At 72.6% G+C, this 227,011-nt stretch carries 218 protein-coding genes, 1 pseudogene and 3 riboswitches (2 of these 222 cut by a window edge); of the genes and pseudogenes, 83 read left to right on the plus strand and 136 right to left on the minus strand.

The genetic code is table 11. The annotated features are described in order from the left end of the window. The 5 genes from HHX30_RS01290 to mraZ form a co-directional block, all read right to left on the minus strand. A protein-coding gene (locus HHX30_RS01290; RefSeq protein ID WP_310741742.1) for a penicillin-binding protein 2 crosses the window boundary here: on the minus strand, positions 1–1,332 show its 5' portion. Its footprint begins 399 nt before the window's first position; the window shows 1,332 of its 1,731 coding nt (coding positions 1–1,332); its start codon is at positions 1,330–1,332; the stop codon falls past the left edge of the window. Between the two features lie 593 nt (positions 1,333–1,925). Beyond that, a complete protein-coding gene (locus HHX30_RS01300) occupies positions 1,926–2,138 on the minus strand; it encodes a hypothetical protein (protein ID WP_169978482.1) in 213 nt (70 codons plus the stop codon). Positions 2,139–2,303: 165 nt separating this feature from the next. Then, positions 2,304–3,185, minus strand: a complete 882-nt coding sequence (locus HHX30_RS01305; RefSeq protein WP_169978089.1) for a hypothetical protein — start codon at positions 3,183–3,185, stop codon at positions 2,304–2,306. Continuing rightward, positions 3,182–4,105, minus strand: a complete 924-nt coding sequence (gene rsmH / locus HHX30_RS01310) for a 16S rRNA (cytosine(1402)-N(4))-methyltransferase RsmH (RefSeq protein ID WP_169978484.1) — start codon at positions 4,103–4,105, stop codon at positions 3,182–3,184. The genes HHX30_RS01305 and rsmH overlap by 4 nt, the downstream gene beginning before the upstream one ends. A 284-nt stretch (positions 4,106–4,389) precedes the next feature. Next, on the minus strand, positions 4,390–4,821 hold the full coding sequence (gene mraZ / locus HHX30_RS01315; RefSeq protein ID WP_079318531.1) for a division/cell wall cluster transcriptional repressor MraZ: 432 nt from the start codon (positions 4,819–4,821) through the stop codon (positions 4,390–4,392). Positions 4,822–5,341: 520 nt separating this feature from the next. On the opposite strand from mraZ, the gene HHX30_RS01320 reads away from it, so the two are divergent. From HHX30_RS01320 to HHX30_RS01330, 3 genes are all read left to right on the plus strand, one after another. Then, positions 5,342–6,322: a MoxR family ATPase gene (locus tag HHX30_RS01320; protein WP_169978486.1), complete on the plus strand. Its 981-nt coding sequence runs from the start codon at positions 5,342–5,344 to the stop codon at positions 6,320–6,322. Positions 6,323–6,384: 62 nt separating this feature from the next. Then, a complete protein-coding gene (locus tag HHX30_RS01325) occupies positions 6,385–7,641 on the plus strand; it encodes a DUF58 domain-containing protein (protein WP_169978488.1) in 1,257 nt (418 codons plus the stop codon). A gap of 35 nt (positions 7,642–7,676) precedes the next feature. Continuing rightward, entirely contained in the window at positions 7,677–10,136 is a 2,460-nt protein-coding gene (locus tag HHX30_RS01330) for a DUF3488 and transglutaminase-like domain-containing protein (RefSeq protein ID WP_169978490.1), read from the plus strand. Positions 10,137–10,346: 210 nt separating this feature from the next. Here HHX30_RS01330 and HHX30_RS01335 read toward each other — a convergent pair whose 3' ends face one another. From HHX30_RS01335 to HHX30_RS01410, 16 genes are all read right to left on the minus strand, one after another. Then, positions 10,347–10,730, minus strand: a complete 384-nt coding sequence (locus HHX30_RS01335; RefSeq protein WP_169978492.1) for a DUF3040 domain-containing protein — start codon at positions 10,728–10,730, stop codon at positions 10,347–10,349. 147 nt (positions 10,731–10,877) lie between these two features. Then, the gene (locus tag HHX30_RS01340) at positions 10,878–12,122 is read right to left on the minus strand and encodes a DNA polymerase IV (RefSeq protein ID WP_169978494.1); all 1,245 of its coding nucleotides are present in this window, start codon (positions 12,120–12,122) and stop codon (positions 10,878–10,880) included. A gap of 42 nt (positions 12,123–12,164) precedes the next feature. Beyond that, a complete protein-coding gene (locus HHX30_RS01345) occupies positions 12,165–12,887 on the minus strand; it encodes a methyltransferase domain-containing protein (protein WP_169978496.1) in 723 nt (240 codons plus the stop codon). A gap of 57 nt (positions 12,888–12,944) precedes the next feature. After that, positions 12,945–13,355, minus strand: a complete 411-nt coding sequence (gene nusB, locus HHX30_RS01350; RefSeq protein ID WP_169978498.1) for a transcription antitermination factor NusB — start codon at positions 13,353–13,355, stop codon at positions 12,945–12,947. Position 13,356: 1 nt separating this feature from the next. Further along, the gene (efp, locus tag HHX30_RS01355; protein WP_169978501.1) at positions 13,357–13,917 is read right to left on the minus strand and encodes an elongation factor P; all 561 of its coding nucleotides are present in this window, start codon (positions 13,915–13,917) and stop codon (positions 13,357–13,359) included. Positions 13,918–13,942: 25 nt separating this feature from the next. Beyond that, positions 13,943–15,004, minus strand: coding sequence for an aminopeptidase P family protein (locus tag HHX30_RS01360; RefSeq protein WP_169978503.1), 1,062 nt, complete (start codon positions 15,002–15,004; stop codon positions 13,943–13,945). A gap of 46 nt (positions 15,005–15,050) precedes the next feature. Further along, the gene (locus HHX30_RS01365) at positions 15,051–16,841 is read right to left on the minus strand and encodes an FtsX-like permease family protein (protein WP_169978505.1); all 1,791 of its coding nucleotides are present in this window, start codon (positions 16,839–16,841) and stop codon (positions 15,051–15,053) included. A gap of 5 nt (positions 16,842–16,846) precedes the next feature. Continuing rightward, positions 16,847–17,593, minus strand: coding sequence for an ABC transporter ATP-binding protein (locus HHX30_RS01370; RefSeq protein WP_169978507.1), 747 nt, complete (start codon positions 17,591–17,593; stop codon positions 16,847–16,849). Beyond that, positions 17,590–18,123 (minus strand): PadR family transcriptional regulator, encoded by a 534-nt coding sequence (locus HHX30_RS01375; RefSeq protein ID WP_169978509.1) that lies wholly within the window; start codon positions 18,121–18,123, stop codon positions 17,590–17,592. Before HHX30_RS01375 ends, HHX30_RS01370 begins: the two co-directional genes overlap by 4 nt. Before the next feature lie 148 nt (positions 18,124–18,271). Beyond that, positions 18,272–19,306: an LLM class F420-dependent oxidoreductase gene (locus tag HHX30_RS01380; RefSeq protein ID WP_169978511.1), complete on the minus strand. Its 1,035-nt coding sequence runs from the start codon at positions 19,304–19,306 to the stop codon at positions 18,272–18,274. A gap of 93 nt (positions 19,307–19,399) precedes the next feature. Continuing rightward, positions 19,400–20,065 (minus strand): SAM-dependent methyltransferase, encoded by a 666-nt coding sequence (locus HHX30_RS01385; RefSeq protein WP_396703042.1) that lies wholly within the window; start codon positions 20,063–20,065, stop codon positions 19,400–19,402. A gap of 25 nt (positions 20,066–20,090) precedes the next feature. After that, entirely contained in the window at positions 20,091–20,678 is a 588-nt protein-coding gene (locus HHX30_RS01390) for a nucleotidyltransferase family protein (RefSeq protein WP_311921984.1), read from the minus strand. After that, positions 20,675–21,775 carry an XdhC/CoxI family protein gene (locus tag HHX30_RS01395; protein ID WP_169978515.1) on the minus strand — a complete coding sequence of 367 codons (1,101 nt, stop codon included), beginning with the start codon at positions 21,773–21,775 and terminating at the stop codon, positions 20,675–20,677. The genes HHX30_RS01390 and HHX30_RS01395 overlap by 4 nt, the downstream gene beginning before the upstream one ends. Next, the gene (locus HHX30_RS01400; RefSeq protein ID WP_311921989.1) at positions 21,768–22,943 is read right to left on the minus strand and encodes a VWA domain-containing protein; all 1,176 of its coding nucleotides are present in this window, start codon (positions 22,941–22,943) and stop codon (positions 21,768–21,770) included. Before HHX30_RS01400 ends, HHX30_RS01395 begins: the two co-directional genes overlap by 8 nt. Continuing rightward, on the minus strand, positions 22,936–23,838 hold the full coding sequence (locus HHX30_RS01405; protein WP_169978517.1) for a MoxR family ATPase: 903 nt from the start codon (positions 23,836–23,838) through the stop codon (positions 22,936–22,938). Before HHX30_RS01405 ends, HHX30_RS01400 begins: the two co-directional genes overlap by 8 nt. A 107-nt stretch (positions 23,839–23,945) precedes the next feature. After that, positions 23,946–24,266 (minus strand): helix-turn-helix transcriptional regulator, encoded by a 321-nt coding sequence (locus HHX30_RS01410; RefSeq protein ID WP_169978519.1) that lies wholly within the window; start codon positions 24,264–24,266, stop codon positions 23,946–23,948. An 88-nt stretch (positions 24,267–24,354) separates the two neighbouring features. Here HHX30_RS01410 and HHX30_RS01415 point away from each other — a divergent pair, with 88 nt between their 5' ends. Both HHX30_RS01415 and HHX30_RS01420 read left to right on the plus strand, forming a co-directional pair. Further along, positions 24,355–25,698, plus strand: a complete 1,344-nt coding sequence (locus HHX30_RS01415; RefSeq protein WP_169978521.1) for an MFS transporter — start codon at positions 24,355–24,357, stop codon at positions 25,696–25,698. A gap of 35 nt (positions 25,699–25,733) precedes the next feature. After that, positions 25,734–26,366, plus strand: coding sequence for a metal-dependent phosphohydrolase (locus HHX30_RS01420; protein ID WP_211591424.1), 633 nt, complete (start codon positions 25,734–25,736; stop codon positions 26,364–26,366). A 28-nt stretch (positions 26,367–26,394) separates the two neighbouring features. Here the strand turns inward: HHX30_RS01420 and HHX30_RS01425 are convergent, their stop codons facing one another. Further along, positions 26,395–26,673, minus strand: a complete 279-nt coding sequence (locus HHX30_RS01425) for a DUF4031 domain-containing protein (protein ID WP_169978523.1) — start codon at positions 26,671–26,673, stop codon at positions 26,395–26,397. A gap of 707 nt (positions 26,674–27,380) precedes the next feature. Between HHX30_RS01425 and HHX30_RS01430 the strand changes: the two genes are divergently transcribed. Continuing rightward, positions 27,381–27,968 (plus strand): hypothetical protein, encoded by a 588-nt coding sequence (locus HHX30_RS01430; protein ID WP_169978525.1) that lies wholly within the window; start codon positions 27,381–27,383, stop codon positions 27,966–27,968. Positions 27,969–28,001: 33 nt separating this feature from the next. Here the strand turns inward: HHX30_RS01430 and HHX30_RS01435 are convergent, their stop codons facing one another. Then, positions 28,002–29,135: an epoxide hydrolase family protein gene (locus tag HHX30_RS01435; protein ID WP_169978527.1), complete on the minus strand. Its 1,134-nt coding sequence runs from the start codon at positions 29,133–29,135 to the stop codon at positions 28,002–28,004. Positions 29,136–29,223: 88 nt separating this feature from the next. On the opposite strand from HHX30_RS01435, the gene HHX30_RS01440 reads away from it, so the two are divergent. The 5 genes from HHX30_RS01440 to HHX30_RS01460 all read left to right on the plus strand — a co-directional run bounded on the left by HHX30_RS01440 (position 29,224) and on the right by HHX30_RS01460 (position 33,986). Beyond that, entirely contained in the window at positions 29,224–30,189 is a 966-nt protein-coding gene (locus HHX30_RS01440; RefSeq protein ID WP_169978529.1) for a YafY family protein, read from the plus strand. Between the two features lie 71 nt (positions 30,190–30,260). After that, complete coding sequence (locus HHX30_RS01445; protein ID WP_169978531.1) at positions 30,261–31,109, plus strand: ABC transporter permease; 849 nt, start codon at positions 30,261–30,263, stop codon at positions 31,107–31,109. Beyond that, positions 31,106–31,855, plus strand: a complete 750-nt coding sequence (locus HHX30_RS01450; RefSeq protein ID WP_311921996.1) for an ABC transporter ATP-binding protein — start codon at positions 31,106–31,108, stop codon at positions 31,853–31,855. Before HHX30_RS01445 ends, HHX30_RS01450 begins: the two co-directional genes overlap by 4 nt. Continuing rightward, positions 31,852–32,844, plus strand: coding sequence for an ABC transporter substrate-binding protein (locus tag HHX30_RS01455; protein ID WP_169978535.1), 993 nt, complete (start codon positions 31,852–31,854; stop codon positions 32,842–32,844). The genes HHX30_RS01450 and HHX30_RS01455 overlap by 4 nt, the downstream gene beginning before the upstream one ends. Further along, positions 32,841–33,986: an LLM class flavin-dependent oxidoreductase gene (locus HHX30_RS01460; protein ID WP_169978537.1), complete on the plus strand. Its 1,146-nt coding sequence runs from the start codon at positions 32,841–32,843 to the stop codon at positions 33,984–33,986. The genes HHX30_RS01455 and HHX30_RS01460 overlap by 4 nt, the downstream gene beginning before the upstream one ends. Before the next feature lie 25 nt (positions 33,987–34,011). Here HHX30_RS01460 and HHX30_RS01465 read toward each other — a convergent pair whose 3' ends face one another. The 6 genes from HHX30_RS01465 to ribD form a co-directional block, all read right to left on the minus strand. After that, positions 34,012–34,461 carry a PH domain-containing protein gene (locus tag HHX30_RS01465; protein ID WP_169978539.1) on the minus strand — a complete coding sequence of 150 codons (450 nt, stop codon included), beginning with the start codon at positions 34,459–34,461 and terminating at the stop codon, positions 34,012–34,014. Between the two features lie 146 nt (positions 34,462–34,607). Further along, entirely contained in the window at positions 34,608–35,078 is a 471-nt protein-coding gene (gene ribH / locus HHX30_RS01470; RefSeq protein ID WP_169978541.1) for a 6,7-dimethyl-8-ribityllumazine synthase, read from the minus strand. 114 nt (positions 35,079–35,192) lie between these two features. Continuing rightward, positions 35,193–36,452 (minus strand): bifunctional 3,4-dihydroxy-2-butanone-4-phosphate synthase/GTP cyclohydrolase II, encoded by a 1,260-nt coding sequence (locus HHX30_RS01475; RefSeq protein ID WP_169978543.1) that lies wholly within the window; start codon positions 36,450–36,452, stop codon positions 35,193–35,195. Then, entirely contained in the window at positions 36,449–37,084 is a 636-nt protein-coding gene (locus HHX30_RS01480) for a nicotinamide mononucleotide transporter family protein (protein ID WP_169978545.1), read from the minus strand. Before HHX30_RS01480 ends, HHX30_RS01475 begins: the two co-directional genes overlap by 4 nt. Beyond that, complete coding sequence (locus tag HHX30_RS01485; RefSeq protein WP_169978547.1) at positions 37,081–37,677, minus strand: riboflavin synthase; 597 nt, start codon at positions 37,675–37,677, stop codon at positions 37,081–37,083. The genes HHX30_RS01480 and HHX30_RS01485 overlap by 4 nt, the downstream gene beginning before the upstream one ends. After that, positions 37,678–38,820 carry a bifunctional diaminohydroxyphosphoribosylaminopyrimidine deaminase/5-amino-6-(5-phosphoribosylamino)uracil reductase RibD gene (gene ribD / locus HHX30_RS01490; RefSeq protein WP_311921999.1) on the minus strand — a complete coding sequence of 381 codons (1,143 nt, stop codon included), beginning with the start codon at positions 38,818–38,820 and terminating at the stop codon, positions 37,678–37,680. A 132-nt stretch (positions 38,821–38,952) separates the two neighbouring features. Beyond that, positions 38,953–39,104: riboswitch (FMN riboswitch) on the minus strand. 339 nt (positions 39,105–39,443) lie between these two features. Here ribD and HHX30_RS01495 point away from each other — a divergent pair. From HHX30_RS01495 to HHX30_RS01515, 5 genes are all read left to right on the plus strand, one after another. Beyond that, the gene (locus HHX30_RS01495) at positions 39,444–40,466 is read left to right on the plus strand and encodes an ABC transporter permease (RefSeq protein ID WP_169978549.1); all 1,023 of its coding nucleotides are present in this window, start codon (positions 39,444–39,446) and stop codon (positions 40,464–40,466) included. A gap of 32 nt (positions 40,467–40,498) precedes the next feature. Next, a complete protein-coding gene (locus tag HHX30_RS01500; protein ID WP_169978551.1) occupies positions 40,499–42,292 on the plus strand; it encodes an ABC transporter substrate-binding protein in 1,794 nt (597 codons plus the stop codon). 75 nt (positions 42,293–42,367) lie between these two features. Then, positions 42,368–43,348, plus strand: a complete 981-nt coding sequence (locus HHX30_RS01505) for an ABC transporter permease (protein ID WP_169978553.1) — start codon at positions 42,368–42,370, stop codon at positions 43,346–43,348. A 40-nt stretch (positions 43,349–43,388) separates the two neighbouring features. Beyond that, the gene (locus tag HHX30_RS01510) at positions 43,389–44,543 is read left to right on the plus strand and encodes an ABC transporter ATP-binding protein (RefSeq protein ID WP_311922002.1); all 1,155 of its coding nucleotides are present in this window, start codon (positions 43,389–43,391) and stop codon (positions 44,541–44,543) included. After that, on the plus strand, positions 44,540–45,571 hold the full coding sequence (locus tag HHX30_RS01515; RefSeq protein WP_169978555.1) for an ABC transporter ATP-binding protein: 1,032 nt from the start codon (positions 44,540–44,542) through the stop codon (positions 45,569–45,571). Before HHX30_RS01510 ends, HHX30_RS01515 begins: the two co-directional genes overlap by 4 nt. Before the next feature lie 142 nt (positions 45,572–45,713). Here HHX30_RS01515 and rpe read toward each other — a convergent pair whose 3' ends face one another. The 22 genes from rpe to pyrR all read right to left on the minus strand — a co-directional run bounded on the left by rpe (position 45,714) and on the right by pyrR (position 71,214). Then, on the minus strand, positions 45,714–46,385 hold the full coding sequence (gene rpe, locus HHX30_RS01520) for a ribulose-phosphate 3-epimerase (RefSeq protein ID WP_169978557.1): 672 nt from the start codon (positions 46,383–46,385) through the stop codon (positions 45,714–45,716). Positions 46,386–46,444: 59 nt separating this feature from the next. Then, the gene (locus HHX30_RS01525; RefSeq protein ID WP_169978558.1) at positions 46,445–47,332 is read right to left on the minus strand and encodes an MBL fold metallo-hydrolase; all 888 of its coding nucleotides are present in this window, start codon (positions 47,330–47,332) and stop codon (positions 46,445–46,447) included. 226 nt (positions 47,333–47,558) lie between these two features. Then, complete coding sequence (locus HHX30_RS01530; RefSeq protein ID WP_249349591.1) at positions 47,559–48,842, minus strand: RsmB/NOP family class I SAM-dependent RNA methyltransferase; 1,284 nt, start codon at positions 48,840–48,842, stop codon at positions 47,559–47,561. A 428-nt stretch (positions 48,843–49,270) separates the two neighbouring features. Beyond that, positions 49,271–50,200, minus strand: coding sequence for a methionyl-tRNA formyltransferase (gene fmt / locus HHX30_RS01535; protein WP_169978562.1), 930 nt, complete (start codon positions 50,198–50,200; stop codon positions 49,271–49,273). After that, complete coding sequence (gene def, locus HHX30_RS01540) at positions 50,200–50,748, minus strand: peptide deformylase (RefSeq protein ID WP_169978564.1); 549 nt, start codon at positions 50,746–50,748, stop codon at positions 50,200–50,202. Before def ends, fmt begins: the two co-directional genes overlap by 1 nt. A 46-nt stretch (positions 50,749–50,794) precedes the next feature. Next, the gene (locus HHX30_RS01545) at positions 50,795–52,036 is read right to left on the minus strand and encodes a hypothetical protein (protein ID WP_169978566.1); all 1,242 of its coding nucleotides are present in this window, start codon (positions 52,034–52,036) and stop codon (positions 50,795–50,797) included. 23 nt (positions 52,037–52,059) lie between these two features. Continuing rightward, positions 52,060–53,724 (minus strand): hypothetical protein, encoded by a 1,665-nt coding sequence (locus HHX30_RS01550; RefSeq protein ID WP_169978568.1) that lies wholly within the window; start codon positions 53,722–53,724, stop codon positions 52,060–52,062. 40 nt (positions 53,725–53,764) lie between these two features. Next, positions 53,765–56,428 (minus strand): primosomal protein N', encoded by a 2,664-nt coding sequence (locus HHX30_RS41170; protein WP_311922009.1) that lies wholly within the window; start codon positions 56,426–56,428, stop codon positions 53,765–53,767. Between the two features lie 154 nt (positions 56,429–56,582). Further along, on the minus strand, positions 56,583–57,770 hold the full coding sequence (gene metK / locus HHX30_RS01565) for a methionine adenosyltransferase (protein ID WP_169978570.1): 1,188 nt from the start codon (positions 57,768–57,770) through the stop codon (positions 56,583–56,585). Positions 57,771–57,957: 187 nt separating this feature from the next. After that, a complete protein-coding gene (locus tag HHX30_RS01570) occupies positions 57,958–58,326 on the minus strand; it encodes a hypothetical protein (protein ID WP_169978572.1) in 369 nt (122 codons plus the stop codon). Positions 58,327–58,395: 69 nt separating this feature from the next. Then, positions 58,396–59,691, minus strand: a complete 1,296-nt coding sequence (gene coaBC, locus HHX30_RS01575; RefSeq protein ID WP_169978574.1) for a bifunctional phosphopantothenoylcysteine decarboxylase/phosphopantothenate--cysteine ligase CoaBC — start codon at positions 59,689–59,691, stop codon at positions 58,396–58,398. Positions 59,692–59,708: 17 nt separating this feature from the next. Continuing rightward, positions 59,709–59,972: a DNA-directed RNA polymerase subunit omega gene (gene rpoZ / locus HHX30_RS01580; RefSeq protein ID WP_169944735.1), complete on the minus strand. Its 264-nt coding sequence runs from the start codon at positions 59,970–59,972 to the stop codon at positions 59,709–59,711. Positions 59,973–59,985: 13 nt separating this feature from the next. Then, on the minus strand, positions 59,986–60,546 hold the full coding sequence (gene gmk, locus HHX30_RS01585) for a guanylate kinase (RefSeq protein ID WP_249349518.1): 561 nt from the start codon (positions 60,544–60,546) through the stop codon (positions 59,986–59,988). A 122-nt stretch (positions 60,547–60,668) separates the two neighbouring features. Next, positions 60,669–60,992: an integration host factor, actinobacterial type gene (gene mihF / locus HHX30_RS01590; RefSeq protein ID WP_169978578.1), complete on the minus strand. Its 324-nt coding sequence runs from the start codon at positions 60,990–60,992 to the stop codon at positions 60,669–60,671. A 286-nt stretch (positions 60,993–61,278) separates the two neighbouring features. Then, on the minus strand, positions 61,279–61,977 hold the full coding sequence (gene pyrF, locus HHX30_RS01595; protein WP_169978580.1) for an orotidine-5'-phosphate decarboxylase: 699 nt from the start codon (positions 61,975–61,977) through the stop codon (positions 61,279–61,281). Then, complete coding sequence (locus tag HHX30_RS01600; protein WP_169978582.1) at positions 61,974–62,948, minus strand: dihydroorotate dehydrogenase; 975 nt, start codon at positions 62,946–62,948, stop codon at positions 61,974–61,976. Before HHX30_RS01600 ends, pyrF begins: the two co-directional genes overlap by 4 nt. A 21-nt stretch (positions 62,949–62,969) precedes the next feature. Next, entirely contained in the window at positions 62,970–63,827 is an 858-nt protein-coding gene (locus HHX30_RS01605; protein ID WP_169978584.1) for a dihydroorotate dehydrogenase electron transfer subunit, read from the minus strand. A gap of 183 nt (positions 63,828–64,010) precedes the next feature. Then, complete coding sequence (gene carB / locus HHX30_RS01610; RefSeq protein WP_169978586.1) at positions 64,011–67,289, minus strand: carbamoyl-phosphate synthase large subunit; 3,279 nt, start codon at positions 67,287–67,289, stop codon at positions 64,011–64,013. After that, positions 67,282–68,397, minus strand: a complete 1,116-nt coding sequence (gene carA, locus HHX30_RS01615; RefSeq protein WP_169978588.1) for a glutamine-hydrolyzing carbamoyl-phosphate synthase small subunit — start codon at positions 68,395–68,397, stop codon at positions 67,282–67,284. The genes carB and carA overlap by 8 nt, the downstream gene beginning before the upstream one ends. Next, entirely contained in the window at positions 68,394–69,695 is a 1,302-nt protein-coding gene (locus HHX30_RS01620) for a dihydroorotase (RefSeq protein WP_169978590.1), read from the minus strand. Before HHX30_RS01620 ends, carA begins: the two co-directional genes overlap by 4 nt. A 29-nt stretch (positions 69,696–69,724) precedes the next feature. Further along, positions 69,725–70,660: an aspartate carbamoyltransferase catalytic subunit gene (locus HHX30_RS01625; RefSeq protein WP_169978592.1), complete on the minus strand. Its 936-nt coding sequence runs from the start codon at positions 70,658–70,660 to the stop codon at positions 69,725–69,727. Next, positions 70,657–71,214 carry a bifunctional pyr operon transcriptional regulator/uracil phosphoribosyltransferase PyrR gene (pyrR, locus tag HHX30_RS01630; protein ID WP_169978594.1) on the minus strand — a complete coding sequence of 186 codons (558 nt, stop codon included), beginning with the start codon at positions 71,212–71,214 and terminating at the stop codon, positions 70,657–70,659. Before pyrR ends, HHX30_RS01625 begins: the two co-directional genes overlap by 4 nt. A gap of 435 nt (positions 71,215–71,649) precedes the next feature. Between pyrR and HHX30_RS01635 the strand changes: the two genes are divergently transcribed. After that, positions 71,650–72,144: a transcriptional regulator gene (locus tag HHX30_RS01635; RefSeq protein ID WP_030508976.1), complete on the plus strand. Its 495-nt coding sequence runs from the start codon at positions 71,650–71,652 to the stop codon at positions 72,142–72,144. 135 nt (positions 72,145–72,279) lie between these two features. Continuing rightward, a complete protein-coding gene (locus HHX30_RS01640) occupies positions 72,280–73,524 on the plus strand; it encodes an arginine deiminase (RefSeq protein ID WP_169978596.1) in 1,245 nt (414 codons plus the stop codon). Positions 73,525–73,707: 183 nt separating this feature from the next. Here HHX30_RS01640 and HHX30_RS01645 read toward each other — a convergent pair whose 3' ends face one another. Continuing rightward, a complete protein-coding gene (locus HHX30_RS01645; RefSeq protein ID WP_142556683.1) occupies positions 73,708–74,145 on the minus strand; it encodes an SAV_6107 family HEPN domain-containing protein in 438 nt (145 codons plus the stop codon). A gap of 566 nt (positions 74,146–74,711) precedes the next feature. Further along, positions 74,712–75,545: a L,D-transpeptidase family protein gene (locus HHX30_RS01650; protein WP_249349519.1), complete on the minus strand. Its 834-nt coding sequence runs from the start codon at positions 75,543–75,545 to the stop codon at positions 74,712–74,714. A 125-nt stretch (positions 75,546–75,670) separates the two neighbouring features. Between HHX30_RS01650 and HHX30_RS01655 the strand changes: the two genes are divergently transcribed. Both HHX30_RS01655 and HHX30_RS01660 read left to right on the plus strand, forming a co-directional pair. Then, positions 75,671–76,147 carry a YbaK/EbsC family protein gene (locus HHX30_RS01655; RefSeq protein ID WP_169978598.1) on the plus strand — a complete coding sequence of 159 codons (477 nt, stop codon included), beginning with the start codon at positions 75,671–75,673 and terminating at the stop codon, positions 76,145–76,147. 44 nt (positions 76,148–76,191) lie between these two features. After that, complete coding sequence (locus HHX30_RS01660; protein WP_169978600.1) at positions 76,192–76,764, plus strand: GNAT family N-acetyltransferase; 573 nt, start codon at positions 76,192–76,194, stop codon at positions 76,762–76,764. A gap of 14 nt (positions 76,765–76,778) precedes the next feature. Here HHX30_RS01660 and metF read toward each other — a convergent pair whose 3' ends face one another. Beyond that, positions 76,779–77,708, minus strand: a complete 930-nt coding sequence (metF, locus tag HHX30_RS01665) for a methylenetetrahydrofolate reductase [NAD(P)H] (RefSeq protein ID WP_169978602.1) — start codon at positions 77,706–77,708, stop codon at positions 76,779–76,781. A 140-nt stretch (positions 77,709–77,848) separates the two neighbouring features. Here metF and HHX30_RS01670 point away from each other — a divergent pair, with 140 nt between their 5' ends. Next, on the plus strand, positions 77,849–78,916 hold the full coding sequence (locus HHX30_RS01670; RefSeq protein ID WP_169978604.1) for a polyprenyl synthetase family protein: 1,068 nt from the start codon (positions 77,849–77,851) through the stop codon (positions 78,914–78,916). 88 nt (positions 78,917–79,004) lie between these two features. Here HHX30_RS01670 and thiE read toward each other — a convergent pair whose 3' ends face one another. Genes thiE through HHX30_RS01685 form a run of 3 tightly spaced genes read right to left on the minus strand, consistent with a single transcriptional unit; the run spans position 79,005 to position 81,283 of the window. Beyond that, positions 79,005–79,658 (minus strand): thiamine phosphate synthase, encoded by a 654-nt coding sequence (gene thiE / locus HHX30_RS01675; protein WP_169978606.1) that lies wholly within the window; start codon positions 79,656–79,658, stop codon positions 79,005–79,007. A gap of 28 nt (positions 79,659–79,686) precedes the next feature. Further along, the gene (locus HHX30_RS01680; RefSeq protein WP_169978608.1) at positions 79,687–80,061 is read right to left on the minus strand and encodes an Rv2175c family DNA-binding protein; all 375 of its coding nucleotides are present in this window, start codon (positions 80,059–80,061) and stop codon (positions 79,687–79,689) included. Positions 80,062–80,104: 43 nt separating this feature from the next. Further along, complete coding sequence (locus tag HHX30_RS01685) at positions 80,105–81,283, minus strand: FAD-dependent oxidoreductase (RefSeq protein ID WP_169978610.1); 1,179 nt, start codon at positions 81,281–81,283, stop codon at positions 80,105–80,107. 228 nt (positions 81,284–81,511) lie between these two features. Continuing rightward, positions 81,512–81,622, plus strand: a riboswitch (TPP riboswitch). Between HHX30_RS01685 and thiO the strand changes: the two genes are divergently transcribed. From thiO to pknB, 4 genes are all read left to right on the plus strand, one after another. Continuing rightward, positions 81,613–82,725: a glycine oxidase ThiO gene (gene thiO, locus HHX30_RS01690; RefSeq protein ID WP_169978612.1), complete on the plus strand. Its 1,113-nt coding sequence runs from the start codon at positions 81,613–81,615 to the stop codon at positions 82,723–82,725. Its footprint overlaps the riboswitch before it by 10 nt. Next, positions 82,722–82,922: a sulfur carrier protein ThiS gene (gene thiS, locus HHX30_RS01695; RefSeq protein WP_169978614.1), complete on the plus strand. Its 201-nt coding sequence runs from the start codon at positions 82,722–82,724 to the stop codon at positions 82,920–82,922. The genes thiO and thiS overlap by 4 nt, the downstream gene beginning before the upstream one ends. Before the next feature lie 2 nt (positions 82,923–82,924). Further along, a complete protein-coding gene (locus tag HHX30_RS01700; protein ID WP_169978616.1) occupies positions 82,925–83,689 on the plus strand; it encodes a thiazole synthase in 765 nt (254 codons plus the stop codon). Between the two features lie 205 nt (positions 83,690–83,894). After that, a complete protein-coding gene (gene pknB / locus HHX30_RS01705; protein ID WP_169978617.1) occupies positions 83,895–85,904 on the plus strand; it encodes a Stk1 family PASTA domain-containing Ser/Thr kinase in 2,010 nt (669 codons plus the stop codon). Between the two features lie 121 nt (positions 85,905–86,025). Here pknB and alc read toward each other — a convergent pair whose 3' ends face one another. The 9 genes from alc to uraD all read right to left on the minus strand — a co-directional run bounded on the left by alc (position 86,026) and on the right by uraD (position 93,989). After that, a complete protein-coding gene (alc, locus tag HHX30_RS01710; RefSeq protein WP_169978619.1) occupies positions 86,026–86,991 on the minus strand; it encodes an allantoicase in 966 nt (321 codons plus the stop codon). Then, a complete protein-coding gene (gene allB / locus HHX30_RS01715; protein WP_169978621.1) occupies positions 86,988–88,301 on the minus strand; it encodes an allantoinase AllB in 1,314 nt (437 codons plus the stop codon). Before allB ends, alc begins: the two co-directional genes overlap by 4 nt. 10 nt (positions 88,302–88,311) lie before the next feature. Continuing rightward, positions 88,312–89,466, minus strand: a complete 1,155-nt coding sequence (locus tag HHX30_RS01720; RefSeq protein WP_169978624.1) for a glycerate kinase — start codon at positions 89,464–89,466, stop codon at positions 88,312–88,314. A 30-nt stretch (positions 89,467–89,496) separates the two neighbouring features. Next, on the minus strand, positions 89,497–90,864 hold the full coding sequence (locus tag HHX30_RS01725; protein ID WP_211591426.1) for an 8-oxoguanine deaminase: 1,368 nt from the start codon (positions 90,862–90,864) through the stop codon (positions 89,497–89,499). A gap of 84 nt (positions 90,865–90,948) precedes the next feature. Further along, positions 90,949–91,449, minus strand: a complete 501-nt coding sequence (locus HHX30_RS01730) for a (2Fe-2S)-binding protein (RefSeq protein ID WP_169978626.1) — start codon at positions 91,447–91,449, stop codon at positions 90,949–90,951. Then, positions 91,449–92,306 (minus strand): xanthine dehydrogenase family protein subunit M, encoded by an 858-nt coding sequence (locus tag HHX30_RS01735; RefSeq protein WP_169978628.1) that lies wholly within the window; start codon positions 92,304–92,306, stop codon positions 91,449–91,451. The genes HHX30_RS01730 and HHX30_RS01735 overlap by 1 nt, the downstream gene beginning before the upstream one ends. 3 nt (positions 92,307–92,309) lie before the next feature. Continuing rightward, the gene (gene pucL / locus HHX30_RS01740) at positions 92,310–93,170 is read right to left on the minus strand and encodes a factor-independent urate hydroxylase (RefSeq protein ID WP_169978630.1); all 861 of its coding nucleotides are present in this window, start codon (positions 93,168–93,170) and stop codon (positions 92,310–92,312) included. A 1-nt stretch (position 93,171) separates the two neighbouring features. After that, positions 93,172–93,519 (minus strand): hydroxyisourate hydrolase, encoded by a 348-nt coding sequence (gene uraH / locus HHX30_RS01745; RefSeq protein ID WP_169944691.1) that lies wholly within the window; start codon positions 93,517–93,519, stop codon positions 93,172–93,174. Continuing rightward, on the minus strand, positions 93,516–93,989 hold the full coding sequence (gene uraD / locus HHX30_RS01750; RefSeq protein ID WP_169978632.1) for a 2-oxo-4-hydroxy-4-carboxy-5-ureidoimidazoline decarboxylase: 474 nt from the start codon (positions 93,987–93,989) through the stop codon (positions 93,516–93,518). Before uraD ends, uraH begins: the two co-directional genes overlap by 4 nt. 123 nt (positions 93,990–94,112) lie before the next feature. Here uraD and HHX30_RS01755 point away from each other — a divergent pair, with 123 nt between their 5' ends. Next, positions 94,113–94,952 (plus strand): deoxyribonuclease IV, encoded by an 840-nt coding sequence (locus HHX30_RS01755; protein WP_169978634.1) that lies wholly within the window; start codon positions 94,113–94,115, stop codon positions 94,950–94,952. Between the two features lie 384 nt (positions 94,953–95,336). Here HHX30_RS01755 and HHX30_RS01760 read toward each other — a convergent pair whose 3' ends face one another. Then, positions 95,337–96,164 carry an ABC transporter permease gene (locus tag HHX30_RS01760; protein ID WP_169978636.1) on the minus strand — a complete coding sequence of 276 codons (828 nt, stop codon included), beginning with the start codon at positions 96,162–96,164 and terminating at the stop codon, positions 95,337–95,339. Then, entirely contained in the window at positions 96,161–97,105 is a 945-nt protein-coding gene (locus HHX30_RS01765; RefSeq protein WP_169978638.1) for an ATP-binding cassette domain-containing protein, read from the minus strand. Before HHX30_RS01765 ends, HHX30_RS01760 begins: the two co-directional genes overlap by 4 nt. 77 nt (positions 97,106–97,182) lie before the next feature. Between HHX30_RS01765 and HHX30_RS01770 the strand changes: the two genes are divergently transcribed. After that, complete coding sequence (locus tag HHX30_RS01770) at positions 97,183–97,764, plus strand: TetR family transcriptional regulator (RefSeq protein WP_169978640.1); 582 nt, start codon at positions 97,183–97,185, stop codon at positions 97,762–97,764. A gap of 33 nt (positions 97,765–97,797) precedes the next feature. Here the strand turns inward: HHX30_RS01770 and HHX30_RS01775 are convergent, their stop codons facing one another. Continuing rightward, positions 97,798–98,526: a LytTR family DNA-binding domain-containing protein gene (locus HHX30_RS01775; protein WP_169978642.1), complete on the minus strand. Its 729-nt coding sequence runs from the start codon at positions 98,524–98,526 to the stop codon at positions 97,798–97,800. A gap of 214 nt (positions 98,527–98,740) precedes the next feature. On the opposite strand from HHX30_RS01775, the gene HHX30_RS01780 reads away from it, so the two are divergent. Further along, positions 98,741–100,108 (plus strand): HAMP domain-containing sensor histidine kinase, encoded by a 1,368-nt coding sequence (locus tag HHX30_RS01780; RefSeq protein ID WP_169978644.1) that lies wholly within the window; start codon positions 98,741–98,743, stop codon positions 100,106–100,108. Between the two features lie 12 nt (positions 100,109–100,120). Here HHX30_RS01780 and HHX30_RS01785 read toward each other — a convergent pair whose 3' ends face one another. Together HHX30_RS01785 and HHX30_RS01790 are read right to left on the minus strand one after the other, a co-directional pair. Continuing rightward, on the minus strand, positions 100,121–101,263 hold the full coding sequence (locus HHX30_RS01785) for a sensor histidine kinase (RefSeq protein WP_169978646.1): 1,143 nt from the start codon (positions 101,261–101,263) through the stop codon (positions 100,121–100,123). A gap of 27 nt (positions 101,264–101,290) precedes the next feature. Next, entirely contained in the window at positions 101,291–101,911 is a 621-nt protein-coding gene (locus tag HHX30_RS01790) for a molybdopterin-dependent oxidoreductase (RefSeq protein ID WP_169979727.1), read from the minus strand. 255 nt (positions 101,912–102,166) lie between these two features. On the opposite strand from HHX30_RS01790, the gene aroF reads away from it, so the two are divergent. Next, complete coding sequence (gene aroF, locus HHX30_RS01795) at positions 102,167–103,207, plus strand: 3-deoxy-7-phosphoheptulonate synthase (protein ID WP_169978648.1); 1,041 nt, start codon at positions 102,167–102,169, stop codon at positions 103,205–103,207. 57 nt (positions 103,208–103,264) lie between these two features. Here the strand turns inward: aroF and thiI are convergent, their stop codons facing one another. The 4 genes from thiI to HHX30_RS01815 form a co-directional block, all read right to left on the minus strand. Next, complete coding sequence (gene thiI / locus HHX30_RS01800; RefSeq protein WP_169978650.1) at positions 103,265–104,461, minus strand: tRNA uracil 4-sulfurtransferase ThiI; 1,197 nt, start codon at positions 104,459–104,461, stop codon at positions 103,265–103,267. Positions 104,462–104,596: 135 nt separating this feature from the next. Beyond that, positions 104,597–105,253 carry a response regulator transcription factor gene (locus HHX30_RS01805; protein ID WP_169979729.1) on the minus strand — a complete coding sequence of 219 codons (657 nt, stop codon included), beginning with the start codon at positions 105,251–105,253 and terminating at the stop codon, positions 104,597–104,599. Positions 105,254–105,282: 29 nt separating this feature from the next. Further along, on the minus strand, positions 105,283–106,539 hold the full coding sequence (gene macS / locus HHX30_RS01810; protein WP_169978652.1) for a MacS family sensor histidine kinase: 1,257 nt from the start codon (positions 106,537–106,539) through the stop codon (positions 105,283–105,285). A 256-nt stretch (positions 106,540–106,795) separates the two neighbouring features. Beyond that, complete coding sequence (locus tag HHX30_RS01815; RefSeq protein WP_169978654.1) at positions 106,796–107,821, minus strand: 6-phosphofructokinase; 1,026 nt, start codon at positions 107,819–107,821, stop codon at positions 106,796–106,798. A 264-nt stretch (positions 107,822–108,085) separates the two neighbouring features. Between HHX30_RS01815 and HHX30_RS01820 the strand changes: the two genes are divergently transcribed. Both HHX30_RS01820 and HHX30_RS01825 read left to right on the plus strand, forming a co-directional pair. Further along, complete coding sequence (locus tag HHX30_RS01820) at positions 108,086–108,994, plus strand: helix-turn-helix domain-containing GNAT family N-acetyltransferase (protein ID WP_169978656.1); 909 nt, start codon at positions 108,086–108,088, stop codon at positions 108,992–108,994. 39 nt (positions 108,995–109,033) lie between these two features. Next, a complete protein-coding gene (locus HHX30_RS01825; protein WP_169978658.1) occupies positions 109,034–109,792 on the plus strand; it encodes a trypsin-like peptidase domain-containing protein in 759 nt (252 codons plus the stop codon). Positions 109,793–109,884: 92 nt separating this feature from the next. Here the strand turns inward: HHX30_RS01825 and HHX30_RS42450 are convergent, their stop codons facing one another. Next, positions 109,885–111,015, minus strand: a complete 1,131-nt coding sequence (locus tag HHX30_RS42450) for an alkaline phosphatase PhoX (protein WP_311922027.1) — start codon at positions 111,013–111,015, stop codon at positions 109,885–109,887. Positions 111,016–111,373: 358 nt separating this feature from the next. On the opposite strand from HHX30_RS42450, the gene HHX30_RS41180 reads away from it, so the two are divergent. The 3 genes from HHX30_RS41180 (at position 111,374) to mmuM (ending at position 116,434) form a co-directional block, all read left to right on the plus strand. Beyond that, positions 111,374–112,342, plus strand: coding sequence for a MerR family transcriptional regulator (locus tag HHX30_RS41180; protein WP_169978660.1), 969 nt, complete (start codon positions 111,374–111,376; stop codon positions 112,340–112,342). A gap of 4 nt (positions 112,343–112,346) precedes the next feature. Next, complete coding sequence (locus HHX30_RS01840; protein ID WP_169978661.1) at positions 112,347–115,007, plus strand: VIT domain-containing protein; 2,661 nt, start codon at positions 112,347–112,349, stop codon at positions 115,005–115,007. 572 nt (positions 115,008–115,579) lie between these two features. Then, positions 115,580–116,434: a homocysteine S-methyltransferase gene (mmuM, locus tag HHX30_RS01845; protein ID WP_169978663.1), complete on the plus strand. Its 855-nt coding sequence runs from the start codon at positions 115,580–115,582 to the stop codon at positions 116,432–116,434. 111 nt (positions 116,435–116,545) lie between these two features. Here mmuM and HHX30_RS01850 read toward each other — a convergent pair whose 3' ends face one another. Beyond that, the gene (locus tag HHX30_RS01850; RefSeq protein WP_169978665.1) at positions 116,546–118,084 is read right to left on the minus strand and encodes an MDR family MFS transporter; all 1,539 of its coding nucleotides are present in this window, start codon (positions 118,082–118,084) and stop codon (positions 116,546–116,548) included. 285 nt (positions 118,085–118,369) lie between these two features. Further along, positions 118,370–119,068, minus strand: coding sequence for a 1-acyl-sn-glycerol-3-phosphate acyltransferase (locus HHX30_RS01855; RefSeq protein ID WP_169978667.1), 699 nt, complete (start codon positions 119,066–119,068; stop codon positions 118,370–118,372). Between the two features lie 119 nt (positions 119,069–119,187). On the opposite strand from HHX30_RS01855, the gene HHX30_RS01860 reads away from it, so the two are divergent. Next, positions 119,188–119,952 carry a carboxylesterase gene (locus tag HHX30_RS01860; protein ID WP_169978669.1) on the plus strand — a complete coding sequence of 255 codons (765 nt, stop codon included), beginning with the start codon at positions 119,188–119,190 and terminating at the stop codon, positions 119,950–119,952. Positions 119,953–119,964: 12 nt separating this feature from the next. After that, positions 119,965–120,480 carry a hypothetical protein gene (locus HHX30_RS01865; RefSeq protein ID WP_169978671.1) on the plus strand — a complete coding sequence of 172 codons (516 nt, stop codon included), beginning with the start codon at positions 119,965–119,967 and terminating at the stop codon, positions 120,478–120,480. Positions 120,481–120,493: 13 nt separating this feature from the next. On the opposite strand, the gene HHX30_RS01870 is transcribed toward HHX30_RS01865, so the two are convergent. The 7 genes from HHX30_RS01870 to HHX30_RS01900 all read right to left on the minus strand — a co-directional run bounded on the left by HHX30_RS01870 (position 120,494) and on the right by HHX30_RS01900 (position 126,380). Further along, positions 120,494–121,693 carry a hypothetical protein gene (locus HHX30_RS01870; protein ID WP_169978673.1) on the minus strand — a complete coding sequence of 400 codons (1,200 nt, stop codon included), beginning with the start codon at positions 121,691–121,693 and terminating at the stop codon, positions 120,494–120,496. Positions 121,694–121,776: 83 nt separating this feature from the next. Next, positions 121,777–122,517 carry an endonuclease/exonuclease/phosphatase family protein gene (locus HHX30_RS01875; RefSeq protein WP_169978675.1) on the minus strand — a complete coding sequence of 247 codons (741 nt, stop codon included), beginning with the start codon at positions 122,515–122,517 and terminating at the stop codon, positions 121,777–121,779. 4 nt (positions 122,518–122,521) lie between these two features. Then, positions 122,522–123,463: an ROK family glucokinase gene (locus HHX30_RS01880; protein WP_169978677.1), complete on the minus strand. Its 942-nt coding sequence runs from the start codon at positions 123,461–123,463 to the stop codon at positions 122,522–122,524. 109 nt (positions 123,464–123,572) lie between these two features. Next, positions 123,573–124,007 (minus strand): DUF5304 family protein, encoded by a 435-nt coding sequence (locus tag HHX30_RS01885; RefSeq protein WP_169978679.1) that lies wholly within the window; start codon positions 124,005–124,007, stop codon positions 123,573–123,575. Further along, a complete protein-coding gene (locus HHX30_RS01890; RefSeq protein WP_169978681.1) occupies positions 124,004–125,164 on the minus strand; it encodes an ArsA family ATPase in 1,161 nt (386 codons plus the stop codon). Before HHX30_RS01890 ends, HHX30_RS01885 begins: the two co-directional genes overlap by 4 nt. Continuing rightward, positions 125,161–125,598, minus strand: a complete 438-nt coding sequence (locus HHX30_RS01895; RefSeq protein ID WP_169978683.1) for an SRPBCC family protein — start codon at positions 125,596–125,598, stop codon at positions 125,161–125,163. Before HHX30_RS01895 ends, HHX30_RS01890 begins: the two co-directional genes overlap by 4 nt. Before the next feature lie 14 nt (positions 125,599–125,612). Then, the gene (locus tag HHX30_RS01900; RefSeq protein WP_169978685.1) at positions 125,613–126,380 is read right to left on the minus strand and encodes a metallophosphoesterase; all 768 of its coding nucleotides are present in this window, start codon (positions 126,378–126,380) and stop codon (positions 125,613–125,615) included. Positions 126,381–126,617: 237 nt separating this feature from the next. Between HHX30_RS01900 and HHX30_RS01905 the strand changes: the two genes are divergently transcribed. The 5 genes and pseudogenes from HHX30_RS01905 to HHX30_RS01920 all read left to right on the plus strand — a co-directional run bounded on the left by HHX30_RS01905 (position 126,618) and on the right by HHX30_RS01920 (position 131,807). Beyond that, positions 126,618–128,405: a long-chain fatty acid--CoA ligase gene (locus tag HHX30_RS01905; protein ID WP_169978687.1), complete on the plus strand. Its 1,788-nt coding sequence runs from the start codon at positions 126,618–126,620 to the stop codon at positions 128,403–128,405. A 301-nt stretch (positions 128,406–128,706) separates the two neighbouring features. Beyond that, entirely contained in the window at positions 128,707–129,513 is an 807-nt protein-coding gene (locus HHX30_RS01910) for an SAM-dependent methyltransferase (RefSeq protein ID WP_211591548.1), read from the plus strand. A 252-nt stretch (positions 129,514–129,765) separates the two neighbouring features. Beyond that, a pseudogene (locus tag HHX30_RS43110) lies at positions 129,766–129,828 on the plus strand (hypothetical protein); the annotation flags it as partial. 112 nt (positions 129,829–129,940) lie between these two features. Further along, positions 129,941–130,231, plus strand: coding sequence for a hypothetical protein (locus tag HHX30_RS43115; RefSeq protein ID WP_311922035.1), 291 nt, complete (start codon positions 129,941–129,943; stop codon positions 130,229–130,231). A 292-nt stretch (positions 130,232–130,523) separates the two neighbouring features. Then, positions 130,524–131,807 (plus strand): Nramp family divalent metal transporter, encoded by a 1,284-nt coding sequence (locus tag HHX30_RS01920; RefSeq protein WP_169978689.1) that lies wholly within the window; start codon positions 130,524–130,526, stop codon positions 131,805–131,807. 12 nt (positions 131,808–131,819) lie between these two features. Here HHX30_RS01920 and HHX30_RS01925 read toward each other — a convergent pair whose 3' ends face one another. The 5 genes from HHX30_RS01925 to HHX30_RS01945 form a co-directional block, all read right to left on the minus strand. Continuing rightward, the gene (locus HHX30_RS01925; RefSeq protein WP_169978691.1) at positions 131,820–132,929 is read right to left on the minus strand and encodes a glycosyltransferase family 4 protein; all 1,110 of its coding nucleotides are present in this window, start codon (positions 132,927–132,929) and stop codon (positions 131,820–131,822) included. An 87-nt stretch (positions 132,930–133,016) separates the two neighbouring features. Further along, positions 133,017–133,934, minus strand: coding sequence for a hypothetical protein (locus HHX30_RS01930; protein WP_169978693.1), 918 nt, complete (start codon positions 133,932–133,934; stop codon positions 133,017–133,019). Between the two features lie 102 nt (positions 133,935–134,036). Further along, entirely contained in the window at positions 134,037–134,612 is a 576-nt protein-coding gene (locus HHX30_RS41185) for a C40 family peptidase (RefSeq protein WP_249349521.1), read from the minus strand. Positions 134,613–134,682: 70 nt separating this feature from the next. Further along, positions 134,683–134,841: riboswitch (cyclic di-AMP (ydaO/yuaA leader) on the minus strand. 301 nt (positions 134,842–135,142) lie between these two features. After that, positions 135,143–136,105: a C40 family peptidase gene (locus HHX30_RS01940; protein WP_169978695.1), complete on the minus strand. Its 963-nt coding sequence runs from the start codon at positions 136,103–136,105 to the stop codon at positions 135,143–135,145. 137 nt (positions 136,106–136,242) lie between these two features. Next, positions 136,243–137,559, minus strand: a complete 1,317-nt coding sequence (locus tag HHX30_RS01945; protein ID WP_169978697.1) for an NYN domain-containing protein — start codon at positions 137,557–137,559, stop codon at positions 136,243–136,245. Positions 137,560–137,871: 312 nt separating this feature from the next. Here HHX30_RS01945 and HHX30_RS01950 point away from each other — a divergent pair, with 312 nt between their 5' ends. From HHX30_RS01950 to HHX30_RS01960, 3 genes are all read left to right on the plus strand, one after another. Further along, the gene (locus HHX30_RS01950; protein ID WP_169978698.1) at positions 137,872–138,441 is read left to right on the plus strand and encodes a GNAT family N-acetyltransferase; all 570 of its coding nucleotides are present in this window, start codon (positions 137,872–137,874) and stop codon (positions 138,439–138,441) included. Positions 138,442–138,519: 78 nt separating this feature from the next. Continuing rightward, on the plus strand, positions 138,520–140,241 hold the full coding sequence (locus tag HHX30_RS01955; protein WP_311922038.1) for a DEDD exonuclease domain-containing protein: 1,722 nt from the start codon (positions 138,520–138,522) through the stop codon (positions 140,239–140,241). 52 nt (positions 140,242–140,293) lie between these two features. Further along, a complete protein-coding gene (locus HHX30_RS01960; protein ID WP_169978702.1) occupies positions 140,294–140,581 on the plus strand; it encodes an Lrp/AsnC family transcriptional regulator in 288 nt (95 codons plus the stop codon). Positions 140,582–140,637: 56 nt separating this feature from the next. Here HHX30_RS01960 and HHX30_RS01965 read toward each other — a convergent pair whose 3' ends face one another. From HHX30_RS01965 to HHX30_RS01975, 3 genes are all read right to left on the minus strand, one after another. Beyond that, the gene (locus HHX30_RS01965; RefSeq protein WP_169978704.1) at positions 140,638–141,444 is read right to left on the minus strand and encodes a sensor histidine kinase; all 807 of its coding nucleotides are present in this window, start codon (positions 141,442–141,444) and stop codon (positions 140,638–140,640) included. A gap of 98 nt (positions 141,445–141,542) precedes the next feature. Further along, entirely contained in the window at positions 141,543–142,592 is a 1,050-nt protein-coding gene (gene trpD / locus HHX30_RS01970) for an anthranilate phosphoribosyltransferase (RefSeq protein ID WP_169978706.1), read from the minus strand. A gap of 395 nt (positions 142,593–142,987) precedes the next feature. Beyond that, positions 142,988–143,383 (minus strand): response regulator transcription factor, encoded by a 396-nt coding sequence (locus HHX30_RS01975; RefSeq protein ID WP_169978709.1) that lies wholly within the window; start codon positions 143,381–143,383, stop codon positions 142,988–142,990. 162 nt (positions 143,384–143,545) lie between these two features. Here HHX30_RS01975 and HHX30_RS01980 point away from each other — a divergent pair, with 162 nt between their 5' ends. Genes HHX30_RS01980 through HHX30_RS01995 form a run of 4 tightly spaced genes read left to right on the plus strand, consistent with a single transcriptional unit; the run spans position 143,546 to position 147,694 of the window. Beyond that, on the plus strand, positions 143,546–144,163 hold the full coding sequence (locus HHX30_RS01980) for a heme-copper oxidase subunit III (RefSeq protein ID WP_169978711.1): 618 nt from the start codon (positions 143,546–143,548) through the stop codon (positions 144,161–144,163). A 17-nt stretch (positions 144,164–144,180) separates the two neighbouring features. Next, entirely contained in the window at positions 144,181–144,990 is an 810-nt protein-coding gene (locus tag HHX30_RS01985; RefSeq protein WP_169978713.1) for a c-type cytochrome, read from the plus strand. Then, positions 144,987–146,066, plus strand: a complete 1,080-nt coding sequence (locus tag HHX30_RS01990; protein WP_169978715.1) for a ubiquinol-cytochrome c reductase iron-sulfur subunit — start codon at positions 144,987–144,989, stop codon at positions 146,064–146,066. Before HHX30_RS01985 ends, HHX30_RS01990 begins: the two co-directional genes overlap by 4 nt. Further along, the gene (locus HHX30_RS01995) at positions 146,063–147,694 is read left to right on the plus strand and encodes a ubiquinol-cytochrome c reductase cytochrome b subunit (protein WP_169978717.1); all 1,632 of its coding nucleotides are present in this window, start codon (positions 146,063–146,065) and stop codon (positions 147,692–147,694) included. The genes HHX30_RS01990 and HHX30_RS01995 overlap by 4 nt, the downstream gene beginning before the upstream one ends. A gap of 69 nt (positions 147,695–147,763) precedes the next feature. Here HHX30_RS01995 and HHX30_RS02000 read toward each other — a convergent pair whose 3' ends face one another. Beyond that, the gene (locus tag HHX30_RS02000; protein WP_169978719.1) at positions 147,764–148,417 is read right to left on the minus strand and encodes a response regulator transcription factor; all 654 of its coding nucleotides are present in this window, start codon (positions 148,415–148,417) and stop codon (positions 147,764–147,766) included. Next, complete coding sequence (locus HHX30_RS02005; RefSeq protein ID WP_169978721.1) at positions 148,414–149,685, minus strand: sensor histidine kinase; 1,272 nt, start codon at positions 149,683–149,685, stop codon at positions 148,414–148,416. The genes HHX30_RS02000 and HHX30_RS02005 overlap by 4 nt, the downstream gene beginning before the upstream one ends. 132 nt (positions 149,686–149,817) lie before the next feature. Between HHX30_RS02005 and HHX30_RS02010 the strand changes: the two genes are divergently transcribed. Both HHX30_RS02010 and HHX30_RS02015 read left to right on the plus strand, forming a co-directional pair. After that, positions 149,818–150,888: an alpha/beta hydrolase gene (locus tag HHX30_RS02010; protein WP_311922039.1), complete on the plus strand. Its 1,071-nt coding sequence runs from the start codon at positions 149,818–149,820 to the stop codon at positions 150,886–150,888. Then, positions 150,878–151,990, plus strand: coding sequence for an acyltransferase (locus HHX30_RS02015; RefSeq protein WP_169978725.1), 1,113 nt, complete (start codon positions 150,878–150,880; stop codon positions 151,988–151,990). The genes HHX30_RS02010 and HHX30_RS02015 overlap by 11 nt, the downstream gene beginning before the upstream one ends. A gap of 9 nt (positions 151,991–151,999) precedes the next feature. Here the strand turns inward: HHX30_RS02015 and HHX30_RS02020 are convergent, their stop codons facing one another. The 4 genes from HHX30_RS02020 to coxB form a co-directional block, all read right to left on the minus strand. Further along, positions 152,000–153,169, minus strand: a complete 1,170-nt coding sequence (locus tag HHX30_RS02020) for an Ig-like domain-containing protein (protein ID WP_169978727.1) — start codon at positions 153,167–153,169, stop codon at positions 152,000–152,002. Positions 153,170–153,310: 141 nt separating this feature from the next. After that, positions 153,311–153,706 (minus strand): cytochrome c oxidase subunit 4, encoded by a 396-nt coding sequence (locus HHX30_RS02025; RefSeq protein WP_169978729.1) that lies wholly within the window; start codon positions 153,704–153,706, stop codon positions 153,311–153,313. Beyond that, positions 153,703–155,367, minus strand: a complete 1,665-nt coding sequence (ctaD, locus tag HHX30_RS02030) for a cytochrome c oxidase subunit I (protein ID WP_310741731.1) — start codon at positions 155,365–155,367, stop codon at positions 153,703–153,705. Before ctaD ends, HHX30_RS02025 begins: the two co-directional genes overlap by 4 nt. Next, positions 155,364–156,059 (minus strand): cytochrome c oxidase subunit II, encoded by a 696-nt coding sequence (gene coxB, locus HHX30_RS02035; RefSeq protein ID WP_249349522.1) that lies wholly within the window; start codon positions 156,057–156,059, stop codon positions 155,364–155,366. Before coxB ends, ctaD begins: the two co-directional genes overlap by 4 nt. 322 nt (positions 156,060–156,381) lie before the next feature. On the opposite strand from coxB, the gene HHX30_RS02040 reads away from it, so the two are divergent. Together HHX30_RS02040 and HHX30_RS41190 are read left to right on the plus strand one after the other, a co-directional pair. Continuing rightward, positions 156,382–157,515, plus strand: coding sequence for a cysteine desulfurase family protein (locus tag HHX30_RS02040; RefSeq protein ID WP_169978735.1), 1,134 nt, complete (start codon positions 156,382–156,384; stop codon positions 157,513–157,515). Continuing rightward, positions 157,515–157,844 (plus strand): sulfurtransferase TusA family protein, encoded by a 330-nt coding sequence (locus HHX30_RS41190; protein ID WP_169978737.1) that lies wholly within the window; start codon positions 157,515–157,517, stop codon positions 157,842–157,844. The genes HHX30_RS02040 and HHX30_RS41190 overlap by 1 nt, the downstream gene beginning before the upstream one ends. Before the next feature lie 10 nt (positions 157,845–157,854). On the opposite strand, the gene HHX30_RS02050 is transcribed toward HHX30_RS41190, so the two are convergent. Continuing rightward, entirely contained in the window at positions 157,855–158,841 is a 987-nt protein-coding gene (locus HHX30_RS02050) for a carbohydrate kinase family protein (RefSeq protein ID WP_169978739.1), read from the minus strand. A 167-nt stretch (positions 158,842–159,008) separates the two neighbouring features. Next, positions 159,009–159,362 carry an iron-sulfur cluster insertion protein ErpA gene (gene erpA, locus HHX30_RS02055; protein WP_079313357.1) on the minus strand — a complete coding sequence of 118 codons (354 nt, stop codon included), beginning with the start codon at positions 159,360–159,362 and terminating at the stop codon, positions 159,009–159,011. A 194-nt stretch (positions 159,363–159,556) separates the two neighbouring features. Here erpA and nadA point away from each other — a divergent pair, with 194 nt between their 5' ends. Then, positions 159,557–160,711 carry a quinolinate synthase NadA gene (gene nadA, locus HHX30_RS02060; protein ID WP_311922040.1) on the plus strand — a complete coding sequence of 385 codons (1,155 nt, stop codon included), beginning with the start codon at positions 159,557–159,559 and terminating at the stop codon, positions 160,709–160,711. Between the two features lie 65 nt (positions 160,712–160,776). Here the strand turns inward: nadA and HHX30_RS02065 are convergent, their stop codons facing one another. From HHX30_RS02065 to HHX30_RS02085, 5 genes are read right to left on the minus strand one after another with little or no spacing between them, the layout of a single operon-like run. Continuing rightward, positions 160,777–161,523, minus strand: coding sequence for a maleylpyruvate isomerase family mycothiol-dependent enzyme (locus HHX30_RS02065; RefSeq protein ID WP_169978743.1), 747 nt, complete (start codon positions 161,521–161,523; stop codon positions 160,777–160,779). Between the two features lie 17 nt (positions 161,524–161,540). Beyond that, positions 161,541–162,089: a PspA-associated protein PspAB gene (locus HHX30_RS02070; RefSeq protein ID WP_169978744.1), complete on the minus strand. Its 549-nt coding sequence runs from the start codon at positions 162,087–162,089 to the stop codon at positions 161,541–161,543. A 10-nt stretch (positions 162,090–162,099) separates the two neighbouring features. Next, positions 162,100–162,993 carry a zinc metalloprotease HtpX gene (gene htpX, locus HHX30_RS02075; RefSeq protein ID WP_169978745.1) on the minus strand — a complete coding sequence of 298 codons (894 nt, stop codon included), beginning with the start codon at positions 162,991–162,993 and terminating at the stop codon, positions 162,100–162,102. After that, complete coding sequence (locus HHX30_RS02080; RefSeq protein WP_169978746.1) at positions 162,993–163,271, minus strand: PspA-associated protein PspAA; 279 nt, start codon at positions 163,269–163,271, stop codon at positions 162,993–162,995. Before HHX30_RS02080 ends, htpX begins: the two co-directional genes overlap by 1 nt. Next, on the minus strand, positions 163,268–164,068 hold the full coding sequence (locus HHX30_RS02085; protein ID WP_169978747.1) for a PspA/IM30 family protein: 801 nt from the start codon (positions 164,066–164,068) through the stop codon (positions 163,268–163,270). The genes HHX30_RS02080 and HHX30_RS02085 overlap by 4 nt, the downstream gene beginning before the upstream one ends. Positions 164,069–164,215: 147 nt before the next feature. On the opposite strand from HHX30_RS02085, the gene HHX30_RS02090 reads away from it, so the two are divergent. Further along, positions 164,216–164,851, plus strand: a complete 636-nt coding sequence (locus tag HHX30_RS02090) for a DUF3043 domain-containing protein (protein WP_169978748.1) — start codon at positions 164,216–164,218, stop codon at positions 164,849–164,851. A gap of 39 nt (positions 164,852–164,890) precedes the next feature. Here HHX30_RS02090 and HHX30_RS02095 read toward each other — a convergent pair whose 3' ends face one another. Further along, positions 164,891–166,042 (minus strand): hypothetical protein, encoded by a 1,152-nt coding sequence (locus tag HHX30_RS02095; RefSeq protein ID WP_169978749.1) that lies wholly within the window; start codon positions 166,040–166,042, stop codon positions 164,891–164,893. 65 nt (positions 166,043–166,107) lie between these two features. Between HHX30_RS02095 and HHX30_RS02100 the strand changes: the two genes are divergently transcribed. Further along, positions 166,108–167,106 carry an aldo/keto reductase family protein gene (locus HHX30_RS02100; protein ID WP_169978750.1) on the plus strand — a complete coding sequence of 333 codons (999 nt, stop codon included), beginning with the start codon at positions 166,108–166,110 and terminating at the stop codon, positions 167,104–167,106. Positions 167,107–167,187: 81 nt separating this feature from the next. Here the strand turns inward: HHX30_RS02100 and HHX30_RS02105 are convergent, their stop codons facing one another. Further along, positions 167,188–167,394 (minus strand): hypothetical protein, encoded by a 207-nt coding sequence (locus HHX30_RS02105; protein WP_079313380.1) that lies wholly within the window; start codon positions 167,392–167,394, stop codon positions 167,188–167,190. 163 nt (positions 167,395–167,557) lie between these two features. On the opposite strand from HHX30_RS02105, the gene HHX30_RS02110 reads away from it, so the two are divergent. Next, positions 167,558–168,622, plus strand: coding sequence for a bifunctional adenosylcobinamide kinase/adenosylcobinamide-phosphate guanylyltransferase (locus tag HHX30_RS02110; protein WP_169978752.1), 1,065 nt, complete (start codon positions 167,558–167,560; stop codon positions 168,620–168,622). 248 nt (positions 168,623–168,870) lie between these two features. Further along, entirely contained in the window at positions 168,871–169,830 is a 960-nt protein-coding gene (locus HHX30_RS02115) for an adenosylcobinamide-GDP ribazoletransferase (protein WP_169978753.1), read from the plus strand. A gap of 28 nt (positions 169,831–169,858) precedes the next feature. Here HHX30_RS02115 and HHX30_RS02120 read toward each other — a convergent pair whose 3' ends face one another. From HHX30_RS02120 to HHX30_RS02130, 3 genes are read right to left on the minus strand one after another with little or no spacing between them, the layout of a single operon-like run. Continuing rightward, positions 169,859–170,872, minus strand: a complete 1,014-nt coding sequence (locus HHX30_RS02120) for a CPBP family intramembrane glutamic endopeptidase (protein WP_169979737.1) — start codon at positions 170,870–170,872, stop codon at positions 169,859–169,861. Between the two features lie 8 nt (positions 170,873–170,880). After that, positions 170,881–171,891, minus strand: coding sequence for a DUF1648 domain-containing protein (locus HHX30_RS02125; protein ID WP_169978755.1), 1,011 nt, complete (start codon positions 171,889–171,891; stop codon positions 170,881–170,883). Then, positions 171,888–172,271, minus strand: a complete 384-nt coding sequence (locus HHX30_RS02130; protein WP_169978757.1) for a GntR family transcriptional regulator — start codon at positions 172,269–172,271, stop codon at positions 171,888–171,890. Before HHX30_RS02130 ends, HHX30_RS02125 begins: the two co-directional genes overlap by 4 nt. A gap of 136 nt (positions 172,272–172,407) precedes the next feature. On the opposite strand from HHX30_RS02130, the gene HHX30_RS02135 reads away from it, so the two are divergent. From HHX30_RS02135 to lipB, 6 genes are all read left to right on the plus strand, one after another. Then, on the plus strand, positions 172,408–173,916 hold the full coding sequence (locus tag HHX30_RS02135; protein ID WP_169978759.1) for a leucyl aminopeptidase: 1,509 nt from the start codon (positions 172,408–172,410) through the stop codon (positions 173,914–173,916). A 137-nt stretch (positions 173,917–174,053) separates the two neighbouring features. After that, positions 174,054–175,433: a dihydrolipoyl dehydrogenase gene (gene lpdA, locus HHX30_RS02140; RefSeq protein WP_169978761.1), complete on the plus strand. Its 1,380-nt coding sequence runs from the start codon at positions 174,054–174,056 to the stop codon at positions 175,431–175,433. Between the two features lie 31 nt (positions 175,434–175,464). Next, positions 175,465–176,943 carry a 2-oxoglutarate dehydrogenase, E2 component, dihydrolipoamide succinyltransferase gene (sucB, locus tag HHX30_RS02145; protein ID WP_169978762.1) on the plus strand — a complete coding sequence of 493 codons (1,479 nt, stop codon included), beginning with the start codon at positions 175,465–175,467 and terminating at the stop codon, positions 176,941–176,943. A 194-nt stretch (positions 176,944–177,137) separates the two neighbouring features. After that, a complete protein-coding gene (locus HHX30_RS02150; protein WP_169979739.1) occupies positions 177,138–178,028 on the plus strand; it encodes a TIGR01777 family oxidoreductase in 891 nt (296 codons plus the stop codon). 34 nt (positions 178,029–178,062) lie between these two features. Then, entirely contained in the window at positions 178,063–178,803 is a 741-nt protein-coding gene (locus tag HHX30_RS02155) for a peptidase E (RefSeq protein WP_169978764.1), read from the plus strand. A 2-nt stretch (positions 178,804–178,805) separates the two neighbouring features. Then, positions 178,806–179,477, plus strand: coding sequence for a lipoyl(octanoyl) transferase LipB (gene lipB / locus HHX30_RS02160; RefSeq protein WP_311922041.1), 672 nt, complete (start codon positions 178,806–178,808; stop codon positions 179,475–179,477). 3 nt (positions 179,478–179,480) lie between these two features. On the opposite strand, the gene HHX30_RS02165 is transcribed toward lipB, so the two are convergent. Both HHX30_RS02165 and HHX30_RS02170 read right to left on the minus strand, forming a co-directional pair. Next, complete coding sequence (locus HHX30_RS02165; protein WP_211591431.1) at positions 179,481–179,768, minus strand: DUF6204 family protein; 288 nt, start codon at positions 179,766–179,768, stop codon at positions 179,481–179,483. Further along, complete coding sequence (locus HHX30_RS02170; RefSeq protein ID WP_169978768.1) at positions 179,765–180,418, minus strand: TetR/AcrR family transcriptional regulator; 654 nt, start codon at positions 180,416–180,418, stop codon at positions 179,765–179,767. Before HHX30_RS02170 ends, HHX30_RS02165 begins: the two co-directional genes overlap by 4 nt. An 83-nt stretch (positions 180,419–180,501) precedes the next feature. Between HHX30_RS02170 and HHX30_RS02175 the strand changes: the two genes are divergently transcribed. From HHX30_RS02175 to HHX30_RS02190, 4 genes are all read left to right on the plus strand, one after another. Beyond that, a complete protein-coding gene (locus HHX30_RS02175) occupies positions 180,502–181,674 on the plus strand; it encodes a hypothetical protein (RefSeq protein WP_169978770.1) in 1,173 nt (390 codons plus the stop codon). Between the two features lie 135 nt (positions 181,675–181,809). Then, the gene (lipA, locus tag HHX30_RS02180) at positions 181,810–182,751 is read left to right on the plus strand and encodes a lipoyl synthase (RefSeq protein ID WP_169978771.1); all 942 of its coding nucleotides are present in this window, start codon (positions 181,810–181,812) and stop codon (positions 182,749–182,751) included. Between the two features lie 29 nt (positions 182,752–182,780). Beyond that, a complete protein-coding gene (locus tag HHX30_RS02185; RefSeq protein WP_169978773.1) occupies positions 182,781–183,452 on the plus strand; it encodes a DUF4191 domain-containing protein in 672 nt (223 codons plus the stop codon). Between the two features lie 5 nt (positions 183,453–183,457). After that, positions 183,458–184,255, plus strand: a complete 798-nt coding sequence (locus HHX30_RS02190; RefSeq protein ID WP_169978775.1) for a class I SAM-dependent methyltransferase — start codon at positions 183,458–183,460, stop codon at positions 184,253–184,255. A gap of 1 nt (position 184,256) precedes the next feature. Here the strand turns inward: HHX30_RS02190 and HHX30_RS02195 are convergent, their stop codons facing one another. From HHX30_RS02195 to HHX30_RS02210, 4 genes are all read right to left on the minus strand, one after another. After that, the gene (locus tag HHX30_RS02195; RefSeq protein WP_311922042.1) at positions 184,257–185,543 is read right to left on the minus strand and encodes an ArsB/NhaD family transporter; all 1,287 of its coding nucleotides are present in this window, start codon (positions 185,541–185,543) and stop codon (positions 184,257–184,259) included. Between the two features lie 217 nt (positions 185,544–185,760). Next, positions 185,761–186,183 carry a CBS domain-containing protein gene (locus HHX30_RS02200; RefSeq protein ID WP_311922043.1) on the minus strand — a complete coding sequence of 141 codons (423 nt, stop codon included), beginning with the start codon at positions 186,181–186,183 and terminating at the stop codon, positions 185,761–185,763. Between the two features lie 80 nt (positions 186,184–186,263). Beyond that, complete coding sequence (locus HHX30_RS02205; protein ID WP_169978781.1) at positions 186,264–186,539, minus strand: hypothetical protein; 276 nt, start codon at positions 186,537–186,539, stop codon at positions 186,264–186,266. 32 nt (positions 186,540–186,571) lie between these two features. Next, complete coding sequence (locus HHX30_RS02210; RefSeq protein WP_169978783.1) at positions 186,572–187,168, minus strand: SPFH domain-containing protein; 597 nt, start codon at positions 187,166–187,168, stop codon at positions 186,572–186,574. Between the two features lie 173 nt (positions 187,169–187,341). Here HHX30_RS02210 and HHX30_RS02215 point away from each other — a divergent pair, with 173 nt between their 5' ends. Both HHX30_RS02215 and HHX30_RS02220 read left to right on the plus strand, forming a co-directional pair. Beyond that, positions 187,342–188,355 carry a sensor histidine kinase gene (locus HHX30_RS02215; RefSeq protein ID WP_169978785.1) on the plus strand — a complete coding sequence of 338 codons (1,014 nt, stop codon included), beginning with the start codon at positions 187,342–187,344 and terminating at the stop codon, positions 188,353–188,355. 3 nt (positions 188,356–188,358) lie between these two features. Further along, the gene (locus tag HHX30_RS02220) at positions 188,359–189,015 is read left to right on the plus strand and encodes a response regulator transcription factor (RefSeq protein WP_169978787.1); all 657 of its coding nucleotides are present in this window, start codon (positions 188,359–188,361) and stop codon (positions 189,013–189,015) included. Between the two features lie 18 nt (positions 189,016–189,033). Here HHX30_RS02220 and HHX30_RS02225 read toward each other — a convergent pair whose 3' ends face one another. Next, positions 189,034–189,495, minus strand: coding sequence for an RDD family protein (locus HHX30_RS02225; protein ID WP_169978789.1), 462 nt, complete (start codon positions 189,493–189,495; stop codon positions 189,034–189,036). A gap of 129 nt (positions 189,496–189,624) precedes the next feature. Here HHX30_RS02225 and HHX30_RS02230 point away from each other — a divergent pair, with 129 nt between their 5' ends. The 3 genes from HHX30_RS02230 to HHX30_RS02240 all read left to right on the plus strand — a co-directional run bounded on the left by HHX30_RS02230 (position 189,625) and on the right by HHX30_RS02240 (position 192,483). Beyond that, positions 189,625–190,671 carry a hypothetical protein gene (locus HHX30_RS02230; protein ID WP_169978791.1) on the plus strand — a complete coding sequence of 349 codons (1,047 nt, stop codon included), beginning with the start codon at positions 189,625–189,627 and terminating at the stop codon, positions 190,669–190,671. 169 nt (positions 190,672–190,840) lie between these two features. Continuing rightward, the gene (glnA, locus tag HHX30_RS02235) at positions 190,841–192,265 is read left to right on the plus strand and encodes a type I glutamate--ammonia ligase (RefSeq protein WP_169978793.1); all 1,425 of its coding nucleotides are present in this window, start codon (positions 190,841–190,843) and stop codon (positions 192,263–192,265) included. 77 nt (positions 192,266–192,342) lie between these two features. Continuing rightward, the gene (locus HHX30_RS02240; protein WP_169978795.1) at positions 192,343–192,483 is read left to right on the plus strand and encodes a hypothetical protein; all 141 of its coding nucleotides are present in this window, start codon (positions 192,343–192,345) and stop codon (positions 192,481–192,483) included. Positions 192,484–192,605: 122 nt separating this feature from the next. On the opposite strand, the gene HHX30_RS02245 is transcribed toward HHX30_RS02240, so the two are convergent. From HHX30_RS02245 to HHX30_RS02260, 4 genes are all read right to left on the minus strand, one after another. Continuing rightward, positions 192,606–193,367: a hypothetical protein gene (locus HHX30_RS02245; protein ID WP_169978797.1), complete on the minus strand. Its 762-nt coding sequence runs from the start codon at positions 193,365–193,367 to the stop codon at positions 192,606–192,608. 229 nt (positions 193,368–193,596) lie between these two features. After that, positions 193,597–194,100: a hypothetical protein gene (locus tag HHX30_RS02250; protein WP_211591433.1), complete on the minus strand. Its 504-nt coding sequence runs from the start codon at positions 194,098–194,100 to the stop codon at positions 193,597–193,599. Positions 194,101–194,128: 28 nt separating this feature from the next. Next, positions 194,129–194,869: an HAD family hydrolase gene (locus HHX30_RS02255; protein WP_169978801.1), complete on the minus strand. Its 741-nt coding sequence runs from the start codon at positions 194,867–194,869 to the stop codon at positions 194,129–194,131. Between the two features lie 84 nt (positions 194,870–194,953). Next, the gene (locus HHX30_RS02260; protein ID WP_211591434.1) at positions 194,954–196,195 is read right to left on the minus strand and encodes an MFS transporter; all 1,242 of its coding nucleotides are present in this window, start codon (positions 196,193–196,195) and stop codon (positions 194,954–194,956) included. Positions 196,196–196,278: 83 nt separating this feature from the next. Between HHX30_RS02260 and HHX30_RS02265 the strand changes: the two genes are divergently transcribed. Further along, a complete protein-coding gene (locus HHX30_RS02265; RefSeq protein WP_169978806.1) occupies positions 196,279–197,148 on the plus strand; it encodes a LysR family transcriptional regulator in 870 nt (289 codons plus the stop codon). A 15-nt stretch (positions 197,149–197,163) separates the two neighbouring features. Further along, positions 197,164–197,772 carry a bifunctional 2-polyprenyl-6-hydroxyphenol methylase/3-demethylubiquinol 3-O-methyltransferase UbiG gene (locus HHX30_RS02270; RefSeq protein WP_169978808.1) on the plus strand — a complete coding sequence of 203 codons (609 nt, stop codon included), beginning with the start codon at positions 197,164–197,166 and terminating at the stop codon, positions 197,770–197,772. On the opposite strand, the gene HHX30_RS02275 is transcribed toward HHX30_RS02270, so the two are convergent. After that, on the minus strand, positions 197,769–198,263 hold the full coding sequence (locus tag HHX30_RS02275; protein ID WP_211591435.1) for a hemerythrin domain-containing protein: 495 nt from the start codon (positions 198,261–198,263) through the stop codon (positions 197,769–197,771). The genes HHX30_RS02270 and HHX30_RS02275 overlap by 4 nt on opposite strands. Before the next feature lie 98 nt (positions 198,264–198,361). Next, positions 198,362–198,880, minus strand: coding sequence for a GNAT family N-acetyltransferase (locus tag HHX30_RS02280; protein WP_169978812.1), 519 nt, complete (start codon positions 198,878–198,880; stop codon positions 198,362–198,364). A 159-nt stretch (positions 198,881–199,039) separates the two neighbouring features. Between HHX30_RS02280 and HHX30_RS02285 the strand changes: the two genes are divergently transcribed. Then, entirely contained in the window at positions 199,040–199,810 is a 771-nt protein-coding gene (locus HHX30_RS02285; RefSeq protein ID WP_169978814.1) for a neutral zinc metallopeptidase, read from the plus strand. A 228-nt stretch (positions 199,811–200,038) separates the two neighbouring features. Continuing rightward, a complete protein-coding gene (locus HHX30_RS02290; RefSeq protein ID WP_169978816.1) occupies positions 200,039–200,479 on the plus strand; it encodes a nuclear transport factor 2 family protein in 441 nt (146 codons plus the stop codon). 101 nt (positions 200,480–200,580) lie between these two features. Here the strand turns inward: HHX30_RS02290 and HHX30_RS02295 are convergent, their stop codons facing one another. The 5 genes from HHX30_RS02295 to HHX30_RS02315 form a co-directional block, all read right to left on the minus strand. Then, on the minus strand, positions 200,581–202,185 hold the full coding sequence (locus tag HHX30_RS02295; RefSeq protein WP_169978818.1) for a nitrilase-related carbon-nitrogen hydrolase: 1,605 nt from the start codon (positions 202,183–202,185) through the stop codon (positions 200,581–200,583). Continuing rightward, a complete protein-coding gene (locus HHX30_RS02300; protein ID WP_169978820.1) occupies positions 202,169–202,750 on the minus strand; it encodes a TetR/AcrR family transcriptional regulator in 582 nt (193 codons plus the stop codon). The genes HHX30_RS02295 and HHX30_RS02300 overlap by 17 nt, the downstream gene beginning before the upstream one ends. Before the next feature lie 81 nt (positions 202,751–202,831). Beyond that, complete coding sequence (locus HHX30_RS02305) at positions 202,832–204,109, minus strand: hypothetical protein (protein ID WP_249349523.1); 1,278 nt, start codon at positions 204,107–204,109, stop codon at positions 202,832–202,834. 280 nt (positions 204,110–204,389) lie between these two features. Then, positions 204,390–207,392 (minus strand): bifunctional [glutamine synthetase] adenylyltransferase/[glutamine synthetase]-adenylyl-L-tyrosine phosphorylase, encoded by a 3,003-nt coding sequence (locus HHX30_RS02310; protein WP_169979745.1) that lies wholly within the window; start codon positions 207,390–207,392, stop codon positions 204,390–204,392. A gap of 257 nt (positions 207,393–207,649) precedes the next feature. Next, complete coding sequence (locus HHX30_RS02315) at positions 207,650–208,360, minus strand: type 1 glutamine amidotransferase (RefSeq protein WP_169978822.1); 711 nt, start codon at positions 208,358–208,360, stop codon at positions 207,650–207,652. Positions 208,361–208,429: 69 nt separating this feature from the next. On the opposite strand from HHX30_RS02315, the gene HHX30_RS02320 reads away from it, so the two are divergent. After that, a complete protein-coding gene (locus HHX30_RS02320) occupies positions 208,430–209,287 on the plus strand; it encodes an alpha/beta hydrolase (protein ID WP_169978824.1) in 858 nt (285 codons plus the stop codon). Positions 209,288–209,354: 67 nt separating this feature from the next. On the opposite strand, the gene HHX30_RS02325 is transcribed toward HHX30_RS02320, so the two are convergent. Continuing rightward, positions 209,355–210,137 (minus strand): hypothetical protein, encoded by a 783-nt coding sequence (locus HHX30_RS02325; RefSeq protein ID WP_169978826.1) that lies wholly within the window; start codon positions 210,135–210,137, stop codon positions 209,355–209,357. 157 nt (positions 210,138–210,294) lie between these two features. Continuing rightward, positions 210,295–211,656: a type I glutamate--ammonia ligase gene (glnA, locus tag HHX30_RS02330; RefSeq protein ID WP_169979747.1), complete on the minus strand. Its 1,362-nt coding sequence runs from the start codon at positions 211,654–211,656 to the stop codon at positions 210,295–210,297. A gap of 256 nt (positions 211,657–211,912) precedes the next feature. Here glnA (HHX30_RS02330) and HHX30_RS02335 point away from each other — a divergent pair, with 256 nt between their 5' ends. Continuing rightward, positions 211,913–214,132, plus strand: coding sequence for a sensor histidine kinase (locus HHX30_RS02335; RefSeq protein WP_169978828.1), 2,220 nt, complete (start codon positions 211,913–211,915; stop codon positions 214,130–214,132). Here the strand turns inward: HHX30_RS02335 and HHX30_RS02340 are convergent, their stop codons facing one another. After that, on the minus strand, positions 214,133–215,095 hold the full coding sequence (locus HHX30_RS02340; RefSeq protein ID WP_311922044.1) for a DUF5937 family protein: 963 nt from the start codon (positions 215,093–215,095) through the stop codon (positions 214,133–214,135). A 75-nt stretch (positions 215,096–215,170) separates the two neighbouring features. Here HHX30_RS02340 and HHX30_RS02345 point away from each other — a divergent pair, with 75 nt between their 5' ends. From HHX30_RS02345 to HHX30_RS02360, 4 genes are all read left to right on the plus strand, one after another. Further along, positions 215,171–216,376 carry an MFS transporter gene (locus HHX30_RS02345; RefSeq protein WP_311922045.1) on the plus strand — a complete coding sequence of 402 codons (1,206 nt, stop codon included), beginning with the start codon at positions 215,171–215,173 and terminating at the stop codon, positions 216,374–216,376. 51 nt (positions 216,377–216,427) lie between these two features. Continuing rightward, entirely contained in the window at positions 216,428–218,452 is a 2,025-nt protein-coding gene (locus HHX30_RS02350) for a sensor histidine kinase (protein WP_169978830.1), read from the plus strand. A 209-nt stretch (positions 218,453–218,661) separates the two neighbouring features. Continuing rightward, positions 218,662–220,128 (plus strand): BTAD domain-containing putative transcriptional regulator, encoded by a 1,467-nt coding sequence (locus tag HHX30_RS43120; protein WP_169978832.1) that lies wholly within the window; start codon positions 218,662–218,664, stop codon positions 220,126–220,128. A gap of 50 nt (positions 220,129–220,178) precedes the next feature. Beyond that, complete coding sequence (locus tag HHX30_RS02360) at positions 220,179–221,927, plus strand: NAD+ synthase (protein WP_169978834.1); 1,749 nt, start codon at positions 220,179–220,181, stop codon at positions 221,925–221,927. A 132-nt stretch (positions 221,928–222,059) separates the two neighbouring features. Here the strand turns inward: HHX30_RS02360 and HHX30_RS02365 are convergent, their stop codons facing one another. From HHX30_RS02365 to HHX30_RS02375, 3 genes are all read right to left on the minus strand, one after another. Further along, the gene (locus tag HHX30_RS02365) at positions 222,060–222,689 is read right to left on the minus strand and encodes a TetR/AcrR family transcriptional regulator (RefSeq protein ID WP_169978836.1); all 630 of its coding nucleotides are present in this window, start codon (positions 222,687–222,689) and stop codon (positions 222,060–222,062) included. Positions 222,690–222,696: 7 nt separating this feature from the next. Next, a complete protein-coding gene (locus HHX30_RS02370; RefSeq protein WP_169978838.1) occupies positions 222,697–224,211 on the minus strand; it encodes an MFS transporter in 1,515 nt (504 codons plus the stop codon). Between the two features lie 428 nt (positions 224,212–224,639). Continuing rightward, on the minus strand, positions 224,640–225,869 hold the full coding sequence (locus tag HHX30_RS02375) for an MFS transporter (RefSeq protein WP_169978840.1): 1,230 nt from the start codon (positions 225,867–225,869) through the stop codon (positions 224,640–224,642). 200 nt (positions 225,870–226,069) lie between these two features. Between HHX30_RS02375 and panB the strand changes: the two genes are divergently transcribed. After that, positions 226,070–226,915, plus strand: a complete 846-nt coding sequence (gene panB, locus HHX30_RS02380; protein WP_169978842.1) for a 3-methyl-2-oxobutanoate hydroxymethyltransferase — start codon at positions 226,070–226,072, stop codon at positions 226,913–226,915. 54 nt (positions 226,916–226,969) lie between these two features. Here the strand turns inward: panB and HHX30_RS02385 are convergent, their stop codons facing one another. Continuing rightward, positions 226,970–227,011: the 3' end of a PLP-dependent aspartate aminotransferase family protein gene (locus tag HHX30_RS02385; protein WP_169978844.1), read on the minus strand. The gene runs 1,137 nt beyond the window's last position; the window shows 42 of its 1,179 coding nt (coding positions 1,138–1,179); its start codon lies beyond the right edge, outside the window — the gene reads right to left on this strand; its stop codon occupies positions 226,970–226,972.

Genomic DNA, 227,011 nt, shown 5'->3' on the forward strand with positions numbered 1-227,011 from the left:
CGCCCCGTGCGCGTCGGTGGTGCCCGCCACGATCGAGGGGGTCACCCGCACTCCGCCGTTGGCGATCGTCTGGTAGACGCCGGCCATCTGCAGCGCCGTGACCGAGATGCCCTGACCGTAGGCGATGGTACAGCGCTGGCTGCCCGACCACGTCTGCCACTGGGGCAGCAGACCGGCCTGATCACCCGGGATCCCCGCCCCGCTGCGCGCGCCGAATCCGAACGACCGGAACATGTCGTACAGCCGCTGGCTGGAGATCTTGTCCGCTACCATGATCGTGCCGACGTTGCTCGACTCGGCGAGGATTCCGGTGAACGTCAGCAACTCGGGTTCGTGCGGGTGGGCGTCCCTGAGCTGCCGGTCGGCGCACTGGATGTGGTCGGGCACGCGGAAGGCGGTGTCGGGAGCGACCACGCCGGCCTCCATCGCCGCCGCCGCCGTGATGACCTTGTTGGTGCTGCCCGGCTCGAAGATCTCCGACGCGGCGCGGTTGGCGCGGTCCTCCGCCGGGGCGGACTGCCAGGCGTTGAGGTTGGCCTGGGGCGCGTTCGCCATGGCCAGGATCTGACCGGTCGGCACGTCCATGACGATCACGCTGCCGCTGCGCGCCCCCGTCTCGCGGACCTGCCGGGCCAGCGACTCCTCCGCGGCCCACTGGATGTCCCTGTCGATGGTCAGGCGCACGTCGCGCCCGGGCACCGGCGCCTCGCGCTGGCTTCGCGTCATCGGGATGCGCTGCCGGTTGGCGCCGAGCTCGATGCTCTGCTTGCCGTCCTTGCCCGCCAGGATGTCGTCGTACGCGCTCTCCAGGCCCTCCAGGCCCCTGCCGTCGACGCCGACGAAGCCGAGCAGGCCGCCCGCGAGCGAGTTGCCGGGGTAGAGACGGCGGTAGGTCTCCTTCACGCCGACGCCCCTGAGCTCGAAGCCCATGATGCGCTTGGCCCGCGGCGGCTCGACGTCGCGGGCCAGCGGGATGTACCGCTGCTCGGTCTTGGCCAGCGCGGCGGCGATCTCCTCCTTGGGCTTGTTCAGCTCCCGTGCCAGCGTGGTGGCGACCAGGTCGCGCTTGGCCGGGTCGACGTCCTTGGGGTCGACGTAGACCTCCCTGGCCTCGACCGTCACGGCGAGGTCGTGTCCCCCGGCGTCGGTGATCGAGCCGCGGCGCGCCGGCAGCGTCTCCGGCTGCACGCGCTGCTGGGCGGCCTTCGCCTGGAGCACCTTGGAGTCGAAGCCCTGCAGCTGGACCAGCCGTCCGGCGAACAGCGACAGCACGATCGCCATCACCACCAGCGCCGCCCTCAGCCGGCGGGCGGGGTTGCCCAGCCGGAGCACGGCGGGCGGACGCGGCGGTCCTGGCGGTCCCGCCGAACGCTGCGGATTCGGGCCCTGCGGACCGGACGGGGCGCCACCGGGACGGGGACGGGGACGGCCCGCGCCGGCCCTGCCGGGGGCTCCGCTTTGCCCGGAGGCACCGGTCAGGGAAGCGCTGTTTCCCGGAGCGCCCTTTCCCGCGGCGCCCGGCTTTCCAGTGACACCCGGCTTTCCAGTGGCACCGGGCTTTCCAGTGACACCCGGCTTTCCAGTGACACCCGGCTTTCCAGTGACACCCGGCTTTCCAGTGGCACCGGGCTTTCCAGTGACACCCGGCTTTCCAGTGACACCCGGCTTTCCAGTGACACCGGGCCTGCCCGTGGCACCGGACTTGCCGTTGGCGCCCGGCTTTCCGGGAACGCCGGGCGCGGCTCCCCGCGTGCCGTGACCCGGCACGCCGCCACGCGGCCGGTCGGGGGTGCCGGGCGCGCCCGCCCGCGGCTGCCCCGATCTCGCGCCGCTCGCCGGTCTCCCCGGCGATTCCGCCGGAGACCGCTTGTCGCCGCCCGATGCGGCGGCACCGCGCGGCCTGTCGCCGGCCTCGCCCGGCCCGCTCACACGCCCGCCACGCGGACGCCCCTCACCTGCGCCGGGATGCTGCGCGCCGGCGCGGCGCGGGCCGCCGCCGGGCACGCCGGGCTCACCCTTTCGCGGCGTACGTGCGCCGTCCGCCCGGCCGCCCTGTCCGGCGCCGCCCTGCCTGCCGCCGCCTTCGGGGGCGCCGCCGTTCCGGCCGCGCCGTACCGGGCCGCCCGTCGCCTCGTCACGCCCGGGGTCGGACGGCCGGCCGGGACGGCCCGGCCTCGGCGGCCCGTCCTGACGGGACGGCCGCCCCGGGGAGCCCGGGCTCCTCCTGTCACCGCCCGGGCCCTGGCCACCGCCTCGCCCGCTGGGACCCCCGCGGCCGGGACCCGGGTTCCGGCCGCTTTCTCTCACCGGTCCGTGCCCTCCTTCTGGGCCTGCTCCTGCGCCGTCGCGTCGTCGGTGCGGATGAAGTCGGGCGCCGTCTTGTCCCGCTCGAGGCCCTGCGCCCTGGCCTGCTCGTCCACCACGTCCGGCTGCGTCCACCGGCGGAGCTGGTTCTCCTGCTCCGCGGCCTGCTCGTGCAGTTCGTCGATGCTCGACCGCAGGTCGGTCAGCCGGAACGAGTCCTGCGCGAGGACCGTGTTGAGCAGCAGGAGGGTCACCAGGCCGCCGCACATGAGGCCCACGACGAGCAGCACGAACGGCGCACGCGGCGGCCGCCGGAACGCCCGCCGCGCCATTGTGGCACGCGCGGACGCCGCCGGCCGGGTTTCCAAACCACCGCGCCGGACGCGCCGCTGAGCGGGCGCGACCTCGGTGAGGCCGTGGGCCTCATCGGGCGGCGCGGGACGGGTGGCCATGCGGGATGCGGCAGTGCGGGGAACGGTCGTGCGGGGAACGGTCGTGCGGGGAGCGGTCGTGCCGGAGGCGGCGCGGGCGGCCGTACGCGTCCGGGAGCCGTCACGCTTCGGGGCCGCGACGGATCCGGTGGACGCCGCCGGCGCGCCGCCCTGCCCGGCGGCCGGAACCGCCTCACGGCGGCGCCTGCCGTCCGCGCCCTGACGGGAAGCCGGGACGGCCTCACGGCGACGGCTCTCCGTACCGCCTGCCCGGGGGGCCGGGACGGCCTCGCGCCGGCGGTCGTCACCGGCCGTGGGCGCGCCGGGGCGGACGCGGCGCTCCTCGGGAGTGGTGACGGCCTCGCCCGCCGCCGCGGCGGTCCGGCCCGGCACGCGGGGCGGCGCGGCCGTGCGACCCGCCGCCCTCCTGCTCTCCTGCTCTGTCCTCATCCCTCGCGGATCCTCTCTGCCGCCCGCAAGCGGGCCGAGGCCGCCCGCGGGTTGCGGGCCACCTCCTCTTCGTCCGGGAGCTCCGCTCCCCTCGTCAGAAGGCGGAACCGGGGCTGGTGAGCCTCCAGGGGGACCGGCAGCCCGAGAGGGCTGGTGTCCCTGGTTCGCGCCACGAGGACCTGCTTGGTGAGCCGGTCCTCCAGGGAGTGGTAGGCGAGCACGACCACGCGCCCGCCCAGCGTCAGCGCGTCGAGCGCGGCGGGGAGCGCGCGCTCGAGCGCCGACAGCTCTCCGTTCACCTCGATGCGCAGCGCCTGGAACGTTCTCTTCGCCGGGTTTCCTCCGGTCCGCCTCGTCGCGGCGGGGATCGCCGCGCGGACCAGGTCGGCAAGTCGTTTCGTGCTGGTGATGGGGTCCTTGGCGCGCTCCTTGACGATGAGGCTCGCGACGCGTGCCGCGAAACGCTCCTCGCCGTAGTCGCGCAGGATGCGGGTGAGATCCGCGGCGGAGTAGGTGTTCACCACACGCTCCGCGGTGAGCTCCTGCTCGCGGTCCATCCGCATGTCGAGGGGGGCGTCGTAGGAGTAGGCGAAACCGCGCTCGGCCTCGTCGAGCTGAGGGGAGGACACGCCGAGGTCGAACAGCGCGGCGTCCACGCGGGGCCGTCCGGCGTCACGGAGCACGTCGGCCAGTTCGTCGGAGACGGCGCGCACCAGGGTGATCCGGTCCGCGTACGGCGCGAGCCTGGCGGTGGAACGCTCGATGGCGGTGGGGTCGCGGTCGATGCCGACGAGGTGGAGGGAGGGGTGTGCGGCCAGGAGCGCCTCGGCGTGCCCGCCGAGACCGAGGTTGGCGTCCACGACCACCGGCTCCGGTCCGGACAGCGCCGGAGCGAGCAACTCCAGCACGCGATCGAGCATGACCGGAACGTGACCACCCGGCTGACCGGGCTCGTACGACAACGCTTCCAACCCCCATTACGCCGCAGTACTCGCGGATTCGCGGCTGTGCCGCCGGTGACTACCCAACGGACCCCCACCCATGCCGGTTCCCTGGGAACCGACCCGTCCGGCCAGGTCCCCATCCGCGTCGCCGGCCATGGCGTCTGACACCGGGGAAGGTGCATCAGCTGCCACATGGGAGCGGGTGGAGACCTCGCCGAACGTCACCGACGGGTCGATCGATCGAAAAGATAAGGACCGGTCTACAGAATCCCGGGCAACACCTCCTCCGACAGGTCGGAGAAGGCCTGCTCCTGGGCTTCCAGGTAGGTGTCCCATGCCTGGGCGTCCCAAATCTCCAGTCGCGTGTTGGCGCCGATCACGACGCAGTCACGTTCCAGCCCGGCGTAGCGCCGCAGCGTCTGGGGAATCGTGATGCGCCCCTGCTTGTCCGGCACCTCGTCGGACGCACTGGCGAAGAAGACACGGCTGTAATCGCGGACCGCCTTCGCCGTAACCGGAGCGGTACGCAGGGCCTCGGTGATGCGCTGGAACTCCTCTACGGGGAAGACGTAGAGGCAGCGCTCCTGGCCTTTGGTGATCACCAGACCCTCCGCCAGCTCCTCGCGATACTTCGCCGGCAGGAACAGCCGTCCTTTGTCGTCGAGGCGCGGGTGGTGGGTGCCGAGGAACACCGGACCCACCTCCTGTGCCTTGTGGAGCGCTCAGCGCTATAGCCCCTGCCCTCCACTGCGCACCACCATACTCCACTTCTCCCCACCGTCAACTGATTCTGAGCGTGTCCGCATTCAAAATGCGCGGCGTTTTCGCAGGTGAAATGGGGTGGGTCGGAGTGGGGCGCGGCGGCGCCCCCCGGCCCGCGCGCGGGCGTGTCGGCACCGCCGGAAACCCCGGCGCGCACGGGGTTCGCGGCGCCGGGCCGGGGGCCGGTGGAGGGAAGTGGAGCGCGCGGGTGGCGGCCCGGGGTTCGCGTGTCGCTGGATGTCGCGGGATGCCGCTGGATGTCGCTGGATGTCACGGGATTCGGACGAGCGTGGAACGCGACCGTGAAGAGAGGCCACAACACTGTGGGCAGTTCACCCGGATTTCCGGACAAAGTCGCCCTAGAAGCACAGGGGACATAGGGTCAGTGCACAGAATGGAAAAGGAACGTTTAACGCCCCATTCTCGGGGACGCACCCTCATGGAGGCCTGGTGGCAGTAACTCCCGACGTCACCGATGCGGCAGCCCGGCTCGAGGATCTGGTCGACACCGCCCACCGGATCCGCAACACGATCGAATCAGTGATCGAGGGCAAGAGCGACGTCGTCCGCCTTACTCTCACCGTGCTCCTGGCGGAGGGCCACCTGCTGATCGAGGACGTGCCCGGCGTGGGCAAGACGATGCTCGCCAAGGCCCTGGCGCGTTCGATCGACTGCCCGGTCAAGCGCGTGCAGTTCACCCCCGACCTGCTGCCGAGCGACATCACCGGGGTCAGCGCGTACAACCAGCAGACGCGGGAGTTCGAGTTCAAGCCCGGGCCGATCTTCGCCAACATCGTCGTGGGCGACGAGATCAACCGCGCCTCCCCCAAGACGCAGTCCGCCCTCCTCGAGTGCATGGAGGAGCACCAGGTCACGGTCGACGGCGCGACGTACGCGCTGGAGTCGCCTTTCATGGTCATCGCGACGCAGAACCCGATCGAGATGGAGGGCACCTATCCCCTCCCCGAGGCGCAGCGCGACCGCTTCACCGCCAAGATCGCCATGGGGTACCCGGAGACGGCCGCCGAGCTGGAGATGCTCGACGTGCACGGCGCCTCCCAGCCGCTGGACAAGATGGAACCGGTCGCGACCACGGCCGAGGTGGCCGCGCTGATCCGGGCCGTCCGCGCGGTCTACGTCTCCCAGCCGGTCAAGCGTTACGCGGTCGACCTCGTGGCGGCGACCAGGCACTCCCCCGAGCTGCGGCTGGGCGCCTCCCCACGGGCCACCCTCCATCTGGTGCGCGGCGCGCGGGCCCACGCCGCGCTGGCCGGCCGCGACTACGTGATCCCCGACGACCTGCAGGACCTGGCCGTCCCCGTGCTGGCGCACCGCCTGCTGCCGAGCCTGGAGGCGCAGGGTCAGCGCCGCCACGCGGAGCAGATCGTCGGCGAACTGGTGCGGCGCGTTCCCGTCCCCGACGCCAAGTAGCGGACGCAAGTGAGCCGGGCGCGCGCCCGGCGCAGTGACAGTGAGCAACTGACGGAGGGCCCATGACCGGGCTGAAGGCTCTGACTCCGCGGGGACGGTCGTTCCTCGCATCCGGCGTGGCGGCCCTGCTGTGCGCCCTCGTGCTCGGGGAGCAGGACCTGCTCCGCGTGGCCGTGCTGATCATCGCGATGCCGCTGCTCGCCTCGATGGTCGTGGCGCGTACGCGATACCGGCTGGCCTCCGCCCGGCGGCTCAGCCCGGCGCGGGTGCAGACCGGCGAGGAGAGCACGGTCACGCTGCGCCTGGAGAACGTCACCCGGCTGCCCACCGGGCTGCTGCTGGTGGAGGACACCCTGCAGTACGCGCTGGGCACCCGGCCGAGGTTCGTCCTCGACCGGATGGAGCCGCGCGGCGTCCGGGAGATCGATTACAAGGTGGGCTCGGACCTGCGCGGGCGGTTCCCCATCGGACCGCTGTCCGTGCGGATCGCCGACCCGTTCGGGCTGGTCGAGCTGACCCGCTCGTTCACCGTCACCGACACGCTCGTGGTCACCCCCGAAGTGGTGCCGCTGCCACCGGTGCGTCTGGCGGGCGAGTACAGCGGCGGCGGCGACAGCCGTACGCGGTCGGTCGCGGCGGCGGGCGACGACGACGTGGCGCCGCGCGAGTACCGCCAGGGCGACGACCTGCGCCGGGTCCACTGGCGCTCGACCGCGCGGCGCGGCGAGCTGATGGTCAGGCGCGAGGAGCAGGAGTGGCAGAGCCGGGGCGCGCTGCTGCTCGACACCCGCAGGCACGCGCACCGGGGTGAGGGGCCGCGCTCGTCGTTCGAGGTGGCGGTCTCGGCCGCCGCGTCCATCGGCGTGCACCTGTCCGCCGAGGGACTCGCCCTGCGCCTGGTCACCGACCAGGGCGCGCGGCACGTGGTGGACAGCGGCCAGTCGTGGTCCCTGCTCGACACGCTCGCCGTCGTCCGGCAGAGCACGGCGCGGTCGCTGGAGCACGGCGTCGGCGCGCTGCGCCAGGGCGGCGGGGAGGGTCTGATCATCGCGGTCCTCGGCGCGCTCGACCCGGAGGAGGCCCGGACCCTCGCCCAGCTCAGGCACTCGGGCGTGACCGCCGTCGCGGTCCTGCTCGACCTCGCGTCCTGGGACCGCGCCTCCGGGAACGGGGCCTCCTGGGACGGCGTCGCCGCCGAGAACGCGCGGACCGCGCGGTCGGTGCTGACCGGCGGCGGGTGGCGGGTGCTCGACCTGCCCGCCGGCGCATCGCTCGCCGGCGTGTGGCCGGAGGCCGGCAGCAAGCGGAGCGCGGCCTGAACCGGCCGGTCCGGCGGGACGGAAGGTAAGAAGCAATGAAACTGCCGGTTGCGGCGGGGCTGGCCACGGCGGCCGTCACGGTCACGCTCTACCCCCTCTTCGAGGGCGGGTCCTGGTTCTGGTCCTGTGTGGGGGCGGTCCTCGTCACCACGCTGGCCGGGGCGGCGGCCTCCCGCCTGGGCGCCCGTCCATGGGTGGCGCCGGCGGTGACGCCCGTCGCGGTCCTGCTGTACCTGACAGCCGTCTTCACGCCGGAGGAGGCGTGGCTGCGGGCCGTCCCCACCAGGGACTCGGTCGTCCGGCTCGCCGAGCTGCTCGGCTCCGGGTTCGACGACATCCAGCGGTTCGCCGCCCCGGTGCCGGACCAGCCCGGCATCACGCTGCTCACCGCGGCGGGCGTGGCACTGATCGCCCTCCTCGTGGACGTCTTCGCGGTACGGCTGCGCCGGGCGGCGCTGGCCGGACTGCCGCTGCTCGCCCTGTTCACCGTGCCCGCCGCGGTGATGACCGAGCCGATCGGGTGGCCCGCGTTCGTCGTCGCGGCCTTCGGTTACATCGGCCTGCTCGTCACCGACGGGCGGGAGCGCCTGAGCCGCTGGGGCCGCGCCGTGGTGGTGCGCCGTTCCGGCGGCTCGGCGCGCGGCGCCGCCCCCGACACCGAGCGGCTCGCCCTGTCGGGCAAGCGCATCGGCGTCACGGCGATCGCGCTGGCGATCATGGTGCCTGCGGTGCTGCCGGCGCTCTCCCCCGACCCGCTGTTCGGCTTCGGCGTGGGCAACGGCCTCGGCGGGGGCGGCGGCAACATCGGCATCCCCGACGCCATCGCCAAGCTCGGCGGCCAGCTCAGGCAGCAGAGCAACGGCACCGTGCTCACCTACACCAGCAGCGACGACGTGCCGCGTTACCTGAGGATCTACTCCCTCGACATCTTCGACGGGACGAAGTGGACGCTGGCCCCGCTGCGCGGGCGCCCGGAGGACCGCGTGTCGGAGGGGCCGCTGCCGCCCGCTCCCGGCCTGCGTCCCGGGGTGTCGCTGAAGCGGGCCGAGATGCGGGTCACGATGAGCGAGGACATCGACGAGCTCAACTTCCTGCCGCTGCCGTATCCGGCCCGGCAGGTGGACGCGGACGGCGACTGGCGCGCCGACCGGTCCTCGCTGATGGTCTTCTCCACCGAGGACGAGGCGGCCGGGCTGGAGTATCGGGTGGTGACCGAGGAGCCCGAGCCCACCACGACCGAGCTGCGCACGGCGGTGACGCTGCCCGACAGCGAGCGCTACCTGCAGCTGCCCGACGGGCTCGACCCCCGGGTGGAGGCGCTCGCGCGCCGGGTCGCCGCCGACGCCGCCACGCCGTACGAGAGCGCGGTCGAGCTCCAGGAGTGGTTCACCCGGAGCGGCCGGTTCACCTACGACCTGCGCGCGTCCGGGTCGGGCGCGCAGGCGCTGTCCCGCTTCCTGCTGCGCGACCGCAGGGGCTACTGCGAGCAGTTCGCCGGGGCGATGGCCGTGATGGCGCGTCTGCTCGGCATCCCGGCACGGGTGTCGATCGGCTACACGGGCGGCACCAAGATCGGTGACGCGTGGACGGTCCGCACCCATGACGCGCACGCCTGGCCCGAGCTGTTCTTCGACGGCATCGGCTGGCTGCGGTTCGAGCCCACCCCCGCCGGGGCGGGCGGACAGGGCACGGCCCAGGTGCCGTCGTACTCGCTGCCCGTCACGCCGACGGCCGAGCCCACCTCGGGCGCGTCCGAGGGGCCGTCGTCGGACGACGAGGACACCGGCCAGAGCGCCGGGCCGGCCCGGCCCAACCCGCGCCAGCTCGACCGCGACCTCGACGGCACGGCCATCGCGGCCGACCCGGGTACGCCCGCGGCGGTCAAGTTCGGCATCGGCGCCGCCGCCGTGCTCGCCCTGCTGTTGCTGCCCGCGGCCGCGCGGCTCCTGGTGCGCCGCCGGCGTCTGCGCCGGCTGACGCGGTCGGCCGCGGGAGGCCACGCCGCCTGGGCGGAGCTGCGCGACATCCTCACCGACCTCGGCATGGCCGGGGAGCCGAGCGAGACGCCGCGCGCGCTCGGCCGTCGTATCGCCGAGCGGTACGCCCCCGGGCCGCAGGCCGCCGAGTCGCTCGCCCGCGTCGTCACGTCGGAGGAACGGCTCAGGTACGCCCCCGCGCCCTCGGCGTCGGGCCCCGTTCCCGCGGACCTGCGCCGCATCAGGCGCGATCTGGCGTCGAAGACCTCACGGTGGCGGCGGCTGGGCGCCGCGCTGGTCCCGATGTCCGTCCTGCTGCGGCTGCGGGCGGCCGGCGAAGGCGTGCTCGACGTGTTCGACCGACTGGAGGGACTACGGCCCCGGCTCTGGCGGACGGGTCTCCGGCGGATGGAGCTGCGGCGGACCGGGGGGACGTCACCGGGACACGGGACCGGCACGACGCCCGAGCGTCCCGCCGGCTCCGGAGAGGACCGGACTCTGACCGGCGCCCGCCGCTGACCTGTTACCCCCGCTGTTCTGTTAACCGGCCGATCCGGCACCCCGGCCGATCTGGGTACCCCGGCTGACCTGTTACCCGGCCGATCCGGCATTGCGGCGCGTGGCCGCGCCCGGGTGACGGGCGGCCGGTCGCACAGGGAGAGGATCGCTCGCCGCAGACGACTCGGTGGGCCCGCTTCGCGGGCCCACCGGCGGTGGCTCAGATGGGGATCAGTGCTCGTCGTGGCGGCGGCGCCAGCGCTCTTCCATGCGCTCCATGAAGCTCTGCCGCTGGGGGCGGCGGCCGCGCTCGCGGTCGCGGGACGGCGGGGAGTCACCGAACCCGCTCATGCGTTTCCAGCTCGACAGGCCCCACAGACAGGTGGCCAGCATGACCACGAAGCCGGCGGCACCGAGCCAGATCTGGGCCGCGACGACGCCGACCATCAGCAGGACCACGCCGAGTGCGAAGCCTATGGAGGCCTTCACCAGGCGGCGCTTGTAGTGGCTACGCGGATTGCTGATCCGTACGGTGTTCGCCCACTTCGGGTCCTCGGCATAGAGGGCCTGCTCGATCTGGTCGAGCAAGCGCTGCTCGTGCTCAGACAGCGGCACGGCGCCTCCCAAGGACGGCCCCATTCAGGGGAAGACGGCAACGGACGACACGGGGTGTCCGAACCTCGCGGTCGGTTATCCCCAGAATACGAGGCCTCAGACGTAGGCGAAAGAAAACGTCCAACGCGGTCCAAACCGGAGGTGACGTCATAGACCTATTGGACCAAATGGACGGCGAACAAGCGACGCCGGCTTCACCGCGTCCGGACCGAACCTGCGGGCCGCCCGGTCCATGGCCTGTTCGGCCTCCCGCCAGCCGGTCTCCCGCTCTCCCAGGCTTATCTGGCGGGTCGCCGCGGCGGCCGGGACCAGATTCTCCACGCGTACGCCGACCAGGCGCAGCCGTACCCGCTCCAGCCCCGCAGCCTCGTAGAGCTCGCATGATGTGTCGAAAATCTCCTTCGCGACGTCGGTCGCCTCGCGCAGCGTACGCGACCTGGTGATGGTCGTGAAGTCGGATCGGCGGAGTTTCACGCTGACCGTGCGGCCGACGTGCCCGCCGGCCCGCAGCCGCGCGGCGACCCGTTCCGACAGCCGCAGCAGCTCGCGCCTGATCGTTTCAGGGTCGTCGACGTCGTGCGGGAACGTCTCCTCGTTGCCGATGCTCTTGTCGGGCGCGTGCGGCACCACCCGTCGCTCGTCGCGTCCCCATGCCAGGGCCGCCAGGTGCGCGCCGACGGCGCCGAACTCACGCTGGAGCGTCGCCACCGGCACCTGGGCCAGGTCCCCCACGGTGCGGATGCCGAGCCGTACGAGTGCCTGCTCGGTGCGCTCCCCCACCCCCCACAGGGCGGCCACGGGCAGCGGGTGCAGGAACTCCACGACCCTGCCGGCCGGGACCACGAGCAGGCCGTCGGGCTTGCACTGGCGCGAGGCGAGCTTGGCCACGAACTTCGTGCTCGCCACCCCCACCGAGCAGGTGATGCCGTACCGCTCGGCGACCTGGGCGCGGATCATCCGGGCGATGGCCGCGGGGCTGCCCAGCCTGCGGCGGGCTCCGCCGACGTCGAGGAACGCCTCGTCGGAGGCGATCGGCTCCACCTCGGGGGTGATGGACTGGAAGATCTCCATGACGCCCCGGGACACCTCGGCGTACTTGGCGTGGCGGGGCGGGATGACCGTGGCCTGCGGGCAGATGCGCCGGGCCCGCGTCATCGGCATCGCCGAGTGGACCCCGAACCGGCGCGCCTCGTAGGTGGCGCTGAGCACGACGCCGCGCGCGCCCGTGGCGCCGACGATGACCGGGGCGCCCCGCAGCTCCGGCCGGTCGAGCAGCTCGACGCTGGCGTAGAAGGCGTCCATGTCCACGTGCAGGATCGGGCAGCCGCTGTCGTCGACCGGCCCGTCCGGCGGAGGCGTGGGATCCCGAGGCAGCAGCTGGTTCCGGGACATGAGGTCACCCTACCCGAGCACCGCGCTACCCGAACATGGTTTCTACTCGCGGTACGCGATGACGTGGATCTGGGTGGCGACGTCGCGGAGCACGGGGTGGGTCGCCGCCGCCCGTTCCAGCGCGACCAGGCCGTCGGGGTCACTCTCGGCGAGCATGCCCGGGACGAGGTCGGCGAAGATCCGCACGCCGTGCACGTCGCCGACGGCGAATCCGGCCGCCTCCAGCAGCGCCCCCAGCGTCTCCCGGGAGAAGCGGCGCGGCGTGGGGTCGCGGTCGCCCCAGCGGCCGGCCGGGTCCGACAGCACCCGGCGCGCCTCGTCGAAGTGGCCGGCCAGCGAGCGGTGGACGGCCGCGGCGACCGAGTTGGCGGCCAGCACGCTCACCACGCCGCCCGGCCGCAGGATGCCGCGGACCGCGCCCAGCGCGCCCGCCGGGTCCTCAACGTACTCCAGCACGCTGTGGCACAGCACGAGGTCGGCGCTGCCGGGTTCGAGCAGGTCGCCGAGATCGGCGGCGTCGCCCTGCAGGCCCTTCACGCCGACTCCCGTCTCGGCGGCGCGGCGCTCCAGCGCGGCCAGCGAGTCGGGCGTCGGGTCGACCACGGTCACGACGTGCCCGAGCGTGGCCAGCGGCACGGCGAAGCCGCCGGTGCCGCCGCCGGCGTCCACGATGTCGAGCGTGTCGCGCCCGGTGGCGGCCGTCCGCTCGGCCAGGAGCGCGCGCAACGCCTCCCAGACGACGGCGCGGCGTGTGGCGTCACGCACTTGCGGCCTCCCTGTCGGGGCTGTCGGTCCGCCGGGCGGTGCCGAGGGCGGTGGGGTTCAGAGCGAAAGCGAGGGCTTGAGCTGCTTGAAGCGGGCCAGCAGGCCGTTGACGAACTGCGGCGACTCGTCGGTCGACAGCTCCGCGGCCAGGTGCACCCACTCGCTGATGACGACGCCCTCCGGGACCTCCTCCGACCACAGCATCTCGTACGTCCCGCCGCGCAGGACGTTGCGGTCGACGGCCGGCATGCGCTCCAGCGTCCAGCCTTCGGCGTACGTCGAGATGAGTTCGTCGATGCGCTCCAGGTGCCGGACCACGCCCTCGACGAGGAAGGAGGTGTACTCGTTGACCGGAGGGTCCGACCGCTCCACCCGCTCGGCGAGCACGCTGAGCGGGCTCACCTGCCGGGCCTCTGCCTCGAAGAGGATGTCCAGCGCGCGGCGGCGGGCCTTCCCCCGAGCCGACACGTCAGGCCCGACCGAGGTACTCGCCGGTGCGAGTGTCGACCTTGACCTTCTCGCCGGTGGTGATGAAGAGCGGGACCTTGATCTCCGCGCCGGTCTCCAGCGTGGCGGGCTTGGTGCCGCCGGTGGAGCGGTCGCCCTGCAGGCCCGGGTCGGTGTGCGAGATCGTCAGCTCGACGGCCGCCGGGAGGTCGACGTACAGCGGGTTGCCCTCGTTGAAGGCGACGGTCGCCGTCGTGTTCTCCAGCATGTAGTTGGCGGCGGTGCCGACGACCGAGCGCGCGATGTTGACCATGTCGTAGGTCTCGGTGTCCATGAAGACGAAGTCGTCGCCGTCGAGGTAGGAGTACTGCATGTCCCGCTTGTCGACGTTCGCCACGTCGACCTTCACGCCGGCGTTGAAGGTCTTGTCGACGGTCTTCCCGGACAGGACGTTCTTGAGCTTGGTGCGGACGAACGCGCCGCCCTTACCCGGCTTGACGTGCTGGAACTCGACAACGGTCCACAGCTGCCCATCGTCGAGCTTGAGCACGAGTCCGTTCTTCAGGTCGTTCGTCGTCGCCACGTAGCGTCTCCCGCGTGCGGCTGCCCTACAGGACGAGCAGCTCCTTGGTGGTCAGTGTGAGAAGCTCCGGCCCGTCACCACGCGTGATCAGCGTGTCCTCGATGCGCACACCGCCCCTGCCCGGGAGATAGACCCCCGGCTCGACAGTGATCGGAACTCGATCCTCTAGTCTACCGGTCCTGCCAGGGCCCAGGAACGGCAGCTCGTGGATCTCCAGCCCGACTCCGTGGCCGAGCCCGTGGCCGAACCGCTCGGCCTGACCCGCTTCGGCGATGACCCCGCGCGCCGCGGCGTCCACCTCGTCCGCCGTCGCCCCCGGCCGTACGGCGTGGCGGCCCGCGCGCTGGGCCCGCCGTACGAGGTCGTAGAGGTCGCGCTGCCACGGTGCGGGCGGGCCCACGGCGACCGTGCGGGTCATGTCGGCGTGGTAGCCGTCGTAGCGGGCGCCGAAGTCCATGGTCACCAGGTCTCCCCGCTCGATCGGCCGATCGGAGGGCGAGTGGTGCGGGATCGATCCGTTGGGGCCGCTCGCCACGATGGAGTCGAAGGCCGGCTTGTCCGCGCCGAGCTCGACCATGGCGGCCTCCAGCCACCGGGCGACCCGCCGCTCGGTGACGCCGGGGGCGATGCGCTCCACGACCAGGGAGAACGCCTCGTCGGTGATCGCGCAGGCGCGGCGCAGCGCCGCGATCTCCCCCTCGTCCTTCACGGCTCTGACGGCCTCCACGAGGCCCTCCACCGGCGTGAGACCGGGATGCGCGGCGGCGAGCCGCCCGAACTGTCCCACGGACATGTGGCCGGCCTCCACCGCGACCCGCGCCGTGTCCGGCACGCGACCGAGCAGGGCCCCCGCGACGTCGCGGCCCTCGATCACCTCCACGCCCTCGCACACGGCCTCGGCCGTCTCTAGATAGCGCGAGTCGGTGGCGAGCGCGGCCTGGCCCGTCGCGGTGACGAGCACGGCGGCGTTGGAGCTGGTCAGGCCGGTCAGGTAACGGACGTTGACCGGCCAGGTGACCAGAACGGCGGCCGTGTCGTGCTCGGGGAGTGCCGCGGCCAGCCGCGCGCGGCGAGATGCGTGCGTCACGCCCCGGACTCTACGCCCGCCCGGGCGCTCCTCATGCGCCGGCCGGTCACGCCGCTTCGGCGCTGAGGATCCGCGCCACGGGCCGGCGGGCCGCCAGGCGCGCGGGCAGGGCGGTGAGTGCCGCCGTCGTTACGAGAGTCGCCAGTACGGCGCCGAGCAGCCAGGCGGAGGGTGCTTCCGCCGCGTTCCTGGCCGCGAACAGCGAGAGCAGGCCGACGCCCAGAGGGACGCCGAGGACGGCGCCGGGCAGGCTGGGCAGGAGCTGGGCGGCGGACAGCCCCGCGGAGATCTGCCCGGGGGTGGCGCCGAGCGTACGCGCGACGGCCATGTTCGCCCGCGCTTCCATGGCGGTGGTCCAGGTGAACGTGATGGTGTTCACGACGGCGAGTGCGACCAGCAGGACGGTGACGGCGAGCATCAGCCGGCGGTCGTGCTCGCCGCGCAGGTTGGGCAGGGCGAAGGAGCCGTCCAGGCCGTAGCCCCTCTCCGGCTGGGCGTGGAGGGTCAGCAGGGCGACGAGCGCGATCACCGTGGTGGCGGTGGAGCACGCCTGCAGCACGGCGCGGCCCGGCCGGCGGGCGGTCAGCCGCAGCCCGAGCAGCAGCGGCGTGGGCAGCAGAGCGGACAACGCGGTGAGCCAGGGCCGGTGACGGGGCTGATGCGCGGTGGCGGACAGCGCCGTGACGGTCGCCGCGCGCATGGCGCGCAGCGTGGGACGCAGCGTGGACAGCACCGCCACCGCCACGGCGAGGACGGTCGCTGTGACGACGGTGGCGCCGCCGGGCCCGGGCGCGTCGCCGATCCGGCTGGCGGTGGGGCTGGCGATGGCGGGCACGGTCAGGCGGGCGATCACCAGCCCCAGCGCGTCGCCGGCCAGCGCCAGCGCCAGGTACTCGGTGAGCAGGACGGCGGCGATCAGACCGGGGGCGGCGCCGACGGCCTTGAGCAGCCCGGCGCGGCGCGTCTGCTCGACGGCGCGTCCCGCGGCCAGCGCCGCGACTCCGGTGATGGCCAGGAAGCCGAGCAGCCAGCTGCCGACGACCAGGATCGGCTGGCTGTCTCCGAGGATGACCATGTCCTGTACGGCGGTGAACTGCCAGGAGTGGAAGTTGATCCTGATGTCGGAGGCACGGTGGGCGTGGCGGAAGGCGTCGGCGGCGGCGGGGTCGCGCAGCTTGAGGTCCAGGGCCGAGGTCACCGGGAGGTCCTTGGACGACGCCAGCGTCCGGGCGTCCGCTCGGGTCATCCAGGCCAGGCCGCTGTAGTCGCTGGGGCCGCCGCCCGGGCCGACCTGCGCCGCCCAGGGGTAGATGGAGGTGGCCGCGGTGACGGCGATTCCGACGACGGGGTACGACCGGCCGGCGATGGTGACGTGGTCGCCGACGCCGACGCCCAGCGCGGTGGCGAAGCCGCGTTCGAGGACGGTGCCGCCGGAGCGGACCCACCGGCCCGAGGTCACCAGCGGCCGGTTGACCGCGCCGGGCGTCTCGGCGAACCCCTGCACCACCACGGGGGACGAGATGGAATCGCGTGTGCTGAGGGTGGCGTAGACGATGCGATAGGGACCGTGGTGGGCGATCACCTCGGGAGCGTCCGCCAGCGAGGCCAGGGCCGCGGTCACGGCGGGCCCGGTGTCGCCGGACAGCGCCACCACGTCCGGCCCGGCGGTGGCCGCGCGGGTCTGCTCGTACAGCGCGTCGCTCACGCCGCGCAGGGACAGGCCCAGGGCCATCGTGGCGGTGGCCACGGTCACCGCGAGCAGGAGCATCGCGGCCTGGGCCTTGTGCCGGCGCAGGTCGGCCAGCACCAGACGCACGACGAGCACGACGGAGCCCACGGCCTTCAGCCCTCCAGCCCGATCAGCCCGCCGAGCCACCCGGTGCCGGTGCCGGTGCCGGCCAGCCGGGTGTCGTCGACGAACATCCCGTCACGCATCGAGATCAGCCGGTCCGCGGTGGCTGCGACCCGTTCGTCGTGCGTGACGATCACGAGAGTCTGCCCGGCGGCCCGTAGATCTTCGAAGATCCTCAGCACGTCGAGGGTCGCCGCGGTGTCGAGGTTGCCGGTCGGCTCGTCGGCGAAAACGACCAGCGGATCGTTGACCAGCGCGCGGGCGACGGCGACCCGCTGACGCTGCCCGCCCGACAGTCGCGACGGCAGGTGCCGGGCGCGGTCGGCGAGCCCGACCCGTTCCAGCAGCAGGCTCGCGCGGTGCCTGGCCTGGCGGCGCGAGCGCCCGGCCAGCAGCGCGGGCAGCTCCACGTTCTCGGCCGCCGTCAGCTCCTCCACCAGATGGAAGGCCTGGAAGACGAACCCCACCGACCGTCGCCGCATGCGCGCCAGAGCCCGCTCGCTCAGCGTGTCGATGCGCCGCCCGTCCATCCACACCTCTCCGCCGGTGGGCCGCTCCAGGCCACCCAGGAGGTGCAGCAGAGTCGATTTGCCGCAGCCGCTGGGGCCCATCACCGCCAGCGTCTGTCCCTGAGGCACCTCCAGGTCGACCTCGTCCACCGCGCGGACCCGGCCTGGCCCCCGGCCGTGCGTCCTCACCAGACCGCGGGCCCGGACCACGGCGCTTGACACGTTCATCCGCCCTCGACTTCGTCATCGGCCCCGGACCAGGCGCGCTCACAGGCGTCCAGCCAGCGCAGGTCCGCCTGCAACCGCAGCGCGACCCCTTCCAGCAGCAGGCCGGCGCCCGAGCCCGCCGGCTCGGCCAGCGCCGCCTGCTGCGCCTCACGCAGGTGGCGCAGCAACTCCCGGCGCTGCGCCGCCACCAGCTCCACCGGGTCGGCCAGCCTGGCCGCCGCGGCGGCGGCGAGCTTGAGATGGAACTCCGCCAGGTCCGGTTTCGGCCAGCCCACCTCGGCCAGCCAGGCGGCCACGCGTTGCTGCCCCGTCGGCGTCAGCGCGTAGACCTTGCGCTCCGGCCGCTCGGGCAGGCCGTCCGCCCGCTCGCAGACGACCAGCCCCGCGCGCTCCAGCCGGGCCAGCGTCACGTAGATCTGACCGCGGTTCATCGACTCGCCCAGGGGGCCGAGAACACGCCGCAGCCGGGCGTGCAGGTGGTATCCGTGCGAGGGCTCCTTGGCGAGCATCGCCAGCACCGCGTCCTGCATGTCACCCCCTAACGGTTAGGCAATAGATAGCCGTTACCCATAGGAAGTGTCAAACGCCACTACGGCGATCGCCCGGACCGACCCACCGCCGGCTGAGGGATGATCCACGGCGGCGCGGGGCCGTCGGTTCCCCGCGCCGCCGGACGGCTCAGGAGGCCAGGTCGCGGATCTTCTCGATGAGCGCGACGCGCTCCTCGTGGGTGCGGGCCACGGGGGCGACGTTGAGCGTGGTGACCCCGGCCTCGCGCAGCGCGGCCAACCGCTCCCTGACGTGGCCCTCCGAGCCGACCAGGGACATGCGCTCCAGCAGCTCCCTGGGCACCAGCGCCTCGGCCTCCTTCTTCTTGCCCTCCAGGTAGAGGTCCTGGATCTGCTCGGCCTCCTTCTCGTAGCCGTAGCGCCGAGCGAGGTCGTTGTAGAAGTTCCTGCCCTTGGCGCCCATGCCGCCGATGTAGAGGGCGGCCATGGAACGGCCCAGCTCCAGCACGCCCTCGACGTCGTCGCCGATCGCGAGCACGGCCTGCGCGATCACGTCCAGCTCGCCGAGAACGGGATCCCTGCGCTCGCGGCCGGCGGCCAGCGAGGGGCCCCACACCTCGCCGGCCTTCTCCGGCATGAAGAAGATCGGCTCCCAGCCCTCGGCCAGCTCGGCGGCGAGCTCCACGTTCTTGGGCCCGATGGCCGCGACCACGATCGGGATGCGCTCGCGCACGGGGTGGTTGATCAGCTTGAGCGGCTTGCCGAGACCGGTGCCACCCTCCAGGGGCAGCGTGTAGTGCTTGCCGGAGTACTCGAGCCGCTCGCGCCGCCAGACCTTGCGGCAGATCTCGATCACCTCGCGGGTGCGGCCGAGCGGCGCGGTGTACGGCACGCCATGGAAGCCCTCGATGACCTGCGGGCCGGAGGCGCCGAGGCCGAGCGTGAACCGCCCGTCGGAGACGTAGTCGAGGCCGGCGGCCGTCATGGCCAGCAGGGCCGGCGTGCGGGAGTAGATCGGCAGGATGCCCGAGGCGATCTGCAGCCGCTCGGTCCTCGCCGCGATGTAGCCGAGCTGGCTGACGGCGTCGAAGCTGTACGCCTCCGCCACGAACACGATGTCGAGCCCGGCCTTCTCATAGTCGGCCAGCTCGGCGACGGTCTCCTTGAAGCCCCCCGAGTAGTTGAGGGCCATTCCGATCCGCATCCGCCTCGTCCTTCCGCGTGAACCCGTCGGTAACCGAATGATGTTCCGTATCCGGATGCCAAGGCTAACGAGATGGAAGGGCCGTGACCACCGTCAGGGGCGGCGCGCGACACCGCCGAGCACCGGCACGAAGCCGCCGCGCGGCGGCAGCGCGTCGTCGCCGGGCCGCCACTCGTTCAGCGGGACCAGGCCGGGCTCGACCAGGTCGAACCCGTCGAAGAAACGGGCGATCCGCGCACCCGGCCTGGCCTCGAAGGGCGCGTTCGCGTTGCCGTAGACGTCGCCCGCCCGGGCCATCTCCTCTGGGAGGAGGTCGGAGCAGACGTGCGAGATGACGACGTGGCTGCCCGGGGGGAGCAGGTCGCGGTAGGCCGCCACGACGGCCTCCGGGCCCTCTTCGTCGGGCACGAAGTGCAGGCAGGACACCAGCAGCACCGCCACGGGCCGGTCGAGGTCGAGGCCGGCCGCCGACGCCGCCGTCACGATCTCCTCCGGCCGCCGCAGGTCGCCCCGCAGGAAGCGCACCCGCGGGTCGCCCTCCAGCAGCGCCCGCCCGTGCGCCGCCACCACCGCGTCGTCGTCCACGTACGTCACGAACGAGTCGGGGGCCTCCTCCAGCGCGATCTCGTGGACGTTGCCCTGCGTCGGCAGCCCCGCGCCGAGGTCGAGGAACCCGCGGATGCCGCACTCGGCCGCCAGGTAGCGCACGGCCCGGCCGAGGAAGGCGCGGTTCTTCGTGATCATTGTGGCGAAGCCCATAAATGACGGCGAATCGGGCGAATCGCTACTTATGGAGTCGCCCCTTACGGAGTCGACACAGGTCGGCGGGGGTGTCGACGTCCGCCGGGTCGCCCGCGTCGTCGCAGGGCACGGGCGTCACCAGCTCCGGGTGCGCGCGCAGGAAGGGACGCGCGCCGACGTCGCCCTCGGCGAGCGCGGCCACCTCCGCCAGGTGCTCGCGCGCGATGAGCACCGGGTTTCGGGACGCTCCGCCGTACGCCGCGACGGCGACGCGGGCGCCGGCCTCGAACGCGGCGATCAGCCGGCGCACCGCCTCGGGCCGCACCAGCGGCTGGTCGGCCAGCGCGATCACCACCGCGGGGGCGGCCGGCGGGAGCGCGCGCAGCCCGGCCCGCAGCGACGACCCCATCCCGGCCGCCCAGCCGGGGTTGCGCACGACGACCGCGCCGGCGACCGGCACGTCGGCGGCCCCGAGGACGATGAGCACCGGCCGGCACCCGCCCTCGGCGAGCACCCGCACTCCGCGGTCGGCCAGCCGCTCCCCCTCGAACTCCACCAGCGCCTTCGGCCCGCCGAACCGGCTGCCGCCCCCCGCGGCCAGCAGCAGCCCGGCGACCACCCCGCCGTTCACGGGAGATCACCGTGGATGCGTCCCGACGTCTCGGTCAGCGGCCTGCCGCTGCCGCCCCAGCGGAGCTGGATCAGCTCGGCCGCGATCGACACGGCCGTCTCCTCCGGCGTGCGCGCCCCGAGGTCGAGCCCGATCGGCGACCGCAGCCGGGCCAGTTCGTCCCCGGTCAGGCCGGCCTCGCGCAGCCGCGCCAGCCGGTCCGCGTGCGTGCGCCGCGACCCCATCGCCCCGACGTACGCCGCGGGGGTGCGCAGGGCCACCTCCAGCAGCGGCACGTCGAACTTCGGGTCGTGGGTGAGCACGCAGATCGCGGTGCGCTCGTCGACCTCGGCGGCGGCCAGGTAGTCGTGCGGCCAGGCGACCACGACCTCGTCGGCCTCCGGGAACCGCTTGGCGGTGGCGAAGACCGGCCGCGCGTCGCACACCACCACGTGGTAGCCGAGGAAGCGCCCGATCCGCGCGACGGCCGCGGCGAAGTCGATCGCGCCGAAGACCAGCATGCGCGGCGGCGGCGCGAACGACCGCACGAACACCCGCAGGTCGTCCAGGCGCCGCTCCCCCTCGGGGCCGTAGCGCCGCACGCCGGTCAGGCCCTGCGCGAGCATGCCGCGCACGTCGTCGTCCACGGCGTCGTCGAGCCGGGCCGAGCCGAGCGAGCCGGCCGCCCGGTCCGGCCAGACCACGCGGCGCGCCCCCACACGGCCGGGGCCCGCGACGATCGTGGCCACGGCGACCGGGCGACGCGCGGCGACGTCGGCGGCGAGCTTCCCCAGCTCCGGATAGTCCTGCTTCGAGACCGGCTCCACGAACACGTCGATGATCCCGCCGCAGGTCAGGCCGACCGCGAAGGCGTCGTCGTCGCTCACGCCGTACCGCTGCAGCACCGGCGTCCCGGTGGCGACGACCTGCGCGGCGAGTTCGTAGACCGCTCCCTCGACACACCCGCCCGAGACGCTGCCCACCGCCTCGCCGTCGAGGACGGCCATGGCCGCCCCGGGCGGGCGCGGCGCGCTGCGGAAGGTGCCGACGACGGTGGCGAGCCCGAACCGCCGCCCCTCCTCCCACCAGCGCAGCACCTGGTCGAGCACGTCACGCATCGGCGCCCTCCTTCCGTGCCGTCCCGGCCCTCCGTACGGGCCGGTCGCCGGCCAGCAGCGCGGCCAGTTCCTCGCACGCGGCCAGGCTGTGCCCGGCGACGAAGTCCGTGACGTACGGCAGCGCCGCGCGGATCCCGGCGGTCATCGGCCGGTACGCCGGGTCGCCCTTGTGGGGGTTGACCCACACGACGCGGCGGGCCAGCCGGGACAGCCGGGCCATCTGCGCGCCCAGCAGGTCGGCCGGGCCCCGCTCCCACCCGTCGGACGCGATCACGACGATGGCGCCCCGCGGATCGGGCAGGCGCAGCAGCGCCCGCAGCTCCTCCCCCAGCCGGGTGCCGCCGCTCCAGTCGGGGATGGCCGCCGAGCAGGCGTCCATGGCGAGACCGGGGTCGCGGTGACGGAGCGCGGGGGTGATCCTGGTGAGCCGCGTCCCCGCGCTGAACACCTCGGTCGCCCTCGGCTCCGCGCGGACCAGGGCGTGGGCGAAGCGCAGCAGCGTGTCGGCGTACGCGGCCATCGAGCCGCTGACGTCCACCAGCATGACGACCCGCCGGGGGCGCGTCCCGCGCACGCGCCGGCGCAGCCGGGCCGGCTCGCCGCCGTGCCGCAGGATCTCCCTGACCGTGCGCCGGGCGTCGGTCGCACCGCCGTGGGGCGACGGGCGGTACCGCCGCGACCTGCGCGGCTGCCGCGTGCCGCGCAGCAGCGCGAGCAGGCGGTGCGCCTCCCGCCGCTCCGCCTCGCTCATCCGCGCCACGTCCCGGTGCCGCAGCACCTCGATCTCGCTCGCCGTGGCCGGAGGCGCGCCGGGCTCGCCCGCCGGTTCCTGTTCTCCGCCGCCGTACGGCGTGGCCACCGGGCGGGTCACGGACACGGTCGTCCCCCGCACGCGGCGCACCGCGGAGGAGGCGGAGAAGTAGGCGGCGAAGCAGCGGTCGTACCGCGGCAGGTCGTCGGGCCCGGCGCACAGCGTGAGGCGGCCCGCCCAGTAGACGTCCCGCCCGTCGGCGGCGTCGAGATGGCCGAGGGCCGCGAGGAAGCTCTGGGTGCGGTGGTGGTCGGCCGCCACCCCGGCCGCCCGCAGTGCCCGGGCGAAACCGGCCAGCACGGCGACCGGCCCGGGGCCGTCCCCGGCCCGGCGGGCCACGGCGACGCCGTCAGCCACGGCCGCCGCCCGGCGTGAGCAGCCCCATCGCCCGTACGGTCTCCTGGTCCTCCCGGTGCTTGAGCACCGCGCCCAGCGTGGCGGCCGCCAGGGCGGGGTCGAGCTCCGCCGCGCCGAGCGTGAGCAGGGCCTCGGTCCAGTCGAGGGTCTCGGCGACGCCGGGCGGCTTGAGCAGGCCGGCCTCGCGCATCCGGCCCGCCGCCCGCGCCACGTCCGCCGCCAGCCGCTCGGCGCAGCCGGGCAGGCGCCGCCGCAGGATCGCCACCTCCCGGTCGAACCCCGGGTGCTCCAGCCAGTGGTAGAGGCAGCGCCGTTTGAGCGCGTCGTGCACCTCGCGGGTGCGGTTGGAGGTCAGGACGACGACCGGCGGGGTCGCCGCGCTGATCGTCCCGATCTCCGGCACCGAGATCGTGAAGTCGGAGAGCACTTCGAGCAGGAACGCCTCGAACTCGTCGTCGGCCCGGTCGATCTCGTCGACGAGCAGCACGCTGGGCTGCGTCTCCAGGGCCCGCAGCAGCGGCCTGGCGATGAGGAACCGCCGGTCGTAGATCTCGCCCTCCAGAGCCGCGACGTCGGCCACTCCGGCCGCCTCGGCCGCCTTGAGGTGCAGGAGCTGGCGCGGGAAGTCCCAGTCGTACATGGCCTGCGCGGCGTCGAGGCCCTCGTGGCACTGCAGCCTGATCAGCGGCGCGTCCAGGATCGCCGCCAGCGTCTTGGCCAGCTCGGTCTTGCCGACGCCCGCCTCGCCCTCCAGGAACAGCGGCCGTCCCATCTTCAGGGCGAGGTAGGCCGCGGTCGTCACGCCCTCGTCGGCCAGGTAGTCGTGGTGGTCGAGCAGCTCCGCCAGCCTCGCCGGCGCGTCGATGCCCGAGATGGTGGTCGTCCGCCGCAGCACACGGACAGGCTACGCGGGGGGCGTCCGGCGAGGCTCTGGCCGAAACCGCCAAACCCGGGCGCGCCGCACGGCGCCGCGTCGCCACGATCGCACAGATCTCCCCGTCCTCACTGCGAGGGGGCGGCGAGCACGGCGTCCAGCAGACCGGGGAAGCGCTCGTCCAGGTCCTGCCTGCGCAGGCTCACGTACCGCTGCCGGCCCTCCGGGACGTTGCGGATCACACCGGCCTCGCGGAGGGTCTTCAGGTGGTGCGACAGCGTCGACTTCGGCACCTCTCCCCCGGTGGGCTGGCACGCCGCCACCTCCAGCGGGCCCTGCGCGAGCCGCCGTACGAGCGCCAGCCGCGAGGGGTCGCTGAGCGCGAACAGCACGTCGGTCAGCAGCAGGGTCGCGGTGTCGGGGTGCGGCAGGTCCCGGGCTCCAGACATGGTTCGATAATAGTTGAACTATTCGGCGCCTCGTCGTACGGTGTGACGGTTCGAGAATTTTGGAACCATTGACCACGGGGGTGCCGTGATGACGACATCGGGGGACCGCGCGAAGCCGGCGAACATCCTGGAGGCGGATCAGGACCCGCGAACGCCGGGCCCCGCACCCGGGCGGGGCGATGACGCGACCGGCGGTGTGCCGGCCGCGGCGGGGACGAGGTCTCGTGGCCGGATGTCGGGCAGGGCCGGCTTCTGGCTGCTCGCCGGGACCTTGGTGGCCTTCATGGTCGCCGCGAGCGCCCCCTCTCCGCTGTACGTGATCTACCAGCAGCGCTGGGGGTTCTCGGCGGCCACGCTGACCGCCGTCTTCGCGGTCTACGCCCTCGCGCTGCTGGTCGCGCTGCTCACCGTCGGCGGGCTGTCCGATCATGTCGGCAGGCGGCCCGTGCTGATCGCGGCCCTGCTGGCCGAGGCGGCCGCCATGGTCGCGTTCCTGACCGCGGACGGCGTCGGGCCGCTGCTGCTGGCCAGGGCCGTGCAGGGCCTGGCCACCGGCGCGGCGACGGGCGCGATCAGCGCGGGCCTGGTGGACCTGCAGCCGGGATCGCACCGCGTCCGTCAACTGGGCGCGCTGGTCAACAGCGTCGCGCCGGCCGGCGGCCTGGCCGCGGGGGCGCTCGGCGCGGGACTGTTCGTGCGTTACACCGCGACCCCGACGACGGCGATCTTCGTCCTGCTCACGGCCGTCTTCGCGCTGCTCGCGGCCGCGACGACGCTGCTGCCCGAGCCGGTCGCGCCCCGTCCCGGCAGGGGCCGGGACGCGCTCGTGTCACTGCGCCCGCGGGTGGCCGTGCCACGGCCCGCCCGCGGCGCGTTCGCGGCGGCCGTCCCCTGCCTGGTCGCCACGTGGGCGGTGGGCGGGCTCTACCTGTCGCTGGGCGGCTCGCTCACGGCGGGCGTCCTGCGCATTCCCGACCACCTGGTCGGCGGGCTCGTCGTCACCGCGCTCACCGCCGCCGGGGCCGTGGCGTCACTGGTCGTGCGCGACCTGCCGGCGAGGAGGGTCATGACGGGCGGGTCGCTGGTGCTCGCCGCCGGGACCGGTCTGACGCTGGCGGCGCTCGCCGCCGCGTCCACGCCGATGTTCTTCGCCGGGACGGTCGTCGCGGGCTGCGGGTTCGGCAGCGCCTTCCTCGGCGCCTTCCGCTCGCTCGCGGCGCCGGTGGGCCCCGCCGAGCGGGCCGGAATGTTCGCGTCCGTCTACGTCGTCAGCTACCTCGCCTTCGGCGTGCCCGCGGTCGCGGCGGGGTTCGCGGTGCCGTCGCTCGGCCTGCGGGCCACGGCCACCGTGTACGGCTGCGCGGTCGTCGTCCTGGCCCTCCTCACGGCGGTCCCCGGCCTCGTCCGGGAGCGCGCGGCCCGCACGGCCTGAAGCCCACGCCGTGCCCGGGCGCTTAGGGTCGGAGCGTGAGCGACGATCAGACTCCGGCGCCGCCCGCCCGCCTCACGCGCTCGCCCGCCGGGCGGGCCCTCGCCGCCGAACTGGCCGCCCGCTGGGCGGAGCCGCACCGGCGCTACCACACGACCGCTCACCTGCGGGCGGTCCTCACCGCGATCGAGCCGCTCGCCGCCCAGGCGGAGGACCCCGGCGCCGTACGGCTGGCCGCGTGGTTCCACGACGCCGTCTACGACGGGCGGCCGGGGTGGGACGAGGAGCGCAGCGCCCAGCTCGCCCAGGCCCGGCTGCCCGCCTGCGGCCTGCCGGCGGAGCGGGTGCGGGAGGTCGCCCGGCTCGTGCGGCTGACGGCGGGGCACGCCTACGAGCCCGGCGACGTGAACGCGGCCGTCCTGTGCGACGCCGACCTGGCGATCCTCGCGGCGCCGCCCGGGGCGTACGGGGCGTACACGAGGGCCGTACGCGAGGAGTACCGGCACGTGCCGGACGACGCCTTCCGGGCCGGACGGACCGCGGTGCTGCGGGGGCTGCTCGGCAAGCCCCGCCTGTTCGGCACTCCCGTGGGCCGCGACCTGTGGGAGCGGCGGGCGCGCGAGAACCTCGCCGGGGAGCTGGCCCGCCTCTGCGACCGAGGCGCGGCGTGACCCTCGTCCGATGACCGGCCGGACGCCTTTACAGTGTAGATCTCGAACGGGTCTTCGGCCGTCGCAGGCCGGCCTCCCGCAGGCGGCGCACCAGTTCCTGACTGCCGACGGGCTCGGCCCCGAGGACCACGGCCCGGTCGTAGACCGTCTCCGGCACGTCGTAGTGGTCCCGGTCGAAGGCCCGCACGGGCACGCCGAGCAGACGGGCGAAATCGTGCAACTCCTCCAGCGAGGAGTCGCTGACCAGGTGGGACCACAGCAGCCCCCGGGGCCCCGGCCAGTTCGGCCGGTCGATCAGCACCGCCATGCACCCCTCCCGTGTCCGGGAGCGAGCATAACCCGGGGCGCGGGCCACGACCTCGTCGCCGCCCGCCCCCGGCGCCACGGCGGCCGGAGAAACGCCTGGCGTCCCTCCGGGCCGTCATGGCCGGACGTCCCTCAGCACTTCCCCTTTACTCGCGTGCACTTGGGACAGCATTTGTACTTACGGTGGTTCGTGCATCGGTAGGTGCACTTGGGCGGCTTCGGCTTCGCGTATGAATCGCCGGGAGCCGCCTGCGCGACCGCGGCGCCGGCGGCGCCCGTGGACGCCGACACCGACGGCGACGCCGCCGGCCAGAGCGCGACCGTGCCGAGCAGCGCCGAACCGATGACCATGCTGAATCGCCCACCTCGCATGGCCTTTCTCCTCTCCGATCAGGCCGCGATGCGGCGGATCGAGTGGTTCCTCCCCTATTGTCCGAATCGCTTAGGGGATGCGTCCAGCCCATCGCCCACCGCCGGAAAAATTCGATGTGAATCCCCATCCCGCCATTGGCATGGATCGGTGAATGGCGGCCCGGTCCCTTCGCGAACCGTGAGGCGGCGGCCAAATGTCCGTCCGACCACGGCATGAAAAGCGCCTCAACCCGGCAAAAGCCCGCATAGTCGGCAGCAGGGCGGCAACCGTCGCCCGGGACGCGCACTCGCCGCGACCACAGCGTCCGGTGTCCACAGCGTCCACGGGGGGAAACGATGAACGCACGAACTGTCCGATCCGTTACCGCACTCGCGGCGGCGGCCGCGCTGACGATGGCGCTGCTCGTCGGCTGCGGCGGCACCACCGCCCCGGCGCCCGAGCACGCCGCCGTGGCCGGCCCCGCGGCGCTCGTCACGCCGACCGCGGCCGAGACCGAGTACAACTCGCCGTGCCCGGCCGGCGGCAACGCCAAGCGGTTCGCCAAGACCCGGTTCGCGCTGCACGCGGGTCTCGCCCTCGGCGCCTTCCACCGCTACATCTACAAACCACTGCGCAGCGGCGGTTTCAAGGCCGGAGCGGAGAAACGCAAGCGTACGATCGCCAAGGCCGCGATCGCCGGCGCCTTCGCCCTGCACCAGCTGAAGGTCGCCAAGGGCTTCGCCGCGGCCAATCCGACGTTGTGCAGGGCCGTCCAGGGCGTGAGCGACCAGTTCTCCGCGCTGACCGGCAAGCTGCAGAACGGCACCGCGACGGCGTCCGACGTCGACGCTGGCAAGAGCTCGATGGAGGGCCTGCAGCGCGACGCGTCGAAGACCGGCTACGGGTTCAAGGAGCAGAACGTCACCATCCCGGGCACGAGCTGACCTCCGCCACGGGACGCGGCCGGGCCGCCCCGGTCAGCCCACCTTGGAGAAGAACGCGCGGATGTCGGCGGCGAGGCGATCCGGCTGGTCCATCGCGATGAAGTGGTGGCCACCCGGGTTGTCCTCGGGCCAGTGGAGGATGGTGTTGTGGCGTTCGGCGAGCCGGCGGATGCCGGGCGGGCCGCTGTACACGCCGGTCGGCGCGACCGTCTGGCCCTCCGGCCAGCCGAAGCCGGTGCTCTCGTAGTACGGCCACGCCGACGTCCCGAACGTCCCGGTGAACCAGTACAGGCTCACGTTGGTCAGGAACAGGTCCCGGTCGATCGCCTTCTCTAGAGGCCTGCCCGAGGCGTTGAACTCGTGGAACTTCTGGGTCATCCAGGCCAGTGCCGCGAGCGGCGAGTCGTGCCATCCGTACGTGAAGGTCTGCGGCGCCGCGCGCAGCAGCGCGTGGTGGTCGACGCCGTTCATCCAGTCCTGTTCCATCAACCGGGCATAGGCCGCCCGCTCGTCCTCGGTCATCTCCGGAAGGTCCTTCTCCGTGGGGAACCCGAGACCACTGACGATGTAGACGCCGGTCACGTTGCCCGGCGCCGCCTTGGCCACCTCCGGGGCGACATAGGCCCCGAAGTCCCCGCCCTGCGCGCCGTACCGCTCGTAGCCGAGGCGGCGCATCAGCTCGGCCCAGGTCCGCGCCACGCGCGCCGCGGTCCAGCCGGCGCCGCGAGGCGGCGCGGAGAAGCCGAAGCCCGGAAGGGAGGGCGCCACGACGTGGAACGCCCGGGCGGGGTCGCCACCGTGCGTACGGGGGTCGGTGAGGCGGCCGATGAGCTCGGTGAACTCCAGGAACGAGTTCGGCCAGCCGTGCGTGAGGACGAGCGGCAGAGCATCGGGCTCGGCCGAGCGTACGTGCAGGAAGTGGATGTCCTGACCGTCGATCTCGGTCATGAACTGCGGGAACTCGTTCAGCCGCGCCTCGTGCGCGCGCCAGTCGTACTCCTGGCGCCAGTAGCGGGCGAGCTCCCGGAGGAAGGCGTCGGGGACGCCGCGGCTCCATCCGTCGCCGGGCAGCTCACGGGGCCAACGGGCACGGTCCAGCCGGTCGTTCAGGTCGTCCAGGTCGGCCGAAGCGATCTCAATGCGGAATGGGCGGATCTCGGTGCTCATGTCTCTCCCGATGCGTCGTGATGACGGGACCGACGTTAGGGGCCATGTAGGTCGCGATCTGTCCTATATGACCGGGCATGCTTGGCCCATGGGTGACATGTCCGCACGGTTGCTCGCTCTGCTGTCGCTGCTGCAGACGCCGCGCGAGTGGCCGGGAAGCGAGCTGGCCGAGCGTCTGGAGGTCAGTCCCCGGACCATCCGCCGCGACATCGACCGCCTGCGCGAGCTGGGATATCCGGTCCAGGCGACGATGGGCGCGGTGGGCGGTTACCGGCTCGCCGCGGGCACGGCCATGCCGCCGCTGCTGCTGGACGACGAGGAGGCGGTGGCCATCGCCGTCGGCCTGCGCACGGCCGCCGCGCATCCGGTGGACGGCATCGAGGAGGCGTCCGTGCGCGCCCTGGCCAAGCTGGAGCAGGTGCTGCCGTCCCGGCTGCGGCACCGGGTGGGCGCGCTCGCCGCCGCGACCGTGCCGATGCTCGCCGGAGCCGAGCCGCCCGTGGACCCGCGGACCCTGGTGGTGCTCGCCGGAGCCGCCGCCAACCGCGAACGCCTGCGCTTCGCCTACCGATCCGGCGACGGCACCGAGACCAAGCGGCTGACCGAGCCGTACCGCCTGGTCACGGCCGGACGCCGGTGGTACCTGCTGGCATACGACAACGACCGCGACGACTGGCGGATCTTCCGCGCCGACCGGATCGGCGCCCCTCACCCGACCGGCGTACGGGTCCAGGCTCGTGTGCCGCCGGAACAGGACCCGGCCGAGTTCGTCGCCGCCAGGCTGTACTCGTCCGCGCCCGTTTACGAGGTGGTGGCGACCCTGCGCCTTCCGGCCGGTCAGGCGGCAGGCCGGCTCGGCTCCGCCGCGGGGAACGTGGAGCCGATCGACGACCACAGCTGCCGCCTGCGCGGACCGGCCGACACGCTGGAGTGGCTCGCGTCACGTCTGCTCATGCTCGGCTGCGAGTTCGAGGTGCACGAGCCGCCTGAGCTGCGGGCGTATCTGCGTGCGCTGGGCGCCCGTGCCACCCGCGCCGGCGCCGTCAGCGGGTAAACCTATTGACTTGGTAGGAAATATAGGCAACTCTGATGGCGAATCCTTCTTCGTCGTCTGCGAGGTGTCTCATGTCCGTCGCCGAACTCGAGGGCGAATTCGGGGGTGCGGTCCGGGCCGATCCCCGGCCCCGCCCCCGCTCCGCCACGGCCCGCGGCCCTGGCAAGGGGTGGCACAGGAGGTGGGTCAGCCCTCTCGTCGTCGTGCTGCTGTGGCAGGCCGCCAGCGCGTCCGGGCTGCTGCCCGCCCGGCTGCTCGCCGCCCCGTCGCAGATCGCCGCGACCGCGCTCGACCTCGTGCGCACCGGGACGCTGCCCACGGCGATCGCGGTGTCCCTCGAACGGGTGCTGCTCGGCTTCGCCGCCGGAGCGGTCGCCGGCGTCGGCCTCGCGCTGGTCGCCGGGCTGAGCCGGGCCGGCGAGAACGCCGTCGACCCGATCATGCAGATGCTCCGGGCGCTGCCGTTCTTCGGGCTGATCCCGCTGTTCATCCTCTGGTTCGGGATCGGGGAGACGCCCAAGGTGCTGCTGGTGGCGCTCGCCGTCTCCTTCCCGCTCTACCTCAACACGTTCGCGGGGATCCGGGGCGTGGACGGCAAGCTCGCCGAGGTCGCCCGGACGCTCAGGCTCGGCAGGGCCGCGCTCGTACGGCACATCGTGCTGCCCGGCGCGCTCCCCCAGACGCTCGTCGGGCTGCGGCAGAGCCTCGGCGTGGCCTGGCTGGCGCTGATCGTGGCCGAGCAGGTCAACGCCGACGCCGGGCTCGGCTACATGATCAACGACGCGCGGGAGTTCCTGCGCACCGACGTGATCGTGGTCGGCCTGCTGGTCTACAGCGCGCTCGGCCTGCTCACCGACGCCCTGGTCCGGCTCCTGGAGAGGAGGGCACTGGTATGGCGGCGCGAGTTCCTGTCCCGGTGAGTGTCCCGGTCAGTGTCCCGGTCAGTGTCCCTGCGAGCGTCACAGCGCAGGCCACCGTACGCGCCCTCACCCGCCGGTTCGGCGACCGCACGGTGCTCGACGGCCTCGACCTGACGATCGGGCGCGGCGAGTTCGTCGCACTCCTCGGCCGCAGCGGCTCGGGCAAGTCGACGCTGCTGCGCGCGCTCGCCGGCCTGGACGAGGAGGTCGAGGGCGGCCTGGAGGTGGACGGCTCGGTGGCCGTGGCCTTCCAGGAGCCCCGGCTGGTGCCGTGGAAGCGGGTGCGCGACAACCTCACGCTCGGCCTGACCGCGCCCGACCCGGTCAGCAGGGCGGAGGCGGCGCTGGCCGAGGTGGGCCTGACCGAGCGGGCGGAGGCCTGGCCGCTGACGCTGTCCGGCGGCGAGGCGCAGCGGGCGAGCCTGGCCCGCGCCCTCGTCCGCGAGCCGGGGCTGCTGCTGCTCGACGAGCCGTTCAGCGCGCTCGACGCGCTGACCCGGATCACCGTGCACCGCCTGGTGCTCGACCTGTGGGCGGCGCACGGCCCGGCCGTGCTGCTGGTGACCCACGACGTGGACGAGGCGCTGCTGCTGGCCGACCGGATCCTGGTCCTCGACGGCGGGCGCGTGGCGCACGAGTGGACCGTCGCCGCCCCGCGCCCCCGGCACCGCGACCACCCCGACCTGCTCACCCTGCGCGCGGCGCTGCTGACCGCGCTGGGCGTCACCCCGGAGGGACCGGCATGACCAGGAGACTCCTCGCCGCGCTGCTGATCGTGTTGACGGCCGGCACGGCCTGCGCCTCGACGGGACAGAGCGCGCCAGGAGGGCGGGACGGGCAGGCCCCCGGCCGCGTCACGCTGCGGGTCGGCGACCAGAAGGCCGGATCGCAGGCCCTTCTCAAGGCCGCCGGGCTGCTCGACGGCACCTCGTACGCGATCACGTGGTCGCAGTTCACCTCCGGCCCGCCGCTGCTGGAGGCGGTCAACGCCGGGGCCGTCGACATCGGCGGCGTGGGCAACACCCCGCCCGTCTTCGCGGCCGCCTCCGGCTCGAAGATCAAAATCGTGGCGGCGTACCGGCAGAGCGCCAAGGGATCGGCGATCCTCGTCCCCACCGGATCCGCGATCACCTCGGCGGCCCAGCTCAGGGGGAAGAAGATCGCGGTGGCGAAGGGCAGTTCGGCCCACTACCACCTGCTGGCGGTCCTCAAGAAGGAGGGCCTGTCCTTCGCGGACATCCAGCCGCAGTATCTACAGCCCGCCGACGCCCTGGCGGCCTTCTCGTCCGGCACGGTGGACGCCTGGGCCATCTGGGACCCCTTCACCTCCCAGGCCAGAATCCAGCATCAGGCCCGGCTGCTGGTCGACGGCGAGGGCGTCGTCAACGGCCTGGGCTTCCAGGTCGCCGCTCCCGCCGCGCTCGGCGACGCGGGCAGGCGCGCCGCCGTCGGCGACTTCCTCACCCGGCTGGCCAAGGCGCGGATCTGGGCCGCGACCCACCTGGACGAGTGGGCGAAGGTGTGGGCGCAGGAGACCGGCCTGCCGGTCGAGGTGGCGGACGCGGCCGTCGCCAACGCCGTGGCCACCCCTGTCGTTATCGACGACTCGGTCGTCTCCTCCGAGCAGGAGATCGCCGACGCGTTCACCGCCGGTGGCCTCATCCCGGGCACCGTCACGTTCTCCCAGTTCGTGGACGACCGCTTCAACGACGTCGTCGGAAAGGCGCAGCAATGAGATTCCACTGGTTCCTGCCCACCTCGGGCGACGGCAGGGCGATCACCGGCGGCGGGCACGGTCTGGCGCGCCGGCACGGGCAGGCGGCGGCCTCCGCGTCCCGGCCGCCCACGATCGACTACCTCGCGCAGGTGGCCCGCGCGGCCGAACAGGCCGGGTTCGAGGCCGTGCTCACCCCCACGGGCACCTACTGCGAGGACGCCTGGCTGGTCACCGCCGCGCTGACCCAGGTGACGACCCGGCTGAAGTTCCTGGTCGCGTTCCGGCCCGGCGCGTTGTCCCCGACGCTCGCGGCGCAGATGGCCGCCACCTACCAGCGGATCTCGGGCGGCCGGCTGCTGCTGAACGTGGTGACCGGCGGGGAGGCGGCCGAGCAGCGGCGGTTCGGCGACCACCTGGGCAAGGACGAGCGGTACGCGCGGACCGACGAGTTCCTGTCGATCGCCCGCGGCGCGTGGGACGGCCCTCTCGACTTCAGGGGGAACTACTACGAGGTCGAGGGTGCGGCGGTCGCCGAGCGCCCCGACCCGGTGCCCGAGCTGTACTTCGGCGGTTCCTCGGCCGCCGCGGGCCCGGTGGCGGCCCGGCACGTCGACGTCTACCTCACCTGGGGCGAGCCGCCGTCCCAGGTCGCGGCCAAGCTCGACTGGATGCGCGAACTGGCCGCCGCCGAAGGCCGCACGCTGCGCTTCGGCATACGCCTGCACGTGATCACGAGGGACACCTCCAAGGAGGCGTGGGCGGAGGCGAAGCGGCTGCTCGACCAGATCTCCCCCGAGGACATCGCGTCGGCGCGGGCCGTCCTGTCCCGCAGCGAGTCGGTCGGGCAGCAGCGGATGCTCGCGCTCCACGAGGGCTACCGGGCGGGCTCACATGGCGGCAGGGTCCGGGACCTGGAGATCCACCCCGGCCTCTGGGCCGGGGTCGGCCTGGTGCGCGGCGGCGCCGGCACCGCGCTCGTCGGCAGCCACGCGGAGGTCGCCGACCTCGTCGAGGAGTACGCCTCGCTCGGCGTCGAGGAGTTCGTCCTGTCGGGCTACCCGCACCTGGAGGAGGCCTTCTGGTTCGGCGAGGGCGTGCTGCCCGAACTGCGCCGGCGCGGCCTGCTCGGCGCGCCCGCGCCCGTACGGCTGAGCGCCTGACGGCCCGCCGGGGCCCCCGCCGCCGTCACGGGCGGTCGGGGGCCTCGCCGCGTTCGCGGATGAGGGCGGTGAGCTGGGCCACCGCCCGGCGCGAGCGTTCCCGCTCGGTGCTCTGGATGCCCATCGCGCCCAGGCTGTTGCCGTCGGCGAGGTCCAGCCTGGGCCAGGGGTCACCCTCCGTCATCGTGACGTCGAGCACCTCGGCCCACTCGAAGCGGTGCACCCGTATCGGGTTCACCACCGTGATGCCCTTCTCGTCCGCCCGCACCCGCAGGCGGCCGAGCAGGTGCAGCACGCACGCCACCGCGACGCCGAAGGCGACCATGCCCAGCCGGTCCGGGATCTTGAACTGCTCCGGCAGGCCGACCGCCATCAGGATCGAGCCGATCACCATCACCGCCGCCAGGCCGTACGCGATGATCGTCGTGATGCGGGGCCGCCAGGTGACGGGCAGCGGCGGCGCGCTCTCAGACATGACCACCCCCGTGCGTGGGCACTGCGCGGCGGCGTACGGCGTGCCCGGCCGGCGGGGCCGCGGGCGGATGCTGCGTGATCACCAGTCAAGTCTTCCCGGCTCGGCGCTGCGGATGCGAGCGCTGCGGCTACGAGGTTCGGGCGAGGTCAGCCTGCGAGGCCGCGCAGGAGGAGCGCGGTCTCCAGGGCGGCGATCGTCGCCTCGTAACCCTTGTCCTCCTTGCTGCCCGGCACGCCGGACCGCTCGATCGCTTGATCAAGGGTGTCACAGGTCAGCACCCCGTTGCCCACCGGGGTCGACTCGTCGAGCGAGACCCTGGTCAGGCCCGCGGTCACCGAGTCGCAGACATAGTCGAAGTGGGCCGTCTCCCCCCGGATCACCACCCCGAGCGCGACGACGGCGTCGCAGCGCCGGGCCAGTGCCTGTGCGACCACCGGGATCTCCAGCGACCCGGCCACCCGGGCCGTGACCACGGCCGCGCCGCTGTCCCGCGCCGCCTGCTCGGCCCGCGCCAGCAACTGGTCGGTGATCTTCTCGTGCCACCGGGCGGCGACGATGCCGACGGTCAGCCCGCCCGCGTCCACCGTCCCCGCGTCCGGCCGTCCCTCGCCGCTCATACGCCCTCCTCGCCTGACGGCTCGGAGCCGCATGAGCGGACCGCGCCGTGCCTATCGACTCGCTCGCTACGCTCGCTCATACGCCCTCCTCACGCTCAGAGCCGGTCCGCCCGTTCATGAGGCCTCCCTGCCGAAGTGTTCGCCGTGGATGTCGCGCGGGACGCCGCCGGAGATCTCGTGGCCGAGCCGGTCGCGCTTGGCCGTCAGATACCTCTCGTTGTACGGGTTCATCGCCACCGGCATGGGCTCGCGGCCCAGGACCTTGATGCCGTACCCGTCCATCCCCCGCACCTTGGCCGGGTTGTTGGTGAGCAGCCGCACCGACTTCACACCGAGGTCGGCGAGCATCTGCCCGGCGTTGGAGAACTCCCTGGCGTCCACCGGCAGCCCCAGCTCCAGGTTCGCGTCGACCGTGTCGCTGCCGTCGTCCTGCAGGCTGTAGGCCCGCAGCTTGGCCAGCAGGCCGATGCCCCGACCCTCGTGGCCGCGCAGGTACACGATCACGCCGCGCCCGTTCTCCGCGATCACGCGCATCGCGGTGTCGAGCTGCACGCCGCAGTCACAGCGCAGCGAGCCGAACACGTCGCCCGTGAGGCACTCCGAGTGCGCCCGGACGAGCACGTTCTCGCCGTCCTCGATGTCGCCGTACACCAGCGCGACGTGCTCGCCGCCGTCGAGCGCGCTGGCATAGCCGTAGGTGCGCCAGACGCCGTACCGGTTGGGGATGCGCGTCTCGGCGACCCGGGTGACCATCCGCTCGGACCTGCGGCGGTGCTCGATGAGCTGCTCGATCGACACCAGCGCGAGGTCGTGCTCGTCGGCGAACTCGCGCAGGCGGGGCAGTCGGGCCATCGTGCCGTCGTCGTTGACGATCTCGGCGAGCGCGCCGGCCGGGGAGAGCCCGGCGAGCCTGGCCAGGTCCACCGACGCCTCGGTGTGCCCGGGCCGCACCAGCACGCCGCCCTCGCGGTACCGCAGGGGGAAGATGTGCCCCGGCCGGACCAGCTCGTACGGCTCGGTGGCCGAGTCGCACAGCGTCCTGATCGTCTTGGCCCGGTCGGCGGCGGAGATGCCCGTCGTCACCCCGTCCCTGGCGTCCACGCTGATCGTGTACGCGGTGCGCAGGCGCTCGCGGTTGTCCTGCACCATCAGCGGCAGGCCGAGCCGGTCGAGCGTGGCGCCCTCCATGCCCACGCAGATCACACCGCTGGTGTAACGGATCATGAAGGCGACCAGCTCCGGCGTCGCCTTGGACGCCGCGAAGATGAGGTCGCCCTCGTTCTCGCGGTTCTCGTTGTCCACGACCACGACGGGCCGCCCGTCCCTGATGTCGTTGACGGCCCGTTCGATCGGGTCCAGCCTTATCCCACTCATGCGACCACCGCCCGCAACTCGCGCGACTGCCGCAGCCAGCCGCGGAAACCGATCATGACCATCACGAAGAACACCCCGTAGACCAGGCCGGAGACCACCAGTCCGGAGCTGAACGCCAGCGGCACGCCGACGAGGTCCACCGCCACCCAGACGATCCAGAAGTCGACCAGGGCCCTGCCCTGCGCCCACGTCGCGACCGCGCTGCCGACGAAGATGTACGCGTCGGGCCAGGGCGCCCAGGAGATGTTCAGGCCCCGCGCGTTGAGATAGGTGAACAGCAGGGCGACCGCGACCGTCCCGGCGGCCATGACGCCCACGAGCACCGCCCGCTCCCTGACGCGTGCCGAGCGGATCGGCAGTTCGGCGCCGCCACGGGTGCCGCGCGACCACTTCACCCAGCCGTAGACGGCGAGGACGCCGAACAACGCCTGCTTGAGCGCGTTGCCGGTGATGTGCGCGCTGACCGACGCCACGAACAGCAGCACCGACCCGAGCAGCTGCACCGGCCAGGTCCAGATCGTTCTCCTGATCGCGAGCCAGACCGTGCCGAGCGCGCACACGTTGCCGACCAGGTCGGTCCACAGCACGGGCTTGCCGAAGACGTAGAACGCCGCCGCGTCCGTCCAGCTCATGCCCGCGTTCCCAGGGTGAGCTTCTCGACGTACTTGGCGATCACGTCCACTTCGAGGTTGACCGGCTCGCCGGGCTGCTTGCGGCCCAGCGTGGTGAGGCCGAGGGTGGTGGGGATCAGGCTGACGGCGAAGGAGTCCTCCGCCACACCGGCCACGGTGAGGCTGACGCCGTCCACCGCGATCGAGCCCTTCTCCACGACGTACCGGGCGAGGTTCGCGGGCAGCGAGAGCCGTACGACCTCCCAGTGCTCCCCGGGCTCGCGTGACAGCACCTCCCCGGTCCCGTCCACGTGGCCCTGCACGATGTGCCCGCCGAGGCGCTGGTCGGCCCGTACGGCGCGCTCCAGGTTGACCCGCGCGCCGGGACGCAGGGCCCCGAGCGAGGACCGGTCGAGGGTCTCCCTCATCACGTCGGCGGTGAAGGAGTCCCCCTCTACCTCGGCCACCGTGAGGCAGACGCCGTTGACGGCGATCGAGTCGCCGTGCCCGGCGTCGCCGGTGACGACCGCGCCGCGCACCGTGAGGCGCGCGGAGTCGCCCCGCGGCTCTAGTGCCACGACCTCGCCGAGTTCCTCGACGATTCCGGTGAACATTCAGCTCTCCTTAGGGGACGTGCGGCCGGAGGACTTCGAAGGCACAGGGGACTTCGACGGCACAGGGGACTTCGGACGCAGGACCAGCTTGAGGTCCGGTCCGACGGGGGTCGCTTCGGCGAACTCCAGCCGGTGGATCTCGGTGATCGTCGACACTCCCGCGGCGCCGAGCGCGGCCGGCCCCGCGCCCAGCAGCGCCGGGGCGAGGTAGCCGACGACCCGGTCGACCAGGCCCTCCCGGAGGAAGGCGCCCGCGAGCGTGGGCCCGCCTTCGACCATCACGCTCACGACCTGCCTGCCGTGCAGTTCGGCCAGGAGGGCGTGCAGGTCGATCCCGCCGGGGACGCGAGGGAGCCGTACGGCGTGGCGGGACAGGTGGGCGGGGACGGCGGCGTCCTCGGCCACGGCGACCAGCGTGGGGGCCTCGCCGTCGAGGACGCGGGCCGTGGCGGGGGTGCGGGCGCCCGGGTCCACGACCACGCGCAGCACGGGCGCCGCGCGCGAGGGGGCGGGGACACGGGCGGTGAGCTGAGGGTCGTCGGCGAGCACGGTACCGATGCCGGCGACGACGGCGTCGCTCTCGGCCCGCAGGCGGTGCACGTCTGCCCTGGCCTCCGGCGAGGTGATCCACTGGCTGGTGCCGTCCTCGGCCGCCGAACGCCCGTCGACCGTGGCGGCGAACTTCCAGGTCACGTACGGCCTGCCGGCCCGCACGGAGGTCAGCCAGGCGGCGTTGACCTCCTCGGCCTCGGCGGTCAGCACGCCCTCGTCCACCACGACGCCGTGCCGCCGCAGTGTGGCGGCTCCGCCGGCGGCCTTGGGATTGGGGTCGGAGACGGCGACGACGACGCGGGCCACGCCCGCCTCCAGGAGGGCGGCGGTGCAGGGGCCGGTCCTGCCGGTGTGGTCGCAGGGCTCCAGGGTCACGTAGGCCGTGCCGCCCCTGGCCCGTCCGCCCGCCTCGCGCAGCGCCACGACCTCGGCGTGGGGGCCGCCCGCGTAGGCGTGGAAGCCCTCTCCCGCGACCTCGCCCGACGGGTCGAGGATCACGCAGCCGACGACGGGATTGGGGCTGGTGCCGCCCAGGCCCCGGGCGGCGAGCGCGATGGCGCGCCGCATGTGAAGGATGTCCCCTGAGGTCACCCCGGTCTTCCTCTCGCCGTTGTCTACGGCGGGCCCCGGGGATGGTCGGGGATGCGGCCTCGCATCACCCGCACGGGCGGCATCGCTGCCGGCGCGGCCACGCGGCCGCCCGGCGGCACCACGGCCGCCCGTTCGCGCGCTTCCTCCCATCCGGACTTTCACCGTCGGTCCTGGAATCTCACCAGGTCCACCGGCCGATGGCTTCGGCCGGGTCGCGGACTGTCACCCCTGGGGACAGGGGTGTCACCGCCGGTTCGGAATTACACCGACCCCGGAGCACGCTGCTCTGCTACCCGTCAGTGTAGCGATGCCCGGCTCGTTGCCCTAGCGCGGGATTGCGGTGATCTGCGGCACATGCTTATCGGATGCGCTCAGTCTCAGGCATGTGCGGTTTGTGTCACAAAGTTGTGACACAACGGCATTTATGTAATAAACAGTCTCCCGTGCCGCGTATACCGAGGTCAATGCGGTCGCAGGACACAAGGTGATTTACTTTGCACAACGAAGCAAGCAAGTGGCGAACTACCCGCCTCAAGTGATTGACCCGCGCAAAATTAGTTGCCAGGGTTCCCTATAGTCGGATCTCTTCCGATCGTTAATGGTCCATCCGGGAGCACCGCACCATGACGTTCCCCTCCTCGACCACGACCGACGACACCGCCGCGGACTCCGTGGAGACGACGGCATCGTCCGGGTCCGGTCCCGCCATCGTCGGCCGTTCGCCCGGTCAGCTCATGTGGCGCCGGTTCCGGCGCGACAAGACCGGCGTGGTCTCGGCGATCATCGTGCTCGCGTTCTTCCTGATCGCGCTCCTGGCACCCGTGATCTCCGCCTTGTACGGCAAGGACCCGTACACCACATATGGGCAGAACCAGCCGGGCCTGCTCAACGAGTACGGCTATCCCGTCGCCCCGAACGGCGGCATGAGCGGCGAGTTCTGGTTCGGCCTGGAGCCGGGCCTGGGCCGTGACGTATTCATGCAGCTCGTGTACGGCATTCGCACGTCGCTGAGCATCGCGATCATCGTGACCGTGATCACGACGGTCATCGGCGTCGTGATGGGCATCACCTCGGGCTACCTCGGCGGCAAGACCGACTACGTGATCGGCCGTGTCATCGACACGCTGCTGGCCTTCCCCTCGCAGCTCTTCCTGATCGTCTTCCTGCCGGTCGTCGAGGCCGCGATCGTGCTGCCGGAGGAGGAGACGCCGGTCTGGCTCAGGTACGTGTCGATCTGCGTCGTCCTGACCGTCCTCGGCTGGGCCACGATCGCCCGCCTGCTGCGCGCCCAGGTGCTGTCGCTGCGGACGCGCGAGTTCGTCGAGGCCGCCCGCGTCACGGGCGCCTCGCCGGGCCGCGTCATCTTCAAGGAACTGCTGCCGAATCTCTGGACGCCGATCATCATCCAGGCCACCCTCGCGCTGCCGCTGTACGTGGGCGCCGAGGCGGGCCTCGGCTTCCTGGGCGTCGGCATGACCGAGCCCACCCCCGACTGGGGCCGGATGTTCCAGGTGGGCGCCAACGTCTACCACTCCGACGTGACGTATCTGATCTTCCCGGGCGTGTCGATGCTGATCTTCGTCGTCGCCTTCAACCTGCTCGGGGACTCCATCCGCGACGCCTTCGACCCCAAGACCAAGCGCTGACCACACGCGCTCTCCCCCATAGGAAGGACCATATGAGATCGCATAGCAGGCGGATCGCCTCGATGACGGCCGTGCTCGCGGCGGGGGCGCTCGCCCTCGCCGGCTGCGCCAAGGGCGGTGGCGGCGGGGCGCCCCAGGGCGCCGCGAGCACCTCCCAGAAGCCGCTCGAGAACAAGGCGGTCAGCGCGATCACGGTCGGCACCGCCCAGGACTCCACGGGCCCCGCCCCGGAGATCCAGGGCGCCAAGTCCGGCGGCACGGTCTACATGATCGACCGCGACGACTTCAGCCACCTGGACCCGGGCCGCGTCTACGTGAACTACAACTCCTCGGTGTCCAAGCTGTTCACCCGGACGCTGACGGCGTACAAGCACGACGAGTCGGGCAACATCAAGCTCGTCGGCGACCTCGCCACCGACACCGGCACCACCGACGACGGCGGCAAGACGTGGAAGTTCGCGCTCAAGGACGGCCTGAAGTGGCAGGACGGCTCGCCGATCACCTCCGCTGACATCAAGTACAGCTTCGAGCGCCTGTTCGCCGACTTCATCACCGAGGGCCCGGACTACGCCGAGACCTGGCTGGTCCCGGACCCGAACAAGCCGTTCCGCGACCAGTACAAGGGCCCGTACGACGGCAAGGAGCTCGACACGATCGAGACTCCGGACGACAAGACGGTGGTCTTCCACCTCAACGGGGAGCACCCGGACTTCAACTTCACCGTGGCCATGACCGGCTACGGCGCCGTGCCCAAGGCGCAGGACACCAAGCAGAAGTACGACAAGCAGCCGTTCTCGTCCGGTCCGTACAAGATCGTGAGCCACATCACGGACAAGTCGATGGACCTGGAGCGCAACGAGCACTGGGACCCGAAGACCGACCCGATCCGGCACGCCTACCCGGACAAGTTCCACATGGAGTTCGGGGTCCAGGCCCAGCAGACCACCGAGCGCTTCATGGCCGACACCGGCAACGACAAGAACGCGTTCACCTTCCACAACGCGGTCGCGGCCGAGCGCGTCCAGGAGGTGCTGGGCAACGCCGAGCTGATGAAGCGGTCGGTGCAGGGCCTGACGCCGTTCACCACCTTCTACAACATCAACACCAAGCGGATCACCGACGTCAACGTCCGCAAGGCGATCATCACCGCCTGGCCCGCCAAGCAGATCCAGCAGATCTCGGGCGGCGAGGTGAACACCGGCAAGATCGCCACGACCGTGATGAGCCCGACCGTCCTCGGTTACGAGGCGTTCGACCTGTACGGCAAGCTGGCCAAGCCCGAGGGCGACCCCGAGGCGGCCAAGAAGCTGCTGGCCGACTCGGGCAACCCGAACCCGACCGTCGTCTACGCCTACAACCAGACGCCGACTCAGGAGAAGGTCACCGTCGCCATCAAGGAGGCGCTGACCAAGGCCGGCTTCAAGGTGGTGGCCAAGCCGCTCAACCCGACGACGTACTACGACGCCATCGGTCCGGTGGACAACAAGTTCGACATCTACTGGGGCGGCTGGGCGGCCGACTGGCCGACCGGTTCGACCGCGATCCAGCCGCAGTTCGACGGCCGCCAGATCGCGGACAACGCGCCGAACTACACCCACATCAACGTGCCGGAGATCAACGAGGCCATCGACAAGGCCAACGCGATCACCGACGCCGCCGAGGCGGGCAAGGCCTGGGCCGCGATCGACAGGATGATCATGGAGCAGGCCGCGATCGTGCCCGAGTACTACCAGACCTACTTCGGCCTGTACGGCTCGGGTCTCGGCGGGGTGAAGATGGACCCGATCGAGGGCGAGCAGTCGGCGCTCGACATCTGGGTCAAGTAGCAGCAACCCGGTCCGCCGTCCCCGTCGCGGGGGGCGGCGGACCTCCGGCCCGCCCGCAGGAGCAAGTGCGAGATCATGACCAGCTTTCTGGTACGCCGCGTCGCCGGCGCCCTCGTGATCCTGCTGATCATCAGCGCGATCACGTTCTACCTCTTCTATGCGATCCCGCGTGACCCCGCCCGGGCGTTCTGCGGCAAGATCTGCCAGCCGGAGACGCTGGCGCTGATCCGCCACAACCTCGGCATGGACGAGCCGCTGTTCGTGCAGTACTGGCACTGGCTCGTCGGCATCTTCGTGGGCCGTGAGTTCGTCCAGTTCGGCGAGTGTCCCGCGCCGTGCCTCGGCTACTCCTTCGCCACCCAGGAGCCCGTCTTCGGCGCCATCGTCGACCGCTTCCCCGTGACGCTGTCGCTCACCCTCGGCGCGTCCGTGGTCATCCTGGCGTTCGGCATCCTCACCGGCATGATCGCGGCCTGGAAGGTCGGGCAGCCGCTCGACAAGGTCGCCAGCGCGTCGTCGGTCATCGGCGCCTCGCTGCAGATCTACTTCGTCGGGCCGCTGCTGGCGTTCTACCTCGTGGACACCATGCAGCTGATCCCGCGCCCGTCCTACGTGCCGATCACCGAGAGCCCGCTGGAGTGGTTCACCCACCTCCTGCTGCCGTGGGTGGTGCTGTCGATCATCTTCACCGCCAACTACACGCGCATGACCCGGTCGCAGATGGTCGAACAGCTCGCCGAGGACTACGTGCGCACGGCGCGCGCCAAGGGCATGTCGAACCGTGCGGTCTTCTTCCGCTTCGCCTGGCGTGGCGCGATGATCCCCATCGTCACGATCTTCGGCGTCGACCTGGCCACGCTCCTGGGCGGCGCGATCATCACCGAGCAGACGTTCAGCCTGCACGGCATCGGCGAGCTCGCCGTACGGGCGGTGCAGAACACCGACCTGCCGATGCTGCTCGGCGTGACCATCGTGGGCGCGGCGGCGATCGTTCTGCTGAACATCGTCGTGGACGTGCTCTACGCGTTCATCGATCCGCGGGTCCGCCTGGGCTGAGCCCCGCCCCACCGAGTCGAACCTGGAACTGGAGCAGCAAGTGACCACCGTGTCGTGGAGCGGCGAGCCGGGGACCTCGCGCGGCCCCGGGCCGTTCCTGTCCGTCCGCGATTTGAGCGTCGAGTTCAGCACCGAGGACGGCATCGTGCACGCCGTCGACGGCCTGTCCTTCGATCTGGAGAAGGGCACCACGCTCGGCATCGTCGGCGAGTCCGGATCGGGCAAGTCGGTGACCAACCTCGCCATCCTCGGCCTGCACGATCCCGCCCACACGAAGATCGGCGGCGAGATCTGGCTGGAGGGCGAGGAGCTGATCTCGGCGGGCGCCGGCACGATGGAGAAGCTCCGCGGCAACCGCGTCGCGATGATCTTCCAGGATCCGCTGACCGCGCTGTCGCCGTTCCACACGATCGGCCGGCAGATCGGCGAGGTCTACCGCAAGCACAAGGGCGCGAACAAGAAGGACGCCCGCGAGCGGGCGATCGAGATGCTGCGCCGCGTGGGCATCCCCCAGCCGGAGCGCCGCGTGGACAGCTACCCGCACGAGTTCTCCGGCGGCATGCGGCAGCGCGCGATGATCGCGATGGCGCTGGTGTGCGACCCCGACCTGCTCATCGCCGACGAGCCGACGACCGCGCTCGACGTGACGGTGCAGGCGCAGATCCTCGACCTGCTCAAGGAGCTCCAGCAGCAGTTCGGCACGTCGATCATCCTGATCACCCACGACCTCGGCGTGGTGGCCAACACCGCCGACAACGTCCTGGTCATGTACGCGGGACGGGCGGCCGAGCGCGGCACCGTACGCGAGGTGCTGCGCGAGCCGCAGCACCCCTACACGTGGGGGCTGCTGTCGTCCATGCCACGCCTGAACTCGTCGGTGGACGTGCCGCTGATGCCGGTGCGCGGCACTCCCCCGAGCCTGCTCAACCCGCCGTCCGGCTGCCCGTTCCATCCGCGCTGCGACTACCCGCGGCTCGCCGGGCCGGAATTGTGCTTCGCCCAGCGGCCGTCCCTCTCGCCGGAGACCGGGCACGGGGACGCCTGCTACCTCACCCTCGGGCAGAAGAGGGAACTCCGCACCGCACGGGCCGCCGGCACGGCGAGTGCCGATGACACCACGCAGTCCGGGGACACCGTGCAGTCCGGGGACACCCCGCAGGACAAGGACACCGCGCAGACCGGGGACGACGCATGAACGAGACGCTGCTGGAGCTCAAGGGGCTGATCAAGCACTTCCCCGTACGCGGTGGCACGCTGATCAAGCGTCAGGTCGGGGCCGTACACGCCGTCGACGGCATCGACCTCGCGGTCGGCGCGGGCGAGACCGTCGGCCTGGTGGGCGAGTCGGGCTGCGGCAAGTCGACGACGGGCCGGCTGGCGGCCCGCCTGCTCGAACCCACCTCCGGCCAGATCCTGTACCGGGGGCAGGACATCAGCCACAGCTCCCGCAGGCAGCTCAAGCCGATCCGGCCCGAGATCCAGATGATCTTCCAGGACCCCTACAGCTCGCTCAACCCGCGGCAGACCGTGGGCACGATCGTCCGCGGGCCCATGGAGGTCAACGACATCGACCCGCCCGGCGGGCGGAAGAAGCGGGTCCAGGAACTGCTGGAGATCGTCGGTCTCAACCCCGAGCACTACAACCGCTTCCCGCACGAGTTCTCCGGCGGCCAGCGGCAGCGCATCGGGGTCGCCCGCGCCCTGGCGCTCGACCCCAAGCTCATCATCGCCGACGAGCCGGTGTCGGCGCTGGACGTCTCCATCCAGGCGCAGGTGGTGAACCTGCTGCAGGACCTGCAGCGCGACCTCGGCATCGCGTTCCTGTTCATCGCGCACGACCTGGCCGTCGTACGGCACTTCTCCCAGCGGGTCGCGGTCATGTACCTCGGCAAGATCGTCGAGGTCGGTGACCGCCAGTCGATCTACGAGCGGCCGCGGCATCCGTACACACACGCCCTGCTGTCGGCCGTGCCCGATCCGGACGTGTCGAGCGAGCCGCGCGAGCGCATCCGCCTGGCCGGTGACGTGCCCTCGCCGATCAATCCGCCGTCCGGCTGCCGGTTCCGCACGCGATGCTGGAAGGCGCAGGACAAGTGCGCCACCGAGGTGCCGCCCCTGGTGCGGCTGAGCGGCAACCGCGAGGGTCACCTGACCGCCTGCCACTTCCCGGAGGCGCCCACCACACAGGGCGAGGACGTCGTGCTGGACCCCGCCCTCGCCTGACGCGGACCACAGGCGACAAGTGGACGAGCGGCGGCACCGCGCAGCGTGGCGACCCTGCGACGGGCCCCGGCCGGCTGGCGGCCGGCCCCGCGCCGCCATGCGCGCAGCCGGGCCGACGAGGCGGGCCGACGAGGTGGGCTGATCAGGCGGGCGGGGTGGCCCGCTCGGCCAGGCTCCTGAGCTCCGCGACGGCGCGGGCGGGGTCGTCGGCGCCGTAGACGGCGTTGCCCGCCACGAACACGTCGGCCCCGGCCTCGGCGCAGCGCTCGATCGTCTCCGTGGAGACGCCGCCGTCGACCTGGAGCCACACCTCGCCGCCGTGCTTGTCGATCAGCGCCCTCGCCCGGGACACCTTGGGCAGCACGATGTCGAGGAAGCGCTGCCCCCCGAAGCCCGGCTCGACGGTCATGACGAGCAGCATGTCGATCTCGGGCAGCAGGTCCTCGTATCCCTCGACGGCGGTCGCCGGGTTCAGCGCCAGGCCGGCCCTCGCCCCGGCGGCACGGATCGCCCGCAGCGTTCGCACGGCGGCCTTGGCCGCCTCGGCGTGGATGGTGACGCTTGCCGCTCCCGCCTCCGCGTAGTCCGGCGCCCACCGGTCCGGGTCCTGGATCATCAGGTGGCAGTCGATCGGCGTCGAGGTGGTCTTCAGCAGCGACTCGACGACCGGCAGACCGAGCGTGAGGTTGGGCACGAATTGGTAGTCCATCACGTCGACGTGGAGCCAGTCGGCGACGTTCTCCACCCGTGCGGCCTCGTCGGCGAGGCGGGCGAAGTCAGCGGACAGGATGCTGGGCGAGATCTGAACGGCCATAGTCCCTGCAGTCTATTTCGCCCGGCGTCCCGTCCGCCCCGCCCCGGCGCCCGGAACGGTCAGGCGACGGGAACCCAGGTGAACCGGCCGTCGGGGCGGTGCTCGGCCCGGCCGAAGACCACGTCGGCGAAGTGGCCGCCGTAGCCGATGGTGCCGGGACCGCTCAGCTCCTCTACCAGGCGGCGGCGGCGTTCCGCCGATTCCGCGGGGTCGTGGTCGATCGCGCAGGACCACTCGGGATGGATGACCTGGACGGGCGAATGGAGAGCGTCGCCGAAGGCGACGAGCCTCTGGTCGCCGCCCGTGATGACGTAGGTGGTGTGGCCGACGGTGTGCCCGGTGACGAACGACGCCCGGACGCCGGGGAAGATCTCCTCGCCGTCGTCGACTGTGCGGACGCGGGAGGCGAAGGCGGCCAGGCGTTCCCCGGTCGCGCCGCTATGGGCGGCCAGATCGCGCCGCTCCCATTCGGGCGCCGCGACGAGGTGAGGGGCGTGCGCGAACGGCGGAGCGTCGGCGCCGGGGGCGGCGCTCCAGGCCCAGCCCAGGTGGTCGATGTGCAGGTGGGTGATGGCGACGGCCTCGATCTGCCCCGGCTCGCGGCCCAGCCGCCGCAGATTGTCGAGCAGTTCACCGGCGGACAGGCTGCCCATCAGCGGGTTGGCCGGGTCGTCGGGCTGTGACGCGGGCCCCAGACCGGTGTCGATGAGCAGCGCCCGGTCGCCCCGCTCCACCAGCAGCGCGCCGAAGCCTCCGGTCAGGAAGCCGTCCTCGTCGAGATAGTCGTGGAGGGTCTCCCAGTCGGCGGCGGTGGCGGCGGGCAGCCATCCGCGCTTCAGCCGCCCCGCCCCGTCCGGGACGAAGCTGACCGTGAGCTCCCCCAGGCGCAGCGAGCGGATGCGCGGCGGGCTGGTCAGCCGGGCGCGGTCGAAGTCGGTCGTGGTCATGGGCCTGCCTCATGCTCACCAGGGTGCCTCCGGGCGGCGGCACGGCCCGAACGTTACCAACCAAGATCTCTCCGCGCCCCGGGAACAGCCGCGAAAACGCCGCCGCGGGCGAAACTCGTCGCCACCGGACGGACCGGTGCGCCGGGCGCGGACGTCACCCCCGACGAGAAGGACGTCGTGATGTCCACGACATCCGAGGACTCACGACGGGCGCCGGTGGCACCGGCTAAGGACGGCGCAACAGCGCCAGGAACATCGCGTCGGTGCCGTGCCGATGCGGCCAGAACTGCGCGTACGGCCCGTCACCGAGGCCGGGCACCTCCGGCAGGAACGCGCGCGCGTCCAGCACCTCGGCCCGGTCGCGCACGTCCTCCACCACCGCACGGGTCTCGGCCAGGTGCGGCGAGCAGGTCACGTACGCCACCACGCCGCCCGGCCGGACGGCCTCGAGCGCCGAGTCCAGCAGCCGCCGCTGCAGCGCGGTGAGCTCGGGGACGCTGCGGGGGTCGCGCCGCCACCGCGCCTCCGGCCGCCTGCGCAGGGCGCCGAGCCCGGTGCAGGGTGCGTCGAGCATCACCCGGTCGAACGCACCGGGCCGCCAGGCGGGCCGGGTGCCGTCGGCCGTGATCACCTTCGCCTCACGGGTGGTGCCCCACACCAGCCGGGCACGGTGATACTGCACGTCGGCGCCGAGCAGCCGGGCGCCCTGCCGCATCGCCACCGCGTCGAGCAGCCCGGCCTTCCCACCGGGGCCCGCGCACATGTCCAGCCACGTGGCGTCGCGGTCGAGCGGCACGCGGGTCAGCGCGAGCGCGACGAGCTGGCTGGCCTCGTCCTGCACCGCGGCGCGCGCCTCCCCCACCGCGGGGATGGCGCCCGGGTCGCCCTCCGGCAGATACACGGCGTACGGCGAGTAGGCGGCCCGCTCGGCCCCGGCCGCGACCAGCTCCTCCACCGTGGCCCGCCCCGGCCGCGCCACCAGCGCCACCCGGGGCCGCTCGTTGTCGGCCTCGAGCAGCGCGGCCGTCTCGTCCAGGTCCCCGCCGACCGCGTCCCGCAGGGCGGAGACGATCCAGCGCGGGTGGCTGTAGGTGACCGACAGGTTGCCGACCGGATCCTGCGCGCGCGGCGGGGCGACGATCTCCAGCCACTGCTCCAGCGTGCGGCCCGCCACCTTGCGCAGCACGGCGTTGGCGTAACGGGAGGGCCCGGCCCCCACGCGCAGCCGTACGAGGTCGATGGTGGCGCTGACCGCCGCGTGCGGCGGGATCCGCGTGCGCAGAAGCTGGTGGACGCCGAGCCGCACCGCGTCGAGCAGCGGCGGGTCCACCTCCTCCGGCGGCCGGTCGCTGCACGCGGCGATGACCTCGTCGTAGGTCCCGAGGCCGCGCAACGTGCCGTAGGCGAGTTCGGTGGCGAGGGCCGCGTCGCGGCCGGTGATCCGCCGCTGCCGCAGCAGCGTCGGCATGAGCAGGTTGGCGTACGCGTCGCGCTCGTCGACGGCCCGCATCAGGTCATAGGCGGCATTGCGCGCCTCGTCGCGGGGTGGGCGTCCGCGGCCCTGCCTCTGCCCGGCCTTCGCCGCGTGCGCGGACGGCCCGCCGTGGCCCGCCCTGCCGCCGTGCCCGGGGCGGGCCTGCCCGGCGCCCCCGCCTTGGCCCCCGCCCTGGCCGCCGCCCTGGCCGCTCCCCTGACCGCGCCGCGCGCCGCCGCCCTGACCTCTGCCCTGCTTCACGGTGTCACCTTCGACCCTGCCGCCTTCGACCCTGCCACTTGCCCATGCGCCGCTTTCGGCTCCGCCACCACTGGTCCGCCGTCTCCGGCTCCGCGGCCTTCTCCCCGCTGCCCGCCGCCCCGGCGGCGCCGGCACCCGGCGGGCCTGTCGTCGCCCGCGCACTCGTCCTCCCGGCGCGGCGCCGGGCCCCGCGGGACGGTCCTTCAGACCAGGGTCTCACCGTCCGCGAACCGGACGCCGCGGCCCCACTCGGCCGCCGTCATCTGCCGCTTGCCCTGCGGCTGCACCTCGCCGAGCTCGACGGGGTGGGTGCCGGTCCCGACGAGGACGGTCTTCCGCGTGGCCGCGATCTCCCCGGGGGCGAGCTTGCCGGCGTCGGGCGCGAGCCGTACCGGGCCGATCTTGACCCGCTGGCCGCGGAACTCGGCCCACGCGCCGGGACCCGGCGTGCAGGCCCGCACCAGCCGGTCCACCCGCATGGCGGGCGCGGCCCAGTCGATCCTGGCGTCCTCGACCGTGATCTTGGGGGCCAGGCTGACGCCGTCGGCGGGCTGCGGACGCGCCTCCAGCGTGCCGTCCTCGACGCCGTCGAGCGTGGCCAGCAGCAGGCCCGCGCCGGCCTCCGCGAGCCGGGCCAGCAGCGCGCCGCTGGTGTCGTCGGAGCGGATCGCCTCGGTGAGCACGCCGAAGACCGGCCCCGCGTCCAGCTCCTTCACGATGCGGAAGGTCGAGGCGCCGGTGACGTCGTCCCCGTGCAGCACGGCGTGCTGCACGGGCGCCGCGCCGCGCCAGGCCGGAAGCACCGAGAAATGCAGGTTGATCCACCCCTGCGGGGGGATGTCGAGCGCCGCCTGCGGCAGCAGGGCGCCGTACGCGACGACCGGGCAGCAGTCGGGGCCGATCTCCCTCAGCCGGCCGAGGAACTCCGGGTCCCCGGCCTTGGCCGGTTTGAGCACCTCGATCCCCGACTCCTCCGCGAGCTGGGCCACGGGGCTGGGGTGGACCTTGCGCCCCCGGCCGGACTGCGCGTCCGGCCGGGTCACCACGGCCGCCACCTCGTGGCGGGGCGAGTCCAGCAGGGCGCGCAGCGACGGAAGCGCGGTGTCGGGAGTGCCGGCGAAGACCAGCCGCACTACAGCGCCCTTCCCTGCGTGACGTGCGGCGAGATCTTCACCACCGGAGCCGACAGGCCGCTCCACTCGGCCTCGCGGATCGCCTTCATGGCGAGCTTGCGCTGCTTGGGGTCCAGCCGGTCGATGAACAGCACGCCGTCGAGGTGGTCGGTCTCGTGCTGGAAGCAGCGCGCCATGAGGTCGGTGCCATCGATCGTCACCGGCTCGCCGTGCATGTTGAAGCCCTTGGCCACCGCCCTGATCGCGCGGGGCGTCGGGAAGGTCAGGCCGGGGAAGGACAGGCAGCCCTCCTCGCCCTCCTCGTCCATCTCACCGCCGAGGTCGAGATCGGGGTTGATGAGGTGCCCGAGCTGCTCGTCCACGTAGTAGGTGAACACGCGAAGGCCGACGCCGATCTGCGGCGCGGCCAGGCCGGCGCCCGGCGCGTCCATCATCGTGTCGGTCAGGTCCTTGACGAGCTTGCGCAGTTCCTTGTCGAAGTCGACCACCGGCTCGGCCGGAGTGCGCAGCACCGGGTCGCCGAACAGGCGGATCGGCTGAATGGCCAAGGGTTGGCTCCGTTCACGTCACGTACACGAGGAGGATCACCTCAGTCTACGGGCGTGAGCGCACCTTCATCGCCGTCTTCCTGGCGGTCTTCGCGATCAGCGGATCGGGGTGGTGCCTGCCGAGCATCTCCAGCACGGCCAGGGCGTCGGGGTGATCGGCCCGGCCCATCTCGGGCACCAGCGTGAGCAGATCCTCCCCGAGGAGGTCGAAATGGGCCACCGAGTCCACCGGGGCGCCGATGTAGAGCAGGGCGGCGAGGGTGTCCACCGCGACCCAGGCGCCGTCGCCCTCGCCGAGGGCCGGCGCGTCCAGGTCACGCACGCCCAGCCAGGCCGCGGCGTAGCGCCACATCATCGGCTCGTCCAGGGCCTCCCGTACGGCCTGCTCGGCCTCCGGGCCCAGCTCCTCCAGCACGGTCCCGGCGGTGCCGCGCTGGGCGGCGTTCCCGGACGCGGCGATCTTGATGAGCTCGCGCGCCGCGTCCTCCGGCACCCGGCGCTCCAGCCAGAGCGTGGCGGCGCTGGCCGAGGCCCGGCCGGTCAGCATGGCGTCGATGAGCTCGGCTGCCCCCAGCTCGGCGAGCGCGGCCACCTCCCCGAGAGACGGCGCGTCGTGGCCCTCCCTGAGCAGGTCGCGGCGTACGGCCCACACGCCCGGCTGGGTGAGCCGGACCAGCTCGCCGGTCAGCTCGATCAGCCCGCAGTACTCCAGCAGCGCCATGGCCGCCGCCAGCTCCCCCGGCAGGGTCATCCGCAGCCGCCGCAGGTCGGCCGGCCGCGCCTCACAGCCCACCTCGTGGGCCTGGAGGATGCCGCCGGCCAGGGCCGCGAGCGGCATCCCCTCACGCACCGAGTAGATCGTCGCGAGGATCTCGGTGAGGTGCTCGTCGACGACGGCCGAGCCGGTCAGGCCCTCCTCGGTCCGGTCGAGCACGTCCATGACCACGCCGTCCCAGAACTCCATCGGGTCGGGCACGCCGGGCCCGCGGCGGGCGCCCTGCCGGGTGACCTCCACCAGACGGCCGTTGACCGCGACCACCCACAGAAGGCGCAGCCTGGGGGCCTCCAGGCCCAGCTCGGCGACCGCCGCCTCGGCCTCGGCCGGGTGCGGCATCCCCAGCTCGGTCACCTCGCAGACGCCCCGTGCCGAGGCGTCGCAGCGGCCCCCGACCCACTCGGCGAGGCGGTGGGCGTCCCGCACGAGCGGGACCTCCCGCACCGCGTGGACGAGCTGCTCGTCGGGGACGATGTCGACCGGCGGGAAGGTGAGCACGTCGCTGTCGGCCATTCCAGCAACTTACTGCACAGCAGTCACCTGATGCCCCGCGAACGAGCCTTGAAAGCCGCTTTCCGGGCGGCCTTGGCCGCCGCCTGGTCCGCCAGCGTGCTGCCGAGCAGTTCGAGAACCTCGACCACGTCGGGGTGGTCCACCCGCCACATGTCCTCGATCAGGTGCGCGGGCGGCCCCGATGCCGCGATGTTCTCCGCGAAGCCCTCCGGGTCGGCCTCGGCGGCGGGCAGCGCCAGCGCGAGCATGTCGACGCTCACCCACAGGACCTCCTCGGGGGTGAGCGCGGGCGCGTCGAGGCCGCGCGAGGACAGCCAGTGGATGGCGTGCGGGCGGAGCTCGGCGTCGTCCAGGTAGGACCGCACGACCGCCGCCGCCTCCACGCCCAGCCGGTCCACGATGGTCACCGCGACCCCGCGCACCTCCGCCGGGGCCCCGGCCACGGCGGCCAGCAGCTCCGCCGCCGCTTGCTCGGGGGTGCGCCGCGACAGCCACTCGGCGATGTCCCGCTCGGCCGCCTCGTCCGCCGTGCCGTCGCCGATGAGGCCGGCGATCAGCCCGCTCGCGTCCCCCTCGGCCGGCGCGGGCGCGAGCGGCGCGTCCAGGCCCATGCCCGCGTACAGCTCACGCAGGCCCCACAGCGCGTGCGGGGTCAGAGCCAGGCCGTCCTCGGTGGGCTGGACCGTTCCCGCGTACGTCAGAGCCGTCAGCGCCTCGTCGAGCCTGCCCACCGGCCGCCCGGCGGCCACCTCGCGCAGGTAGTCGGCGAGCGCGTCCACCGGGACGGGCGACTGCAGCCGGTAGAGCAGGTCGTGGATCTGGGACATCCCCTCGTCCACCACCGCCTCCCCGGTGAACGGCCCGCATCTTTCTACGAGGAACTCCAGCGTCCCCCGCCACAGGCCGAGCAGTTCCTCGTCCCCACGGGAGCTCAGCTCGCGGAACACCTCCCCGGTCGCGACGGCCGTGCCGTCGAGCCGGGCGAGGCCCAGGTCGAGCGCGAGGCGCCAGGCCGGCTCGGGACGCTCGACGCCGAGCTCGGCCGTGCACGCGCGGGCGTCCCTGACCCGCAGGGACCGGCGCGTCGTCACGGTCCGGCCGCCCTCCACCAGCCACGTCACCACCCGGTGGGCGTCGCGCAGCAGCGGCACCTCGTGCACGGCGCGCACCACCTCCTCGCGCGGCGCGAGCCGTACGGGCGGCAGGGGCGCGCAGCCGGGGCAGTCGCACTCACCGCCCTCCGCGCCGCCCTCCGACGCGCCCTGGGCCGCGTCGAGCTCCAGCGAGTCGGGCCCGATGGCACTGAACAGGCTCTTGGCCATGCCGAACTTGGACGTGTCGGCGAGCGCCCGCGGCATCTCCGGCTCGATGCGGTCGATGGTCTCCCGCATCCGGATGGCCGTCTTGCTGCCGATCTCGCCCGTGTCCAGCAGGAACTCGACCAGTGTCCGCGCCGCGGCGACCGTCTCCGGGGCGCTCTCCGGCGGCGCGATGACCTTGCGCGGATAGATCTCCAGCAGGAGCTCCTCGAAGGTGCCCGGCCGGAAATCACCCAGTTCGTTCACCTCCAGGTAGTCGCTGGCGTAGTCGCACAGCAGACGTACCTCGTCGACGTCGACCTCGACGCTCCGCTCGCGTCCCCAGGCGCGGAGGCCGTCGATGGCCCGGTTAACCCATTCGATCGACACACAGGCACGCTAACGGCTCGCTTTGTGCGAGGCGAATCGGTCAGATGAGGTCGAGAGGATCAATGTTCACACGTACCACGTCCGGCGCCTTGCGCGCGGAGCGCACACCGGAGGCGCCTTTGAGCGCGCGGGCCAGCGCGGACCCGAGGTGGCGCGGCACCCGGACCATGGCCCGCTCCGGCCCGCCCTCCACCGGCACCGGCCCCAGAACCTGCGCTCCCGGCGGCAGCACGGCGTCCGCGAGCGTCTCCCTGATCGCCGCCGCCGGCCCCGTCAGCGTCGCCATCCGCACGGCCGGGGGGAAACCCAGCTCGGCCCGCTCGTCGAGCTCGCGTTCGGAGAAGGTGACGGGGTCCCAGCGCAGCAGGGCCTGTACGGCGGGCACCGCGGCGTCGGCCAGGACCACCAACTCCCCCGCCGGCCGCAACAGGGCGGCGGCGTTGGTCCAGCGGCGCAGCGCCTCCTCGGCCGCCCGCAGGTCGGGGCGGCCCAGAAGCGCCCATCCGTCGAGCAGCACCGCGGCCGCGTAGCCGCCGTCCGGCACGGGCTCGGCCCCGGGCGTCGCCACGACCAGCGCCGGGGCGCCGCTCACGGTCGCGAGCACGCCGTCGCGCCCGCTGGTGCGGACGGCGACCGACGGGAAGGCCCGGCCCAGCTCCTCGGCCGTGCGCCGCGCGCCGACGATGACGGCCCGCACGCCGGTCCCGCCGCAGGACGGGCAGCGCCAGTCGCCCGCGATCCGGCCGCACCAGCGGCAGTACGGCACGGCGTGCCCGCCGCGCAGCGCGAGCGGGCCCGAGCAGACCGGTCCCGTGGCCAGGGGCTCCGCGAGCACCGGCTCCGCGAGCATCCTCGCCCTGCCGCCCGCCGGGCCCGTCCCGCCCCCAGCGCGGTGGACGTCAGCGCGGTGGACGTCAGTGCGGACTTCGGCACCGCCGACGTCGGCCGGGTGGACGCCTGATCCCCGGCCCGGGCCCGTCCCGATGCGGCCCCGCGCGTCGCCGCCGCGCGCCGCCGCGCCTCCCGGGGCGGCATGCGGCGCCGGGGCCGGGCGCGCCGGCGGCAGCCCGGAACAGCGCGCCGGGGCGCGGCAGTGCCGGCACGCCAGCGCGGGCAGGTAACCCCTGCGCGGCACCTGGACGAGCACCGGTCCGTGCTCCAGTCCCTCCCGCAGCGCCCGCCAGGCGACGCTGGGCAGGCGGGCGGCCCTGGCCGCCTGGTCGCGGGCCAGCTCCGCGTCGTCGCCCGCCGGGCGCACCCTGGGCGCCCGGACCCTGACCACCGCCCGGTCCGGGACGAGCGGGGCGGCCCAGCCCGTCTCGACGAGCGCCGTGGCCTCGGCCGTGCGCGCGTAGCCGCCGACCAGCAGGCCCGCCCCGGCCTGGTGGGCACGCAGGCCGAGCACCTCCCGGGTGTGCGGATAGGGCGCGTGGCGCTCGGCGTGCAGGTCGTCGCCGTCGTCCCAGACGACCGCCAGCCCCAGCCGGGCCACCGGCGCGTACGCCGCGGGGCGGTTGCCCACCACGATCCCGATCTCGCCGCGCAGCGCCTTGAGCCAGCGCCGGTAGCGCTCCGCGGGCCCGAGGTCCGCGGTGATCGCCACGTGCGGCGTCTCGCCCAGGGCCGCGGTCACCAGCGCCACGTCCTTGCCGTCGGGCACCACCACGACGACGCCCCTGCCGCCGTCCAGGGTCGCCCGCGCGGCGGCCGCGATGGCGTGCGGCCACGTCGGCCCGTCGGCGTCCGTGCCGGGCAGGGCCGTCCACACGGCGCGCGGCGCCCTGCCCTCGGCCAGCGCCTCCAGGAAGGATGCGCCCGCCGGGTAGGCCATCCAGGCGTCGCCGTACGCCCGCGCCGCCCGCCGTCCCGCCGTCTCGCCCGGCGTGTCCTCGCGGGTCACGGCCTCACCGCGCGCCGCACCCTCGCGCGCCGTGTCCTCCCCCGCCGTGTCCTCCCGCGCCACGCCCTCGTGTGCGCGAGCCGTGTCCGCGGTGTCCGCGCGAGCCGTGTCCGCGGTGTCCGCGCGCGCCGTGTCCTCCCGCGCCCCTTGCGCGCCCGCCGTGTCCGCGTCCGCGGTGTCCGTCTGGATCGTGTCCCCGTGGGTCGTGCGGGCGTGCGCCGTGTCCCCCTGAACCGGCTCCTGCCCGGCGGGCGCGGGAACGTCCTCCCCCGCGGACGCCGCCCGGCGGGCGGGAGCCTTCGCCTCGGACTCGACCCGGGCGTGACGCGGCGGAACGGCCAGCCGCAGGATGTCCGGCATCGTCCCGGCGTACCGGTCGGCCACGGCGCGGGCCAGCCGGGCGATGTCGGAGGTGAGGACGGGCTCCGGGGAGATCACCCGTTCCAGGAAGGACAACCTGCCCGCGTGCTCGCTCTCGGCCAGCCGTTCGAGGAGGTAGCCGTCGGCGAGCTGACCGGCGAAGCGGACGCGCACCCGGCAGCCGGGCACCGCCTCGGCGTCCATCGTGGAGGGGACGAGATAGTCGAAGGGCCGGTCGAGGTGCGGCAGCGGCGTGTCCACCACGACCCGGGCGACGGGCAGCTCGTGCGCCGCCTCGCGCGCGCCCTTGGCCGCGCCCGCCCGCGCCCCTCCCGCGCCTCCACGCTGCCGCTCGGTGCTTCCCCGCTGCCGCCGCTCGGTGGCGGCGGGGGGCGCCGGGAGGAGCGCCTCCTGCGGGTGCGGAACGCGGGTCGGCTCGGTCACTCCTACGTCCTACCAGACCCGGCGCGCCGCAATCACACGTACGCCCGCCGCCTGTGGACGGCCCGGCCCGGCGGCGCGCACACGCGAGCGGCGCCCGCCGTCAGGGCGGGCGCCGCCGGGGGCGACGGTGGTCGCCGTGCTCGTCAGGAGCGGGTCACAGGCCGGCGGCCGTACGCAGGGCGTCGGCGCGGTCGGTGGACTCCCAGGAGAAGCCCTCACGGCCGAAGTGGCCGTAGGCGGCGGTCTCGGAGTAGATCGGGCGCAGCAGGTCGAGATCGCGGATGATCGCGGCCGGACGCAGGTCGAACACCTGGAGCACCGATTCCTGGATCACGTTGACCGGCACCTTCTCGGTGCCGAACGTCTCGACGAACAGGCCGACCGGCTGAGCCTTGCCGATGGCGTAGGCGACCTGGACCTCGCAGCGGTCGGCCAGACCGGCCGCGACGACGTTCTTGGCGACCCAGCGCATGGCGTAGGCGGCCGAGCGGTCGACCTTGGACGGGTCCTTGCCGGAGAACGCGCCGCCGCCGTGGCGGGCCATGCCGCCGTAGGTGTCGATGATGATCTTCCGGCCGGTGAGCCCGGCGTCGCCCATGGGACCGCCGATCTCGAAACGGCCGGTCGGGTTGACCAGCAGGCGGTAGCCCTCGGTCTCGATGTCCAGGTCGGCCAGTATCGGCTCGACCACGTGCTCGCGGATGTCCGGGGTCAGCATCTCCCGCAGGTCGATCTCCGGGGCGTGCTGGGTGGAGACGACCACGGTGTCGAGGCGGACCGGCCGGTCGCCGTCGTACTCGATCGTGACCTGGGTCTTGCCGTCCGGGCGCAGGTAGGGAACCGTGCCGTTCTTGCGGACCTCCGACAGCCGCCGGGCCATCCGGTGCGCGAGCATGATCGGCAGCGGCATCAGCTCGGGGGTCTCACGGCAGGCGTAGCCGAACATCAGGCCCTGGTCGCCCGCGCCCTGGCGGTCGAAGTCGTCGGCGCCCTCGCCCTCACGGTGCTCGTAGGCGTCGTCCACGCCCTGCGCGATGTCCGGCGACTGCGCGCCGATGGACACCGACACGCCACAGGAGGCGCCGTCGAAGCCCTTGTGGGAGGCGTCGTACCCGATCTCGAGGATCTTCTCGCGGATCAGGGCGGGGATGTCGACATAGGTCTCCGTCGTCACCTCGCCGGCGACGTGGACCTGGCCAGTGGTGATCAGCGTCTCGACGGCGACCCGGCTCTTGGGGTCGTCCTTGAGCATGGCGTCGAGAATCGCGTCACTGATCTGGTCGGCGATCTTGTCCGGGTGGCCCTCGGTGACCGACTCGGAGGTGAACAGGCGACGGGACAACTCAGGGCTCCTCATGCAGCGGCTGCTGACGTCCATGAGTGATCGGCGGTAGAGCCCGAGCCCTACCGCGGCCACTCGATGCTCACGCGAGTCTAGCCCTAGGCGCTGCGGAGCGGCGAAGCCGTCCGGGTTCCGGTCGCAGGGTCAGCAGTCCGGGAGAAGGCCTGCCGTTCCCCTGGACGGCGGGTCAGAGGTCCGGTAAGGGATCTCTGGGCAGGTCACCGGGCGAGAAGGCCTCCGCGTCCGCCGCCGCGACCACGGCCGCGTACTCGTCGTCGACCTCCAGGGTCATCCCGCCGATCTCGATCCGGGGGCCCGACCCGAACTCGAGCGGCCCGAGGCGGGTGCGGCGGGGGTAACGGGCCCACACTCCGGACGGCTCGTCCCTGCTGAACATCTTGGTGGACAGCAGAGTGATCGAGCGGTCCGTCACCACGACGAGGAACCCGATCGTGGCGGGGGGCGGCAGGGCCACCGCGGGAAACACGTAGCGGATGTCCTCGCCGGGGCCGAGCATCGCCCGGCAGCGCTCCCTGATCGTGGCGGACACCGGCATGACGATCGCTCCCTCGATGCAGGGCCTGCGGGGGGCGGGGCGGGCGCCCGCGCCGGCACCACACGAAGGTCAGGCGAGACGCTGCGCCACCAAATCCCACACTACGTCGGCGAGATCCTCTTTGGGACCCCTCGGAATGTCCACGGAGTCGCCCTCCGCCGTGAGGACGACGGCCGCGTTGTCCAGCGTGCCGAACGCCAGGTTCTCCCCGACCTGGTTCACCACGAGCAGGTCGCAGCCCTTGCGCCGCAGCTTGGCCCGGCCGTTGGCCAGGACGTCGTCGGTCTCCGCCGCGAAACCCACGATCACCCGGGGACAGGGCCCGCCGGGCGCGGCCTCCCCCGGGGCGCCCGCGCCGTTCCCGGCTCCACGCCCGCGGCCCGGCGCCTCGTACGGCCCGTCCCCCACGACGTACGCCTCCCGCCTGGCCCGGCGGATCTCACCCAGCTCGGCCAGGATGTCCGGATTTTTCACCAGATGGATTGGATCGGGCTCGGCGGACGACTTCTTGATCTTGGTGTCGCTCTGCCGCACGGGCCGGAAGTCCGCGACCGCGGCGGCCATCACGACCGCGTCGGCGTGCTCGGCCGCCGCGAGGACCGCGTCGCGCAGCTGCCGTGCCGATTCCACCCGCACGACCTTCGCGCCCGCGGGATCGGGCAGCGTCACGTTGGCCGCCACGAGCGTGACCTCCGCGCCCCGGGCGACGGCCGTACGGGCGAGGGCGTACCCCTGCAGCCCGGAGGACCGGTTGCCGATGAAGCGCACTGGGTCGATCGCCTCGCGGGTGCCGCCCGCCGAGACGACGACGTGCCGCCCGGCCAGGTCCTCGCGCCCGCCCGCCAGCACGCGGCGGCACACCTCGAAGATCTCGGCGGGGTCGGGCAGCCGCCCAGGACCGGTGTCGGCGCCGGTGAGCCTGCCGACGGCGGGCTCGATCACGATCGCGCCGCGCTCGCGCAGAGTCGCCACGTTCGCCCGCGTGGCCGGGTGCTCCCACATCTCGGTGTGCATCGCGGGCGCGAACACCACCGGACAGCGCGCCGTGAGCAGGGTGTTGGTGAGCAGGTCGTCGGCCATGCCGTGCGCGGCCCTGGCCAGCACGTCCGCCGTCGCCGGGGCCACGACCACCAGGTCGGCCGACTGCCCGATGCGCACGTGCGGCACCTCGTGCACCGACTGCCACACCTCGGTGGTCACCGGATTGCCGGACAGCGCCGCCCAGGTCGGCTCGCCGACGAACCGCAGAGCGTCCCGGGTCGGCACGACACGCACGCTGTGTCCCGACTCGGTGAAAAGGCGGAGCAGCTCGCAGGACTTGTAGACCGCGATGCCGGCGCTCACGCCCAGCACGACAGAGGTCATCGGATCGAAGCGGTGGCTCAGCCCTCGATGGGCTCGGAGGTGAGCAGACCCTCGGAGACCTCGCGCAGGGCGATGGACAGCGGCTTCTCCTGGGCGTGGGTCTCCACGAGGGGCCCCACGTACTCCAGCAGGCCCTCGCCGAGCTGAGAGTAGTAAGCGTTGATCTGGCGCGCCCGCTTCGCACCCATGATCACAAGGCTGTACTTGCTGTCGACGATGTCGAGAAGCGCGTCGATCGGCGGGTTGGTGATGCCTTCCGCGTAGGCGGAGCTGCTTGCCACGTCAGTGATTCCCCTAGCTAGGTGAGTTTCCCATCAAGGCTATCAGCCGGTGGCACACGTCCTTGACGGACGTGTTGACGATCGTGAGGTCGAACTCCTTCTCCGCCGCCAGCTCGATCCGGCCCGCGTCCAGACGGCGGGCGATCACGTCGGGAGGCTCGGTGCCGCGGCCGCGCAGCCGGCGCTCCAGCTCCTCCCAGCTGGGCGGGGCCAGGAACACGAGCAGGGCCTCGGGCATCGTCGTGCGCACCTGCCTGGCGCCCTGCAGGTCGATCTCCAGCAGGGTGGGGACGCCTGCCGCCAGCTTCTCCAGCACCGGCCGCCTTGGCGTGCCGTACCGGTTGCCGGCGAACTCGGCCCACTCCAGAAGCTCGCCGGAGGCGACGAGTTCGTCGAACTCGTCGTCGGTGGCGAAGAAGTACTCCACGCCGTGCCGCTCCCCCGGGCGGGGCTTCCTGGTTGTCACCGAGACCGACAGCCACACCTCGGGGTGGGACCGCCGGAGCTCGGCGACGACCGTGGACTTCCCCACACCCGACGGACCGGAAAGGACCGTCAGGCGCGGGCGAGGCAAGGAGTCACCGCCGCGTGCCCGGAACTCGCTGGTCGCGACTGCCTCGTGGGCCCGATCTCCAGCGGACCGGGACGTGTCGGTCACTCCGTACCCCCGTGAAACTCGCTCGTACGCCGCCGAGATCAGTTCTCGGCGCCGCCGAACTCGCGCTCCAGGGAGGCGCGCTGGTTGGCGCCGAGACCCCGCACGCGGCGGGATTCGGCGATACCAAGGCGCTCCATGAGCTGCTTGGCGCGGACCTTGCCGACGCCAGGGAGCGACTCCAGCAGAGCCGAGACCTTCATCTTGCCGATGACGTCATCGGTCTGCCCATCCTTCAGCACCTCAGCCAGAGAAACCGCGCCGTGCTTGAGTCGGTTCTTGACCTCGGCACGCTCCTTGCGTGCCTTGGCAGCCTTCTCAAGAGCTGCGGCGCGCTGCTCGGGGGTCAGGGGAGGAAGAGCCACGCCGGGTCACCTCGAATTTCTTGTCGATGTACTCGGACGATGGGGGAAACTAGCTGGTCTTGGCCGTAACGGCAACGTCAAGGGCGGGTTCTGCGACGACAAAATTGATTTTACTACTTTTGGTATTCGAAAAGTTACTCTTCGTAGATCAAAACCGCCTCAGCAGGCCCGGAACCGAATGACGCTTGGTGACGGGCGCGTGAGACGTTCACGGGCCGGGAACGGCCGGGCGCGGTCGCCTCCGGGCGGCTTCGCGGCTCCGGCCTGGCGTGCCTCGGGCGAGCGGTCAGGGGCTCACGCGGCGCAGCGCGGCGGCGATCCCGGCGGCCGCCGCGCCGGGGTCGGGGGCCCCCGTGATGGGCCGTCCGATCACGAGGAGGTCGGCCCCCTGTGCGATCGCCTCCTCCGGGGTGGCCACCCGCGCCTGGTCCTGGGTGTCGGCGCCGGCGAGCCGCACGCCCGGGGTGATGAGCGTCACGTCCGGGCCGACCTCCGCGCGTACGGCGGCGACCTCCCGGGGGGAGCAGACGAGAGCCTGGGCGCCCGCCCCGACGGCCACGGCGGCCATACGGCGCACGAGGTCCTCGGGGGGTCCCTGGATGCCGATCTCGCGGAGATCGGCCTCGGAAAGCGACGTCAGGAGCGTCACGGCCGCGATCTGGGTGCTGGGGGCCGCCTCGACGGCCGCCCTGACCATCGCCGCCCCCCCGGCGGCGTGCACGGTGAGGTACGTCGGCTTGAGCCGCGCGACCGCCCGGGCGGCGGCGCCGACCGTGTTCGGGATGTCGTGCAGCTTGAGGTCCAGGAAGACCCGCACGCCGCTGGCGCCGCGGACCGAGGCGATCACGTCGGGCCCGTACCGCAGGTAGAGCTCCAGGCCGACCTTCACCGTGGAGACGTGCGGGGTCACCAGGCCGGCCCAGCGGGCCGCGGTCTCCAGGTCGGGCGCGTCCAGGGCGACGGCGATGGGAGCGGGCGTGGTCAAAGCGAACTCTCCTCGAGGTCTGTGCGTGGTCGTGGTTGCGCGCCCGCCGGCCGGTGGGCCAGGCCCACCGCGTCGGCGAGCCGGTCGAACCCGCGCTCCTGCAGAAGCTCCTCGAGCTCCCTCAGGACGCGCGGGCAGGCGTAGGGGTCGTGGAACAGGGCCGTGCCCACCGCGACGGCACAGGCGCCCGCCAGGACGAGCTCAAGGGCGTCCCTGCCGGTCGTCACGCCGCCCATGCCCACGATCGGCACCCCGGGCAGCGCCGCGTGGACCTGCCAGACGCAGCGCACGGCCAGGGGCCGTACGGCGGGGCCGGACAGGCCTCCGGTGCCGGCCGCGAGCGCGGGACGCATCGTGTCCACGTCGATGCTCATCCCGACCGGGTTGTTGATCATCGCGAGGGCGTCGGCGCCGCCGTCCACGCACGCCCGTGCGACCGCGACGATGTCCGCCACGTCCGGGGACAGCTTGGCGATGACCGGCACCTCGTACGGCGTGGCCGCGCGCACCGAGGCCACGACCTCCGCCGCGGCGGACCCGTCGCGGGCGAACACCCTGCCGCGGTCCTCGACGTTCGGGCACGACAGGTTGATCTCCACGGCGGTGATGCCGTCGACCCCGGCCAGGCGCCGCGCCAGCGCGGTGTACTCGGTCACGGTGCCGCCCCCGATCGACACCACCGTGCGGGCCCCGCGCTCGACCAGCCAGGGCAGCTCGCGCTCCAGGAATCCGTCGACGCCCGGGCCCTGCAGGCCCACGGCGTTCAGCAGCCCTGAGGGGGTCTCGGCCATCCGCGGCGTCGGCCGTCCCGCGCGGGGGGCCATGGTGATCGACCGGGTGACGAACGCGCCCAGCCGGTGGACGTCGGAGAAGTGGGCCAGCTCGCGGCCGGTCCCGCCGCAGCCGGAGGCGGTCAGGACCGGGTTGGGCAGCTCCACGTGCGCCAGGTAGGTCCGGAGGTCGGCCGTCACCGCCGGTCCCCCCGTCCCGGCTCAGGCATGCCGCCCGCCGGGCGCGCCCAGCGCGTCGAACGGGATCGTCCCGACGTCGTCGAACCGCACCCGCTCGCCCCGGAACACCGGCCCCTCGGTGCAGGCGCGGACCATGCGGGTCACGCCGTCGTCTCCGATGACGGGCACGACGCACGTCATGCAGACGCCGATGCCGCAGGCCATGGACTCCTCCACGGCCACCTGCACGGGGATGCCGAACTGGGCGGCGACCGCCGTGACGCCGCGCAGCGTCGCCATGGGCCCGCACGCGTAGACCGCGTCGGCCCGCGCGTCGGCGATCACCCCGGGCAGCACGTCGGTCACCGTGCCGCGCATGCCGAGCGAGCCGTCCTCGGTCGTCAGCGTGGTCGTCTCGCCCATCCGGCGCGCCCGCAGCGCCCCGAAGACCCGGTCGGCCGACGGCGCGCCCAGCACGAAGTCGACGCGGCAGCCCCGCTGCTGCAGCGCGTCCCCCAGCGCGAACAGCGACGCCGAGCCGTGCTCGTCGCCGACCAGTACGCAGGTGCAGGGGTCGCGCGGCAGGGGGAAGGGGCGGCCGAGCGGTCCGACCAGGTCGAGCGTGTCGCGCGCTTTCCGGTCGGCGAGCCAGGCCGTCCCCGCGCCGCGCACGCCGAAGACGAGCTCCACCGTGCCACCGTAGTCCGGCTTCACGTCGTGGACGGCGAAGGCCCGCCGGGTGAGCATCGAGGAGTCGCGGCCTCCGACGGCGACCGTGACGAAGTGGCCGGGCCGGAAGCGGTCGGCGATGCCCGGCGCGACGACGGTGAGCGCATGGTAGGCGTCCACCCGGCGCGTCGTCAGCACCGTGCCCGTGACCTGAACCGGACTACCGGCCACTCCCTGCTCCTTTGCGCTCGCTCCGCTCGCGGCTAGGGGCGCCTAAGCTGGCCTGGTCGTGCCGAAGGCGCGCGGTGTATCCAGCCCTCGTCGCTCCGGGTCGCTCGTACCTCGCTCCCCTCGCTCCTCAGTCCAGATCGCCAGCGCGCCCTCCGCGCTCATGGCGCACTCGGCTGTCCCGGGCTAGTCTCGCAGCCTCCTGGCGTGTTCCTGCAGGGAACGCACGTCGATGTCGCCTCTGACGATGTGCTGGATGCCCTGGACGGCGGCCGCCAGGCCCTGGACGGTCGTGATGCAGGCGATGCCGCGGTTGACGGCTGCGGTGCGGATCTCGTACCCGTCCAGGCGCGGCCCGGACTGGCCGGGGCTGCCGAACGGCGTGTTCACGATGAGGTCCACCTCCCCGTCGAGGATGCGCCGCACGATCGTCGGCTCGCCCTCGGGACCGGCGCCGTCGCTGTGCTTGCGCACGATCTTGGCATGGACGCCGTTGCGGCGCAGCACCTCGGCGGTGCCCTCCGTGGCCAGGATCTCGAAGCCGAGGTCCGCCAGCGCCTTCACGGGGAAGATCATGGCCCGCTTGTCCTTGTTGGCGACCGAGACGAACGCCCGGCCCTTGGTGGGCAGCGCGCCGTAGGCCGCCGACTGCGACTTGGCGAAGGCCGTGCCGAAGAACTCGTCGATGCCCATGACCTCGCCGGTCGAGCGCATCTCCGGCCCGAGCACGGTGTCCACGCCGCGGAACCGGTTGAACGGCAGCACCGCCTCCTTGACCGCGACCGGCGCGTCCAGCGGCAGCGTGCCGCCGTCGTAGTCGGCCGGCAGCATGCCCTCGGCGCGCAGCTCGGCGATCGTCGCGCCCAGCATCAGCCGCGCCGCCGCCTTGGCCAGCGGCACCGCCGTGGCCTTGGACACGAACGGCACCGTACGGCTGGCCCTGGGGTTGGCCTCCAGGACGTACAGCACGTTGGAGGCCATCGCGTACTGGACGTTCAGCAGGCCGCGCACGCCCACGCCGCGGGCGATGGCCTCGGTGGCCGCGCGGATCCGCTTGACGTCGAAGCCGCCCAGCGTGATCGGCGGCAGGGCGCAGGCCGAGTCGCCGGAGTGGATGCCGGCCTCCTCGATGTGCTCCATGACGCCGCCGAGGTAGAGCTCCTCGCCGTCGAACAGCGCGTCCACGTCGATCTCGATGGCGTCGTCGAGGAACCGGTCGATCAGCACCGGGTGCTCGGAGGCCGCCTTCGCCATGTACGCCGCGAGGGTGTCCTCGTCGTACACGATGGCCATGCCGGCCCCTCCGAGCACGTACGACGGCCGGACGAGCACCGGGTAGCCGATCTCCTCGGCGACGGCCTTAGCCTCGTCCACGGTCGTCGCCGTGCCGTGCTTGGGCGCGGGAAGCCCGGCCTCGGCGAGGACCCGGCCGAACGCGCCCCGGTCCTCGGCGAGGTGGATCGACTCGGGCGAGGTGCCCACCACGGGCACCCCGGCGTCCTTGAGCGCCTGGGCGAGCCCGAGCGGCGTCTGGCCGCCGAGCTGCACGATGACGCCGGCGACCGGCCCGGTCCCCTGCTCGGCGTGCACGACCTCCAGGACGTCCTCCAGCGTGAGCGGCTCGAAGTAGAGCCGGCCGGAGGTGTCGTAGTCGGTCGAGACGGTCTCGGGGTTGCAGTTGACCATCACGGTCTCGTAGCCGGCCTTGGCCAGCTCGAACGACGCGTGCACGCAGGCGTAGTCGAACTCGATGCCCTGGCCGATGCGGTTGGGCCCGCTGCCCAGGATGATCACCTTGGGCCGGTCCCCCACCGGCACCTCGGTCTCCTCGTCGTACGTCGAGTAGAGGTACGGCGTGCGCGCGGCGAACTCGGCGGCGCAGGTGTCCACGGTGTTGTAGACGGGCCGCAGACCGAGCTCGTGGCGCGTGGCCCGCACCTCGGTCTCCGGCACGCCCAGGATCTCGGCGATCTGCGCGTCGCTGAAGCCGTGCCGCTTGGCCAGCTCCAGCGTGGGCCGGTCGAGCGCGGTGATCGACCGGGCGACCTCGTCGATCGCGAAGAGCTGGTCGACGAACCACGGGTCCACCTTCGTGGCCTCGTGGACCTGCTCGGGCGTCGCGCCCGCCCTGATGGCCTGCTGCATCGTGCGCAGCCGTCCGTCGTGCGGCCTGCGGCAGGCCTCCAGGAGCTCGTCCAGGTCGCCGGGCTCGCCCGCCCAGCCGAACGACGACCCCTTCTTCTCCAGCGACCGCAGCGCCTTCTGCAGCGCCTCCGGGAAGGAGCGCCCGATCGCCATCGCCTCGCCGACCGACTTCATGTGGGTGGTCAGCGTCTCGTCGGCCCCGGCGAACTTCTCGAACGCGAACCTGGGCACCTTGACCACGATGTAGTCGAGGGACGGCTCGAACGACGCCGGGGTCTCCTTGGTGATGTCGTTGGGGACCTCGTCGAGGGTGTACCCGATCGCGAGCTTGGCGGCGATCTTGGCGATCGGGAAGCCGGTGGCCTTGGACGCCAGCGCCGACGACCGCGACACGCGCGGGTTCATCTCGATGACGATCATCCGGCCGGTCTCCGGGTCGACCGCGAACTGGATGTTGCAGCCGCCGGTGTCGACGCCGACCTCGCGGATGACCGCGATCGCGACGTCGCGCATGTTCTGGTACTCGCGGTCGGTCAGGGTCAGCGCGGGCGCCACGGTCACGCTGTCGCCGGTGTGGACGCCCATCGGGTCGATGTTCTCGATGGAGCACACGATGACCACGTTGTCGTTGCGGTCCCGCATGACCTCCAGCTCGTACTCCTTCCAGCCGAGGATCGACTCCTCCAGGAGCACCTCGGTGGTCGGGGAGGCGTCCAGGCCGGCGCCCGCGATGCGGCGCAGCTCCTGCTCGTCGTGGGCGAAGCCGGACCCCGCGCCGCCCATCGTGAAGCTCGGGCGGACGACGACGGGGTAGCCCAGCTCGCCGGCCGCGCGCAGGCACTCGTCCATCGTGTGGCAGATCGCGCTGCGCGCCGACTCGGCGTTGAGGCCGTGCTCGACGGCGACCTTCGCGACGATCTCCTTGAACCGCTCGCGGTTCTCCCCCGCCTGGATGGCGTCGATGTCGGCGCCGATCAGCTCGACGCCGTACTTGCCGAGCACGCCCGCCTCGTGCAGCGCCACGGCCGTGTTGAGCGCGGTCTGGCCGCCCAGCGTGGGCAGCAGCGCGTCGGGCCGCTCCTTGGCGATGATCTTCTCGACGATGTCCGGCGTGATCGGCTCGACGTAGGTGGCGTCGGCGAACTCCGGGTCCGTCATGATCGTGGCGGGGTTGCTGTTGACCAGGATGACCCGGAACCCCTCGCTGCGCAGGACGCGGCAGGCCTGGGTGCCGGAGTAGTCGAACTCGCACGCCTGTCCGATGACGATCGGGCCGGAGCCGATCACCATGACGGACCTGATGTCCGTACGCTTAGGCACCCTTGGCCCCCTTCTTGTCCATCAGCTCGCAGAACTCGTCGAACAGGTACGCGGCGTCGTGCGGCCCCGCGGCCGCCTCGGGGTGGTACTGCACGCTGAACGCCGGGCGGTCCAGCAGGCGCAGCCCCTCCACGCAGTCGTCGTTGAGGTTGACGTGGCTCACCTCCGCCGCGCCGTACGGCGTCTCGAAGGGCCCGTCCAGCGGCGCGCGCACGGCGAAGCCGTGGTTGTGCGCGGAGATCTCGACCTTGCCGGTCCTGCGGTCCTGCACCGGCTGGTTCACCCCGCGGTGGCCGTACCGCAGCTTGTAGGTACCGAGGCCGAGCGCCCGTCCGAGGATCTGGTTGCCGAAGCAGATGCCGAAGAACGGCACGCTCTCGCCCAGCACCTCGCGCAGGGAGTCGACCGCGTAGCCGGCGGCGGCGGGGTCGCCGGGGCCGTTGGAGAAGAAGACGCCGTCGGGGTCGAGGGCGAGGATGTCGGCCGCCTTGGCGGTCGCGGGCAGCACGTGCACCTCGCAGCCCCGCTCGGACATCCGCTGCGGCGTCATGGCCTTGATGCCGAGGTCGACCGCGGCGACGGTGAAGCGCTTGCGGCCGACGGCCGGCACGACGTACGGCTCGGGCGTGCTGACCTCGCGGGCCAGGTCGGCGCCCTCCATGCCGGGCGCGCGCCGCACCCGCTCGACGAGCTCGGCGACGTCGCCGCCCTCGCTGAAGACGCCCGCGCGCATCGCGCCGCGCTCGCGCAGGTGGCGGGTGAGGGCACGGGTGCCGGGCATCGCGATCCCGACGACGCCCTGGTCGCGCAGATATTCGTCGAGCGTCCTGCGGGAGCGCCAGTTCGAGGGGATCCGCGACGGCTCCCGCACCACGTAGCCGGCGACCCAGACCCTGCGGGACTCGGGGTCCTCGTCGTTGACGCCGGTGTTGCCGATGTGCGGGGCGGTCATCGCCACGATCTGCCGGTGGTAGGAGGGGTCGGTGAGCGTCTCCTGGTAGCCGGTCATGCCGGTGTTGAAGACCATCTCGCCGAACGTCTCGCCCACGGCGCCGTACGGCGTTCCCTCGAAGACGCGTCCGTCCTCGAGCACGAGCAGGGCTGTCATACGAGCTTCCCTTCGAGAACGGTGGGGCGGCCGCGCAGGAACGTCGCGACGACGCGGCCGGGCAGGGTCAGCCCCTCGTAGGGGGTGTTGCGGCTTTTCGACACCATCGCGGCGGGGTCCACGGGCTGCCGGCCCGACGGGTCGTACAGGGTGACGTTGGCGGGGGCGCCGGGCTCGATCGGGCGGCCGTGCCCGGTCAGGCGTCCGATCCTCGCGGGCCGCGCCGACATGCGGTCGGCGACGCCGGCCCAGTCGAGCAGGCCGGTCTCGACCATGGCCTCCTGGACCACGGACAGGGCGGTCTCCAGGCCGATCATGCCCATGGCCGCCGCGGCCCACTCGGTCTCCTTGTCCTCGACCGGGTGGGGCGCGTGGTCGGTGGCCACGCAGTCGATCGTGCCGTCGGCCAGCGCCTCGCGCAGCGCCCGCACGTCCTCGGCGGTGCGCAGCGGCGGGTTCACCTTGTAGATCGGGTTGTACGGGCCGAGCGGCGAGCTCTCCGCGCAGGAGTCGGTCAGCAGGAGGTGGTGCGGGGTGACCTCGGCGGTCACGTCCCAGCCCTTCGACTTGGCCCAGCGGATGATCTCGACCGAGCCCGCGGTGGAGACGTGGCAGACGTGCAGCCGGGAGCCGACGTGCGCGGCGAGCAGGCAGTCACGCGCGATGATCGCCTCCTCGGCGACCGCCGGCCAGCCGGTCAGGCCGAGCCTGGCCGACACCTCGCCCTCGTTGAGCTGGGCGCCCTCGGTCAGCCTCGGCTCCTGGGCGTGCTGGGCGACGACGCCGTCGAACGCCTTGACGTACTCCAGCGCCCGGCGCATCAGCACGGCGTCGGACACGCACTTGCCGTCGTCGGAGAAGACCCGCACGCGGGCCGCGGAGTCGGCCATCGCGCCGAGCTCGGCGAGCTGGCGGCCCTCGAGGCCGGAGGTCACCGCGCCCACGGGCTGCACGTCGCAGTGGCCGTGCTCCTGGCCGAGCCGCCAGACCTGCTCCACCACGCCGGCGGTGTCGGCCACGGGGGAGGTGTTCGCCATCGCGTGGACGGCGGTGTACCCGCCGCGCGCCGCGGCCTGGGTCCCGGTCTCGACCGTCTCGGCGTCCTCCCGGCCGGGCTCGCGCAGGTGGGTGTGCAGGTCCACCAGGCCGGGCAGGGCGACTAGCCCGTCGGCGTCGACCGTCTGGTCGGCCCTCGCGCCCGCGAGGTCGCCGGTCTCCGCCACGACGCCGTCGCGCAGCAGGATGTCGCTCGGGGCGCCGCCCAGGATCCGGGCGCCCCTGATGAGGATGGTGCTCACAGCCGTCCCCTCGTGAAGGTCGTGGGTGCTCATTCGGCGCCTCCGATCGCGGGCTCGGATCCGCCGAGCAGCAGGTAGAGAACGGCCATCCGGACGGTCACGCCGTTGGTGACCTGCTCGACGATCGTCGAGCGCGGCGAGTCGGCGACCTCCGCGGAGATCTCCATTCCGCGGTTCATCGGGCCGGGGTGCATGACGACGGCGTCGTCGTGCAGGCGGGCGAAGCGGTCGCGGTCGAGGCCGTAGCGGCGGCTGTACTCCCGCGCCGAGGGGAAGTAGGCCGCGTTCATGCGTTCGAGCTGGACCCGCAGCATCATCACGACGTCCGACTTGGGCAGCACGGCGTCGAGGTCGTAGGAGACCTGGCAGGGCCACGTCCCGACCGCGACCGGCAGCAGGGTCGGGGGCGCGACCAGCGTCACCTCCGCGCCGAGCGTGTGCAGCAGCAGCACGTTGGACCGGGCGACCCGGCTGTGCAGCACGTCGCCCACGATGGCGATCTTCAGGCCCTCCAGCCGGCCCAGCCGACGGCGGATGCTGAAGGCGTCGAGCAGCGCCTGGGTGGGGTGCTCGTGGGTGCCGTCGCCGGCGTTGACCACGCTGCCGCGCACCCAGTTGGCCAGGCGGTGCGGCGCGCCGGAGGCGCTGTGCCGGATGACCACGGCGTCGGCGCCCATGGCCTCCAGGGTGAGCGCGGTGTCCTTCAGCGACTCGCCCTTGGACACGCTCGATCCCTTGGCCGAGAAATTGATCACATCGGCCGACAGGCGCTTGGCCGCGGCCTCGAACGAGATGCGGGTCCGGGTGGAGTCCTCGAAGAAGAGGTTCACCACCGTGCGGCCGCGCAGCGTCGGCAGCTTCTTGATGGACCGCTGCGAGACCTGGGCCAGTTCCTCGGCCGTGTCGAGGATGAGGAGGGCGTCGTCGCGGGTGAGGTCGCCGGTCGAGATCAGGTGCCGCTTCATCGGTCGTCCTCCTTGATGAGCACGACCGCGTCGCGCCCGTCCGTCTCCTCCAGGAAGACCTTGACCTTCTCGCTCTTGGAGGTCGGCAGGTTCTTGCCGACGTAGTCGGCGCGGATCGGCAGCTCCCGGTGGCCGCGGTCGACGAGCGTGGCGAGCTGGACGGCCCTGGGCCTGCCCACGTCGTTCAGCGCGTCGAGCGCGGCGCGCACGGTGCGGCCGGAGTAGAGGACGTCGTCCACCAGGACGACGGTCCTGCCGTCCACGCCGTCCGGGGGCAGTTCGGTGCGGCCGAGCGGGCGCGCGGGCCGCAGGCGCAGGTCGTCGCGGTACATCGTGACGTCGATGGCGCCGACGGGAACCTTGATCCCCTCGAACTGCGCGATGCGCCCGGCGATGCGCTGCGCGAGGGTGGCGCCGCGGGTGGGGATGCCGATCAGGACGACGCTCTCCGCGCCCCTGGTCCGTTCGAGGATCTCGTGTGCGATCCGGGTGAGCGCCCGGTGGATGTCGGGCCCCTCCAGGACGGCGCGGGCCGGATTTCGGGCATCAGACATGAAAAAGTCACCACCTTTCCCGCCTCACGGGACGGGTCTTAAAGGGTGTTCGGTCTGCTTAGAGTATCAGGGCCGTCTGCGAACCCCCCTCCCGCCAGGGGTGATACACCCCCGGGGCCGCTCGCCGGCGGCGTGGGGAGGACGCGACGGGAGACGTGCCGGTTACGTATCGGGGATCGGAAGCCGCATCGCGCCGGGTGTCGGGGATTTCGGGGAGAGCACTGTTTGACGCTCTTTTTTCCAATCAGCTTGACCTTTGGGAGTGTCGGCTTTACCGTCACTGTCCGTAACCACAACACGCGACCTTCCTGGGTAAAACCCGACGCAGCGGTCACCGAAGGTGCCGGTCACAGGCACCAGCCCCGGTGTTCGGAACGCTTAGGACAAGGGCGCACAATCAAGTGAGAAGAGACATAGAAAGCCGGGGGCCACACGATGCCGTCTGACTACGCCAAGTCGCTGGGCGCGCGCCTGCGCGCCATCCGGACCCAGCAGGGGTTGTCCCTGCACGGTGTGGAAGAGAAGTCCCGCGGACGGTGGAAGGCCGTCGTCGTGGGCTCCTATGAGCGGGGCGACCGCGCGGTGACCGTGCAGAAGCTCGCCGAGCTCGCGGATTTCTACGGAGTGCCGGTGTCGGAGCTTCTTCCCGGCGGAGCCGCCCCCAGTCCGCTCGCGCCCGCGCCCAAGCTGGTCATCGACCTGGAGCGCCTGTCGCAGCTGCCGAAGGACAAGGCCGGCCCGCTGGCGCGTTACGCCGCGACGATCCAGAGCCAGCGTGGCGACTACAACGGCAAGGTGCTGTCCATCCGGCAGGAGGACCTGCGCTCGCTCGCGGTCATCTACGACAAGTCGCCGGTCGAGCTGACCGAGGAGTTCATCCACTGGGGTGTGCTCGACGCGGAGGCCCGCCGCGCCGTCGAGTCCTTCTGACCTCCTGCCCGGCTCGTACGCGGCTCCCCGTCACGGTGCACGAATCACGCCCTGCCGCGTGTGGCTCAGACGGCGCCACCGCACCGGGGAGCCGCCGGTACGAGTGATTCCCGCCACGCGGGGATAGTGCAGGACATGACGTTTTACGTGGGCTCCGAGGTGGGCAGGCTTCGCCGCGTCCTGGTCGACATACCCGAACTCGCGCTCAAGCGGCTCACCCCGGGCAACAAGGACGGCCTGCTGTTCGACGACGTGCTCTGGGTGCACCGCGCGCTGGAGGAGCACCGCGAGTGGTGCGACGTGCTCGCCGGGCGCGGCGTCACGGTGCACCACCTCGGCGACCTCCTGCGCGAGGTGATCGAGATCCCCGACGCGCGCAAGCACATCCTCGACGGCAGCGTCGACGAGCACTGGTTCGGCCCGCTGACCGCCGACGCGATCCGCAACACGCTCGACTCACTCGACGCCGACGCGCTCGCACCGCTGCTGACCGGCGGGATCACCAAGCGCGAGATCATGGAGCTGGGCTGCGACCCGGGCTCCATCACCTTCCACACCCTGGCGATGGACGACTTCGTCCTCCCGCCGCTGCCCAACCACCTGTTCGCCCGCGACACCTCCTGCTGGGTGTACGACGGGGTGTCGATCAACGCGATGCGCAAGAAGGCGCGCAGGCGGGAGACCGTCAACTACGAGGCCGTCTATCGCTGGCATCCGCTGTTCGCCGCGGGCTACGGCAACCCGGACGACGGCGGGTTCAACGTCTGGTACGAGGGCGTGCGCATGGCCCCGGCCACCATCGAGGGCGGCGACGTCCTGGTGCTCGGCGGCGGCGTCGTGCTCGTCGGGGTGAGCGAGCGCACCCAGCCGCAGGCGGTCGAGATGCTGGCCACCAACCTGTTCCGGGCGGGGTCGGCGACCCGCATCGTGGCGCTCGACCTGCCCAAGACCCGTGCGTTCATGCACCTCGACACCGTGATGACCAACGTCGACGTGGGCGTGTTCACCAAGTACGCCGGGCTCGGCATGCTTCCCTCGTACACGGTGGAGCCGGGCGACACCGACAAGGAGCTGAAGGTCACCGACCACCCGCCGGAGGACATGCACAAGGCGATCGCGCGGGCCCTCGGCCTGGACGACATCAAGGTCCTCACGCCGACGCAGGACGTGCACGCGGCCGAGCGCGAGCAGTGGGACGACGGCTGCAACGTGCTGGCACTGGAGCCGGGTGTGGTCGTCGCCTACGAACGCAACACCACGACCAACAACCACCTGCGCAGGCACGGCATCGAGGTCATCCCGATCCGCGGCAGCGAGCTCGGCCGCGGACGCGGCGGGCCCCGGTGCATGAGCTGCCCCCTGGAGCGCGACCCCGTCTGAGCACCCGCGGCCCGCCCACGGCAGGAGCGGACCTGAGACACCGCGCGGCGGCCGGTCATCGGACGCGGCCGCGCCGCTCGTCCTCCCCTGCGGCACGCCTGGCCGCAGCGAGCCGGCCAGGTCTGGCGACGGTGCTCGGCATGGTGGCGACCCTGCCGATCCGCGCCGTGCCGGGATCGGTGGTCAGCCGGCCATGGGCAGGGTGGGGCGGCCGGGCAGACCGAGGATCGACTCGACCTCGCCGACGAACCTGTCCGCCTCCGCTATGATCTCTTCCGCGTCGTTCTGCGTGACGGCGCGGACCATGCCGGCCTCGGCCGCCGCACGCTTGGTCGCGCTCACCGCGAAGTAGGCCGCCCAGTCCGCGAGCTTGGGCTCGGCCTCCGGCAGCAGCTCCCAGGCGCTGCGCAGGCGCCGCCTGCGGCCGTCCATCGGCCGCGGACGCGCCGCGAGGATCCCGGCGGCCGCACGGAGGGCCGCCAGGTGGGCCGACACGTAGCGGTCCGCGGGGGTGGGCCCGACGGTGGCGTCCGCGAGGCATGCTCTGGCGTCCGCGAGGTGTGCCAGAACCGCCTGCGAGAGCCGGGGCCCGCTCTTCTGATCGTCGTTCTCCTCAGTCATGCCCGCCTCCTTGAGTCGTGGCACTCCGGCGAAGGTCGCCGGTGATCTCACAGTCGCAGATCGCACCGACAATTTCGCCGGCCGGGAGATCCCGTGAACCGCTCGAGATCGCCCGACGCTTTCTCAGGCTCCCGTGGGCGGCCGGACGAGGAGCTTCCCCTCTCCCCGTCCGGCCCACGCCGCGGGCCGTGCCGCATCCGTCTCCGCCGACGACGAAGGCACGATTCCAACGGGGTGGGCGCGAGCCGCGAGTCCCACGCCCACTCCATCGAACATAGATTCGATCATGTCCACTGTCAAGGCTGTCAACGAATACGTGTTCGAGGAGTGTGGCGCAAACGTGGGCACGAGACGGCGGAGGGGCCCCGCGCGAGCACCTCGCGCGGAGCCCCTCCGGGGGTGGAACTGGTGCCGCGACCGCCAAAGTTTGCCCGGACGGAGCGGTGGCCAGAGTGGTGCATCGCAAGGCGGAGGAGGAGCTCGTAGCGGAGCTACGAGCGACGACGACAACGCAGCGAGGTGCCGCTCTGGGCGACGCGACGGGGCAAAGGTTGGCGGGAGGGGCACTAGCGCCTGAAGGCACCCCTGACGTGCACCGGGACGCCCCTGCCGAGCATGCCCGGCAGGACCTCGGCCACGTTCATGGGCAGCCGCACGCAGCCGTGCGACGCCGGGTAGAGCGGCACCGACAGGGCGCCGTGGAGCGCGATGCCGCCGTTGAAGAAGATCGGGTTGTAGAGCTGCCCGAGGTAGGACCGGTGCCAGCCCTTGACCCGCCAGGTGGTCGTGTAGTCGCCGGTCGGCGTGCGGGCGCTGCCGGAGAACCGCTGCCGCTTGCCGTTCCAGGTGGCGTACTCGGTGTAGGGGATGCCGCTGCCGCTGGAGATGTGGCTGATCATCACCGGCGCGCCGCCCCGGTACAGAACCATCACCTGTCTGGTCAGGTCCACCTCGACGCGCGTCGGCTTGCCCCGGGGCACCAGGACCCTGGGCGCGCGGGGGTTCTCCAGCGCCCTCCAGGTGCGGGCGGCGATCGTGCTGGTCGGCTTGATCCCCTGCACCTTCTGGAACGCCCAGACCGCCGTCAGCGTGGCCCCGCCGTACCGGCCGTCGGCCGCGCCGGGCATGTATCCGAGCTCCTTGAGCCGGGACTGCAGCGCCTTCACGGCCGAGCCCTTGGCGCCGAGCCTGAGCGTCTTGCCCGGCGCGGTGAACGGCGGATAGGCGGCGGCGCGCGCCGGGAGCGCCGGTAACGCTGGCGGCACGGTCGCCGTGGTCACCGCTCCCGCGGGCGCGGCGGTGCGCGCCTGCGCCGTGCCGGTGACGCCGGCCGCCGCGAACGTCACGGCTCCCACCGCGACGAGCGTGGCCGCGGCCAGTCGCCGTCGACCCCTCATCATGACCAACCCCTCATAAGCCCGATTCCCGATCAAAGGACCCACCTTACGGTCCGATTGTGAGCCGCTTGATCTTAAGTGGCCATAATCGGCGGCGTATGTCCTGGCAATCCGTTTAGAGTGACCGCGTGGCAGAAAAGTTGCATCCGAACGTCGTCCGAGTCCAGGAGGCCCTGCGGGCCCACGAGGTGGCGGGCGAGGTCGTCGTGCTGGACGAGGCCGCCCCGACCGCCGCCACGGCGGCGGCCCGGCTCGGCTGCGAGGTGGGCGCGATCGCGAACAGCCTGATCTTCGACGCGGACGGCGCGCCGCTGCTGGTGCTCACCAGCGGTGCCCACCGCGTGAACACCGACCTGATCGCGCGGCTCGTCGGCGCGGCGAAGGTGCGGCGGGCCACGCCGGAGTTCGTCCGCGAGCACACCGGGCAGCCCATCGGCGGCGTCGCCCCGGTCGGGCACCCCGCGCCCGTACGGACGCTCGTGGACACCTGGCTGGGCAAGCACAGCGTGGTGTGGGCCGCCGCGGGGCACCCCCACACGGTCTTCCCCACGTCCTACGAGGAGTTGCTGCGCATCACCGGGGGCACGGCCGCCGAGGTGGAGTGACGCCTGCCGGACCGGCCCGGCGACGTTTTGCTAATGTGCGACGAGTGATCCAACTGCGACGGGTGGGGCCCGACCGGTTCAGGGCGGTGCTGGACACCGTTCTGGAGATTTACACGGTCGCCATGCGCCCGCCGTCGGACCAGCTCGCGGGGCGCATGGCGATCATGCGTAACCACTCCACCTATCCCGACTTCGACTGCATGCTCGCCGAGGACGCGCAGGCTCCCGGCGGCGTCGCCGGCTTCGCGTACGGCTTCCACGGCGGCCACGGGCAGTGGTGGCACGACGTCGTACGCGGGGCGCTGCAGGACCGGGCCGGGCCGGTGGTGGCGGAGGACTGGTTCGGCGACGCCCTGGAGATCGCCGAGATCCACGTGCGCCCCGAGTACCAGGGCCAGGGGATCGGCCGGCGCCTGATCCACACGCTGTGCGAGGGCCGCCCGGAGCGTACGGCCGTGCTCTCGACGCACGACGCCCCCACGGTGGCCCGGCATCTCTACCGGGACGTCGGGTTCGCCGACCTGATGACCCGGTTCGTCTTCCCCGGCGGATACGAGGAGTACGTCATCGCCGGGGTGCGGCTGCCGCTGCCCGAGCTCGGGGCCCGCGAGAGCTGAACGGACCGGCCGGCTCAGCCGGCGACGGCGGCGGGCACGCTGTGCAGCGCCTGGAACACCTCGCGGGTCGCGCTCGACCGGTTGAAGGTGATGAAGTGGATGCCGGGCGCGCCCTCGTCGAGCAGCTTCTGGCACAGCTCGACGGCGTGCTCGATCCCGAGGCGGCGAACCGCTGCCGGGTCGTCGGCGACGGCCTCGAACCGCTCGGCCACCTCGGGCGGGAACGGCGCGCCGGACAGCTGCTCCGACCGGGCGATCGTGCTCATCTGCGTGACGGGCATGATGCCGGGGATGATCGGGGTGTCACACCCACGGGCCGCCACGCGGTCACGCAGCCGCAGGTAGTCCTCCGCCCGGAAGAACATCTGGGTGATCGCGTAGTCCGCGCCGGCCCGGCACTTCTGCACGAAATACTCGGTGTCCGACTCGATGCTCGCCGACCTGGGGTGCTTGTACGGGAATGCGGCCACCCCCACGCAGAAGTCGCCCGCCTGGCGGATCAGGCGCACCAGCTCCTCGGCGTACAGCACGCCCTCCGGGTGCTTGACCCACTCGTCCAGGGGGTTGCCCCCGCGCGGGTCGCCGCGTACGGCGAGGATGTTGCGCACGCCCGCGTCGGCGAACCGGCCGACGAGGTGGCGCAGCTCGCGGATCGAGTGGTCGACCGCGGTGAAGTGGGCGACGGGGGTCAGCGTCGTCTCGTGCGCCAGCCGCTCGACGATGTTCACGGTGCGGTCGCGGGTCGAGCCGCCGGCGCCGTAGGTCACGGAGACGAACGTCGGCCGCAGCGCCTCAAGCTCGCGGATGGCCCGCCACAGCTGGCGCTCCCCCTCGTCGGTCTTCGGCGGGGAGAACTCGAACGAGAACGAGCGCTCGCCCGCGGCCAGCAGTTCGCGGACCGTCGGGACGCGATCAGGAAGCCGCGAGGGCAGACCGAGAGCCATACAGGAGAGGTTACAGCGCCGCACTTTTCCCGGTGGTCGCAGTCTTGCTATGTGGACGTTTTCCCTTACTGGGTGAGTTAACCCACTTGAAGGGGGATCTGGTGATGTGTGTCCGGATCAACCCCGGTTACTCTCAGAGCATGACCGCTTCCGCCGTCTCGCTCGATTCCATCCGTACGGAGGTGGACCGCGCACTCCGGGAGTTCCTCGACCGGCAGCGACCACACTTCGGTGACCCTCATCTGGCCGCCCTGCTGACCGCCGCGGAGGACTTCCTGGCCGGCGGCAAACGGCTGCGCCCCGCCTTCTGCCACTGGGGGTGGCGGGCCGCCGGCGGCGGCGACGACCCGGGGCTGCACGCCGCCGCCGCCTCGCTGGAGCTGCTGCAGGCGAGCGCGCTCGTCCACGACGACGTCATGGACGCGAGCGACGTGCGCCGGGGCATGCCGTCCGCGCACCGCCGATTCGAGCGGATGCACACCGAGGCGGGCTGGCACGGCTCCGCGCGGCAGTTCGGCGAGGGTTCGGCCGTGCTGCTGGGGAACCTGCTGCTGGTGTGGTCCGGGGAGATGTGGCGCACCTGCGGCCTGGCACCAGAGGCGCTCGCCGCCGCGCAGCCGATGCACGACCACATGCTCACCGAGCTGATGTGCGGGCAGTATCTCGATCTGCTCGAACAGGCTCAGGGCGAGAGCACCTACGACAGCGCGCTGCGGGTGGCCCTCTACAAGAGCGGCAAGTACTCGGTCGAGCAGCCGCTCCGGCTCGGGCTCGTCCTCGCCGCCCGGGCCCGGCACGCGTGGATCGACCGGCTCTGCGTGCAGTACGGCCAGCAGGTGGGCATCGCCTTCCAGCTCCGCGACGACATCCTCGGCGTGTTCGGCGACCCTGCGGAGACCGGCAAGCCCGCCGGGGACGACCTTCGCGAGGGCAAGCGGACCGTCCTGATCGCGCGCGCGCTCGCCTCGGCCACCCCCGCCCAGGCGGCGGTCGTACGGTCCCTTCTCGGCGACCCCGGGCTGGACGCCGAGGGCGTCGGGCGGCTGCGCGCGGTGATCGAGGAGACCGGCGCGCTGGCCGCGTGCGAGGACATGATCAAGCGTTATCTCGACGACGCGCTGCACGCCCTCGACCACGCGCCGATCGAGGAGGAGGCCCGCGCGGCACTGGCCGGCCTCGCCGTCGCCGCCACGTCCCGCCGCACCTGACGGCGCGGGGCAGGACCGGTGGCGGCCCCCCCGGACACCGTCGCGTCCCGCGTGACGGGACGCGGCGCACGGGGGGCTCAGAGGCGGCTCAGAGCGGGACGGCGGACAGCCGGGCCTTGAGCGCGGCGGCGGCGGCGCCCGGGTCGTCGGCCTCGGTGACGGCCCGGACGACCACCGCCCGGCGCACGCCGTGCGCCATCACCTCGTCGAGGTTGCCCAGGTCGATGCCGCCGATGCCGAACCACGGCCGGTCGGTGCCCAGGCGCGCCGCGTGTTCCAGCAGCGCGGGGCCGGGCGCCGGGCGGCCGGGTTTGGTGGGCGTGGGCCAGATCGGCCCGCAGCAGAAGTAGTCCACCCCCGGCTCCACGGCGGCGGCCGACGCCTCCGCCGCCGAGTGCGTGGACCTGCCGATGAGCACGCCGGAGCCGAGGATCTCCCGGGCCACCGGGACCGGGAGGTCGTCCTGCCCGAGGTGCAGGATGTCGGGCCGGGCGGCGAAGGCGACGTCCGCCCGGTCGTTGACGGCCAGCAGCGCGCCGTGCCTGTCGCACGCCGCGCGGAAGACCTCGAGCAGGTCCAGCTCCTCGCGCGCCTCCAGGCCCTTCTCCCTGAGCTGGACGATGTCCACTCCGCCGGACAGGACCGCGTCGAGGAATTCCTCCAGGTCGCCGCGGTCCCTCCTGCCGTCGGTGCAGAGGTAGAGCCTGGCCTGCGCGAGCCGCTGTCGCCGGGTGTCAATCACCCGACCACAATGCCATGGGGCCGTACGGTCAGAAACCCAGGGCCTGGGCCCTGCGCTTGACCTCGGTGTGCCGGCCCTTCACGATCGCGTCGATTGGGGACCCCGGCAGCGAGTCGTCCGGGGTGAACAGCCACCGGATCGACTCCACCTCGTCGTACCCCGCGTCGGCCAGGAGCGTCAGCGTGCCGGGCAGGCCCTTGAGCACGTCGCCGCCGGCGATGAACACCGCGGGGATCTGCGGCTCGCCCCCGCCCCTGCGGGCGCCGGCGAGTTTCTTGTCCTTGAGGAGTTGCTTGGCGCGGCCCATGCTGAGCCCCAGCCTCTTGGCGGCCTCCGAGAGGGGGAGCCACTCCCCTACGAGCTGGTCGGTCTCCCGGTCGATCTGCGCAACAGTAAGCGTCACGGAACCACCATTACCACAGGCGGGCCGCCAGGAAACACCTCGATTACGTCATAATGCAGTCGCGGAGCGGGACGGCGGGGTCGGCCACCCGCCGAGCGTCGAGCCGCTGGCCGCCCTCGACGAGCCTGCGACCCTGCACCACGTCGCGCGGCCGGTCCACGGTGAGCACCGCGGCGAGCCTGTCCTCGGCCGTCAGCCAGCACACCGCCCACTTCGCGTCCGTACGCGGGTCGCCGCGCAGCAGCACCCGGTCACCGGCCTCCCGGTGCCCGGCGAACTGCACCATGTGGCCGAACTGCTCCGACCAGAAGTACGGCACGGGGTCGTAGACCGCCTCCTCGCCCAGGAGGGTGGCGACGGCCGTGTCGGGAGCCTGGAGCGCGGTGTCCCAGTGCTCGACCCGCAGGCGGGTGCGGAACCTGCGCGACCACCAGTTGGCACAGTCCCCCACCGCGACGACGTTGGGCAGCGACGTGCGCAGGTGCTCGTCGACCACCACCCCGTCGTCGAGCCGGACGGCCGAGCCCTTCAGCCAGTCGACCGCGGGGCGCACCCCGACGCCGGTGACGACCACGTCCGCCGGCACCCTGGCGCCGGACATGAGCGTGAGGCCGTCGGCGTCCACGGTGCCGACCATCGCGCCGAGGCGTAGTTCGACGCCCGCCCGCGCGTACCAGCCGATGGTGTGGCTGCCGACGGCGGGGCCGAGCGCCACGGCGAGCGGGCTCTCCCCCGCCTCCACGACGGTCACCGCACACCCGGCCCTGGCCGCGGCGGTGGCGACCTCCGCGCCGATCCAGCCGGCTCCGACCACGGCCACGCGGGCGCCGGGGACCAGCCGCTCGCGCAGCGCCAGCGCGTCCTCTATGGTGCGCAGCACGTGCTGGCGGCCCTCGCCGCGCAGGCGGATCGGGGCGGCGCCGGTGGCGATGACCAGGCCGTCGTACTCCAGCTCGCCCTCGGTCGTCTCCAGCACGCCGTCGCGCAGGCCCTTGGCCGCCGTGCCGAGGCACAGCCGTGCGTCGAGGGCGTCGAGGTCGGAGTCGACCACCGTGGAGTCGGTCTCTCCGAGCAGCACCGCCTTCGACAGCGGCGGCCGGTCATAGGGGCGATGGTGTTCCTCGCCGATGAGCGTGATGCGGCCGGTGAATCCACGGGCCCTCAACGCCTCGATGCTTCGCACGCCGGCCAGGCCGGCACCCACCACCACGACGTGATCCACAGCTTGACCATAGATTGTCAGCGGGGGCCCTGGCCAACGGGCCCCTCATAACGAGTTGGGCAAGTAGCGCGCACTTCCCCGGGGGCCCACGTTGTGAAGGAGGCCCTTACTCCACCGGACGACGCGCGTGCGGATCTTCGTCGCGCGCGGCACGCGGCGTCCGCTGCCAGGTGGCGGCGGACGGCCGCCGGCGATCGGCCATGACGGGCGGCGTACTACGCTGGTGGGCGTAAGACGCGCGGGAGCCCGGCGGACCGGGCTGAGAGGAGAGCGGGAGGCTCTCGACCGCCCCGACCTGATCCGGGTAATGCCGGCGAAGGGAGCGCGGTGTGCCCCCCACATACGACGTCGTGATCGCCGGCGGCGGCGTGGCCGGCCTGGCCGCGGCCTGGCGCACGGTTCGCCGGGGCCTGTCGGTGGCGGTGGCGGACCCCGCGCCCGGAGGCGGCGCCACCCACGCCTCGGCCGGGATGCTCGCGCCGGTCAGCGAGGTGACCTACACGGAGGAGCCGCTGCTGCGGCTCGGCCTCGCGTCGCTGGCGGCCTGGCCGCACTTCCGCGCCGAACTCGAGGACGAGAGCGGCGTCGAGCTGGACTACCGGACCGAGGGCACGCTGGAGGTCGCCCGCGGCGCGGACGACATGGCCTATCTGGACGACCTGGCGGCCTTCGAGCGGACGCTCGGCCTGCGGGTCGAGCGGCTCACCGGGCGCGAGTGCCGTTCCTTCGAGCCGATGCTCGCCCCCTCCGTACGCGGCGGGCTGCTGGCCCGCGACGACGCCTGGGTCAACCCGCGCAGGGTCGTGCGGGCCCTGCGCACCGCGTTCGAGAAGGCGGGCGGCACGCTGGTCGCCGACCGCGTCTCCGGGATCGACGCCTCAGGGACGGGCGGTCCGTCCGTACGGCTGGCGTCCGGCGAGGCCGTCGCGGCGGGCCAGGTCGTCGTGGCGGCAGGATCGTGGTCGGCGTCCCTGCTGCCCGGCCTGCCGGTACGCCCGGTCAAGGGCGAGATCCTCCGGCTGCGCGGGCCCCGGGGGTTCCTCACGCGGTGCGTACGGGGGCTGGTGCACGGCTCCCCCGCCTACCTGGTGCCCCGGGGCGACGGAGAGATCACGCTGGGCGCCACGGCGCAGGAGCTGGGGTACGACGCGCGGGTCACCGCCGGCGGCGTGTACGAGCTGCTGCGCGACGCCCGCGAGCTGGTGCCCGGCATCACCGAGCTCGAACTGACCGAGACCACGGTCGGCTTCCGCCCGGGCACGCCCGACAATCTGCCGCTCATCGGCCCCGCCGGCCCGCCCGGCGTGTTCGCGGCGACCGGGCACGGCCGCAACGGCGTGCTGCTGACCCCGATCACCGCCGACGCCGTCGCGGCGCTCCTCACCGGCGACGAGCCACCCCCGGTCACCGGGGCCTGCCATCCAGGGAGATTCAGCAAGTGAAAGTCACGATCAACGGAGGCACGGCCGAGCTGCCCGAGGGCGCCACGGTCGGCGACGCCGTACGGACCCTCACGTCCCTCATGTCCGGGGTCGCGGTGGCCCTGAACGGCGAGGTGGTGAGCCGGAGCGCCTGGGACTCCACTCAGGTGGCCGACGGCGACGGCGTAGAGGTGCTGACGGCGGTGCAGGGAGGATGAGCATGACCGACGACGTCTTCGTGCTGGGCGGGGAGAAGTTCACCTCGCGGCTCATCATGGGCACCGGCGGCGCGCCGTCGCTGGAGGTGCTCGACCAGGCGCTGGAGGCGTCCGGCACCGAGCTGACGACCGTCGCGATGCGCAGGCTCGACCCGGCGTCGCGCGGTTCGGTGCTGGACGTGCTGCGCGCCCGCGGCGTCAAGGTGCTGCCGAACACCGCGGGGTGCTTCACGGCCGGGGAGGCCGTGCTGACCGCCCGCCTGGCGCGTGAGGCCCTGGAGACCGACTGGGTCAAGCTGGAGGTCATCGCCGACGAGCGCACCCTGCTGCCCGACCCGATCGAGACCTTCGACGCCGCCGAGCGGCTGGTAGCCGACGGCTTCGTCGTGCTGCCGTACATCGGCGACGACCCGGCGCTGGCCCGCAGGCTCCAGGACGCCGGGTGCGCGGCGGTGATGCCGCTCGGCGCCCCCATCGGCTCCGGACTGGGCATCCGCAACCCGCACAGCATCGAGCTGATCGTCGAGGCCGCCACGGTCCCGGTGATCCTCGACGCCGGCATCGGCACGGCCAGCGACGCCGCGCTGGCGATGGAGCTGGGCTGCGACGCCGTGCTGCTGGCCAGCGCCGTGACGCGGGCGCACCGGCCGGACCTGATGGCGGCGGCCATGCGGCAGGCGGTCACGGCCGGGCGGCTGGCCAGGCTCGCGGGGCGCATCCCCCGCCGCCGCTACGCCGAGGCGTCCTCCCCCGTCCGCCCGTCCTGAGCCCGCCGCATCCACCACACAAAGGCGTCCCCCGCCCGTCCGGCGTGTTCGCGCCGGCGGGCGGAGAGGCGCGGGAATCCGCGTCTGGTAAGCCCAGTTTTCGGATTAGACACGGCTTTTCGGGCGGCGCGGAGGGCTGCCGAATAGGTCTCGGTTTGGGATTCGGGAACACGCCCGGCGGCAAATCACCCGTAAACTCTGGCGAGTGGACACGACGCTGACCGACCCGCTCGTGGGGCAGTTGCTCGACGGGCGCTACCGCGTCGAGTCCCGGATCGCCCGGGGTGGCATGGCCTCCGTATACCTTGCTCTGGACGTCCGGCTCGACCGCACGGTGGCCGTCAAGGTGATGCACCGCTCGCTGGCCGAGGACCCGCAGTTCGTGCGGCGGTTCATCGGCGAGGCCAAGTCGGTGGCGAGCCTCTCGCACCCGAACATCGTGCAGGTCTTCGACCAGGGCACGGACGGGGCGCACGTCTACCTGTCGATGGAGTACGTGCCCGGGCGGACGCTGCGCGACGTGCTGCGCGGGCGCGGCCGTCTCCCGGCGCGCGAGGCGCTGGAGATGGTCATCCCGGTGCTCGCCGCCCTCGGCGCGGCCCACCAGGCGGGGCTCATCCACCGGGACGTCAAGCCGGAGAACGTGCTGCTCGCCGACGACGGCCGGGTGAAGGTCGTGGACTTCGGCCTGGCCCGCGCGATCGAGGCGACCAACCAGACCAAGACCGGCATGATGATCGGCACGATCGGCTACATGTCGCCCGAGCAGGTCACGGCCGGCACCGCCGACGCCCGCAGCGACGTGTACGCCGCCGGGATCATGCTGTTCGAGCTGCTGACCGGGCGGCAGCCGTACGCGGGCGAGACGCCGATGTCGATCGCCTACCGGCACGTGCACGAGACCGTCCCCGCGCCGTCCTCGATCGCGCCCGACGTGCCGCCGCCGATCGACGCGCTCGTCGCGGCGGCCACCGACAAGGACCCCGCCGCGCGCCCGGCGGACGCGACCGCCATGCTCGTCGCGGCCGTCGAGATCCACCGCACGCTGCCGCGGACCGGGCACACCGGCGCGCACGCCGCCCCTCACGGAGCCCACGACACCGGCGCCCACACCGGCGCCCACAGCGGCGTACGGACGGGTGCGCACCGGACCCTCCCGCCGCCCGGCGGGGCCTCGCCGTTCGGCACGTCGCAGCACGCGCGCCCGGAGGCCGAGCCGTCGGTCGGCCACACGATGATCCAGCCGCGCTCGGAACTGCTGACCGGCGCCGGTGGAGCGGGCCGGCGGCGACGGGCCAGAGTCAGGCCCGTGTGGTTCCTCGCCGCGCTGGCCCTCGTCATGGTGGCGGGCATCGCCTTCACCGGTTGGTGGTTCTCCCAGGGGCGCTACACGACCGTGCCCGATCTGGTGAACCAGAACATCACGGTCGCCAGGCAGGAGGCGCAGAAGGCCGGCTTCGAGGTACGGATCGGCAAGGCGAGGTTCGACGACAAGGTGCCGAAGGACATCGTCCTCGACACCGAGCCCGGCGCGGGCGCCGAGGTGGTCAAGGGCGCCGTCCTCACCCTGATCCCGTCGGCCGGCCCGGAGACGATCCCCGTGCCGAAGGTCGAGGGCCTGAGCCTGGCGGACGCCCGGGCGAAGGTCGCCGAGGTCGGGCTGACCCCCGGCCGGGTCAGCAAGAGCGCGAGCGACACCATCCCCCGCGACCAGGTCATCCGTACCAACCCGCCGGTGGGCAAGCGCGTCAAGAAGCGCGGCGTGGTCAACTTCGTCGTCAGCGCGGGACTTCTGATGCCGGACGTCACGCAGATGATGCGCGACCAGGCGGAGAAGATCCTGCGCGACAAGGGCTTCAACGTCCAGATCGACGAGACCACCGACGACGCCCCGCCGGGCACGGTGATCGCCCAGGACCCGTCCGGCGGCGCCGAGGTGGTGGCCGGGGCGACCGTCCACCTGACGGCCTCGCGCGGCCCGGACCAGGGCTTCCGCTGGCCGTGGGAGACCGACCCCGCCGACCCCGGCCAGACCCCGCCCACCGTCGTCAACGTGCCCAACGTGATGTTCAAGTCCGTCCACGACGCGGTGAACGAGCTGAAGGCGGCCGGTTTCAAGGTCAACGTCCGTAAGGTGGTGGGCACCGACCGCGTGGTCGGTGAGAAGCCGCTCGGTCAGCAGCCGCCGGGCACCACCATCACGATCTGGCACTGACGCCCCGCCGGTCATCCGGTCGCGTACGGCCACCACTCGTGGCCGTCGTCGCGCCCCGACCGGCGTCAGGCGGCGTCGGGATCGGCTCCCCTGAGGATGTGGAGGTCGTCGCCGAGATGGCTCAGGGGGTGAGGGTGCCGAGGAGGCGGAGGCGGGCGAGGCCGCCGTCGGGGTAGATGTCGAGCCGGGCGTGGGTGACCCTGCGGTCGTCGTCGAGTCGGAAGCGGTGGCGGGTGTCGGGCTGCAGGCGCGTCCTGGGGAGCAGCGGGAACCAGGCGTCCTCGTCCTCCAGCGGCGCCCGGTCCGCGTCCGCGCCCTTCAGCGACGCCCAGCCGGGGGCGTTGAAGATCAGGTTGGCCGTGTCGATCTCGGCGACGGCCACCCGGCCCGGCCCGGCCAGGGCGACCACGAGCCAGTCGTTGCCGCCGTCGCGGCGGCGCGCGGTCTCCCAGCCCTCGGACTGGTCGCGGGCCAGGCCGGGTGCGAGGACGTTGTTCGGCGCGGAGTAGAACTCGTCGGAGCAGGCCGTGACCAGGCCGCCGTTCTCCAGCGCGGCGAGGTCGACGGTGAGGCCCTCCAGGAAAGCGTGGTCGGGAACGACCCGCCCGTGGACCCGCAGCCGCGCGACGCCGCCGTCGGGGAGGATGTTCAGCCGCACGTGCGTGAAACGGCGGGGGTCGGTCACGGCGAACTCGTGGACCGCGTCACCCTTCAGCGGGCTCTTCGGCACGATCTCCACCCAGCCGTCCAGCTCGTCCGGCGAGGGGTGGCCCTCGGCCGCGCACGCCTCGACCGACGCGTACGGCGGGTAGTTGCCGCGGAACCACGCGGTGTCCACCACCACGCCCCGGATGACGCCCGGCAGGCCGAGCCGGACGATCGCCCAGTCGTGGCCGGGCGCACGCCGCCGCCGGGTCTCCCAGCCGTCGTAGACCTGGCCCTTGGCGCCGAAGGTGTGCGGCCGGAACTCGGCCGGCCCCGGCCTGATCAGGGCCTCCCGTTCGGCGAACGACTCGTCGTTTGCGGCCACGACCGACCCGCCGTACGTGCGCAGGGCGAGGTCGGGCAGGCGGGTGAAGCCGGTCATCGCGCTCCTCGGATCAGCAGTCGTCCGCGCGGGGCGGCGAAGTCGACGGGCACGCCGCGCAGCCAGGTGGTGCGTACGACGCCCGCGAGCCGCGCGCCGTGGTAGGGGGACACCGGGTTGCGGTGGTGGAGCGCCGCCACGTCGACGGTGAACTCCGCGTCGGGGTCGAAGGCGACCAGGTCCGCGTCGTCGCCCACCCGGATCGCCCCCTTGTGCGGCAGGCCGGCCAGGCGGGCCGGTCCCCCGGCCATCCAGCGCGCCACGTCGGTCAGGCCGTGGCCCCGGGCGCGAGCCGCCGTCCACACGGCGGGCAGGCCGACCTGGAGCGAGGAGATCCCGCCCCAGGCCTCGGCGAAGTCGGGCACCTTGAGGTCGGGCGTCGACGGGGAGTGGTCGGAGACGATCCCCATGAGCACCCCGTCGGCGAGCGCCCGCCACAGCGCGTCGCGGTTGGCGGCCTCCCGGATCGGCGGGCAGCACTTGTACGCGGGCCCGGTGACCTGCTCCGCCGCCAGGGTCAGATAGTGGGGGCAGGTCTCGGCGGTGACGCGCCCCCCCGCCGCCTGCGCCGCGCGCAGCGGTTCGACGCAGGCGGCGGCCGACACGTGCACGATGTGCGCCCGCGCGCCCGTCTCCGCCGCGAGGGCGATCACCTGCTCGACGGCCCTGCGCTCGGCCTCCTGGGGGCGCGACCTGAGGAAGTCGCCGTACGCCGGGCCGCGGGGGTCGGACAGCAGGCCGGGGTCCTCGGCGTGCGCGATCAGCAGGCCGCCGAAGGCCGCCACCTCCGCCAGCGCCGCCCGCAGCCCCTCGCGGTCGAGCGCCGGGAACTCGTCCACCCCGGACGGCGAAAGGAAGCACTTGACGCCCGCCACACCGGCCTCGTGCAGGGGCCGCAGGTCGGCGAGGTTGCCGGGGATCGCACCACCCCAGAAGGCGACGTCCACGTGGCACCGCCCCTCGGCGGCCTTCCGCTTGACCTTCAGCGCCGCCACGTCCACGGTCGGGGGCAGCGAGTTGAGCGGCATGTCCACGATGGTGGTCACGCCCCCGGCCGCCGCCGCTTTGGTGGCGGTCGCGAAGCCCTCCCAGTGAGTACGGCCGGGCTCGTTGACGTGCACGTGGGAGTCGACCAGCCCGGGCAGCAGCGGCAGTTCGCCGAGGTCGGCGGACTCCTCCGCCGCCGGTGGCTCGTCGTAGGGACACAGGGCGGCGATCACACCGCCGCGTACGGCGACCGCGAGCGGACGCTCCCCCTCCGGGGTCACGGTCCGCCGGGACCTCACCACCAGGTCGTACGGTTCCCCCACGCGCCACTCCTCATGTCGTGAGATGCCGGGCGGCGACCCGCGCCGCGAGCTTCTCCAGCAGCGGCCCGGCCTCGGCCATGCAGCGGCTCACGTCGGGCTCGACGTCGGTCAGCGCGTACGCCGCCTCGATGCCGGCCGCCCGCAACTCGTCGTCGCCCACCGACCGCCGGCCGCAGACCGCGACGACCGGCACGCCGTGCTTGGCCGCCGCCGCCGCGACGCCCACCGGGGCCTTGCCGCGCAGGGTCTGCTCGTCGATCGAACCCTCACCGGTGACGACCAGCCGGGCACCCTCGACGTGCCGGTCGAACTCCACGAGGTCCAGCAGATAGCCGATGCCCGGCCGGATCTCGGCGTTCAGGAACGTCAGCGCGCCGAAGCCCACCCCGCCCGCGGCCCCGGCCCCCGGCCGCCCGGCCACGCCCATCGCACGGACCACGCCGTCGTGCTCGGCGGCGCCCGCGAGGCCGTGGGTGTGCGCGGCCACGGCCGCCAGCCGGGCCAGCCCGGCCTCCAGCACGGCCACGTCCTGCGGGCTCGCCCCCTTCTGCGGGCCGTACACCGCCGCCGCGCCGTACGGCCCGAGCAGCGGGTTGTCCACGTCGCTCGCCACGATCACCTCGAACCCGCGCAGGCGTCCGGAGACGTCGACGGTGTGCAGGTCGCGCAGCGCGGCCCCGCCGGGCGGCAGGTCGTTCCCGGCCGCGTCGAGCAGCCGTACGCCGAGGGCCTGGGCCATCCCCGCGCCGCCGTCGGTGCAGGCGCTGCCGCCGAGGCCGAGCACGACGCGGGTCGCGCCGTGCCGTACGGCGTGGGCGACGAGCTCACCGGTGCCGCGGCTGGTGGCGGTCAGCGGCGCCGGATCCGCCGGTAGCCTGCGCAGGCCCGACGCCTCGGCCAGTTCGATCACGGCGACCCGTGCGCCGGGCTCGTCGCGTACGGCGTAGCTCGCCGTGACCGGGTTCCCGGCGGGCCCGGTCACCTCCGTCGCGACCCGGGTGAAGCCGCTCGCCACGACCGCGTCGACGGTGCCGTCGCCCCCGTCCGCCACCGGGAGCTCGACGACGGGCACGTCACCCAGACCGGCGGCCACGTGCGCGGCGACCTCGGGCGCGGTGAGCGACCCGCGAAACTTGTCCACCGCGATGACGACGTGCCCTGTCATGCCCTGCTCCCTCGGTCCGTCCGGGATGTCTCAGACATGATCTCCGATGGTCAGGCGGCGATGGGCGGCGGCCCCGGCCCGCGCGGCCTCCTCGCCGGAGACCGTGCGCAGCTCGCCGCCCGCCACGACGGTCCGGCCGCCCACCAGCAGCCGTTCCAGCGGCGGCGTGGCGCCGTACGCGAACGCCACGACGGGATCGTCGATCGCGGCGTGGAAGCCGCCGAGCCGCCACAGCGCGACGTCGGCGAGCTTGCCGGGCTCCAGCGAGCCGATCTCGGCCTCCCGGCCGAGGCAGCGGGCGCCGCCGAGTGTGGCCATCTCCAGAGCCTGGCGGGCGGTCAGCGCGCGCGGGCCGTACCGGGCCCGCTGCGTGAGGACGGCCATGCGGATCTCCCCGGCAAGCGGGGTCATCTCACTGGAGGCCGCGCCGTCGACGCCCAGCCCGACCGGCGCGCCCGCCGCCAGCAGATCGGTGATCCGGGCGATGCCCGCACCGAGACGGCCGTTCGACGACGGGCAGTGGGCCGTGCCCGTGCCGGTCTCGGCGAAGCGCCGCACGTCCTTGTCGGTCAGGTGGACGCAGTGGGCGAGCCACACGTCCGGGCCCAGCCAGCCGAGGTCGTCGAGGTACTCGACGGGCAGCACGCCGAACTGTTCCCTGCAGTGCTCGTCCTCGTCGGCCGTCTCGGCCACATGCGTGTGCAGCCGTACGCCGTGGGAGCGCGCGAGGTCGGCCGAGCGGGTCATGAGCTCGCCGCTGACCGAGAACGGCGAGCAGGGGGCGACCGCGACGCGCAGCATCGACCCGAACGACGGATCATGATATTTCCGGATCGCGTCGTCGGTGGCCCGGAGGATCTCGTCGATGTCCTCCACGACCTCGTCCGGCGGCAGGCCGCCGCGCGAGGCGCCCCGGTCCATCGACCCCCGGCAGGGGTGGAAGCGCAGCCCGACCCGGCGCGCGGCCTCGATTTCCGCCTCGAACAGGTCTCCCCTGCCCTTCGGGAAGACGTAGTGGTGGTCGGTGGAGGTCGTGCAGCCCGACAGGGCCAGCCAGGCCAGGCCCGCCGTCGCGGCGCCCGCCACCACCTCGGCGTCCATGCGGGCCCACAGCCGGTAGCTCGCCACCAGCCACTCGAACAGCGTCCCGTCCGGTGTCACCCCCTGGGACGCCCACTGGTAGAGGTGGTGGTGGGTGTTGACCAGGCCGGGGGTGGCGAGGCAGCCGGTGCCGTCGACGCGTTCGGCCCCCTCGGGGACGGCCGCCGCCGGGCCGGGGCCGACCGCCGTGATCAAACCGTCCTCCACGACGACGTGACCGGACGGGATCTCCTCTCCCACGACCGGGACGACGTGGGCGTTCTCGATGACCACTCGTCGTGGTGCGAGATCACGCAATGGATACTCCCAGGTCTGATGGTGCAGGCGCCATGATCACGGAATGCCGCAGGTCACGGCGATTGCGTGCGACGAACTACAAGATCACGGCGTGGGGTGACGGCGGGCTGCGGCGAGGCGGACGGCGTCGAGGATCTTCTCGTATCCGGTGCAGCGGCACAGGTTGCCCGCCAGGGCCTCCCGGATGTCGGCGTCCGGCGGCACCCCGTCGGCGCCCGCGAGCAGCGCGTGGGCCTGGACGACGAGACCGGGGGTGCAGAACCCGCACTGCACGGCCCCCGCGTCCACGAACGCGCGCTGCACCTCGTGCAACCCGCCGTCGGCTTCACCGTCCGGCCCGCCGCCGGCGGCCAGCCCCTCGACCGTCACCACCTCGCGCCCCTCCGCCTGACCGGCGGCGACCAGGCAGGCGCAGACCGGCGTACGGTCGAGATAGACGGTGCAGGAGCCGCATTCGCCCTGCTCGCAGGCGTTCTTGGCGCCCGGCAGGCCGAGCCGCTCACGCAGGACGTACAGCAGGCTCTCGCCCTCCCACACGTCGTCGGCCGTCATCGGGCGGCCGTTCACGGTCACGTTCACCCTCATCACGCGCTCCCCCTGAGGTCGTCCCACGCCCAGCCCAGCGCGCGGCGCGCCATGACGGCCAGCGCGTGCGTGCGGTAGGCGGCGCGGCCCCGCACGTCGTCGATCGGCGCGGCGGCGGCCGCCACGAGTTCGCCGAACCGGCGGGCCACGGCGGGATCGAGCGGGCCGCGGCCGTCCCAGTCCAGCGCGCCGGACGCGAAGTCCTCGGCGTCCGGGGCGCGGCGCGGGGTCGGCGCGGCCGAGCCGATACCGGTGCCCACCCGCCGCTCCCCCGGCTCCAACGCGGTCGCGAACGAGCACACCGCGATCACCATGGCGTTCCTGGTGCCGACCTTGGAGAAGTACTGCGGGCCGGTGGCGGCCGGGACGCGCACGGCGCGGATCAGCTCGTCGGGCGCGAGCGCGTTGCGCTTCACGCCGGTGTAGAACTGCCGGATCGGGATCAGCCGGGCGCCGCGCACCGACTCGGCCTCCACGACCGCGCCGCAGGCCAGCAGCGGCGGGTGGCTGTCGCCCGCGGGCGAGGCCGCCCCGAGGTTGCCCGCGACCGTGCCCCGGTTGCGGATCTGCGGCGACCCGACCGTACGGGACGCCTGGGCCAGACCGGGCAGATCGGCCCCGAGCTCGGCGATCAGCCGGGAGTAGGTCACGCCCGCGCCCACGCGGATCTCGACGCCCTCCCGCGACCACTCCCGGAGCTCGGGGATCGGTGTGAGGTCGAGCAGGGCGGCCGGGCGGCCCTTGTCGAGGTTGATCTCCACCATGACGTCGGTGCCGCCCTGGATGGGCGTGGCCTCGGGCCGCTCGGCCTTCAGCTCCAGGGCCTCCGCCCAGGTCCGCGGTCGCAGGAAGTCCATCGGCTACTCCCAGGCCGGGCCGGCGCCGGGCGCGTCCTCGCGCAGCACCGCGCCCTCGATCAGCCCGTACGGCCGGTCGGCGGCGAAGAAGACCTCGCCGTCGTTGTCCAGGCCGAAGGGCGCGAGGTCCACCAGGAAATGGTGCTTGTTCGGCAGCGACAGCCGCACCTCGCAGACCCCCGGGCACTCGGCCAGCACCCGGGTGCCCATCGCGTACAGCGTCTGCTGCAGCGACAGGCTGTAGGTGTCGGCGAATGCCGCGAGCAGGGCGCCCCGGGCGTTCTCATACGTCTTGTCCCAGTCCTGGGAGACGTCCGCGTGCCGCCACGCGGCGTCCACGGCGGTGGCGAGGACGCGGTCGCGGGTCTCCGGCAGCGTCGTGTACTCGTCCTTCGCGAAGCCCCAGAACTCCGAGTTGGTCGTGTTCAGCACGACGAGGTCGCGCAGCCCGGAGACCACCCACGAACGCGTCCCGTCGTGGTGGGCCACGCAGGTGCGGACCTCACGGCCGCAGCGGACGAACGAGTGCCCGAACGCGCCGTTACGCTCCCAGGCGTGCTCCTCGATCGCGACCCTCGCGTGGTGGATCGCGGGCTGGGAGTCCACGAAGTGGCGCGCCAGCAGCAGCGCGAAGTCCTCACTCGCCCCGACGCCGTGCTTCTTGGCGAACGCGAAGACCGTGTTCTTCTGCGTGTCGGTGGGCAGGACGGCGGAGTTGTCCCCGGTCAGGTGGACCTCGGTCATGTCGCCCGACAGCGCCGTGCTGACGGTGAGGTCCTTGATCCGGTGGGCGTCGCCGTGCCGGGTCACCCGCACGACCCTCGTCTCGGCCTTGCCGTACCTGTTGGGCCCCAGAACGGCCACGCTAGCTCCCCCGGTAGGTCGAGTAGGCGAACGGGCTCAGCAGCAGCGGCACGTGGTAATGCTCGCCGGCCTCCCTGATGGCGAACACGACGCTCACCTCAGGGAAGAACGCCTCGTCCCCCAGGTAGGCGCCGGTGTCGAACACGAGCCGGTAGGTCCCCGGGCGGGGGTCCCCTGCCGGATCCCACTCCCGGCCCAGCGGGGTCCACTCCCGGATGCGGCCGTCGCCGTCGGTGCGGCCCTCCGCCACCGGCACGAACCCGTGCGCGGCGCGCCGCGACAGCCGTACGAACACGTCCTTGGCCGGCCGCCCGGCGGCGGTGTCGAGCACGTGGGTCGAAAGGCTCACCGGCCCTCCCAGAGCTTGGCCAGCCGCAGATCGACGATCTTCGCCAGTTCCTCGCGGACGACCTTCCGCTCGGTCTCCTCGTCGTGGCCGAGCCGCTCGTGCAGCAGTGCCAGCAGCTCGCCGGCGGTCCGTCCGGCCGCGCAGACCAGGTAGACGTGGCCGAAGCGGCTCTCGTAGGCGGCGTTGCCCTCGCGGAGCGCGCCGAGCACGTCCCCTCCGGCGTCCGCGGTCCCGGCCTGCTCGGCGCGCGACCACTCGGCCTCGCGTCCCGCGCCACCGGGCCGCTCGCCGATGCGCGGATGCGCCGCCAGCGCCTCCAGCACGTCGTCCCGGTTCAGCACCGCGAGGGCCGACTCGCTCGCGCGGCGGAGCCCGTCGAGATCCTCGTACGGCCCGCGCGCGGCGACCTCCTCCACCCAGGTGGTGGAGGAGCAGCAGGACCGCAGGTCCTCGCGGCTGAGTTCGCGCATGCCCGTCAGTCAACCGCCGCGCCGCGGCGGGATCCAGCGGCGCGAAGTCCGAACCGCGCGCCCTGCTCCCGGGCCCCCTTTGTACGTTGTGACAAAGGGGGCGGCACTAGCCTGGAGGTCATCATGACTCCTTCGAATCTCATCGGCGGACACGTCTTCGTCGCCGGCGGCCTGGCCAAGGGCGGGCTGAAGTACGCGGCCGACATCGGCGCCGAGATGGTCCAGGTCTTCGTCACCAATCCGCGCGGCTGGGCGCTCAGCGAGGGGAACCCCGCCGAGGACGCCAAGCTGCGCGAGTCGGGCGTGCCGGTCTTCCTGCATGCCGCGTATCTCGTGAACTGCGGGTCGCCGACCCCGGAGACCCTGGAGAACTCGATCGCGGTCATCCGCCACACGCTGCGGAGGGGCGTCGAGACCGGCGCGCTCGGCGTGGTCGTCCACACCGGCTCGGCCGTGAGCCAGTCGCGCGAGGACGCGATGCGCCAGATCCACGAGCGCCTGCTGCCGGTGCTGGACGAGCTGCCCGCCGACGGCCCCGACCTGCTGCTCGAACCGATGGCGGGCCAGGGCCAGATGCTGTGCGCGACCGTGCAGGACCTCGGGCCCTATCTGGAGGCCCTCGACCACCACCCCAAGGTCGGCGTGTGCCTCGACACCTGCCACGCCTTCGCCGCGGGGCACGACCTGGCCGCGCCGGGCGGGGTGAAGGAGATGATGGACGCGCTGAACGAGGTGGCCCCGGGCCGGCTCAGGCTGATCCACGCCAACGACTCGAAGGACCCCTGCGGTTCGAAGCGGGACCGGCACGAGAACATCGGGGCGGGGCACATCGGCGCCCAGGCGTTCGGCGAGCTGATGCGCCATCCCGCGGCGGCCGGGGTGCCGTTCTGCATCGAGACCCCGGGCAAGGTGGACAAGCACCGCGAGGACATCGAGCTGCTCAAGCAGCTGCGCGGCGACTGATCAGCGTCACCCCGGTGGGGCCGTACCGCGCCGCTGGTCTCTGCGAAGGAGCCGGGCGTTCGCGGCGATCCGGGCCCCCGTATGGCCGGATCGCCGCGCACCCCCCCGATACGCGTCGGCGGGGCCCTTCCCCCCCGAGTAGGGCCCCGCTTGGTAACCAACCGGTGACAATCTGCTCACTTTGTGATTACCCCGCGTGTCTTGCGACGTGCGAAAGACTACGAGGTGTAGTCGGGCGGGGGGATGGCCGTTCGGACGAGCGGTCTCTAGTTAGCGCCATGCGGCCCGCTCCCGCACGACGAGCGGGCCTCAGGAGGCGACGAGCGGTTGATCGGGGCGCGTGAAGACGCCCCGGGCCCGGCCGGGCCACCGAATGCGCGAAGCTCAGCCGCCGAGGCGGCGGTAGCGGCGGACGGACAGGGGCAGGAAGACGAGCGTGATCAGCAGCGGCCAGCCGATCGCCAGCGCGAGGGCGTGCTCGGCGGCCCAGGAGTCGCCCTGCCAGCCGGGATTGCCGAACAGCATCCGGCACGCGGTGACCGTCGCCGACAGCGGGTTCCACTCCGCGATCGCCCCGAGCGGGCCCGGCAGGAGCGCCGGGGAGACGAAGGTGTTGGCCAGCATCGTGAGTGGCAGCAGTGGCAGCCAGGCCGCGGCCGCCGCCTCCGGGGTGAGCACCAGCCCGAGGTAGATCCCCACCCAGATGAGTGCGAAGCGCAGCAGGAGGAGCAGGCCCACGGCGGCCAGGGCGCCGCCGATCCCCCGGTGCCAGCTCCATCCGGCGACCAGGCCGCACGCGAGCAGGACCAGCAGTTCGAGCACCGAGTTGACGATGTCGGCGAAGGTGCGCCCCAGCACCACGCCGGGCCGCGAGATCGGCATCGAGCGGTAGCGGTCGGTCACTCCGCGGGCGGTCTGCAGGCTGACCACCGTCATCGTGGTCATCACGCCCATCGCCATCGTCTGGGAGAACATGCCCGGCATCAGGAACTCCCGGTAGTCGCCGCCGCCCGCGACGTTCATCGCGCTGCCGAGGACGTAGCCGAACAGGACGACCATGACGATCGGATACAGCGTCAGGTTGAGGACCGCGGCCGGGTTGCGGACCCAGTGCTTGAGATTGGTGCGGGCGATGACCGACGCATCCGACAGCGTCCAGCGCAGCCGCTCGCCCCACCGGGGCGGCGCGTCCGGGGCGGTGAGGGCGCTCACGCGGCCGCCTCCGCCGTGAGGCTCAGGAACACCTCGTCCAGCGTCGGACGCCGCAGGGAGACGTCCTCGACGTCGATGCCGCGCCGCTCAAGCTCGCGTACGACCGTGGTGAGCGCCCCGACGCGGTCGCGTACGGGGGCGGTCAGGCGGCGCGTGTCCGCGTCGGCGACGGGCTCGGCCTGCGCGACGGCCGCGAGGACCGCGGCGGCGTCGCCGAGGCGGGCGGGATCGCGCACGACGAGATCGAGGTGGTCGCCGCCGATCAGCGACTTCAGGCGCTCGGGGGTGTCGTCCGCGATGACCTTCCCTCCGTCGATCACCGCGATCTGCCGGGCGAGCTGGTCGGCCTCGAACAGGTACTGCGTCGTCATGAGCACGGTGCTGCCGGCGTCGGCGAGGCCGCGCACGGCGCGCCAGACCTCCGTGCGGCTGCGGGGGTCGAGACCGGTGGTCGGCTCGTCGAGGAACAGCACGCGCGGAGCCTGGATGAACGCGGCGGCCAGGTCGAGACGGCGCCGCATGCCACCGGAGTAGTTCTTGACCCGCCGGCCCGCCGCCTCGGACAGCCCGAACCGCTCCAGGAGCTCGCCGGCGCGACGGCGCGCCGCCGCCGCGCCGAGGTGGTGGAGCCGCCCCCACATCTCGAGGTTCTCCCGTCCGGTGAGGATCTCGTCCACGGCCGCCTCCTGCCCGGCCAGGCCGATGCGGCGGCGCACCTCGGCCGGCTGCCGCGCGACGTCGAACCCGGCCACGAGCGCGCGGCCGGAGTCCGGCCGCGCCAGCGTGGTCAGCACGCGGACGGCGGTGGTCTTGCCCGCGCCGTTCGGGCCGAGAAGCGCGCACACGCTCCCGCCGGCGACCCTCAGGTCGAACCCGTCCAGGGCTCTGGCGTCGCTGTAGCGCTTGCCCAGCCCCTCAGCGACGATGGAATAGGAGTTCATAATTCCATAATGGGACTTAGGTGTCTCATTTTCAACCGCGATCGTCTCGTAGTGGAAGCGCTGCTAGCCTTCCGGGCGTGACCGACACCAGGGAATCGGGCACGCGCAGCCGTACGCGCCGTGCCATCCTCGCCGCGGCGGCCTCGGTCCTCGCCCGCGACCGCGGCGCGACGCTCGCGGCCATCGCCTCAGCCGCGCAGATCGGCCGCAGCACGCTGCACCGCTACTTCTCCGACCGGCAGGACCTCGTGAACGCGGCGGTCGTCGACTCCTTCCGCGTGGTGGAGCAAGCGACGGCCGAGGCGGCCATCGACCAGGGCCCGCCGCTCGAGGCGATGCGCAGACTGATCGCCGCCCTGGTGGACGCCGGGGACCGCCTGGCGTTCCTGTTCGGCGACCCCCGGGTGCTGGAGGAGTTCACGGACTGCTTCGAACCGGATCTGTCGGTGCCGACCACCGTCGGCCTCATCGAGCGCGGCCAGGCCGAGGGCGTGTTCGACCCGGGCGTCAGCGCCGAGTGGATCCAGCAGGTGCTGTGGGCCCTCACCTACACCGGCTGGGAGGCGGCCGAGAAGGGACTGCTCCCCCGGCACGGTGTCGCCGCCGCCGTGACCCGCGCCTTCGAGAGCGGCATGGTCGTGTCCCCGGCCCACTCCTGAGACGCCGCAGCTGTGACGTGATCGCGCGCAGGCTCAGGGACGGAACTGGCGGACGAGCTGCTCGCGCACCTGGCGGGTGTGCCGCCTGCTCACCGGCAGCGCCTCGCTACCCACCTGCAGGACCACCCGGCCGGCGTCGAAGCGCAGCTCGCTCACGTGCCGGGCGTTGACCAGGGTGCTGCGGTGCGCCCGGACGAACCCCGCGCCCGCCCAGCGGCGTTCCAGCGCCGCGAGGGACATCCGTACGAGGTAGGCGGCGTCGGCCGTGTGCAGGCGGACGTAGTCGCCGTGGGCCTCGGCGTAGCACACGTCCTGCCGCGCCACGAACTTCGTGCGGCCCCCGAGCTCGACCGGAATCGTCTCCAGGTCCTCCTCGGCGCCGGGAGGCGCCACCGCGGCCGAGAGGCGGCGTACGGCCTCCGCCAGGCGTTCCGGCCGTACGGGCTTGAGCAGGTAGTCGACGGCCTCCAGCTCGAACGCCTGGACGGCGCAGTCGTGGGCGCTGACGAAGACCAGACGGGGCGGCGTGGGGAACCCGCCGATGAGCCGGGCCAGGTCCAGGCCGTCGAGGCCGGGCATGCGCACGTCGAGGAAGACGCCGTCCAGGCGCTCCCCGTCGGCGATCATCTGGACCATGTCGTGCAGGGCGGCCCCGCCGTCGGTCGCCGTCCTCACGTGCTCGACCCGGGCGTCCTGGCGGAGCAGGAAGGCGAGCTCGGACAGGGCGGGGACCTCGTCGTCCACCGCGAGGACACGCAGCATGGCCTACACCGTGCCGCCTGTCCCGCCCCCCGCGCAAGGGGTGACCGATCGGTAGGTATCTTTCCCGATACCCTGCGTGACCATCGCGTCAGGTGCCGAGCCAAGCGTCAGGCCAAGAGTAGGTAGAGCTATTCGCTGTTTTGCCCCTAAATAGGCTTTTGTCCGCCAGGACTGTCTACTGTGAGGAGGAGACCAGGCCGAACGAGGAACTTGGATGAGCATAAGGCCGGGCACGTTCCTTCCCCTCTCCAACTCCATCCAGACACGGGTGACGCTGGCCGTGGCGGCGGTGTCCGTGCTCGTCGCCGCGGTGATCGGCGCCGGCCTGTGCCTGCTGATCCGGAACCGGGTCGAGAGCGAGATATTCAGCGAGACACGCCGCGTCGCCACCGAGTGGATCGGCCTGATGGAACGCGGGCAGGTTCCGCCGCCGACGCCGACGGCGCGGGTCCCGCTCGTCCAACTCGTCGACTCGCGGGGCCGGGTGACGGCGGCCGGGCCCATGGCCGGCGACCGGCCGCTGAGCACGGTCCGGCCGACCGAGGAGAACCGTTTCCGCGACGTGACCGAGTGCCCCGAGAGCGAGCCGTGCGTCCTGCTCACCGCCGCCCGGGTCCCGTCCCTGCAGTCCTGGGAGCTCTGGTATGGCGAGCCCCACTTCGTCTACGCCGGCACGGACCAGCCGCCCGTCCTGCGCGGACAGCGACTGGAGTTCCTCATCGGGGCCGGCGGGGTGCTGCTCGCGGCCCTGTGGACGTGGACGACCTGGCGGGCGGCAGGCCGCATCCTGCGCCCCATCAACGCGATCCGGCAGCGGATGTCGGAGATCAACGCCAACGACCTGTCCCTGCGGGTGCCGCAGCCGTCCGGCCGGGACGAGATCGCACAGCTGGCCCGTGCCGCCAACCAGACGCTCGGCCGGCTGGAGTCGGCGGTCACGCGGCAGCGGGAGTTCGCCGCCATCGTGTCCCACGAGCTCAAGTCTCCGCTCACCGGCCTGCGCACGGGGCTGGAGGAGGCGCTGCTCTACCCGGAGACGGACGCACGGCAGGCGATCGCCAGGTCGCTGCCGGCCGCCGACCGCATGCAGCAGATCATCGACGAGATGCTCGCCTTCGCCCGGCTCCGGAACACGCCGTGCTCGTCCGAACCGGTCGATCTCGGGGCGCTCGTACGCGCCGAGGCGGCGGCGCGTACGACAGGCGTGCCGGTGTGCGCCAGGGCCGAGCCCGGCGTGCGGGTCTTCGGCAACCGCGTGCAGTTGGCCAGCATCGTGACGAACCTGCTGGTGAACGCCCAGCGCCATGCCATCGGCCAGGTGGACGTGACCGCCGGACGCGACGGCGCCCAGGCGCTGGTGGTCGTGCTGGACGACGGCGACGGCGTCGCCGAGGAGGACAGGGAGCGCATCTTCGAACCCTTTATGCGGCTGGAAGCGGGACGCCGTCTGGATCCTGACGGCAGCGGGCTCGGCCTGGCCCTGTGCCGGGCGATCGCCGCGGCGCACAACGGCAGCCTGTGCGTCGAGGACTCCCCGCGGGGCGCCCGCTTCGTGTTCCGGCTCCCGCTCCTGACCGGCTGATCGTCCGCCCGGTCAGGCCCGGGCCGGGACTGCGCGGGGACGGTTCTTAGGGATGCGCAGCCGGATGCGGGTTCCCTCGCCGGGCGCCGTCTCGACCATGAGCCCGTAGTCCTGGCCGTAGAGGTGGCGCATGCGCAGGTCCACGTTGCTCAGCCCGATGCCGCTGCCCTCCTCCGCGAGCGCGGCCCGCAGATGCTCGGGGTCCATGCCGACGCCGTCGTCCTCGACCCAGATGTGCGCCTCCGGCCCCGCGTCCCTGATCACAACCCGGACCTCCCCCGGCATGCCGTGCTTGATGGCGTTCTCCACCAGGGGCTGCAGGCACAGGAACGGCACGTCGACCTTCAGCACCTCGGGTGCGACCTGCACGGTGAAGCGCAGCCGGTCGCCGAACCTCGCCTGCTCCAGCAGCAGGTAGCGGTCCACGCAGCCCAGTTCGTCGGCGAGCGAGGTGAAGTCGGCCGCCCGGCGCAGCGCGTACCGGATGAAGTCGGCGAAGTCGAGCAGCAGCTCGCGGGCACGTTCGGGCTCGGTCCGGACGAACGACGCGATCGTGGTCAGCGAGTTGTACACGAAGTGGGGCGAGATCTGCGCCCGCAGGGCCCGCGCCTCCGCCTCCAGCGTCCGCCTCCGGGAGGCGTCGAGCTCGGCGAGTTCGAGCTGGCCGGACATCCAGCGGCCCACCTCGGCCGCCGTGCGCAGCAGGGCGGCGCCGGCCTCCGCGTCGTAGGCCGCGAGCGCGCCGACCACCCGGTCCTCCACGGTCAACGGGACCACCACGCCGTGCCGGGCGTCCCCCCGGGCGGGGGCGGCGCGCGGCCTGCCGGTCGCCATGGCCGCGCGCACCTCGGCGAGCACCGCCTCGTCCGCCGGCACCCCCGTGCCGTCCCTGGCCAGGACCCGGTCGTCCGTGGCGACGGCGAGGCCGGCGGCGCCGAGCAACGCCCGCAGGTGCCGTACGGAACGGCGGGCGGCGCCTCTGGTGAGCCCGGCGCGCAGCGAGCCCGCGGCCAGTCCGGCCACACGCAGGGCGAGGAACGTCGCCTCACCCGGCGGCTCACCGGAAGACGGCCCGCGGCGGGCGAGGGCGCGGCCCAGCGCGCCGCCGCAGACCCCGCAGAGCGCGCACAGCGTGACCCATACGGCTGAAGACACGCCGGACACCGTAGCCGCTCGGCGGCCTCACGGCGGGCCGTCGCCCGGGTCCTCCTGGTATGAGTAGCGCTGCTCTTTCCAGGGGTCGGCTACGTTGTGGTAGCCGCGATCCTCCCAGAACCCGCGCCGGTCCTCGGTCAGGTACTCGACCGCGCGCACCCACTTCACGCTCTTCCAGGCGTACAGGTGGGGCACCACGATCCGTACGGGGTGGCCGCGCTCGGGGGACAGCCGGTTCTCGTCGAGGTGCGTGGCGAACAGCGTGGTCGGGCGGTCGAAGTCGGACAGTCGCAGGTTGGCGCTGTAGCCGTACTCGGCCCAGACCATGACGTGGCGCACGCCGTGCGCCGGGGGGACGCGTTCGAGCAGCGCCGACGTGGGAACGCCGCTCCACTCGTTGCCCATGATGGAGAACTTGGTGACGCAGTGGAAGTCCGCCACGACCGTCGCCGTGGGCAGGGAGGAGAACTCCTCCCACGAGAACTCGTGGACCCGGCCCGAGGCCGTGGCGCCGAACACCTGGAAACGCCACGTCTCCGGGCGGAACCCCGGGACCCTTCCGTAGTGGACGACCGGCTGTCCGCGTGGGACGTACTGGCCCGGTGGCAGGCGCGTCTCCTCCTCAGGTTTCTCCGGCACGCAGGCCATCCTGCCATCCGCCGCTGGCACGACCGCACCGGCCCCCTGACGCACAGTGGGGCACGATCATGAAACCATGCGCTATATTGCGTCGCATGCGCACCGCTTGGTCGTTTTGGTATGGCGACGGACCCGTGAGGACCGATCGCCTCCATGCGCTGCGCTGACAGCCACGGCGAACGAAGGCCCCGGGTCCACACGGACCCGGGGCCTTCGTCGTTTTCCGGACCCGCACCGTTCACCGCTCACGCGACAGGAGTCACCATGGTCATCGTCATGACCCCGGAAGCCACCCAGGACGACATCGAGGCGATCATCGGCCTCGTCGCCGCGGCCGGAGGGGAGGCGTTCACGAGCCGCGGCGTGAACCGTACGATCGTCGGCCTCGTCGGCGACGTGGAGCAGTTCGCCGCACTGAACCTGCGCGGCATGCGGGGCGTCGCGGACGTCGTGCGCGTCTCCACGCCGTACAAGCTCGTGAGCAGGGAGAACCACCCGCAGCGCTCCACGGTGACCGTGCGCGGCGTGCCGATCGGCCCGGACACCGTCACCCTGATCGCGGGCCCGTGCGCGGTCGAGACGCCGCGGCAGACGCTGGAGGCCGCGCTGATGGCCAAGGCGGCGGGCGCGACGCTGCTGCGCGGCGGCGCCTTCAAGCCGCGCACCTCGCCGTACGCCTTCCAGGGCCTGGGCGAGGAGGGCCTGCGCATCCTGGCCGACGTGCGCGAGCAGACCGGGCTGCCGATCGTCACCGAGGTCGTGGACGCCCACGACGTGGCGCTGGTGGCGTCGTACGCCGACATGCTGCAGGTCGGCACCCGCAACGCGCAGAACTTCGCGCTGCTGCAGGCCGTGGGCGCGGCGGGCAAGCCGGTCATGCTGAAGCGGGGCATGACGGCGACCATCGAGGAGTGGCTGATGGCGGCCGAGTACATCGCCCAGCGCGGCAACCTCGACATCGTGCTGTGCGAGCGCGGCATCCGCACCTACGAGCCCGCCACCCGCAACACGCTCGACGTCTCGGCGGTCCCGGTCGTCCAGCGGCTGTCGCACCTGCCGGTGATCGTCGACCCGTCGCACTCCGGCGGCCGGCGCGACCTCGTGCTGCCGCTGTCCCGGGCCGCGGTCGCGGCCGGGGCCGACGGCCTGATCGTCGACATGCACCCGCACCCCGAGCAGGCCCTCTGCGACGGGCCGCAGGCCCTGGTCGACGGCGACCTGGACGACCTCGCGGCCGTGCTGCGCGACTTCCCCCCGCTGCTGGGCCGTACCGCGGCCACGTTCGCGTCCCCCGTCCCCGCCTGACCGGTGACACCGGGCCGGGTGCATCGGGACCGCGGGACGCGGTCCCGATGCATTCGCTCAGACGTCGAGCTTGTACGGCTGGATCGAGTCGGCCAGCTGGGCGGCGAGGTCCTCGGCGTCGAGACGCCTCTCGATCTGCTTGAGGTCCTCGATCTTCGCGCGGGTCTCGGCCTGCCTGGGCGCGAGCAGCGTGCAGCAGTCCTCGTCGGGCAGCTCGGAGATCTCCAGCGTCCCGATCCGGCGGGCCTCGGCCATGATCTCGGTCTTGTCCAGGCCGATCAGGGGGCGCAGGATCGGCAGGTCCACGGCGTGGTCCTGGGCCGTGATGTTGGTCAGGGTCTGCGAGGAGACCTGGCCGAGGCTGTCTCCGGTGACCAGCGCCTCGGCGTGGATGCGGTGGGCGACCTCCTCGGCCGTCTTGAGCATCAGCCGCCGCTGCGCGATCACCGCGAGCCGGTCCTGGCCGGAGTTCCTGATCGACTGCTGCGCCTTGCCGAACGGCACCACCCACAGCCGCGACTTGCCCTGGAACTTGTCCAGGTTGCGCACCAGCGCGTACGCCTTGTAGATCGACTCCGAGGTGGTGAACGGGATGCCGGAGAAATGCAGGAAGTCCACCCGCAGGCCGCGCCGCATCATGCGGTAGGCGGCGACCGGGGAGTCGATCCCGCCGGACAGCAGCGCCAGCGCCCGGCCGCTGGAGCCGACGGGCAGGCCGCCCTGGCCCGGCCGGCCCCCGGTGAACAGGAACGCCTCGTCCTTGTCCACCTCGATGTGCACGGTGAGCTCCGGGTTGCTCAGGTCGACCGGCAGCCCGTAGGTGTCGTTGATCGCCCCGCCGACCACGCGGTCCAGCTCGTTGGAGCGCAGCGGGAAGCGCTTGTCGCGACGCCGCGACCGTACGGCGAAGCGCGCCTTGCGGGCCACCTCGTCGCTGTCCCTGATCAGGTCGATGGCGGCCTTGGTGATCGTGTCCGGGTCCTTCGGCACCCGCCACGCGAGGTGGACCAGCACGATTCCGGGCACGTCGGCCACGCGGGCCGCCACCGCCTCGGCCTCCTCCACCTCGGTTCCCGAGGGCAGGAACAGGGCGATCACCCCGTGCCGCTGGCGGATGTCGACCCGGTGGCCCTTGAGGGCGTGCTTGATGTTCGCCCGCAGGCGCATCTCGAAGATCTCGCGGTTCCGGCCCTTCAGGACCACCTCGCCTAACTTGAGCAGCACCGAGGGCTCTCCGAGGGCGGTCATGGTCATTGGTGGAAAACCTCCGGACGGACAGGGACGGCCGTCACACCGGGGAGGGCACGGCCGGGGGAACATACGCCAAGGACAACGCGTCACCGCGATGCGGGCTTCCCCACTGTAATGCCGCTGCCGCGACAACGCCGATTATCCTCCGTCGAGTTCGACCAGGCCCTTCTCGATCGCGTAGCGGACCAGCTCGACCCGGTTGTGGAGCTGGAGCTTGCTCAGCGTGTTCTGCACGTGGTTCTGCACCGTGCGATGCGACAGCACCAGCCGTTCGGCGATCTGCCGATACGTCAGGCCCTTGGCGACCATGCGCAGCACCTCGGTCTCCCGGTCGGTCAGCCGGGGGCCGTCCCGTCCGGCGTCCCCGCCCCGGTCCGGTGTCAGGTGGGCAAGCCTGCGGTACTCCCCCAGCACCAGCCCGGCCATGCCGGGAGTGAAGACGGCGTCGCCGTGGGCGGTCCGCCGGACCGCGTCCAGGAACTCCTCCCGGCTCGCCGACTTCACCAGATATCCCGAGGCGCCGGCCTTGACCGCTTCCAGCACGTCCTCCTCCTCGGCGCTGGCCGACAGGACGAGCACACGCGGCGGGGCCGCCGACGCGCCCAAACCCCGGGCCACCTCCACGCCGGCCAGGTCGGGCAGCCGCAGGTCGAGGACCACCACGTCCGGCCGCACGGCCGCCGCGACGCGCAGCGCCTGGCGGCCCTCGCCGGTGGCGGCGACCACGTCGTACCCGGCCTCGGTCAGGTCGCGGGCGACCGCCTCCCGCCACATCGGATGGTCGTCCACCACCATGACCCGCACCGGCGGCCGTCCGTCTTCGTTCACGAGCGCCTCTCGCCTCCTTCACCCGGTCGCGGCGGCGTCCGTGCCGGGACCGACAGCTCGATCTCCGTTCCCGACCGCGACGAGGTGACCGTCACCGTGCCGCCGAGGTCGGCCACGCGGCCCCGGATCGACCGGGCCACGCCCATGCGCCCCTCGCGCGCCGCCTGATCGAGCCGCCCCTCCGGGATGCCCGGCCCGTCGTCGCGGACGGTGACGACGACCGCGCCGCCGTCCTCCTCCGCGAGTATCCACGCACGGGTGTCGCCGGGGCAGTGCCGTACGACGTTGTCGAGGGCCGCGCCGACGGCCGCCGCCACCTCCCGCGCGCTCTCGGCCGGCAGCGGCAGCGGTGTCGCGGGCGCGGACACGGTCACGCGCGCCGTGCCGTACGGCCGCAGCAGGTCGCGCAGGTCGACCTCGGGCTCCGCCGTCGTGGTGTTCGTCACACGGCGGGACGTCCCTTCGCGGGCGAGGGCACGGCGAGGCCGCGCCGGTGATCGGAGCCGGCCGCGAAGTCCGGGCGGCGGGACGGGGTCCGGCGGCTGCGCGACGGGCGGCGCCTGCACCAGCGCCCGCAGCGCCGACTCCTGCTCCCCCGCGAGCCTGCCCAGCTCGGCCGCCTCGCCGCCGATCTCCGCGCCCCTGCGCTGCACGAGCGCCAGCACCTGCAGCACCGAATCGTGGATGCCCCGGGCCAGCCGCTCCCGCTCGCGGCCCGCGGCCTCGATCCGCTCGGCGCGCCGCATGCGCTCCTCGGCCTCCCGCGCGAGCCGGGCGACGTGCCCGACCACGACCCCGGCCATGAACATGAGCACGGCGCCGTTCACCGGGAACGAGGCGAGGTCGACCCCGCCGGCGCTGCGCAGCCACAGGTCGGCCGCCGACACCGCCGCGGCGGCGACCGCGCCCGCACGGCGTCCCCGGGCCACCCCGTACGCGAGGACGGGCCCGGCCACCCAGGTCGCGGTGATCGGCATCGCCCCGGCCAGCACGTCGCCGCGGCTCTGCGCGAACGGCGTGGCCAGCAGGCAGCCCACCGTGACGAGGAGGTCGGCCGCCAGCAGCGGCCCGCGCCGCGCGGCGGGATAGAGGACGAGCGTGACCGCCGTCCAGGCCGCCATCACGCCGACGACGGCCCAGGCCACGGCCGGACGGGCGTAGCCGCCGGCCCTGAGCACGAGCAGCGCCGCGTACGCGAGCGACGCCAGGCGGAAGACCGCGATCGCCCGCCAGAACGGTCCCTCGATGCCCATCGCGCGGCGCCCTCTCCTGATCGAGCCGGGAGGGCGTGCCGCACCCTCCGCTCACATACTCGGGCAACCGCCCCGTCTCCGCCTCGATCTTCCGCCGGATCGCGGCGGCGAGGGCCCAGGCCGGCCGCCGGAGAGCGCCCGCGGTCTCCGGCGTCCGCGGGTCTCGTCGGGGGCCTCGCATGCGTACGGCTCCCGCGGGGCGTCGCGGGAGCCGTACGGGATCGTGCGCGGGCCGTGGTGACGGGCCCGCGTCCGATCAGCCGAAGAAGACCTCGGCCTCCTCGTAGCGGGAGGCCGGCACGGTCTTGAGCTCGGCGGTCGCCTCGGCGAGGGCGACGCGCACGATGTCGGTGCCGCGCAGCGCGATCATCTTGCCGTAGTCGCCCTCGTTCACCGCGTCGATCGCGCCGAGGCCGAAGCGGGTCGCGAGCACGCGGTCGTAGGCGGTCGGCGTGCCACCGCGCTGGATGTGGCCGAGGACCGTGGTGCGGGCCTCCTTGCCGGTGCGCTTCTCGATCTCCTTGGCGAGCATCTCGCCGATGCCGCCGAGACGCACGTGGCCGAACGCGTCCAGCTCGCCGGTCTGCAGCGCCATCTGGCCCTCGAGCGGGTGGGCGCCCTCGGCGACGACGATGATCGGCGCGTACCGGGTCTTGAAGCGCGACTCGACGTAGGCGCAGACCTTCTCGATGTCGAACGGCTTCTCCGGGATGAGGATGACGTTGGCGCCCGCGGCCATGCCGGCGTGCAGCGCGATCCAGCCGGCGTGACGGCCCATGACCTCGCAGATCAGCGCGCGGTGGTGCGACTCCGCCGTGGTGTGCAGCCGGTCGATGGCCTCCATCGCGATGTTGACCGCGGTGTCGAAGCCGAAGGTGTAGTCGGTGGCGTTGAGGTCGTTGTCGATCGTCTTGGGCACGCCGACGACGTTCACGCCGCGGTCGTGCAGCTGCTTGGCCACGCCCAGCGTGTCCTCGCCGCCGATGGCGATCAGGGCGTCCACGCCGGTGGCGGCGAGGTTCTCCTTGATGCGCTCGACGCCGCCCTCGATCTTGATCGGGTTCGTGCGGGAGGAGCCGAGGATCGTGCCGCCGCGCGGCAGGATGCCCCGCACGGCCTGGATGTCGAGCGGCATGGTGTCGCCCTCCAGAGGGCCACGCCAGCCGTCCCGGAATCCGACGAACTCGTGCCCGTACACGCCGACGCCCTTGCGGACGACGCCGCGAATGACCGCGTTCAGCCCGGGGCAGTCGCCGCCTCCGGTGAGGACTCCAATACGCATGACGGGTTTTCCTCCATCTGGGATTACGCGTGGAATGGCGTGGCCGGCCCGACGCAGACCCCGGCACTCCACGGCACCGCATTCTGCCCCAGCCCCGCACAATGGTCTAGACCAAAAGAAGAGGCTACGCCACCTGGCCGACCAGACCAACTCAGTCTCGCACGGCGAGACCGCGCGCGTCGTGCGAGGGCGTCTTCCCAACGGGCCGCTGCGGTCCTATCTTTGACTCCGTCAAGCATTTCCTTGAGACAGGCAAGGGAACATATGGACATCGTGCCGGAAGTGCGCGCGTTCAACCGCTTCTACACCTCCGTCATCGGGGTGCTCGGGGCGGGAATGCACGACACTCCCTACTCCCTGACCGAGGCGCGGGTGCTCTTCGAACTCGGCAGCCGGGAGGCGGCGGACGCCGCCGGCATCAGGAGCATGCTCGGTCTCGACGCCGGCTACCTGAGCCGGATCCTGACCAGGTTCGAGACCGACGGGCTCGTGTCCCGCGAACGGTCGGCCGAGGACGCCCGCCGCCAGGTCGTACGGCTCACCCCCAAGGGCCGCGAGACCTTCGCCGTGCTCGACCGGCGCTCGGCCACCGAGATCGAGACCCTGCTCGCGAAGCTGACCGATCCCGAACGCCGGCGGCTCGTGTCCGCCATGACCACCGTACGGAGCCTGCTCGAGCCCGCCGAGCGGCGCGAGCCGTACGTGATCAGGCCGCCGCGGGCGGGCGACCTCGGCTGGGTGGTGCACCGGCACGGCGCCCTCTACGGGCAGGAGTACGGCTGGGGCGTGGCGTTCGAGGCCCTGGTCGCGCGGATCGTCGCCGACTACGTCGAGGACCACGACCCCCGGCGGGAGGGCTGCTGGATCGCGGAGGTGCGCGGCGAGCCGGTGGGATCCGTCTTCTGCGTGCGCAAGGACGACACGACGGCCCAGCTCCGCCTGCTGCTGGTCGAGCCGTCCGCGCGCGGCATGGGCATCGGCGGGCGGCTGGTCGAGGAGTGCCTGCGTTTCGCCGCCGCGGCCGGCTATCTCCGGATCATGCTCTGGACCCGCGACGTCCTCGCGAGCGCACGCCGGATCTACCAGGCCGCGGGGTTCGAACTGCTGGAGGAGTCCCCGGGCGAGGAGTCGGGCATCCCCGTCAACGAGCAGGTATGGGCCAGGGACCTGTGACTTCCGGGCCCGTCCGGGGCGGCCCCTACCATGATCTTCGTGGTGCGGCGGAGCGTGGGAGCGGCGCGGAAGAGCGCGGGAGCGGTCGCCCTCGCGGTGTGCGTGGCGGTGTTCGTGGCAGGGAGCGCGGCGGGGTGCGCGGTCGCGCGTGAGATCGCACTGCCCGCCGCCCCTACCGCCGAGGCCACGGCCGTGTCCGAAGCCGCGCACAGCGTGGTGCGGGTCCGGGGTTACGCCTCCTCCTGCAGGAAACGGCTCGAAGCGACCGGATTCGTCTACGCGCCCGAGAGGGTCCTGCTCAACGCGCACACCGTGGCAGGGGTGGACCGCGACCTGGAAGTCGTCCTCGACGACGGACGGCGGTTGGCCGCACGGGTGGTGGCCTTCGACCCGGCGGTCGACGCCGCCGTCCTGTGGGTATCCGGGCTGGCCACCCGGCCGCTGCGGCTCACGGAAGCCGCGATCACCGCTGCCGTGGTCGTCGGCTACCGCAAGGGCGCGACCGTCCCGGCCGCACTCCCCGCCACGGTGCGCCCGGACCAGCCCGCCGAGTCGTACGACATATACAACCGCGTCCGAGTGCCGCGGCAGGTCCACCGCTTCCATGGTGCGGCCATCACGCCCGGCATGTCGGGCGCCCCGCTCATCGCCGGCGAAAATCGGGTGGCGGGGATGGTCTTCGCGGCGGACGTGGACAAGGCCGACGTCGGCTACGCGCTCACCGCGGCGCAGCTCAGGGCGGTCGCCGCGGCCGGCAGGAGGGCCACCGCCACCGTGCCGCACGACCCCTGCGACTGACAGCCCGCGAACTCCGGCAACCGGGAGATCGCACCGCCGCGCGGCGCCGCCCTCGGCGCGACACCGGCCTCCCCTCGCGGGCCGTGGCCGGCTCAGGCGCGGACGAGGTCCTGGAAGGGCCCGCGGACCTCGACGGTCACGGAGGCCGGGGCGGACCGAGCATCGTGTGGCGGACGGCAGGAGAAGTAGAGCCTGTCGCCGGCCGGCGACATGGCGGGGCCGGCGACGGTCCAGCCGCCCGTGACGCGCAGGAACGGCACCGCCCGATCCGCGGCGACGAGGGTGATCTCGCCGTCTTTCCCGCCGCCCGGCTGGCCGGCGGTGTCGTGCGCCACCGTCAGGCGCTCGCGGGCCGCGTCGTACGCCCACACCCGGCCGTCCCCCTCGGTGACGAACCGCAGCAGGCCGTCGCGGTAGTGGCAGTCACCGCCGCGTGCGAACCTCCTGACTCCTTTCACCTGTTCGCGTATTGGCATGTGCCCAGCGAGGAGCACATGTTCGCCGAAAGGCACCTGGGCCGTGGCCGGGGTCGGCACCCGCTCCCAGGCCACCGCCTCCTCGCCGGGCGCGCCGATCATCACCTCGAGCACCCCCGTGGTGAGGTCGCCCCAGTCGTCCGGGCGGAACCGGTACAGACATCCGTCCGGCTCGCCTTCCGTGAGGTAGAGGACGCCCCGATCGGAATCGCAGGCCACGCCGCCGTGGAGGAACAGGCCCATCGCGAGCCGGGGCATGGGAGCGCGCAAGCCGTACGGGTCGCATTCGAAGACCCGTCCGTACGGCGTCCGCTCGCCCGACACCCACGTGTTCCACGGTGTCGCGGCGCCGGCCCCGCTGCGGTCGGCGCCGGACAGGACGCGGTAGCCGTCGCGCAGGGTCCCGTCCGGGGCGAAGCGCAGCGCCGTCACGCCGCCGAGCAGCGGCAGCGCGCAGTTGGACACGTATATCCAGCCGTCTCCGTCCGGGAAGCATCCGCCGCCGTCCGGGGCGGCGTGCCAGACGACTCCCCCGGTCCGCTCCCCCGACCGTGCCACGATCCGGCCGGTGAAGCCCGCCGGCAGGGCCCGAAGCACCTCCGGTGGAAAATGGCCGCCCGGATCACCCTGGGCGTACGGCTCGCTTCGGCCGGGCGGCTCACGCCCGTCGTCACGGGCGAACGCCGCACGCCACACCGCTCCCGGAAGCACCGAGAGCTCCGCCGACCGGACGGAAATCCCCTGCACCGCTGACCGCCTCCTCGACCTGCCCCTGGTCGTGCCGGTCCGCCCCCGGCGGGCCGTTCGTTGGTTCCCGCGCGGCCGTCGCCCGGTCCGGGGACGGGGCCGCTTCGCTCCCCTTACCCACCCGGCGGCGTCCGACCGGGTCTTTCCGTCCCGCGTCTTTTTGTGCCGCGTCTTGTTGTTCCGCGTCTTGTTCCGCGTCTTGTTGCGCGACTCCACGTCTCGGCGCCCAGTCGACCCGTCTCGTGTGAACGGCGCGAGAAGCGGCATGCCTCACCGGGGCGAACACTTCGGAAATCGTGACGCCGCGATGACGGAGTCGATGTTGACAGTGTCATTGTGACAGTGTCATGGTGGTGGCATGAGCGACACCTGGACGATCGGCGAGCTGGCGGAGCGGGCGGCGGCCATGCTCGGCGCCGTGCCGCGCGTCAACGGCCAGGAGCCGCGCGCGGACGGTCCGGAGCCGCGCGCGGACGGTCCGGAGCCGCGCGGCAACGGCAGGGTCCGCGAGGTGCCCAACGAACGGCTCATCCGCTGGTACACGACGATCGGGCTCCTCGACCCTCCGCTGGGCAGACGCGGCCGGGTGGCTCTCTACGGCCGCCGCCACCTGCTCCAGCTCGTGGCCGTGAAGCGCCGTCAGGCGGACGGCCTGTCCATCGCCGCCATCCAGGCGGAGCTGACAGGTGCGACCGACGCCATGCTCCAGCGTGTCGCCGGGCTCGCCGGGCCGTCTTCCGAGCCGCCGTCCGGGCCGCCGTCCGAGCCGGCGCCCCGGCCGCTGGTCCCGCCCTCTCCGCCACCGCCGGCACCACCGCCCGGCTGGTGCGGGACGCGGCCGGAGCCTGGCACCGTCCCCGCGACACCGGACGTCGCACGGCCCCCGGCGCGCGACCGCTTCTGGGCGCGCCCGGACTCGTCCGCCTTCACGGCGGCCTCCGATCACTCCGGCACCGCGCACACCGACACTGCCCACACCGGCGCCATGAACCCCGGTGCCGCGCACCTTGGCACCGTGGACCCCGGCACCCCGCGCCTTAACACCGTGGACCCCGGCACCGCACACCTTGGCACCGCGCTCCCGGACATCGTGGTCCCGGACATCGTGGTCCCGGACATCGTGCACGGCGTACGGCTCGCACCCGGGGTGACGGTCCTGCTCGACCCGGCTCACCGGGCGCCGGACGGACACGAGGTGGCCGCGCTGCGCCGGGCCGCCGCGCCGCTGCTCACGGCGCTCGCCACGCTCGGCCTTGCCGGGCCGTTCCAGGGCCCCGACGACACCACGGCCTTCGATCCACACGCTTCCGACACGCTGGAGGGATGACGTCATGACCGTTCCCATCACACCTCTGCTGCCGGAGGAATGCCGGCCCATGCCGGACGCCGGGTTCGGCGCGCTTGAGACCGAGAAGGGCAACCTTCCGCTGGAGAGCGTGGACGTCGCCGCCCACGTCACCGGGCTGGTGGCGGGCGTCGAGGTCGTCCAGACCTTCCGCAACCCCTTCGACGTGTCGCTGGAGGCGACGTACGTCTTTCCGCTGCCGCCGCGGGCCGCGGTCACCGCCTTCCGGATGGAGGCGGACGACCGGGTGATCGACGGCGTGCTCAAGGAGCGCGGGCAGGCACGGGCCGATTACGACCGCGCGCTCACCGAGGGCAGGCGTGCGGCCATCGCCGAGGAGGACCGGCCCGACGTGTTCACGATCAGGGTCGGCAACATCGTTCCCGGGGAGCGGGTGGTCGTCCGTCTGACGTTGAGCCAGCCCCTCCCGTTCGAGGACGGCGCCGCCGAGTTCCGCTTCCCGCTGGTCGTGGCGCCCCGCTACATCCCCGGAGCTCCGCTGCCCGGGTCCGCGGCCGGCGACGGCGTGTCTCCCGACACCGGCGCCGTGCCCGACGCCTCCAGGATCACGCCGCCCGTCCTGCTTCCCGGCTTCCCCCATCCGGTACGGCTCTCGCTCACGACGACGATCGACCCCGCCGGTCTCGGCCTGCGGGAGGTCCGCTCCAGCCTGCACGAGGTCGACCGCGAGGGCGACACGATCAGGCTGCGGCCCGGCGAGCGGCTCGACCGCGACTTCATCCTGCGCCTGGCGTTCAACGCCTCCTCGTCGCTCGCGCTCGTCCTGGACAACGCCTCGGGCAACACCACGGACGACGCCATGGGCAACGCCACGGACGCCGGTCCAGCCGGCGACGGCACGACCGGCGGCGGACGGGGACCCGCGACGGGCGCGGTGGACGCCGAGGGAACCTTCGTGCTGACCCTGCTGCCGCCGCAGGACGCCACCCGGAGCGCGCCCCGGGACGTCGTCCTGCTGCTCGACCGCTCCGGCAGCATGACGGGCTGGAAGATGGTGGCCGCGCGGCGCGCCGCGGCCCGGATCGTCGACACGCTGACCCGGCACGACCGGTTCGCCGTGCTCTCGTTCGACTCCGTGGTGGAGCGCGCCTTCTCCGGCGGCCTGGTGGACGCGAGCGACCGCAACCGGTACCGCGCCGTCGAGCACCTGTCCAGGCTCGACGCCCGTGGGGGCACGGAGATGCTCGCGCCCCTGGAGGAGGCGCTGCGGCTGCTCGACGGGCGCGACGCGCCCGCTCCCGGGCACGCCACCGGCACGGACTCGGGCGACCACGGCCGGTTCCACGAGGACGAGCGGCCCGGCGAAGCCGGTCGGGCCGGCGGGCAGGCACACGATCGGGTGCTCGTCCTGGTGACCGACGGCCAGGTGGGCAACGAGGACGAGATCCTCGAACGCGTCGGCGCCAGGCTTCACGGCATCCGGGTGCACACCGTGGGCATCGACCGGGCGGTGAACGCGGGATTCCTCGGGCGGCTGGCCCTGCTCGGTTCTGGCCGGTGCGAACTGGTCGAGTCGGAGGACCGGCTCGACGCGGCGATGGAGCACATCCACCGCCGCATCGGCTCGCCGCTGGTGACGGACGTCACGGTGCGGGCGGAAGGCATGGATCTCGTGGCGGACACCGTCACGCATGCCGGTTCCCTCTACCCGGGCGTCCCTCTGGTGGTGAGCGGGCGTTACCGGGGACGGCGGCCCACCGGAGCCCTCACCGTGCACGGCCGCACTGCCGACGGCCGCCCCTGGGAGGAGCGGATCGAGGGCCGCCCCGCCCACGACCCTGCTGCCCGGGCCGTGTGGGCGCGGGCGCATCTGCGAGACCTGGAAGACCGGTACGCCACGGGTGACCACTCCCTCGAACAGCGGATCGTCGACACCTCGCTGCGTTTCGGCGTGCTGTGCCGCTTCACCGCCTTCGTGGCCGTCGACATCCGCGTCACCGGCGAGGGCGGCCCGGAGCATCGCGTGATCCAGCCGGTCGAACCGCCGAGCGGCTGGGAGATGCCGACCGCGATGCCGATGATGGTCGCGGGCGCGCCGATGATGGCGAGGATGGCCGCCTTCACGGCCGGACCGGAGAGCGCCCCCGGCTCGGCGGCGGACCGGCCCGTCGCAGCGGCCCCGCCGCCCGGCGCGCCTCCCGCCCCGCCTTACGCCGCCGCACCCGCACCGCCGCGACGGGCGCCGCGCGGGTTCTCCGCCGGCGGCTCGCGCGGGTTCTCCCCCGGCGGGTTCCTTCCGCATCCCGGCGAGGGAACGGCACCGGTCACGGACTTCGAGGGGATCCGGCCCCTGCTGTCGGAGGAGCTCGCGAAACTGCGCCAGGCGGAGTCGCTGCCCGAGCGGGAACGGCGGCGCTATCTGGCGGATCTCGCCAGCCGGCTGCGCGTCGTCGTCCAGATGGCGGGCGGTCACGCGGATCTCGCGGCGCTCGCCGACGATCTGGAAAGGGCCGAGTGGGCCGAGGTCTCCCTCGGCGACCTCTGGCGGCGGGCGGCCGACCTGCTGACCGCTCTGACCACCGGCACCGGGTCCACGCCTCCGGGCTCCGCATCCCCGGGCTCCGCGCCTCCCGGCTCCGCTTCCGGCGCGAAGGAAGGCAGGCGTCCCTTCTGGAAGCGATCGTGAGACGGCGCCGGGCGGAGTGACCCTGGCGGGTAGAAACCAGCGCGGCCGGGACACCGGCGGGGAAGCCGGCCCCGGCCGCATCGGTTCGGGTTCCGCTGTGGGCGAAGCCCTCAGGAAGGTTCGGGTAGGCGAATGACGTCGGACGGCGGGGTGGGCGCGGGACGCCGCGGCTCCCTCACCCCTCCCGTGTCGGGCCGATCGTCGCGTCCACCTGCGGGGACGGGAGACCGGCGGCGCAGCAACCGATTAATGAGCCCTTTCAGCCTCATGTGCCACCAACGCACGAGGGTCGCCGATCGGTTCCTCACCCGTCGCGGCCTCGCCGCCGACCGGGGGGCGGCGAGACGGCGGGCGGCGGGCGGACGGCGGGCCGTCGGCGACTGGCGGCTCGCCGGAAGACGGGATGCCGCTCCGCACCCCGATCCGCCACCTCCGACAGTGCCGCCCGCCCCTGGCGGGCGGGGCGGTTCGGAGTCGAGAGCCGGCGCAGCGGATCGCGAGCACCAGGAACCGGCGTCGTCGGCCCGGCTCGGGCAGGCCGTCGCCTGCACCAGCACGTAGTGTTGCCCGATATGAACCCAATCGTCCTTGACGGCGGTCTCGCCACCCATCTGGAGACACTCGGCTGTGACCTGACCGACGACCTGTGGTCGGCACGGCTGCTCGCCGACGATCCCGGCGTCATCCGTCAGGCGCACCTCGACTACTTCCGGGCCGGGGCCGACGTCGCCACCACGGCGAGCTACCAGGCGAGCGTTCCCGGGTTCGTCCGGCATGGCCTCACGCCCCGGGAGGCCCGCGATCTCATCCGGCTGTCGGTGCGGCTCGCCGTACAGGCGAGGGACGAGGCCGGGCACGGGCTCGTCGCCGCGAGCGTGGGACCGTACGGCGCCTACCTGGCCAACGGCGCGGAGTACACCGGTGACTACGACCTGGACGAGGACGGCCTGGCCGGCTGGCACCGGGAACGGTTCGAGATCCTCGCCGAGGCCGGGGCCGACCTGCTGGCATGCGAGACGATCCCCTCACGCGCCGAGGCGCGGGCGCTCGCGAGGCTCCTGCGCGAGACGCCGTCCGTGCGGGCGTGGGTCACCTTCTCCTGCCGCGACGGAGAGCACGTCAGCGACGGAACGCCGTTCGAGGAGTGCGCGGCGGTCTTCGCGGACCTCCCCCAGGTGGTCGCCGTGGGCGTGAACTGCACCGCGCCGCGGTTCATGCCCGAGCTGATCAAGCACGGAGCGTCGATCGTCTATCCGAACTCCGGCGAGACCTGGGACGCCGCGAACCGGCGCTGGCTGGGTCTCGCCGATCCCGTCGAGTTCGGCAGGGCGGCGGCCGGGTGGGCCTCGCTCGGCGCCCGCTACGTGGGCGGCTGCTGCCGCACCACCCCGGCCCACATCCGCGAGATCCGCGCACACCTCTCCTGAGCGCACCCCGCATAACACCCCGCCTGAACACACCAGGCCCGAGCGCACCAGGCCCGAGCGCACCTGCCGTGAGCCCGCCCGGATCCGGGAAGCCGCGCCGCCGGGCGGTGGTCAGCCCATGGCGGCCGGGCCCTCGGTGCTCCGCGCGGCGAGCGGGATCTCCTTGAGGAAGAGTGCCACGACCAGCGCGAGGGCGACGAAGGGCAGGCTGGCGAGGAACACGTCGTCGATCGCGCCGGTGAACGCGACCAGCACGTGGTCCTTGACCGGTTGCGGCAGCCGCTGGATCGCCTGCACGTTGTTGGCGTCCACGCGCCCCGGCGGCATCCGGCCGCCGAACTCCGCGGCCAGGTGATGGGCGAGCCGGTTGGTGAGCACCGCGCCCATGATCGCCGTGCCGATCGCGGCGCCCATCATGCGGAAGAACGTCGCCGAGCTCGTCGCCACGCCCATGTCGCCGCGGTCCACGGCGTTCTGGATCGCCGTGACGATCGTCTGCATGGTGAATCCGAGCCCTGCGCCGAAGAGGTACGCGTAGACCGCCACCTGCCAGTACGGCGTGTCCACCTTGATCGTGGACAGCAGCCACATGGCCACCAGGAGGACCGCCCCGCCCAGGATCGGGAAGATCTTGTATCGCCCCGTGCGGCTCATCATCTGCCCGGAGAAGATCGACGTGGAGAAGATGCCGAAGACCGCCGGCAGCAGCGCCAGGCCCGACACGGTCGGCGACATGCCCTGGACCGCCTGGAGATAGACCGGCAGGAAGATCATGCCGCCGAACATCGCCAGGCCCGACAGGAAGCCGAAGCTGTTGCCGACGCTGAAGATCTTGTTGCGGAACAGCCGCATCGGCAGGATCGGCTCGGCCGCCCGGAGTTCGACGAACACGAACAGGGCCGCGAACGCCACGAACCCGCTGAGCATGGCCAGCGAGCCGGGCGCGGTCCAGCCGAATTCGCCCCCCGCCCAGTCGAGGTAGAGCAGGAAGCACGACACACCGGCCACGATCAGCGCCGCGCCCAGGTAGTCGATGCGGTGGCTGCGGCGGGTGAAGGGGATCCGCAGCGCCATGGAGGTCACGACGAGCGAGATCAGCCCGATCGGCAGGTTGATCCAGAAGATCCACCGCCATCCGGGCCCGTCGGTGAAGAAACCGCCGAGCAGCGGCCCGGCGACGCTGGAGGTGCCCCAGACGGCGCCGAAGTAGCCCTGGTAACGGCCGCGCTCGCGCGGCGGGATGACGTCGCCGATGATGCTGAACGCCAGCGCCATCAGACCGCCGCCGCCCAGGCCCTGGATCGCGCGGAACCCGATGAGCTGACCGATGTTCTGGCTCAGCCCGGCCAGCACCGAGCCGAGCAGGAAGATGCCGATGGCGGTCTGGAAGATGATCCGCCGGCCGTACAGGTCGGAGATCTTGCCCCACAGCGGGGTCGCCGCGGTCGAGGTGAGCAGATAGGCGGTGACCACCCACGACAGCTTGTCGAGGCCGCCGAGTTCGCTGACGATGCGCGGCAGGGCCGTGCCGACGATGCTCTGGTCGAGGGCGGCCAGCAGCATCCCGGCGGCCACTCCGGAGAGCACGACCAGGATCTGGCGATGCGGCAGGTATCCCGGAGCGGCCTGCCGCTCCTCTCTCACGCTCATCCCACCCCCTCGCCTTGCGGCTCGGGTCGCGTCGGGCCGGAGGCGCGCAGATGACCCAGCCGAAACGCACTGCGCCTACCGATTCGCTCGCTCCGCTCGCTCATGCGGCGCACTCGCCGGTGGCGGGGATCCGGCGTCTTCCAAGGGGCGGGCGCGCTGCGGCGCCGGGCGGGGCCCACGTGCGGTTCCTGCAGGCTGCTGGCATGCTGTACGCCTTCCGATCCGAACGACGTGTCTTTACGTGCGCGGCGGACACCGCCACGTTACCCGCCCGGTCCGGAAGTATTAGGAATTCTCGCGAGCCGCCCTGGTCATTTCCGTCTTGGCCGCCGCGGCGTACTTGTCGACGTACTCCTGGCCCGACAGCTCCATCAGCGCGTACATGATCTCGTCGGTGACCGCGCGCAGCACCAGGCGGTCGTTTTCCATGCCGTAGTAGCGGGAGAAGTCGAGCGGCTTGCCGTACCGGACGCCGGGGCGGATGCCGAACTTGGGAATCGGCCGGCCGGGGGGCATCATCTCGAACGTGTTGACCATCGCCCACGGGATCACCGGTGCGCGGGACTCCAGGGCGAGCCGTGCCACACCGGTCTTGCCCTTGTAGAGACGCCCGTCGGGCGAGCGGGTGCCCTCCGGGTAGATGCCGAGCACCTGGTGCTCCTTGAGGATGCGCAGGCCGGTCCGGAGCGCCGCCTCGCTCGCCTTCCCGCCGGAGCGGTCGATGGGCACGGTGCCGACGCCGGAGAAGAAGGCGCGGCTCACCAGCCCTTTGACACCGCGGCCGGTGAAGTATTCGGCTTTGCCCAGAGAAATGACTTTGCGCGGCAGGAATCCGGCCCCGAAGAAGTGGTCGGCGAACGACAGGTGGTTGCCGGCCAGAATGACCGGACCCTCCTTCGGCACGTTCTCCACCCCTTCTGCCCAGGGGCGGAACACGAAGCGGAGGATCGGCCAGATGATGGCCTTGACCACCCAGTAGAACACTCGGGCACCCCCCTCGGCTCAGATGTGCAGTCATCTTCGCACGCCCAGCCCTCTCGCACTAACGCTGACCAACGTGCGAGTATCGGGCGGAACACGCCACCGTTTCGCGGAGGTCTCCCATGCCAGTGCTGCCGGGTGCGGAGCCGTACCACCACGAGGGCGGTGAGATCGGCGTCCTGCTCTGCCACGGGTTCACCGGCTCGCCGCAGTCCCTGAGGCCGTGGGGTGAGCATCTGGCCCGGGCGGGGCTGACGGTGTCCCTGCCGCGCCTGCCCGGCCACGGCACGACGTGGCAGGAGATGAGCCGCACCCGCTGGGAGGACTGGTACGCCGAGCTGGACAAGGCGTTCGCCGACCTGCGCGGCCGGTGCGCGCAGGCGTTCGTGATGGGCCTGTCCCTCGGCGGCTGCATGGCGCTTCGCCTGGCCGAGGTCCACGGGGACGCCGTCACGGGCGCCGTCGTGGTCAACCCGTCCGTGGTCAACGACGTGCCGCTGCTGCGGCTGGCCCCGGTGATCAAGCACGTCGTACCCTCGATCCCGGGGGTGGCGGGCGACATCAAGAAGGAGGGCGCGAGCGAGCTCGGCTACGCGCGCACGCCCGTCCGGGCCGCCGCCTCGCTGCCCCGGCTGTGGAGGCTCGTCCAGTCCGACATCGCCAAGGTGACCCAGCCGGTGCTGGTGTTCCACAGCAGGGACGACCATGTGGTAAAGCCGGGGAGCGTCGCGTTCCTGCAGGCGAGGATGGGAAACAATCTGGAGGTCAGAGAGCTGGCGGACAGCTACCACGTCGCCACCCTCGACAACGACGCGCCTGTGATCTTCGAAGGGAGTCTGGAGTTCATCCGCTCCCACGCCTCGGTACCCTTGACCAAGGACTTGTGACCCGGGATCGACGTGACGCCGCAAAGTGACGAGGACGAGGTCTGGCGCCAGATCGTCGCCTCGTTCAACGAGACAGCCGAGGACTCCTCGGCCGAACAGCCATGGCCTGACCGCGAGAACGTCACCGAGGAGACCGGCGCGGGCACCGCCGACGGCACCCCCGGCGACAGGTTCCCCGGCGGCCCAAGTCCCCACGACACAGGTCCCGACGACACGGGCGCCGGCGACGAGCCGGGCGAGGGCGAGGACCAGGCTCCCGCTCCCGCTCCCGCCGGCGACGACGACCACTACGTCCCGCCGCCCCCTCCGCCTCTTCCTCCGGGGGACGCGCTGAGCCGGCTCTCCTGGCTGGCGCTGTTCGGCGGCCCCGCCTACCTGCTCCTGGCCGCGCTGCTGCACTGGCCCATGGACGGGTGGATCGTGTTCGCCGCGGTGTCGGCGTTCATCGCGGGGTTCGTGATCCTCGTCGTACGCATGGGCGACGGCCCGCCCGCCGACTCCGGGTGGGACGACGGCGCGGTCGTCTGACGCCGGCGCGTCCTCACTCGGCCGCCGGGGCCGCCTTCACCGCGGCGTCCTCGGCAGGAGACGGGCCGAACCGCTCCACGAGGTCGGTGTAGCGGCCCTTGCCGTCCAGCGTGTGGCCGACCGCCATGGTGAGGTCGTCGACGTGCGCGACCGCCTGCAGCCGCACCCTGCGGTCCTCGGCCGGCTCCTGGCCGCGCAGCGTGGTCCAGCGCGATCCGTCGTACCGCAGCAGGAAGCCCTCCGCCTCACGCCCCGGGTCGTATCCGGAGATCCAGAACACGCCGTCGCCGTCGCCGGTGACGCCGTACAGCTCGGCGCGCCGCACCGGCGGCGTCACCCGCTTCCAGTGCCTGCCGTCCCATACGAGGACCAGCGGGGAGATGCCGCCGTCGCTCTGGTAGACGCCCCCGACCGCGACGGCGTGCTTGCGGCCGTCCGCGTACACGTCCCGCAGGAAGCCGCCCCTGATCTTCGGCAGGCCGGCCTGTTTCCACCCGGCGCCGGTCAGGTGCATGGCCAGGGGCCCTGAGCCGGAGTCGCCCACCGCCCAGCCGTCCGTCCGCCCCGCGAGCGCCACGCCGTACATCGCGCCCTCGGGGCCCTGGGCGGTCTTCCAGGTCGCGCCCTTGGCGGCGCCGCCGCTGCTCAGCAGGAGCGCCTTGCCGTCCCGGCTGCCGACCGCGACCACCCGGCCGGAGGAGGCGGCGACCCCGCCGAGCCAGTCCCCCGTGCGCAGTTGCGGCACACCGACGCGGTCGAACCCGTCGCGCGTGCCCTTCGCCACGTACGGCAGGCCGTCGTGGCCGTCGCCGACGGTCCAGATCTCGGTCGCGGAGGCGGCGGCGACCGATCGCAGGTGCCCGGCGCCGGTGGCGTCGCCCCGGATCGGCACCTCGCTCCAGGAGGAGCCGTCCCAGTGGGTGATGACGCCCTGGTTGCGCCAGAAGTCCCAGGCGTTCTGCTGGCCCACGGCCCAGATGTCCTTGGCCGACAGGCCGGCGACGTCGGAGAGGGAACCGTCGGCCTGGAGCCGTCCGGTGGAGGAGCCGGCGTCCCGGGCGAGCTCGTCCCCCGACAGGCCACGCTCCGCCTCTGCGCGGACGATCCCTGTGTACGCGTGCGCGACCGGTGTGGCGCGCGGGAGGAGCCCGGCCACCAGGCCGGCGGACAGCACACACAACGGCACCGCACGCCGTATGAGGCGGCGGGTCATGAAACGATCGTACGGGTGACCGGGCACTCCCCGTCACACAGGCGGCGAATCCGATCACCGCCGGCAGGGACACGCCCCCGGCGTCAGGCCCCTGCGCGCGGTGTGGGCACGAGCTCGGCGACGACCGGCCGGTGGTCGCTCGCGGCGGCCAGGTCGCCGGGCGGGGCGTCCGCGCCGCCGTACGACACGACGGTCAGGCCCGGGCCCGCGAAGATCGCGTCGATCCGCACGCGGGGATCACGGGCCGGAAATGTGGCACCGGCCCGGCCGTCGTCTCCGCCCGCCGCGCTGAGGGGCGCGGGGCCCCGCGCGGCGGTGAAGCAGTCGGTGTAGCGGCCGCCGAGAAGGCGCCAGACGGGGGCCTCGGGAGTTTCGTTGAGGTCGCCGGCGAGCACCGGCGCGGCCCCGAACTCCCGGGCGGCGCGCTCCAGGAGCGGCACGATCTGGGCCGCGTGGCTCAGGCGCGCCCCCGCCGCGAGGTCGAGGTGGGCCGAGCACACGGCATACCTCTCACGGTCCTTCTCCACCACGGCGAGCGCGACGGAGCGCCATTCGAGCCCGGCGAACCAGCGCAGGCGGTGCCCGCGCCCACGCAGGAGCCGTACGGCCGGGGCGGTGAGGACGGCGGTCCCGCCCACCCGGCCTCCGGCGGCCACGGACAGGCCGGCGGCGCGGGCCAGCGCCCGCCGCTGCCGCCGCCAGCCCGGCAGGCGCGGCGCCTCCTGGAGGCACAGCACGTCGGGCCGCAGGGCGCGGATCACCCGGACCAGCGCCCCGCGGTCGTCCCTGAGCCCCCGGACGTTGTAGGTCGCGACCCGCAGCACGCCGTCAGCGGAGCCGGGCGAGGTCGCCGGCTCCGACCAGCCCGGCCGACGGGCCCATCTCTGCCACCCTGATCTCGGCGAGCGGGCGGTGGCCGCGGCCGGTCAGCCGCGCGGCGAACTCCTCGCGCACCCGGTCGGCGAACAGGTCCGCCGCGCCGGAGACGCCGCCGCCGATGATGAAGCATCCGGGGTCGAGGACCGCGGCCATGTCGGCCAGGCCCTGGGCGAGCCATCCGGCGAGCGATTCGAAGGCGGCCAGCGCCGCCCGGTCGCCCAGGCGCGCCGCCTCGGTCACGTGCTCGCCCTGGATGCCCTCGACCGAGCCGCCGAGCCGCAGCAGGTGCTCGGCCCCCTCGGGGTCGGCCTGCGCGTTGTCCTTGGCCTCCATCAGCAGCGAGCTGCCGCTGGCGTACCGCTCCCAGCAGCCGCTGTTGCCGCAGCCGCAGGCCCGGCCGCCGGGCACCGCCTGCATGTGGCCGAGCTCGGCGCCCATCCCCCACCGCCCGCGGTAGAGCTCGCCGCCCAGCACGATGCCGCCGCCGATGCCCGTGCCCACGGTGACGCACACCACGTGGCTCTCGCCCCGGCCCGCGCCGAAGCGGTACTCGCCCCAGGCCATGGCGTTGGCGTCGTTCTCGACGACGACCGGCAGACCGACCAGCTCGCCGACCTTCTCGCGCAGCGGCTCCTCGCGCCAGGCGAGGTTGGGCGCGAAGCGGATGACCGATCGGGTCTCGTCGACGAAGCCCGCCGCGCCGATGCCGACCGCCTCGACCTCGTGCCGCGCGGCGAGCTCGGTCACCGCGTCGGCGATCGTGAGCGCCATCTTCTCGGGGCTGCCCGCCGGGCTGTGCCGCAGGCCGCGCTCGATGATGGCGCCGTCGTCCCCGACGACCCCATACGCGATCTTGGTACCGCCCACGTCCACGCCGATGGTCAGCGCCATGCTGTCTTCCTTCCGCCCGAACCGCTCACACACGAGCAACGCCGCGCCGATTGAAGCCGATCAAGCCGGGTTGTGGCAATCCCACCGACACTCGCGCGCAACCGGCTCGTCATCCCAGGTCGATGTGCTCCACCGTGGAGTCGCCGGGCCGCCGCTCCCCCGCCGGGCGTGACGAGGGGCGCTGCAGGGCGTCGACCGCCTGCCGGAAGGCCGCGAAGAGCTCTCCGCCCGCCGCGACCAGATGGCCGGTGACGTCACCGCCGGCCTCGCGGCGCGCGGCGATGACCCGGCACACCGGGCAGGCCCGGCAGACGTACTCGTCGTGGTCGTCGGAGACGGCCTCGCTCCACACGTCGTCGCCCCGGCCACCCGCGCCGGCGCCGCCGAAGGCGGCCCCGAAGCCGCTCACTCCGCCCTTCACCAGCCCCTTGCCGAACTCGCGGCCCATCCGCCGCTGGACGGCGTCCAGCAGCTTCATCGCCTCTTCCGCCGCCGACCCGAGCTGGTCCTGGCTGCGGGGGTTGGTGTCGTTGGAATCCGTCATATCGCCCCTCCTGCCTCGAACCGTACCCGGAGCCGGCCGTCCCGGAGCGCGGCCGAGGAGATCTGGCGCCGGGCGAGGGCGGCGGGCAGGGCGATGACCCGCCGGTAGGACCCGGCGGTGACGATGATGTCGTCCCCCTTGCGGGCGAGGTCGAGGTCGTCGCGGTCGGCGAGCGGCAGGGACAGCGTCAGCTCGTCGGCGGTGAACCTCAGCGGCGGTTCCGCGTCCGGGCGGGCGAAGGGATCCCGGTCTCCGTACATCCGCGCGGCGAGGTCCGCGAGGGCGGTGGTCCCGACCGGCTCCGCCGGAAGATAGGGGGCGGTGAGGACGGGCAGCGGCGCGAACGACTCGTGCACCGTGGCGAGCTGCCTGGCCTGGGCCTCCACCCAGCCCAGCCGCCACTCGTCGGCGCCCTCCGCGGGGAAGACCCGGTTGGCGATCACCGCGTCGACGCGGTAGCCGTACAGGCTGAGCGAGGTGAGCGTACGGCGGGCCTCGGCGACGACCACGGCCTCGGGGGTCAGCACGAGCCGCACGGACGCGTCGTCGCCGGTGAGCAGCGCGCGCACCTCCAGCAGCCCCCGGTGCAGCCGCTCCCCCGCCGAGACGACCTCGCCCTCGGGCACGCTCACCTTGGCGACGTGCCGGATGACCGGCGACAGCGCCCTCAGCACCCGCCTGCCCACGGGGAGCAGACGGTTGACATGCCAGTCGAGCGCCTCCGGCAGGGCGAGCAGGCGCAGGGTCTCCGCGGTCGGGGCGCAGTCGACGACGATCACGTCCCAGCGGCCGGTGCGGGCCTGCTCGCGCAGTTCGAGCAGGGCGAGGATCTCCTCGGCGCCCGGCAGGACGGTGATCTCCTCGGAGGTGACCTCGTCGAGGCCGAGCTCCGCCAGCACGTTCCCGGCGTAGTCGCGCAACTCGCCCCAGTGCCGCTCCAGCGACTTCTGGGTGTCCACCTGCTGCAGGTGCAGGCCGGGGGCGGCCTCGACCGGCTCGGCCGAGGGCGGCACGCCGAGCGCGTCGGCGAGCGAGTGCGCGGTGTCGGTGGACACGACCAGCGTCTTGTTGCCGCGCCCGGCGGCGAGCGTGGCCGTCGCGGCGGCCGCCGTGGTCTTGCCGACCCCGCCCTTCCCCGTGAAGAGGAGGACCCTCATCGGCCCTCGACGCGCCGCTTGAGCCCCTTCAGCGCCGTGTCGACGATGACCTTCTCGGCCTTGCGCTTGATCATGCCGATCATCGGGACCTTCAGGTCCACGGCGAGGTCGTAGGTGACCTCCGTGCCGCCGCCGTCCTCGGTCAGGCGGTAGCTGCCGGTCAGGCCGGAGAGCATCCGCCCGGCGTCGACCATCCGCCAGCTCACGCCCGCGTCGTCGTCCCAGTCGTACCCGAGGACGTACTCGTCGCTGATCACTCCGGCGTCGAGGACGAACCGGACCCGGGCGGCGCGGCCGTCCGCGCCCGTCTCCAGGACCTCGGCCTTCTTCACCTGGCCGGCCCACTCCGGATAGGCCGGGAAGTCGGCGATGACGGCCATGATTGTCGACCGGCCGGCGCCGATCGTGATGCTCGACGAAGTGCGATCAGCCATGCGCCAACCGTACTTCACCATTCCAGGGCGAAAGGCGTGCCACGGCCGCGGAAGTGGCCGACGTTGACGCACTCCGTGCGCCCCACACGGGTCCGGCTGACCAGCGGCTGGTGAACGTGGCCGAACAGCGCGAATCGGGGCTGCGTCCTCCTGATCGCCTCCAGCGTGGCCTCGCTCCCCCGCTCGAACCGCCGGGCCACCACGTCGTACAGCAGGTCGGGGATGGCGGGCGGGATGTGGCAGCACAACACGTCCACCTCGCCGACCGCCTCGACCTTGCGCGCGTACTCCTCGTCGTCGATCTCGTACGGCGTGCGGTAGCGCGTGCGCAGGCCGCCGCCGACGAACCCGAAGGTGAGCCCGCCGATCTCCACCACCTCGCCGTCCAGGACCCGCTGCCCGGGCCGCAGGTGGTCCGCCCACAGGCGCGGCATGTCCACGTTGCCGTACGTGAGGTAGGCGGGCGTCGGCATGGCGGAGAAGATCTGCTCGTACTGGCGCCGGACCGCCGCCTCGATGACGTCGCGGGGGTCGCCGTCGAGCGTGGCCCACAGTCCGGCCGACAGCTCCCTCGCCTCGCCGAAGCGGCCCGCCGCGCGCAGGCCCACCAACTCGCTCGCCTTCTCCGCGCCGAACAGTTCGGGGAAGATGCCCTGCGAGTGGTCGGCGTAGTCGATGAAGAGAAGCAGGTCGCCGAGGCAGATCAGGGCGTCGGCCCCGTCGCCCGCGCGGGCGAGCGCGTCGGCCCGGCCGTGGACGTCGCTGACCACGTGGATGCGCATGCGCACATCGTAACGGCCGCTTTACCTAGCACCCGCTTGGGTCACAGAAAGGTGTCGCCCCCGCCGCCCGGGGGACACTGATAGCGTCGATTTGTCCCTGGATAACGCCTGGGTGACGGATCTACCGGTGCGTAACTATGCGCGGTAGCGTCCAGTGAGACACGAAGAGTGATGCCCGCAACGCGGTCCCGGCACGGCACTCCGGAGACCGCGCGGCCGTGCGCGAAGGAGTGACCCGTGCGCGAGTTCAGCGTTCCCGTACTGGTGGACGTGCCTCCGTCCGCGAACTGCACCGACGTGGTGTTCCAGCGCGGCGTGGACGAGCCGGACACCGTCGTCATCCGCCGCAAGGAGGGTGAGGATCCGGGCGCACCGTGGACACCGGTCACGGCCGCGCAGTTCAGGGACCAGGTGGCGGCCCTCGCCAAGGGACTGATCGCCGCCGGGATCGAACCCGGCGACCGGGTCGGGCTGATGTCGCGCACCCGCTACGAGTGGACGGTCGCCGACTACGCCATCTGGGCCGCGGGCGCGGTCGGGGTGCCGATCTACGAGACGTCCTCCGCCGACCAGGTGAAGTGGATCCTGACCGACAGCGGCGCCAAGGCCGCGATCGTGGAGACGGCCACGCACGAGGAGACCGTGCGCGAGGCCGCGCCCGATCTGCCGCTGCTGTGGGGGATCGACGACGGCGGGTTCGCCGAGCTGGAGCGGCTCGGCGCCGAGGTGGGCAACGACACGCTGGCCGAGCGCAGGGCGAGCCGCGGCGGCCGCGACCTCGCCACGATCATCTACACCTCCGGCACGACCGGCATGCCGAAGGGCTGCCGCCTCACCCACGACAACCTGCTGTTCACCGCGCGCAACGTCTCCGTCGGGCCGCTGGAGTCGCTGTTCGACGTCGAGGGCCGGGCCGCGCTGCTCTTCCTCCCGCTGGCGCACAGCTTCGCCCGGCTCATCCAGGTCGTCCTGATCGAGACGAAGACGGTGCTGGCGCACAGCCCGAACATGAAGAACGTGGCGCCCGACCTGCGGGACTTCCGGCCCACCTTCCTGCTGGGCGTGCCCCGGGTCTTCGAGAAGGTCTACAACGCCGCCGAGCAGAAGGCCAGCGCGGAGGGCAAGGGCAAGATCTTCCACGCGGCCGTCCGGGCCGCGATCGAGTGGAGCAGGGCCGAGAGCTCCGGCGGTGCCGGTCTCGGCGCCCGGCTCAAGCACGCGGCCTTCGACAAGCTCGTGTACGGCAAGCTGCGGGCGGCCACCGGCGGCGCGCTGACGGCGGCGGTCTCCGGCGGCTCGGCACTCGGCGAGCGGCTCGGCCACTTCTTCCGGGGCGTGGGCATCGAGGTGTTCGAGGGCTGGGGGCTGACCGAGACCAGCGCGCCCTCGACCGTCAACATCCCGGGCGCCAACAAGATCGGCACGGTCGGCAAGCCGTTCCCCGGCGTGAGCATCCGCATCGCCGACGACGGCGAGATCCTCGTGAAGGGCCGGCACGTCTTCGACGGCTACTGGAACAACGAGCGCGCGACCAAGGAGGTCGTCGACCCCGAGGGCTGGTTCCACACCGGGGACGTCGGCAGCCTCGACGACGACGGCTACCTGCGCATCACCGGCCGCAAGAAGGAGATCCTCGTCACCGCCGGCGGCAAGAACGTCGCACCGGCGCCGCTCGAGGACGCCATCCGGGCGCACCGCCTGGTCAGCCAGGTGATGGTGGTCGGCGACGACAGGCCGTTCATCGGCGCGCTGGTGACTCTCGACCCCGAGGCGATGGACCAGTGGAAGCAGGACAACGGCAAGACCGAGGTCGCGCCGTCCGACCCGGAGATCCTGGCCGAGGTGCAGAAGGCCGTTGACGACGCCAACCGCATGGTGTCCAAGGCCGAGCAGATCAAGAAGTTCGCGATCCTCGACACCGACCTCACCGAGGAGAGCGGTCACCTCACGCCGTCGCTGAAGGTCAAGCGCAACCTCGTCATGCGCGACTTCGCCAAGCAGATCGACGAGCTGTACGGCGGCTGACCTCGGGGATGGCCCGGGCGTCGCGCACGACACGTCCACGGGCGATCAGGGCACCTCCCGTTGTCCGAAACGGCAACGGGAGGTGCCGAAACTTTCGGATATCCGGAACTGCCGGGAAGGCGTGACATACAGGATTTTCCGGAGGTCGTGACGCCCGGCTCTCCATGACGTACGGCGCCGGACGCCGAAAAGTATCACACCTGCATCGCAATGTTGCGGTCCGCTTGGTTATGCTCCAGTCGCATCCATGATCGACGACTGGAGAGGGACGGGCGATGGGTGACGGGGTCGGCGGCTGGAACTGGACGCACCGCGATCCCGACTATCTCCCCCGGATGTCGACACGACCAAGCCCAGCATCGCTCGGGTGTACGACGCGTTCCTGGGCGGCAAGGACAACTTCGCGGTGGACCGCGCGGTCGCCATGGAGGGCATGCGGCACTTCCCCGACCGCGGCGAGGGGGCCCACAACAACCGCGCCATGCTGTTCCGCGGCGTGGAGTACATGGCCGAGCAGGGCATCGACCAGTTCCTCGACATCGGCTCTGGCCTGCCCACGATGGACAACACCCACTCGGTCGCGCAGCGGATCGACCCCGCCGCGAAGGTCGTCTACGTCGACAACGACCCCATCGTGCTGGCCCACGCGCGGGCGATCCTGCAGACCGACGAGCGCACCCGCGTGATCACCGCGGACATGCGCGAACCCGAGGTGATCCTCAACCACCCCGACGTCGAGGGCTTCCTCGACCTCTCCCGTCCCGTCGGCCTGCTGCTGGTGGCCGTGGTCCACCATCTCGCCGACGCGGAGGACCCGAACGGCCTCGTGGACGCCTACAAGGCACGCCTGGCTCCGGGCAGCTACATGCAGCTCACCCACTTCTGCTCCTGCGCGCCGGAGATGCGCGAGCTGGAGGCCGTGCTGCTGCAGATGCTCGGCACCGGCAGGGCCCGGGACATGCCCGAGATCGTGCGGTTCTTCGACGGCCTCGACCTGATCGAGCCCGGCGTCGTGCACGTGCCCGAGTGGCGTCCCGAGGAACCCGTGCGCCATCCCCTCGACCTCGGCGGCATCTGCGTCGCCGGCGGCGTCGGCCGCAAATCCTGACCGGCCGGCCGCGAACCGGCCACCGGGGCGACACCCGGCGAAGGGTCCGCTCCCGGCGGTGCCGGGGAGTGAGACTCGACCGCGCCCGCCTGTCCAACCATTGGGTCCTTCGTTAGGTGTCGCTCCTGTGGTTCCCGTTGCGCCACGTGTTGGGATTTATGCGTGACCCCCCACCACACGCACCAGTGGGGTCGCGCCCTTAGCCCGCGTGAGGCCTGCGGCTCCCTGTGGTTGTCCTACGCGAGGAGTCATATGTTCCGGCACACCCGTCGGCTCCAGTTCGAGGCCAAACCCGAAAAGCCCGACCCGGTATACGCGCGCAAGCTCCAGGAGCTCGTCGGCGGCGCCTACGGCGAGATGACGGTGACCAAACCTGTGGCTCAAGGCGATCGAGGAACTCAGGGCGGACGGCCTGGAGGACGTCGTCGTGCCCGACGCCCTGTTCGACGAGGAGCACGCCGAGCACGCGGAGACGATCTGGGACCTCTCCGACGGCGCCGAGGCCCAGTCGGGCGGCTGGGCGAGCGGGCCGCAGCCGGACGGCCGCCACCAGTTCGCCTATCTCCTCAATCCGGAGCCGCTCGAGGGTCCCGCCATGGCACCGCCGCCCGACCCCAAGCTGTACGACACCTACGACGGCAGCATGGGCGAGCCGAAGGGCCCCGCCCTCGGCACCGAGGTGGGCCCCGTCGGCAAGCTCAAGGACAAACTCACCTGACCGGGCCCCGCCGAGCCCGCGCGCGAAGGCGGCGGCCGGCAGCGCCACCGGCACCCGCGGCACCCCGGGCGGACCGGGCCCGCCGTTCGCCGCGAACGTGACGGGCGGGCCGCCGGGGCGCGTCCGCCCCTTTCACCACCCACGCACTCCTCGGCCCCCGCGCCGCTGCGCGCGGGTGCCGTACCGCGTCCCGGCGCCCGCTGCCGCCCGGCCACGAGGCCGCCCGGCACGAGCCGCGCCGCACCGGGCCCGGGACGGCCGCCCGTCCAGACCTCTGTCCTGTGAGGCTTTCGTGCTCGACTCCCGCCGCCCCTCCGACGGGCGTGCGCCCACCGTTCCCGCCGCCCCTCCCGCCGCCGGGCGGGCGGCACCGGGCCGCCTCGCGCGGCTGGCCGGCCTGTGCGGCCCCGCGTTCGTCGTCTCCGTGGCGTACGTCGATCCCGGCAACTTCGCGACCAACATGGCGGGCGGCGCGCAGTACGGCACCATGCTGCTGTGGCTGATCGCCGTCGCGAACGTGCTGGCCATGTTCGTACAGGCGCTGTCGGCCAAGCTCGGCATCGCCACCGGCCGCAACCTCCCCGAACTGTGCCGCGACCACCTGCCGCGGCGGGTGAGCCTGCCGCTGTGGGTGCAGGCCGAGCTGGTCGCCGCCGCCACCGACCTGGCCGAGTTCATCGGCGGGGCGATCGCGCTGAACCTGCTGTTCGGCGTGCCGCTGCTGCCCGCCGCCGCCATCACGGCCGTCGTCTCGTCGATCCTGCTCATGCTCGCGCCGCGCGGACGCCGCCGGTTCGAGGCGACCGTCGCGGCGCTGCTCGCCGTGGTCCTGGCCGGCTTCGCCTACCAGGTGCTGCTGTCGGGGTCCCTCGCGGGTGTGGCGGGCGGCTTCGTGCCCCGCCTCGCCGGGCCGGACAGCCTGCTGCCGGCCACCGGGATCATCGGGGCGACGGTCATGCCCCACGTCGTCTACCTGCACTCGGCCCTCACCCAGCACCAGAGCGTGCCGGGCGGGCCCGGGGAGAACGCGCGCAGGGAGGCGGTGCGGGCCAGCCGGATGGACATCGGCGTGGCCCTCGGCGCCGCCGGGCTGGTGAACATGGCGATGCTGACCGTGGCCGCCGCCACCTTCGGCGGCGGCGATCCCGGGAGCCTGCAGGCCATCCACGCCGGTCTCGGGCAGGTGCTCGGGCCCGGGGCCGCCGTCGCGTTCGCGCTCGCCCTGCTCGCCTCGGGCCTGGCCTCCTCCAGCGTGGGCACCTACGCCGGGCAGATCATCATGGCGGGGTTCCTGCGCCGCCGCGTGCCGCTCCTGGCGCGGCGCCTGGTCACGATCCTTCCGGCCATGGCCGTCCTGGCCTCCGGGGTGGACCCCACGCGGGCGCTCGTCCTGAGCCAGGTCGCGCTGTCCTTCGGCATCCCCTTCGCCCTGGTCCCGCTCGTGGCGTTCACCAGCAGCAGGAAGCTGATGGGCGACCTCGTCAACCGCCGCCTCACCACCGTCGCCGGCGTCGCCGTCGCCGCCGTGATCAGCGCGCTGAACGCCTTCCTGCTCGTGGAGGTGTTCACCGGCTGAGGCGGCCTCCCGTCACAGCAGTGCGGCGAACCGGGCCGCGACGAGGTCCCAGCGCCACTCCTCCTCGATCCAGGCCCGGCCCCGCTCGCCCATCGCGCGGGCGCGGGCCGGATCGGCCAGCAGGTCGCACAGCGCGCGGGCCACCGCCGTGTGCGAGACGCCGTCGACCACCAGGCCCGTCTCGCCGTGCCGTACGGCGTCGGGGGCGCCTCCGGAGGACCCGGCGACCACCGGCAGCCCGGTGGCCGACGCCTCCAGGTAGACGATGCCGAGGCCCTCGACGTCCAGGCCCCCGAACCTGCTGCGGCAGGGCATGGCGAACACGTCGCCCGCGTCGTAGTAGGCCGGCAGGGACGCCCAGGGGACGGACCCGGTGACGACCACCGAGCCGCGCAGGCCGGCCCGGGCGGCGCTCCGCTCCAGCGACCGCCGCAAGGGGCCGCCGCCGACCAGCAGCAGGACCGCGCCGGGGACCCGCCGCAGGACGAGCGGCCAGGCCCGCAGCAGCACGTCCTGGCCCTTGCGCGGCACCAGCCGCGAAACGCACACGACCACCGGCCGGTCGCCGAGGCCGAGCGAGGCCCGGATCCGGTCACCGCCCGCCCCGGGACGGAAGGCCGCGGTGTCCACGCCCGGCGCGAGCCGTACGAGCCGGGAGAGGGGGACGGCCCGGGCGATCCGGCGGCGGGTGTACTCGCCGAGGTAGGTCACGACGTCGGCCCCCGCACCGATACGGCGCAGCAGGGCGCGCGCGCCGGGCAGCCGGGCCCAGGACGCCTCGTGCCCGTGGGTGAGCATGACGATCCGGCCCGCGCCCGCGGCGCGCAGAGCGGGGGCGAGCAGCCCCAGCGGCGCCGCCGCGCCGAACACGACGGTGGCGCCGTCCTCGACCAGCGCCGCCGCCCTTCTCGCCACCGAGCGCGTCGGCAGCATCAGCGAGGAGGGGTGACGGACGACCTCGTACGGCTGGCGGGCGTCGAAGTCCTCGCATCCCTTCCAGCGCGGGGCGTACACGACCACCGAGCCGGGCGGCCGGCGGGAGGCGAGGCCGTGCACGAACGCCTGGATGCCGCCCGGTCTGGGCGGGAAGTCGTTCGTGACGATCAGCGTCCGCTTCGTCATCTCACCCCCCGGCGTGGCCGCGCGGTCCGCCCGCGCCGCCCGAGAAGGCATTGTCGCAGCCGCCGCCGTACCGCCGCCGTACGCCGATCAGGACCGGGCGAGCTGCCCGCGCGCGTACGCCCGCCATTCGAGGGTCAGGCGGCCGGCGGTCAGCCCGAGCACCTCCCGCAGGGCGGCGCCGATCTCCTCTCGCCGCGCGGCGCGGTAGAGGGCGACCAGCCTCCGCTCGCCGAACCGTGCGGCGATGTAGCGGCAGGCCAGCCACGCCTCCTCGTACGCCTGGGCGGGCCTGGCGGCGAAGTCGCCGGGCCCCGGCAGCTCCCGCAGCGCCGGTCTGCCGGCGGCCACGTCGGCGGCCAGCTCGGCGGCCACCGTGCGGACCGGCAGCCCGCTGTCCAGGTAGCCCACGTAGTCGGCGAAGCCCTCCATGAGCCACATCGGGACGGCGCGGGGACCGGCGGTCGCGACGTGCGTCAGCTCGTGGGTCACGACGACCAGGCGGCCCGTCGCGGACAGGCGGGCGAACGCGGCCGGCTGCACGATCACCCGGCCGCCGGTGGCGACGGCCGCCAGGCCGTCCACCTTCGCGGGCGCGGCCAGCACGGCGGTCTGCTCCGCGCCGCGGGGCACGAGGACCACCGCGCCGCCGTACCCGCCCCAGATCCTCGTCACCGTACGGCCCGCACGATCGGCCAGCGCGGCGATCTCGGCGACCAGCGGCCGGGGCGACCCGACGACGACCGCGCGCGCGCCGCGGGCGACGGAGGCGCCGGTCCACATGCCCGGATGCTCCCGCACGGCGGCGCGGGCATCGAGCCGCAGGGCGAGCAGCGGATCGGGCGCGGCCGCGGCCCCCGGTCCGGCCAGCAGCGCGGCCAGCGCGACGGCCACGGCCGCGACACGGCGGGGACGGACGGCCCCGTGGGACGGATCGCCGGGCCGGCGCCGACCGGCCTCGGCGCGCCCGCCCGGCACGACTACGGGCACGCCACTCGTGACAGTCACGCCGTGCATGGTAACCAGCACATGCCACGGCCCCGTCCACCTCGGCGAGGTGGACGGGGCCGCGAGGACGGCGCCGGTCGAGGGGGCTGGTGACCGGCGCCCTCAGACGCCCGGACGGACGGCACCCACGAAGGTGCTCCTCCGGTAGGCGTCCAGCTTGTCGATCCGCACCCGCGTGCCGCTGTGCGGAGCGTGGACCATCTTGCCGTGCCCGACGTACATGCCGACGTGGCCGCCGCCGCTGGTGAAGATCAGGTCACCGGGCTCGAAGTGCCCCCAGGACACCTTCTTCCTGACCGTGCCCCGGATGGACCACGTCGTGCGCGGCAGCCGTACGCCCGCCTTGCGCCAGGCGTACTGGACCAGGCCCGAGCAGTCGAACGCGCCCGGTCCCGTGGCCCCGTAGCGGTAGGGGTCGCCGATCTGCTTCCTGGCCATCTGCACCGCGCGCCGGGCCTTGGCCCGCTGGAGCGCGGTCCTGCTGACCTTCCGCTTGGCGGCGGACTTCTTCTTGGTCGCCTGCTTCTTCGCCGCGGCCTCGCGGGCGGCGGTGTTCGCACCGGTCGCCGTGGCCGTCTTCGTGGTCGTCTTCGTCTCGGGGGCTGTCTTGACGACCGTGACCGTCACCGTGTCGGCCGCCGCCGGATGCGCACCGGCGACCCCTACGGATGCCGTCAAAGCGGCACCTCCCAGGGCAATTCGGGCAATACGGGACAGGCTAGCGGGGGTGGTAGACAGGATCTCTCCTCGGCTCTTCCGCAAACGCCTACCGGGTTAGCTGACGGGTTCGGGCGGGGAAGTCGCCCTACGGCGCGCGATGCGCCGATTCACCCCGGACCTTCGCGTGAAGGTCGATGGTTCCCCGGCTCCGTGCCTCCTGACTGCACGGACTCGGCAGGCCATCGGCGCCGGGGATCCCGCGAGGGGGAGGGTGTTGGAGGCGCCGATGACGGTGGATGGTTGCGCTACCGGCCGGCCGGACCGGTTCGCGGCGGCGAGGCGTGCCCGCCGCGGCCCAGAAGCTACCCAGGACCCGGCGCGTTCGGCAAAGCCCTCGCGCCGGATAAAGATCGGATAACGAAGGCCGAGAAGAAGAAACCGCAGCTTACCCGCAGCACGGATGACTAAATGTGACTCTGCTCACAGTCCCGTCACACGGGCCCAATCCGGCCACATGAGGCACAACCATCACAGATCCGGGCGAGACGTCAGGGACGGACAGCACCGATGGCGTGATACTCGGCGAGTGTGACAATCTTCACAACGTCCCCGGTCTGCGGAGCGTGGACGACCTTGCCGTCGCCGGCGTAGATGCCGACGTGCCCGTAACCGGCGTGCCAGAGCAGATCGCCCGGCTGGAGCTCGTCCAGGGAGACCCTGCGGCTCGCGCCCCAGGCCCACTGCTCGTAGCTGGTCCGGGGCAGGGTCACCCCCGCCGCCGACCAGGCGGCCTGCACGAGGCCCGAGCAGTCCCAGGAGTCCGGCCCGGTGCCCCCGTAGCGGTACGGCTTGCCGACCTGCTTGTAGGCGAACTGGAGGGCCGACAGCGCGTTACCCGACGCCGGTCCGGTGTAGACGACGCCGGCGCTGTTCGGATTGCCGGGGTTGTACGTCCCGAGCGAGCGCAGCAGCTTCATCTGCTCCCTGACGAGCTTGTCGACCTTCTCCTTCTCGTCGGCGAGCTCGCTCCTGACGTCGGCGGCCTCCTTGTAGAGCGTCTTGCTCTGGTCACGGCGGTCCTTGAGGCCCTGGATGGCGCCCTCGTACTCGCGAAGCCGCCCCGCACGCTCGGCCGAGATGTGGTTGAGCGTGGCCAGGCCGCTGAGCATGGAGTCGGGGTTCGAGCTGTAGAAGACGCCGCCCCACGACCCCATGTCGCCGACCTGGTAGCTGTTGACGGCCATCGTGACCAGCCCGGCGCGGAGCTCCTCCACCCGGACGTTCTGCTTCTTGTAGTCCTCGTTGATGGCGAGGTACTTCTGCCTCGCCTTCTTCCACTTCTCGTTGGCCGCGTTATAGCGGTCCACGAGCTTGTCGGCCTGCTCGTTCAGCTTGTTCAGCTTCGCCTTGGCCTGCGCGACTGTGGGCTTCGGATCCGCCTGCGCGCCCGTCACCGGCGTCAGCAGGACCACGGCGGCCAGACCGGCGGCCACCGGCACACGCCCTCGCACTGAGGCCCCCTTTTTAGATCTACGAAACCTGCGCGCGACTCTATCTAGGCGATCTTGAAGCTTCAACCTAGTCGCAGGTATTCGCGGTGGTCATGACCCAGGGCGACGACGCGGGTCCGGAGCGTGCGTACGGCGGCTCAGCCCCGGCCGAGCCGGCGCAGCAACAGGAGCGAGGGCACCGGGCGCGCGCCCATGCGGCGCACCGACTCGGCCACCTCCCGGTCGGAGGAGACGACCGCGATCGCCCGCCCCGGCGGCTCCGCCCGCACCAGCGTGCGGATGAGGTCGTCGGCGATCTCCCCGGGCGCGCTGAACATCACCCGGACCCCGCGGGGCGCGGACACCTGGACGGGCCCGTTCAGCTCGGCGCCGTCGAAGACGCACGTCACCTCCGCCCGCGTCTGGACGGCGAGCCCGCCGAGCCCGGTGAGCAGCCGCGCCCGCTGGTCGGCGAGGGTCAGCGAGGGATAGCCGGTCTTGGTCACGTTGTAGCCGTCGACGATCAGATGCAGGTGGGGGATGGCCAGGAGCTGGTCGAGCAGCTGGGGGTCGTCGTTGGCCAGCGCCCGCGCGGGCACGGCCGTCACGCCCGGTTCGCCCGGCACGACGGCGGTCACGTAGTCGGCCGGCCTGCTGATCGTCGTGGGCAGGCCGAGCTCCTTGCGCAGCCCCGCGGCGGCGTCCTGCAGCGCGTCCAGCAGCACCCGCACCCTGGCGTCCTCGATGCTGCGGCCCTCGCGGGCGGCCCTGCGGCTGGCCTCCAGCTGGCGCTCGGCGTCCGCCAGGCGCTCCCTGAGCCGGCGCAGCTCGGTCTCGGCCGCGCCGTTGGCGCTCGCGGCCCTGGCCCGCGCCTCGGCCGTCTCCGCCTCCAGCTCGGCCGTCCTGGCCTCGGCGGCCCTGACCCGCTCACGGGCCTCGTGCAGCTTGCGCCGCAGGTCGGAGTTCTCCGCGCGGGCCGCCTTGAGCTGCTCGCGCACCCGGTCGATCTCCTCCTTGGCGGAGGCACGCTGCGCCGCGAGCTGCTCGCGCAGCCGCGTCTCCGCCTGCTCCCGCTGGCTGCCCGCCGCGGCGGCCTGCTCCAGGTCGGCCCGCGCCTGCTCGACCAGGTCCGGCCAGCCGGGCGGACGGGTCAGGTAGGCCGCCGCCGCGACCATCACCGGCTCGGCCGCGGGGGGCACCGTGCCCTCGGCCAGGCTCGCCACCAGCTCGGGCCAGGCCGCCTCCAGCGTCTCGGCCACCCGCTCGCGGAACTCCTTGTCGTTCTCCAGCTGGGCCGCGATCGGCGCGCTGCCCAGGCGGGCGCGCTTGCGGGGGTCGAACTTGGCGATGTTGCGCAACGGCGGCGGCACGGCGGCGGCGGGCATCGAGCCCAGCACCTGCGCCGCGACCTCCACCACGTGTAAACGGACCTGCTCGGGCAACGGACGAGACAGGCCTTCTCCGGCTGAACTCATCTCGTCGCTCCTCGGCCGTGTCCTACAGATCTTCTGCCCACTGCGGTCGCCCCGCGGCGCCTCGCGGTGCTGTCGCCCCCGAATGCGAGAACGTCCCCCGATGCCCGTGCCGCGAGACGTGAGCCTCGCGGCGCGCCCACCGGGCCGCCCTCACACGGCAAGATCTGCGAGACACTCCCTTGTTCTTGTCACTTCCAAGGGTACGGCCGTCGCACCGTGTCCATGCCGCGTTCATGATCTGTCACCGGGCCTGCGGCGGGTGCGGGACAACCCGTTGGCGGGCGCCCGGCGCACGTCCGTACGCTTGGCGGCGTGTTCACCCCGCCATACCCGATCACGACCCCCCGGCTGGTCCTGCGCCCCTTCACCGAGGCCGACCTCGACGACCTGCACGCCTTCCACTCCCTGCCGGAGGTGACCAGATACCTGTACTGGGACGCCCGTACGCGGGAGGAGACGAAGGCCGCCCTCGGCCGGAAGATCGGCTGCGTGTCGCTCGGGGAGGACGGCGACGTGCTCAGCGTGGCCGCGGCGCTGGCCGGCGGAGGGCCGGTGATCGGCGATCTCACGCTGTTCCTGCGCAGCCGGGAGCACCGCCAGGGCGAGATCGGCTTCGTCTTCAATCCGGCGTACCAGGGCCGCGGGCTGGCCACCGAGGCGGCCCGCGAGATCCTGCGCATCGGGTTCGAGGGTTTCGGGCTGCACCGCGTCCACGGCAACTGCGACGCGCGCAACACCGCCTCCGCCCGCCTCATGGAGCGGCTCGGCATGCGCAAGGAGGCCCACCTGGTGGAGAACGAGTTCTTCGCCGGCGCGTGGAGCGACGAGCTGATCTACGCGATGCTGGCCCGCGAATGGCACGCCGGGGCGGCCTCCGCGTAGCTCCTCACCTGGCCCTTCCTTTACCGTCGCATGGGGCCGGTACGGCAATTGTCGGTCGGCGTCTCTATGGTCTTGGGCGTGGATGCGGTACAGGGCACGCTGGACGAGCTCGGCACTCCCCTGCGGGAGGTGACGTTCGTCGTCTTCGACCTGGAGACCACCGGCGGCTCGTCTGCGGAACACGCCATCACCGAGATCGGCGCGGTGAAGGTGCGCGGCGGCGAGGTGATCGGCGAGTTCGCCACGCTGGTCGACCCCGGCGGCCCGATCCCGCCGTTCATCTCCGTGCTGACCGGCATCACCGACGCCATGGTCGTGGCCGCGCCGAAGTTCTCCGAGGTGCTGCCGAGCTTCCTGGAGTTCGTCGCCGGGACGGCCCTGGTGGCGCACAACGCGCCGTTCGACATGTCGTTCCTGAAGGCGGCGTGCCAGGCCAACGGCTACCCGCCCCCGGCCAATCCGGTGGTGGACACGGCCGACCTCGCGCGCCGGGTGCTGACCCGCGACGAGACCCCCAACTGCAAGCTCGCCACCCTCGCCCGGATCTTCCGCAGCTCCACCGAGCCCTGCCACCGGGCGCTGGCCGACGCGAGGGCCACGGTCGACGTGCTGCACGGCCTCATCGCGCGGGTCGGCTCGCTCGGCGTGCACACGCTGGAGGACCTGCGCGGTTTCGTGCGCGCCCCCACACCGGAGCAGCAGCGCAAGCGCCACCTCGCCGACGGGGTGCCCGGCGCGCCGGGCGTCTACGTGTTCGAGGACGCCAGGGGCGAGGCGCTCTACATCGGGAAGAGCTCCAACCTGCGCAACCGCGTGCGCAGCTACTTCACCGCGAGCGAGACCCGCTCGCGCATCCGCGAGATGGTCGGCATCGCCGAGCGGGTCAGGACGATCGTCTGCGCCACCGCGCTGGAGGCGGAGATCCGCGAGCTGCGGATGATCGGAGCGACCAAGCCCCGCTACAACAGGCGGTCCCGCTTCCCGGAGCGGGCGGTCTGGCTCAAGCTGACCGACGAGCCGTTCCCGCGGCTCAGCGTGGTGCGGGAGGTGCGCGACGACGGGGCGGCCTACCTCGGCCCGTTCGGCAGCAGCCGCACGGCCGACGACGCGCGGACGGCCATGCACGAGGCGCTGCCGCTGCGGCAGTGCACCGAACGGATCTCGGCCCGCGTGCGGCGGCCCGCCTGCGCGCTCGCCGAGATCGGCCGCTGCGGCGCGCCCTGCGAGGGCCGCGAGAGCGAGGAGGGCTACGCCCGGCACGTGCGCCGCGCCCGGCACGCCATGGAGCAGGACGCCGAGGCGGTCTTCTCCGCCATGGAGGCGCGCATGCGGCGCCTTTCGGCCGAGCAGCGATACGAGGAGGCGGCCGTCGACCGCGACCGGCTCGCGGCCTACGTCAGGACCGCCGCGCGCATGCAGCGCCTGCGCTCCCTCACGGGCATCCCGCAGATGGTCGCGGCCAGCCCCGCCTTCGACGGCGGCTGGGACATCCACGTCATCCGGTACGGCAGGCTGACCGCGGCCGGGGTGATGCCCAGGGGGGCTCATCCCACGCCCTACGTGGACGCGCTGGTCTCCACCGCGGAAACGGTCGTCCCCGGTCCCGGCCCGACGCCGGCCGCGAGCGCCGAGGAGACCGAGTGCGTGCTGCGCTGGCTCGACTCCCCCGGCGTGCGCCTCGTCCAGGTCGACGGCGCCTGGAGCCTTCCCGCGTACGGCGCGGGGCGGCTGATCGAGCGCATCGAGCGCGCCTACCGGCACCAGCGGAGCGACCGCCGTGAGGGACGGCCGCTGCGGTGACGCTAGTCTCTGGGGCGACAAGCCGAAGCCGGGAACAGCAGGAGAGACGCGCATGGTCACCGCGATCGTCCACATCAAGGCGGATGTCGACCGGATCCCCGAGGTCGCCGAGGCCATCGCCGAGATCGCCGGCGTCAGCGAGGTGTACTCGATCACCGGAGAGTTCGACCTGCTGGCCATGGTCAGGGTCGGCCGGTACGAGGAGGTGGCCGAGGTCGTGCCCGGCCGCGTCAACAAGGTGGCCGGCGTGCGCCACACCGAGACGCACATCGCCTTCCGCACCTACTCCCGCCACGACCTGGAGGCGGCCTTCTCCATCGGCCTCGCCGACGCGGACTGATCCGGCCCGGCGCCGGAAGACCGCGCGGGGCGGCGCCGGCCGGGCGGGCGCGGCGATCAGGCCGGGCGCAGCAGCCGGACGCGGACCTCGAACCCGCCGGGGAGCGGGTGCGCGGCGACCGAGCCGCCGAACAACGCCGCCCGCTCCCAGGTGCTGATGAGCCGGTCGCGGGGCAGCCCGTCGTCGTGGACGACGACCTCCAGGACGGCGGGCAGCCACCGCAGCGTGACGGTCGCCGTGCGGGCCACGCCGTACCACAGGGCGTTGCCCAGTGCCTCCTCCACGATGCGGTAGGCCGACAGCTCCAGAGTGGGGCCGCTCCCCCGGATGCCGGCCTCCTTGAGTGAGACGGCGAGCCCGCTCGCGCGGAAGTCGTCGAGCAGACCCGGCAGGTCCCCCAGGCCCGGCTGGGGGCCGCGCCGCTGCCCGTCCATGCGCAGCAGGCCCATCATCCGGCGCAGATCGGACAGGACCCGCCGGCCCGACTCCTCGGCCTCGCGGAAGGTCTGCCGCGCGCGTTCCGGGTCCTTGTCCATGATCACGCGGCCCGCTCCCACGCCGAGCGTCATCACGCTCAGGTCGTGCGCCACCAGGTCGTGCAACTCGGAGGCGATCCGCAGGCGCTCCCGGACGACGACGTCGTCCTCCTCGTCGCCGCTACCGGCACGCCCGGGGCGCATGCCCGCCCCGCCCGCCGCCGTGAACGGCCGGCCACCCCTGCCACGGTCCGGTCCCGGAAAGACCGCGCCAGGGCGGGAACCGGTGTGGGGCGCGCCGCGGGAACCGGCGGCGAACAGGGCCATCCCGGCACGGGCGAACGCGGCCCAGCGGTGGATGACGCGGAGGGCGGACAGGCGCATCATGGCGGGAACGGTACGGCTCGGGCCGAACCCGGCACGTCCCCATCAAGGTGGACGCCTGATCCCTCCAGCGGTGGAGGCGAACCGGATCGGAAAGACGATCAGGCCTTGCCGCCGAGCGCGCGGCTGATCTCGACCCAGCGCTCCAGGGTCTGCGCCGCCCTGCCCGAGTCGACCGCCTCGGCCGCGCGGGCGTACGCCGCGCGCAGGTCGCCGACCAGGTCGTCGCCCGGGCCGTCGTAGGCGACCAGCCCGGCCGCCGCGTTCAGCAGCACCGCGTCGCGCACCGGCCCGGTCTTGCCGCCCAGCAGGTCGCGGACCGCCGCCGCGTTGAACTCGACGTCGCCGCCGCGCAGGTCGCCCGGCTGGGAGCGGGGGATGCCGAGGTCGGCCGGGTCGAGCGTCGTCTGGGTGGCGGTGCCGTCCCGGACGACGAAGACCACCGACGGAGCAGCGGTGGACAGCTCGTCCAGGCCGTCGTCGCCCCGGAAGACGAGCGCCGACACGCCGCGCTCCGCGAAGACGCCGGCCATGACCGGCAGCATGCGCGCGTCGAACACGCCGATGGCCTGGGCGGCGGGGCGCGCGGGGTTGGCCAGCGGCCCGACGAAGTTGAACACCGTCGGCACGCCGATCTCCTTGCGCGGCGGGCCGGTGAACCGCAGCGCGGGGTGGTAGACGGGCGCGAAGCAGAAGGCGATGCCCGCCTCCACCGCGACCCTGGCCGTGGCCTCCGGCGCGAGGTCGAGGGCGACGCCGAGGTGCTCCAGCACGTCGGCCGCGCCGCACAGCGAGGAGGCGGCCCGGTTGCCGTGCTTGACGACCCGGGCCCCGGCCGCCGCCGCGACGATCGCGGCCATCGTCGAGACGTTGACGGTGTGCGCCCGGTCGCCGCCGGTCCCGACGATGTCGAGCACCGGCCCCTCGACCGTGAGCGGGGTGGCGCGCTCGAACATGGTGCGGACGAGGCCCGTCACCTCGGCGACGGTCTCGCCCTTGGCCCGCAGGGCGACGGCGAAGGCGGCGATCTGCGCCGGGGTCGCCGCCCCCGACATGATCTCCCCCATTACCCAGGCCGTCTCGTCGGCCGTCAGGTTCTCCCCCGCGAGCAGGGCGTTCAGCGTCGAGGGCCAGGTGGTGCGCGTGTCCATGGTGGGCTCCGCGGGGTTGATGTGCGGTCGGGTCGGCGGGTGGTGCGGCTGTGCGCCCGGGCGGTTCGGGCGCCCCGTTCGGTGGTCAGCCCGGTGACGTACGGGCCAGGATCCGGTGAACCAGGATCCGGTGAATCAGGTCCGGTGGGCCGGGGTCCGGTGGACCCGGGTCGAGACCGGCCCCGCTGTGGGCCCCACGCCGGGCGCAGCGGCGCCCGGCGTGGGCGCCCGATGCGCCGGAACCCGGCACGCGCCCAGCGCCGGGTGCCGTCGCCCGGTGCCGTGCCGCCCGGCACCCGGCACCCGGCGAGCGGCCGGTGCCGGTGCGCCGGGTCCCAGTGCGCCGGGTCCCAGTGCGCCCGGTCTCAGTGCGCCGGGTCCCAGTGCGCCCGGTCTCAGTGCGCCTGGGTGAGGCTGAGGCGGCGCCGCATGAGGTCGGCCACGGCCTCGGCGAGGACGACGGGGTCGATGGGCTGCGCGACGACGGCGTCGGCGCGGGACCAGTTGGCCAGCCATCGGTCGTCCCTGCGGGCGATGAGCAGCAGGATCGGGGGGCAGTTGTGCACCTCGTCCTTGGCCTGGCGGCTGACCCCCATTCCGCCGGCCGGCTGCGCCTCGCCGTCGAGGACGGCGACGTCGATGTCGCCGGAGTCGAGATGCTTGATCACGGCCGGCTGGGTCGCGCACTCGACGATCTCGACGAGGGGCACGTCCGCGGCAGGGCGCCGCCCGATGGCCAGCCGGACCTTCTCCCGGGTGCCTGCGTCGTCGCTGTAGACGAGAACCCTCATTTCACGCTCACTGTCGAATCGCGGGGTATGGTCATCGTGATGCTACCGGCGCGGCTGCAGGGCTCGCAGCCCCGGGGCGATTGCTGTGACATGCCCGTTTCGTGGGCGCGTGTGGACCCTAGCGGGGGGTCGTGGGCCGACCCGACCTGGGGAGCCGCAATAATGCTGGGCGTGGCGACAGCATCCGCAATTACTACGACGACGAGACCGCACGGGTCCAGCCGGCCGAACCTGGTTCAGGTCGGCACCATCGTGTGGTTGTCCTCTGAGCTCATGTTCTTCGCGGCGCTGTTCGCGATGTACTTCACCATCCGGTCGGTCAGCCTCGGGCAGGGCACGCACTGGCCCGAGGCGCACCTCGAAGTCCCGTTCGCGACCTTCAACACGACCGTTCTGGTCCTGTCGAGTGTCACGTGCCAGCTGGGCGTGTGGGCCGTGGAGCGAGGCCAGGTCAAGAAGCTGCGATTCTGGTATGTCGTAAGCTTCCTGATGGGCGCCTTCTTCGTGGGCGGACAGCTTTACGAGTACGGGAACCTGGCGCGCGAGGGCCACGTCCTCTCGCACTCCCCGTACGACTCGGTGTTCTACCTGACCACGGGCTTCCATGGCTTGCACGTGACGGGTGGTCTGATCGCGTTCCTGTTCATCCTGGGACGCACGTACGCCGCGAAGCGCTTGACGTATGAGCAGCAGACCAGCGCGATCGTCGTGTCCTACTACTGGCACTTCGTCGACGTGGTCTGGATCGGCCTTTTCGCGACCATCTACATCATCAAATGATCGGAACGGGGATTTCGGTGAACTCCATCACCGCCCGACGGCGCCATCCCCTCGCGCGTGTCGCCGTCGTGGCACTCGCGCTGGGCCTGCTCGGCGGCGGCTACGCGCTCGCGGCGCCGAACGGCAGCACCGCGGACGCCGCGATCGCGTCCGGCAAGGCCGACGACGTGGCGCAGGGCAAGAGCCTGTTCGTGGCGCACTGCGCGAGCTGCCACGGCATGAACGCCGAGGGCACCAAGAAGGCTCCGACGCTCATCGGCGTCGGAGCCGCCGCCGTGGACTTCCAGGTGAGCAGCGGCCGCATGCCGGCCGCCGACGCGGGTCCCCAGGCTCCGCGCAAGCCGCGCCCGGAGTGGGCGACCGACGTGGCCATCAACCAGCTCGCGGCGTACGTCCAGTCGCTGGGCGGCGGCCCGACGGTGCCCAGCGCCGAGCAGGTCGACCCGGCCAAGGGCGACCCCGCCAAGGGCGGCGAGCTCTTCCGCGCCAACTGCATCCAGTGCCACAACTTCGTGGGCGCCGGCGGCGCGCTGACCTACGGCAAGTACGCGCCGTCGCTGAACCCTGCGACGCCGACGGAGATCTACGAGGCGATGGTCACCGGCCCGCAGGCGATGCCGGTGTTCAACGACTCCACGATCACGCCGGAGCAGAAGCGCGACATGATCGCGTACATCACCCACGTGCGGTCGCAGGTCGACCCCGGCGGCTCGGGGCTGGGCCGTATCGGACCCGTCACCGAGGGCCTTGTAGCGTGGATCGCGGGTATCAGCCTCCTGGTCCTGGCCTCTATCTGGATCACAGCGAAGAAGCGACGGGCGGCATGACAGAGCAGAACGAGTACCCCGAGAGCGGACGGGTGCCGAGTCGCGTCATCGGCACGCCGCCCGCCGACGCGCCGATCGCCGACACCGACCCGATCCGCGCGCCCGAGGGCGTTCCCGGCGTGATCCCGCAGGACCCCGTCAAGGCCCGCAAGGCCGAGCGCCTCGTCGCGCTGCTGTTCCTGGTCGCCTTCCTGGCCGGCGCCGGGTTCGTCGCGTCGTACGTGATCTTCCAGGTCGGCACGATCGACAAGACGGCCACGTCGAACCTCGCGCTCGGCGGCACCCTGGCCCTGGCCCTGCTCTCGCTGGGCGCGGGCCTCACGGTGTGGGTGCGGCAGATCATGCCGAAGTACAACCTCATCCAGGAGCGCCACGAGATGCGCTCCGACGACGAGGCGCGCGGGTACGTCAAGGAGACCTTCCTCCAGGGCGCCGAGGAGAGCGGGTTCGTCAAGCACCGGCTGCTGCGCCGCACGCTGCTGCTGGCCGCCGCTCCGCTGGGCCTGGCCCCGCTGGTGCTGCTGAAGGACCTCGGCCCACTCCCCGGGACCGTGCTCAGGCACACCGCCTGGGGCGAGCCCACCAAGGACGGCAAGCCGCGCCGCCTCGTCGTCGAGGGCACCGGCCAGCCGATCCGGGCGGCCGACTTCAACTCGCCGGGCGGCATCCTCTCCGTGGTCCCCGAGGGCTACGAGGAGGACCTGAACGCGCTGGCCAAGGCGACGCTGATCCTGCTCAAGTTCCGTCCGGAGGAGCTCAAGTCCGGCACGAACCTGAACTGGACCCACGACGGCATCGTCGCCTACTCCAAGATCTGCACCCACGTGGGCTGCCCGGCGGCGCTGTACGAGCAGACGACGCATCACATCCTCTGCCCGTGCCACCAGTCGACCTTCGACGCCGCGGACGGAGCGAAGGTCATCTTCGGCCCCGCCGCCCGTCCGCTGCCGCAGCTCCCCATCGGTATCGACGAGGAGGGCTACCTCGTCGCGAAGTCCGACTTCAAGGTCCCCGTCGGTCCCAGCTTCTGGGAGCGTGGCGACGCGGAAGCCGAAGTTAGGGAGAACGCATCATGAACGCTCCCCCGAAGGCCATCGCAGGCGTCTCGACCTTCGTCGACGACCGCATCGGTGCGGGGAACTTCCTCAAGCGCAACCTGAGGAAGATCTTCCCCGACCACTGGTCGTTCCTCCTGGGGGAGATCGCGCTCTACTCGTTCGTCATCCTGCTGCTGACCGGTACGTTCCTGACGTTCTGGTTCAAGCCGAGCATGAGCGAGGTCCCGTACACGGGCAGCTACGCCCCGCTGTACGGCGTGCACATGTCGGAGGCCTACGCCTCGGCGCTGCACATCAGCTTCGACGTCCGTGGCGGTCTGCTCATGCGGCAGATCCACCACTGGGCGGCGCTGCTGTTCGTGGCCGGCATGACGGTGCACATGCTCCGCATCTTCTTCACCGGTGCGTACCGCAAGCCGCGTGAGCTCAACTGGATCATCGGCATCCTGCTGCTGTCGCTCGCGCTCATCGAGGGTCTCACCGGTTACTCCCTCCCCGACGACCTGCTCTCAGGCGCGGGTCTGCGGATCACCCAGGGCGTGGCCCAGTCGATCCCGATCGTGGGCACGTACGTCTCGTTCTTCCTGTTCGGGGGCGAGTATCCGGGCCACGACATCATCCCGCGGTTCTACACGCTCCACATCCTGCTGATCCCGGGCATCCTGCTCGCGCTCATCTCGGCCCACATGATCCTGATGTGGGTGCAGAAGCACACGCAGATGCCGGGCAAGAACAGGACCGAGAAGAACGTGGTCGGCGCTCCGTTCTACCCGGCGTTCATGATCAAGTCGGGCGCGTTCTTCCTGTTCACGTTCGGGGTCATCGCACTGCTCGGCGCGTTCGCCCAGATCAACCCGATCTGGCTGTTCGGGCCGTACACGCCGGCGGACATCTCGGCGGGATCGCAGCCGGACTGGTACATGGGCTTCCTGGAGGGTGCGCTCCGCCTCATGCCGGCGTGGGAGATCAACTTCCTCGGCCACACGGTGACGCTGAGCGTGCTGATCCCGGCGCTCGTGCCACTGGGCATCGTCATGACGGGCCTGGCGCTGTATCCGTTCCTGGAACAGTGGGTCACGGGCGACCGCCGCGAGCACCACGTGTGCGACCGGCCGCGCAACAACCCGCACCGCACCTCGATCGGCATCGCGGGCATCACGTTCTACGGCATCCTGTGGCTGCTGGGCGCCAACGACGAGATCTCGGCGAACTTCCACATCGACCTGTACACGACGACCTGGTTCGGGCGGATCGCCGTCTTCGTCGGCCCGGCCATCGCGTACTGGATCACCTACCGGATGTGCATCGGCCTCCAGCGCAAGGACGCCGAGGTGCTGTCCCACGGGGTGGAGTCCGGCGTCATCAAGCGGATGCCGAACGGCCAGTACATCGAGGTCCACACGCCGCCGGCGGAGGACATCGCCGAGCACATGCGCGGCAAGAAGGAGATCCCGGTCCTCACGAGCGCCGAGGACGGCGAGGGCATCCCGCCCAAGGGCGCCCGCAGCGCCCTCGGCCGGCTCCGCGCCAAGATGAGCGAGGCGTACGGCACCGACCGGGTCCCGCTCACCGACGGCCACCACGAGGAGGCCCACGAGGAGGAGCACGCGGGCGTCGGCGGCGGCGACCGCAAGGAGCTCCACTGACGGAGGCCTGAACGACCGGCACGACGCGGCCCGGCGGGGAACACTCCCCGCCGGGCCGTTGCGTTTCCCTCAGCCGGTGGGCGGCACGAGGCCCGTCTCGTAGGCCGTGATCACCAGCCGCACGCGGTCGCGGGCGTCGAGCTTCGCGAGCAGCCTCGTCACGTACGTCTTGACGGTGGCGGCGCTGATGAACAGCTCGGCGGCGATCTCCGCGTTGGACAGGCCGCGCCCGACGAGGGTGAGCACCTCGGTCTCCCGCTCGGTGAGCCCGGCGACCCGCCGGGCGCGCGGACCGGGCGCGGGGCGGGCGGCGAACTCCCCGATCAGCCTGCGGGTGACGCGCGGATCGATCAGGGCGTCACCTGCGGCCACCACCCGGATCGCCGCGAGGATGTCGTCCAGGGCCATGTCCTTGACGAGGAACCCGGACGCCCCCGCGCGCAGCGCGCCGTAGACGTACTCGTCGTCGTCGAAGGTCGTCAGGACGAGGACCCGGGCGCCGCCGCCCGCGGTGATCAGCCGGGTGGCCTCGATGCCGTCCATGCCCGGCATGCGGATGTCCATGACCACCACGTCGGGGCCGGCGTCCCGCGTCATCCGCACCGCCTCCTCGCCGGTGCCCGCCTCCCCCGCAAGGTCGAGGTCGGGCGCGTCGGCGATGACCATCTGAAGAGCGGCGCGGACCAGTGGCTGGTCGTCGGCGAGCAGCACGCGGACGGTCATCGGACTGCCGTGGGCACGGGCAACCGGGCCGCGACCCGGAAGCCTCCCCCGGGACGCGGCCCGGCCGCGAAGGTCCCGTGCAGGACGCCTACCCGCTCACGCATGCCGAGCAGGCCGTAGCCGTCCCCGGCGTCGCCGCCGCGCCCGTCGTCGAGCACCTCGACGCGCACCTCGTCGTCCCGGTAGTCGATCGACACCTGGCAGGACGCCGTACCGGCGTGACGCAGCACGTTGGTGACGGCCTCCTGGACGACGCGGTAGGCCGCCACGTCGACCTCGGGCGGCAGCGGACGCCGCTCCCCCAGCCGGCGTACGTCGACCCGTACGCCCGCCTGTGTGGTCGTGGCGGCCAGCCGGTCGACGTCGGCGAGGCCGAGCACCGGTCCCGGACGCCCCAATTCCGGACGCCCCAATTCCGGATGCACCGGTTCCGGATGCACCGGTTCCAGCGGCCCCGGACGCGGGGGTACCGCTGACGCGGGCCGCTCCGGATCGCGGCTTCGCAACGCGCCGAGCATGCGGCGCAGTCCGGACAGCGTCTGGCGACCGGCCGTCTCGATCTCCCCGAGGGCGTCCCGCGCCCGCTCCGGTTGCGTGTCGATGACCCGCCGCGCGGCGCCGGCCTGGAGCGCGATGACGCCGATGCTGTGCGCGACCATGTCGTGCAGCTCACGGGCGATCCTGAGCCGCTCGTCGCTCACGGCCTGGGTCGCCGCGCGGGCGCGCAGTTCCTCGGCGTGCTCGCGGGACTGGCGCACGGAGTTGCCGAGCAGCCAGGCGATGACGGTCGTCAGGGCCACGGCCGTCTCGGACGACGCCGCGATCGGCCACCCGTACCGCACCCGGACCGCCAGATAGCCGCCCAGCACGGCGAGAGCCGCGAGGACGGCGGCGACGCCGCTCGCGCGGGACCGCCCGGTGGCGATGAAGAACACCGCGACCTCGGCCGCGAGGAACTGCGGCAGCGGGATCTCCGCCACCCCCAGGGGCATCGTGCCGAGAACGGACGCGGCGAGCAGCAGGGTCAGGGCCGGCAGGGGACGGCGGCCGAGCAGGGCGCCGCCCGCGAGCGCCAGGGCGGTTGCCACGCCGAAGTACGCCAGGCCGTCCCAGCGGAAGAACTGCGCCGCCGGACGCGCGGCGGGATACCACTCGCCGGGCAGCCGCATCCGCATCAGGAACGTGAACGCCGTACCCCCGCACCAGGCGAGGACCACCCACGCCCCGGGCGGCAACCGTCTCAGCAGCGGAGGGGATGCGACCTGCATGATCAGAGCGTAACCACGTGTCCTTCCGGTGGGCATCCGACCAGGGGTCTACATCCGCGGTCGTCCCGTGCCGCGGCGAATGTCCGTGCCGGTCCGATGCGGTGGGCGGCGCCCCACGGCACCGTGAACCGGGTGATCGACACCGCACAGCCACAGGCGGCCCGCGACCGGCCGCATGCGCCGCTGCCCCTCTCCCCCGGCCGCACGGGCGCACGCCGCGTCCCGCCCGCCTTCCTCCGCCCGGGTCCGGCGCGGGGCCGCCTGCGCCGAAGGCTGCCGGCCGCGCTCGTCAGCGTCTCGCTCGCCGTCCCCATGACCGTCGCGGCACGTCCAGAGGCGGTCCCCGCGCCCGTCCCGCCTCCCCTGCCCCCGCTGCGCGCGGCGACCGCCGCGGTCCTGGCCGGGCGGTACGCCGCCACCCGCGACGCCATCGGGACGGCCTCGCGGACCGCCGCCGCGGCGGGCCACCGGTGGCGGGCCGCGATGCTGCGGGCGATGGCCGACCCCGCGCGGCACTTCCTGTCCTTCGACGGGCGCGACGGCGGCCGGGCCACCGAGGTGTTCGGCGACCTCGCCATCGCCGACCGGATCGCGGTTCTCGTCCCCGGCTCGGGCACCGGCCTCGACACGTACGGGCTCCTGCGCGGGGGCGCGATGCGGCTGCAGCGGGCGATCGGCGGATGGGGAGCCGTGGTCGCCTGGCTCGGATACCGGACCCCGAGCACCGTGAGCCTCCAGGCGATGACCCCCGGCCGCGCGGACGAGGCCGTCCCCGCCCTGCGTGCCTTCGTACGCGATCTGGCCCGGCTCAGGCCCGCCGCCCGCGTCGGCCTGCTGTGCCACTCGTACGGCGGCGTGGTGTGCGGCCGGGCCGCGCCCGGCCTGGACGTCGCGGACATCGTCCTGTACGGCAGCCCCGGCGCCGGCGTGGACGACGCGGCGGCGATGCGCACACGGGCGGCGGTGTGGGCCGCCCGCGGCGCCCGGGACTGGGTGGCCCACCTGCCGCACGCGACGGTGCGCCTGCCCTCCGGCACGATCGGTCTCGGGGAGGATCCCCTGTCCCCCCGGTTCGGCGCACGGATCTTCGCCGCGGGCGATGCCGGCCACAGCGACTATCTGAAGGACGGATCGCCCGCGCTGGCGAACATCGCGCGGATCCTCTCCGGCCATGCTCCCGCCGAGGTGAGCGGTGATTCATGACCTCGTCCGGCACGTCGAGGCGGCGACACCCGCCCGGCGCGACCGCGCCGTCGACGGGCTGCGCGCCCTCGCCATCTCCGGCGTGGTGCTCGGCCACTGGCTGGTGACCGCCCCGGTCGCCGACAGCGGCGCCCTGCGTGTCACCAGCCCCCTGAAGTACATGCCGCAGCTCGCACCCGTCTCCTGGCTCCTCCAGACCATGGCGGTGTTCTTCTTCGTGGGCGGGCGGGTGGCCGTGGAGAGCCACCGCCGCGCCCGGAACCGGGGCGACGGTCACGGGCGGTGGGCCGCCGCGCGGACGGCCCGTCTGTTCCGCCCGGTCGTGCCCCTGCTGGGGGTGTGGAGCGCGGCCGCGACGGCGATGCTCGCCTCGGGCGCCGACCCGGGGACCGTGTACGCGCTGGTGAAGCTGGTGTGGTCGCCGATGTGGTTCCTGCTGGTCTTCGCGGCGCTGACGGCGGCGACCCCGATCGCCGTCCGGTTGCATCCGGCGTGGCCGCTGGCCGCCGTAGCGGTGGTCGATCTCGTCAGGTTCGGACTGGACGGGCCGTCCTGGATCGGCTGGATCAACGTGGGAACCGGCTGGCTCGTGCCGTACTGTCTCGGCGTGCTGTGGGCGCGCGGACGGCTGGACGGCCGGGTGACCAGGTGGGCGCTGTTCCTCGGCGGAGCCGCGGCCACCGCCGGTCTCGTCCTGTGGGCCGGCTACCCGGCGTCCATGGTCGGCGTGCCCGGCGCCCCGGTCTCCAACCAGTCCCCGCCCACTCTGGCGGCCGTGACGTTCGGGCTGTCCCAGTGCGGCGCGGCCCTGGTGCTCTCCGGCCCCCTGCGGCGGGTGCTGCGGCGCCCCGCCCTATGGGCGACCGTGGCGGCGGCCAACCTCTCCGCCATGACGATCTTCCTCTGGCACCAGACCGCCATGATCGCGGTCACGGTGGCGGCCCTGCCGCTCGCGGGACGGGCGCTGCCCGGCCTGCACACCGTGCCCGGCGATCCCGGCTGGGTGGCCGCCCGCCTGGCGTGGCTGCCGCTGTTCGCGGCGGCCCTGGCGGTGTGCTGGGCGGTCTTCCGCCGTCACGAGACACGCCGGCCCGGGCGGTAGCCGCTCAGCTCAGAGGATGTCGGCGGGAGCGGCCCGCAGACGGCTCCGCTTGAGCCACTCAGGCCAGGAATCCTGCCAGTAGCTCCAGCCGTTGGTGGCCTCCAGCCTGCGCGGCGTTCCGGTCACGATGATCGGGTCGCCGATCAGGGTGTTCTCCTTGAACCACTTGCCGTTCTCCGGGCTGACGTTCACGCAGCCGTGGCTCACGTTGGAGTTGCCCTGGTCGCCGACCGACCAGGGCGCCGAGTGGACGTACTCACCGCTGTTGGAGATGCGCACGGTGTTGTAGACGGTGGTCTGGTAGTAGCCGGCCTGCCCGGGTCCCGCGTCCGGAGACGTCATGACCGTGACGTCCTCCCTGGACATCGCCACATGGATGCCGCTGGTGGTGTGGTGGCGCATCACGCCGCCCATGCCCGCGCTGATCGGCATGTCCTTGATCTGCTTGCCGTCCCGCTCGATCTTCATGTGGTGGGTCTGGGTGTCGGCCACGCTGATCTGCGAACGGCCGATCTCGAAGTCCCGGACGTAGTCCTGCTTGCCGTACATGCCCTCGCCGCCCCTGACGCCGGCCAGACGTGCGGTGACGCGGACCTTCGTGTACGTCGGCCAGTACTTCTCCGGGCGAAAGACCACGTTCTTGTCGTCGAGCCAGTGCCAGGCGCCGTCGATGGGCTTGGACGCCTGCACGATCAGGTTGCGCTCGACGGACACGCGGTCGTTGATCGGCTTGTCGAAGGTGATGATGATCGGCATGCCGATGCCGACCTTCAGGCCGGTGTCCTGCTTGCTGGGCAGCAGGGTGGAGATGCCGAAGGTCTTGGCGGCCTGTTTCGTGGTGAAGCGCACGGTCCTGGTCGTCGAGCCACCGGGACCCGCGGCCGTGGTCTCGACGCTGTAGGCCGTGCCGGGGGCCATGGGACGCTCGCTGCGCCACTGGGTGCGGTCGGGGCTGAACACGCCCGCTACGGGCCGCCCAGCGGCCTGTACGGCCACATGAGTGAGCTTGCCGCCCGCCGCGCCGATCAGGATCGGCAGCTCGGGCGGCAGGTCGGCGGCGCCGTCGAGCGGGCTGATGCTGATCGCCGTCCCGGCGCCTCGATCCTCGTCCTGCCCACCCGACGTGGAACACCCGGAAATCACCACGAGAAGGGCCAGCACCCCCGCACCAGCACGCACGTCCGTCCCCCTAGCGTCGCTTTCCGGGGGTTATTCCCCAGTGGCGTACCGTTCGGGCTCTCTGGACACCGCGTACGGGCAAAGAACGCGGACGGCCGGCCGGCGAGATCGCCGACCGGCCGCACAGCGGGGTTCACGCGATCAGTGCGAGAAGTTGCCCCGGTAGTACTGGAACACGAACCCGATCATCGCCATGACCGTGCAGAACAGGCCGATGAAGAACAGCCACCAGCCGATCGCGAAGCCGAAGAACGTCAGTGCGGCCGACAGGCAGACGAACAGCGGCCACCAGCTGTGCGGGCTGTAGAAGCCGATCTCGCCCGCGCCGTCGCTGATCTCGGCCTCCTTGTTGTCCTCCGGCTGGTCGCCGATGCGGCGCGCCGTGAACAGCAGGTAGTAGCCGATCATGAGGGCCAGGCCGACGGAGATCGCCATGGCGGTGGTGCCGGTCGGCTCCTTCGACCAGAACCAGTAGACCACGTCCGCGGCGGCGAAGAAGACGCCGCAGAGCAGGAACATCCATCCCTGGATCTTCATCGGGACTCCTCCACCAGCTCAGGCTTGGCGGTGATGTGCGGGTACTTGAGGTCGAACGCCGGGCGCTCGGACCGGATCCGCGGCAGCGACACGAAGTTGTGCCGCGGCGGCGGGCAGGAGGTCGCCCACTCGAGCGAGCCGCCGAAGCCCCACGGGTCGTCCACCGTGACCTTGGGCGCCTTACGCCACGTCACCCAGACGTTGTAGAAGAACGGCAGGGTGGACAGGCCCAGCAGGAGCGCGCCGACGGAGGAGACCATGTTCAGGTCCGTGAAGCCGTCGCTCGCCGCGTAGTCGGCGTACCGCCGGGGGAAGCCGATGACGCCCAGCCAGTGCTGCACCAGGAAGGTCAGGTGGAAACCGAAGAACAGCAGCCAGAAGTGGAGCTTGCCGATCCTCTCGTTGAGCATCTTGCCGGTGAACTTGGGCCACCAGAAGTAGAAGCCCGCGAACATCGCGAAGACCACGGTGCCGAAGACCACGTAGTGGAAGTGGGCCACGACGAAGTAGGTGTCGCTGATGTGGAAGTCCAGCGGAGGCGAGGCCAGGATGACGCCGGTGAGGCCGCCGAACAGGAAGGTCACCAGGAAGCCGACCGCGAACAGCATCGGCGTCTCGAACGACAGGTGCCCGCGCCACATCGTGCCGATCCAGTTGAAGAACTTCACGCCGGTCGGCACCGCGATGAGGAACGTCATGAACGAGAAGAACGGCAGCAGCACCTGGCCGGTCACGAACATGTGGTGGGCCCACACGGTGACCGACAGACCCGCGATGGCGATGGTCGCGCCAACCAGGCCGACGTAGCCGAAGATCGGCTTACGGCTGAAGACCGGCAGGACCTCGGTGATGATGCCGAAGAACGGCAGCGCGATGATGTAGACCTCGGGATGGCCGAAGAACCAGAACAGATGCTGGAACAGCATCGGACCGCCGGTCGACGCGTCGAAGATGTGTGTTCCGAGCTTGCGGTCGGCCTCCAGAGCGAGCAGCGCGGCCGCGAGCACCGGGAAGGCCAGCAGCACCAGGATGCTCGTCAGCAGGATGTTCCAGGTGAAGATCGGCATCCGGAACATCGTCATGCCGGGGGCGCGCATGGTGAGGATCGTGGTGATGAAGTTCACCGCGCCGAGGATGGTGCCGAGACCGGACAGCGTCAGGCCCATCAGCCACAGGTCACCGCCGAGGCCCGGTGAGGTGACCTCGTCGGACAGCGGCGCGTACGCCGTCCAGCCGAACGAAGCGGCGCCCCCCGGCGTGAGGAAGCCGGAGACCGCGATGGTGCTGCCGAACAGGTAGAGCCAGTAGCTCACCATGTTCAGCCGGGGGAACGCCACGTCGGGGGCGCCGATCTGCAGCGGCATCAGCTCGTTGGCGAAGCCGGCGAACAGCGGCGTCGCGAACATGAGCAGCATGATCGTGCCGTGCATCGTGAACAGCTGGTTGAACTGCTCGTTGCTGACGACCTGCAGCCCCGGCTGCGCGAGCTCGGCCCGCATCACCAGCGCCATGACGCCGCCGATGAGGAAGAACACGAAAGACGTGATCAGGTAGAGGTGCCCGATCACCTTGTGGTCGGTCGAGGACAGCCACTTGGCGATGACCGTGCCCTTGGTGTACGGCCGCGCGACGATGCCGGCCGGTTCCTGGATGGCGGTCACTGCGCACTCCCCGCCTGGCTCTTGATGTACTGGTCGAACTCGGCCTGCGGGACGAGCTTCACGGAGAACAGCATCTTGCTGTGGTCGCTGCCGCAGAGCTCGGCGCATCGGCCGATGAAGACACCCGTCTTGTCGAGCGTCGTGATCTGGAAGTGGTTGTGCACGTTGCCCGGGAAGACGTCCTGCTTGAACAGGAACGCCGGCACCCAGAACGAGTGGATGACGTCGGGCGAGTGCAGGTCGAACTGCACCTGGGTGTTGACCGGCAGCACGAGCTGCGGACCCTGGGGGGTCTGCTCGCTCTGCTTGCTGAGGTCCACCGGCACACCCGCGACCACGGCCTTCTGGCCCTGGTACTCGGTGGTGAAGCGCCAGCTCCACTGGTAGCCCTCGACGGCCACCTTGACCGGGGCGTCCTTCGTGATCCGCGTGATCTCGGTCTCGTCACGGGCCGTGAAGTAGAAGAAGACCGCCACCATGATGACCGGGACCACCGTGTAGAGGATCTCGATCGGCAGGTTGTAGCGCACCTGCGGAGGCAGCTGGTCGGGACTGTTCTTCTTCTTGCGGTGGAAGATGCACGCCCACAGGATCAGTCCCCAGACGACCACGCCGGTGGCGAGAGCCGCGACCCAGCTCCCGTTCCAGAGGGTCTGGACGATGCCGGCCTGCTTGGTAACACCTTCCGGCATGCCCCCACGGGACCATTGATCGATCGCCTGGTTGCTACACGCCGTGCCGGACGCCACCAGCAGCGCCACGGCGGCGGCTCCGGGCAACCGGCGGCGTGCCCACGGTCGCCGTGTCGTACGGCGGGTCGGACTCACGGATCGCCTACCCCACAGATGAAGCCCAAGAGTTCCTCTCCTGGGCGGTTTTTCCAATTGACTCTCAGGTGAGACCGGCACCAACCTTGCGGCCGGTCTGCCCTTTACTTGGTTGAGTTCACGCTGGGGGACACATTAGCGCGGACCGGCGCCGCCCCCCTGACCAGCCCCCGTTAATGTCTCAACTGTGGCCTACCTGGACGCGGCTTCGACCGAACCTCTCCATCCCGCGGCCCGTGACGCCCTGCTGGCGGCGATCGACGCCGGTTGGGCCGATCCCGCCCGCCTGTACGGCACGGCGCGCCGCGCCCAGATGTTACTGGAGCGCGCGAGGGCGGAGGTAGCCGAACTGATCGGCGCCCGGCCCGACGAGGTGTCGTTCACCTCGTCGGGGACGCAGGCCGTCCACCTCGGGGTGCTCGGCACGCTGGCCGGCCGCCGCCGGGCCGGGACGCGCCTGGTGGCGGGCGCCGTCGAGCACTCCAGCGTCCTGCACGCGGGCGAGGTGCACGAGCGCGCGGGCGGCGAGGTGGAACTCGTGGGCGTGAGCCGTACGGGCCGGGTGGACGCCGGCGCGTTCGCCGAGGCCGTCGCGCGGCCCGGCACGGCCCTGGCATGCCTGCAGACGGCCAACCACGAGGTGGGGACGCTCCAGCCGGTCGAGGAGGCGGCGCGGGCCTGCCGGGAGGCGGGCGTGCCGCTGCTGGTCGACGCCGCCCAGTCGGCGGGCCGCATGCCGCTCCCCGAGGGCTGGTCGGTCCTCACCGCGAGCGCGCACAAGTGGGGCGGCCCGGCCGGGGTGGGCGTGCTGGCGGTGCGCAAGGGCGTGCGCTGGCGCTCGCCGCTGCCGGAGGACGAGCGGGAGCGGCGGCGCGTGCCGGGGTTCGAGAACGTGCCGGCGATCGTGGCCGCCGTCGCGGCACTGCGCGCCCGGGCCGAGGAGGCGGAGACCGAGAGCAGGCGGCTGTCGGCCCTGGTCGACCGGATCCGCGCCGAGGTGCCTCTGCTGGTGCCCGACGTGGAGGTCGTCGGCGCCCCGGTCCTGCGGCTGCCGCACATCGTGACGTTCTCCTGCATGTACGTCGAGGGCGAGGCGCTGCTGACCGAGCTCGACAAGGCCGGTTTCGCCGTCTCGTCCGGAAGCTCCTGCACGGCGAGTACGCTTCGTCCATCGCACGTCCTGGAGGCAATGGGCGTGCTTACGCATGGGAATGTGCGGGTATCGCTGCCCCGTGGCGTGTCCGAGGACGACATCGATCGCTTCCTCGCGGTGCTCCCGGACATCGTGCGGCGGATCCGGTCGAGCTTGGGGGTGCACTGATGTGGCGCAGACGGACGGGCGACGGCGCCCGGCGGTCTCCCGAGGCGGCCCAGGCGGCGGAGCGGGCCGAGCCCGCCGCGCCGGTCCGGCCGGCGGAGCCGCCCGCGCTGACGATCGACGCGCTGGGCCGCAAGTGCCCGATCCCGATCATCATGCTGGCCGAGCGGATCAACCAGGTGGCGACGGGCGGCGTGGTCGCCGTACTGGCCGACGACCCCGCCGCGTTCACCGACGTCCCGGCCTGGTGCCGGTTGAAGTCACACGAGCACGTGGGGAGCTACGAGCTGCCCCAGGGCGGCTGGTCCATCCACGTGCGCCGCAACTACTGAGGGCCCGGACTCAGGCGTAGTGGCAGCGGGCGTGCCCGGCCACCTCGGCCGCCGCGTCGGACCCGTAGGCGGCGGCGAACCGCTCGAGGAAGACCCGCTGGCTCAGCTCGTACTCCTGGCAGCCGATCCGCTCCAGCACGTGGGTGGCGGTGAGGTTGCCGAGCTGTCCGCAGCGCTCCAGGGGCAGACCCCAGGCGAGCCCGGCGAGGAACCCGGCGCGGAAGGCGTCCCCGACGCCGGTCGGGTCGGCCTTACCCAGCTCGGGCGCCGGCGGGATGTGCAGCGACGGCTCGCCCTTCCGGTCGATCCTGGCGCCCTTGGGCCCGAGGGTCGTCACCCGTACGCCGACCCGGTCCAGGATCTCCTCGTCCGACCAGCCGGTCTTCTGCGCGATCAGGCCCAGCTCGTAGTCGTTGCTGAACAGGTACGCCGCGCCCTCGACGAGCTGGCGAATCTCCTCGCCGGGCATGCGGGCGAGCTGCTGCGACGGGTCGGCCGCGAACGGGATGCCCCGCTGACGCGCCTCGTCGGTGTGCCGCACCATCGCCGCCGGGTCGTTGGGGCTGATCAGGACCAGGTCGAGCCCGCCGAGACGCTCGGTGATCGGGCCCAGCTCGATCTCCCTCGCCTCCGCCATCGCGCCGGTGTAGAACGAGGCGATCTGGTTGTGGTCCTCGTCCGTGGTGCACAGGAAGCGCGCGGTGTGGTGCAGCTCGGACACGTGGACCGACGCGCAGTCGACGCCGTGGCGCTCGAGCCAGGAGCGGTAGTCGGCGAAGTCGGTGCCCACGGCGCCGACCAGGATCGGGGTGAGCCCGAGGCAGCCCATGCCGAAGGCGATGTTGGCCGCGCATCCGCCGCGGCGGACCTGCAGATCGTCGACGAGGAACGACAACGACACCCGGTCGAGCTGCTCGGCGATGAGCTGGTCGCCGAAGCGGCCGGGGAACGTCATCAGGTGGTCGGTGGCGATGGAGCCGGTGACGGCGATGCGCACGGGGTCATTCTCCTCGTTGTCAGCATCAGGGAGACGGGGGCCGGGATGAGATCCCGCCGAACCTACTGAGCGTACCGTCTCGGGACATGACGACGCCCCGCGCGGAGTAATCCGTGCGGGGCGCTCGACGCGTCACCCGTCGCCCGCGGCCGGGCGCGCGTGCGCCGTCAGTTGAACGAGTCGCCGCAGGCGCACGACCCCGTCGCGTTGGGGTTGTCGATGGTGAAGCCCTGCTTCTCGATGGTGTCCACGAAGTCGACCGTGGCCCCGATGAGGTACGGCGCGCTCATCCGGTCGGTGACGACGTTCACGCCGCCGAAGGTGGAGACCACGTCGCCGTCCATCGACCGGTCGTCGAAGAAGAGCTGGTAACGCAGGCCGGAACAGCCACCCGGCTGGACGGCCACCCGAAGCTGCAGCCCTTCCTCGCCCTGCTGCTCGAGCAGGCTCTTGACCTTGGCGGCGGCCGCGTCAGTCAGGATCAGGCCCTGCTGAGTGGTCTCGCTGCTCTCAACCGTCATGTGCTGACTCCCGCGTCTGCGCCAACCGCCCATCGGGGCGGTCGATTGGTTCTGACGTCCTACCTAGACGCTACCAACACCGGTGAAGCCCTACACATTCCAGTGCCCTACCGGCAACCACGCGACGAACCAGCCGATGCGATATGTAATGATTAGTCGTCAGTTAGACGATAAGTCCCCGAGGGGGTGTGGTCGTGACGATCACCGAGACCGGCCTTCCGCTCTTCATCCTCGGCCAGGGCACCGACCCGCACAGCGAACGCGGCGTCGACTGCCCGGGCGAGCTGCCTCCCGCGTCCGATCCGACGCTCGTGGAGCGCGCACGCGTGGCCAAGGAGCGGCTGGGCGACCGGCTGTTCGTGCTCGGTCACCACTACCAGCGTGACGAGGTCATCCAGTTCGCCGACGTGACCGGTGACTCGTTCAAGCTCGCCCGCGAGGCCGCCGCCCGGCCCGAGGCGGAGTACATCGTGTTCTGCGGCGTCCACTTCATGGCCGAGTCGGCCGACATCCTGACCGGTGACACGCAGAAGGTGGTGCTCCCCGACCTGGCCGCCGGCTGCTCGATGGCCGACATGGCGACCTTCACCCAGGTCGAGGACTGCTGGGACGCCCTGGAGGACGCCGGCATCGCCGACCGGGTGGTGCCGATCACGTACATGAACTCCAGCGCGGACATCAAGGCGTTCTGCGGACGGCACGGCGGCGCCGTGTGCACCTCCTCGAACGCGAAGCGCGCCCTCGACTGGGCCTTCGAGCAGGGCGAGAAGGTGCTGTTCCTGCCCGACCAGCACCTGGGCCGCAACACCGCGGTGCTGGAGATGGGGCTGTCGCTGGACGACTGCGTGGTCTACAACCCGCACCGCCCGAACGGCGGCCTCACCCGGGAGCAGCTGGAGAACGCGAAGATGATCCTGTGGAAGGGCCACTGCTCGGTCCACGGGCGCTTCTCCGCCGCGTGCGTGGACGAGGTGCGGGCCCGCATCCCGGGGGTGAACGTGCTCGTCCACCCCGAGTGCCGCCACGAGGTCGTGACCAAGGCCGACTTCGTCGGGTCGACCGAGTACATCATCCGGAAGCTGGAGGAGGCCCCGGCCGGGTCCTCCTGGGCCGTCGGCACCGAGCTGAACCTGGTGCGCCGCCTGGCGAACCGGTTCCCGGACAAGACGATCACGTTCCTCGACCGGACCGTGTGCTACTGCTCCACCATGAACCGCATCGACCTGCCGCACCTGGTCTGGGCGCTGGAGTCGCTGGCCGAAGGCGAGGTCGTCAACCGGATCACGGTCGACGCGGACACCACCCACTGGGCCAAGGTCGCCCTCGACCGCATGCTCGCCCTGCCGTAGCGGCGGCCCTACGACGCGGGCGCCCACGAATCTCCCGGGGGCGCCCGCGTCTTCGGTTCCCGGCCTCAGATCTTCGCGCGCTCGCGCCAGAACCGCAGCAGCTCGTCGTCGCCGTGGACCGCGTCGGGCTCACGCCGGTTCCACAGCGTCAGCATCAGGTCCCCGGCCGTCGGCGCGCGTACGGTGACGTCGGCGGGGCCTTCGGACCTCTCGCAGGTGAATCCTGTGTGGGTCAGCCGGACGAGCCAGGCCAGGCCCGTGTCGGTCCGCCAGGCGATCGCCTCTCCGTCGCTCCTGAGCTCGGCGACGAGCGGGCGCCACCGGGCGTACGAGAGGACGGCGAAGAACTCCTCCACGCCGTCGGCCGCGACATCCTCGTCGACGCGGGGGGCGATGCCGAGGGCGATCTCGGCGTCCGCGCGGTGGACGACGGTCTCGTGGAGCTGGCGGCGGGACCAGAACCGCGCGTGCCGATCGCCCGCCCATCCCCACATCTCCGTGTCCGGGTCGCGGCCCTTCAACGCGTCCGTGAGCAGGACGCCTCCCGCCTCCAGCCAGTCGGCGGCCTCGGCGAAGTCCTCGGGGAAGCCGTGGTCCATGGCCTCGCGGTCGTATCGGCGCGGCGCGGCGTCGCGCACCATGGCGGCCGCCCATCGGTGGACGGCCCCCGTGTGCTCGGTCAGGGCGCGCAGATCCCAGCCGGGACAGGTCGGAACGGAGGTGGATCCGTCCCGGCCCCGTACGGTCGCGGCCATGCGGCCGATCTCCGCGGCCGCCGCCTCGGCGTACCGCAGGTGGGTCCACTCGGTCATGAAGGCTCCTGGAACGGTCAGAGGCCGGGGGCGCCCCAGACGGGGAACCAGCTCGCCAGATCGGGTTCGATCTTCAGCTCGCGCTCCAGGACACCGCGCACCTGCAGTTCCAGCGCGTTGTCGCGGCGTGGTTCGCCCAGGGGGGCGAAGGGGTAGAACGTGCCGCGCTTGTAGAGGTAGACGATCGCGAGCCGCCGTCCGGAGGGATCGGCGAACGCGACGAGCGAGCACAGCAGCGAAGGACCGAACCCGGCCGACTCCAGGGACGAGTTGGCGGCGTGGAGGTCGGTCACGAGCCCGGCCACGTCGGGGTTGCGCACCTGCAGCCAGGTGTAGCCGTAGGAGTCCCGGGAGACCTCCACCTTGCCCATCAGGGCCTGGACGTCCTGTTCGAGCCGGGCGAAGGCGCCGCCTTCGGCGGCGCGGAAGCACACCGACCCGGCGCCCGCCGGGGCGAAGCCGGTGGCGGCCTGCAGCGTGACGGCGGCGGACGGCAGCGCGAACAGCGCGTCGAGGTCGGGCCTGGCGGGCTTGGAACGGCCGAGCAGCGCGTCGAACCAGCCCATCAGCGCCCCCTCATCCGCGACCCAGCGCCGCGGAGATCCTGGACAACTGCTCCAGCCGGCGCTCCAGCGGCGGGTGGGTCGACAGCAGCGAGGCGACGCTCCGGCCCGAGATGGCCGGTGCGAAGAAGAAGGCGTTGAACGGCTGCGCCTCACGCAGATCCCTTGTCGGGATCCTGCCGATGTCGCCGCTGATCTTGACCAGGGCGCTGGCCAGGGCGCTCGGCTGCTGCGTCAGCAGCGCGCCCGCGCGGTCCGCGGCCAGTTCGCGGTAGCGCGACAGCGCCCGCGTGAGCAGGAAGCTGACGGCGTAGACCAGGCCGGAGACCGCGAAGATGATCAGTCCGATCGGGGGGCCGTTGTCGTTCCTCCGGCCGCCCAGACCGGTGTAGAGCGCGAAGCGGGTCATCAGGCCGGCCACGACCCCCAGGAACGAGGCGATCGTCATCACCGCCACGTCCCGGTGGGCCACGTGGGACATCTCGTGGGCCAGCACCCCTTCGAGCTCCCGCGCGTCGAGCCTGCGCAGGATGCCGGTGGTCACGCAGACCACCGAGTTCTTCCGGTCGCGCCCCGTGGCGAACGCGTTCGGGATGTCCGAGTCGGCGATCGCCACCCGCGGCTTCGGCATTCCCGCCATCGCGCTCAGCCGGTCGATGATCCCGTGCAACTCGGGGGCCTCCTGCGGCGAGACCTCCCGCCCGTGCATCGCGAACAGCGCGATCTTGTCGGACAGGAAGTACTGCGCCAGCAGGAGACCACCGGCGATCACGAGCACGGTGACCGCGCGTACGCCAACCGCGACCAGGACGGCCACGAACGCGACGTAGAGCAGCCCGAGCAGGAACATCGTCACGGTCATCCGGACGGTGAGGCCGCGATCAGGGGCGAACCGTGTGGAGGACATCAGCCGGGAATGAGCCCGGTGTCCCCGAGCATCTCCCGCACTTCCTCGATCGAGGCGTCGGCCGGCGGCAGGATCAGCTCGGACGGCTCCAGCGAGTCGTCCGGCAGGGCCTTGCCCACGTGACGCACCTTGTCGAGCAGGGCGTGGAGCTTCGTACGGAAATCGTCCTCGTCGCCCGACTCGATCGCGGCTTCCAGCTCGCTGTCGAGCTCGTTCAGGACGTCGATGTCGGCGGCGCCGATCTCGACCTGTCCCTCACCCATGATTCTGACGATCACAGTCCCTCCCCCGGCTGACGCAGCTGCTGCGTGTGCTGCTGGCCGGACGGGGCCGCCTGACCCTGCTGGCCGGGCTCGATGGCGCTCCTGGGCGCCGGGCCCTGGCCGAGCTCGGCCTTCATCTTGGCGAGCTCCAGTTCCACGTCCGAGCCGGCGCCCATGCGGTCGAGCTCGGCCTGGATGTCGTCACGCTGCCCGGTGAAGTCGTCCAGCGCGCCGCTGGCCAGCAGCTCGTCGATCGCGCCCGCGCGCGCCTGCATCTGCGCCGTCTTGTCCTCCGCGCGCTGGATCGCCAGGCCGACGTCGCCCATCTCCTCGGAGATTCCGGAGAACGCCTCGTTGATCCGCGTCTGGGCCTCGGCCGCCGTGTAGGTGGCCTTGATGGTCTCCTTCTTCGTACGGAAGGAGTCGACCTTGGCCTGCAGCCGCTGGCTGGCGAGGGTGAGCTTCTCCTCCTCGCCCTGAAGGTTGCTGTATTGGATTCGCAGGTCGGCGATCTGGGCGTTGAGGCCGTTGCGGCGGGTCAGCGCCTCGCGGGCCAAGTCCTCGCGCCCGGCCGACAGGGCCTGCCTGCTCTGGTTCTCCAGCTTGGCGGCCTGCCCTTCGAGCTGGTTGATCTGCAGCTCCACCCGCTTGCGGCTGGTGGCCACGTCTGCCACGCCTCGGCGGACCTTCTGCAGCAACTCGAGCTGGCGCTGATAGGAATAGTCCAGCGTCTCCCGCGGATCCTCCATTTTGTCCAGGGCCTTGTTGGCCTTGGACTTGAAGATCATGGAAAGTCTCTTCATCACGCTCATGCGCGTCGGCCGTCCCCTTCTCCAAGGTTGTGCGTGGGTGATCCCAGCCGTCTCAAGCCCCTTGTCAGGCGGCGTAGCCGCCTGGGTTCACCCTACGCATAACGCGCGAGGGCGTCACTAAGTTGCACTCCAGGTAGGCTGAGCCACGTGTTCCGACGTCGCACTCAGACCTCCGCGGAGGACTCCCCCGTCCCTGTAGAGGATCCTAAGCCCCACGGCACCCCGGGGAAGGGCCGTCCCACCCCGAAGCGGAGCGAGGCGCAGGGCCGCCGCCGCTCCCCGGTGACCGCTCCGGCCAACCGCAAGGAGGCCTACCGCCTGGCGCGCGAGCGCGACAAGGCGCTCCGCAGCAAGCAGCGCGAGGCCATGCTGCGCGGCGACGAGCGGGCGCTCCCGGCGCGCGACCGCGGCCCGGTGCGCAAGTTCGCCCGCGACTGGGTGGACTCGCGGCGGCTGCCCGGGCAGTACTTCCTGCCCGTCGTGTTCGTCATCATGCTGCTGTCGATGGTGCCGTTCCCGATCCCGGTCCGCGCCGCGGTCATCACGGTCTACTCGCTGTCCCTGCCGGTCGTGATGGTGCTCGTGCTGGCGAGCTCGTTCTACGTGGCCTCGAAGGTGAAGAAGGAGGCGGCGGCGAAGTTCCCGGGCGAGGACCTCAAGGGCGTGGGCTTCTACGCGGCGATGCGCTCGTCCCAGATGCGCCGCCTGCGCTTCCCCAAGCCCACGGTCCTGCCCGGCGGCATCCCGGTCGCCCTCAAGGACACGGCGGGCGCGAAGAAGTGACCCCGGCGGCCGTCTGAGCGCCCGTCCGACCCGGGAGCCTCACTCCCACTCCAGGGCGCCCTCGCGCACCACCGGCACCGACCCGTCCACGGGGTGGCCGCCGGCGAGGGCGTCCGCCGTGGTCTTGAGCAGCGCGTAGTACGACGACCACTCGTCCTCGAAGTACGGCGACTCCGGGTCGGCGAAGCCCACGCCGCCGGTGGCGGAGTTCGTCACGAGATAGTCGCCGAAGTCGGGGTCGTAGGCGAGGGGGATGCCTTCGCCCATCTCGCAGGCCTCCGGCCAGGACGCGACAAGTCCGCGCGCGCCCATGATCGCGTGGCTCGTCGGAAACCGGAACGCCGCCATCCCGCGTGCGCCGTCGTGGCGCAGCAGCGAGGCCCGCAGCGAGTCGGGGATGGGCCTCCCGAGCCGCGCCTCGGCCTTGGCCACCAGCCGGGGGCCGGCCGGCTTGTTCAACGAGGCGTACGTCTTAGGCGCGTGCGCCCTCAGCCACTTCTCTATCCGCCGCCACTGGCGGTTCACCGCGGCCGTCACCCGGCGGGAGATCGGCCGTACGACCGGGGTCGTGGAGCCCGTCCGCCCGAGCGCGCACGCGGGGTCGCGGGACGGCGGCGGCCCCACCGCGGGCACGTCGGCGACGGGACCGGCGGACGGCGCGGGGTCCCGCACCACGTCGCAACCGGGCGCGGGACAGGGACCGATGCCCGGTGGCATGTGGTTCCCGGCCACCGGGCACCCGTCCGCGAGACATGGCTCGACGTCGTCTCCCGCGTACGCCGTCCAGCCGAACGACGGCCCGGGCTCCGGGCCGAACACCGCGTTGTCCAGCATCTGCGCACCGAGGGCCAGCAGGCCGAGCGCGACGAGCGCGGCCGTCCACCGGCGCGCCTTCGTCCCGCGCGGCCGCCCGATCCGGGGAAGCCCGGCGAGGAGACGGGCGATCGGCGCGCCGCCCTCCGGCCGGTCGTACCTCTCGAGGTCATCCGACGTGGGCCACCCGAGCACCGGCTCGGGGCCGCTCCCGGCGGGGTCTGCCGCGTCCCGCCGCGCGGCCGGACGCGGACCGGGCGGCACCGGCGCGGCGGCACGGCGGCGGCGCGCGGCGACGACCAGCCCGGCGGCGACACCGGCGACCAGCGCGACGGCCAGAGCCAGTCGTACAGGGCGGGAAACGATCAACCGGCGCACGCCGGGCACCCTACCGCGAACCACATCGATGGGCTGTCCCGGCGGGATGACCTAGGGTCAGAACCATGGAATACCGTCATCTTGGCCGCAGTGGCCTCATGGTCAGCGAGATCAGCTACGGCAACTGGATCACCCATGGGTCGCAGGTGGAGGAGGACGCCGCCGTCGAGTGCGTCCGCGCGGCTCTCGACGAGGGTGTCACCACCTTCGACACCGCCGACGTCTACGCCGGGACCAGGGCCGAGGATGTCCTCGGCCGCGCGCTCAAGGGCGTGCGCCGCGAGTCGCTGGAGATCTTCACGAAGGTCTACTGGCCCACTGGCGAGGGCAAGAACGACCGGGGACTGTCCCGCAAGCACATCATGGAGTCGATCAACGGGTCGCTCCGCCGGCTCCAGACCGACTACGTCGACCTCTACCAGGCGCACCGCTTCGACGTCGAGACGCCGCTCGAAGAGACCCTGCGGGCCTTCGACGACCTCGTGCGCCAGGGCAAGGTGCTGTACGTCGGTGTGAGCGAGTGGTCGGCCGACCAGATCGCCCGGGCCTTGAAGATCGCCGATGAGATGGGCTTCGACCGGCTGGTGTCCAACCAGCCGCAGTACTCGATGCTCTGGCGGGTCATCGAGGCCGAGGTCGTGCCGCTGTGCGAGAAGGAGGGCCTGGGCCAGATCGTCTGGTCGCCGATCGCGCAGGGCGTGCTGACCGGCAAGTACCTGCCCGGGCAGCCGCCGCCGGCCGGGTCCCGCGCCACCGACCCCGCGGGCTCCGGCTTCATCAGCCGGCTGATGGACGACGACGTGCTGCGCCGGGTGCAGGACCTCAAGCCGGTCGCGGCCGACCTCGGGCTGACGATGGCCCAGCTCGCCGTGGCGTGGGTGCTGCAGAACCCCAACGTGTCGTCGGCCATCGTCGGCGCCACCAGGCCCGAGCAGGTGCGCGACAACGTGAAGGCCTCGGGCGTGAAGCTCGACGCCGAGGTGCTCAAGAAGATCGACGACGTCCTCGGGCCGGTCGTCGAGCGCGACCCGGGCAAGACCGTCAGCCCGTCCGCGCGTCCCTGATCCCCGGCTCCCGTCCCACCGGGGCGGCGTCGTAGCGGGTGCCGGGACCGCGCCCGTCGCGGGTCCCGGCACCCGCCCGGCTCACTCGGCGCGCAGGGACATCCCCGAGTATTCGACCCGCTCGTCCTCCATGAGCGTGACCTGCTCGACACCGGCCTCGAGCAGCTCGCGCCAGCTCTCCCCCAGCCACGACTCCGCGTCGGACTGGCTGGAGAAGATCTCCCTCGGCAGCGGCCGGTCCGTGACCTCGCCGCCGTTCGCGTCCTCGTAACGCCACCGCCAAATCATCCGCACCCGCTCCTTCGACTCCTCGCCGTCCCCGCGCCGGGACCGGTACGGCACAAAGGCCGTGCAGCCGGACCCTATCCTCTCCGCCCCGGCCTCCACCTCCCCCCGCGGCGCGGCTAGGGTCGGGGCCGCCCGATCACCCGAGACGCTGGAGAGGAACGGCATGGAGGTCCGTCTGGAGGGGACCGGAGGCCCGGACGGCTGGCCCGCCCCCGGCTGTCCCTGCGCGTCCTGCGGCCGGCTCGCCCCCGGCCATCGCCGCCCCCTGTCCGTCGTGGTCGACGGCCGCGTACGGCTCACGGACGCCCGCCCGCCCGGCGGCTACCGGATCCGCCACACCGCCGACGGCTGCGAGCTCACCGGACCGGACGGCGGCCGCCTGCTCTGCTCCGTGGGACCGTCCGCCGGAGCGCGGGATGAGGACGCGCCCTTCGACGTGGTGCTCATGGACCTGCCCGACCGGCCGGAGCGGCTGGGCGACCTGCGCCGTCGCGGACGGGTCACGCCCGCGACGCGGATCATCGCGGTGCGTCTCGACCACCGTGTCACGAGCGAGGACGAACTGGCCCGCCGACTCGGCTTCTGGGGCGCGACGGCCGTCCCCGACGGGACCGTCGTGGACACGGCCTGCACGGCGAGCGCGGAGGCGGCGCTCAGCGTGCGGCGAGGCGGCGCGCCGCCACGCCGGACACTGCTGCTCGGGGGGTCGCGGTCCGGCAAGTCCGAGGAGGCCGAACTCCGCCTGGCCGCCGAACCCGAGGTGACCTACGTCGCGACCGGGCCCTCCGGCGGCGACGACCCGGCCTGGCTCGCCCGCGTACGGGCCCACCGGGAGCGGCGCCCGGCGCACTGGCACACCGTGGAGACCACCGACCTCGTGGCCGTCCTGTCCGCCGCCTCGGGGACGTTCCTCGTCGACGGGATCGGCACCTGGCTGGCGGCCGTGTTCGACGAGTGCGCCGCCTGGCCGGACGGCACGGCCGCGGACGACCACCGCCCGGCGCTCGGCCGGGTGGCGCGGCGGTGCGACGCGCTGGTTGCCGCCTGGCGCGGCACCCGCGCCCGCGTGGTGGCGGTCAGCGACGAGGTGGGCCTCGGGGTGATCCCGGCCACCCCCGCCGGACGGCTGTTCCGCGACGCGCTCGGCCGCCTCAACCAGGCCCTCGCCCGCGAGTCCGAGGACGTCGCCCTGGTGATCGCCGGCCGGGTCGTCCCGTTGCCCCCGTGAGAACTACGCTTTGCCCTCGTGTCCGACGAACCTCGCATGAGCGAGCGGAGCGAGCGAATCAGTAAGCACAGCGCGATTCGGCTGGGTCGTCTGCGCACCTCCGGCCCGACGCGACCCCGAGTCGCCAGGCGAGGGGGTGGCATGAGCGAGCGGAGCGAGCGAATCAGTAAGCACAGCGCGATTCGCGAGGTGCTGGATTGCGCGCCTCCGGCACGACCGAACCCCGAGCCGCCCGGCGAGGGGGTGGCATGAACGGGATTGGCGCGGCCTGGCGGTTCGCGGTCGGGACGCTCACGATCCTCCCCGTACGGCCGGTGGAGGCCGGCCGCGTCGTAGTGGGACGCGCCATGGCGCTGGCGCCCTTCGTCGGTGTGCTCCTCGGCCTGGCCGGGGCCGTGGTGCTCGTCGCCACCGGTGCGATGTCGGGCTCGCCGCTGCTCGGCGCCGTCCTCGCGGTGGGCGCGCTCGCGTGGCTGACGCGGGCCCTGCATCTCGACGGACTCGCGGATCTGGCCGACGGGCTCGGCAGCGGCAAGCCGTCCGACGGGGCGCTGGAGGTGATGAAGCGCTCCGACATCGGCCCGTTCGGGGTCGTCGCCGCCGTGATCGCCCTGCTCGTCCAGGTGGCCGCGCTGTCGCGGGGCGACGCCGTCGCCTGGGTCGCGCTGGTGGCGGCCGCGGTGACCGGTCGGCTGGCCGTCACGTGGGCCTGCCGCGAGGGCGTGCCCCCGGCCCGGCCCACCGGCCTCGGCGCGCTCGTCGCCGGCACCGTACGGCGGGGCGCCGCGATCGGGGCCACCCTCGCGTCGGCCGCCGTCGTGGCGGTGCTCGCCCTGGTGGCGGCGATCGGCGCACCGGCCTTCTGCGTGCCGGCCGCCGACGGGACCCGGGTCGTCCTGGACCTCGGCGCGCTGTTCCCCGCCGGCTTCGACCGCCTCGGCAACGACTACGGCTATCCCACATCGGCCAACGGGGGGACCCTCGGCGCGGGTCCCCGGCCCACCGGTCTGCTGTCCCACGTGACCGTCGACCCGTACCTGCTCGCGCCCGCCGGACTGCTGCTGGCGATGGCCGCCGGGCTGGGGGCCGCCGCGCTGCTGCGCCGCCGGGCCGTACGGCGGCTGGGCGGCGTCACGGGCGACGTGCTCGGCGCCCTCGTGGAGACGGCCACCACAGTGACGCTGCTGGCCGCCGTCCTGCTGCTGTGACGCCGGGGGCCGCCCGGGGATGCGCGCGTCAGCGCGGCACGGTGACGGGACGCAGCCGGTAGGCGACGAGGACGACGGCCGCGAGCAGCACCCAGCCGACGATCCCGCTGATCCCGGCGAGCGCCGGGTTCGGCGGGTCCGCCGCGTCGCCGAGGAGCAGCGCCAGGCCGGTCGTGGCGTTCACCGAGGCGTGCGCGGCGACCGCGGGCCACACGCTGCGCGAGCGCAGCCGCACCCAGCCGAGCAGCGCCCCGAATATGACGCAGAAGCCGACGAACAGCACCGCCGCCCAGGCGCCGAGCGCCGGGTAGTTGTACCCCTTGAGCGTGAGCGGGGCGTGCCACAGGCCCCAGATCACGCCGGACAGCACCAGCGCGGGCCACACCCGGGCGGGCCGCCACTCCCCGGTGCCGGGTTCCACAGCGCCGGATTCCCCAGCGCCGGATTCCCCAGTGCCGGGCTCCCCCGCCGCCGGGGGCGAGACCGCCGCCGGCGTGGGCGAGACCGCCGGGTCGCCCAGAAGGCGCGGCAGCAGCCAGCCCCGCCAGCCCCACTCCTCCCCGAGCGCGGGGATCGCGTTGAGGATCGGGGCGAGCAGCACGGCCTGCACGACCTGGACGGCGTACAGGACCCCCGGGTCCAGCGGCACCTGGTCGAGGACCGCGGCCAGTTGCGCGCGGTAGAGGCTCAGCCCGGCGACGTCGAGGCGCACCACCCCCACGGCGGCGCTGACCAGCAGTGCGACGGCCACGAGAAGCGGCACGCCGAGCAGGGCCGCCGCCAGGAGCGCGACGGTCCTCCCCCGCCGCGGGCCGAACGTGAGCCCCGTCGCCCGCGCCCACTGCCGCGCCGTCGTGCCGCGCCGCCGGGTGAGCCACACGGCCAGTACGCCGAGGGAGGGCGTGAACATGATCAGGATGCCGAGGATCTGGAAGGCGGCCGCGCCGAGCGGGGCGGCCCCCAGCCACACGGGCAGCGCGATCAGCCACGAGGCCGCGAACGCGACGAGGAGGAACAGCCAGACATCGGCGTGACGCCGCATCACAGTCATCACCTTTCGGCAGAGGAGTGCCGTCGGGCGACGAGGGCGTTGACGAGAGCGGCGCCCGTGGCGGCGTCGTCCACCGTGATCCCCAGTTCGCCGCCGGAGGTGTATCTGACGACCAGGCACTCGCCGCCGCGGATCATGATCGTGGCCCGCCCCGGGAGCCCGCGGTAGCCCCATCCGCCCACCTGGGCCGGGTACCGCTCCTCCACCCACGCCCGCTCCACGCGCTCGAGCCGCACCGTGCGCGAGGGCCACCGCAGCGGACCGACCGACACGGTCAGCGCTTCGGGGACGACCCGCACCGAGACCGATGACAGCACCGTGCCGATCACGCCCACCAGAGCGAGCGGCACCACCACGCTCCAGCCGCCGGGGACCCGGCCGGACAGGGCCACGCCCGCGACGACCACCGCGGCGGCGAGGGACACGAGCGCGAGCAAGGCCGCCCAGCGCGCGGTGACGGTGGAGACCCACACCGGCCGCTTCCCCGGGTCGAGGTCGATCAGCGGTCCGGTCCCCGACGGCGCGGCGGGAACGTCAGGGCCGCGCCGGCCGGCGAGCCAGCCCAGCGCCCCGAGCGCGATCGGCGCGGCGACGACCACCGCGACCTGCCAGCTCACACCCGCCGCACGGGTCCAGTGACCGCGGTCGAGGTTGGCGGCGATCGTGACGGCCTGCGTGGTGACCATGAACCCGCCCGCCCAGGCCAGCCCGGCGCAGAACCAGGCGCGTGTCACCCGGCGGACCAGGTTACGGCGGCGCGCGGCGACGCCGAGGCCGATCGCCGCGATGACGGCCCACACCACGGCGAGGAGCACGAAGACGGCGAAGGGCATGGAGCCGTCGGGCCGCCCGGAGGGCCCCCAGTGGGTGGCCAGCGGGTCGGGGAGGCGGTCGGCGAACGCCAGCGGCACCGCCACCAGCACGGCGGCGACCAGCACGGCCCAGGCCGCGAGGGCCGCCATCAGTCGCGCGCGGACGCCGGTCACGGAGCTGTCGTGCGGTTCGGTCATGCCGTCTCCTTGCTGGGGTCCTTGCCGAAGTCTTTGCCGAGGTCCTTGACGAGGGCGACGACGTCGTCCGCGGTGAGGCCGTATCCGGCGGCCTCGTCGAGCAGGTCTCGCACCCGCGCCCTGAGCGCCTCACGGCCGTCCGGCCTGCGCAGCACGGACACGCCGCGCCCGCGGCGGAACTCCAGCAGGCCCTCGTCGCGCAGGTCGCGCAGCGAGCGCAGCACCGTGTTCGCGTTGACGCCCAGCGCGTGGGCCAGGTCGCGGGCCGGCGGCAGCCGGTCGCCCGGGGCGATGTCCCCGGCCCCGATCGCGCGCCTGACGGCGTCGGCCACCTGTTCATGCAGGGGCCGCGGATCGTTGAGATCAAGCGTGAGCAACATGGTGCTATTCACATTAGCACCATCTACCCGAAGTGCCGCGATGGTGCTAGTTCGATTGGCACCATCCCGGCTACTGATAGGTAGGATGAACCCTCGTTTATGCGTAGCCGAGTAAGCCCAGCTAGCATCGGCTCACGTGACCACAGTGCGCATAAACGCATCTGACGCGGTCTCCATCGAGACCGCAGCTCTCATAATCGGCGTCCACACGACCCCGGAAGGTCCACGCCCCGCCCCGGGCGGCGAAGGCCTCGACCAGGCCCTGGACGGACGACTGGCCGAGATCCTCAGCACGATGGGGTTCACCGGCAAGGCCGAGGAAGTCGTCAAGATCCCGACCCTTGGGGCGCTGCCGGCGCCCATCGCCGTCGTCGTGGGCCTCGGCGACGCGCCCGAGGACGGCTACGACCTGGAAACCCTGCGCCGTGCGGCGGGAGCGGCCGTCCGCTCCCTCGCCGGGACGGCGTCCGCGGCGCTCGCCCTGCCCGCCCGTACGGCCGACGAGGCGGAGGCCGTCGCGCTGGGCGGACTGCTCGGCGCCTACGACTTCACGCGGTACCGCACCGGCGGCGACCGTAAGGCTCCGGTCGGCGAGCTGGCCGTCCTGTCCGGCGCGGCCGGGGCCGAGGAGGCCGTCGCGCACGCGGCGACGCTCGCCGACGCCGTCGCCCTCGTCCGCGACCTGGTGAACACGCCCCCGTCCGACCTGTGGCCCGCGCGCTTCGCCGAGATCGCCCGGGAGACCGGCGGCGAGACCGGTCTCTCGGTGGAGGTGCTCGACGAGGTCAGGCTCAAGGAGGACGGCTACGGCGGCATCGTCGGCGTCGGCCAGGGCTCGGTCAATCCGCCGCGCCTGGTCCGGGTCGCCTACAGCCACCCCGAGGCCACCCGGAAGGTCGCCTTCGTCGGCAAGGGCATCACGTTCGACTCCGGCGGCCTGTCGCTCAAGCCCTCCGCCTCCATGGACTGGATGAAGTCCGACATGGGCGGCGCGGGAGCCGTGTTCGGCGCGCTCGTCGCGATCGCCCGGCTGGGCCTGCGCGTCAACGCGGTCGGCTATCTCTGCCTGGCGGAGAACATGCCCTCGGGAAGCGCCCAGCGCCCCTCCGACGTCCTGCACACCTACAGCGGCAAGACGGTCGAGGTGCTCGACACCGACGCCGAGGGCCGTCTGGTGCTGATCGACGGCATCGCCCGCGCCGCCCAGGACGAACCCGACGTGATCATCGACGTCGCCACCCTGACCGGCGCCCAGATCGTCGCGCTCGGCTGGCGTACGGCCGGCGTGATGGCCAACGACGACGCCCTCCGCGAGGAGGTCGTCCGCATCGCCGGCGAGCAGGGTGAGGGCGCCTGGGGCATGCCGCTGCCCGCCGAGCTGCGCAGGGGACTCGACTCCGCGGTCGCCGACATCGCCAACCTCCAGCCCGAGCGGTGGGGCAGCATGCTCGCCGCGGGCATCTTCCTGCGCGAGTTCGTGCCCGAGGGCGTCCAGTGGGCGCACATCGACATGGCGGGCCCGGCGTTCAACAAGGGCGAGCCGCACGGTTACACCCCCAAGGGCGGCACCGGCGCGATGACCCGCACGCTCGTCGCGGTCGCCGAGCGCTACGCGGGGAACGGCACGTCCGCGCAGGCTGTTTAACAGGAAGACGGCCCTCGTAACGAGCCAGGTCGCGGCGCGCCCGCGCGGGCCCGGGCCGGGGCCACGATCTTCCGGGACAAGTGAAAAGATGCTGCCGGGTCCTTCCGGCGGTGTGAATACGACCAAGGAGCATTCCAGTGGCTGATGGCAGCGGCCCCTACGACATCGTCGTCCTAGGTGGCGGTAGCGGTGGATACGCCTGTGCCCTGCGGGCGGCCGAGCTCGGCATGAACGTCGTCCTCATCGAGAAGGACAAGGTCGGGGGCACCTGCCTGCACCGCGGCTGCATCCCCACCAAGGCGCTGCTGCACGCGGCCGAGCTGGCGGACCAGGCCCGCGAGGGCGAGTCGTTCGGCGTCCGCACCCGTCTGGAGGGCATCGACGTCCCCGGCGTCCACGCGTACAAGGACAAGGTGATCGGCGGCCTCTACAAGGGCCTGGCTGGGCTCATCAAGAGCAAGAAGATCACCGTGGTCGAGGGCGAGGGCCGCCTGGCCGGCCCCAACCGCGTCGTGGTCGGCGACCAGGTGTACGAGGGCCGCAACGTCGTGCTGGCGACCGGCTCGGTGCCGAAGTCGCTGCCCGGCCTGGACATCGACGGCGAGAAGGTGATCAGCAGCGACCACGCGCTGGTCCTCGACCGGATCCCGTCCTCGGTCGTCATCCTGGGCGGCGGCGTCATCGGCGTCGAGTTCGCCAGCGGGTGGCGCTCGTTCGGCGCCGAGGTCACGATCGTCGAGGCGCTGCCGCACCTGCTGCCGCTGGAGGACGAGTCCAGCTCCAAGCTGTTGGAGCGCGCCTTCCGCCGCCGTGGGATCAAGTACGAGCTGGGCGCCAGGTTCGAGAGCGTCAAGACCACCGACACCGGGGTCGTCGTCTCCCTGGAGAACGGCAAGACCCTCGACGCCGAGATCATGCTCGTCGCCGTCGGCCGCGGCCCGGTCTCGGCCGGCCTCGGCTTCGAGGAGAACGGCGTCACGATGGAGCGCGGCTACGTGCTCGTCGACGAGTTCTGCCAGACCAGCGTGCCGGGCGTCTACGCCGTGGGCGACCTCATCCCCACGCTGCAGCTCGCCCACGTCGGCTTCGCCGAGGGCATCCTGGTCGCCGAGCACATCGCCGGGCTCAACCCGGTGCCGATCGACTACGACGGCGTGCCGCGCATCACCTACTCCGAGCCCGAGGTCGCGTCGGTGGGCATCGCCACGTCGGTCGCCCGCGAGCGCGGTCACGACGTCGTCGAGCTGAGCTACAACCTCGCGGGCAACGGCAGGAGCAAGATCCTGCAGACCCAGGGCGAGGTCAAGGTCGTCGCCGAGCGCGACGGCCGGGTGCTCGGCGTCCACATGGTGGGCAGCCGGGTGGGCGAGCTGATCGCCGAGGCCCAGCTGATCTTCAACTGGGAGGCCACGGCCACCGACGTCGCCCAGCTGATCCACCCGCACCCGACCCAGTCCGAGGCCCTCGGCGAGGCGATGCTGGCCCTGGCCGGCAAGCCGCTGCACGTCCACAACTGAAGCCCTCCTAGCGAACGCGAGAGAAGACACCATGCCGGTCTCCGTAACCATGCCCCAGCTCGGCGAGAGCGTTACCGAGGGCACCGTCACCCGCTGGCTGAAGAAGGAAGGCGACCGCGTCGAGGCCGACGAGCCGCTCCTCGAGGTGTCGACCGACAAGGTCGACACCGAGATCCCTTCACCGTCCGCGGGCTACCTGACCAAAATCATCGTGGCCGAGGACGAGACGGTCGAGGTCGGCGCCGAGCTGGCCCTGATCGACTCCGAGGCGGGCGCCGCTCCGGCCGCCGCCGAGCCGGCGGCTCCGGCCCCCGCTCCGCAGCCCGAGCCCGAGCCGGAGCCCGCTCCGGCCCCCGCACAGGCGGCGGCGCCCGAGCCCGCTCCCGCCCAGCCCGCGGCGGCGCCGATCTCGTCGATTCCGCAGCCCGCGCCCGCCGTGGTGACGCCGCAGCCGGTGCCCCCGGCGCCCGCGCCCGCCCCGGCTCCGCAGGCCCCGGCCCCGGCCGCGCAGCCGAGCGAGCCGACCCCGCTGCCATCGTCCGGTGAGAGCCCGTACGTCACGCCGCTGGTCCGCAAGCTCGCCGCCGAGCACGGCGTCGACCTCGACGCGCTGACCGGCACCGGCGTCGGCGGCCGGATCCGCAAGCAGGACGTGATCGAGGCCGCCCGCGTGCAGCGCGAGCAGGCCGCCGCCGCTCCGGCGGCTCCGCAGGCGGCCCCGGCCCAGGCGCCCGCCGCCCCGGCCGTCGCCTCCGCCCCGGCTCCCGAGGTGGCGGCCGACACCACGCTGCGCGGCCGTACGGAGAAGATGTCGCGCCTGCGGCAGACCATCGCCAAGCGCATGGTGGAGTCGCTGCAGGTCTCGGCCCAGCTCACCACCGTGGTCGAGGTCGACGTCACCCGGATCGCCCGCCTGCGCGACCGGGCCAAGGGCGAGTTCCTGCGGCGCGAGGGCGTGAAGCTGTCGTTCATGCCGTTCTTCGCCCAGGCGGCGGTCGAGGCGCTCAAGCAGCACCCGAAGCTGAACGCCACGATCAACAGCGAGACCAACGAGGTCACCTACTTCGACGTCGAGCACCTGGGCTTCGCGACCGACACCGAGCGCGGCCTGCTCGTCCCGGTGATCAAGAACGCGGGCGACCTCAACATCGCCGGGCTCGCCCGTAAGATCGCCGACCTGGCCGAGCGCACCCGCACCAACAAGGTGAGCCCGGACGAGATCACCGGCGGCACGTTCACGCTGACCAACACCGGCAGCCGGGGCGCGCTGTTCGACACGCCGATCCTCAACCAGCCGCAGGTCGGCATGCTGGGCACCGGCGCGGTCGTCAAGCGCCCGGTCGTCGTGGACACCCCGGAGGGCGAGGTCATCGCGGTCCGCTCGATGGTGTACCTCGCGCTCAGCTACGACCACCGCCTGGTCGACGGCGCCGACGCGGCCCGCTTCCTCACGACGATCAAGCACCGTCTCGAGGAGGGCCGCTTCGAGGCCCAGCTCGGCCTGGCGTAGCCGTACCCGGGCCGGCGCGAGCCGTAGGCCCGGACGCATCGGGGCCGTCCCGCGCTTCGCGGGGCGGCCCTCGCCGTCTCCGGCCGTGTCGGGGCGCCGTGACAGCGGGCGCACCGCCCGGTGGAAACGGGCTCCTCTCGCGTGAGTCCTGGCGGAACCGCTCCTGACGGGGTAGTGATGCGTGCGTGGACACGATGACGACAGTGGTGACGGGCTCCTCGGGACTGCTCGGAACGGCCCTGGTCGACGCGCTGCGCGCCGACGGGCACGAGGTGCGCCGCCTGGTGCGGCGCACTCCCGCGGGGCCCGGCGAGCGCTTCTGGGACCCGGCGAACGGGGTGCTCGACCCGGGGGCGCTGGAGGGCGCGGACGCCGTCGTCCACCTGGCCGGCGCCGGGATCGGCGACCGCCGGTGGTCGGAGGCGTACAAGCGGGAGCTGATGGACAGCCGGGTCAACGGCACGCGGACCCTCGCCGAGGCGCTGGCCCGCGCCGAGGGCGGACCTCGGGTGCTGCTGTCCTCCTCCGCGATCGGCTTCTACGGCGACACCGGCGACCGGGCCGTGGACGAGTCCGCGCCGCCGGGCCGGGGCTTCCTCGTCGATCTGGTGCGCGGCTGGGAGGCGGCCACCGAGCCCGCCGGGGAGGCGGGCGCGCGGGTGACGCTGCTGCGCAGCGGCGTGGTGCTCAGCGGCCGGGGCGGCGCGCTCGCCCGGATGCTGCCGATCTTCAAGATGGGCGCGGGCGCCGTGCTCGGCAACGGCAGGCAGTACGTCTCGTGGATCTCGCTGCCCGACTGGGTGGACGCGGTCCGCTTCCTGCTGGCGCACGAACTGGCCGGGCCGGTGAACCTCACGGCTCCCGAGCCGGTGACCAACGCCGAATACACGGCCGCTCTGGCGAAGGCGCTGCGGCGCCCGACGATGCCGCTCCCCGCCCCGCGGTTCGCGCTGCGCCTGGCGCTCGGGGAGTTCGCGGAGGAGGCCCTGCTCGCCGGGCAGCGGGTGCTCCCCCGGCGACTGCTCGACGCCGGCCACCGGTTCGCCCATCCCACCGTCGGCGAGGCCCTGGCCGCCGTACTCTAAAGAGTCATTCGATCCGGGAACGGGAGTGGTGGGCATGAGCCGCATCGGGCAGTCGCACATCGTCGCCATCGGGGGCGGGTCGTTCCGGCAGACCGAGCGGTACGGCTTCATCGAGCCGACCGCGCTGCTGCGCTACGTCCTCGACCTGACCGGGCAGGACCGGCCCAAGCTCGGCCTGCTCGCCACCGCCACCGGCGACGACGCCGACTGGCTGCTCAAGATGTACGGCGCGTTCGCCCGCTGGGACGTCGAGGTGAGCCACCTGACGGTCTTTCCGATGCCGAACGTCGAGGATCCGCGCGAGTGGATCCTGGAGCAGGACGCGATCTACGTGAGCGGCGGCAGCGTCGCCAACCTCGCCGCGCTGTGGCGGCTGCACGGCCTGGACGAGGCGTTCGCCGAGGCGTGGCGGGCCGGGATCGTGCTGTCCGGGCAGAGCGCCGGCGCGCTGTGCTGGCACGTCGGGGGCAACACCGACTCGTTCGGGCCGGCGCTGCGGCCCTGGGCCGAAGGCCTCGGCCTGCTCCCCTACTCGTGCGGCGTCCACTACAACTCCGACCCCCAGCGTCGGACGCTGCTGCACGAGTCGGTCGCGTCGGGCGAGCTGCCCGAGGGGTACGCCGCCGACGAGGGCGTGGCGCTGCACTACGTGGGCACGGAGTTCATCCAGGCCGTGACCATCGACCCCGAGGGGTACGCCTACCGGGTCGAGCGGGACGGTCCCGCCGTCAAGGAGCTGCGTATCGAGCCCCGGCTGCTCACCTCTACGCTGTGAACGTGAAGGGCGATGGGAACGTGAAGGGCGTGGCCATCGTCCGCCTGGGTGTCGACGTACCGTACGAGCAGGCATGGACCCTGCAGCGGCGGCTGCACGCCCGGCGGGCGGCCGACGAGATCTCCGACCTGTGCCTCATGCTGGAGCACGCCCCCGTCTACACGGCGGGCAAGCGGACGCTGCCGCACGAGCGGCCGGTCGACGGCACGCCGGTCATCGACGTGGACCGGGGCGGGAAGATCACCTGGCATGGCCCCGGGCAGCTCGTCTGCTACCCCATCATCCGCATCGGCGACGTGGTCTCCTACGTCCGGTCGCTGGAGGATGTCCTGATCCAGGTCTGCGCCGACTTCGGGCTGACGGCGCGCCGGGTGGAGGGCGCCGGCGGGGTGTGGGTGCCCGGCGACCCCGCGCACGGGCTGCCCGACCGCAGGCTCGGCACGATCGGCATCCGGGTCTCCGGCGGGGTCACCATGCACGGCTTCGCGCTCAACTGCGTCAACGACCTGAGCTGGTACACCCGCATCACGGGCGACGACGCCGGGGTCACGTCGCTGTCGGCAGAGACCGGCCGGCGGATCACGGTCGACGAGGTCATCCCGTTCGCCGGCAAGCGTCTCGCCGAGGCCCTCGGCCAGGAGCCGTACGACCTGTACGAGGAGGACATCGCCTGACGGCTACGCGCCGCGGCTCTTCCGGCGGATCTTGATCTGGCGCATGTCGGTCACCGCGACCTGCAGGATCTCGTACGGGTGCCCGTGCGCGTCCAGCGCGGCCATCGCTCCCAGCGCGGCCTCGTCCTCGCCGTCGTCCGGCCCCGCGGGCACCTGGCAGCGGAAGGTGAAGGTGGAGACGCTCGCGTCGTGGGTGAACGCGCCGCCCTCGGTGTAGGCCGCGCCGCCGGCCGCCGTCACGGCGGCCCGGCCGGCGTCGTCGAGGCCCTTGAACTTTCCTCTGATCGTCACTCTGAACACGGTCGTCCCTCTCGTACGGCGTAGTCGCGGACCCGCTCGCCCAGGAGGCTCTCGGCGACGTCGAGCAGATCCAGCACGGCGGCCGCGATGACGTCCGGGCTCTCCCCCGCCGTCGTACGCCGCCCGATCTCGGCGTACACCAGCGAGTGGAGGCAGCCGATGTGCCAGGCGACCACACGCGGCAGCGGATCGCCGGCGTCCGCACCGGTCTCCTCGGCCAGTTCGGCCGCCAGCGCGTCGGTCATCCGGCGGCCGAGGTCCTCCAGCCGGGCGGTCAGCGTGGGGGCGGCCCGCATCATCTCCAGCACACGTCCGAAACCCGGGCTCAGCCCGACCGTGCGTTCGCGCCCGTGTATCTCCCGGCGCAGGCGCTCCAGCACCGCGACGGCCGCCGACTGGCCCGGCGGCCGCTCCCGCACGATGTCGGCCAGCCTCCGGGGCGACGCCTCCTCGGGCGGGAGCACGAGGTCCTCCTTGGCCTGGAAGTAGTTGTAGACGGTGTTCACCGACACCTCGGCGGCCTGCGCGACCTCAGCCATCGTGACGTTGCCGAATCCGCGCTCCACGAACAGCCCGACCGCCACCTCGGCGATGTGCTGCCGCGTCCACCGCTTCTTGCGCTCCCGTAGCCCCTCGGCCATTTCTGAACCCTACTGCAAAATTGCGATGGATTGCACTTTTCGGACCTCTCGCCGAAGGCGGCGGCCTCGGAGATACTCGCGGGATGAACCCGTCCGCACCCCCCGGCGAGATCCACACCGACCCGCTTCCCCGTGACGCCAGGAGACGGTTCCTCCGGCTCCGGGGCCGGCGGCTGGACCGGCCCGGCCCGGCCGCCCGGCTGCTCACCACCGCCGTGTCGGCCGTCGTCCACGCGGTGACGGCCGCCATCCTGGCCGGGGGCGTCCTCATCGTCGCCGGCTGGAAGGGCAACGTGATCGGCTGGCTGTGCGGCAGCGTGCCCATCGCCATCGCGATCTGGACCAGGCCCCGGACGGTCCGGCTCCCGGACGGCGCCGAAGAGGTCACCAGGGCCGAGGCGCCCGCCCTGTTCGAGGCGGCCGGCCGGATCGCCGGCGCGGTCGGGGCGGCGCCGCCCGCCGCGATCTACGTGCACGACCGCCTCTTCCGATGCGCCCACCTGCGGCCCGGGCTGCGACGGCGGCCCGTGTTGCTCGTCGGCCTCCCGCTGCTGCTCACCCTGACCCCGCGGGAGCGGGCCGGCATGCTCGGCGCGGAGCTCGCGCGCGACGTCAGCGGCGACCCCGGCCGCGGCCTGCTCGTCCCGTCGGCGCTCGCCACCACGGGGGAATGGCGGCACGCGCTGACGGGCGTGCGGGTGGACCGCTACCGCGACTTCGGCGACCCCCTGCTCGAGGCGAACAGCGCCGTCCAGGGGGGCAGGATGGCATCACAGGCGATCGGCAAGGTCACCGGCTGGGTGCTGGTGTGGCCGCTGTTCCTCGCCGAGCTCGCGCTGCGCCGGCTCGTCTCCGCCCAGTCGCAGCACGCCGTCTACTACGCCGACCAGGTCGCGGCCCGCGCCGTCTCGTCGCGGGCCGTCGCCGAGTACGTCGACGCCCTCACCACGGCGGAAAGCCGTCTCACCCCCGTCATGGCGGCGGCCAGGCGCGGGGAGACCGCCGAGGAGATCCGCCGGGCCGTGCTCTCCAGGGACGCCACCCCCGATCTCGTGGTCGCGCGCAGGCAGGACTCTCTCGCGGAACAGGACGGCTGGCAGGCGGAGCCGCCCACGGCGCTGCGGGCCGTCCTCCTCGAATCGGCCGGCGTCGACGACGGCACGGTGGGCCTCGGCCCGGGCGAGTCGGACCGGATCGACGCCGAGCTGTCCCGTCACCTCGCCCGCACGGTCCGGGAGCTGTCCCGGATCACCTGAGGGCAGGTAATAAGCTGGGTTCGTGAACGAGCGTTCCGACAGGCACGCAGGCCCGCGTACGGCGCCGGGCCCCGTGCCCCCGCTCGGACCCCGGGCCCGCGGACCGCTGCCGCGGAGTGCTGCGAAGGAAGTCGCATGACCGTCGCTCCTGAAGGCCGAAAGCTCCTCCGCCTGGAGGTGCGCAACAGCCAGACCCCCATCGAGAAGAAGCCGCCGTGGATCAAGACACGGCTGCGCAACGGCCCCAACTTCAACGAGATCAAGTCGTTGGTGAAGGGCGCGGGGCTGCACACCGTGTGCCAGGAGGCCGGCTGTCCCAACATCTCCGAGTGCTGGGAGGACCGTGAGGCGACCTTCCTCATCGGCGGCGACCAGTGCACGCGGCGCTGCGACTTCTGCCAGATCGACACCGGCAAGCCCGCCGAGTACGACAGGGACGAGCCGCGCCGCGTCGCCGAGTCGGTGCGCCAGATGGGCCTGCGCTACGCGACGGTGACCGGCGTCGCCCGTGACGACCTGCCCGACGGCGGCTCCTGGCTGTACGCGGAGACCGCCCGACGGATCCACGAGGCGGTCCCCGGGTGCGGCGTCGAGCTGCTGGTGCCGGACTTCAACGGCGACCGCGGTCAGCTCGAGGAGGTCTTCTCCAGCAGGCCCGAGGTCTTCGCGCACAACATCGAGACCGTGCCCCGGATCTTCAAGCGGATCCGGCCGGCGTTCCGCTACGAGCGCTCGCTGGCGGTCATCGGCATGGCCCGCGAGGCGGGGCTCGTCACCAAGTCGAACCTCATCCTCGGCATGGGCGAGGAGCGTGAGGAGATCACCCAGGCGCTGCGCGACCTCCACGAGGCCGGCTGCGACCTGGTGACGATCACGCAGTACCTGCGTCCGACCCAGCGTCACCACCCCGTGGACCGCTGGGTCAAGCCCGAGGAGTTCGTGGAGCTCCAGCAGGAGGCCGAGGGGATCGGCTTCGCCGGCGTCATGTCCGGCCCGCTGGTGCGCTCGTCCTACCGGGCCGGCCGCCTCTATCAGCAGGCCGTCGCCGCCCGCGTTGGCGAGTCTCGTTTTCATTAAGTCAGCTCGACGTTTGTATCCTTCAGACCATGGCGAAAGACGCAGCGTCTCCGGGGCGCCTCAAGCAGCTCCGGATGGTCGCACAGATCATTCAGCAGGCGAACCCCAAGGGTATGCCGATCGTCTACGCGTCGGCTCTGGGCACGCTCGTCCTGTTCGTCGTCCTTGGCGTGATCTTCGGCTGGACGTGGATCGTGTTCGGCGTCTTCGCCGCCGTACTGGTCGGGATGATCGTCTTCAGCCGCTTCGCGCAGAGGTCGCAGTACTCGTTGCTCCACGGCCAGCCGGGGGCGACGTACGCGATCCTGCAGAGCCTGCGCGGCACCTGGTATGTCGAGGAGAAGCCGGTCGCGGTCAACCGCGACCAGGACCTCGTCTTCCGGGTCGTCGGATATCCGGGGGTCATCCTCGTCTCCGAGGGCCCGGCCAACCGGGTGCAGCGCATGCTCCTCGCGGAGAAGAAGCGCGTGCAGCGGGTCGCGGTCGACGTGCCCGTGTACGACATCCAGTGCGGTGACGCGGAGGGTCAGGTCCCCCTGGCCAAGCTGCAGCGGCACGTGATGAAGCTGCCCCGCAACCTGAAGAAGGGCGCGGTGTCCGAGGTCAACAACCGGATGCGCGCGCTCACCCCGGCCATGCCGCTGCCGAAGGGCCCCATTCCCAAGGGCGCCCGGATGCCGCGCGGCCCGAAGATGCGCTGACGACGTTGGACCTCGTGGGGAGGCGGCCGGTCTCCCGGTCGCAGACCTCCCGGGCCAACCGGGGCTGGTGGGACGGCGCGGCCGACGAGTACCAGGCCGAGCACGGCGGTTTCCTGCGCGACGACGGCTTCGTGTGGTGCCCCGAGGGGCTGGACGAGGCCGACGCCCGGCTGCTGGGCGACGTGACGGGGCGCCGGGTCCTGGAGATCGGCTGCGGCGCCGGGCAGTGCGGCCGGTGGCTGCTGGGGCGCGGCGCCACGGTCACCGGCGTCGACCTCTCCCACCGCCAGCTGCAGCACTCCCGGCGGATCGACATGTCCGCCGGGGTGACCCTGCCCGTCGTCCAGGCCGACGCCGAGACGCTGCCGTTCGCGGACCGGTCGTTCGACCTCGCGTGCTCGGCCTACGGCGCGCTGCCGTTCGTGGCCGACGCAGGGGCGGTGCTGGCCGAGGTGCGGCGTGTGCTGCGGCCGGGCGGGCGGTTCGTGTTCTCCGTCAGCCACCCCGTCCGGTGGGCCTTCCCCGACGATCCGGGCCCGCGCGGCCTGACCGCCGACCGCCCCTACTTCGACCGGTCGCCGTACGTCGAGTTCGGCGAGGACGGCGAGCCGTCGTACGTGGAGCACCACCGGACGATGGGCGACTGGGTGGGCCTGATCGCCGCCTCCGGCCTCGTGCTGACCGGGCTGACCGAGCCGGAGTGGCCGCCGGGCCACGACCGCACGTGGGGCGGCTGGAGTCCGCTGCGCGGGCGCCTGCTGCCCGGCACAGCGATCTTCCAGTGCGTCAGGGCCGCGTCGTAGATCAGGCGAAGTAACGCAGCCAGACGTACCCCCAGGCCATCGTGATGCTCAGCGCGGTGACGAGGATGCCGTACCTGGTGAACTGCCAGAAGCCGATGCGGTGGCCGGTGCGGGCGGCGATGCCGAGGGCGACGACGTTGGCGCTGGCCGCCACCGCGGTGCCGTTGCCGCTGAAGTCGGCCCCCAGGGCGAAGGACCACCACAGCGCCTGCCCGGTCCGCGCGTCGGGGGCCTGGGCGACCATCTCCTCGACGACGGGCACCATCGTGGCGACGTAGGGGATGTTGTCGAAGAACGCGCCGAGCACGCCGGAGCCGAACAGCAGCGCCGTGGCCGCGAGGAAGTAGTCGTCACCGAGCGCGCCGACGGCCCAGCCGCCGATCGTCGCGATGACACCGGTGTTCACCAGCCCGGCGACCATCACGAACAGGCCCATGAAGAAGACCAGGGTGCTCCACTCGACCTCGCGCAGGACATCGGACATGTCGGCGCGGGACACCAGCAGCATCACCCCGGCGCCCACCAGGGCGACGATCGACGGCTCCACGTGCACGACGGCGTGCAGGCAGAACCCGGCGACGACCCCGCCGAGCACGATCATGCACCGCACGAGCAGGCGTGGGTCGGTGATGGCCCGCCGTTCCTGCAGCGCCATCACCGCCGCGACCCGCTCGGGTTCGTAGCGGAACGACTTGCGGAACAGCACCCGGGTGAGCAGCACGAACACCACGAAGATGACGACCACGATCGGCGCCATGTGGGCCAGGAAGTCGTTGAACGTCAACCCGGCACGGCTGCCGATGATGATGTTGGGCGGGTCGCCGATGAGTGTCGCCGCCCCGCCGATGTTGGACGCGAGGACCTCGGCGATCAGGTACGGCTGGGCCGGGACGCGGAGCCGGTCGCAGACCACCACGGTGACCGGCGCGACGAGCATGATCGTGGTGACGTTGTCGAGGAACGGCGAGGCGACCGCGGTGATCACCATCAGCATGACCATCAGCCGGTACGGCCGGCCCTTGGATTTCTTCGCCGCCCAGATGGCGACGTAGTCGAAGACCCCTGTCTGCTTGACGACCCCAACGATGATCATCATGCCGAGCAGCAGGAAGATGACGTTCCAGTCGATGCCTGCGGTCTCGGAGAAGAACACCTCGTCGCCGGGGATCAGCCCCAGAACGGCCATCGCGCCGGCGGCGATGAGAACCACCTTGACCTTGTGGACCTTCTCCGACGCGATGAAGACGAAGGCCACCAGGAAGATCGAGAAGGAGACGACCGCGCTCACGTGCGGCGCCCCGGGGGTCCGGCGATGAGCGTACGGCTGGCGGAGTTCAGGCACGGCGTCCGGATGGGACGGCGCCGCGACGACGGCATGGTGAAGCGGTGAATGATCGAACCTCCAGATCATGGAAAGGCCGCATGACGCGACGCGACGCGAACGGACGCGACGGGGTCTGCGGCCGAAGAGGGTGCGGGGCGGCCCCGCGACTCACCTGTGGCGGTCACTCACCAGGCGGGACGAGGGCCAGGCTGGTGAGCAGCCGCTCCAGTGTGATCGCCCCGGCCAGGGTGCCGTCGGGGCCGACGACCGCGGCGATGGGGCTGCGGAGCCTGGTCATGAGGGCGGCCACTTCGAGCAGGGTCGCGTCGAGGGGCACCGTCACCGGTCTGGGCGGCTGGGCCGGCAGGCAGTCTCCCACCGTTATGCCGGCCAGTTCCTGCCAGAAGCTGTCGGCGTGGGCCTCGTCGATCGCCCGGGCGAGCGCCGGGTCCTCCTGGTAGGCGCCGGGAACCGCGAGACGCAGCACCTGCGTGCCGGGAAGCACCCATCCCGGCCGTCCCCTGTCGTCCACCACGATCAATCCGGGCATCCGGTTCAGCACCATGATCCGTACGGCCCGGGCGACGGAGTCGTGGACGGTCACCGTCGGCAGGTTCACAACGACATCGCGCGCTTGCATCAGGTCATCACATCGATCGGGAAGGCGGACGGTTCCGGGTATGGTCATCGGGCCGCCTCCACGAACTCGGCGAAGCGGCGTTCCAGATGGGCGAGCCGGTCGAGGACGGGCCTGCTGTGCAGGATGTCGGCGAGCTGGTCGGCCTCGCGCTGGTCCAGGTTGATCGCCTGCAGCGGCGTGTCGGGCTCCGCGGAGTCGTAGACGACAAGCCGGCGACGGCCGGACTTCTCCACGAGCACGCCGAAGCGCTGTCCGTCGCGGGTGACGCACTGGTGCACCACGGTCGCGACGCCGGGCAGGGTGGCGCGGGTCACGTCCATCTCAGCTCCCTCCGATCGGTGACAGGGCCGGATCAGGACCCGTTCCGCGCCTCTTCCGCACGGGCCGCGTAGCCCTCGGCCCAGCGGACGAGGTCGGCCTTGAGCCGCACCTCGACGCGGTGCAGGTCGATGACGGTCACCTCGACGCCCCACTCGCGGGTGCGGCGGCTGATCCTCGCCGACAGGTCGCGCAGGCTCTCCCCGGTCGGCCGGGCCAGCTCCACCAGGCCGCGTTCCGCGACGTGGGCGCGGATCTCCGCCTCCGTGGCCGCGAGGGTGGCCGACTCCGACCGGCCGGGGTCCAGGGCGTACGCGGCCGGATCCCGCACGGACGCCAGCCCGGTGCCGTTCACGGTCACCGCGACGCCGTCCGCGGTCACGGCGTCGAGCCACAGCAGGTCGAGAAAGGCCGGGCCCAGCGGGACGCGGACGGCGCGGTCGGCACCCGGCAGCACGGCGGCGAGGCCGGGCTCCTTGACCGCGGCGAGGCGGCCGAATCGGAACACCACCAGTCGTTCTCCCTCCTTGACGACGCGGAGCACGGCGACGGCCGACACGACCAGCAGCACTCCGGCCGCGACCGCCCACGCGGCGAGCGGCGTCTGGGAAGCGAGGCCTGCCGGCGTCATCGCGTCCCCCCTTTTCCGTCCGTCGTCTCCTGGGTTCCAGTCTTCGAGACGGCGCGGGCCACCACCATCGGGTGCGGCACCCATATCGGGAGAGGTATGACATGTAGGGAGGCCGCACGATGGGGGGCAGCCCGCATGGACACCGGCGTACGAGGACGAGCAGGCTGTGAACCGTGAACGAGCGCACCGACCCGCAGAGCGGCCGAGCCGCGGCACGGACGCGGCACCCGGCCCGCGCCCTGTTCTGGCGGCTGTTCGCGATCAACGGGCTGGTCTTCACCGTCGGGACGTTCGTGCTCGCGCTCTCCCCCGCCACGGTGTCCTCACCGGTCCTGCTCGCCGAGGTGCCGGTCCTGACCGTGGGACTGGCCCTGATCATCGCCGCCAACGCGCTGCTGATCCGCAAGAGCCTGGCCCCGCTGGACGCGCTCACCACGCTCATGCGGCGGGTCGACCTGCTGAGGGCGGGCGACCGGCTCACCGACAGCGGCAACGGCGATCTCGCCCAGCTGATCGGCACGTTCAACGAGATGCTCGAACGTCTCGAAGCCGAGCGCAGCGCCAGCAGCGCGTACGCGCTGGCCGCGCAGGAGGGGGAGCGGCGGAGGATCGCGCGCGAGCTGCACGACGAGATCGGCCAGAGCCTCACGGTGGCCCTGCTGTCGCTCAAGCGCGTCGTCGACCGGGCGCCCGAGGAGCTCCGGGAGGAGCTGTGCTCGGCCCAGGAGACGGTCCGCGCCAGCCTGGACGAGGTGCGGCAGGTCGCCAGACGGCTGCGGCCCGGAGTCCTGGAGGACCTCGGCCTGCATAGCGCGCTCAGCGCGCTGAGCAGCGATTTCTCGCAGGCGAGCGGGATCGCGGTCACGCGTGAGGTCGACCCCGCCCTGCCGGCTCTCAGCGAAGAGGTCGAACTCGTCCTCTACCGGATCGCGCAGGAGGGGTTGACGAACGTGGCCAGGCACTCGAAGGCCCGCCATGTGGAGCTGTCGCTCACGCAGGAGAATGGACAGCTCACGCTGCGCATCGCCGACGACGGGCGCGGGGGCGTCCACAAGGAGGGCGCCGGGATCCGCGGCATGCGCGAGCGCGCCCTTCTCATCGGCGCCCGGCTGACCGTCGACTCCCCGCCCGGCGGCGGCACGGACGTGCGTCTGGTCGTACCCCCACACGCGGTGAAGGAGAGCTGATCCGTGGGAAGCCCCAGAACCCGCATCCTGCTGGCCGACGACCACGCGCTGGTCCGGCGTGGACTGCGGCTGATCCTCGACGCGGAGCCCGATCTAACGGTGGTCGCCGAGGCCGCCGACGGCGCCGAGGCGGTCGAGGCCGCCCGATCGGAGGAGATCGACCTCGCCATCCTCGACATCGCGATGCCCCGGATGACCGGAATCCAGGCGGCGCGCGAGATCTCACGACTCGCGCCCCACATCCGGATACTGATCCTGTCGATGTACGACAACGAGCAGTACTTCTTCGAGGCGCTCAAGGCCGGCGCCTCGGGCTACGTGCTCAAGTCGGTCGCCGACCAGGACCTCCTGGAGGCCTGCCGGGCGGCGATGCGCGGGGAGCCCTTCCTCTACCCGGGTGCGGTCACCGCCCTCATCCGCGACTACCTCCAGCGCGCCCGGCAGGGCGACCGCATGCCGGACAGCATCCTGACGCCCCGGGAGGAGGAGATCGTCAAGCTCATCGCCGAGGGCAACTCGGCCAAGGAGATCGCGGAGACGCTCTTCATCAGCGTGAAGACCGTGGACAGGCACCGCGCGAACATCCTGCAGAAGCTGGGCATGCGCGACCGGCTCGAACTGACCCGTTACGCCATCCGCGCCGGCCTCGTCGAACCCTGACCGAGGTTCCCCGCGGTGTCAGAGGTTGACCACGACCGTTCCGGCCGCGCGGTCGTGCAGGCCGCGCCGGTCACGGTCCCAGATGAGGGCGGGCACGGCGAGGCACAGCAGCAGCGTGCGGACCAGCACGCCGAGGAAGCGCGGCCGCCCGCCGTCGAGCCCGGCCACTCGGATGCCGAACAGGCGCATCCCCAGCGTCATGCCGACCGTGCCGACGAGAAGGACGTACTCCGCGGCGAAGACCCCGAGGCCGACCGCGCCGATGTCGTTGCCCTGGACGCGCAGCAGGCCACCGGCGATGGCCCAGGTGCACACCAGCCAGTCGACGAGGACCGCGCCGATCCTGCGTCCCCACCCGGCGACCGCCCCGGGACCCTGCTCCGGCAGGCCGAGGCGCTCCCCCGGGTAGCCCAGGTCCGCCCCGGCGGCCCGCGGGCCCCCGATCCAGGTCTGCGTCCAACGCGGCTGCCGGTCACTCATGGTTTCCCAGCGTATCGGGGAGGGTCACCGGTCTGGCGTCCGGCCACGAAGCCGGAGATCATGGGCAGGCCATCGCATGAAATCCCGGTATGGTGAGTCGCTTCCGACCTGAGCGTTTTGGAGGGAACCGTGCGGCCGGCGGACCCCGATGACATCGACGCGCGCTTCGAGGCGCTGGTGTCGCAGTTCGACCAGGACGAGATCCGGCGGATGACCGCCGCGGCCGGGACGGCCTCGTTCTCGCCGGCACGGCGGCGTCGCCCGGCCGCACTGGCGGCGATCGCGGGCCTGGTCGTGCTTCTGGGGCTCGTCGTCGTCCTGCGGCCCGACGTCCTGGAGAAGCTCGGCGTCGTCCGCCCGTCCGCCGCCGGCGGCGAGGACGTGGTCGTCTCCGGCCCGGTGGTCGCCCGGCCCGGGCCCGTGCTCACGCCCATCCCGGACGGCGAGGAGGGCCTGTTCGACCACGGGCCCGTCCCGGCGCCGTCCGCCGGTCCCTTCGCCGGCACCCCCGCCACCGGGTACGCCGACGGCGAGCAGGGACTGGTCATGCCCGCCGCGCGGGCGCTCGGCGGGCTCACCGAGGAGGAGGTCGGCCAGGCCCTGCTGCGCGTACGGCGGCTGCTGTCGGCCGCGCACCTCGACCCGGCCACGGTGCGGGGCGATCTCCCGGTGGCGTTCGTCGGCCTGCTGCATCACCGGCAGCGCGAGGCGTTCCTGCGCCGCCTCGACGACGGCGGCCCCACCGGCACCCGGTCCTGGCTGTTCAGCCTCGCCCCGGGCACGGCCGAGCCGGTGGGAGACGTCGTGAAGGTCTCCGGCGAGACGACGATCGCCAAGAGGGCCGGCGGAGGCGTCATGATCACGGCGGACTACCTGTTCGTCCACCCGGTCAGCCGGCCCGGCGCGCCCCTGGTCGTGGCGAGGGTCGTCGAGCACCACAGGAGCGAGTTCTCCGCGTACCGGGAGGACGGCAGGCTCGTCGTCTGGCTGGCCAAGGACGATTCGGCCCTCTTCGGCGCCAATTGCGACGCAGACGACGGTTTCGTTCATCCGCGATTTCCCGGGGATCCCCAGAAAGCGCGGCCGTCCGGCGAGCCCGTCGATCCCTACGACCGGGCCTCCGGCGTCTCCGGCGTTTCCGGAGGGCCGCGCTGTCCGGCCGCGTTGGGCACCTGACCTGCGAGAAAGCCGTACGATGGAGACCGGGGAACGGCGGGCCGACGTTATCGCCGCGACCGCCCGGGTAGCGCTTTCCCTTAACACGCGCGAAACAGTCGAGACACGGGGCGGAAACGGCACCGGCCTACTTTCGGGTTGCTAGCCCATGCCCCTGGGAGGTTCGAGAGTGTTCAACTCCGCCGATGACGTCCTCAAGTTCATCCGGGACGAGGGTGTGCAGTTCGTCGACGTCAGGTTCACGGACCTGCCGGGGACGACGCACCACTTCACCTTCCCGTCCGAGAACTTCGGCCCGAACGTCTTCACCGACGGCCTCATGTTCGACGGCTCGTCGATCCGCGGGTTCCAGGCCATCCACGAGTCGGACATGCTCCTGCTGCCCGACCCGACGACGGCCGTGCTCGACCCGTTCCGCCAGCACAAGACGCTGAACATCAACTTCTTCGTGCACGACCCGCTGACCGGCGAAGCCTACAGCCGCGACCCGCGCAACGTCGCCCGCAAGGCCGAGGAGTACCTCAAGGGCACCGGCATCGCGGACACCGTGTTCTTCGGCCCCGAGGCCGAGTTCTACATCTTCGACGACGTCCGCTTCGAGACGCGCGCCAACGCGGGCTACTACTACATCGACTCCATCGAGGGCGCCTGGAACACCGGCAAGGCCTCCGAGGGCGGCAACCTGGGATACAAGCCCCGTTACAAGGGCGGCTACTTCCCGGTCCCGCCGATGGACCACTTCACCGACCTGCGCTCGCAGATGGTCCGCAACCTCATCGAGGCCGGCATCGAGACCGAGATGCAGCACCACGAGGTGGGCACCGCCGGCCAGGCCGAGATCGACTTCCGGTTCGGCACGCTGCTCCAGACGGCCGACAAGCTGATGCTGTACAAGTACATCATCAAGAGCACGGCCATCCAGGCGGGCCGTACGGTCACGTTCATGCCCAAGCCGATCTTCGGTGACAACGGCTCCGGCATGCACTGCCACCAGTCGCTCTGGAAGGACGGCGAGCCGCTGTTCTACGACGAGGTCGGCTACGCCGGTCTGTCGGACATCGCCCGCTACTACATCGGCGGCCTGCTCAAGCACGCCCCGTCGCTGCTGGCCTTCACCAACCCGACGGTGAACTCCTACCACCGCCTGGTGCCCGGCTACGAGGCCCCGGTCAACCTGGTCTACTCCCAGCGCAACCGCTCGGCCTGCGTCCGCATCCCGATCACGGGCTCGAACCCGAAGGCCAAGCGCATCGAGTTCCGCGTGCCGGACCCGTCCTGCAACCCGTACTTCGCCTTCGCCGCCATGCTCATGGCCGGCATCGACGGCATCCGCAACAAGATCGAGCCGCCGGAGCCGGTCGACAAGGACCTGTACGAGCTGCCGCCGGAGGAGGCCCGCAACATCCCGCAGGTGCCGGGCTCGCTGGAGAAGGTGCTCGACGCCCTCGAGGCCGACCACGACTACCTGCTCGAGGGCGGCGTGTTCACGCCGGACCTCATCGAGACCTGGATCGCCTACAAGCGCGAGAACGAGGTCGACCCGATCCGCCTCCGCCCGCACCCGCACGAGTTCGAGCTCTACTACGACGTGTGATCCGCTGACCTGTTGACCTGGGCGGGAGACCGTACGACCCCCGCTCAGGGCACATCCAGGGCACTCACGTCCGCAGGATGGCCATCGACCGGCGCCGCACCGAAGGCACGGTCGATGGCCTTTCGCATGCGCTCCTCCCCCGACGTCATACGAACGGCGACAAGAACGGCGAGAAGATCACGGCACTGCTGCGGCGGTACCGTGGTCAGAAGCGGTAGCCGGCATGCTCGGCGCGGGCGCCCACGGCGCCGGTTCGAGCCGGACGGTGGCCGCGGGACCGGCCGGCGTGCCGCCGTCGCCGTTCGCGAGCGCTTCAGGACGGCCTGTCTGCTCCCCTGTCTCACTGTTTGAAGGTCGGCCGAGCGTCCTCTCTGATGATTTCCACCATGTCGTCGAATTCGGGAAGGCCGCCGGCGGGAGCGCGGACGACAGCGGCCTGAGACGGTCTGGGTGCCGTTATGGTCGCGGCCGCACCCCAGGACTGGATATCGGTTCTGACGCCACTCCTGCTGAAGGGCTTTCTCTGTCCCTGGGTGGTCCAGCTTGAGGTGACCATGAAGGGGAGGCCCCGCCTGTCGAAGGCGACGCTCCACCTCAGGACCAGATTCGCGTAAGCGGGGTCGGGTCCTTTCCCCGCCACCTCGCGGAACGTGGGTGAGAGCCGGTAGAGCTCGGCGAACGTGATGGTGCCGTCGTAGAAGCCGGTCACCTTGAGGTCCGGGGTTTTGCCGGCGGGATTCGGCAGGTTGAACTTGCGCCTGTCCGCGTGGGCGATCAGTGCCTTGAGCGTCGCGATCTCGAAGATGTTGACGACCTGGTCGCCGAAGGCCGTGGCTCCGGCGCTGCGCTTGCCGCGCGCCGCCCAGGTCTTTCCCTTGGGCAGGCCCGCGGTCCACAGGCGCCCGGTGCTGTAGAACCGACCGTCCGTATTGACCCAGCGATGCGACTGAGTCTGCGCGATCAGGCTCTGCGAGACCAGGTCGCCTTCGGCGGCACGTTCCTTGGCCAGCGGGAGATCATAGCGGCCGAACTGCACCTGGCGCGTGATACCCGCCGCGGCGACGCCACGCCTGCCGAGAAGCAGCGTTCCGTTCTGCAGCACATTGAAGCGGTACGGATTGGGCCGGGACCGAGAGCGTCACCGCCGGACCGACAAGTACGGCGGATAAGAGAACTGGTAATCGGCGCATCAATACATGCCTTCGATAAGAGCCGGAAATCGGACATAACGATCTTCGGTGGTGCCGCAGCGTAGCATTTGCGGAGGCGAGCACGAGTCGTTTCTCGCAGAGCCCGGATTTCCTCCGACCGCCTATCTGCGGGTCGCAGATTCAGCGGGCGTTTTCCCCGTGGCTCCGCTCGTACTTCTCCGGATCGAGAAAGTACTCAAATGCTTGGGTCGTGGCCTTGACGACGACGGGATCCCCGATGGGCGCGGGCCAGATCTGGAGGTAGTGGTCGTCGACGGCGTCCTCTGTGCCCTCGGTGTCCATGCCCTTGACGTGGTACCGGATGCGATAGGCCCCCGGCCCCGCCGGGAGAGCGGGCAGGGGGCACATGACACTCTCGCCGAAGCTGAACCCCGTCATCTCCAATCGGCCCGACCCGGACACGTAGCTGACCTCCACGATGTCCTCATAACCCTCCCGGTCTGCCCCCGGATCCCGATCGGCGACCGTCACCGTGAAATTGGCCGGTCCCCACTGGTGGGTGATGTGCAGGGTGACATAGCCCTTCTCGACCTCGATGATCCGAGCGGACTGGACCGGCGTTTCCACATCTTCGCTGAATTCATCGTCCGCCAGGTAGGCGACACCGCAGTCCTCCACTTCCACCTGCAGGCGTACGGTCCGCTGTTGATCGTCACTCATGGGCGGAGAGCGTAGACACCGCCACCGACAAGATCGATCGTGGAGTGGTGACCCGGTTGAAGTGCGAGCCTCGGCCCTGGACGGTGAGGTGATGGATCTGTCCGCCCTGGAGGGCCTGCGTCTGACCGCGGTCACCGCAGCCCTGTTCACCCACTGCGGGACGCGTGGGAGCCCACCACCGGGACGGTGGTGAGAGCACCAGCGAGTTCGGGAACGGTTCCGCTCCCAGCGCCTTCACCGCCTGCCGCGCGAGGTCGGCCCCCGGCCATTCCGACAACACCGGCCGTTGTTCACGCCCGACGACCGCCTCCGCCAGGTGGCGTAGGCCGTGCAGGTCGAGGTAGGCCTCTATAGCGGCGGAGCAGGTGTCGCCGACCACGACGACGCGCCTGCCACTGGCCCGGCAGGCCTGCAACACCTCCTGCGCTCCCGATGCGGGCACGGCCGTCGTGGCCGCCGCCAGCTCGGCCTCCCTCACCATCTCCTCAGCCTGCGCGCCGTAGTTAGGGCCGACGCTGTAGGCATATCCCATCTTGGCGAGAGGGTCGGGCTCGATGGCAGTCAGGACCGACATCCTGTGCCCTGCCGAGAAGAGCATCTCGTAGATCCCGTTCGCGATCGCCGCCGTGTCCACACCGCGGAAGAAATCACAAAGCGTCCCGTCGAGCGGGATCAGAACGGTGTGGGTCCGTGCCAGGACACGGGCGACATGCGGCCGCACCCTCATGCTCATGAGCGGAAATCTCTCACAGAGACGATCGGCGGCTGAATTCACGCCGTCGTGCCTGGGATGTCTACCGCAGCCGTACGCGTACGTTCACCGTGCTGTGCCATACGGCGGGAGGGCGGGGGTCCTGCGCAGCAGGAGCGTGAGAGCGCCGGTGGCGGTGAGCAGGAGCACGGCGAGGGCGACGACGTCCGGCCACCCGGCGTCCGTCCAGGCGCGGCCCGCGAGGCTGCCGAAGACGGAGGACCCGAGGTAGTAGGTGAACAGGTAGAGCGAGGCGGCCTGTCCCGTGGACACCCCGCCCGCGTACGCCCGGGCCGGGACCCATCCGCTGGCCACTCCATGGACGGCGAAGAAGCCCGCGGTCAGGAGCGCGAGGCCGGCGACCACGACCGGCAGCGAGGACGACAGCGTGACCAGGGCGCCGGCGACGGCCAGGAGGCAGCCCAGCGGCGTCACGGTCCGGCGTCCGCGGGCGTCGGCCAGCCGGCCGAAGACCACGGAGCTGACGGAGCCGACGGGATAGACGAGGAACATCAGGCCGGCGGCGCCGAGGCCGAGGTGGAACGGCGCGTCCGCGAGCCGGAAGCCCAGGGTGTTGAACACCGCGACCAGGGCCCCCATCGAGCAGCCGCCGATGCCGTACAACGCCAGCAGTCCGCGGTCCGACAGCGCGCGCAGGCTCCCCCGCAGGAGTGCGCGGAGGCCCGCCGGGGCCGCGACGAAGCGCCGGGAGGCCGGAAGCAGCACACGTACGGTCAGGGCGCACAAGAGGCCGAGGGCGGCGGCCGCGGCCAGGGCCCAGCGCCAGCCGGCGGCCTGGGCGACCCCGCCGGTCAGGAGGCGGCCGGCCATCCCGCCGAGCGCCGTGCCGCCGACGTACAGACCGGCGGCGCGGGCGTGCGTGGACGGGTGCAGCTCCTCGCGCAGATAGGCGGTGGCGACGGCGGGGAGCCCGGCCAGCGCGACGCCCTGGAGCAGCCGCAGGACCATGAGCGCCGGCCAGCCGGGCGCGAGCGCGCACGCCGCCGCGACGACGGCGGACGCCGTCAGCGACAGGTGGATCAGCCGGGTGCGTCCGACGACGTCGGACAGGGGGCCGGCCACCAGCAGCGCGACGCCGAGCCCGAGCGTGGTGAGCGACACGCTCAGCGTGCTCTCCGCGGTGGACACCCCGAACCGCGCGGCGAGCTCGGGCAGGATCGCCTGCGTGCTGTACAGCAGCGCGAAGGTCGCCACCCCGGCGGCGAACAGCGCGACGACGACGCGCCGGTAGCCGGTGGTTCCCGGCGGGTGTCCTTCCACGGCGGAGGTCTCAAGAACAGCGGTCACCCCCACGAATGTGCACTTCCTGGGCATATGCGTCCAATGCGATGAAGAGCCAGATTCGATGCGTCATGCGTATGATGGCGGGCATGCTGCTCCGGGACCTGTCCTGGCTGGTCGCCCTCGCCGACCACCAGCACGTGACCGACACCGCCGCCGTCCTCCGCACCAGCCAGCCGACGCTCTCCCGCGCCCTCGCCCGGGTGGAGGCCGAGCTCGGCACCCGGGTGTTCGAACGCGCGCCGGACGGCGTGCACCTGACGCCCAACGGGACAGTGGTGGTGGCGGCCGCGCGCGACCTCACCGCGCGCTACGAACAGCTCCTCGCCGACCTCCGGAGCCTGCTCGACCCGGACACCGGCGTGGTGCGCCTGGCCTTCCTCGACTCCATCGCCACCTCTCTCGTCCCCCGGTTGCTGCGCTCCTTCCACGAGTACGCGCCCCGGATGCGCATCCTGTTGCGCCAGGAGCCGGCGCACGAGATCGTGCGGGACCTGCGCACGGGGGCCGCCGATCTCGCGATCGTGTCCCCACGCCCGGCCGGCGACTTCGGCTGGCACCCCCTGCAGGAGGAGCGGCTCGTGCTCGTCGTGCCGCCGAGCCACCGGCTACGCGACCGCAAGGAGGTGGAGCTGCGGGAGCTGGCGGACGAGGAGCTCGTCACCACGCCGGTCGGCTTCGGCTACCGGGCCCTGGTCGACGCGCTGCTGCGCGACGCCGGGGTGTCGCCCGCGGTCTCCTTCGAGAGCCAGGACCTCGCGACCATCGAGGGCCTGGTCGCGGCCGGGCTCGGCGTGGCCGTCGTGCCGGAACCCTTCGCCGGTCAGTCCGGCACCGTCGGCGTCCGCATCGCGGCGGAGGCCGCCCGCCGCACCATCGGCCTCACGTGGCGTACGGACCACGCCCTGGCCGCCCCTGCCGTCCGATTCCGGGACTTCGTCGTGACGCCCGATGCGTGAAACTACGATGACCTGATGCGCCGGACCGGCCCGAAGCCGTACTGGAACACCAACGTCGCCCGGCACGCGGGCATCCTCCGCGCGGTGCCCGAGTGGTGCGGCGACGCGCTGGACGTCGGCTGCGGCGACGGCCTGCTCGCGCGGAAGCTGACCGGCCGGGCGAAGCGCGTCACCGGCCTCGACAGGTCACCGGCGATGATCGCGCGCGCCCGCGAGCTGTCCGCCGGACGGCCGGAGCTCACCTTCGTCGAGGGCGACTTCCTCACCGCCGCCCTGCCCGTCGAGGGGTACGACTTCGTCTGCTCGGTGTCCGCGATCCATCACATGGACTTCGATCCCGCCCTCACCCGGATGCGCGAACTGCTGCGGCCCGGCGGCACGCTGGTGGTGGTCGGTCTGGCCCGCGAGGCGTCTGCGGCCGATTGGGCGGCGACGATCGCGGCCGCCCCGGTCGTACGGATCGTCAAAGTGCTGCGCCGCGCGCGGGAGCCCGAGGGGATGCCGGTGGCCGACCCGCGGATGAGCTATGGGCAGGTGCGGGCGGCGGCACGCCGATCCCTGCCCGGCGTGCGCTACCGCCGGCACGTGCTCCGCCGGTACTCCCTCACCTGGACGAAGCCCTAGTGCTCCTCGCCCGTGCGCAGGAACTCCGGCCGGGAGCGGTCCCAGCCCGGCACGTCAAGCGCGTTGAGCGCCGAGACGATCCGCTTCTCCTCGTAGACGAAGTGCGTCTCCATGAGCGCGGCCAGGCTGTCCAGCTCGCGGCGGACCTCCACCGGGTCCGCCGCCTGGTCCAGACGGCCGGCGAGGTCCTGGAGCCGCCGCAGACAATCCTCCACCAGGCGGTGGTCGCGGCGTAGTTCCTCCAGCACCGGGCGCAGCTCGGGGAACCGCCGGGCGAGTTCCGGGAACGCCCCGTCGTCCTCACCCGTGTGGTGGCGGTTCAGCGCGGAGCAGAAGGCGAGGCAGTGGGCCCGCAGGTCGCGGGGGCGGGCGCCTCCGGCGAGGTGGGCGTCGATGTCCTCGCGCAGCGCCGCAAGCTCCTCGCGGAGCCAGATGTGCACGTCGATCAGCTGGTTGCCGAACGCCCTCAGGCGTCCATGCGATGTCGTCAAGGTCGTCCCTTGTACCGGCGCCTCCATGCCCTCGGCGGTCTCCTTGCCGGGTGCACCGCGACGCTGGCAGAGGATCTATCACCACGCCGGCCGATGCGTCAACGGTGCGGGGACCGGCGGTAGCGGACCTCGGTCAGCGGGAAGCCGTCCGACTCGTCCCGCTGCACGGCCCCGTCGGGGCGCCAGCCGCCGCGCTCGTAGAACCGCCGGGCTCGGTCGTTCCCCTCGACGACCCAGAGGGTGGCCTGCTCGTACCCCGCGGCGGCGAGGTTGTCCAGTGCGGCGGACATGAGCCGCCCGCCGACCCCGGCGCCCCATACCTCGGGCATCAGGTAGATCGCCGAGACCTCCGCCACCGAGGCGGGACCGACGTCGTCGTCCCGGCCGGGGCCGAACGCGGCGAATCCGGCGACGGAGCCGTCCACCTCCGCCACGAGGACCTCCGTACGCCGCGGGGACTCCCCCAGCAGCCGCTCCCACACGGGCAGACGCATGGCCGGGGTGAGACCGTCGAGATGGGCCTGGGGCATGAGCCCCGGGTAGGCGGCCTGCCACGACCGGACGTGGACGGCGGCGATCGCCGCGGCGTCCACCGGTTCGGCGCGTCTGATGAGCATGCACACTCCGTATCCGCATTCGGCCGCCGACTCCGGCGCCTGGTTATCCCCTCGCGGGGACGAGCGGCGGCTCCATAATGGGCCGGTTCGTACGTAAAGGCGAATCATTATTCGTAATCGGCTTTGCGCGCGCTTTGTTCTGGCCTAACCTCGTCGTTCGTGAAACTCGCCATGATCGCGCTCGCCGGTTCGGTGACGCTGGGGCTCGTCCCGGCCGTCTCCTCCCCGGCCGCCGCCCACCCGATCAAGAACACGACCCTCACCGGCAACCGCCTGTACAGCGCGGGACCTTTGCCGACCACCTCCTGCCGGGAAAGACCGGTGAAGAAGAACAACGCGGCGTCGGCCAAGAGCTATCTGGCCGGTGTGCTCAGATGTGTCGACCGCTCGTGGACCACCCAATTGCGCAAGGCGGGCCTGAAGCAGTCCCGGATGAAGCTCACCTACGCCGACAAAGTGCCGGCGAAGTTCTGCGGCGTGAAGTGGCGCAAGGACGATTGGGACGCCTACTACTGTGACGAGAGCCGTACGCTTCTGATTGTGCTCTCGAAGGACCTCCTGGAGGATCCGGGGGATCTCTATCTGTTCAACCTGGTGGCGACGTTCTACGGCGAGCACGTGCAGAACGCCGCCGGCATCTACCGGGCCTGGATAAACCTCGACTCCCGGAACAAGGCCGAGCTCGCCGAGCAGAACCGGCGCTACAACCTGCAGGGCCACTGCTTCGGCGGAGCCTTCATCCGCAGCGTCTGGAAGTCCCTCCACCGCGACCCCGAGGACTGGGACGACCTGCTCTACTACGTGCGCGGCTGGGCGGGCAAGGACGGCGGCAGCAGGAAGTCCATCACCTACTGGGCCAACGCCGGGTTCAAGTCCGGCGACCCCGGCTCCTGCAACACGTGGGCCGCCCCGTCCTCCAAGGTGGCGTGACGTGGTCTCCGGCACCGGCTGACCGCGTCGGCGTGGGCGGCCCGGCCGGCGCGGCCGGCCGCCCACACTCACGTCGGCCCCGGAGACCACGTCGTACGTCCACATCGGCGTCGTGCGCCCTCGTGCCGCTTCCCGGTCACCGTCGCCGTGACCTGACATTTCGCGGTGCTGTCCGGTCGTATCTGTGAGAAGCCGAGATCGCACACCGAATCGAAGGGACGGGTGGCGATGCCCACGCGACGCGAGGAAGACGAAGCCACGATCAGGCGGCAGATCGGCAGGATCGTCGAAGGAATCCGGGCCGGGGATCTCGAAGGCCTGAGGCGGCTCTACGCGACGGACGTCGTGTCCTTCGACGTCGAGCCGCCACTGCAGCACGTGGGGATAGACGCGAAGCTGAAGAACTGGGCGAACGTGTTCGCGTTCTTCCGGGAGGTGGATTACGAGGTTCGCGACCTGACCCTCACCGTGGGCGATGACGTGGCGTTCGGTCACTGCTTCGGCCGGCTCAGCGGCACGCTGAGGAACGGGACGGCGACGAGCGGCATGTGGGTCCGGGGCACTTTCTGCTTCCGGAAGACCGACGGCGACTGGTTGATCGCGCACGACCAGGTTTCCGTGCCGCTCGACATGGCGAGCGGCCGGGGAGTGACCGACCTCGAGCCCTGACGCGGGCGGTGCCGCCGGTGACGCCTCGGTCCGTGCCGACCGCGGCGTCACCGGAGCCGGAGTCTGCCCACCGAGCGGGCCGTCTCCTCCCGGTCCGGCGGCTACTCCATCGCGCCGTTCGGCGCGGGCCGGGCCGCCTCCCGGCGCCCGGGCATCCCGACCGCCGCCGCCGCACGGCCGGGCCGCGGCGCCCGGGTACGGCGGACAAGGACCAGGCCGGTCAGCACGATGACGAGGCAGAGCCAGGCGAACGCGTCCCCGAGCCGGGTGTAGAGCGTGGCGCCCGGCCCCGGCGCCACCCGGGCGGACGCGACGGCGAAGTCGCGACGGCGGGCGGTCACGTCCTCGGCCAGCACCCGCCCACGGCCGTCGGCGATCATCAGCGTGCCGCGCTGCCCCGACCACGCCGTGGCCAGCCCGTGCTCCACCCCGCGCAGCAAGGCGGTGCGGCTGTGCTGCCACCCGTCGACGTCCTCGTCCGACGCCGGCACCGCCAGCAGGGCGGCCCCCGCCGCCGCGTAGTCACGGGTGGGCGCGGGGACGTTCACGTCCGCACAGACCTCCAGGGCGGCGCGGAAGCCGCCGGGGAGGAAGACCAGGTCGTGGCCGGGCCGCAGGGCCTCGCCCGGCCCGACGTTCCACTTGTGGTACTCCACCGGCGCGCCGCCGTCCGCCGGTATCGCCAGGGCCGAGTTGTACCTCCCCTCGGCCGTGGTGTGGAGCAGCCCGGCCACGATGGCCGTGCCTTTCGAACGGGCGACGCGCGCCATCGGGCCCACGAGCGACGCCAGGGAGGCGTCGTCCGCGGCGAACGCGGCCTCGGGCAGCACCACGAGCCGCACCCCGGCAGGCAGCGCGGCGATCCGATCCGCGTATGCCCTGACCAGCGACTCGCCCTCGCGGGTCGAGACGTCGACGCCCCAGTGGCCCCCGGCCCTGGCGACCACGGCGACGTCCTGCGGGCTTCCCGTGCCGGGCGCGCCCTGCAGCCGGAGCACGCCGTACCCGAGAGCGAGCGCGAGCACCCCGGCCGCGGCGGCCCCGGCGCGCAGCCGTACGGCCCACGGGACACGAGGCGCGAACAGCGCCACGGCGGAGGGCGTCCAGCCGGGCGCGAACAGCGCCGCGAGCGCCGAGGACGCGAACAGGACGAGGTACTCCACCCCCCAGGCACCCGTGACGGAGGCGATCTGGACCACCGTGGTGACGTCGGCCTGGGAGGTCGCGAGCGGCCCCAGGACACCGGAGGGACTGGCGAGCGAGGCCAGGTAGAGGCCGCTCACCCAGGCCGCGGGGGCGGCGAACGCGGCGAGCGTCACGAGGCCGCGGACGACGAGCGCGCGGAACAGGAGCGTGGTCAGGGCGAAGAGCGCCGACCCGCCGACGATGATCGACAGCGCGGCCGGCAGCGGGATCGCGAGGGACGGGCGGGGCCGCAGGAGGTAGTCCCAGTTGCCGGCCGTCCCGGCGAGGTACGCCGCGAAGGCGACGGCGGCGCTCCACCCGGCGGTGACCCGCGGGGCCAGCAGGAGAACCGTCAACGGGGCGAGCCAGGCCACGGCGGGCACCGGGGACAGCCCCGTGCCGATCGAGAACGACGAGGCCGAGCACACGAGGACGGCGGCCACGGCCACAGCGCGCCGCGCGCGATCCGTGCCCCCTGCGGCCCGCGAGGCCGCCGTACGTGGTTCAGCGGGTAAGCCCATTGATCATCCTCCACGCGGACCGCTCGCACAGCGAGCGGAACTCCTGCTCCGGCATGCCGATCCGGTTGCCCAGGTAGAGCTGGACGAGGCCCTGGACCAGCGCGATCACGCCCATGGCGACCTCGAGGGGGTCGTCGGGCCGCAGGCGTCCCTCCCGCATGCCCTGCTCGATCCCCTCGACCACGTGGCTGAACGGCACCGCGCCGCCGCCGCGGAAGTCCTCGGGGAATCGGCGCGCCTCCTCCCTCCGGTCGGTTATCAGGAACGTGTACAGATGGGGCCTGCTCAGCGCGAAGTCGAGGAAGTCGTCGAGCAGGCCGTTCATCCGGGCCTCCCAGCCCCCGTCGGCGCCGCGCCTGCCCCAGTACCCCGCCATTTCGCGGAACGAGGCCTCCGCGACGGCCCCCAGCAGGGCGTCCCTGCCGGGAAAGTGCCGGTAGATGGCCATCGGCGTCACGCCGACCGCCTCCGCCACCCGCCGCATGGTGACCGCCTCGGCTCCCTCCGCGACGAGGATCTCCCGCGCGGTCGCCGCGATGCGTGCGGCCGTGTCCCCCTCGATCATGGTTAACACTGTATACGCATTAGATCTACGGCGTATACATGACGGTGGCCCGAGACGGACCAGGTGCCGTGCCGCCGCCCGTCAGGAGGGGGTCGAGCCGGAGGTCCTGGCGCGAAGGCCGCTCACGCGGCGCAGGATGTCCCACCAGAACGGCGCGCCGAACAGCAGGGCCAGCAGGGTGACGAGGAATCCCGGCCAGTGGCCCGGCGACGTCAGACGCCCCCACCAGTCCCCGCCGCGCCAGGCCCAGGCCGGGCCACCGGAGGCGTCCATCGTGACGCTCACCGGGGCGTGCGTGAAGATCTTCACGAACGCCGGGGTGCTCAGCACGTCGGTGACGCACGCATAGGGGTCCCGGCCCGGCTCGCACTGCTCGCGCAGGGGTTCCAGAGCCTGGGGGCCGGACTGGCCGAACGCGGTCACCGCGCTGCGGTAGGCGTTGTCGCGCAGCAGGCTCTTGCCGTACTCCAGCGAGTCCATGCTGAACACCAGCGTCACGACGAGGCCGAGCGCGACGAGGACCCAGCGGACGTAGCGCCGGTAGAGCAGGCTGAGCCGCTCCATCTCGCCGTCGAACCAGTCCTCCACGCCCCGCCGGAACGCCTCCAGGTCGTGGCTCGCCCTGTCCCACACGGCCTTGAGCGGCCGGGAGAAGGGGCTCTTGAGCGCGTCGAGGTCCCGCATGAGGGTCTCCACGCCGCCGTGTTCGGTGGCGATCTCCAGGACGGCGACGGCGAAGCGCGCGGGCGGGATGTCGGCGATGCTCGTCCGGCCGCGCTTGGCGTGGTCGATCTCCTGCAGGCGCTCGTGGAGCAACTCGGCCATCGACTTGCCCTGGCCGGGCGGCAGCACGGCCGAGGCGTCCGCGGCGAGGACGGCGGTCTCCACGGGGTCGGCCTGTTCCGCCGGGTGCGCGGGGTCCACCCGCGCGTCCGCCGGAGCCGGGTCAGCCGCCGTCCCGGCCGCCGCCATCTGCTCGGCGGCCACGGAGCCGGCGGCGGCGGCGAGCGGCGGGCTCTCCACGGGCGGCGGCTGGCGGCTGAAGGCGGGCCGCGGGTCCCGGCCGAACGGCAGCCGCGCGAACACCCCCATCACACTGGCGGGCAGGCGCGAGCGGCCCTCCTCCGGCGAGGCCGCCTGCGTCAGCGGCGGCCTCGCCCTGCGCCCGAACCTCTTCAGGACGTCGAGGACGCGGTCGAGCCGGGAGGTCCCGTCCGCCGTCTCCGCGCCGTCGAGGGTGTCGCGCAGGTACGCCCACAGGAACTTGCTGCGGATTCCGAGCAGCCTGACGATGCCCTCGTTGATGCCGCTGACGAGAAGCGACAGCAACAGGAAGGCCAGGACCAGTCCGATGGCCAAATCGGCGTAATACGAGATCAAAGAGATCACCCGTACCGTTGATACAGCGTCGCCCTCTGCACGGGCAATGCTTTCCGCGACCCTCGGTCTCGATCGAACGGCCCAGGCGTGATCACGCAAATGGATAAGGTCAGGTACAACCACGTCCCTCTGGAGTACGGCAATGGCCGACGAGACGCCCACTCCCGCGGAGCCGGACGAGGTCCCCTTGCTTGCCGACCGCGTACACGGCGGGTACGGGGCCGTGGGCCGGAAGCTCTGACCCGGCCCAGGGCCCCGCTCAGCCCTCGTAGAAGACGCGCTCGACCACGGTCCTGGCCCGCCGGGTGGCGCGCCGGTAGTCCTCGATGAAGTCCTCGGTGCCCTCCGGGGGATAGCCGAGGGCCCGCGCGAGCAGCACGCGCTCCTTGACCGGGGTGGGGATGCTGTCGGCCGCCCGGCCGCGCACCAGCATGAGGGCGTCGCGGATGCGCGAGGCGAACAGCCAGGCCTCCGCCAGCACCGCCTCGTCGGCCGGGTCGAGCAGGCCCTCGCCCGCCGCCGCGCGCAGCGCGTCCAGGGTGCGGGTGGTGCGCAGCGCCGGTACGGCTCCCGCGTGCCGCAGCTGGATCAGCTGGGCCACCCACTCCACGTCGCTCAGCCCGCCCCTGCCGAGCTTGGTGTGCAGGGCCGGATCGGCCCCGCGCGGCAGCCGCTCGGCCTCCATCCGCGCCTTGAGCTTGCGGATCTCGCGTACGGCGTCGGCGGAGATGCCCTCGGCCGGGTAGCGCAGCGGATCGACGAGCACGACGAACTCGTGGCCGAGCTCGGCGTCGCCCGCGCAGAACCGGGCTCGCAGCAGCGCCTGGGCCTCCCAGTGCGAGGCCCAGCGGTCGTAGTAGGCCCGGTAGGAGGCGATCGTCCGCACGAGCGGCCCCTGCCGTCCCTCCGGCCGCAGGCTCGCGTCGATCTGCAGCGGCGGGTCGGGGGCGGGCAGCGCGAGCAGTCTGCGCGTCTCCTCGGCGACCGCGTGCGCGGCGTCGGTCGCGTCCCGCTCGGCCACCCCCGGCAGCGGCGCGTGCACGAACATGACGTCGGCGTCGCTGGCGTAGGAGCTCTCCAGGCCGCCCAGGCGGCCCATGGCGATCACCGCGATCCGGGTCGGGAACGCGGCCCGCCGCTCCAGCGTGACCTTGTTGATCGCCGTGTCCAGCGCCGCCTGGATCGTGACGTCGTTGAGCGACGAGAGCGCCTGGCCGACCTCCTCGATGTCGATGAGCCCGGACAGGTCGGCGCAGGCCGTGCGGAGCAGTTCCCTGCGGCGCAGGGCCCGGACGGCGGCGACGGCGTTCTCGGCGCTCCCCGCGTGGCGGCCCACCGCGGCCGCGGCCTCCGCGGCGAGCGTCGCGGCAGGCCGTACGGCCAGCTCGGCGGGCGAGCCCAGCATCGCGACGGCCTCGGGCGCGTGCAGCAGCAGCCCGGTGACGTAGCGGCTGGTGCCGAGCAGGTGGGCGAGCCGCTCGGCCACGGCGGTCTCGTCGCGCAGCAGGCGCAGGTACCACGGCGTGGTGCCGAGTTTCTCGCTCACCTGACGGAAGCCCAGCAGGCCGGCGTCGGGGTCTGGGGCGTCGGCGAACCAGCCGAGCATGACCGGCAGCAGCGTCCGCTGGATGGCCGCCCGGCGGGAGACGCCGCTGGTGAGCGCGGCGATGTGGCGCAGCGCGCCCTCGGGGTCGGCGTATCCGAGCGCCTCCAGCCGCGCGGTGGCCGCGGCCGTGGACAGGCGGGCCTCGGTCTCCGGCAGCCGGGCGACGGCCTGCAGCAGCGGCCGGTAGAACAGCTTCTCGTGGAGCCGCCGCACCTCCAGCGCGTGCCGCCGCCAGGTGGTGGTGAACTCCCCCACCGGGTCGGTCGTCATGCCCAGCCCCCGGCCGAGCCGCCGCAGGTCGGCGGTGTCCGACGGCACCACGTGGGTGCGGCGCAGCCGGTGGAGCTGGAGCATGTGCTCGACCTGGCGCAGGAAGGTGTAGGCCTCGGCGAGCGACTTGGCGTCGTCGCGGCCGACGTAGCCGCCTCTGGAGAGCGCGGCGAGGGCCGACAGCGTGGCCCGGCGGCGCAGCAGCGGGTCGGACCGGCCGTGCACGAGCTGGAGGAGCTGGACGGCGAACTCGATGTCCCGCAGCCCGCCCGGCCCGAGCTTGATCTGCCGGTCGGCCTCGCCCGCGGGCACGTGCGCCTCCACGCGGCGGCGCATGGACTGCACGTCCTCGACGAACTTGGGCCGGGCCGCGGCCTGCCACACCAGCTCGTTGACCGCGGCGACGTACTGCTGGCCGAGCTCCAGGTCGCCGGCGACGGGGCGCGCCTTGAGCAGCGCCTGGAACTCCCACGTCTTGGCCCACCGCCGGTAGTAGGTCAGGTGGCTCTCCATGCTGCGTACGAGCGGGCCCATCTTGCCCTCGGGGCGCAGGTTGGCGTCCACCTCCCACAGCGCGCCCTCGGGGGTGCTCGCCGAGCAGGCCCGCATCATGCCCTGCGCCAGGCGCGTGGCGGTCTGCAGCGCCTTGGTCTCGTCCACGCCCTCCTTGGGCTCGGCCACGAAGACGACGTCGACGTCGGAGATGTAGTTCAGCTCGCGGGCGCCGCACTTGCCCATGCCGATGACGGCCAGGCGTACGTCGCCCGCGTCGGCCACCTCGGCCCTGGCGACGGCGAGCGCGGCCTCCAGCGCGGCCGAGGCGAGGTCGGCCAGTGCGGCGGCGACCTCGGCGAGCGTGCACTCGCCGGTCACGTCCCGCGTGGCCAGGTGCAGCAGGCGGCCGCGGTAGGCGACGCGCAGCGCGTCCATCGCCGGGCCCGGCTCGGTGGCCGTGGTCCCCCCGGTCACGCCCGCGGCCACCGGCTCGGCGTCGTCCGGGTCCGCGCCGACCGCGAGCAGCATCTCCTCACGCAGCTCGCCGGTCGCGGGCCACTGGGTCCACCGCGTCGCGGGCAGGCACTCCGGGTGCCGTACGACGTGCTCGCCGAGCGCCGCGCTGAGCCCGAACACGCCGAGCAGCCTGCGGCGCAGGTCCGGGTCCGCGCGGAACGCCCCGAGCACGCTCGGGTCCCGCTCGACCAGGCGGCTCAGCGTGGTGAGCGCCAGATCCGGGTCGGCGGCCCGGACGAGGTCGTCGAGCAGCGCGAAGTCGCCGACCGCCTCGGGGCCGAGCTCGTCGAGCAGCCTCTCGGCCCGCGCGCCGTCGGCGAATCCGAGCGCGGCCAGGCGCCCTGCCGTCGTCTGTATCCGAGGCGCGGCGTTCACCGTTCCTTCCTCCACCCCGACGTCGATCACGTCGGCCCCCCGAGACAAACCTTCCCAGTAACGGTACACATGGGATGGAAGCCTCCTCGCAGAGATCGGTCCCTCCGGGGAGCCGACCTTGGCTGTCGTGGCCCGGCGCCTGCCGGGCTCAGCGCACACGCTAACCCTCAGGGTTGTGCGCGTCCTTAGCGGTTTCTCTGCGTAATCGGCCCATCACGCGTTTTGGCCGCGCACCCGTGCGGCGACGGCAGGGAGGGTCAGGACCGGGCGAGCAGGGCCGCGAACGCCTCGGCGAGCGGCCTCCAGGTGCGCCTCAGCTCGTCCTCGGCCGCCTCGACCTGCGCGTTCAGCTCTACGGCCCGCTCCGGCGGCAGGTCGCCGCCGACGGTCCAGGAGGCGAAGATCTCGGGCGTGGCCTCGGGATGGAACTGCACGGCCCAGGCGCGGTCGCCGAGCCGGTACGCCTGGTTGGCGTACATCGTGCCGGTGGCCAGCCGTACGGCGCCCTCGGGCAGGGCGGTCATGGCGTCGTAGTGGTACTGGACGGCCCTGACCCGGCCGTCCGGAGGCGCGGGCAGTGCGGACAGCAGCGGGTCGGCGGCGGCCCCGGGCAGCGGCTCGATCTCCCCCAGCCCGATCTCCAGGCCCGCGGCGCCGCGCTCGACGGTGCCGCCGCAGGCCATCGTCATGAGCTGGGCGCCGAGGCAGACGCCGAGCGTCGGCACGCCCTCGTCCACGGCGCGCGCGAGCAGGTCCCTGGTGGCCGGCAGCCAGCCGTACCCCTCGTCGTCCCAGGCCGCCGCGGCGCCGCCGAGAACCAGCAGCCCGGCGGGGGCACGGCCGGGCACCGGCTCTCCCTTGTAGGGCCGGACGACCTCGGCCTCGACCCCCGCGGCCTCCAGCCATCCGGCGAAAAAGCCCAGACCGGCGTCGGCCTCGTGCTCGATGACGATCAGACGTTCACCCATGGGGCAGAGCTTAAAGACACATATCGGGACAGGCGATACCTGAGAGGGTCGTACCGTACAGTCCCCACCATGAACATCGACGAGGCCGCCGTCCCCGGCGGACGGCTGCGGATCGCCCGGTTCGGCGGCGGTCCCCGCCTGATCATCGCGGCGCACGGCATCACCGCCTCCCTCATGTCGTGGCGGGGTGTGGCCGAGGCGCTGCCGCCCGGCTGGTCGCTGGTCGCCGTGGACCTGCGCGGGCGCGGCCACAGCGCCGGCCTGCCCGGCCCGTACGGCCTGGACCGGCACGCCGAGGACCTGGAGCGGGTGGCGGAACACGTCGGCGCGGACGGCACGAGCGTCCTCACCGGCCACTCGATGGGCGCCTACGTCGCGGCCCTGCACGGCGCACGGCGGCGCTACGCCCGGGTGGTGCTCGTGGACGGCGGCCTGCCGCTGCCGCTGCCGGACGGCGCCGACCCCGACGAGGTGCTGCGGGCCACGCTCGGCCCGGCCATCGCCCGGCTCTCGCAGACCTATCCGAGCGTGGAGGCCTACCTCGACTTCTTCCGCGCCCATCCCGCGCTCGCCCGGGACTGGTCCCCGCTCGTCGAGGAGTACGTCCGCTACGACGCCACCGGGCCGGACGGCGCCGTCCGCTCACGCGCCCGCGAGGACGCCGTACGGCAGGACGGCCGCTGGCTGCTCACCGAGCACGAGGCGATCGTGACGGCCCTGAAGGCCGTCGAGCCGGCGCCGCTCCTGCTCCGCGCGCCGAGGGGGCTGCTGAACCAGGACGTCGGCATGCTCCCGGACGACCTGACCGCGCGGTGGGCGGCGGAACTGCCCGGTCTGCGCGACGAGGTCGTGCCGGACTGCAACCACTACACGATCCTGTTCGACCCCCGCTGCGCCGCGGTCGTGGCCGCCCGCCTCACCGGATGAGGCCTCCGCCGGGCGGGCGGCCGCGGGTCAACCGCGGCCGCCCTGTCCGCGGGCTCACTGAGCGGGATCACTGGCGGGGCAGGATCCAGATGGCCCTGGCCGCGGCGACGAGCGTGCCGTCCACCTCGTAGACCGCGCTCGTGCCGAACAGCTTGCGGCCGTCGCGGCCCTCGGCCCGGGCCACGACCGAATACCTGCCCATCGGGTACACCCGGCGGAAGACCTGCCCGGTCAGCCGCCCGAGCAGCGGGGGCTGGATCGGCTTCCGGTCCGGGAAGCTGCGGTAGTGGGCCCATCCGGTGGCGCAGTCGAGCGCCGCCCAGACGATCGAGTCGGGCACCACACCCTGCTCGTCGGTCACGTTGAACGGCACCCGCCAGCCGGCGGCCACGAGCTCGGCGCCCTCCGCCGGGTCCTCCACCGCGCCCTCGGCCGGGTCCTGCACGGGGCCAGGGAAGATCCGCAGCCCGTCGCCCGGCTCGCGCAGCCCGCAGGCGAAGCAGCCCGCGATGGCGTGGCCGTTCCTGCCCGGGAAACCCGCCTCCGCGCGGGCCGCGTCGGTGAACCGCACGAACGGCGGCGGCGCCAGCGTCTCGGCGACGGGGATCGCCTCGACGAGATGGCCGCCGTCCTCGCTGAGGACGACGGCGTTGCCGACGTGTTCCACCGGCAGAGCGGTCTCCAGCGGGACCGGTCTGCGGAGGGTGACCTCCACCGGACAGTCGTGACCGCCCCCGGTCAGCGTGCCGGCGAGGGTGCCCGCGATCCATCCGCCGTTGGCGGTGCCCTCGGGTCCCCGGAAACGCTTCGGTACGGTCAGACCGGTCTGCAGCCCCGCAGCCGCCGTCATATGGCCACGCCCTCCCTGAGTCACGCCTTGATACGGCTCACCGTAACAGTCGTAACAAGTGAGCCGATTTTACTGTTCCGGTAGAGGGACCAGCTAAACAGGCGCGAGTGTCAGGAAGATTTGCAGCCTGTAACGCCGCGGTGACGGATGACCTCCGTCACAGCACGGGCAGGTAGCGGCCGAGCTCGTACTCGGTCACCTGGCGGCGGTAGTCCTGCCACTCCGCGCGCTTGTTGCGCAGGAAGTAGTCGAAGACGTGCTCGCCCAGCGTCTCGGCGACCAGCTCGCTGCGCTCCATGGCCGTGATCGCCTCGTCCAGCGACTGGGGCAGCGGCTGGATGCCGAGCGCCCGCCGCTCCGCGCTGGTCAGCGCCCACACGTCGTCCTCGGCGCCCGGCGGCATCTCGTACCCCTCCTCGATGCCCTTGAGCCCGGCGGCCAGGATGACGGCGAAGGCGAGGTACGGGTTGCAGGAGGAGTCGACCGACCGGAACTCGATGCGGGTGGAACCGCCCTTGTGCGGCTTGTACATGGGCACGCGCACGAGCGCGGAGCGGTTGTTGTGCCCCCAGCAGATGTACGAGGGGGCCTCGCCGCCGGCGCCGGCGATGGCCTCCGCGCCGCCCCACAGCCGCTTGTAGGAGTTGACCCACTGGTTGCAGACCGAGGTGATCTCCGCGGCGTGCCTGAGCAGGCCGCCGATGAACGACCGGCCGATCTTGGAGAGCTGGTAGTCGGCGCCGGGCTCGTAGAAGGCGTTGCGGTCGCCCTCGAACAGCGACATGTGGGTGTGCATGCCGGACCCGGGGAAGTCGGTGAACGGCTTGGGCATGAACGAGGCCCACACGCCCTGCTCCAGCGCCACCTCCTTCATCACCAGCCGGAACGTCATGATGTTGTCGGCCGTGGTCAGCGCGTCGGCGTAGCGCAGGTCGATCTCCTGCTGGCCCGGCGCGCCCTCGTGGTGGCTGTACTCCACCGAGATGCCCATCGACTCCAGCATCATGATCGCGTTGCGGCGGAAGTCGTGGCCCGCGCTGTGCGGCGTGTGGTCGAAGTAGCCGCCCTCGTCTATGGGCTCGGGCCGCTCGCCCTTCTCCGGCCGGTTGCGCAGCAGGAAGAACTCCACCTCGGGGTGGGTGTAGAACGTGAAGCCCATGTCGGCCGCCTTCGCGAGCGTCCGCTTGAGCACGAAGCGCGGGTCGGCGTGCGACGGCGAGCCGTCCGGCATCAGGATGTCGCAGAACATGCGGGCGGCGCCCGGCGACTCGCTGCGCCACGGCAGTATCTGGAACGTCGACGGGTCGGGCTTGGCCAGCATGTCCGACTCGTAGACCCGCGAGAAGCCCTCGATCGCCGAGCCGTCGAAGCCGATGCCCTCGGCGAAGGCGCCCTCCAGTTCGGCCGGCGCTATGGCCACCGACTTCAGGAAGCCGAGCACGTCGGTGAACCACAGCCGGATGAACCGGATGTCTCGCTCTTCGAGCGTGCGGAGGACGAATTCCTGCTGGCGGTCCAAGGCGTACCTCACGGAGTTACAGGTCTGGTCGCCTACCAGTCTGCCTTGTGAGTGTTTCACAGGGGTTACGAGGAGGTGTGAGCCGGCCGTCCTGCCGATCACCACGGCGGGGGACCGTGCGGCGCCGCGGCGACGCCGAGGACGGTCACGGGAGAGACGTGATGAAGATCACACCGAACCAAACCCGCGGCCGGGTCGTCGTTGCTGTTGATCCGGCGTTGATCGGGCGTCGACCCGCGCGCCTTACCGTCCCGGCATGCCGGTGCAGAACCCGAAGGAGCCCCCGTCCGTGGCACGACCGCTGCTCGACACCGCGGAACACCGGCGGGGCCCCTCGGACGAGGCGGCGCCCGCATCCCCCGGCACCGTGACCGGCCCCCGGGGCGCCGCCGCGCCCGGCCGGGCACCGGAGGCGGGTGCCGAGGGCGGCGCCCCGCACCCGCACGCCGTCGAGCGGCTGCGGCGGCTGCGCGCGCTCGACTGGCCGGGCCGGGTGCGGACGCTCGGGCCCACCGTCGCGTCGGCGATCGCCGGCGTGGCGATCTGCCTGGAACTGGCCGACATCTGGGTGACCGCCCAGTTGCCGGACTCTCCCTACACCCCGCTGCCGTTCGCGCCCGAGGACGTGGCGGGCACCACGTTCCCGATCTTCGGGGCACTGCTGGTGATCTCGCGGCCCCGGCTGCTGCTCGGCTGGCTGCTGTGCCTGGGCGGCCTGGGCGCGGCCGCCAACATCCTCGCCGCCAACCTGGCGACCCTGCTCGTCCACCACGGCGGCCATCCGCTGGTCCACCCGCTCTGGGTCTTCGCCGACGGCGTGTGGAACCTCACGACGTACGCGCTCGGGGTGCTGCTGCCGCTGCTGTATCCCACCGGGCGCATCCTGTCCAAGCGGTGGTGCGTGCCGGGGGGCCTGACCGCCACCGCCCTCGCCCTCGACTGGCTGTGCTCGCTGTTCGCCCCGTCGAGCGTGCGCACCGGGTACAACGCGCTGGAGGTGGCGGCCTTCGCGCCGTACTACCAGGGCACCCGGCAGGTGCTGCACACGGTCGTCGCGGTGGGCATGGCGCTGGCGTTCTCCTCGCTCGTCGTCCGCTTCAACCGGGCGGACGGGATCGAGCGCCGCCAGATCCTGTGGCCGCTCGTGGCCATCGCCGGAGTGGTGGTCCCCTGGGTGATCGGCTATCCGGTCTGGTGGACGGCCTCGCTCACCCTCCCCCTGGTGCCGGCCGCGATCGCGGTCGCCGTGCTGCGCTACCGGCTGTACGGCATCGACACGCTGATCAGCAGGACCCTGGTCGGCGCGGGCCTGGTCGGCGTCGTGGCCGCCGTCTACGTGCTCGTCGGGGCGGGCTCCAGCCTGATCCTGTCCGGCGTCGACCGGTTCGCCGGCCTGGCCGCGGCCCTGTTCGCGGGGGCGTTCTTCCACCCCATCCGCAACGTGCTGCAGCGCCTCGTCGACCGCGCGCTGTACGGCACGGGCGGCGACCCGCTCGCGCTCGCCGCCGGGCTGCGGCGGCGGCTGCAGCACGCCGACCCCGCGCACGCCCTGCTGGCCGCCCTGGAGGTGATGCGCGAAGGCCTGTCGGTCACGGGCATCGCGGTGGAGATCGACGGGAGCGTCACGACGAGCGGCCGGCCCGGGCCGGTGGCACGGGAGATGCCCCTGGTCTGGCACGGCGAGCCGGTCGGCCGCCTGCTGATCGGCCCGCCGGGCGGGCGCCGCTTCCCCGCCGCCCACGACGAGCGCGTGATCGCGGTGCTCGCGCCGTACGTCGCCGACGCCGCCCACACGATGTCGCTCACCACCGCGCTGCAGCGCTCCCGCGAGCGCATCCTGACGGCGCGGGAGGAGGAGCGGCGGCGGCTGCGCCGCGACCTGCACGACGGGCTCGGGCAGACGCTGGCCTCGATGGCGATGGCGATCAACATGGCGCGCCACACCCTGGAACGGTCCCCGGACACGGCCGACGCCCTGCTGCGGGACCTGCGGGAAGGCATGAACGGCGTCACCGCCGACGTCCGCCAGCTCGTGTACGGCCTGCGTCCCCCCGCCCTTGACGACCTCGGGCTGGCGGGAGCCGTACGGGCCCTGGCGGAGGAGGCGCGTCCCGGGCTCGCGGCCGGCGCGGAGTCGGTGGCCGAGGTCGAGGTGACCGGGGACATGTCGGGACTGCCCGCCGCCGTGGAGGTGGCGGCCTACCGGATCGTGCAGGAGGCGCTGACGAACGTGCGCAAACACGCGCGGGCCCGGCGCGTGCGGGTGGTCCTGCACCGGAACGGCGAGCTGCGGGTGACCGTGGCCGACGACGGCGTGGGGCTCCCGCCGGGCCGCAGGTCGGGCGTGGGGATGAGCTCGATGACCGAGCGGGCGGCCGAGCTGGGCGGCACCTGCGCCGTCACCTCGGCACCCGGCCTCGGGACGACGGTCACGGCCCGGCTGCCCGCCGTACCGGCCCTGCCGGACCTGCGGTGATCAGCAGACCGCGGCGAGCGACTCGCCGGCCGGGGTCCGCCGGTAGAGCACCTCGCGGCCGAGCCGCCGCCGCACCACCAGGCCCGCGTCGGACAGCACGGTGAGGTGCTGGCTGACCGCGCCCGGCGTGAGGCCGAGCCGCCGGGCGAGCCCGGTGGTCGAGCCGGGCTCGGCCAGCGCGGTGAGCACCTGCGCCCGGGTGCGGCCGATGAGCGCGGCCAGCGCCTCTGGGGTGCAGGGCGTGCCGTCCGACCACAGCGTCCCGACACCGCGCGCCGGGTAGCACAGCATCGGCCGGTACGGCTCGTACATCACCGAGACGTCCGGCCAGGCGAAGGCGCTCGGCACGAGGACGAGACCGTGCCCGCCGAGGTCGCCGTCGTAGGCGCAGCTCTTGGCCGTGACGAGCCGGTCGCCGTGCCAGGCGACGGCCGGGTGCAGGTCGGCGAACAGCTCCCGCACTCCCCCGGCCGCCAGCGTGCGGGCCCGCCACATGACGTCGGCCTCCAGCAGCGCGCGGATCCTGGGCCAGAACTCCTCGAACGCGACCGTCCAGTACTCCCGCAGCCGGTCGGCCACCCGCCGCACGCCCTCCGCCGGGTCGTCGGTGAACCGCCGCAGCGCCGCGGGGTCGGGCGTCTGCACCCAGGCCGCCTCCTCGTACGCCGTGCCGGGCGGCGTGCCGCGCACCCGCTCCAGTTCGGCGGCGAAGTCCGGCAACGGCGTGTCGGGCGGCGGGGTGAGGAAGTCGGGCATGTAGCCGCTCACCGGGACCAGCGCGAACAGGTCGGTCAGATCCACCTCGCGCAGGCGCGGCCGTACGGCCCGCAGCCACGGCAGGTGCAGCGAGTGGCGGCCGGGCGCGCGCAGCACCCGGAGGCTGGCCACCAGCTCCCACATCGGGGAGAACGCGAAGCGCAGCCGCGCCACGTCGTCCGGCGTGAAACGCCACTCCACCGGCACGGCCGCTCCCCCTATGTTTCAGCCAGGGCTAAAAGATTGGCACGGCCCGGCCCTGGTGTCCAAGGGTGGACGCCCGTGACCACTGTGATCAGCAGGACCGGCTTCATCCAGTCGAAGGTCGGCGGCCTGCCCCGGCCGTTCTGGGTGCTGTTCGGCGGATCGTTCGTCAACCGGCTCGGCACGATGGTGGAGCCGTTCATCGGCATCTACCTCACCCAGGCGCGCGGCGTCTCCCTCGCCAACGCGGGCCTGGTCATGACCATGTTCGGCGTGGGGTCCCTGCTCTCGCAGCCGGTCGCCGGGTGGCTGGCCGACCGCCTCGGGCGCCGGGTCACGCTGACGGGCGGCATGGTCGCCACGGCCGTCACCATGATCGCGCTCGGCTACACCACCAGCGTGCCCGGGCTCGTCGTGGGCATGCTCGTGCTGGGCATCGTGGTGGACGCCTACCGCCCGGCCTCGCAGGCGATCGTCGCCGACCTGGTGCCGCCGGAGGACCGGCCCCGGGCGTTCGGGCTGCTGTTCTGGGCCATCAACCTCGGCTTCTCCGTCGCCATGGTGGCGGGCGGCTGGCTCGCCCGCTCGGGCTTCACGGTGCTGTTCTGGGTGGACGCCGTCACCTGCCTGGTCTTCGGCCTCCTCGTGTGGCGGGCGATCCCGGAGACCCGCCCGGCCCGCGAGGACGCGCGGCCCGGCCGGTTCGCCGACGTGCTGCGCGACCGGCTCATGCTGGTCTTCGTGCTGGGCAACCTGGCGTACGCGCTGGTCTACCTGCAGGCGTACAGCACGCTGCCGCTCGCCATGACCGGGCAGGGGCTGCCGACGAGCGCGTACGGCATGGCGATGGCGGTCAACGGCCTGCTGATCGTGGTCGTCCAGCCGCTCACGAACGCGTGGCTGGCCCGGTTCGACCCGTCCAGGGTGCTCGCGGCCGGGTTCGCGCTCGTCGGGCTGGGGTTCGCGCTGACCTCCCTGGTGTCGTCGGCGGCCGGGCACGCGGCGACCGTGGCCGTCTGGACGCTCGGCGAGGTGCTCACGGCCGGGATCCCGGGGGCGATCGTCGCGACGCTCGCACCACCCCACCTGCGGGGACGCTACTCGGGCCTGTACGGCCTGTCCTGGTCGGCCGGAGCCCTGCTCGCGCCCCTGGTGGGCACCCGGCTGCTGGCCGCCGCCCCCGGGCTGGTGTGGCCCCTGCTCGGCGGCCTCGGCCTGCTCGCGGCCGCGGGCCAGCTCCTCATCGGCCGCGCCGTCCGCCGCCGCTCCGCACCGGCGGCGTAGGTCCGCTTCCCTGGCGGGGGGAGAACCGGACAGGACATAATCCCTTTCAGGATGGACGAGAACCCCCCAGCCTTTCCCGCGCGGGCGGTGGCCTGGGCGATGGCGGCCACGGCACTGCTCCTGACCCTCCTGGGAGTGCTGGTCCAGGTCGGGCTCCCCGCGCAGTGGCAGCCGAAGCCCCCGCTCACGCCGGACTTCGGCGTCGCGCTCACGTTCCCCGTCACGGGGGCGTTCCTGGTGTCCCAGCGGCCCCGGCTCAGCCTCGCGTGGCTGATCTGCGCGGGCGGGCTGCTCGGCTCGGGAAACGTCGCCTTCACCGCGCTCTCCTTCCACTGGGCCTGGCAGGGCGAGATGGGGGCGGCCAACGCGGGCCGCGTGATCGCCGTCGTGTGCTGGGCGGCGGCGGGGCTCATGCTGGCGATCCTGCTCCCGCTCTGCTCGCCCACGGGCCGGCTCCCCTCCCGCCGCTGGCTCTGGGTGGTCGTGCTGGGCACCGCCGCCACGGTCACCGAGATCGTCCTGGCCCTGCTGCGGCCCGACCCCTCCCGCGCGGCGTACGCCTGGCCCGCGGTGATCCACAACCCGCTGGAGGTCAAGGCCCTCGTCCCCTACTACACGGCGGCGTGGACGGTCCTCGGCCACACGGTCCAGATCTGCGTGGTCGCCGCGTTCGCCTCGCTCGTGCTGCGGCTGCGGCGCGCCGACCCCGTGACGCGGCGGCAGATCGCCTGGCCCCTCACCGCCTTCGCCGGGTACGTCGCGATGTACCTGATGGGCGAGTCGTGGTGGGTGCCCGCGACGCTGTGGACGGCGCTCATCCCGTTCTCGATCCTGTTCGCGGCGCTGCGCTACCGGCTGTACGGCATCGACACGGTGATCAGCCGGACGTTCGTCACCGCCGGGCTCCTGGGCGTGATCAGCGCCGTCTACTTCGGCGCGGGGGCGGTCTCCAGCCTGGTCGTCTCCGGGTACCACCAGGTGGCCGGGCTCGCGGCGGCGCTGTTCGCGGGCGGGTTCTTCCAGCCGCTGCGCCGCGCCCTGCTGCGCGTGGCCGACCGCGCGCTGTACGGCAGGGTGGGCGATCCCGCGCTGCTCGCCGAACGGCTGACGCAGGAGGTGCGGCGGGCCGACCCCGCCGACGCGCTGGCGTCGGTGGTGACGGTGGTGCGCGAGGGCCTGGCCGTCGACGGGGTCGCCGTCGAGATCGCCGACGGCAGGCCCCGCTACGTGGAGAGCGGCCATGTGGGGCCGTCGCCGCGCGAGGTGCCGCTGGTCTGGCATGGCGAGCCTGTGGGCCGGCTGCTCCTCGGCCCGCCGGGGGCCCGGCGGTTCGCCGCCGCCCACGACGAGCGGGTGCTCGGCACGCTGCTGCCCTACGTGGCCGACGTCGCCCACGCCGTACGGATGGCCGCCGACCTCCAGCGCTCGCGCGAGCGCATCCTCGCCGCCCGCGAGGAGGAGCGCCGGCGGCTGCGCCGCGACCTGCACGACGGGCTCGGCCAGACGCTCGGGGCCATGGCGATGACGCTCAACATGGCCAGGATCAGCCTGGCCAAGTCCCCGGCCACGGCCGACGACCTGCTGCGGGACCTGCGGACCGGCATGGACGCGGTGGCCGGCGACATCCGCGAGCTCGTGTACGGCCTGCGGCCCCCGGCCCTCGACGACCTGGGGCTGGCGGGAGCCGTACGGGCGCTGGCGGAGGAGACCCTGCCCGAGGGGACGGACGGCGTCGAGGACGTCTCGGTGCGGGTGGAGGGCGACCTCAGCGGGCTGCCGGCCGCCGTGGAGGTCGCGGCGTACCGCATCGTGCAGGAGGCGCTGAACAACGTGCGCCGCCATGCCCGGGCCTCCCGGGTCAGAGTGGGCGTCACCCGCACCGCGGCCGGGGACGGCGGCGGCGAGCTGCGGGTGAGGGTCGCCGACGACGGCATCGGCCCGCCCGCCCGGCTGCGCGCGGGGGTGGGCATGTCCTCGATGCGCGAGCGCGCGGCCGAACTGGGCGGAAGCTGCGTGGTCACCGCGCCGGAGACCGGCGGCACCGTCGTCGAGGCCCGGTTCCCCCTCGTCGCCTGACATCCATAGGAGCATCGTCCACAGGAGCACGCGGCGGACCGTCCCCGGCGAGGCCGCGGGCCGCGTCACGACCGGCCCGCGGGCGCCGCGAGCCGCGACCGGCGCCGGCTCCGCGACGGGCGGTCATGACCCGGCCGTCCCGCCTCGTGACCCAACCGAGAGGCGGGCGGCACGCCCGAGGCGGTCAGTGCCCTTACGCTTACCGTGCGATGGTGACTTTTCGTGCTCTTGGGCCGTTCGAGGCGATTGCCGATGGCGAGACGCTCGACCTCGGCGGGCAGCGGCAACAGGCCGTGCTCGCCCGGTTGCTCGTGGCCGGAGGGCGCGCCGTGCCGGTGAGCGTGCTGATCGACGAGCTGTGGCCGGGCGGGCCGCCCGCCCAGGCGCTGTCCACGATCCAGGGGTACGTCTCCCGCCTGCGGCGGGCCCTCGAACCCCACCGCGCGCCGCGTGAGGAGGCCGGCGTCCTGGTCTCCGCCCCGCCCGGTTACGCGCTGCGGGCGAAGGTCGAGGACGTGGACTCCTGGCGCTTCGAGCACCTGGTCAAGAGCGACCACGACGGCCCGGCCGCGACGCTGGAGCGGATGGAGACGGCCCTCTCCCTGTGGCGTGGGCCGGCGCTGGCCGGGTTCCAGGAGCTCACCTGGGCGCAGACGGAGGCCACGCGGCTGGACGAGCTTCGCCTGCTCGCCGTGGAGCGCCGCGCGGACGCCGCGCTGCGGCTGGGCCGCACCGGCCCGATGATCCCCGACCTGGAGGCGCACGCCTCGGCCTACCCGTTGCGGGAGGAGGCCTGGCGGCTTCTCGCGCTCGCGCTCTACCGCGCGGGACGGCAGGGCGACGCGCTCGGCGCGCTTCGGCGGGCCAGGGAGGCGCTGCGCGACGAACTCGGGCTCGACCTCGGCCCCACCCTGCAGCGGCTGGAGCAGGACATCCTCGTCCAGGCCGAGCATCTGGACGCGCCGGCCCCGGCCGCCGGCGGGCAGGTCGTGGAGGTCTCCGCGCCCGCGCCGTCCGGCCCGGCGGCCCTGCGCGTGCTGATCGCCGACGACCAGGCGCTGGTGCGCACCGGTCTCAAGGTCATCCTCGACAGCGAGCCGGGGCTCGACCTCGTCGGGGAGGCGGAGAACGGCGAGCAGGCGATCTCGCTCGTCCAGTCGGCACGGCCCGACGTGGTGCTCATGGACATCCAGATGCCGCGCCTGGACGGGCTGGCGGCGGCCCGGCGGATCCTCGCGGCGGAGGCGCCGCCGAAGGTGATCATGATGACCACGTTCGGCACCGACGAGAACCTCTACGCGGCGCTGCGGGCCGGCGTGAGCGGCTTCGTGCTGAAGACCTCCGCCCCCGAGCAGCTCATCGCGGCGATCCGGGCCGCCGTCGAGGGCGACGCGCTGCTCGACCCGGCGGTCACCACGCACCTCATCGCGGCCTTCGCCGGGCGGCGCGACCCGGCGGCGCCTGAGGGCCTGTCCGACTCCGACATCGACCTGATCAAGCTCGTCGCCCGGGGCTTCACCAACCGGCAGATCGCGATGACGCTGGCCGTGCCGGAACAGGAGGTCGCCGACGAGGTCACGGCGCTGCTGCGCGGCCTGGGCCTGGTCGACCGCGCCCAGCTCGTGGTCCTGGCCTACGAAAGAGGGCTGGTCAGCCCGGGGTCACCGGGCGCCTGAGCCTTATCGTCGCTTTGACGACAAGCAATCGGAGACCTTAGGGTGGGTGAGTGGCTCAACTGCGTATCGCTCTCGCCCAGACCAATCCGGTCGTCGGTGACATCTCCGGCAACGCCGACATGCTCGTCGAGTGGACCCGCAGGGCCGCCGGCCGCGGCGCGCACCTCGTGGTCTTCCCCGAGATGTTCCTGACCGGCTACCCGGCCGAGGACCTGGTGCTCCGGTCCTCGTTCGTGGAGGCGTCGATCACGGCGCTGTCGAAGGCGGCCGCGCGCCTGGCCGGCGAGGGTCTCGGGGACATCCCCGTCGTGGTGGGCTACCTCGACCGCGCCGACCTCGCCCCACGCGTCGGCCAGCCCAAGGGCGCCCCGCTCGACGCGGTCGCCCTGCTTCACGACGGCCGGGTGGTGACGAAGTCGGCCAAGCACCACCTGCCGAACTACGGAGTGTTCGACGAGTACCGCTACTTCGTGCGCGGCGACCGCCTGCCGATCTTCCGCCTGCACGGCGTGGACGTGGCCGTGGCCGTGTGCGAGGACCTGTGGCAGGACGGCGGTCCCGTCTCCGTGGTCGCCGAGGCCGGCGCCGGCCTGCTCGTCGTCCCCAACGGCTCGCCGTACGAGACGAACAAGGACGACGTGCGGCTGGAGCTGTGCGCGCGGCGGGCCCGCGAGGCGGGCTGCGCGCTCGCGTACGTGAACATGGTCGGCGGCCAGGACGAGTTGGTCTTCGACGGCGACTCTCTCGTCGTGGACGCCTCCGGGGAACTGGTCGCCCGCGCGCCGCAGTTCGAGGAGGACCTGTTCGTCACCGACCTGGAGCTCCCGGAGGGCACGGGCGAGCTCGGCGAGTCCCGCCACGACGCGCACGACGGCACGGTCATCACGGTCGAGCGGGTGCTGCTGTCGGCCGCGCCCGTCGAGCCGTACGAGCCGGAGGCGCCGGTCGTCGCCGAGCGGCTGGACGACCTGGCGGAGATCTACCGCGCTCTCGTGCTCGGCGTGCGCGACTACGTGCGCAAGAACGGCTTCCGGTCGGTCATCCTCGGCCTGTCCGGCGGCATCGACTCCGCCCTCGTCGCCACGATCGCCGCCGACGCCGTCGGGCCCGAGCGGGTCCATGTGGTGCTCATGCCCTCGCGCTACTCCTCGGACCACTCCATCACCGACGCGGAGGAGCTGGTACGCCGCCAGGGGGTCGACTCGCAGGTCGTCCCGATCGCCGACATCGTCTCGGCGTTCGAGAAGGAGATCGAGCTGCACGGCCTGGCGGCCGAGAACCTGCAGGCCCGCGTGCGCGGCATGCTGCTGATGAGCCTGTCGAACGAGCACGGCCACCTGGTGCTGACCACCGGCAACAAGAGCGAGCTGGCGACCGGCTACTCCACGTTGTACGGCGACTCGGCGGGCGGGTTCGCCCCCATCAAGGACGTGCTCAAGAGCGTGGTCTGGAAGCTCGCGGAGTGGCGCAACGCCCAGCCCGGGCAGCCCCCGATCCCGGAGAACTCCATCACCAAGGAGCCGAGCGCGGAGCTGCGGCCCGACCAGCGCGACACCGACTCCCTCCCGCCGTACGACGTGCTCGACCGGCTGCTGCGCGACTACGTCGAGCGGGACATGGGCCGGGACGAGCTGGTCGCCGCCGGCCACGACCCCGAGCTGGTCACCAAGATCATCCGCCTGGTGGACCTAGCCGAGTACAAGCGCCGCCAGTACCCGCCGGGCCCCAAGATCACGCCGAAGAACTTCGGCCGCGACCGCCGCCTGCCCATCACGACCCGCTGGCGCGAGCGGCTCTAGTGCGGGTGTCCGCGACGCCGGGCCCGGGCCGGAGAACGCTGTGACCGGTGCCGGGCAGGCGTCCGGTACCGGTCACACAACCCCATGTCCAGTCGTCATCGGCGGATGCCCGCCGAAGGGTGAGGGACGCGGTTACGGCTCGGGGGTGGCGGGGCGGGGGCGGAAGCCCTTGAGCGCCTCGTCGACGATCCGCTCGGGGATGTCGGCCTGGGGGTCGCCGGAGTGGGACCACTTCGTGTACCAGATCATGGCCCCGCTGAGCAGCGCCAGCGCCATGTCGACGTCGAGGTCCGCGCGCAGTTCCCCGGTCTCCACGCCACGGCGCAGGACGGCCGCCACGACCGCCCTGCGCGGCTCCATGGTCAGCTCGCGGAACCGCTCCGCCAGCCGGGGATGCCGCTCGGAGTCGCTCATGGCGATGTTCATGATGCAGCGGGTGCGGTGGTGGCGGGACTCCTCCTGGATCACCCGGAGGTAGGTCACCAAGTCGTCTCGCACGGTTCCGCCCTGCGGCAGCGGGATCGGCGGCTTGAGCGTCGCCAGGGCGTCCACCACCAGGTCCTCCTTGTTGGACCACCGGCGGTAGATCGTGGTCTTCCCGACACCGGCGCGGCCGGCGATCGACTCGATGGACAGCTCCGAAACCCCGATGCCCTCACCGAGCAGTTCGAGAGTCGCCTCGATGATCGACCGATCCGCCTTCTCGCTGCGCGGGCGGCCCGCCGGGCGGGCCACCCCCTCAGCCGTCTGCTGCGTCTTCATGGCGAGTTCACACTACCGCCGCTTCTTTTTCGGTCTCAGCCGTGGGGACCGCGGCGCCGACCGAAGCCTTGCCCGGCATCCAGCGGGCCACCACGAGAGTGCCGACGAGGGCGACGAAGGCCGATCCGAGGGCCGCCCAGTGGACGCCGGTGACGAACGCGGCGTTCGCGGCGTCGAGCAGGCTCGCGCCCCGCGCGCCCAGGTTGCCGGCGACGCCGGCCGCGCCGGAGATGGACTCGGTCACGACGTGGCGGAGCTCCTCCGGCAGGGCGGTGACCTTGCCCTCCATGTCGCTGCGGTAGCTGGCGGACAGGACCGCGCCGAGGATGGCGATGCCCAGCGTGCCGCCGACCTGCCGGACGACGTTGCTCATCGAGGAGCCCACACCGGCCTTCTCACGCGGCAGCGCGTTCATGATGGCCGTGGTCGCCGGGGGCATGATGTTGGCCATCGCCGCGCCCTGGACGAAGGCGAGGGCCAGCAGGATCCAGATCGGCGTGTCCACCTCCACCAGGGCGTACGCCGCGAGGGCCAGCGTGATGACGACCATCGCGACCGTGCCGACGGCCCGCGCGCCGTACTTCTGCACCATGCGCGCGCTCTGCGGCGCGAAGATCAGCTGAGCGGCCGCGAACGGCAGCACGAGCGCACCCGACTGCAGCGGCGAGTAGCCCCGGACGATCTGCCAGTAGAAGGCCATGAAGAACATCACACCCATGGCCGCGAAGAACACGAGGCCGACGGCGGCGATCGCGGTGGAGAAGCCGGCGTTGCGGAAGTTGCGCACGTCGAAGGCGGGGTGGTCGATCCGGCTCTCGTACCAGACGAACGCGGCGAGGATCGCCAGGCCCAGCAGCGACGGCACGATGACCGAGACGTCGGCGACGGTGCCGAGGTCGCTGATCCGGACGATGCCGTAGACGAGGCTGATCAGGCCGAGGATGGACAGCAGCACGCCGACCGGGTCGAGACCGGTCTTGTTCGGGTCCTTGGAGTCGGGCACGATCGTGGCGATCAGCACGAGGCCGACGAGCACGATGGGCACGTTGACGAGGAAGACCGAGCCCCACCAGAAGTGCTCGAGCAGCACACCCCCCGTGATCGGGCCGATCGCCACGGCGATGCCGACACCGCCGGCCCAGATGCCGATGGCCTTGCCCCGCTCGTGGATCGGGAAGACGTTCGAGATGACCGCCAGCGTCGCCGGCATGATGGCGGCGCCGCCGAGGCCCATCAGCGCCCTCGCCGCGATGAGCTGCATCGGGTCCTGGGCGTAGGCGCTGGCGAGGGAGGCCAGCCCGAACAGGACCATGCCGGTCATGAGCATCCGCTTACGCCCGTAGCGGTCGCCCAGCACCCCGAAGGTGAACAGCAGGCCGGCGAACACCAGCGTGTAGGAGTTCATCGCCCATTCGAGCTCGCTCTGCGTCGCGCCCAAGCCGTGGATGGGATCGGCGATCGTCTTGATCGCCACGTTGAGGATGGTGTTGTCGAGGACGACTGCCAGCAGGCTGAACACCATCACGCCGAGGATGTGCCATCGGCGTGGGTGACCGGTATTCGCTTCCACGGATCCCCCATGATTTCGATACGATCGAGTTTCGCAACGCAAGCGTAGCGCCGGGCATTCCGATACGCAACGGGTTCGTTTCATAATCCCCGCGGTGCCGCCGTACCCGCTGGTCGATCGGGCGGAAGACGGCTCCGGCCGGGCCCGCGCGCCCGTTCCGCGCAGGCCCTCACAGGGCCGCACAAGGTTGCACAGGGCCCGCACGCACAGGGCCGCACGCACAGGGCCGCACAGGGCCGCAGGCAGGACATCGCGGGGTGGCGCGGCGGCGCGCACCCCCTGTACATCCGCGCGGGAGCCGGTTCTATTCCCGGTTCGGGGCGCGCCCCATCCCGGTGCGTACGGCGCCCTTGGGGAGACCCGGCGGCAGAGAGCCGGTTCTACTCCCCCGCGGGTGTGGGCACAGCGGAGGTCGCGGGCACGGCAGGGGTCGCGGGCACGGGGGCGGCCGGAGCCTTGCGCCATACGAGCCCGGCGAGCAGGGCCAGCGCGAGGCCGACGGCCCCGGCCACGGCGAAGGCCCAGGCAGGGCCGTGGGAGTCCAGGAGCCCGCCGGCGAGGGGCCCGGCCAGGGCGCCTCCGATCGTCAGCGAGGTGCCGTGCAGGCCCATCGCCTCCCCCCGCGCCGCCGCCGGGACGCGCCGGTTGACGGCGTCCACGGTGGACGACAGCGCCGGGGCGCACAGCAACCCGCCCGGCACCAGCGCCAGGCACAGCCAGCCCCAGCCTCCGCCGACCAGGCCCACCGGCGCGGTCAGCGCGCACAGGCCGCCCGCGAGCAGCGCGGGCGACAGCCCCCGGGGCAGCGCGCCGTACACGAACCCGCCCACGAGCGAGAAGCCGCACCACAGCGCGATGACCAGCCCCGTCCAGGCGGTCGCGCCGCCGGCCTTGAGCATCGCCACGACGCTCAGCTCCGTCGTGGTGAGCACGAAGGTCAGCCCGGACACGAGGAAGAGCAGGGCGAGCAGACCGGGCCGTAGCCACTGCCGCCGGGGGACGGCGATCGCGTGGCCCGCATTCTCCTCGGCCGACCGTGTGGGCGGGTTGAGCAGGTACAGCGCCACTCCCGAGCCCACCAGACCGGCGGCCACGCCGTACATCGTCGCGGTGCTGCCGAACGCGGTCACGCTCGCGACGGCGAGGGCGGGCCCCACCATGTACGACAACTCCACGCCCATCGAGTCGAGGGCGAAGCCGGTCTGGTGGTTGTCCACCGGCACCATGGCGGCGATGCACTGCCGGATGGCCCCGAACACGGGCTGGCTGAACAGTCCCCCGATCAGCGCCCCCGGCAGCAGCACGGCGTACGGCAGCGACGGCGCGGCGCACCACAGGCACAGCTGCACGACGGTCGTCACGGCCATGACCGGGCGCAGCCCGCGGCGGTCGACGAAGCGGCCGACGAGCGGCGAGCCGACCGCGGCGCCCGCCATGGATGCGGTGCCGACCAGGCCCGCCTGGAGGAAACCCAGATGCTGGCTGTTCACCACGTGCAGGGTCAGCGTCATTCCGGTGCCGGTCAGGGGGATTCTCGCGATCATGCCGACCAGCAGCAACGCCCGCACGCCCGGCAGGGCGAGCACCCGCCGGTAACGATCAAAAGCCATTGTGGTTCCTTACCTCCGCACGGCATTGTGCCGGGCGCCTCCGACATTCCCACCGCCGGGTCGCCCCATTTGCCCCATTTGCCGCAGCAGTCGCATGCGCGGATTACCCCGCCCACTCGGGGTGTTCCAAGCCATGTCGACATGCAATGATCTGACTGTCCGGGGACGCCACAGGGGCGCCACGAGGCCTGGAGGTAGCCATGTCCTCTGTTTCCGTCATGTCCACGCCCGCCCTCTATGGCGGCGCCGCGGGGCGCAGGGTCACCGTCCGCGACATCGCGGCCGCCAAGGAGCGCCACGAGAAGTGGCCGATGGTGACGGCGTACGACGCCATGACCGCCAAGGTGTTCGACGAGGCGGGCATCCCGGTGATGCTCGTGGGCGACTCGGCCGCCATGGTCGTCTACGGCTACGACTCGACGCTGCCCGTCACGGTCGACGACCTCATCCCGCTCACCGCCGCGGTCGTACGCGGCTCGTCGCGGGCGATGGTGGTGGCCGACCTGCCGTTCGGCTCCTACCAGGCCTCACCCCAGCAGGCCCTGGAGACCGCGGCCCGCTTCATGAAGGAGGCCGGCGCGCACGCCGTCAAGCTGGAGGGCGGCCACCGGGTCCTCCCGCAGGTGGAGATGCTCGTGTCGGCCGGCATCCCGGTCATGGCCCACCTCGGCCTGACCCCCCAGTCGGTCAACGCCTTCGGCGGCTACCGGGTGCAGGGCCGCGGCCAGGCGGGTGACGAGCTCATGGCCGACGCCAAGGCGCTGGAGCACGCGGGCGCCTTCGCCGTCGTACTCGAGTGCGTCCCCGCCGACCTCGCCCAGCGGGTCACCACGTCGCTGAGCATCCCCACGATCGGAATCGGGGCCGGGCCCCACACCGACGCGCAGGTCCTCGTCTGGCAGGACCTGATGGGCCTGACCCCGCAGCCCGCGAAGTTCGTGAAGAAGTACTTCGACCTGGCCGGAGAGATGGACCGGGCGATCCGCGCGTACGCCGACGAGGTCGTCTCCGGCGTCTTCCCCAGGCCCGAGCACAGCTACCGCTGAGGCCCGCCGGGCGGCCGTGGCACACGCCGCGGCCGCCCTTCCCATGAGGGCGCCTCAGATCGCGTCGAGCGCCTGGGCGAAGTCGGCCCACAGGTC

The organism is Microbispora sp. H10836, assembly GCF_012999525.1.
Taxonomy (GTDB): domain Bacteria; phylum Actinomycetota; class Actinomycetes; order Streptosporangiales; family Streptosporangiaceae; genus Microbispora.

Excerpts from the sequence above, each read along its gene's own strand:
- HHX30_RS01305 (WP_169978089.1), bottom strand. The coding sequence starts at position 3,185 with ATGAGGACAGAGCAGGAGAGCAGGAGGGCGGCGGGTCGCACGGCCGCG.
- rsmH (WP_169978484.1), bottom strand. The coding sequence starts at position 4,105 with ATGCTCGATCGCGTGCTGGAGTTGCTCGCTCCGGCGCTGTCCGGACCG.
- HHX30_RS01325 (WP_169978488.1), top strand. The coding sequence starts at position 6,385 with ATGACCGGGCTGAAGGCTCTGACTCCGCGGGGACGGTCGTTCCTCGCA.
- HHX30_RS01330 (WP_169978490.1), top strand. The coding sequence starts at position 7,677 with ATGAAACTGCCGGTTGCGGCGGGGCTGGCCACGGCGGCCGTCACGGTC.
- HHX30_RS01340 (WP_169978494.1), bottom strand. The coding sequence starts at position 12,122 with ATGTCCCGGAACCAGCTGCTGCCTCGGGATCCCACGCCTCCGCCGGAC.
- HHX30_RS01370 (WP_169978507.1), bottom strand. The coding sequence starts at position 17,593 with ATGAACGTGTCAAGCGCCGTGGTCCGGGCCCGCGGTCTGGTGAGGACG.
- HHX30_RS01375 (WP_169978509.1), bottom strand. The coding sequence starts at position 18,123 with ATGCAGGACGCGGTGCTGGCGATGCTCGCCAAGGAGCCCTCGCACGGA.
- HHX30_RS01380 (WP_169978511.1), bottom strand. The coding sequence starts at position 19,306 with ATGCGGATCGGAATGGCCCTCAACTACTCGGGGGGCTTCAAGGAGACC.
- HHX30_RS01385 (WP_396703042.1), bottom strand. The coding sequence starts at position 20,065 with ATGGGCTTCGCCACAATGATCACGAAGAACCGCGCCTTCCTCGGCCGG.
- HHX30_RS01395 (WP_169978515.1), bottom strand. The coding sequence starts at position 21,775 with ATGCGTGACGTGCTCGACCAGGTGCTGCGCTGGTGGGAGGAGGGGCGG.
- HHX30_RS01410 (WP_169978519.1), bottom strand. The coding sequence starts at position 24,266 with ATGTCTGGAGCCCGGGACCTGCCGCACCCCGACACCGCGACCCTGCTG.
- HHX30_RS01415 (WP_169978521.1), top strand. The coding sequence starts at position 24,355 with ATGACGACATCGGGGGACCGCGCGAAGCCGGCGAACATCCTGGAGGCG.
- HHX30_RS01425 (WP_169978523.1), bottom strand. The coding sequence starts at position 26,673 with ATGGCGGTGCTGATCGACCGGCCGAACTGGCCGGGGCCCCGGGGGCTG.
- HHX30_RS01430 (WP_169978525.1), top strand. The coding sequence starts at position 27,381 with ATGAACGCACGAACTGTCCGATCCGTTACCGCACTCGCGGCGGCGGCC.
- HHX30_RS01435 (WP_169978527.1), bottom strand. The coding sequence starts at position 29,135 with ATGAGCACCGAGATCCGCCCATTCCGCATTGAGATCGCTTCGGCCGAC.
- HHX30_RS01440 (WP_169978529.1), top strand. The coding sequence starts at position 29,224 with ATGGGTGACATGTCCGCACGGTTGCTCGCTCTGCTGTCGCTGCTGCAG.
- HHX30_RS01445 (WP_169978531.1), top strand. The coding sequence starts at position 30,261 with ATGTCCGTCGCCGAACTCGAGGGCGAATTCGGGGGTGCGGTCCGGGCC.
- HHX30_RS01455 (WP_169978535.1), top strand. The coding sequence starts at position 31,852 with ATGACCAGGAGACTCCTCGCCGCGCTGCTGATCGTGTTGACGGCCGGC.
- HHX30_RS01460 (WP_169978537.1), top strand. The coding sequence starts at position 32,841 with ATGAGATTCCACTGGTTCCTGCCCACCTCGGGCGACGGCAGGGCGATC.
- HHX30_RS01465 (WP_169978539.1), bottom strand. The coding sequence starts at position 34,461 with ATGTCTGAGAGCGCGCCGCCGCTGCCCGTCACCTGGCGGCCCCGCATC.
- ribH (WP_169978541.1), bottom strand. The coding sequence starts at position 35,078 with ATGAGCGGCGAGGGACGGCCGGACGCGGGGACGGTGGACGCGGGCGGG.
- HHX30_RS01475 (WP_169978543.1), bottom strand. The coding sequence starts at position 36,452 with ATGAGTGGGATAAGGCTGGACCCGATCGAACGGGCCGTCAACGACATC.
- HHX30_RS01480 (WP_169978545.1), bottom strand. The coding sequence starts at position 37,084 with ATGAGCTGGACGGACGCGGCGGCGTTCTACGTCTTCGGCAAGCCCGTG.
- HHX30_RS01485 (WP_169978547.1), bottom strand. The coding sequence starts at position 37,677 with ATGTTCACCGGAATCGTCGAGGAACTCGGCGAGGTCGTGGCACTAGAG.
- HHX30_RS01495 (WP_169978549.1), top strand. The coding sequence starts at position 39,444 with ATGACGTTCCCCTCCTCGACCACGACCGACGACACCGCCGCGGACTCC.
- HHX30_RS01500 (WP_169978551.1), top strand. The coding sequence starts at position 40,499 with ATGAGATCGCATAGCAGGCGGATCGCCTCGATGACGGCCGTGCTCGCG.
- HHX30_RS01505 (WP_169978553.1), top strand. The coding sequence starts at position 42,368 with ATGACCAGCTTTCTGGTACGCCGCGTCGCCGGCGCCCTCGTGATCCTG.
- HHX30_RS01515 (WP_169978555.1), top strand. The coding sequence starts at position 44,540 with ATGAACGAGACGCTGCTGGAGCTCAAGGGGCTGATCAAGCACTTCCCC.
- rpe (WP_169978557.1), bottom strand. The coding sequence starts at position 46,385 with ATGGCCGTTCAGATCTCGCCCAGCATCCTGTCCGCTGACTTCGCCCGC.
- HHX30_RS01525 (WP_169978558.1), bottom strand. The coding sequence starts at position 47,332 with ATGACCACGACCGACTTCGACCGCGCCCGGCTGACCAGCCCGCCGCGC.
- HHX30_RS01530 (WP_249349591.1), bottom strand. The coding sequence starts at position 48,842 with ATGCGGGCCGTCGACGAGCGCGACGCGTACGCCAACCTGCTCATGCCG.
- HHX30_RS01545 (WP_169978566.1), bottom strand. The coding sequence starts at position 52,036 with ATGGCCGACAGCGACGTGCTCACCTTCCCGCCGGTCGACATCGTCCCC.
- HHX30_RS01570 (WP_169978572.1), bottom strand. The coding sequence starts at position 58,326 with ATGCCGGTGTCCGCCACGATCAGGGAGCGCTGCCGGGCGATGCTCGGC.
- coaBC (WP_169978574.1), bottom strand. The coding sequence starts at position 59,691 with ATGACCTCTGTCGTGCTGGGCGTGAGCGCCGGCATCGCGGTCTACAAG.
- carA (WP_169978588.1), bottom strand. The coding sequence starts at position 68,397 with ATGACAGCCCTGCTCGTGCTCGAGGACGGACGCGTCTTCGAGGGAACG.
- HHX30_RS01625 (WP_169978592.1), bottom strand. The coding sequence starts at position 70,660 with ATGAAGCGGCACCTGATCTCGACCGGCGACCTCACCCGCGACGACGCC.
- pyrR (WP_169978594.1), bottom strand. The coding sequence starts at position 71,214 with ATGTCTGATGCCCGAAATCCGGCCCGCGCCGTCCTGGAGGGGCCCGAC.
- HHX30_RS01635 (WP_030508976.1), top strand. The coding sequence starts at position 71,650 with ATGCCGTCTGACTACGCCAAGTCGCTGGGCGCGCGCCTGCGCGCCATC.
- HHX30_RS01640 (WP_169978596.1), top strand. The coding sequence starts at position 72,280 with ATGACGTTTTACGTGGGCTCCGAGGTGGGCAGGCTTCGCCGCGTCCTG.
- HHX30_RS01645 (WP_142556683.1), bottom strand. The coding sequence starts at position 74,145 with ATGACTGAGGAGAACGACGATCAGAAGAGCGGGCCCCGGCTCTCGCAG.
- HHX30_RS01650 (WP_249349519.1), bottom strand. The coding sequence starts at position 75,545 with ATGATGAGGGGTCGACGGCGACTGGCCGCGGCCACGCTCGTCGCGGTG.
- metF (WP_169978602.1), bottom strand. The coding sequence starts at position 77,708 with ATGGCTCTCGGTCTGCCCTCGCGGCTTCCTGATCGCGTCCCGACGGTC.
- HHX30_RS01670 (WP_169978604.1), top strand. The coding sequence starts at position 77,849 with ATGACCGCTTCCGCCGTCTCGCTCGATTCCATCCGTACGGAGGTGGAC.
- HHX30_RS01700 (WP_169978616.1), top strand. The coding sequence starts at position 82,925 with ATGACCGACGACGTCTTCGTGCTGGGCGGGGAGAAGTTCACCTCGCGG.
- alc (WP_169978619.1), bottom strand. The coding sequence starts at position 86,991 with ATGACCGGCTTCACCCGCCTGCCCGACCTCGCCCTGCGCACGTACGGC.
- HHX30_RS01720 (WP_169978624.1), bottom strand. The coding sequence starts at position 89,466 with ATGACAGGGCACGTCGTCATCGCGGTGGACAAGTTTCGCGGGTCGCTC.
- HHX30_RS01730 (WP_169978626.1), bottom strand. The coding sequence starts at position 91,449 with ATGAGGGTGAACGTGACCGTGAACGGCCGCCCGATGACGGCCGACGAC.
- HHX30_RS01735 (WP_169978628.1), bottom strand. The coding sequence starts at position 92,306 with ATGGACTTCCTGCGACCGCGGACCTGGGCGGAGGCCCTGGAGCTGAAG.
- uraD (WP_169978632.1), bottom strand. The coding sequence starts at position 93,989 with ATGCGCGAACTCAGCCGCGAGGACCTGCGGTCCTGCTGCTCCTCCACC.
- HHX30_RS01755 (WP_169978634.1), top strand. The coding sequence starts at position 94,113 with ATGACTCCTTCGAATCTCATCGGCGGACACGTCTTCGTCGCCGGCGGC.
- HHX30_RS01765 (WP_169978638.1), bottom strand. The coding sequence starts at position 97,105 with ATGAACTCCTATTCCATCGTCGCTGAGGGGCTGGGCAAGCGCTACAGC.
- HHX30_RS01775 (WP_169978642.1), bottom strand. The coding sequence starts at position 98,526 with ATGCTGCGTGTCCTCGCGGTGGACGACGAGGTCCCCGCCCTGTCCGAG.
- HHX30_RS01780 (WP_169978644.1), top strand. The coding sequence starts at position 98,741 with ATGAGCATAAGGCCGGGCACGTTCCTTCCCCTCTCCAACTCCATCCAG.
- HHX30_RS01790 (WP_169979727.1), bottom strand. The coding sequence starts at position 101,911 with ATGGCCTGCGTGCCGGAGAAACCTGAGGAGGAGACGCGCCTGCCACCG.
- aroF (WP_169978648.1), top strand. The coding sequence starts at position 102,167 with ATGGTCATCGTCATGACCCCGGAAGCCACCCAGGACGACATCGAGGCG.
- thiI (WP_169978650.1), bottom strand. The coding sequence starts at position 104,461 with ATGACCATGACCGCCCTCGGAGAGCCCTCGGTGCTGCTCAAGTTAGGC.
- HHX30_RS01805 (WP_169979729.1), bottom strand. The coding sequence starts at position 105,253 with ATGGTGGTGGACGACCATCCGATGTGGCGGGAGGCGGTCGCCCGCGAC.
- macS (WP_169978652.1), bottom strand. The coding sequence starts at position 106,539 with ATGGGCATCGAGGGACCGTTCTGGCGGGCGATCGCGGTCTTCCGCCTG.
- HHX30_RS01815 (WP_169978654.1), bottom strand. The coding sequence starts at position 107,821 with ATGCGTATTGGAGTCCTCACCGGAGGCGGCGACTGCCCCGGGCTGAAC.
- HHX30_RS01820 (WP_169978656.1), top strand. The coding sequence starts at position 108,086 with ATGGACATCGTGCCGGAAGTGCGCGCGTTCAACCGCTTCTACACCTCC.
- HHX30_RS41180 (WP_169978660.1), top strand. The coding sequence starts at position 111,374 with ATGAGCGACACCTGGACGATCGGCGAGCTGGCGGAGCGGGCGGCGGCC.
- HHX30_RS01840 (WP_169978661.1), top strand. The coding sequence starts at position 112,347 with ATGACCGTTCCCATCACACCTCTGCTGCCGGAGGAATGCCGGCCCATG.
- mmuM (WP_169978663.1), top strand. The coding sequence starts at position 115,580 with ATGAACCCAATCGTCCTTGACGGCGGTCTCGCCACCCATCTGGAGACA.
- HHX30_RS01850 (WP_169978665.1), bottom strand. The coding sequence starts at position 118,084 with ATGAGCGTGAGAGAGGAGCGGCAGGCCGCTCCGGGATACCTGCCGCAT.
- HHX30_RS01860 (WP_169978669.1), top strand. The coding sequence starts at position 119,188 with ATGCCAGTGCTGCCGGGTGCGGAGCCGTACCACCACGAGGGCGGTGAG.
- HHX30_RS01870 (WP_169978673.1), bottom strand. The coding sequence starts at position 121,693 with ATGACCCGCCGCCTCATACGGCGTGCGGTGCCGTTGTGTGTGCTGTCC.
- HHX30_RS01880 (WP_169978677.1), bottom strand. The coding sequence starts at position 123,463 with ATGGCGCTGACCATCGGCGTGGACGTGGGCGGTACCAAGATCGCGTAT.
- HHX30_RS01885 (WP_169978679.1), bottom strand. The coding sequence starts at position 124,007 with ATGACGGATTCCAACGACACCAACCCCCGCAGCCAGGACCAGCTCGGG.
- HHX30_RS01890 (WP_169978681.1), bottom strand. The coding sequence starts at position 125,164 with ATGAGGGTCCTCCTCTTCACGGGGAAGGGCGGGGTCGGCAAGACCACG.
- HHX30_RS01895 (WP_169978683.1), bottom strand. The coding sequence starts at position 125,598 with ATGGCTGATCGCACTTCGTCGAGCATCACGATCGGCGCCGGCCGGTCG.
- HHX30_RS01900 (WP_169978685.1), bottom strand. The coding sequence starts at position 126,380 with ATGCGCATCCACGTGGTCAGCGACGTCCACGGCCGGGCCGACGCGCTC.
- HHX30_RS01925 (WP_169978691.1), bottom strand. The coding sequence starts at position 132,929 with ATGACGAAGCGGACGCTGATCGTCACGAACGACTTCCCGCCCAGACCG.
- HHX30_RS01945 (WP_169978697.1), bottom strand. The coding sequence starts at position 137,559 with ATGAGTTCAGCCGGAGAAGGCCTGTCTCGTCCGTTGCCCGAGCAGGTC.
- HHX30_RS01960 (WP_169978702.1), top strand. The coding sequence starts at position 140,294 with ATGGTCACCGCGATCGTCCACATCAAGGCGGATGTCGACCGGATCCCC.
- HHX30_RS01965 (WP_169978704.1), bottom strand. The coding sequence starts at position 141,444 with ATGATGCGCCTGTCCGCCCTCCGCGTCATCCACCGCTGGGCCGCGTTC.
- trpD (WP_169978706.1), bottom strand. The coding sequence starts at position 142,592 with ATGGACACGCGCACCACCTGGCCCTCGACGCTGAACGCCCTGCTCGCG.
- HHX30_RS01975 (WP_169978709.1), bottom strand. The coding sequence starts at position 143,383 with ATGAGGGTTCTCGTCTACAGCGACGACGCAGGCACCCGGGAGAAGGTC.
- HHX30_RS01980 (WP_169978711.1), top strand. The coding sequence starts at position 143,546 with ATGCTGGGCGTGGCGACAGCATCCGCAATTACTACGACGACGAGACCG.
- HHX30_RS01990 (WP_169978715.1), top strand. The coding sequence starts at position 144,987 with ATGACAGAGCAGAACGAGTACCCCGAGAGCGGACGGGTGCCGAGTCGC.
- HHX30_RS01995 (WP_169978717.1), top strand. The coding sequence starts at position 146,063 with ATGAACGCTCCCCCGAAGGCCATCGCAGGCGTCTCGACCTTCGTCGAC.
- HHX30_RS02000 (WP_169978719.1), bottom strand. The coding sequence starts at position 148,417 with ATGACCGTCCGCGTGCTGCTCGCCGACGACCAGCCACTGGTCCGCGCC.
- HHX30_RS02005 (WP_169978721.1), bottom strand. The coding sequence starts at position 149,685 with ATGCAGGTCGCATCCCCTCCGCTGCTGAGACGGTTGCCGCCCGGGGCG.
- HHX30_RS02025 (WP_169978729.1), bottom strand. The coding sequence starts at position 153,706 with ATGAAGATCCAGGGATGGATGTTCCTGCTCTGCGGCGTCTTCTTCGCC.
- coxB (WP_249349522.1), bottom strand. The coding sequence starts at position 156,059 with ATGCCGGAAGGTGTTACCAAGCAGGCCGGCATCGTCCAGACCCTCTGG.
- HHX30_RS41190 (WP_169978737.1), top strand. The coding sequence starts at position 157,515 with ATGTGGCGCAGACGGACGGGCGACGGCGCCCGGCGGTCTCCCGAGGCG.
- erpA (WP_079313357.1), bottom strand. The coding sequence starts at position 159,362 with ATGACGGTTGAGAGCAGCGAGACCACTCAGCAGGGCCTGATCCTGACT.
- HHX30_RS02065 (WP_169978743.1), bottom strand. The coding sequence starts at position 161,523 with ATGACCGAGTGGACCCACCTGCGGTACGCCGAGGCGGCGGCCGCGGAG.
- HHX30_RS02070 (WP_169978744.1), bottom strand. The coding sequence starts at position 162,089 with ATGGGCTGGTTCGACGCGCTGCTCGGCCGTTCCAAGCCCGCCAGGCCC.
- htpX (WP_169978745.1), bottom strand. The coding sequence starts at position 162,993 with ATGTCCTCCACACGGTTCGCCCCTGATCGCGGCCTCACCGTCCGGATG.
- HHX30_RS02085 (WP_169978747.1), bottom strand. The coding sequence starts at position 164,068 with ATGAGCGTGATGAAGAGACTTTCCATGATCTTCAAGTCCAAGGCCAAC.
- HHX30_RS02100 (WP_169978750.1), top strand. The coding sequence starts at position 166,108 with ATGGAATACCGTCATCTTGGCCGCAGTGGCCTCATGGTCAGCGAGATC.
- HHX30_RS02105 (WP_079313380.1), bottom strand. The coding sequence starts at position 167,394 with ATGATTTGGCGGTGGCGTTACGAGGACGCGAACGGCGGCGAGGTCACG.
- HHX30_RS02110 (WP_169978752.1), top strand. The coding sequence starts at position 167,558 with ATGGAGGTCCGTCTGGAGGGGACCGGAGGCCCGGACGGCTGGCCCGCC.
- HHX30_RS02115 (WP_169978753.1), top strand. The coding sequence starts at position 168,871 with ATGAACGGGATTGGCGCGGCCTGGCGGTTCGCGGTCGGGACGCTCACG.
- HHX30_RS02120 (WP_169979737.1), bottom strand. The coding sequence starts at position 170,872 with ATGCGGCGTCACGCCGATGTCTGGCTGTTCCTCCTCGTCGCGTTCGCG.
- HHX30_RS02125 (WP_169978755.1), bottom strand. The coding sequence starts at position 171,891 with ATGACCGAACCGCACGACAGCTCCGTGACCGGCGTCCGCGCGCGACTG.
- HHX30_RS02130 (WP_169978757.1), bottom strand. The coding sequence starts at position 172,271 with ATGTTGCTCACGCTTGATCTCAACGATCCGCGGCCCCTGCATGAACAG.
- sucB (WP_169978762.1), top strand. The coding sequence starts at position 175,465 with ATGCCGGTCTCCGTAACCATGCCCCAGCTCGGCGAGAGCGTTACCGAG.
- HHX30_RS02150 (WP_169979739.1), top strand. The coding sequence starts at position 177,138 with ATGACGACAGTGGTGACGGGCTCCTCGGGACTGCTCGGAACGGCCCTG.
- HHX30_RS02155 (WP_169978764.1), top strand. The coding sequence starts at position 178,063 with ATGAGCCGCATCGGGCAGTCGCACATCGTCGCCATCGGGGGCGGGTCG.
- HHX30_RS02170 (WP_169978768.1), bottom strand. The coding sequence starts at position 180,418 with ATGGCCGAGGGGCTACGGGAGCGCAAGAAGCGGTGGACGCGGCAGCAC.
- HHX30_RS02175 (WP_169978770.1), top strand. The coding sequence starts at position 180,502 with ATGAACCCGTCCGCACCCCCCGGCGAGATCCACACCGACCCGCTTCCC.
- lipA (WP_169978771.1), top strand. The coding sequence starts at position 181,810 with ATGACCGTCGCTCCTGAAGGCCGAAAGCTCCTCCGCCTGGAGGTGCGC.
- HHX30_RS02185 (WP_169978773.1), top strand. The coding sequence starts at position 182,781 with ATGGCGAAAGACGCAGCGTCTCCGGGGCGCCTCAAGCAGCTCCGGATG.
- HHX30_RS02205 (WP_169978781.1), bottom strand. The coding sequence starts at position 186,539 with ATGGACGTGACCCGCGCCACCCTGCCCGGCGTCGCGACCGTGGTGCAC.
- HHX30_RS02210 (WP_169978783.1), bottom strand. The coding sequence starts at position 187,168 with ATGACGCCGGCAGGCCTCGCTTCCCAGACGCCGCTCGCCGCGTGGGCG.
- HHX30_RS02225 (WP_169978789.1), bottom strand. The coding sequence starts at position 189,495 with ATGAGTGACCGGCAGCCGCGTTGGACGCAGACCTGGATCGGGGGCCCG.
- HHX30_RS02240 (WP_169978795.1), top strand. The coding sequence starts at position 192,343 with ATGGCCATCGACCGGCGCCGCACCGAAGGCACGGTCGATGGCCTTTCG.
- HHX30_RS02255 (WP_169978801.1), bottom strand. The coding sequence starts at position 194,869 with ATGAGCATGAGGGTGCGGCCGCATGTCGCCCGTGTCCTGGCACGGACC.
- HHX30_RS02265 (WP_169978806.1), top strand. The coding sequence starts at position 196,279 with ATGCTGCTCCGGGACCTGTCCTGGCTGGTCGCCCTCGCCGACCACCAG.
- HHX30_RS02270 (WP_169978808.1), top strand. The coding sequence starts at position 197,164 with ATGCGCCGGACCGGCCCGAAGCCGTACTGGAACACCAACGTCGCCCGG.
- HHX30_RS02280 (WP_169978812.1), bottom strand. The coding sequence starts at position 198,880 with ATGCTCATCAGACGCGCCGAACCGGTGGACGCCGCGGCGATCGCCGCC.
- HHX30_RS02290 (WP_169978816.1), top strand. The coding sequence starts at position 200,039 with ATGCCCACGCGACGCGAGGAAGACGAAGCCACGATCAGGCGGCAGATC.
- HHX30_RS02295 (WP_169978818.1), bottom strand. The coding sequence starts at position 202,185 with ATGGGCTTACCCGCTGAACCACGTACGGCGGCCTCGCGGGCCGCAGGG.
- HHX30_RS02300 (WP_169978820.1), bottom strand. The coding sequence starts at position 202,750 with ATGATCGAGGGGGACACGGCCGCACGCATCGCGGCGACCGCGCGGGAG.
- HHX30_RS02315 (WP_169978822.1), bottom strand. The coding sequence starts at position 208,360 with ATGGGTGAACGTCTGATCGTCATCGAGCACGAGGCCGACGCCGGTCTG.
- HHX30_RS02320 (WP_169978824.1), top strand. The coding sequence starts at position 208,430 with ATGAACATCGACGAGGCCGCCGTCCCCGGCGGACGGCTGCGGATCGCC.
- HHX30_RS02325 (WP_169978826.1), bottom strand. The coding sequence starts at position 210,137 with ATGACGGCGGCTGCGGGGCTGCAGACCGGTCTGACCGTACCGAAGCGT.
- HHX30_RS02335 (WP_169978828.1), top strand. The coding sequence starts at position 211,913 with ATGCCGGTGCAGAACCCGAAGGAGCCCCCGTCCGTGGCACGACCGCTG.
- HHX30_RS02350 (WP_169978830.1), top strand. The coding sequence starts at position 216,428 with ATGGACGAGAACCCCCCAGCCTTTCCCGCGCGGGCGGTGGCCTGGGCG.
- HHX30_RS43120 (WP_169978832.1), top strand. The coding sequence starts at position 218,662 with ATGGTGACTTTTCGTGCTCTTGGGCCGTTCGAGGCGATTGCCGATGGC.
- HHX30_RS02365 (WP_169978836.1), bottom strand. The coding sequence starts at position 222,689 with ATGAAGACGCAGCAGACGGCTGAGGGGGTGGCCCGCCCGGCGGGCCGC.
- HHX30_RS02370 (WP_169978838.1), bottom strand. The coding sequence starts at position 224,211 with ATGGTGTTCAGCCTGCTGGCAGTCGTCCTCGACAACACCATCCTCAAC.
- HHX30_RS02375 (WP_169978840.1), bottom strand. The coding sequence starts at position 225,869 with ATGGCTTTTGATCGTTACCGGCGGGTGCTCGCCCTGCCGGGCGTGCGG.
- panB (WP_169978842.1), top strand. The coding sequence starts at position 226,070 with ATGTCCTCTGTTTCCGTCATGTCCACGCCCGCCCTCTATGGCGGCGCC.